The organism is Enterobacter sp. 120016, assembly GCF_018383635.1.
Classification (GTDB): Bacteria; Pseudomonadota; Gammaproteobacteria; order Enterobacterales; family Enterobacteriaceae; genus Enterobacter; species Enterobacter asburiae_D.
The window spans coordinates 344,488-575,173 of the sequence record NZ_JAHAWC010000001.1 but is presented as its reverse complement, the minus strand read 5'-3'; the positions used below and the strand labels follow the sequence as shown (position 1 = coordinate 575,173).

The following is a 230,686-nucleotide window of genomic DNA, read 5'->3' as shown; positions in this document are numbered from 1 at the left end:
CGCAAATGTGCGAGCAGGCGGGGGTGAAGTTCCGCTTCAACACCTCGGTCGACAAGCTGCTGTCGGAAGGGGAAAAGATTTACGGCGTGAAGTGCGGCGACGAGGTGATCAAAGCCGATGCCTACGTGATGGCGTTTGGTTCGTACTCCACCGCCATGCTGAAAGGCATTCTCGACATTCCGGTCTATCCGCTGAAGGGCTACTCGCTGACCATTCCGGTGAAAGAAGAGAGCGGCGCACCGGTGTCGACCATTCTGGATGAAACCTACAAAATCGCCATTACCCGCTTCGATAACCGTATTCGCGTAGGCGGCATGGCGGAGATTGTCGGCTTCAACACCGAGCTGCTGCAGCCGCGTCGTGAAACGCTGGAGATGGTGGTGGGCGATCTCTTCCCGCGCGGAGGTTTTGTTGAACAGGCGACGTTCTGGACCGGCCTGCGTCCAATGACCCCGGACGGCACGCCGATCGTGGGCCGCACGCCGTATAAAAACCTGTGGACCAATACCGGGCACGGCACGCTTGGCTGGACGATGGCCTGCGGATCGGGCCAGCTGCTGAGCGACCTGATTTCCGGGCGCACGCCGGCAATTCCGTTTGACGATTTAAGCGCCGCACGCTATCAATCGGGGTTTACGCCTTCGCGTCCACAGCATCTGCACGGCGCGCATAACTAAGGAGCTGTCATGTCCCGTCCTGTTCTGGCCCAGCTGAACCTGCAGGCCCTGAAGGATAATCTGCAAATTGTTCGTCGGGCGGCACCCGGTTCGCGCGTCTGGTCGGTGGTGAAAGCGAATGCCTACGGCCACGGTATCGATCGTATCTGGAGCGCGCTGAGCGCGACCGACGGCTTTGCGCTGCTGAATCTGGAAGAGGCCATTCTGCTGCGCGAGCGCGGCTGGAAAGGGCCCATACTGCTGCTGGAGGGCTTCTTCCACGCGGACGATCTGCCGCTGCTGGACAAGTACCGTCTGACCACCAGCGTTCACAGCAACTGGCAGATTAAGGCGATACAGGATGCGAAGCTCCATGCTCCGCTGGATATCTATCTCAAGGTGAACAGCGGCATGAACCGCCTGGGCTTCCAGCCTGAGCGGGTGCATACGGTCTGGCAGCAGCTGCGCGGCATGAAGAACGTGGGCGAAATGACGCTAATGGCGCATTTTGCCGACGCGGAACAACCCGACGGAATTGCCGATGCCATGGTGCGCATTGAGCAGGCGGCAGAGGGGCTGGACTGCCCACGCTCGCTGTCGAACTCGGCGGCCACGCTGTGGCATCCCGAGGCGCACTACAACTGGGTGCGTCCGGGGATTGTTCTGTACGGTGCATCTCCCTCAGGCCAGTGGCAGGATATCGCCAACAGCGGCCTGAAGCCGGTCATGACCCTGCGCAGTGAAATCATTGGCGTGCAGACGCTGAAGGCCGGTGACGCGGTGGGCTACGGCAGCCGCTACCGGGCAAAGGGCGAGCAGCGAATTGGCATCGTGGCGGGCGGCTATGCCGACGGCTACCCGCGCATCGCGCCGACCGGCACGCCGGTCTGGGTCGATGGGGTTCGTACGGGAACGGTGGGCACCATATCAATGGATATGCTGGCCGTTGACCTGACGCCATGCCCGCAGGCGGGCATCGGTTCACCGGTGGAGCTGTGGGGTAACGAAATTAAGATTGATGACGTTGCTGCCGCGGCGGGCACGGTAGGGTACGAATTGATGTGCGCGCTGGCACCGAGAGTGCCGGTTGTGACGGTGTAACGAAGGTTTGTGTCGGGTGGCGCTCACGCTTACCCGACCTACGTTCGAGGGTTTTGTAGGCCGGGTAAGGCGAAGCCGCCACCCGGCAAAAAACCGCTACTCCACTTCCTCTTCCATCGGCCTGACGCCGACTTTTCTCACCGCGTTATCTTCTTTCTCCGCAACCGTCCAGATCATCCCTGCGAACTCTACCTGGTCGCCGACGACGGGGGCCGCCCCCAGCAGTTGCTGAATGATTTCCCCTAACGTTTGCTGCTTGTCGCGGTACTCCAGCCCTTCATCCAGGCCGTAAATCAGCGCCACATCGGCAAACTTGGCGCTGGCTTCCAGAATAAAATCGCCGAAGAAACGCTGGTCCAGCGCCACCGGAGGCGACTGGCTGAACAGCTTGCCCAGCGCGGGCAGGTCGCGCTCGCGGCCAATGACGCAGAGAATATCCCCTTCGCGCAGGCGGGTGCTGCCGGTAGGGTGCAGCAGGACATTATCGCGGAACAGGGCGGCAATGCGCGTTTCGGCCGGCATGTGCAAATCGCGCAGCGAGGCCCCCACGCACCATTTGTCGGCGCTCAGCTGATAGACAAACTGTTCCCACGGGTTCTCCGGGTGAATGTCGAGCCCCACGCGGGAGACCGGCCAGCCCACGGGAGGGACCACCACTTTGGCTTTTTTCGCCGCCCACCCGAGCGAGGTTCCCTGGAACAGCAGTGAAATCAGCACCACGAAGAACGCCACGTTAAAGAACAGCCGCGCGTTATCCAGACCGGCCATCATCGGGAACACCGCAAGGATAATCGGCACCGCGCCGCGCAGGCCCACCCAGCTGATAAACACCCGCTCGCGCAGGTTGAAGCCGCGAAACGGCAGCAGGCCTGCAAATACCGACAGCGGACGAGCGAAGAAGATCATCCACGCGGACAGCAGCAGCGCCGGAACGGCGATCGGCAGCAGATCCGATGGCGTGACCAGCAGGCCCAGCACCAGGAACATGCCGATCTGCGCCAGCCAGGCCAGACCGTCAAAGTTCTGCAAAATGGCATGCCGGTTGCGAATTGGGCGGTTGCCCATCAGGAACCCGCAGAGGTAGACGGCCAGAATACCGCTGCCGTCCAGCGCGGTGGTGACGCCAAAAATCAGAATACCGCCGCTCAGCGCCAGCAGGGGGTAAAGCCCCGCGGGCAGCGAGATGCGGTTGATCATCTGCTGTAACAGGTATCCCCCCGCGAGGCCGATAACAATCCCCAGCCCGAACTGCTGCAGGATATGCCAGACGAACATCCAGCTCAGGCCCGTCTCGTGCTGCTGGATCATCTCAATCAGGGTGATGGTGAGAAACACCGCCATCGGATCGTTACTGCCGGATTCAATCTCAAGCGTGGAGCCGACGCGTTCGTTAAGCCCTTTTCCGCCGAGCAGGGAAAATACCGCTGCCGCATCGGTTGAGCCCACGATGGCGCCAATCAGCAAACCTTCCATGATATTGAGATGGAAAAGCCACGCGGCCATCATTCCGGTGAGGCCAGAGGTAATCAACACGCCGACCGTGGCGAGCGACAGCGCAGGCCCTAAGGCCACGCGGAAGGAGCTCGCCTGAGTGCGCATCCCGCCGTCCAGCAGGATCACTGCCAGCGCGAGGTTACTCACCATGTAGGCGAAGGGGTAGTTATCGAATGGGATACCGCCAATGCCATCAATGCCGGCGAGCATGCCGATGGCGAGGAAAATGACAAGAATAGGTATGCCGAGACGCGATGAAAATGAACTTAATAAAATACTGCTGGTTACAAGGACGGAACCCAAAATGAAAAGGCTGATTATCGCTGCGGCATCCAATGTTCTCTTACTCCCACCTCAATGTTAACGCTGTTACTAAAACCCTAACATATTAACAACGGCAACAGCGTTTTATTAAGGGGGTATAACGGCTTTTTTATGCCTTTATGACAGGATGGCCGCTGATGGTCAGCCGACTGCCGGAATCGTTATGGATCAGGGAGGCGTGCGCCCCCAGCGCCAGGGTCACGGTTTGCTGCTCATGGCCGAAATCCAGACCGGTGATGACCGGAATATCCAGCCGCGAGCGAACGAAGTCGACCATGGTCTCCAGGGAGTAACCCGCGTCATAGTCATTCGGAGCAGAACCGCTGAAGCTGCCCAGCACAATCGCGGACTGGCGTTCAAGAATACCGGCATGATAAAGCTGCAAGAGCATGCGCTCGACGCGGAACGGATGTTCGTTGATATCTTCCAGCACCAGAATGCCGTCCTCGATTTGCGGCATCCACGGCGTGCCGATAAGCGAGACCAGCATCGCCAGGTTACCGCCCCAGAGCTGGCCTTCACACTCCCAGTGCGGTCCATTGCCTTGCCACTCCACTCTGTAGGTAGGGTTACGCAGCGCGCGCCAGAAGTGTTCCACGGTAAACGCATCCAGCTCCGGCGCGCCGAAGTTACCGGCCAGCATCGGACCGCTGAAGGTGATCACGTTATGCAGGGCCAGCAGCCCGAGCTGGATGACGGTGAAATCGCTGTGGCCGCAAATCAGCAGCGGATCGTGCTGCTGGCGCAGCGCCAGCCCCTGCCAGTCAATGCTCTCCAGCAGCCGGCTCGCACCATATCCACCGCGCACCGCAAGCACAATCCGGTTTTCGCCCGTCAGGTTCACCAGGCTATTGATATCATTCAGCCTCTGCGCTTCGGTACCGGCAAAACGCTGCTGGCGGCGGGGGATAATCGTCTGATTTTCTACCTGATGACCCGACTCCAGCAAACGCTGAACGCCCCGCTGCGCCGCGTCCTGGTTAATGCAGTAGCCCGACGGCGCGATGAGATGAAACTTAGACATGGCAATTCCTTGCTGAATGAGAAACTAATTGTCTATATCATGCCGCTTATACGCCGCCTGCTTCAAGAGGCGGCGCACCGCGATGACCGGCTATAAGGATAGATGACGTGAAATTGAGATGGTTTGCTTTTTTGATTGTGCTGCTTGCTGGCTGTAGTTCAAAACATGATTATCAAAACCCACCCTGGAACCCGGAAGTGCCGGTGAAACGGGCCATGCAGTGGATGCCGATCAGTGAACAAGCCGGGAAGGCCTGGGGCGTCAGCCCGCGTCTCATCACGGCGATTATTGCGGTGGAGTCCGGGGGAAATCCTGCGCTTGTCAGCAAATCCAACGCGGTGGGCCTGATGCAGCTTAAAGCGTCAACGGCGGGGAAAGAAGTTTACCGCTATATGGGCTGGAGCGGCCAGCCGTCGACCAGCGAGCTGAAAAACCCGGAACGCAACATATCAATGGGCACGGCCTACCTGAGCATAATGGAACATGGCGTGCTGAAGGGCATTAAGGATCCGGAGGTGATGCAGTACGCGCTGGTGGTGTCTTACGTTAACGGTGCCGGCGCGTTGCTCAGAACCTTCTCCTCTGACCGCAAAGAGGCGATAGAAGAGATTAACGGCATGGACAAAGACGAATTCTTTGAACATGTGGCGAAAAATCACCCGGCACCACAGGCGCCTCGTTATATCTGGAAAGTACAGAAAGCGATGGATGCCATGTAATGCCGCAGACGGGCGGCGGTCACGCTGCCCGATTTTCCTTACAGAACTTTATTTGCGCGTTCCCGCGCCTCCCGCTCCAGGGAATAGATAATGCGCTGAAGCTCACGCTCTGCGCCGGGCCCGACGTTCAGGAAACGGAAGCTCAGACGCGGCGTGGTGATGGTTTCATTTTTGCTGTCCACGACGGTACGGTCGCTGATGGCAATCAGCTGTGCATCGAAATAAAAGCGACCCCAGCCCCCCATATCCAGCTCAATTTGCGAAAACCGCATGCCCTCTACCAGGCCGTCGGGTTTTGGCGTATCCATCAGTGCGCCCATGCCGCCCAGCGACAGGTCGAAGAGGCGGAAGCGGATCTCTTTTTTGTCCGGCATTTTGGCCTTACAAAAATAGGCGGGATGGAGCGGGGCGCTGATGCGGAAATATTCACGACGCTGGACAAACCAGAGGTTGGTGGGAAGCGGGGTAGCAAAAGCAGGGAGTCCCTGGTATTCACTCATTTCCAGCCGCGTCAGGACAAACTCCACTTTGGCACCCTGCGTTTCGGCCATTACAGCGACATTTTCCGCTTTCAGCGCCGCGCGGTTTTCATACTCCTGACTGCCTAAATCAATCACCAGCCGCTCCTGCGAGGCGTCAAGGATCTTGCTGATGAACTGATTATTCGACCAGCTGATGCGCAGCGGCACTTCACCTTTTTGCAGGTCGCGTAATACCCCTAATACAGCCAGCGGATTTTGCTTGAGGAACTGCTCACTGTAATGACTCACGCCGGATGGCTCCTTGATTGATGACAGACTGTCTTAGCGTTATCGGCAATCTGCAATGAAACTTAATACAAACCGGTGAGTTTTTTTTGCCTGTTTAAGCAAAGATAAGTCGGTGAGATGAAAATGGTTTTCCGGCGATGACCTATACTTAAGTTAGCTGTGCAGAAGGTTTTCTGCGCACGCGTTAAACCTGCAAGAGGGCATCGCTATGGGTATCATCGCCTGGATTATCTTTGGTCTTATTGCTGGCGCTATCGCTAAACTGATCATGCCGGGAAACGATGGCGGCGGCTTTATTTTGACCTGTGTACTCGGGGTCGTTGGTGCGGTTGTGGGCGGCTGGCTGGCGACGATGTTTGGTTTTGGAGGCAACATAAGTGGTTTCGACCTGCACAGTTTTCTGGTCGCTGTCGTGGGTGCCATTGTGGTGCTGGGCATATTCAGGTTACTGCGACGAGCATAAATTGACGTAAACGGCTCTCTGCGGAGGGCCGTTTTTTTGCCTGAGTATTGATTTGTTAATCTAAATGATAATAATTGTCGTTCCGTATTGCATCTAACAACAAGACGACATTATGAATACCTCACGCTTTACGCTTTGCGCCCTGGCAGGCGCCGTTACGCTGGCATTGCAGGTCCCGGCGTTCGCCGAAGAATCCACCATCGTCGTCACGGGCTCAGAGCAGGGCAGCGCGCTGCCGGCCTGGACGAACAGCGCCACGAAATCGGCCGTTGCCGAAAGTAAAACGCCGCAGGTCATCACGACCCTCTCTGCGCCGGAAATTGAAAAGCGTCACGCGAATTCGGTGAATGAAATCCTGCGCTATGCCCCAGGCGTCTCAACCGAGGTGCGGGGCAATACCTCCTACATGAGCGAATATAAAATTCGTGGCTTTACCGTCGACCAGGAGTTCTACAACGGGCTGCAGCTGCCCTATAACGTCACCGGCAATACCAAAGCCCGCATCGATCCGCTGTTGATTGACAGCGTTGATATCCTGAAAGGCCCCTCATCGGTCCTTTACGGCGGCGGTTCGCCGGGCGGGCTGGTGAATATTCAAAGTAAAAAACCGCAGCGAGAAGCGCGAACGGAGATCGGCGTTAACACCGGAAACCGTAATCTGAAAGAGGGCTATCTCGATTCAACCGGACAGATTGCCGACAGCGACTGGAACTACCGTCTGCTGGGCAAAGCCACGGAAAACGACGATCAGCCGCACACCACCCGGTATGAAAACTACCTGGTTGCGCCGTCCGTCACCTGGCAACCGGACAGCAAAACCCGCCTCACCCTGGACGCGCTGGCGCAAAACACCCCGAGCCTGACGCCGTCTAACCCGCTGCCGCTCGCCTACCTGCGCTCAAAATACGCGGGCAAGCGCGATTACGCCGGAGACGGATGGAGCGGGTTTAAGCAGCGTCAGTGGATGCTGGGCTACAGCTTTGAACATGAATTTGACAGCGGCTGGGGCTTTAACCAGAAGGCGCGCTATTTCGACGTCGATACCCACCAGCGCAGCGTCTACGCGACAGGGACGGGAAGCGAGGTGTATCAGCTCAACCGCTTTGCTTACACCACCGATGAAGACCTTAAGAGCTTCAACATCGACAACCAGGTGACCAAAACCGTTGCGCTGGGCGACTGGAAGCACCATCTGCTGGCCGGGTTTGACTATCAGAAGCTGAACTCCCATTTCCACTATCGCTACGCGTCGGCCACGCCGGGTATCGATATGCGTCATCCTGACTATTCGCAGATCGGCGAAAGCACGCTGGGGCTGTATACCGCCCAGAAAAACCGCCTCAGCTATCAGCAGAACGGCTATTACTTACAGGATCAGGTAGAGTTTGGCGGCCTCAACCTGCTGGGCAGCCTGCGCTACGACGATTACCGCTCCGTCACCACCAACTACCTGCAAAACGGTGATAAAGCCTGGGTGTCGCAGGATCGCGTCACCAAACGCCTGGGTGCGCTTTACGCCTTCGATAACGGGATTTCACCATTTATCAGCTATTCAGAAGGTTTTGCGCCGGTGTCACCGCAGGGAACGCTCGTGGCGAAAGACGTCAAGCCGACCACCAGCAAGCAGGTGGAGGGCGGGGTGAAATATCTTCTGGCCGACTACGCCACCACCTTTACCGCCTCGGTGTTTAACATTCGTCAGAAAAATGTTGTCACCTCCGATCCGGGCTTCCTGAACTATCGTCAGACCGGGGAACTGGAATCCAAAGGGGCAGAGCTGTCCGCCATCAGCCGTCCGACGGACAACCTGACGCTAATTGCCAACTATGCGTACACCCACGCGATCAACCGGGAAGATGACAAGTACAAAGGTAAACGTCCAACGCAGGTCCCGGAGAATGCCTTCAACCTCTGGGGGGATTACACCTTTGACAACACGCCGCTGAAAGGACTGATGCTGGGAGCGGGCGCACGCTACACCGGGCCGATGGAAATCTCTCCGGCAAACGATGCAGGAAAACTGGGCGGCACTACGCAGTACGATCTGGCGGCTTCCTACCGGATGGGCGAAATCCTGCCCTCGCTGGCGGGGCTAACGCTTAAGGCCAGCGCGCAGAACATCACCAATAAAGAGACGCTGACCTGCTACGACGCGACCAACTGCTGGATTGGGCGTGACAGGACGTATCAGCTAGGGGCGAGTTACAGTTTCTAAGTAACTCCCTGTGAGTTCAAAATGTAGGCCGGGTAAGGCGTAGCCGCCACCCGGCAATACTCTTACTGCGCCGCAGCTTTTACCGGCGCAGCCTCATCATTCGCCGCAGGCTGGTTCTCCGGCACGCTGTCGCACGGTTTTTCTTTCGGGCAGACCCGATCCAGCATTTTCAGCGTCACGCCGTTGCTCCAGCCGAAGCCATCCTGCAGCGGATATTCCCCGCCGCCACCGCCCGTACCGGTTGTCGACACGTCATACTTCTCGACCAGTTTCTTTTCCCGATCGTAAGTATGCTGAACGTTCTTCAGGAAGCGCCAGGTCACGTCCATCGAGACCTTTTCTTGCCCGTAGTTCTGCAGTCCTTCCGCGGCTACCCACTGCAGCGGGGCCCAGCCGTTTGGCGCATCCCACTGCTGGCCGCTGTTGACGGTGGTGGTCGCAATACCGCCCGGTTTCAACAGGCGCGACGAGGTTGCCGCGGCGACTTTATCGGCCCGCTCCTGCGCCGCCGCCTTCACGTAAAGCGGGAACAGGGCTGCCGCCGTGAGCTGATTGCGAACCTTCTTGCTCTTCAGATCGTAATCCGCGTACCAGCCCTCTTTATCATTCCACAGGTGGCTCTCGATGGCTTTCTGACGCGCCGTTGCCAGCGTCTCGTATTTGCTTGCGCTGGCGGCGTCGCCACTCTCCTGGCCTGCCCGCGCCAGCAGTTTTTCCATCTTGAACATCAGGGCGTTCAGGTCCACGGGGACAATGCTGGTGGTCCGGATGGTGCCGAGCTTTTGCGGGTCGTCCATCCAGCGGGAGCTAAAGTCCCAGCCCGAGGCCGCAGCGGAGCGCAGATCGCGGTAGATCTCGGTCGCAGGTCGGTTAGGATTACTTTTGGCGGTATTCACATCGTCAAGCCAGGACTCCGGGCGCGGGGTATCGCGGTCGTCCCAGTAGCGGTTGAGGATAGCGCCGTCATCCAGTTTCACCACGCGCTTGTTAGCCTGTCCCGGCTGAAGGGCGTCGACGCCGTCCATCCAGTAGGCATACTCTTTCTCCATCTGCGGACGATACTTCTTCAGCGCATCGCTGTCGTGCGTTGCCAGCAGCTCCACCATCAGCGAGAAGAACGGCGGCTGGGATCGGCTCAGGTAATAGCTGCGGTTGCCGTTGGGAATGTGGCCGAAGGTGTCAATCTCATACGCAAAGTTATCCACCATGTCGCTGATTTTGTCCCAATGATCGCTCTCAGCCAGGCCCAGCATGGTGAAATAGCTGTCCCAGTAGTAGACCTCGCGGAAACGCCCGCCGGGCACAACGTAAGGTTTGGGTAACGGCAGCAGGGAATCCCATTTGTTGCTGGCTTTATCGGTGGTGCGCGTCAGCACGGGCCAGAGATCGTCAATGTGCTCACGTAAACTTTGTCCAGCAGGCGGGACGTATTTTTCCCCTTCCGCAGGGAGCGTGAAGTTCATCTCGACAAAGTGGCGTAAGTCAAAGCTGGACTGCGTGTGCTGCATCCGATAGTCCGCCAGAATCATCAGCGGGTCGCTTTTGGGGACGGCATCAGCGAAGGTTTTCTGATCGGGAAACAGTTTGGCGCTTTGCACATCATTAAACAGGGGGCCCAGCAAAATATCGGGTGAGGCTGTCTGGGCTGCGGGGCTATCGTCGGCATAACCGAATGTCGTTACGCCGAGCAGCGCGCCTCCTAACGCAAGGGGCAAGAACGCGGGGCGTAGTGTACGAGGTCTTATCATTAGTTCGTCTCCTGTCTTCACTAAACAGCGTGACCGCTGTTGTCAATCACCTGAAAACCTTAGACGAATATTGCCCGCTTCGCGTTAAATATTGCTGGCCAGTTAAACCACTTCCGGCGTCTGGCTGGCTTCCCGCAGCGTGCCGGGCGCATGCCCGATAATCCGCTTAAACGCCCGGCTAAATGCCGCCAGAGAGCCGTACCCCAGCCGCAGCGCGACGGTTTCAATCGGCTGATTTTCGTGGCGAATGTACTGGATGGCCAGCCGCATCCTCAGCTCGCTGAGATATTTTGCCGGGGTGGTTCCCGTCGCGGCCAGAAACCGTTCGGCGAACACGGAACGGGAGGTGCCCGCTTCTTTTGCCAGATCCGCCACGCTCCAGTTCAGGCCGGGCTGCTGGTGCATAGCGTAAATGGCCCGGCTCAGGCGCGGGTCGCGCAGAACCTGCACCCAGCCGGTGGCTTTACCACAGCCGCCTTCAACCCAGCCGCGCACGATTAACGCCGCCACCACGTCGGCCAGGCGCGCGAGGATCCCGGCGTACCCGGCCTGACGCGCCACGGATTCCCGCTCCATCGCCGCCAGCAGCGGGTGGATCTCGGGCCAGGTGGACATCAGCCGGCTGACCATCATCACTTCCGGCATCGCCTTAATCAGCGGCTGCATCCCGCCCAGCTCAAAATCCATGCACCCGCTAAAGATGATGGTGTTCTCGCTTTCCGGGCAGGGCTCGCAGGTGATGGCACAGACCGAGCTGCAGATGGGCTCGCTGGGAAAGTCGCTGACCGGGGTAATGGTGGCCCGCTCGTCGGAGAGCAGGGCATGGGAATTGCCGCCAGGAATAAACAGGGCATCGCCGCTGCTCAGCTGAAAGGCCGCACCGCTCTCCATTCGCAGCAGGGCGCTGCCGTGGCTCACGAAATGAAACTGCGCTTTGCCGGGGGCGTGGTGGAACGCGACGCCAAACGGCGAGCTGGCTTCAATCCGCCGGTATTTCACCCCTGACAGGCGCATGCCGCGTAAAAGTTCGCTGATCAAATCGGGTGACTGTAAGGTCATGGCGCAACTCCGGACGAATAATCAATAAGTGGAGATTATATGTCATAGATCGTCCAGGGTGAACCTTCTATGCTTTTGCGACAGTTGTCACATTTTTATAACGGGAGAAAAACAGATGAATTCATGTGTCGCGGCGAGCGAGGCGGTAGCGCCTGCAAAACCCGCCTGGCGGGCCGTCTATTCACTGGGGCTGGGGGTGTTTGGTTTGATTACGGCAGAATTTCTGCCCGCCAGTCTGTTAACGCCGATGGCCGCGAGCCTGGGCGTGAGTGAGGGAATGGCCGGACAGGCCGTCACCGCCACCGCGCTGGTGGCGCTGGTGACCGGACTGCTGATTACGCCAGCCACCAAAAGTATCGATCGCCGCTGGGTGCTGATGTTTTTCTCGGTCCTGCAAATTATCTCCAGCCTGCTGGTGGCCTTTGCGCCGACTCTGCACGTATTGCTGATGGGACGTCTGCTGCTGGGCGTAGCCATCGGGGGATTCTGGGCGATGTCGACGGCGACGACGATGCGTCTGGTTCCGGCGGATAAAGTGCCGAAGGCGCTGGCGGTGATCTTCTCCAGCGTATCGATTGCCACGGTGGTCGCGGCGCCGCTCGGCAGCTATCTGGGCAGCCTGATCGGCTGGCGCAACGTCTTTGTGCTCTGCATCCTGCCGAGCATGCTGGCGCTGCTGTGGCAGCTCTGGGTACTGCCGTCCATGAAGCCGGAGAGCAGCGGCAGCCTGAGTACGCTGTTCCGCGTGCTGCGTCGTCCGGGGATGATCGGCGGCATGCTGGCGACCATCCTGATCTTCAGCGGCCATTTTGCCTTCTTTACCTACCTGCGTCCGTTCCTGGAAACGGTGGGTCAGGCGAGCGTTGAGACCATTTCGCTGATCCTGCTCGGCTTTGGGCTGGCCAACTTTGTCGGCACCTCCGTTGCCGGGCATCTGCTGGCACGCAATCTGCGCCTGACGCTGGCGCTGGTGCCGTTCGCGATGGGCGTTCTCGCGCTCACGATGGTGGCGTTTGGTCATCTGGCTATGCTGGACGGGTTCCTGGTTGCGCTGTGGGGCTTTGCATTTGGTCTGGTTCCGGTGGGCTGGTCAACCTGGCTTGCTACCACCGTTCCGGATGAAGCCGAAAGTGCAGGAGGGCTGCTGGTGGCCTCAATTCAGCTGGCAATCAGTGCCGGTGCGGCCGGGGGCGGGGCGGTATTTGACCTCAACGGCGCCAGCGGCGTATTCGCGGGAAGCGGTTTCCTGCTGGTGATGGCGATGGTGATTGTGTTTATGGGTGTGAAAGTAAAAGCAGAGTGAATTATTTGCCGGGTGAACGCATGCGCCACCCGGCTTCAGGCTTACAGCCCTTTCTTATCCATCAGCACCGCCAAATCCACCAGGCGGTTAGAGAAGCCCCACTCGTTGTCGTACCACGCCAGGATCTTCACCATATTCCCGCCAATCACCAGCGTGGAAAGCCCGTCGATAATTGAAGAACGTGGGTCGCCCTGGTAATCGCTGGAGACCAGCGGCTCATCGCTATAGCCCAGAATGCCTTTCAGGGGCCCGCTGGTGGCAGCATTGCGGAACGCGTCATTTACCTCCTCGGCGGTCACGTTCCGGCTCAGCGTTACCGTCAAATCCACAATCGACACCACCGGTACCGGCACGCGCAGGGAGTACCCGGTCAGTTTGCCGTCAAGGGAGGGGATGACTTTCCCCAGCGCTTTCGCCGCGCCGCTGGAGTAAGGCACAATCGACAGCGCCGCCGCGCGCGCGCCGCGCAGATCTTTCTCCGGCTGGTCGTGCAGCGCCTGGCTGTTGGTGTAGGCATGGGTGGTATTCATCAGGCCATGCTCAATCCCGAACTGCTGATGCAGCACCTGAGCGGCCGGTGCCAGACCGTTCGTGGTGCAGCTCCCGTTACTCACCACAGCGTGTCGGGCGGGATCGTACTGCTCATGATTAACCCCCATCACAATCGTCAGGTCGTCGTTCTTCCCGGGAGCGGAAATGATGACGCGCTTAGCGCCGCCGTGGGTAATATGCACCGCCGCTTTTTCCCGCTCGGTAAAGAAGCCGGTGGCCTCAATCACCACGTCAGCGCTGACATCACGCCATGGGATATTCGCCGGATCGCGTTCGCTAAATACGGCGATCCGCTGCCCGTCTACCTGCAGCGCGCCTTCTGCCGCTTCAACGGGCGCGGGCAGCTTGCCCAGAAGGGAATCATGTTTTAGCAGGTGGGCGAGGGTTTTACTGTCCGTCAGATCGTTAATGGCCACAATCTGCAGATCCGGGTTACCCAGCGCCGCGCGCAGGAAATTACGTCCGATACGGCCGAAACCGTTAATACCGACCTTAACCATGGTGCACTCCTTATCTCTGTTGTCTGGAGTCACTGTAGGCGTCGGGCCGGTTGGCGTAAACGACAAAAAAGGATCAGATTACGCCATTTTGCGGCAGTGGAATCGCTGGCGGTACTCGCCGGGCGTGAGGTGAAGCTGTTTCTCAAAGATGCGGCGCAAATTAATGCTGGTGCCAAACCCGCTTTGCTCGGCAACGCGCTCAAGGGGATCCTGTGTCTGCTCAAGCAGCTGACGGGCCGCGGCCAGACGCGCCTCGGTCACGTAGCGGGCCGGAGAGACGCCCGCGTCGCGGGTAAACACGCGGGTGAAGTTACGCGGGCTCATCGCCGCTTTCTCGGCCAGATTTTCCACGCACAGGTCGGCGGTGAGGTTCTGCAGGATCCAGGCTTGCAGTTCGCTTATCGGGCCCGATGCGCCGGGCTGCTGCAGGCTGTAACGGCTGAACTGCAGCTGGCCGCCGGGACGGCGCAGATACATCACCATATCCTGCGCCACGTCGCGGGCGAGGGTAAATCCGTAGTCGTCTTCCACCAGCGCCAGGGTCAGATCGAACCCGGAGCTCACGCCGCCGGAGGTCCAGATGGGGCCATCCTGAATATACAGCGGACCGCCTTCGACGTGGATAGCCGGATACTGCGTTTGCATCGTCTCCAGCAGCCGCCAGTGGGTGGTCGCGCGCCGACCGTCCAGCAAGCCGGTCTGGGCCAGCAGCATCGCGCCGCCGCAGATAGAGGCTACCCGCCGAGCATGCGGCGCAGCGAGGTGCAGCCAGTCCACCACCGCCGTGCTCTCCAGCTCGTTCATGCCGCGTCCGGTAATGATGATGGTATCCAGCGGTTCACGCGGATCCAGCTCCGGCAGACGATAGTCCGCCAGCAGATTCAGGCCGGACTGGCCGTGGATCACCTGGTGAGGCTGCGTGGTGGCGATAATAATCCGGTAGCGGGGGTGCGAAAGCCCTTCCGGATGCAGCCGGTTGGCCTGCATCAGAATGTCGGCGATACCGGCGGCTTCAAACAGCATGCCGCCGTCGGGAACGATAATCAGGATCTTCTTCATGTCCTGAAAAGTACCTTTATCACAGAATAAGTCAAGCGACGCGTACGCCCCACGTTTCTGGCAAAGCAAAGCGATTTAAGTTCTTTGTTATTTCAGGCGTTATCCCCGATCGTCAGAGAATTATCTCTGGCGAAACGGCGTCTGAAGGAATGAGTCAACGAAGCTCCCTCTATTTACATCCGCAACAACGCGAACAAATCCGCCATCTTGCATCGGGTTTTTTATGGCGAAGCGAACTGCCCACGTGGCTGTTGATCGTCTCTATTTATGCGGGCTGGTTTGCCACGCTGACCTTCTGGCAAACGCTCGGCCTGCTGCCCGCCACGCTGCTGCTGATCGGGTTTACCGCCTGGTTCATGTCCCTGCAGCATGAGCTGATCCACGGACACCCCACGCGTTTTGCCTGGCTCAACCAGCTGTTTGGCACGCTCCCGCTGGCGGTCTGGTATCCGTATGGCCTGTACCGGGACTCCCATCTTGCCCATCATCGCCACCATAGCCTGACCCATCCGGTGGATGACCCGGAGTCGTACTATTTTACCGACGAGAGCTGGGCGCGCTTTTCGCCGTGGCAGAAACGCGCGATCCGCGCCCGGAACACCTTCGCCGGGCGGCTGATGCTGGCGCCGCTGCTGGATATCCTTCAGACGCTGGGCAGCGCCGCGGCGGCGTTTCGTCACCTTCAGCTGCGGGCAATGACGATGTGGCTGGTTCACGTTTTGCTGCTGGTGGCGCTCTTCGCCTGGATGACGCATACCGGTTTTTCATCCGTCTGGTTCGTGCTGGCGGTCAGCTATCCGGCGCTGGCGCTGACCAAGATCCGATCGTTTTTCGAACATCGCGCGGCGGACGATCCCCTGGCGCGCTCCGTTATTAACGAGGCCGGGTTATTCTGGCGTGTACTGTTTTTGAATCTCAACTACCATTCAGTCCATCACGATCTGCCGGGCGTTCCCTGGTACGGGCTGAAGGCGATCTACCAGCAAAACCGGGAGGCGTACCAGCAGCGAAACCACGGTTTTCTCGTCAGGGGCTATGGTGAATGGCTGCGCCAGTTCTGGGTCAGACCCGTCGACGTCACCGTTCACCCCGGAAAACAACAGGGGGAAGGGTATGAGTAACCTGCTGGCGTTTCCCATGTATGCCGTGGATCGCGCCGACACCCGCGCGCTCTGGCTGGCGGTAAAGGGGCTGCTGGCCGCGCGCGGTGTGTCCGTCGATCGTGACCCCGGCTGGCCGGAGTCCGATCTGCTGACCCACTGGCAACAGCCTGCGCTTATCCTCAGCCAGACCTGCGGTTATCCGCTGGTCACGCAGCTCCCGGACGTGCAGGTGGTCGGCTGTTTTCACTACGCGGCACCGGGCTGCGAAGGGATCCAGTACCGCAGCTTTCTGGCGGTGCGCGAGGAGGATAGGCACCTGACGCTGGCGGATTTTCGCGGACGTCGTGCGGTCTGTAATTCCCCGGACTCGCAGTCCGGCTACAATGCGCTGCGAAAAAAAGTGGCTCCCCTGACCGCTGACGGTCCGTTTTTCGCGCAAACGTCCTTTAGCGGCAGCCATCGCCAGTCGCTGATTGATGTGAAACGCGGGGCAGGGGATATCGCGGCCATCGACTGCGTAACCTGGGCACTGCTGCAGCGCCATGAGCCGGAACGGCTTGCGGGGCTGGCGATCATTGACCGTACCCCGCTGACGCCGGGACTGCCGCTGATCACCTCGCATAACACCTCACCTGAAACGCTTAACGCCATTCGCGATGCGCTCCACGCGCTGGTCAGTTCACCGGAACATCTGGAGATTTGCGACGCGGTGCTGATCGGCGGTTTTAGCGAGGTGACGCGCGAAGCCTACGCCTCATTGACCGCGTGATAAATCTCCTGCGCGTCGGTAAAGCAGCGCAGCGCCAGCGAGGAGATGGGCTTCTGCCTGCGCATAATCAGGCCGACGGGAGCCTCAATGTTCGCATCGGCGATGGGGACAATCCTGAAATTGCCGTTCAGTGCTTCCAGCCCGTTGTTCAGCGGCATGACGGCGCAGCACACGCCGCTCTGAACCGCCTGAATGATCTGGAACGTGGAGTCGCTCTCGAAAACGGACGTCGGTTCGATGCCGACAGATTTAAAGCTGGCCTCCATATGCGCCCGGTAGTGCATCCCTTTGGTCAGGAACCCCAGCGGAAAATCCGTCAGATCGTGCCAGGTCAGCGTTGCCTGGCCGAGCTGGAAATGGCGGACGTCGTGCAGCAGGCCCATCTTCGTTTTTGGCAGCTGGATAACGTCAAACAGGCTGGTGTCGATGCTGTTGAGGTAGCAAATTCCCAGCTCTAGCTGGTTGCGGCTGACGCCGTCGGCAATCTGCGCTGAGGACATGGAATAGAGGCTATAGGTCAGCTCCGGGTATTTTTGCGTCAGATGACGAATAAAAATCATCGGATCCACGCTCGCCAGCGGCACCATCCCCAGACGTAATTCGCCCACCACCAGGCCTTTGCACAGCGCGGCTTCCGCCTGTAACCCGTCGTGCGCGGCCAGCAGGGTGCGGGCCCACGCGAGGATGCGTTCACCCTCCGGGGTAAACCCTTCAAAGCGCTGCCCGCGCGCAATCAGCACCAGCCCCAGCTCCTCTTCCAGGCTGCGGATGCGCATGGAAAGGGTCGGCTGGGTGACGTTGCACTGCGAGGCCGCTTTACCAAAGTGCCGGGTCTCGTCGAGTGCGATTAAATATTTTAACTGTTTAATATCCATCATATTCTCTGCGCGAGCAGCCTTACAGCATGCGGATCTCTTTTGAGCGCAGGGTGATGCGAACCGGAACGGATTTATACGACGGCGTACCGCTGTCCTTATCCAGATAATCAAGCGGCACCAGCACGTTGGCCTCCGGGTAATAGGCGCCGACGGTGCCCGGCGCGATGCTGTACGCCACCACGGTAATGTCTTTCAGACGCTGAACGCTGCCGGGGAGGGCGGTTTCGATATCCACGCGGTCGCCGTGTTCCAGTCCTGACTGCGCCATATCGTCTTCGTTCATAAACAGCACGTCGCGGCGGCCAAACACGCCGCGGTAGCGGTCGTCCAGGGCGTAAATGGTGGTGTTGTACTGGTCATGGCTGCGCAGCGTGATCAGGCGCAGAACGTGCTCGCCTTCACCGCTGGCGTTCTCGTGAACGCCGTCGAACACCGAGAACATCGCTTTTCCCGTCGCCGTTGGCCAGATACGCTGCGTTGGCGGCAGCGGCATACGGAAGCCGCCGGGAACGCGGATCCGCGCGTTGTAGTTCTCAAAGCCTGGAATGGTCTGCTCAATCAGATCGCGGATCCGGTCGTAATCCTCAACCAGCGTTAGCCAGCCCACGCGGGTGTCCAGCAGGGTGGCTTTCGCCATGCCCGCGACGATAGCGGGTTCTGACCGAAGCAGCGGCGAGGCGGGTTTCAGCTTGCCGGATGAGGCATGCACCATCGACATGGAGTCTTCGACGGTAATGGACTGACGACCGGTGGCCTGGATATCCAGCTCGGTGCGGCCGAGACACGGAAAGATAAAGGTCTCTTTGCCCACCAGCAGATGGGTGCGGTTGAGCTTGGTGCCGACGTGCACGCTCAAATCCAGGTTACCCATCGCCGGAAAGCCCCGCTCGTGATCGGGCATCGCGACGGCAAAATTACCGCCGAGACAGATGAGCGCTTTCGCACGTCCGTCGATCATTGCCTGCGTGGCCTGCACCGCATCGTGTCCGTGGTGAGACGGCGGCTCAAAGCCGAAAACGTCCTTCAGACGGTTCAGGAAGGCCGGGGTAGGCTTCTCGCTGATCCCGACGGTTCGGTTCCCCTGAACGTTTGAATGGCCGCGCAGGGGGCAGATACCCGCGCCGGGCTTGCCGATATTCCCGCGCAGCAGCAGCAGGTCAGCGATCAGGCGGACGTTCGCCGTACCTTTATTGTGCTGGGTAATGCCCATCCCGTAGGTAATGATGGTGGCATTTGATTTCGCATAGGCGTCGGCGACCTTCCCGAGCGCCGCCCGATTCAGGCCAGACTCGCGCTCGATCTCGTCCCAGCGGGTTTGCGCGATATCGGCGGCGAAGTCCTCAATGCCCTGGGTGTGTTCGGCAATAAATGCGCGATCCAGCACGTCACCGCGTTCGGCCTCCATTTCGAGAAGGTGCTTGGCAATGCCTTTCAGCGCGGCGGCATCGCCCCCGGCCTTCACCTGGAAATAGGTCGAGGCGATATCCGTGGAGCCGTAGGTCGCCATTTCAATCACGCTTTGCGGGTCGGCGAAACGTTCCAGGGCACGTTCGCGCAGCGGGTTAAAGACGATAATCGGCACGTTGCGACGTGCCAGCTCGTGGAGAGTACCCATCATTCGCGGATGGTTGGTGCCGGGGTTGTGGCCGATGGAGATCACCAGCTCGGTCTTATCGAAGTCGTCCAGCGAGACGGTGCCTTTCCCGATGCCAATCGAGCGCGGCAAACCGACGCTGGTGGCCTCGTGACACATATTCGAGCAGTCGGGGAAGTTATTGGTGCCGTATTCGCGAGCGAACAGCTGGAACAGATACGCCGCTTCGTTGGAAGCTCGCCCGGAGGTATAAAACTCGACCTGGTCCGGTTCGAGCCCGCGCAATACTTCGCCGATGCGTTCAAACGCCTCGTCCCAGTCGACGGGTCGGAAGGTATCGCTTGCCCGGTCATAGCGCAGGGGATGCGTCAGTCGACCATAGCCTTCCAGTTCAAAGTCCGATTTTGCCAGCAGCGAGGAGACGCTGTTTTCGGCCAGAAACGCGGGGGTGACGCGTTTGCTGGTCGCTTCCCAGGTCACCGCTTTGGCGCCGTTCTCGCAGAACTGAAACGTCGATTTGTGTTCTTTATCGGGCCACGCGCAGCCTGGGCAGTCAAAACCGTCAGGCTGGTTGGTGCGCAGCAGCGTGGCGGGGGCATCAAGGGTATCCATTTGGGTACGTACCGCGATGGCCGTCGCTTTTAATGCCCCCCAGCCTCCGGCAGGACCGTCATAGTGTCGGATACCTGGCACTGAGCGTCTTTTCTTATTCATACCCACTCCTGATTTGTTCGGTCACGCACGTCTGAACCCATAGACAATAAGCGAAAGCAATGACAACCGGATGGCGATGCGCATGCGGTGCGGAAAGATGCTTTATCTTAAATTCTTTTATTACAGGGATTTATGGGAACTGACGTGTAAATATTTAAAGAAATTATAACGAATTTTTAGCATTTTAATAATAAATCTTATCTATCGCCCGGTAGGCGAGATAGATGGCGGTGAGTAAGGAAGGATGTAGCACCGATAAAACTTCGAATGAAGCCTGCGAGCGGTAGAAATAGACAATGCTCGCGGCTGGCAGGGAATTGCGTGCATTTTTTGGTTGTGACAATGACGGGAAGGTTAACTCAGGCTTAATGATTGGTGGTTATATTTTATGCCTGACAGGGTAATTATCACATCGTGAAATATAAAGTTATTTTGTGCCGTGAAATTAACGTCGCGCTGCATAAGTGAAATAGGGACATTCATGGCGTAAAGTGCATTCAATATTAAAGATACCCTGTTAGTGCAACAAATAATTCATCGTCAATATATTCTGCTGACATCACCAATACGCCAATTCTACTAATTATGGTAGTGGCGATAATAGCAGTATTGCGTTAGCGAAAGTGGTTCTATTTTGTGTTTTTATTTTGTAAAACATCGTGTTATGTAGTTTTTCGATGAAAAAATAACGCCATTTAGGCTATGTAGGATTTTTTATTAGGATTAATCCTATAATCTACCGGCTGCTTCATTTACCAACAGTTACGTAACGGTAAATATTGAATTGATGCGAAGCTCATGTAAACTTGTTTACCGTTTGTCAAAATATGTCAGGAAGACGCTGGGCCTTATTCTGAAGGGCTCGTGCGGTAGCTATGCCCTTAAAATAGTAACGCCCCGAAAATATCCTGGCTATTTTAACAATAGCACTTAAGTCAAACTTCACTCCCTTATCTTCATCATCGAAATATCGCTACGGAAAAGCATATGAAAATGCGCGTACTGTTTTCACTTCTGTTTGTAATGGCGGTGGCGGGCTGTAAAGCGCCGCAGAAACCTGTGATCAACGACGATACGATCGAGACCAGCCAGGTCAACGGCGTAACCTTAACCCACCGTCACGCCGTTACGCCGCCGGCGGAATTCACGTCGGTTAACGAGCCGTATCGTGCCATGTATCCAGCCTCCCTGATGAGCCGTCCTGACTTCGGCGGCAAAGTTATCCGCAATCTCGAGACCGGAAAAACGTACGTGGTGCTGGGGCAGGTTGAACACTACTGGATGGCGCTTGCCGATGAAGGTAACGATCAGCTGATTGGTTACGTCCCGATGCGCGCCGTGATCAAGGCCGACCAGTACGACGCCGCCGTGCGTAAACAGGCCATTCGTCCGAAGGCGCGTAAAAAAGCGACCTGTGTCGATGTCGATGGCAACAGCAAAGCCTGCAAAGACAGCGCTAACGGTACTTGGATCCTGAACTAAACGGCTTTCATGAGCGCATTTTTATGAATAATAAAAATTTTCATAAGCTGTGGTTATTCTTTTACGCGGTGATTTTCGCCCTGGTCAGTGGTTGTACGTCGTCTTCACACAGCGACCCCTCCCGCTACAATCTGCAGTTTCAGGCTCATCCACAAATCAATGAATCTGCGCCGCTTAAGGTCCGGGTGCTGCTGCTGAAATCCGATGCGGATTTCATGTCCAGCGACTTCTACTCCCTGCAGAACAACGCGTCAGCCACGCTTGGCGCGAATCTGCTGAACAGCGACGTGTTTTTCCTGATGCCGGGACAGCTGTCCAAAACCCTCAGCGGGCAAAGCTCTCCGGAGGCCCGCTACATCGGCGTGATGGCGGAGTATCAGGTGCTGGATGGCAAAAAATGGCGCGTTTCACTCCCTCTGCCCGTGCCTGGCGAAAATCATATCTACCAGTTCTGGAAATGGTCCGCTGATGAACTTCAGGCCAACGTTTTTCTCGACGTGAACGGCATTCGGGTCATCAGCCAGTAACGCGCTTCAAAACAGGAAACACATCATCATGACGAAAGCAGAAAAGGTCGTCTGGACCGAAGGCATGTTCCTGCGTCCACACCATTTTCAGCGGACTGAAAGTTATCTGCTCAACCATGTTCGTGAATGGGGTGCGCTACAGCGGTCATATCTCTGGGGCTTTCTTGACGTTGAACTGGATGAAGCGATGCTTCGTCAGGGATGCATTGCCCTGAGCTACTGCAGCGGCCTGCTGCCGGACGGCACCTTTTTCCAGGTGCGTAACGGGCGCAACGGCCCTGCGCCGCTGAAAATTCCTGACAATCTCACCAACGAAAAGGTGGTGCTCGCGCTGCCGGTCCGTCGTGGCGAGAGAGAAGAGGTGATTTTCAGCGAAGAGCCGGCCTCGCTGGCGCGCTTCATCGCTTTCGAGCAAGAGGTGGAAGACGACAACGCCATGTCGGTGGGGGATGCCACCGTCCAGTTTGGTCGTCTGCGTCTGACCCTGATGCTGGAAAAAGACCTCACGGCAGAATGGACCGCCATCGGCGTGGCGTTTGTGACGGAGAAACGTAACGACAATCACGTGCGGCTCGACAACAGCTACATCCCGCCGATGCTCAACGCCAACAACAGCCCGCAGATCTACAGCATGATCAACGATCTGCACGGTCTGCTGGTGCAGCGCAGCCAGCAGATTGGCGGTCGTTTACGCCAGCCCGGCCGCTTTAATACCTCCGAACTGATTGAGTTCACGCTGCTGTCGCTGGTTAACCGTCATCTGGGCGAGGTTTCTCATTTAAAAACCCTCCCGCTGCTGCATCCGGAAACGCTCTGGCGCAGCTGGCTGCCGTTTGCGACCGAGCTCGCCACCTGGACGTCCCAGCGTACCGCCGAAAGCGTGCTGCCGATTTACGATCATGACGATCTGGCAAACTGCTTCAGCAAACTGATGCTGATGCTGCGTCAGGGGCTGTCGCTGGTGATGGAAGACCACGCGATTCAGCTGCCGCTCAACGAGCGCTCTCACGGCCTGAACATCGCCACGGTGCCTGAAACCAGCATGGTGCGTGAGTTCGGCTTCGTGCTGGCGGTTAAAGCCAACGTGCCAGGGGAACACCTGCAAACCCATTTCCCGGCGCAGATGAAGGTCGCGCCGGTCTCGAAAATCCGCGATCTGGTTCAGCTTCAGCTGCCGGGCATTATGCTGCGCGCCATGCCGGTCGCGCCGCCGCAGATCCCGTGGCATGCCGGCTACAGCTACTTTGAGCTGGAGAAGGGCAGCGAGCTGTGGCACGAGATGGATAAGTCCGGCGCATTCGCCCTGCATCTTGCAGGGGAATTCCCGGGGCTGGATATGGAGTTTTGGGCCATCCGTAGCCCGACAGAATAATAAAGCGAGCGCTTAATATGCAGGAACGACAGGACACCGGCAGTGATGCCGGGTTTACCGGAGCCAGTAGCAACAATCAGCTGGTAGCGGCCGCCAATCCGCTGCTCAACGCGATTCCGCAGATCCGTCATTCGGTCTCCCATGACGATCAGGTGGCGTTACGCCAGCGCCTGATCGATGAGATTCGCCGTTTCGAAGTCCGCTGCCAGCAGGCGGGGCTGCCCTACGAAGTGATCGTCGGGGCACGTTACTGCCTGTGTACGGCGCTCGATGAGGCCGCCGCGCTCACCCCCTGGGGCAGCAGCGGCGTCTGGTCAAGCAACGGTCTGCTGGTGACGTTCCACAACGAAACCTGGGGCGGCGAGAAGTTCTTCCAGCTGCTGGCGCGCCTGTCGCAGAACCCGCGCGAGCATATTCTGCTGCTGGAGATGATCAACTACTGCCTGCTGCTGGGCTTCGAAGGACGCTATCGGGTGCTGGACAATGGCCGCACCCAGCTTGAAACCATCAAGCAGCGGCTGTGGCAGATGATCCGCGGCGTGCGCGGCAGCTATCCGCCGCCGCTTTCTCCCCATCCGGAAGATCGTCCGGTGCTGCGCAAGCTCTGGCGGCCGATGGTTCCCCTGTGGGCCTGCGTGGCGCTGGCCGGGTTTATCGCCTGCCTGTTTTATATCGTGCTTAACTGGCGGCTTGGCGATAACACCAGCCCGGTGCTGGCGAAGATTTATCAGTCCCAGCTGCCGGAAACCACTATTCAGCAACCGGCCCGTCAGCTACCGGCGGTGCTGAACCTGCGCGGCTTCCTGAAGCCTGAAATCGAGGCTGGCCTGGTCGCGGTGAAAGACGAAGCGGACCGCAGCGTCGTTATCCTGAAGGGCGACGGGCTGTTTGCCTCTGCCTCTACCGTCGTGCGTGACCGCTATGAACCGGTCATCAACCGCATTGCGCAGGCGATGAATAACGTCAGCGGCAAAATTCTGGTGGTGGGCTACAGCGACAACGTGCCGATCCGCAGCGCGCGCTTTGCCTCTAACTATGAACTCTCTCTGGAACGCGCCCGCTCGGTACAGAAAATGCTGCAGGGAAGCCTCTCTCAGCCTGGCCGCGTGAAGGCGGAAGGGCGGGGCGAGATTAACCCGGTGGCGTCGAACACGACGCCTGAAAATCGCGCCCGTAACCGCCGTGTGGAAATTACTCTGCTGGTGTCGCCTGAAAACACTCAGGCTGAGCTGAACGGATTGCCGCAAGGAAACTAAGGATGCTGACTACACTTCTTTCCATCTTGACCAACCGCATTCTGTGGAGCTTCCTCGGCGTAACGGCGCTTGCGGCGGTGATCTGGATGATTGGTCCCCTGTTGTCCATCGTGGACACCCGACCGCTTGAGTCTGAACAGAACCGTATTATCAGCATTGCCGTGGTCTATCTGCTCTGGGCACAGGGCCACATTCTGCCGCGCCTGTACAATGCCTGGCTGAACCGCAAGCTGATGGACAAGCTCAAGGAGAATACCGCCAGCCCGGAAGCCGCGGATCCGCAGAAGCGGCTGAACAGCGAGGAGCAGATCCTCGCCAGCCGTTTTGATGAAGCCGCGCAGATGCTTAAAAAAGCGCACTTCAGCAAAGCGGGCCAGAGCGCCCAGTGGACGCAGCGCTTCAGCACGCAATATCTCTATCAGCTGCCGTGGTACGTCATTATCGGCGCGCCGGGCTCCGGTAAAACCACGGCGCTGGTCAACTCCGGGCTGCAGTTCCCGCTGGCCGACCGTTTCGGTAAAACCGCGCTGCGGGGCATTGGCGGCACGCGTAACTGCGACTGGTGGTTCACCAATGAGGCGGTGCTGCTGGACACGGCGGGCCGCTATACCACCCAGGAGAGCGAGCAGGTGCAGGACGCCGGCGAATGGCTGGAGTTCATGGGGTTACTGCGTAAGTATCGCCGCCGCCAGCCGATCAACGGCGTCATCATCACCATCAGCATTTCTGACCTGCTCACCCAGTCCGCCGAGGCGTCCCGCCAGCAGGCGGTAAACCTGCGTCAGCGTCTTTCCGAGCTGCATGAACAGCTGGGTATCCGCTTCCCGGTGTACGTGATGGTGACCAAGGCCGACCTGCTTAAAGGCTTCCGCGCCTGGTTTGCCGACTACGATAAAGCGCAGCGCGACCAGATCTGGGGCTTTACCCTGCCGTGGGAGCAAACCAAACACGCCGATTACGACCTGATGGGCAACTTCCAGCAGGAGTTTTCTCTGCTCCAGCAGCGCCTCGATGCCGGGCTGCCGGAAACCATGCTGAAAGAGCATGACGCGAAAACCCGCGCGGAAGCGTATCTCTTCCCGCAGGAGTTCGCCGCGCTGCGTCCGCTGCTGGCGGACTACCTGAGCACGGTCTTTGCCCGCTCCAACTTCGAAACCGAGTTCTCTCCGCGCGGGATCTACTTCGCCAGCGGGACTCAGGAAGGCATGCCGTTCGACCGCGTGATGGGCGAACTGAACCGCGCGCTGTCGCTGCCGGAAGGGGGGGAGGCGGATAACTGGGATTCGGTCAGCAAAGAAGCGCCTATCCCGGGTGCTAAAGGTCAGAGTTTCTTCATTAAGAACCTGCTGCAAAACGTCATCTTCCAGGAAGCCGGGATCGCGGGCGAAAACCGCTGGTGGGAGCTGCGCAACCGGGCGGTGATCTGGTCCGGCTACGCGGCGCTGCTGGCCCTGCTGGCGATCCTCGGCGGGCTGTGGCTGACCAGCTATGCCAAAAACAAAACCTATCTGGCAGAGGTGGATGCGAAGGTGCCGCTGCTGGACCAGCAGAGCAAGGCGCTACAGAACCAGCCGCAGCGTGACCTGTTCGATCTGCTGCCGCTGCTGAATGGTCTGGTTGACCTGCCGAAAAGCGACGCGTTTGATGTCAACGATCCGCCAGTATCCCGCCGTATGGGGCTCTATCGCGGGGATGACGTCAGCGATGCCGCGCAGTCTCTGTACCAGAAAGCGCTGGATCAGATGCTGTTGCCTGCCGTCGCCATGCACATCACTACCTGGCTTCGCAACGACAACGGCAGCGATGTGGAATACAGCTATGAAGCGCTGAAAGCCTATCAGATGCTGTATCAGCCGAAGCACTATGACGGCAAATTCCTGCATTCGTGGGTGATGCTCAATCTGCAGCGAAATCTGCCGCAGAACGTCACGAAGGCGCAGCTGCAGCAGCTGGAATGGCACCTGACGCAGCTGCTGGAACCGAAAATTCAGGCCTCGCCGTACGCGCAGGATGAATCTCTGGTTGCCCGCGAAAGAGCGATGATCAACCAGCAGCCGCTCTCCACGCGCGTATACGGTCGACTCAAACGCCTGCTGGAACATGATGACAACCTGAAGCCGGTCTCCCTTTCCGACCTGGGCGGACCGCAGAGCGAGCTGGTGTTTTCACGCAAAAGCGGCAAGCCGGTGAGCGAAGGCGTACCGGGTCTGTATACGCCGGACGGCTACTGGAAAAGCTTTAACGGCCAGATTGACAGCGTAACCACCGCCCTGCACGAGGACGACGCCTGGGTGCTGGGGGCCGCCACGGCGCAGGAGGATAAACAGCAGATCGATAACGCCGTGCGCCAGCTCTACATGCGCGATTTTATCGCTAACTGGGATCGCTTTCTCGCCGACATTCAGCTCAATAACAGCGCCGATCTTTCCCAGCGCATTAACACCGCGCGCCTGCTCTCCGGCGCAAACTCGCCGCTGCGCCGCCTGGTGCAGAACCTGAGCCAGGTCCTGACGCTGTCACGCAATGCGCCAGCGCCGGAAGATGCGGGTAAAGCGCAGGCGCAGAGCAACCGCGCCACCCGTACGCTGGAAGCCCTGTTCAGCAACAATGACGCTGCGCCGACCCAGGCCGCCGTGGTCACCCAGGCGCCGGAACAGCTGGTGACCGACCACTATGCGCCGATGATTGAGCTGGCGCAGCCGCTGGAGAAGGGCGGGAAGACCATCGTGTTTGATGATTTTCTCAAGCAGGTGGACGAGCTCTATCGCTACCTGACCGCCGTCCAGGACGCGGCCAACAGCGGTATGCCGGCACCGGGCGGCGAGGCGATCAGCCGTCTGCAGGCCAGCGCCGGTCGCCTGCCGGGCGGTCTGCAAACCATGTTCAGCAATATGGCGGTGGGCGCCAGCAGCGATACCCAGCGCCGTGACCTTGAAAACGTGCGGAAGCGGATTAACGTTGAGGTGGGCGGTTTCTGCCGTCAGGCGATTGCCGGTCGCTACCCGCTGGTGCGCAGCGCCAGCACCGAGGTCACCCCTGACGATCTCGCGCGCATGTTTGCGCCGGGAACCGGGCTGATGGACGCTTTCTTCCGCGACAATCTGACCAATAAAGTGGATACCACGCAGGCAAACTGGCGCTTTATGCCGGGCATCGACGGTAAAACGCTGCCGGGAAGTGAAGGGCTGCTGAGACCATTCCAGCAGGCCCAGTCGATTCGCGACGCCTTCTTTGCTAATGGCGCAACGACGCCGTCCTTCAAGGTGACGGTTCGCACCGTGCGAATGGATAACACCATTCTGAACCTGACGCTGGACGTTGACGGCCAGCTGCTGCGCTACAGCCACGGTCCGCAGGCCGTGCAGATCATGAACTGGCCGGGGCCGGGCGGCACCAACCAGGTCCGCATGCAGCTGGGGCTGGCTAACGGCAGCACGGCGACGCTGGTCACCAACGGCGCCTGGGCGCTCAACCGCTTCTTCGATAAAGCGAGCACCAGCCCGGGCGCGGGTAGCCTGAGCCGTCAGGCCACCTTCAGCGTCGACGGACATCAGGTCACGCTGGAGTTTGCGCCAAACAGCATTCGTAACCCGTTCCAGCTTCCCCGTTTCTCATGCCCATAACCGCAAGGACAGCCGTATGACGAATACCCCTGCGATGAACCGCTACAGCTGGTATGGCAAATTACCCAGCGCCGGAGATTTTTTGCAGCGTCGCTTTCCTGACACTTTACAGCGCCAGTGGTCACACTGGTTCCAGGTCGGTCTGCTGGCCTGGCAGCAGGAAGAGCAGCGCAGCGGCGAGCGCCAGTTCCAGAAAGCGCCAGTCTGGAATTATGTGGTACCGCCTATGCTTGGCAGCCAGATGATCCAGATGGGCTGTCTGCTGCCCGGCCGCGACAGCGTTGGCCGACAGTACCCGGTTTGCCTTCAGCTGAGCTTCGCTCCGTCAGAGTGGTCGACCAGCCTGCTCAGCCAGGCCGAAAGCTGGTACCAGCAGATTGGGCGCCTGGGGCTGCACGCGGTGCGCAACAGTTTTTCCGCCTCGCAGCTGGATGAGATGCTGATGACCATTCCGGCACCGCAGCCCGTCGAGGCGCAAAAGCGTTCCGACATCCTTGATGTAATTGGCTATGACGAGGATGGCCAGAGCACGCTGGGCTGGCCTCAGGCGGCGGAGTGTTTTGACCCGCTGCGTCAGACCAGCTACTGGTGGACCAACCGCTGCGACGGCTACCCGCTCTACACCCACGTGCACAGCGGTAACTTTACCGGGCAGCTTTTCACCCTGCTGTTCGACCCGGCAGGAGGCGCCCGTCCGGGGCGTCACGGTCTCTATCCGCCCATGTTTGAATAAGCAGGGATCTTATGAATATCGAAGAATTTCTCGCGCCAATAAGCCCCGAAAAGCCCTGCGGCGAAAACCTGGAGTACGACGCCGACTTCCAGATCATGAATCAGGCCAGTCAGGGGAAAGCGGAACAGCAGTTTGGCGACACTATTATCCCGGCAGAGCCCGCTGACTGGAACACGGTAGAAAAATTCGCCACCAGCCTGCTGACCCGCACCAAAGATCTTCGCGTACTGCTGGCGTTAACCCATGCCTGGACGCGCCGCCGCGGGCTTGCGGGCTACGCGGACGGATTGTTGCTGGTGCAGGAGGCGATCGCCCGTTACTGGGAGACGCTTTATCCGCTGCTGGAAGAGTATGGCGAAACCGATCCGTTCTATCGCATTAACGCCCTGGCGGGGCTGAGCGATAAATCCGACCTCACCGTCGCCGTGCGAAACGCCTCGCTTCTGCGTTCAAACGGCGATGAAATTTCCCTTCGGGATGCCCAGGCGCTACTGGACGGCAGCAAGACGGAATGTCCGGACTATCCCGGCGGCCGTCCACGGCTGATTGACGAACTGGCCCGCGGCGACCAGCCGGGAACCGCAGCGGTTATCGTCATTAACGAACGTCTGCTGGCGATTCGCGAGCTGCTCACCGGGCATCTCGGTGAAAGCGGCGTGCCCGAGATGGAGCAGCTGCTGAAAACCGTCGGACTGGTCGCCAGCGCGTGTCAGGTGACCGACATCAGCAAGCTGCTGCCGAACCGTGAGGCGCAGGCAGAACCACAGGCCGAGCAGCAGTCGGCGACAGCGCAGCCCGCTCAGCCGGTCACCGACTGGCGAAGCGTTCAGGTCACCAGTCGCGCCGACGCGCAGCTGATGCTGGAAAAAGCGAAGCAGTATTTTGCGCAGTACGAACCGAGCCACCCCGCACCGCTGATGATTGAACGGGTGCAGCGGCTGTCAGAACTTAACTTTATGGACATTATTCGCGACCTGGCGCCAGACGGCGTTAACCAACTTGAAAACATCTTTGGGCGCCGCGAATAACGCGTCCAGGCATTATGACGACAGGCATGGATCCTGCCGTTTCACCTTCACCGCGCATCTTTGATGGAGAACATCATGGCAATGAGTAACAGTGGGCAGAAATTCATCGCACGTAACCGTGCCCCCCGCGTGCAGATCGAGTACGACGTAGAGATCTACGGTGCAGAACGTAAGATTCAGCTGCCGTTTGTGATGGGCGTCATGGCCGATCTGGTCGGCAAACCGGTAGAAAATCTGCCGGCCGTCGACGAGCGTAAATTCCTCGAAATCGACATCGACAACTTTGACGAACGCATGAAGGCGCTGAAGCCGCGCGTGGCGTTCCAGGTGGATAACACCCTGACCGGCGAAGGCAAGCTCAACGTGGATTTGACCTTCGACAGCATGGACGATTTCCTGCCGGATGCGGTGGCCCGCAAGGTTGAGCCGCTGAACAAGCTGCTGGAAGCGCGTACCCAGCTCTCTAACCTGCTGACCTATATGGACGGCAAAAACGGTGCGGAAGAGCTGATCGCTAAAATTCTGCAGGATCCGACGCTGCTCAAATCCCTGAGCCAGTTGCCGAAAAATGACGAAAGCGCGAAAGGTAGCGAGGAATAATCGATGAGCAACCAGACTCAACAACATGAGCAGCAGGCGGGTCAGGCGTTCAGCCAGGATGAATTCAGCGCGCTGCTGAACAAAGAGTTCCGCCCGAAAACCGATCAGGCGCGCTCCGCCGTTGAAAGCGCGGTCAAAACCCTGGCGCAGCAGGCGCTGGAAAATACCGTCACCTTCTCCAATGATACCTACCGTACCATTCAGAACCTGATTGCCGGTATCGACGAGCAGCTGTCGCAGCAGGTGAACCAGATCATTCACCACGACGAGTTTCAGAAGCTGGAGAGCGCCTGGCGCGGTCTGAGCTACCTGGTGAACAACACTGAAACTGACGAGATGCTGAAGATCCGCTTTATGAGCATCTCCAAGCAGGAGCTGGGCCGCACCCTGAAGCGCTTTAAGGGCGTGGGCTGGGACCAGAGCCCGATCTTCAAGAAAATCTACGAGCAGGAGTACGGCCAGTTCGGCGGCGAGCCGTTTGGCTGCATCGTGGGCGACTACTACTTCGACCACAGCCCGCAGGACGTTGAGCTGCTGGGCGAAATGGCGCGCATCGGCTCTGCGGCGCACTGTCCGTTTATCACCGGTACCGCACCGGGCGTGATGCAGATGGAGTCCTGGCAGGAGCTGGCTAACCCGCGCGACCTAACCAAGATCTTCCAGAACACCGAATACGCGGCCTGGCGTTCACTGCGTGAATCCGAAGATGCCCGCTATCTGGGGCTGGTGATGCCGCGCTTCCTGTCGCGCCTGCCGTACGGCATTCGCACCAACCCGGTCGACAGCTTTGATTTCGAAGAGCAGACCGACGGCGCGAACCACAACAGCTACTCCTGGGCGAACGCCGCGTACGCGATGGCCGCCAACATCAACCGCTCCTTCAAAGAGTACGGCTGGTGCACCTCGATCCGCGGCGTGGAGTCCGGCGGTGCGGTTGAAAACCTGCCGTGCCACACCTTCCCGAGCGATGACGGCGGCGTGGACATGAAGTGCCCGACCGAGATCGCCATCAGCGACCGTCGTGAAGCCGAGCTGGCGAAGAACGGCTTTATGCCGCTGGTTCACCGCAAAAACTCCGACTTTGCCGCCTTCATCGGCGCGCAGTCGCTGCAGAAACCGGCGGAGTACCATGACCCGGATGCGACCGCTAACGCGCGTCTGGCCTCTCGTCTGCCGTACCTGTTCGCCTGCTGCCGCTTTGCCCACTACCTGAAGTGCATCGTGCGCGACAAAATCGGCTCCTTCCGCGAGCGCGAAGAGATGGAGCGCTGGCTGAACGACTGGGTAATGAACTACGTGGACGGTGACCCGGCGAACTCCTCTCAGGAGACCAAGTCCCGCAAACCGCTGGCGGCTGCGGAAGTGCAGGTGCAGGAAATTGAAGACAACCCGGGCTACTACGCCGCGAAGTTCTTCCTGCGTCCGCACTACCAGCTGGAAGGTCTGACCGTTTCCCTGCGTCTGGTTTCTAAACTGCCGTCGCTGAAGACGAAAGACGCGTAAAAGCGTCAGACTGCTGACAACGTGCGTTTAGTGAGTTTCGCCCGGCGGCGCTACGCTTGCACGGGCCTACGATGAAATGTGCAATCTATTTATATCGTTGCCCAATGTAGGCCGGGTAAGCACAGCGCCACCCGGCAAGAAAGACGGCTAAATTGTTAATGCTGTCCTTAACAGGTTCCAGAATAACGCACGGTAATAATGACTTCACATTCCTTCCGTTATTTCGAAGGAATGTAAGACTGTCAAATGACACGGGTCATTTGATGTGAGGCAGAGGTAAAATATGGACGGTTTTATTCAGCCCCATGCTTTCCTGTTTGCCATATAAGTGCTTTTTCGAAAGCAATATTGTTCATCCACGAAGAGTAGATATTATGGCTATTGATATGTTTCTGAAGGTCGAGGGTGTTACGGGCGAATCTAAAGATTCTAACCACACCGGCTGGACTGATATTACCTCCTTCTCCTGGGGCGCTTCCCAGCCAGGTAATATGAGCGTTGGCGGTGGCGGCGGTGCCGGTAAAGTTAACTTTAACGACCTGCACGTAAACGCGCTGATCGACAAATCCACCACAGCTGTCCTGAAACACTGCGCTAGCGGTAAACACCTGACTAAAGTTGAACTGTCCGTCTGTAAAGCTGGCGGCCAGCAGGTGGAATACTCCCGCATTACGCTGGAAGATGTGCTGGTCACTTCTGTTCAGTACACCGGTGCAGACAACGGCGATACCGTTGGTGTGACCTATGCATTCCAGGCTGCGAAAGTGAAACAGCAGTACTGGGAGCAGACCACGTCTGGTGGTAAAGGTGCTGAAAGCAGCGCTGGCTGGAACATCAAAGAAAACAAAGAAGCATAATAATAGTGGGCCCGAAAGGGCTCACTTTATCCTGAGCTTCTTATCAAGGAGAAATGAGATGTCTCAAATGCGTCCTGCTTTTGGCGCCGCCTGGAACCGATTCAGAGAAGTGAACGTAAACGTAGAACAGGTTGGCAAGTTATTGGGTGGAAAAGTTCAGCATAATATCGACGCCGGTATTTTTAAAAATGCGTGCCCAATACGTATGAGCTACGTCCTGAATTATTGTGGTATTCCGATTCCTTCTAATAGCAAATATGCGACAGTGACCGGAGACGACAAAAAGCGCTATATGTTCCGCGTTAAAGATATGATTGCATTTCTACCCACGGTACTGGGCAATGCAGATATGTCAGTCTCTTCCCCAACGCCTGCCCAATTTGCTGGCAAGCAAGGTATTATCATCTTTACCGGTCACGGCTGGAGCGATGCAACCGGGCATGTAACACTCTGGAATGGAAATATTTGCTCGGATGACTGTCATTTCCTTGGTTCTCCAGGAAATGGTTCATTTATTCCTACCAACGCAACATTCTGGAGCCTGAAATGAAACGTTTACTGCTGCTCGTGTTGGCATTAAATACCTCTGCTGTTTATGCCCAAACGCTGCCTGATATCAGCGCTTTTTCGCAGCAACAAATTTTTGAAAACTGGGTGCAAAACCGCTGTATCGGTAAGATTGCGGACAGCAAAGCCCTGAAAGCTGATGCAGAGGCCAGCGCCGCCGCCTGGCTCGAAGCAAGCAATCTCCCTGCTGAGAACTTTGAAAAAGCTGACAAGGTGATTGCTTCTCTACTGAAAGAGAAAGTGGGCGGCACTCAGCCGGGTCATTATCAGGTTTTGAAGTGCAGCTTAATCGCCAATAGCGACGCGATTCGTCCGCTCAAAACGCCAGAATAGAACAGATGGAATCGGCCCCAAACGCCGCCGTTCTCGTCCCGAGAGCGGCAGCGTTTGAGCGCTAATCATACCAGCAGGAATACGCCATGCGATTCACGATTATTTCTACGAAACCCGGTCATCAGCCGCCGCAAAGCAGCTGTGATTTTTACGCCCCGGGCGGCACCATTGGGCGCGGTACGGATAACAATCTGGTATTGCCGGATAATGACCGCACCATCTCTCGTCTGCAGGCCATTGTCCACGTTGACGCCCAGGGCGAATGCCGCGTGACCAACCGTGGCAGCGTCACCCGCGTGGTATTAAATGACATTCCGCTGGAGCGAGGGCGTCAGGTTGAACTGCAGGATGGCGACATTCTCGGTATTGATGACTACCGTATCGAAGTCACCGAACTGATCCACGATACCCAGCCCGTGAGCCGAATGGCGGCCAGCATGCATCAGCAGTCGCGTCCGACAGCAGCACCCGCGACCTCTCCACAGCCGAAACCGGCGAGTGCCGCACCGCGCGGGAAGGCCGAGCCGACCGCCGTGCCAACGGAGATCTGGGATAGCCTGATGCAGGAGTTCTCCATCTCCGACAGCATCTCCAGCAACCGCACAAAACCGCAGCCTGCTGCATCGCACGATCCGTTCTCCCAGCCTGCGGCCCCGGAGCGTAACGCCGAAGATCCGCTGGCGATGTTCAACGACAGCGATCCAAAGCTCGAGCGTAAGAATGTTGACCCGGACACGCTGTTCAGCGACGAAGCGTTGTTCAAAAAAGAGAGTATTTTTGACGACGTCACCCCGTCAACGCTGGTGCCGCCGGGCGAGAATAGCCCCGTTAAGCCAGAAGAGGAGGCGACGGATGAGCTCGATCCGCTGGCCCTGTTTGGCGGTAAGGCCAGCGCGCCAGCCGCGCGTAATGACGACCCGCTCGGGCTGATGGGCGGCGCGCCATTGACCCATCCGGATGACATTGTTGACGAAAAACCTGCGCCAGTGCCGGAACCCGAGCAGAAAGAGGACGTGCTGGCCGATTCTCCGCTGTTCGCCCCCGAGCCGCAGGAAGAACCGCGTGCTGAAGAAGAGCCCGCGCGACCGGATTACGCAGGCTTCACCATGCCTACGCCACAGGCCGTTGCGCGCAGCAGCGCTCAGACCCCGAAGGGCCGTCTGCGCATCGACCCGGTCAATAACGCCGCCGCCCCAATCGCCACGGCGAATAGCGGTGAGAGGGGCGAAGTATTGCAGGGCGAGCTGCTGGAGGCGCTGCTGGAAGGGATGGGGCTGAGCGAAATGCAGCCCGTCCCGCAGTTTGACCGTGAAAACATGCGTCAGCTGGGGCAGATCCTCGGCATGTTCTCTCAGGGAACCGTGGCGCTGCTTTCTTCGCGCTCCATACTCAAGCGCGGCGTGAAAGCCGATATGACCATGGTGCTGGACGATGCCAACAACCCGTTCAAGCTGTTACCGACCGGCAAAACCGTGCTGATCCAGATGTTCGGCACCCCGATGCCGGGCTTTATGCCGCCGACAAAATCCGTGCGCGACGCGCTGATCGATCTGCAGGCGCACCAGCTGGGCATGATCTCCGGTATCCGCGCCATTATTGCCGCGATGCTGCAGTCCTTTAACCCGGAACAGCTGGAAGAGCAGGCGAAGCAGAACGGGATGACCTCTCGTCTGGCGCTGCCGGGCAGCCGCAAAGCCGCCCTGTGGGACTATTTTGTACGCAGCTATGGCGAGACGGCTGGCGAGATTGAGGATGACTTCCACACCCTGTTCGGCGAGGCCTTCCTTCATGCGTACGACATGGAGGTAAATCAGTACAAAGACTCACAGAGCGGATCGGAAGACAAATGAATATCGCAACGGCTTCTCTCTCCCGCCAGGGGACGCGCGCCAGCAACCAGGATCAGACGGGAGAAACCATAGGGGAACGTTCAGCCTGCTTTGTCGTCTGCGACGGCATCGCGGGCCTGCCGGGCGGTGAGGTGGCTGCAGAGCTGGCCCGCAACAGCATTATCTCCCGCTTCGATGGCGACAAACATCTTAACGCGCAGCATATCCGCGACTACGTGCAGACGGCGAACCGCACGATCCTCAGCGAACAGCAGGCCGTGCAGGACTATCGCCGGATGGGCACGACGCTGGTCAGCCTGTTCATTGACCGTGACTACGGGCTGGCCTACTGGGCGCATGCCGGAGACAGCCGCCTGTACCTGTTTCGCCGGGGATGGCTGTGGCATGTGACCACCGACCACAGCCTGGTGCAGCAGATGAAAGATGCCGGGCACCAGACCGACAACCTGAACAGCAACCTGCTCTATCTGGCGCTGGGGATTGAAAACGGCGGGCCGGAAGCGAGCTACAGCGACGTGGTGCAGGTTGAAGACGGCGATGCCTTTTTACTGTGCACCGACGGGTTCTGGCACGGCGTCAGCGAAGAGCAAATGAAGCAGTCGCTGCATATGGTCAATACGCCGCAGGAGTGGCTGACCTTAATGAACCAAATCATTCAAAAGAATGGCGAACAGGAGGGGAATGCTCAGGATAACTATACTGCCCTGGCGGTATGGATGGGCAACCCTCAGGACACCACTTTGCTGCACACCCTCTCTGACGCAGCACAATTTCTTCCCTGCGGAACTGATTAGACACACAAGGAACGATATGAAACTTTGGCTATCGGGTTTGGCACTTCTGGCGGTCACCTCCACCGCGCAGGCTGAGAATTTCCGCATCGTGCAGTCTCCTGCGCAGAAGCTGGATATCTGGATCGACAACATCAAAGACAACACGCCGCAGAGCTGGTGTAAGCCTGAGGTGGCGCTGCGTATCGTGGCGAACGGCAAGAAAGACGTCTCCGTGCTGGAGAACTTTGTGCCGCGTCTTGGCGCACTGCTGGAACACCAGTGCAGCAAAGTGAATAAGCTTAGCTGGACGCTCAACGACCCGGCGGGTACCACGCTGGCGCAGGGCACGGCTGGCAAAGCGCAGGACTGGGCGCTGGTGGTGAAACAGGAGCAGGCCGCGCCTGCTGGGACCGTCACCGCAACCCCAGCCAGCGGCGCGTTACTGCCGCCAGACCAGAACGTGGCATCGCGCACTGTCTCGGCTGACCGTACGCCGTGGCAGGAGTTTACCCTGCAGGACGGCTGCCACCTGCGCACTTTCTGGGAAGGTGGCGCGTCCGCTCCGGCGCTCTTTATTCCGGATTCTGATACCACCCGCTGCGGTAACGGCAGCTGGCTGAGCGGACACACCGTTGTTTCGCAGTCCCGCAACGGCGGACAGAAAGAGATGGCGGTGACCTACATCCATGGCTTCCCGGTGACCGGACTGAATCAAAGCGCCGACCCTGAAAACGCGCTGATCACCTCCGTCAACAAAGAACGCATGGTATTCAGCACGCCAAACAGCGACCAGAGCTGGATGATCCTGCCTTACGATAACACCCTGAACAGCTGGAAAAGCAATGGCACCGTAGCGGTGGAGATTTCCCGTGAAATCGCCAGCGATGATGCAAAACTGCAGGCGCGCATCGCGGCGGTGAAAAAGACCTGGAGCGCCTGGGTCGCACCCGGCACGCCGCTGAATATCGTTCTGATTGACACCCTGCGTCCCCAGCTGCGCGATCCGGCCGTCGGCGCATGGCGCGCGGCGAATTAAGGAATGGCTATGAATACGCTCTATCAACGCCTGGCGGGCGAGTCGCTCAACGATGCGCTGGCGCGCCTTGAGGCTGAAATCAAAGCCCGTCCGGCGGATGCCGACCTTCGCGCCGCGTTCGTGCAGTTTTTAACCCTCAGCGGCAACTGGACGCGTGCGCTGACCCAGCTGAAAAGCTGGCTGGCGCTGAAGCCTCAGGCGAAGCCTACCGTCACGCTGCTGGAGCAGTCCATTCAGGGCGAGCTGCAGCGCGCGCAGGTGATGGCGGGACAGGCGCGTCCGGCCATGCCTGAAGCCCAGTGGCCGTGGCTGACTACTCTGGCCGCGGCGCTGAGCGAGGAGGGCGAGCGCGCCCGGGCGCTGCGTCTGGAGGCCCTCGATCGGGCTCAGGCCACCCCCGGCCACATCACCCTTGAAAACGAGGAGACGCAGGTGTTTGACTGGCTGATGGATGGCGACGCCCGTCTCGGCCCGGTCTGCGAAACCATCGTGAACGGCCGCTATTTCTGGCTGCCGTTTAGCGCTATCGCGGAGATCCGTTTCCAGGCGCCTGCCAGCGTGACCGATCTGGTCTGGCGTCATGCGCTGGTGCGCCTGACCGACGGTACGGAGCAGGTGTGTCAGATCCCGGCGCGTTATCCTTTTGCTGCCGATGCCACTGATGCGGTCAAACTGGGCCGCACCACCGAATGGCAGCCGCTCGACGAAGACGGCACCCTTTACGAAGGTACGGGCCAGAAAGCCTGGCTGAGCGAGCAAAGCGAAAGCCCGCTGCTGTCCTTAAGCCTCGTGACGTTTGCGACGGATGGAGCCGATGAGTAATCCCGCTGGCGAAGGCGATCTGCTGCGCAGCGGCTGGCAAGCCCGCAGCAGGCAGGAGAAGGTGGGGGCGCGCGACAAAATGCAGCCCTCGCTGCTGGATCGCCTCACCGATAACGACCCGGAAAAAAAACGCGAGTCGGCCAACAGCAATCTGATCACCCACGCCGCGCTGCGCCGCAATGTGTTGCGGGATCTGCAGTGGCTGTTTAATACCATTAACCACGATGCCTCCGGCGATTTGAGCGCCTTGCCGCACGTGAACCGCTCGGTGGTCAACTTCGGCGTCGCGCCGCTGGCCGGAAAGAGAATGTCGGATATCGAATGGCACGATATCCAGCGCAAGCTCACCGAGGCGATCGTCAATTTTGAGCCGCGCATTTTGCCGCAGGGGCTGCAGGTCCGCTGCGTGTCGGATACCTCCTCGCTGGATCTGCACAACGTGCTCTCCATCGAGATCAAAGGGCGTCTGTGGTGCGTGCCGTACCCGCTGGAGTTTCTGTTTCGTACCGATGTCGATCTGGAAAACGGCCATTTTGAACTGAAAGATGCGGGGTAATCATGGAAAGTAAACTGCTCGAATACTACAACCGTGAGCTGGCCTACCTGCGCGAAATGGGGGCCGAGTTTGCCGAACGCTATCCTAAGGTCGCCGGGCGGCTGGGCATGCGCGGCATCGAAGTGGCGGACCCGTATACCGAACGTCTGATGGAGGGCTTCGCCTTCCTGACCTCCCGCGTGCAGATGAAAATGGACGCGGAGTTTCCGCGCTTCTCCCAGCGTCTGCTGGAGATGATTGCGCCTAACTATCTCGCGCCCACGCCGTCGATGGCAATCGCGGAGATTGAGCCCGACAGCAGCCGGGGCGACCTGAGCAAGGGCTTCATTGTGCCGCGCGGCACCATGATGGACAGCCTGGCGCTGAAAAAAACCGGCGTGACCTGCAGCTATACCACGGCGCACGAGGTCAACCTGCTGCCGCTGAAAATCGACAAGGTCGAGCTGGGCGGCGTGCCCGCCGATCTGCCACTCGCGCAGCTGGGGCTGAGCCAGCAGGGGATCAACAGCGCCTTACGGATCCGCATCGCCTGCGACGGCCCGCAAAACCTCGGGCACCTGGATTTCGACCGTCTGGAATTTTTCCTCGGCGGTCCGGATATTGAAGCGCTGAAGCTGCTGGAGCTGGTGATGGAGCACCACGCCGGGATCGTCTGTCAGACGGTCAGCCCGCAGCCGCAGCGGCAGCTGCTGGCGTCGGATGCGCTGCGCCAGGAGGGCTTTGAGCCTGACCAGGCGCTGCTTCCGGACGATCTGCGCAACTTTGACGGCTATCGCCTGCTGCAGGAGTATTTCGCGTTTCCGGCCCGCTTCCGCTTCATCAGCCTCAGCGGTCTGAGCAAGCTCATCCAGCGCTGTGAAGGCGAAAAAGCCTTCGACATCTTCATTCTGCTGGATAAGTCGGATGAACAGCTGGAGCGCGTGGTCGATGCCAGCCATCTGGCGCTGCACTGTACGCCGGTCATCAACCTGTTCCCCAAGGTCGCGGCGCGTCAGAAGCTGAATGAAGGCCAGCATGAATACCATCTGGTGGTGGATAACATCCGTCCGCTGGATTATGAAATTTACGCGGTCAAAAAAATCTATGGCAGCGCGGACGGCCAGCGTGATGACCAGACGTTTCGTCCTTTCTGGAGCACCTGGAGCGGCGATGCGGGCAACTACGGGGCCTATTTTTCCCTGCGCCGCGAACAGCGCGTGCTGTCCGAGCACGCCCTGCGCTACGGCACCCGTACCGGCTATATCGGCTCGGAGGTGTTTGTTTCGCTGGTGGATGAACAGCACGCCCCGTGGCAGGAAAACCTGCGCTATATCTCTGCCGAGGTGCTGTGCACCAGCCGCGACCTGCCGCTGATGCTGCAGCAGGAGCTCGGGCAGTTCATTATGGCCGATTCCATGCCGGTGAAATCCCTCACCCTGCGTAAAGGCCCGACGCCGCCGCGCCCGGCGCTGGCGGAAGGGTTCAGCACCTGGCGGCTCATCAGCCAGCTGCAGATGAACTACCTCAGCCTGATGGACAGCGAAAACGAAGAGGGTGCGGCCGCGCTGCGCCAGCTGTTAGGGCTGTACGCAAACCTGGCAGAAACGCCCGTTGCGCGTCAGGTGGAGGGGGTACGCCACTGCGTGCTGGAGCCGGTTCACCGCCGCGTGCCTGAACCCGGTCCGGTCGTTTTCGCCCGCGGGATCGGCATTACCCTGACTGTCGATGAGCGAGCCTTTTCCGGCGCCAGTCCGTGGCTCTTTGGCAGCGTGATGGAACGTCTCTTTGCCCGTCTGGTGTCCATCAACAGCTTTACGGAGTTCACCCTGAAGAGTCAGCAGCGCGGCGAGATTGGCTACTGGGCGCCGCGCATGGGTAAAAGGGCGCTGATATGAGTGACACAGCTGCACCGCTGCGCGTGCATCGCCTGACCCGGCTGCCGGATGCGTTCTGGCACGGCGTCCGCGAGACGCCCTGGCGCTACGATCTGTTTCAGCTGTTAAGGCGCATTGATGCCCAGGGCGGCGAGCGCTACCCGCTGGGACGCGCGCCGCTGCCGAAATTTGAGCCGCTGCGCATCGGCCAGCAGCCGTCGATGAGTTTTGCGCCGTCGACGCTGGCTCAGGTACGTCAGCGGGAGGAAAGCGGGCTGCATGAGGTGTCTATCCTCAGCTTCGGCCTGTTTGGCCCGAACGGCCCGCTGCCGGTCCACATGACCGAATACGCCCGCGAGCGTATTTATCATCATCAGGACACCAGCCTCAGCGCGTTTGCCGATCTGTTCCATCACCGTCTGGCGCTGCTGTTTTACCGCGCCTGGGCGGATGCGCAGCCGGCCGTCTCTCTGGATCGCGCCGATAACAGGCGCTTTGAGGGCTACCTGGCGTCGCTGATTGGCATGGGGCAGCCGGGGCAGATGAACAAAGGCAGCCTGAGCTCGCATGCCCGCTTTACCCACGCCGGACACCTGACCCGTCACGGGCGGGATCCGGAGGGGCTGGAGAAGATCCTGCGCAACTATTTTAAAGCGCCGGTTAAGCTGGTGAGCAACGTACCGCAGTGGATGCCGCTCTCCACGCGCGAGCAGGCGCAGCTGGGAGCAGGACGCCGCATGCCGCGCATGGGTGAGTCCGCTTTTCTCGGCGTTGCGGTGCGCGACGTGCAGCATAAGTTTCGCATCGACATTGGCCCGCTGAGCGCGGAGGAGTACAACCGTTTTCTGCCGGGGGAAGCGTGGGTCACCGAGCTGCGCGACTGGGTGCGTCAGTACGCCGGGGTGGAGTTTGAATGGGAAACGCGGGTGATCCTGCGTGAAGACGCGGTGCAGGGCACCACGCTCGGCAGCAATGGGCGATTAGGCTATAACACCTGGCTGGGCCTTCAGCCGCAGCCTGTCCCGCGTGGCGATCTGGTGTATCGCGCAGAGCGGTAATCCTTCCGTATACCGAATCATTGTTAATGGAAACTAACATGTCAGAAATTAGCCGTGCCGTGCTTTTCGGCAAACTGGATACGCTGTTATTTACCTCTCTGGAAAGCGCCACTGCGTTCTGCAAGCTGCGCGGCAACCCCTACGTTGAGCTGGTGCACTGGCTGCATCAGCTGATGCAGCAGCAGGATGGCGATCTGCAGCAGATCATCCACCACTTTGCCCTTGATGAACAGCAGCTGACGCGCGATATCGTTGCCGCGCTGGATGTCCTTCCGCGCGGGGCGAGTTCCGTTTCCGATCTCTCCGAACATATCGACAGCGCCGTGGAGCGCGCCTGGGTCTTCGGCTCGCTGAAGTTTGGCGTCAGCCGTATTCGCGGCGGCCATTTGCTGATCGGCATGCTTAAAACCTGGAACCTGGCCAACGTCCTGAAAAGCATCTCATCGCAGTTCACCCGCCTTAACGTCGAGGTGCTGATTGAGCAGTTCGACGCTATCTGCGCCAACAGCAAAGAGACGCAGCAGGCCGCTGCCGCCGTCGATGCCCCGGCGGGTGCGGTACCGGCTGCGCAGGGGACGCTGGCCCAGTACGGCCAGGACCTGACCGCCCGCGCCCGCGAAGGGAAGATTGACCCGGTTGTCGGGCGCGACGAGGAGATCCGCCAGATGGTGGATATCCTGATGCGCCGCCGCCAGAACAACCCCCTGCTGACCGGGGAAGCCGGGGTCGGCAAAACCGCCGTCGTTGAAGGGCTGGCGCTGCGTATCGCCGACGGCGACGTCCCGGAGCCGCTGCAAAATATTCAGCTGTGGCTGCTGGATATCGGCATGCTGCAGGCAGGCGCAGGCATGAAAGGCGAGTTCGAGGCCCGTCTGCAGGCGTTAATCAATGAAGTGCAGTCCAGCGCCACGCCAATTATTCTGTTTATCGATGAGATCCACACCCTGATTGGCGCAGGCGGCCAGCAGGGGACCGGTGATGCGGCGAACCTGCTGAAGCCCGCCCTGGCGCGCGGACAGCTGCGCACCATCGGTGCCACCACCTGGGCGGAATACAAAAAGTACATCGAGAAAGACCCGGCGCTGACCCGTCGTTTCCAGACGGTGCAGGTTCACGAGCCGGACGAAGCGAAAGCCATTCTGATGCTGCGCAGCACCGTGTCGCCGCTGGAGACGCACCATCAGGTGCTGCTGCTCGACGAAGCGGTCAGCGCGGCGGTGAAGCTGTCGCATCGCTACATCCCGGCGCGTCAGCTGCCGGACAAAGCCGTTGCGCTGCTCGACACCGCCTGCGCCCGCGTTGCGGTCAGCCAGAGCGCGCCGCCTGCGCAGCTCGAAGACTGCCTGCGCCATCTTGCCGCGCTGGACGTGGAGATTGAGATTGCTGAACGCGAAGCGCGCGTCGGTGCAGGTGACGCTGAGCGCGTAGCAACGTTACGCGTCGAACGCGACGCGTATGAAACAAAACGCGAAGCCCTGGCCCAGCGCTGGGAAGAAGAGCGCAGCCTGGTGCAGGAGATTATTCGCCTGCGCGCGGCGCTGTTCGCGGCGGGCGATGAAGACAGCGCCGAGCTGCGCGGCCAGCTGGCGGAACAGCAGCAGGCGCTGAACGCCTTGCAGGGTGATGAACCGCTGCTGTTTGCGGCGGTGGATGAAAACGTGGTTGCCGCGGTGGTCTCTGACTGGACCGGGATCCCGCTGGGCCGAATGGTGAAAAACGAGATCGACGCGGTGCTCAACCTCGCCGACACGCTGAACCAGCGCGTTATCGGCCAGCGTCACGGTCTGGATCTTATTGCCCGCCGCGTGAAAACCTCGCGGGCGAAGCTCGACGATCCGAACAAACCGGTGGGCGTCTTTATGCTGTGCGGCCCGTCCGGCGTTGGTAAAACCGAAACCGCGCTGGCGCTCGCGGAATCCCTGTACGGCGGCGAGCAGAACGTTATCACCATCAACATGAGTGAGTTCCAGGAAGCGCACACCGTTTCCACCTTAAAAGGTGCGCCTCCGGGGTACGTAGGGTATGGTGAAGGCGGCGTGTTAACCGAGGCCGTGCGCCGCCGCCCGTACAGCGTGGTGCTGCTGGACGAAATTGAAAAAGCGCACCCGGACGTCCACGAAATCTTCTTCCAGGTCTTTGATAAGGGCTGGATGGAAGACGGCGAGGGGCGCCACATTGATTTCCGTAACACCATCATTATTCTGACCTCCAACGTTGGCACCGACCTGATTAGCGCCATGTGCGCCGATCCGGAGCTGATGCCGGAGCCTGAGGCGTTAAGCGGTGCCCTGCGCCAGCCGCTGCTGGAGGTATTCCCGCCGGCGCTGCTGGGCCGCCTGCTGGTGGTGCCGTACTACCCGCTCAGCGACGAGATGCTGGGGCAGATTGTTCGCCTGCAGCTCAAGCGCATTCAGCGTCGTCTGGAAGAGAATCACAGCATTATTTCTGAGTTTGACGACAGCGTGGTGGAACAGATTGTTCAGCGCTGTACCGAGGTGGAGTCCGGCGGCCGCATGGTGGACGCTATTCTGACCAACACCTTGCTGCCTCAGATGAGCCAGATATTACTTACCGCCAGCCGCAGCGACGAGCAGTACCGACGTCTGCACGTCACCTGCGAGCAGGGCGAGTTTCACTGTCAGTTTGCCGCGTAATAATCATCAAGAGAACTGTAAAAGATGACGGATAATGATAACAATCGGACTGTCCCAAACGCGCTCCCGGTCGGGTACCGCTTCAACGAGTTTGAAATCAAAGAGGTGATCGGCGGCGGCGGTTTTGGCATCGTCTATCGCGCGTGGGATCACCAGCTCGAACGCACTATCGCTATCAAAGAATTTATGCCTTCCTCGCTCGCGGTGCGCGGCGACGACATGACCCTGGTGCTGCGCAGCGAGCGCTTTGGCAAAGCGTTTTCCGCAGGCCTGAACAGCTTTATTCAGGAAGCCCGTCTGCTGGCGCGCTTCAACCACCCGAACCTGCTGCACGTCCTGCGCTTCTGGGTGCAAAACGATACGGCCTACATGGGGACGCTGTTTTACAGCGGCACCACGCTTTCTCGACTGCGCGAAGAAAAGCCGGAGCTGATCAACGAAGCCTGGATCCGCCGCACGCTGCCGATGCTGTTCGGTGCGATCAAGACCATCCACAACGAAGGCTACCTGCACCGCGACATCTCTCTGGATAACATTCAGATCCAGGATAACGGCCTGCCGGTGCTGCTCGATTTCGGCTCCGCGCGACGCACCATCGGTAACCTCTCCGACGAAACGGAAACCATGCTGCGCCCGGGCTTTGCGCCGATTGAGCAGTACACCGACGACAACGAAAGCGAGCAGGGCCCGTGGACGGATATTTACGCCCTCGGCGCGGTGCTGCGTACCCTGATTGTAGGCTCTCCGCCGCCGGTCAGCGTGGTGCGCTCTATTCAGGACACCTGCAAACCGCTGGTGGAAATCATGCCGCAGGGCTATTCCATTCCGCTGCTGCAGGCCATCGACCGCGCGCTGGCGCTGCACATGGAGGACCGTCCGCAGTCAATCGACGAGTTCGCCGCGCTGATAGAGATGCCGGTCGCCGGGATCAACGACGTGCTGACGGCGAAAAAGCCCGGCACGATGCTGGTTCCGGTCGAAGACGAAAAACCGGCTTCGCTGCTCGACTGGCGTCGCTACAAGATCCCGGGCATGGTTGCCGCGGGCGTGCTGGTGGGTATTGTCGCCGGGGCGATGCTGTTCAGCGGCGGTAACGATGCTCCTGAGCAGGCTGTACAGGCACCGGCGGAGACGCGCCCGGCTGAAACCGCCGCGAACGCGCCAGACGTGAAGCCGGAAACGGCGAAGGTTAGCGAGCAGGCGACGGCCCAACAGACTTCACCGCCTGTCGACACAAGCCCTGTTGCGTTGGTCTATATCCGCATCCTCGACGGCGAAACGCTGAAAGTGAACGGCGAGCCAAAAGCGCTGCGTCCGGCGACCAACGGCTATGCATCGCTCAAGCTGCCAGCCGGTGAGGTGAAGATTGAACTGCAGGGCAACGGAAGAACACGTGGCCAGACGCTGGATATCACCAAGCCGGGCACCTGGCTGGTGAATCCTTAGAATTACGCTCAGTCACAGATGCGAACCTCTTTTCTGAATCGCATAAGCTAGATGGAATAAAGATTATGCTCAACCGAATTACCGTTCAGCTCCCGGTGGAGGGGCTTCTGTTCTGGAAACTGACGGGCCGCGAGGCGATGTCCGAGTCGTTTGCGCTGACGCTGACCGTGCTCGGCACGGACGCGCGCATCGACCGCAGCAAGCTGCTGGGCCAGCCGGTCACGGTGACCATCCCGACGCAGAATCTGCTGACGTCCCGCTATGTCAACGGCAAGATTACCCGCGTGGCGGTCAGCGCCGTTGAGCTGACGGGCACCCGCTACGCGGTGTACCAGCTGACGGTGGAGCCGGACCTGTGGCCGATGAAGCGCGACCGTAACCTGCGAATCTTCCAGGGCCAGACGGTACCGCAGATTGTGAAAACCCTGCTGGATGAGCATCAGGTTAACGTTGAGGATAAACTCACCGGCAGCTACCGGGTGTGGGACTACTGCGTGCAGTATCAGGAGTCGAGCCTGGACTTCATCAGCCGCCTGATGGAGCTGGAGGGGATTGCCTATCACTTCCGCCATGAGGCCGACAAACACACCCTGGTGCTCACCGACGCTGCCACGCAGCATCAGCCGTTCAGCGGCTATGAGGTTATTCCTTACCACCAGACGCCGTCAGGCGGCAGCACGGACGAAGAGGGCATCAGCCAGTGGGCGCTGGAGGACAGCGTGACGCCGGGGATTTACAGCCTCGACGACTATGACTTCCGCAAGCCGAACGCGTGGCTGTTTCAGGCCCAGCAGAACCCGGCGTCGCCGAAGCCGGGCAGCATCGACGTGTACGACTGGCCGGGGCGCTTTGTGGATAAAGGGCACGGGGAGTTCTATGCCCGCATCCGTCAGGAGCGCTGGCAGGTTGAGCATCAGCAGATTCAGGCTACCGCGACGGCGGCGGGGATTGCGCCAGGGCACACCTTCACCTTAACCAACGCGCCGTTCTTCAGCGACAACGGTGAGTATCTGGTGACGGCGGCGGGTTACCACCTCGAAGAGAACCGCTACGCCAGCGGCGAGGGGGAGACCATTCACCGCACCGATTTCACGGTGATCCCGTCGGCGGTGGTGTACCGTCCGGCGCAGACCACGGCGTGGCCGCGAACCTACGGCCCGCAGACGGCGAAAGTCGTGGGGCCGAACGGCGAGAGTATCTGGACGGACAAATACGGTCGCGTGAAGGTGAAGTTCCACTGGGACCGCCTGGCGAAGGGCGATGACACCAGCTCCTGCTGGGTGCGCGTGTCGAGCGCGTGGGCGGGCCAGGGCTACGGCGGGGTGCAAATCCCGCGCGTCGGCGACGAGGTGGTGGTGGACTTTATCAACGGCGATCCGGATCGTCCGATTATCACCGGACGCGTGTACAACGACGCGAGCATGCCGCCGTGGGCGCTGCCGGCAGCGGCGACGCAGATGGGCTTTATGAGCCGCTCTAAGGGGGGCTCCGTGGACAACGCCAACGCCCTGCGCTTTGAGGACAAGGCGGGCGCAGAGCAGGTGTGGATCCAGGCCGAACGCAACATGGACACCAGCGTTAAAAATGATGAAACGCACAGCGTCGGCGGCGCGCGTAGCCATTACGTGAAGAAAAACGAGCTGCATCGCGTGGAAGCGAATCAAACCCAGGCTGTGAAAGGCGGAACCGAGATCCTGACGGGCAAAGGCAAGCTGGATGCGGCTGTAGAGCAGTATGTCATTGCTTCCGGGACGAAGCTGCGGCTGGTCTCAGGTGAAAGCGCCATTGAACTGAATGCTAACGGCAAGATTAACCTGATCGGCAAAGAGTTTAACTTCTTTGTGGAAGGGGATGGTTATATTACCACGGGTGGTAAGCTGCACCTGAATACCTCGGGAACCAAGCCGGGCACAACAGCACCGGGTTCTGGGCATAAAGGGGATATTGATGCGGCGGTGCAGGCGTATTTCTCTCCGGATCAGGCTAAAAAATCTGCCGGTGCTGGAGTTTCCGGAGGATCAGGTAAAGCGGCACCTGTGCAAAACAATTCAGCTGCATCAACTGGCACAGATAAAACCAGTGAATATGGTTATTCGTTGCAAGACATGGTGGATAAGCAAAAGAATTTAAAGGCTAAACCTCAAAAGTGGACGCGACGCGGTTTTGTTAACGCCTCTGAAGAGGATATTAAGAAATATGCAAACCCGGATAACTACAATACAGGAACTGATAAATATCAGTTCCTTGATCTCTCATCTTCATCAGGTGTTTCTGAAACTGATATGGCTTCCTTCCTGAAAGGTAAAGGCGTACTTGAAGGTCAAGAAAAAACATATCTTGATGCAGCAAAGAAATACAATGTCAGTGAAGTTTACCTGGCTTCACATTCTGCTCTCGAAACAGGTAACGGAGCGAGTGAACTGGCGAAAGGTGTCGAGGTCAATGGTGTAAAAGTTTATAATATGTACGGCATTGGCGCTTTAGATGGCAATGCCGTTAAAACAGGATCCAATTACGCATATAAAATGGGATGGACTTCGCCAGAGAAAGCGATAGATGGTGGTGCGAAATGGATTTCCGAAAAATACATCAATAATGCGGATTATGCCCAAAACAATCTTTATAAGATGCGATGGAACCCAGCTTCGCCAGGAACACATCAGTATGCAACTGATGTTAACTGGGCTGTAGCCCAAACATCAAACATGAAGAAAATGTTTGATAATTTCCCTGGGGCAAACCTATCATATGATATTCCAAAGTTTAAGTAATGGATCAACTTATGAGTAAGAAAATTCTGAGTGTTTTATGTTCGGTTCTGGTGCTCTGCAGCTTGAACAGTAATGCCGCGACTGCTCAAATCAATAAAAAAGTTGAAAATTCATCCCATAATCTTTTAGCAAATCCCGACTTTTCTGTACAAATAAACAAACAGTCTGTCGCATTGGGCGACAGGTGGACTAATGACGTTGCACGTAAATTTGAGTTGCCGATTGACGGCTATTTTGTCGGGGAAGTTCCGTTTGACGGAGTAAATTATAAATTCTTCCAGCATCAAAAGTCTGGGTTAGAAATATTCAGTTCCAATCTTTGGTGGGATAAAGCCGAGAGAAGTGTTGATGATTATATTGTGTCGCAGATTACGCTAACTGCTCCGGATGGTAAAACAGCTCGCGGGATCCATATTGGTTCAACAATAAATGAACTTAATAAAGCTTATGGTGGTGGCCAGGTAGAAAATGATTCCGGGAAGCTGTGGGTTTCCTATGAATTGGGTAAGAAATTACTCTCTTTTGAGGTTAAAGACAGCAAGGTTGTAAAAATAACAATGAATTACGATAATGGTTCTTCAGAGTGATTTATGACCAAAAAATTTCTGGCAGTCGTATTGTTCACCGCTTTATTGGCAGGCGTCGTTGAAACGTCATCTGCGATTGAATTATCGCAATACAATAAGCTCGAAACGGTAAGTCGCATCGTTAACGATAGCGAAGTGACAGACAATCTCAGGAAGACGCTGGGAAATCATTACCAGACCTTTATTGATAACTTTGATGTCTTCGGTGAACCGCATTCCACCCCAGGTGGCGGATTGTTTGTTGAGGGCTGGCTAAAGGATCTCTACCAGGAGAATGCGTCAGTGCTGGTCATCAATCCTGACGGAAAAATCTTTGCGGCCTGGGTGGTTCCGGAGTCGGACGTTATTCATTATCAGTCTTCTGATAAAAGACCGGTTATTAATGCCGATATTCAGCAATGGGCTTCCAGATTCAATGCGAGGCATTTTGCAACGAACAGCCAATCAGGCCTCGCGTTTGACGGAGAATGGGCTGGCGAATACGAGAACGACTCAACGTTAACCCTGCGGTTAGCTGAATCAGGCAACCGTATCACCGGGTCTTATTGTTATATCTCCCAAAGAGGAAACCGCATAGATTGCCCGGAAGATGATGAGCGTAATCTTAGCGGTACGATCGCAGGCAATCGTGCCAACGTTGAGTTCAACTCATCGTTTGGCGGCGTAGGCGGACGGGCTGTTCTGGAAATAAAGGGGAGTGAAATGGAATGGCGTTTAGTGACTCCTCCTCAAAAAGGAAATTATTATGCTCCGCTGCGTTATACGTTGCGTAAAGCCGTTTCGGTTCATAGCGCTGAAACCAGAAAGCTCGACACCGAAAAGTTCTCTATTTCGCTGATAAACAAGTGCGGCCATTTTGATAGCGAATGTGACCAGATGGTTTATCTCGGCGTGCGCAAAAGCGATAACAGTACGATCTCCTTAAGGGGAAAAACGTTGCACGACTCCGCAGGTAAAATAATCGGCTCAACGTACAAGAATGGCGAGACCGTTTACACCGTGACGTATGCACCCGCGAAATTGGTTGTCAGCAAAGGCAGCCATGTTTTAGTCGAACAGTCAGGCCAGTGGCTTAAATAATAAAACAGCCAGCCAAAAGGCCAGCGTGGATTGGCCTTCTTGTTTCTCACCATATTAATCATCCCGAGTTCACTTATGAAATACACCCTCCAGGAAGGTTCGTTTTCCCTTTTTCCTGCTGCCTGGCAGGATAACAGCATGAACATTATTCGCGATGACGAAAGCGGGCTGTCCGTGGTGGTCAGCCGCGGCGTTATCCCGGATGGCAGCAACTATGAACAAGAGTTCCACCGCCAGTGGGATGTGCTGCGTCCTCAGATGGGCGAAATTGCCCAGAGCGAATTCCGGAACGTAAAGGCCGGGCCTGACGGAAAAATTAACGGGCTGGAAGTTGAGACGACGTTTGACCGTAACGGGCAGCGCCTGTGGCAAAAACAGCTGGCCGTACAGACGCCGGGCAAACCGATACTGATGATTTTTACCCTCTCGGCACTCAGAGCATTCACCGAAGAGGACGAGGTGCGCTGGAGCGCGCTTAAGCAGAGTCTGACGCTAAACGACAACCGGAATGTGTAAGGCATGAGCGATAACAACGCGGCCCGTAAGGGCGACGAGATTATTCACTCCAGCATTTTTGCTGACATCACCAGCATTGTTGCGGAAGGTGCCGCCTATGCTGTGATCGGCGCGGCGGTAGGCGCAGCAGCAACCGTGGCGGCGCCATTGCTGGGGGCGGGGGCAGCAGCAGCAGGCGTGGCAGCAATTGGATCCAGCTGTCTGTTAAGCGGCATCATTGGCGGCGTGTTGGCGAACGTGGCGGGGATAACCGACGATATCAGCAACGCCGCTGAGGGGTTAGGCAATGCGCTTTTCCCGCCGTCGCCTGCGGGTAAAATCACCACCGGTTCGAATAACGTCCTGACCAACGCAATCCCCGCCGCGCGCGCGGCAGGCACGCTGACGCCCGCCGATACGCCGTCCCCTGAGCCGCAGTCGCCGGGCAGCTTTGCCGATTACGCGGGCATGCTGCTTTCCGCCGCCGGACAGTTTGGCAGCGAAATGTGGCAGCCGAGCGTGGCCTCTGCCGCTGCGGGAACCTCGCCGCTGGAAGAAGACAAGGTGGCGTGCGAAAAGCACTCCGGGCCGCAGTATCTGGCGGAAGGTTCTAAAAGCGTCTTTATCAACGGGCAGCCCGCGGTGCGCGCGAAAGATCGCACCACCTGCGAAGGCACCGTTTCCGACGACGTCTCCCCGAACGTGATCATCGGCGGCGACACGCTCACGGTCCGCGACATCAAAAGCGGCAAAACGCCGGGCCTGGCGCTGGGGATGATTGCGCTCTCCCTGCTGCGCGGGCGTCCGGGCAAGATCCTGAAAAACATGCCCTGCGCGCTGGCTTCAGCTGGCGGCGGGATGCTGGCCGATATGGCGGTCAACGCTGTGTTTGGATCCTCGCACCCTGTCCACGCCGCCACCGGCGTGAAGGTGCTGAATGACGACGACGAACTCGATTTCTCGCTGCCGGGGCGCTTCCCGCTTCGCTGGCAGCGCAGCTACAACAGCCTGACCACCCGCGAAGGGCTGTTCGGTCTGGGCTGGGCAACGACCTTTGACAGCTATCTGGCGCTGGAAGAAGAAAACGCGACCTGGTTCGACGAAACTGGGCGCGAGCTGAGCTTCGAGTTGCCGCCGGTCGACCGCGCGTTTTACAGCATCAGCGAAGGCATCATTATTCGCCGGAATGAGAGCGGCGACGTGGCGATTGCCGACGATGACGGTGCGGTATGGCGTCTGTATAAACCGACCCGGGCGAATCCATCCATCCTGCGTCTGGCCTCCCTCAGCGACGAATACGGCAACGCGCTGCTGACGGAGTGGGACGAGCAGGGCAGGCTGGTCGGTCTTCACGACGAGCCGCGGGCGATAGACGTCACCCTGCGCTATGAAGATGAACGATTCCCACAGCGCGTTACCGCTGCCAGCCATTTCGACGGCAGCCAGACATGGCCGCTGATGCAGTGGGGCTACGACGCGCGCGGCCAGCTGGCGAGCGCGACGGATGCCTCCGGCGTGGTGACGCGTGAATACCGCTATAACGACCACGGCCTGATGGTCTGGCACCGGATGCCGGGCGGTCTGGAGAGCGAATACCGCTGGAAAAAATTCGATCACTGGCGTGTGGTGGAAAACCGCACCAGCACCGGTGACGGGTGCCGCTTTAGCTACGATTTAGCCGCCGGGCTGACGACAGTCGAGCACTACGACGGTCAGACGCGCCGCCACTACTGGAACGCGCAAAATCTGATTGTCCGCTACGTTGACGAGCGCGGTGAAAACTGGCGCTACGAGTGGGATGACAACGAACTTCTGACGCGTCGCATCGATCCGCTCGGAAACGCCGTCACCTTCGTCTACGACGAGATGGGTAACCGGGTTCAGGAGACCGATGCCGACGGAAATACCCGCACCACCGCCTGGCTGGAGCACCGCGCGCTTCCTGCGGCCATTATCGAAGCCGACGGCAGCGCCACCCGGTTCTGGTACGACGAACATCACGGGCTGAAGCGCGTGGTGGATCCGATGGGGCAGACTACGCAGCTGCGCCGGGACGCCTTCGGCCAGGTCATTGAAGAGGTTGATGCAGCCGGAAACAGCCGCTACCAGGAGTACAACGAGGCCGGGCAGATCGTTCGTGCGACGGACTGTTCCGGGCGTATTACCCGCAACCGCTATCATCCGCTGGGCTGGCTGGTGGCTGAAGTTAGCGCCGACGGTGAAGAGACCCGTTATCGCTACGACGCCGCAGGGCGTCCGGTACAGCTCGATCGTCCGGAAGGCTGGACGGAATCGCTCAAATGGAACGAACGTGGTCTGCCGGTGAAGCATGCGGGCGCTGACGGTAAAGAAAGTGAGTTCAGGTACGATGAGGCAGGGCGCTTAACCGCCACCCGTAATACCCAGGGCGAAGAGGTCCGTCGCCGCTGGGACAGCCGCGGGCGTCTGATTGCCCTGGAAAACGAAAACGGCGAAGCATATCAGTTCCGCTGGGGGGCAGATTCGCTGCTGCTGGAAGAGGTAGGGCTCGATGGCGTGGCCTCGCAGTATCGCTATGACGCCTGCGGACGCACGATAGCGTGCACGTTTGCCGCCGGTCATCCGGAGGCTATCACCCACGCCTTCGCCTGGAGCGCGAGCGGCCAGCTGGTCGCCCGTACCACGCCGGAAGGGCAGACACGCTACCGCTACACTCCTTCCGGGCTTTTGAGCCGGATAGGGCTGCATCCTGCGCTTTCAGCCGATGCGTGGACCACCGAGGCAGAGCAGGAGCTCGCCTTTGACTATGACGCGCTTGGTCGCGTCACGCGCGAGGCGGGCGAGCACGGCGAGCTGGCGTGGGAGTATGACGCGCTGGGTAACCGCACCTCCGTCACGCTGCCCGATGGCCGCGAGCTGAAGCAGTTCTACTACGGCAGCGGGCATCTGCTCAGCATTGCTCTCGATAAGCTGTCGGTCTCCGATTTTACCCGTGACGAACTCCACCGGGAGACGAGTCGCACTCAGGGGCTGCTGACCACCCGCAGCGAGTACGACCGCCTTGGTCGGCTGCATCGCCGGGACGTCTTTACCGGCAATGCCCAGCGCCCGTCGCCGCGCCGCTGGTCCCGCCGCTGGGATTACGACTACCGCAATAACTTGGTGCGGGAAGAGCGGGACGATAATCCGTTCAGCTGGTACCGCTGGCAGTACGACAGCGCCGGGCGCCTGCTCGTTCAGGACGGCACGCTGCCCGGACAGGAGCAGTGGCGATGGGACGCTGCCGGTAACCCGCTCGAAGGATCTGCTGAGAAGGTCACACACAACCGCCTGACGCAGCTGAACGGCATTCGCTGGCGCTATGACATCCACGGCCGCACCGTGGAGAAAGATAACGGCCAGACACGCTGGTACTACCGCTACGACGGTGAACACCGCCTGACGGAAGTCATCAGCCAGCCGCGGGACCGCAATAAACCGCAGACGCAGGTCAGCTTCCGCTACGATCCGCTCGGGCGACGCATCAGCAAAACGCGACGCCAGATGCTGGGCGGACAGCCAACCGGCAAGCCGGTCACCACCCGGTTTGTCTGGGAAGGGTTCCGCCTGCTGCAGGAGGTGCACGGGGATGTGCCGCTCACCTACGTTTACAGCGATCAGGACAGCTACGACCCGCTGGCGCGTATTGATGGCGTTGATGCCCCTGAGATCTTCTGGTTCCACTGCCAGCCCAACGGCACGCCGGAGCGGATGACGGATATCGAAGGGCAGGTACGCTGGGAAGGCGTGAACAGCGCCTGGGGCAAGCTGCTGCGGGAAAGCGAGACGCAGGTATCAGGATATTCTCAGAACCTGCGGATGCAGGGGCAATACCTGGACCGTGAGACAGGGCTGCACTACAATCTGTTCCGGTATTATGACCCGGACTGCGGGCGGTTTACGCAGCAAGACCCGATAGGGCTGGCGGGGGGGATAAACCTTTACCAGTATGCACCGAATGCGCTGGGGTGGGTGGATCCGTGGGGGTTGAGTTGCCGTAAAAAATTTATGGGAAGAACCCCTGGAAAAAATAGTAAAACTGGACGTGAAGTAATCGCACGAATGCGAGGAGAAGGACGTATTCGTGGTACGGGCGATAGGATGCAATTTAAAAGCTCAACTGATGGTAAATGGTACCGTATTCAGGATGCGGACATGGCTCATTTAACAGATGCAGTTAAATACTGGAATCAGAAGGGTGGCTACTATGGCCCTAAATCTCGTGAGGTCAGAGCCTTTATGAGAGATTCCAGAAATTATGAGCTTGAATATTATGGCCACAATCGGTCTCAGGGAGCGCTGCTACCTGATAGATATAAAGATTCCGCTGATTTTATTGGCCCACAGGAAAAATCCCAATATTTCCAATGAAGGAGCATTGTTCCATGAAAGATCTTGAAGACCCAAAAATTGAATCCGAAATTAACTCCTTTGTTGAAAAAGGAAACGAGTTTCACGATGACAAAAAATACGCTGAGGCTTTAGAGCAATACCAAAAAGCATGGCAAGCTCTCCCTGAACCAAAGCTTGAATGGGAACTCGCCAACTGGATCTCTGCCTGCATGTACAGCGCATATTTTGATCTCGCCGATTACGATGAGGCGAAGAAATGGGGAGAGACGACTTTGCGCACACGTGGATCGGATATAGACACCGCACCATCAATCGACCTCGGCATGGTCTGCTACGAGTTGAATCAATTCGATGAAGCGTATAAATATTTCAACGATGCTTATAACTACGGCAAAGAGCGTGCGTTTCAGGATAGACCTAAAAAATACCTTGAGTTCTATCTGCGCAAGAAGGCGTAAAATCGGTAATTTATGAAAAAAAATCCACGCCTTGGCGTGGATTTTTTTTCATTCAAAACAAATCAGACGTTAAATAAGAAGTTCATCACATCGCCATCTTTAACGATGTAATCTTTCCCTTCCGCACGCATCTTGCCTGCTTCTTTCGCGCCTTGCTCACCCTTGTAGGTGATAAAGTCTTCAAACGCGATAGTTTGCGCACGAATAAAGCCTTTCTCAAAGTCGGTGTGGATTTTACCGGCCGCCTGAGGTGCAGTCGCACCCACAGGAATCGTCCACGCACGCACTTCCTTCACGCCAGCGGTGAAGTAGGTCTGCAGGTTCAGCAGCTCATAGCCCGCGCGAATGACGCGGTTCAGGCCCGGCTCTTCCAGACCCAGCTCGGCCATGAACTCTTCACGGTCGGCGTCGTCCAGCTCGGCGATGTCGGATTCAACGGCAGCGCAAACCGCCACAACCACAGAACCTTCAGCCGCTGCGATTTCGCGCACTTTATCCAGGTACGGGTTGTTCTCGAAACCGTCTTCGTTAACGTTGGCAATGTACATGGTTGGCTTCAGGGTCAGGAAGCTCAGGTATTTGATCGCCGCCTTGTCTTCTTCAGTCAGGTTTTTCAGCGCGCGCAGCATGCCCGCGTTTTCCAGCTGTGGCAGACATTTTTCCAGCGCAGCCAGTTCCGCTTTCGCGTCCTTGTCGCCGCCTTTGGCTTTCTTCTGCACGCGGTGAATCGCGCGTTCGCAGGTGTCGAGGTCAGAGAGCGCCAGCTCGGTGTTGATGACTTCGATGTCGTCAGCCGGATCCACTTTGTTGTTTACGTGGATGATGTTGTCGTTCTCGAAGCAGCGCACAACGTGGCCGATCGCTTCGGTTTCACGAATGTTGGTCAGGAACTGGTTACCCAGGCCTTCACCTTTGGATGCGCCTTTTACCAGGCCCGCGATGTCCACGAATTCCATGGTGGTTGGCAGGATGCGCTGCGGCTTCACGATTTCCGCGAGCTGGTCCAGACGCGGGTCCGGCATTGGCACAACGCCGGTGTTAGGTTCGATGGTACAGAACGGGAAGTTCGCCGCTTCGATACCCGCTTTGGTAAGCGCGTTAAACAGGGTGGATTTGCCCACGTTTGGCAGACCGACGATACCGCATTTGAATCCCATTTCTAAATCACCTTAATATCTTGATAATCAATCCGTTAACGTTAACCGATTGATGAAAAGTAAATAACTACGCCTATTATACACGTAACCCGCATGACGCGCGGTAAAAAAGCCGTATCGGGCGGATTATTGCGCTTTGAAAGCGTGCAAGCGGTTTGTCGCTTTGGTTAACCCATCTTTCAGCCAGATTTCGGTGCAGCGCGCCGCTTCGTCTACCGCCTCGTCAATCAGTTTCTGCTCAGAAACCGGGGGTTTACCGAGTACGAAACCGACAACTTTGCTTTTATCGCCCGGATGGCCGATTCCTACGCGCAAACGGTGGAAATTCGGGTTATTGCCCAGCTTGCTGATGATGTCTTTAAGACCGTTATGGCCGCCGTGCCCGCCGCCTAGTTTGAATTTTGCCACGCCGGGCGGGAGATCCAGCTCATCGTGGGCCACCAGAATTTCATCCGGATTGATGCGATAAAACGTTGCCATTGCCGACACGGCTTTACCGCTCAGGTTCATAAAGGTGGTGGGCACCAGTAAGCGAACATCCGCGCCAGCAAGGTTGATACGTGAGGTATACCCAAAGAATTTAGGTTCTTCACGCAGGGGAGCACGTAACCGCTCGGCCAGCAGATCGACGTACCATGCCCCGGCGTTGTGGCGGGTAGCCGCATATTCTGCGCCCGGGTTGGCGAGGCCGACAATCAGTTTAATCGTCACGATTCAATTCCTAATGGGTTCCAGATCTGGCGCGTAGTTTACTGTCTGGCGCACCGCTTGACAAAATTCTGCGATCTTCTCAGCGAAATACGAATAATTTCTGATTTGAACAATTAGAATTTCAAGCTGTTCAAAGTCTTATTTGTAAACTTTTGTTTGGGAGTTATCTGTAATTGTGATCATTCACGCAACTCATAAAAGGGGCGTTGTCTATACTTTACACACAAGGATTAGGGGCTTTTCCCCTGACAACCCAAAGTTCCGGAGGTGACACATGAAACGCAAAAACGCTTCGTTACTCGGTAACGTGCTGATGGGATTGGGGCTGTTCGTGATGGTAGCCGGCGTGGGTTATTCAATTTTAAACCAGTTACCGCAGCTTGACCTCCCGCAATACTTTGCGCATGGCGCGATATTGAGCATCTTCGTTGGTGCGGTATTGTGGCTGGCAGGGGCTCGCGTGAGCGGCCATGAGGAAGTGTGTGACAAATACTGGTGGGTGCGCCACTACGATAAACGCTGTCGTCGCGACCAGCATAAGCACAGCTAGTGCTACGATAAAGAACACCGAAACGGCTCCCGAGGGAGTCGTTTTTTTTTGCATCAAGGGTTGACCCTCACGTAACGTAAGGCTCCAGAGTGGCACCACTGGCAAAGAAAAAGGAGCAGTTATGTTGATTCAGGTGGGTGAGCTGGCGAAACGTGCCGGGATCACCGTGCGGACATTGCACCACTATGAGCAAACAGGGTTGTTGCTGCCTTCTGCCAGAAGCGCGGCAGGTTACCGGCTTTACAACCTGGCGGATGTCCAGCGTCTGCACATGATCCAGGCGCTGGCAAAAGCGGGGCTGGAACTTGCTGAAATCAGGGATTTCCTGGAACAGGAGTCGCTGTCGTTAACCGAGTTACTCGATGCGCAAATCACGCTGCTGGATAAACAGCTGCGCGGCATACATACGCTGCGCGACCGTCTGGTGGAGCTGCGGACCGGGCTTATCGACGATGCGACGCCGGATCTGGAATCCTGGCTACAGACTCTGGAGTTAATGAATATGTACGATCGCTGGTTTAGCAAAGAAGAGTTACAGCAGCTGCCGTTTGCGGTGCAGAAGGATGCGCTGACGGCTATCTGGTCGGGGCTGGTTGCAGAGGCCAAAACGCTTCTGGAGCAACATGTACCCGTTACGGACGCGCGAGCCATGGACCTGGCGACGCGCTGGATGGAACGCCTGGAGCAGGACACGGCAGGCAAGCCGGAATTTCTCACCCGGCTGAACGAGATGCACAGCGTTGAACCGCAGATGCAGGTGCAGACCGGTATCACGCCTGAGATGACGGATTACATCACGCGCGCGTTTGCGGAATCCAAGCTCAGCATATGGGAGAAGTATCTCACCGCCGAAGAGATGGCCTTTACCCGGGCACACTACTTTGACCGCATGATGGAGTGGCCGCCGCTGGTGGCGAAACTGCATCAGGCGCAGCGGGAAAATAGCGATCCTGCCTCGGAGGAGGCGCAAAAGCTGGCTGAAAACTGGCTGGTATTGTTCCAGTCTTACGCGGGCACGAACCCGGAGACCCAGCAAAAGTTTCGCACTGCCATGCAGCAGGAGGCGCACCTGATGAAAGGAACATGGATGACGCCTGCCGTGATTGCATGGCTCCAGCAGGCGATCGGGGTGATGATGCAGAGACGTTTCTCTGCATCAGGTCATTCACAGATCCGCTAACGCAGCTTCACGGTTAGGGTAGAAGGAGAGTCGGCCAGGGATAGGCTGCACGCCCGCGCGCGCCATGGTGCGCAGCGGCTGAAACTCCAGGTTACTCACCCGCAGCTCGCAGCCTTCCGGCAGACGTGCCACAAAGCGCTGGAAGGCATCCAGGCCGCCTGCATCCAGCACCGGTACAGCATCCCATTTCAGCACCACAACCCGTTTGCCCGCGATGCGGGACTCCAGATCGCTAAACAAACCTTCCGCCGCGGCGAAGAACAGCGGGCCAATCACGCGCAGCACCAGCACATCGTCAGGCACCTCGACGTTAACCGGGGAAAGGCGCGTCATCTGCGCGATACGGCGCATAAACAGCAGGGACGCCAGCACGATCCCGACGCTGATGGCGATAACCATGTCGAACAGCACGGTCAGCGACATGCAGATCAGCATCACGATGATGTCGTCTTTCGGCGCGCGTCGCAGCAGGTTCACCACCTTATGCGCCTCACTCATGTTCCAGGCCACCATCAGCAGCAGGGCGGCCATGGCGGAAAGCGGCAGCCAGGAGAGCAGCGGGGCGAGGATCAGCAGGGCGAGGATCACCAGCACGGAGTGGATGACCGCCGAAACGGGTGAGGTTGCCCCCGCGCGCACGTTGGCCGCAGAACGGGCGATGGCTGCCGTTGCGGTAATACCGCCGAAGAACGGCGCGACGAGGTTGCCTAATCCCTGACCGACCAGCTCGCTGTTGGCTTTGTGTTTGGTGCCGGTCATACCGTCCAGAACGACGGCACAGAGCAGGGATTCAATTGCCCCCAGCATCGCCATAGAGAACGCGGCGGGAAGCAGGGCACGGAGGGAATCCCAGCTTAGGGTGAAGCTGGAGCCGGGCATGTCCCACGGCAGCACCAGCTGCGGCAACAGTTGCGGAATGCCGCTACCCTGTGAACCGTCCGCCAGAACATAGTGGAACTGCGAGCCGATGGTCGCGACATGACCACCGAACATATTGACGAGGGCCATCACCGCGCAGCCCAGCAGCAGCGCGGGAAGGTGTCCCGGCAGACGAATCCCCAGACGAGGCCAGACGATCAGCGTGCCCAGCGTCACAATCCCGATGGCGGCGTCGCCCAGGTTGGCCGTCGGTAGCGCCATAAACAGCGCCCCCACTTTTTGCAGGTAGTGTTCCGGTACGTGGGGCATCTGTAGACCGAGGAAGTCCTTGATCTGCATGGTTCCGATGGTGATACCAATCCCCGAGGTGAATCCCAGCGTCACGGAAAGGGGGATGTACTCGATCAGCCGACCGAAGCGGGCCAGGCCAAACAGAATCAAAAAGACGCCGGACATCAGGGTGGCGACCAGCAGGCCTGCCAGACCAAACTGCTGCGAAACCGGGTAGAGGATCACCACGAAGGCGGCGGTCGGGCCGGAAACGCTGAAGCGTGAGCCGCCCGTCAGGGCAATGACGATCCCGGCAACGGCCGAGGTGTACAGGCCGTACTGCGGCGCAACGCCGCTGCCAATCGCCAGCGCCATCGCCAGCGGGATGGCGATAATGCCGACCGTGATCCCGGCAATCAGGTCACGTACAAAGCGTGACGAGGTGTACTTCTCTTTCCAGCAGGCGTCGATGAGGGCGCGAAAGGGCAGAACATGTGAGGAGGTTACGTTTTTCACAATTATCTATCATCCGTATGCGCATCATCTGTCATGTGAATGGCAGGTGAAGGAGGCATTAATCATACAAATAAAACCCAGAGACAAAAAAACCCGCCGCAGCGGGTTTTTCGACCGTGTTCGATTAGTGTTCGAACATTGCTGAGATAGATTCTTCGTTGCTGATACGACGAATCGCTTCGGCCAGCATCCCGGACAGGGTCAACGTACGCACGTTTGGCAGTGCTTTGATCTCGTCGCTCAGTGGGATGGTATCGCATACCACCACTTCGTCAATGACGGAGTTGCGCAGGTTGTTTACCGCGTTACCGGAGAAGATCGGGTGAGTTGCGTAGGCGAACACGCGCTTAGCACCACGCTCTTTCAGCGCTTCAGCTGCTTTACACAGCGTACCGCCGGTATCGATCATGTCGTCAACCAGCACGCAGTCACGGCCAGCAACGTCACCGATGATGTGCATCACCTGAGAAACGTTAGCGCGCGGACGGCGTTTGTCGATGATCGCCATGTCGGTATCGTTCAGCAGCTTAGCGATAGCACGGGCACGTACCACGCCGCCGATGTCCGGAGAAACCACGATTGGGTTATCCAGGTTCAGCTGCAGCATGTCTTCCAGCAGAATTGGGCTGCCGAATACGTTATCAACCGGGACGTCGAAGAAGCCCTGGATCTGCTCTGCGTGCAGGTCAACGGTCAGTACGCGGTCAACGCCGACGCTGGACAGGAAGTCAGCGACAACTTTAGCGGTGATTGGCACACGTGCGGAACGGACGCGACGGTCCTGACGGGCATAGCCGAAGTAAGGGATTACAGCAGTGATACGGCCTGCTGAAGCGCGACGCAGGGCGTCGACCATAACAACCAATTCCATCAGGTTGTCGTTTGTTGGAGCACAGGTGGACTGGATGATGAAAATATCACCACCGCGTACATTTTCGTTAATTTGTACGCTGACTTCGCCGTCGCTAAAGCGACCTACGGCGGCGTCGCCGAGGGAAGTGTACAGGCGGTTGGCAATACGTTGTGCTAGTTCCGGGGTGGCGTTACCAGCAAAAAGCTTCATATCAGGCACGAGAAGAACCTCAGGCATGCGTCCAGTGGTGGATAGCGTTCGCCGCAAACTGTGCGGGCCAGGCAAATGCTATCCAGGCGGTGTATTAAAGAGCGCGATGCAACGTCTGGAACAGGGTGACGTTGTCACCGAAACTCAGTCTGCGCCAGAATGGCCTGCTGTAGGGGGGAGGTGTTCATCCCACGTGCTACAAAACCATGCAGCCAAACCGGCGCTTGCTCAAGCACCTGACGAGCGGCGGATTCGGTGTCAAATTCAGCAAAGACACAGGCCCCTGTACCAGTCAGGCGCGACGGCGCGTATTCTAACAGCCAGGAAAGCACCGCATCAACCTCGCGAAAACGTTTTCTTGCGATATCCTCGCAATCGTTGCTGAATTCACAATTTAATAACGTTTCTATTGACCGAACCGGGGTATTCCTTTTCAGGTCAGGATCTTTAAAGATGACCGGGGTCGGAATGCTCACGCCAGGGTGGGCAACCAGATACCATTTCTCCGGCGGTTCAGCCGGGGAGAGGATCTCACCCACGCCCTCAGCAAAGGCCGCATGACCGCGCACAAACACCGGGACATCCGCTCCCAGCGTCAGGCCCAGGGCTGCCAGTTCGTCCTTCGACAGCCCGCAGCCCCAGAGATGGTTCAGCGCAACCAGCACGGTGGCGGCGTTGGATGAGCCACCGCCCAGACCGCCGCCCATCGGCAGGCGCTTCTCGATACGGATATCCGCACCGCTTCCTGCGGGCAGACGGCCCGATTCTGCTGCGGCTTTCACCAGCAGGCGCGCGGCGCGCACGATCAGGTTGTCCTCATGCGCCACGCCGTCGACCGGCGTCAGCAGGCAAATCTGCCCGTCCTGGCGCAGTTCGATGGAGATCGTGTCGCCATAGTCAATAAACTGAAACAGCGTCTGCAGGGTGTGATAACCGTCAGCACGCTGGCCGGTGATGTATAAAAACAGGTTCAGCTTTGCCGGAGAGGGCCAGTGGGTCATCATTTAACGATCCAGTTGTCCATTTTCAGCTTGATGCGCTGGCTGCCCTGAGTCAGTTCCATATTCGATGGCAGCGACGGTTTACTCTTACTGTCATAGGCGCTGTACACCACTTTCCAGGTTTTACCGTTCTGCGTGTAGTTCACCTGGCTCAGACGATACTGGTCGTCAAGGGTGTAGTCAGTTGCCTCACCCGGCAGGCCCAGGATCCACTGGCGCAGGCTGTTGAGCGGGATAGGCATCCCGGTCAGCTTGCCAATCATCTCTTCGGCATCGGTCGCGGTATAGTGCTGGCCTTTGTTATCGGTGATCTGTGCTTCACCCGGTTTCGCGATAAGCTCCAGCTCGGTGCTGCCCAGCGGGTTCAGCAGCAGCAGGCGATAGTTGTCCTGACCCGTCTGCTGCCAGAAGAAGCGGGCATAAACCTTTTGTTCGTCAGAGAGATAAGCGAAAGCGCCGCGGGTCTGGTACTGGTTCAAATTACGGACGTCCTGCTGGTGCTGACGCCACTGCGGTGAATCAGGGCTTTTGCCCGGGCCTTTTGGTTGGGTGACGGTACATGCGGTCAGAACCAGTGCTGCCAGCGGCAGCAGGCGAATCAGTCGGGTCATAATGAGGACAAATCCTTGAGATACGTTGCAGTTATAACTGTTAATGCTAGCGTCGAAGGGGGCTACCGTCTACGTTCAAATTATCTCAAAGGGTTGTATCTACCCTAAATAATTCAAGCTGCATGAAGGCGGCAAGAGAGTGAATCCCCAGGAGCATAGATAACTATGTGATTGGGGTGAACGAGCGCAGCCAACGCGCATGCAGCTTGAAGTATGACGGGTATAAGCTATTACTCCGAAAGGGGGCAGTCCCTTTTATTGATCTCGCGCATCCTGTATGATGCGTTCTGCTAACCTTATTAACGCTGGTACTACTCCCGCTCAACATGACCCTATTAGCACTCGGCATCAACCACAAAACGGCTCCGGTTTCGCTGCGAGAACGCGTGACGTTTTCGCCGGATACGCTTGACCTGGCGCTGGACAGCCTGCTTGCACAGCCGATGGTGCAGGGTGGCGTGGTGCTCTCGACGTGCAACCGTACCGAGCTGTATTTAAGCGTGGAAGAGCAGGACAACCTGCATGAAGCGCTGATCCGCTGGTTATGCGACTACCACAATCTCAACGAAGACGAGCTGCGCAATAGCCTGTACTGGCATCAGGACAACGATGCCGTCAGCCACCTGATGCGCGTCGCCAGCGGGCTGGATTCGCTGGTGCTGGGCGAGCCGCAGATCCTGGGGCAGGTGAAAAAAGCGTTTGCGGACTCGCAAAAAGGGCACCTGAAGGCCAGCGAGCTGGAGCGCATGTTCCAGAAGTCGTTCTCCGTGGCGAAGCGTGTGCGAACCGAAACCGACATTGGTGCCAGTGCGGTTTCCGTTGCTTTCGCGGCCTGCACCCTTGCACGCCAAATCTTTGAATCCCTGTCTACCGTCACCGTGATGCTGGTGGGTGCGGGCGAAACCATCGAACTTGTGGCGCGCCATCTGCGCGAGCATAAAGTGAAAAAGATGATTATCGCTAACCGTACCCGCGAACGCGCGCAGGTGCTGGCGGATGAAGTGGGCGCAGAGGTGGTTGCCCTGAGCGACATCGATGAACGCCTGAAAGAGGCGGACATTATTATCAGCTCTACCGCCAGCCCGCTGCCGATTATCGGAAAAGGGATGGTAGAGCGTGCGCTGAAGTCCCGCCGTAATCAGCCGATGCTGCTGGTGGATATCGCCGTCCCGCGCGATGTTGAGCCGGAAGTGGGCAAGCTGCCTAACGCCTACCTCTACAGCGTGGATGACCTGCAAAGCATCATTTCGCACAACCTCGCCCAGCGTAAAGCGGCGGCGGTTCAGGCGGAAACCATCGTTGAGCAGGAAACCAGTGAGTTTATGGCCTGGCTGCGCGCGCAAAGCGTCAGCGAGACCATCCGCGAGTATCGCGGGCAGGCGGAGCAGGTGCGTGATGACCTGACTGCCAAAGCGTTAGCGGCCCTTGAACAGGGCGGTGACGCAAATGCAATTATGCAGGACCTGGCGTGGAAACTGACCAACCGCCTGATCCATGCACCAACCAAATCTCTTCAGCAGGCCGCCCGTGACGGGGATGATGAACGCCTGACTATTCTGCGCAACAGCCTCGGGCTGGAATAGCGCCCTATACCCATTTTCTAAGACAAGGTGCACTTACGCCTATGAAGCCTTCTATCGTCGCTAAACTGGAAGCTCTGCACGAGCGCCATGAAGAAGTACAGGCGCTGCTCGGGGACGCCGGGACCATCGCAGACCAGGAACGTTTTCGCGCGCTCTCGCGTGAATACGCGCAGTTAAGTGATGTTTCTAAATGCTTTACCGACTGGCGACAGGTTCAGGAAGATATTGAAACCGCGCAGATGATGCTCGACGATCCTGAAATGCGCGAGATGGCGCAGGAAGAGTTGCAGGACGCGAAAGCGCGTTCCGAAGAGATGGAGCAGCAGCTTCAGGTGCTTCTGCTGCCGAAAGATCCGGACGATGAGCGTAACGCGTTTGTGGAAGTGCGCGCCGGTACCGGCGGTGACGAAGCGGCCCTGTTTGCCGGGGATCTGTTCCGCATGTACAGCCGCTACGCCGAATCGCGTCGCTGGCGCGTGGAGATCATGAGCGCCAACGAAGGCGAACATGGTGGCTACAAAGAGGTTATCGCCAAGATCAGCGGCGACGGCGTGTACGGTCGTCTCAAGTTTGAATCCGGCGGTCACCGCGTGCAGCGCGTACCGGCCACCGAATCTCAGGGACGCATTCACACCTCAGCCTGTACGGTAGCGGTGATGCCGGAGCTGCCGGAAGCAGAACTGCCGGACATCAACCCGGCGGACCTGCGTATTGATACTTTCCGCTCCTCTGGCGCGGGCGGTCAGCACGTCAACACCACCGACTCCGCCATCCGTATTACCCACCTGCCAACCGGCATCGTCGTCGAATGCCAGGACGAGCGCTCACAGCACAAAAACAAAGCCAAAGCGCTGTCCGTGCTGGGCGCGCGCATCCACGCAGCGGAAATGGCGAAACGTCAGCAGGCGGAAGCGTCTACGCGTCGTAACCTGCTGGGCAGCGGCGATCGCAGCGACCGTAACCGCACCTATAACTTCCCGCAGGGCCGCGTAACCGACCACCGCATCAACCTGACGCTGTACCGTCTGGACGAGGTGATGGAAGGGAAGCTGGATATGCTGATCGAGCCTATCGTGCAGGAATACCAGGCCGACCAGCTGGCGGCACTGTCCGAGCAGGACTAATGGATTTTCAGCACTGGTTACGTGAGGCGGCCGGAGAGCTTTCAGAAAGCGAAAGCCCGAAGCGCGATGCCGAAATTTTGCTTGAGCATGTGACGGGTAAAGCCCGTACGTATCTGCTGGCTTTTGGCGAAACCGAACTGACCGCAGAGCAGGAAGCGCAGCTCGCCGCGCTGCTTGCCCGTCGTAAAACCGGCGAGCCGGTGGCGCACCTTGTCGGTGAACGTGAATTCTGGTCGTTACCGCTGTACGTCTCGGCGGCGACGCTGATCCCGCGTCCGGACACCGAATGTCTGGTTGAGCAGGTGCTTGCGCGTTTACCGGCGGCGGCCTGCAGCATTCTCGATCTCGGTACGGGAACAGGTGCTATCGCGCTGGCGCTCGCCACCGAGCGGCCCGACTGCGCTGTGACGGCGGTGGACGTAATGCCCGACGCGGTGGCGCTGGCGCAGCGTAACGTGGAACGTCTCGGGCTCCGCAACGTGACGGTGCTGCAAAGCAGCTGGTTTGCCGCGCTGGAGAATCGCTCATTTACGATGATTGTCAGCAATCCTCCTTACATCGACGAACATGACCCGCACCTTGCCCAGGGAGATGTTCGCTTCGAACCGCTCACGGCGCTCGTGGCCGCCAACGCGGGATTAGCCGATCTTGATCACATTGTGACAACGTCACGGGAACATTTACTTCCCGGCGGCTGGCTGCTCGTGGAGCATGGCTGGACGCAGGGAGAAGCCGTGCGGGCACTGTTTACGCAAGCAGGTTACGCTGCAGTCGAAACCTGCCGCGACTACGGCGGCAACGAACGCCTGACGCTGGGGCAGTGGTTATGAGCCTGTTTACCGTGCTTATTACCGTCCACCTGATTTCCGTGGCGCTGACCATCAGCTTTTTTATCGTCCGTTACTGGTGGCGCTACAGCAACAATCCGCTGACGGATGCCCGCTGGGTGCGTATCGCGCCGCACTGCATCGACACGGTGTTGTTTCTTTCCGGTGCCGGGCTCATGTGGAAGACCGGCTATCTGCCATTTACTGATAAAGGCGCATGGCTGACTGAAAAGCTGTTTGGCGTTATCATCTACATCGTTTTGGGTTTTATCGCGCTTGGGCGTCGTCGTCCGCGCAGCCAGCAGGTTGGGTTTATCGCCTTTCTGCTGGGTCTGGTGGTGCTGTACATCATCATTAAACTCGCCACCACAAGAATACCGTTACTGGGGTAAGTCATGAGGTCCTTAGCCGATTTCGAATTTAATAAAGTGCCGCTTTGCGATGGCATGATCCTGATTTCTGAGATGATTCGCGACGATTTTACGTCGCAGTTTGTCTACGATGAGCTGGAGAATCTGGTCAGCCTGGCGCGTGAAGAGATTAATCAGGCTCGCCCGCAGGACTGGCAATTAGAGAAGCTGCTGGAGCTTTTCTACGGCGAATGGGGTTTCTGCGACACGCGGGGCGTATATCGTCTGTCTGACGCGTTATGGCTGGACCAGGTCTTAAAAAATCGTCAGGGCAGCGCCGTGGCGCTGGGCTCTATTTTGCTGTGGGTCGCGCACCGTCTGGATATTCCGCTGGTCCCGGTCATTTTCCCGACGCAGATGATCCTGCGTGCAGAGTGGCTGGACGGCGAAATGTGGCTCATTAATCCCTTCAACGGCGACACGCTGGATGAACATACGCTGGACGTTTGGCTGAAAGGCAATATCAGCCCGGTGGCTGAGCTCTTCAACGAAGATCTCGACGAGGCGGATAACGCCGAGGTCATTCGCAAGCTGCTGGATACGCTGAAGTCCGCGTTAATGGAAGAGCGTCAGATGGAGCTGGCGCTGCGCGCCAGTGAAGTGCTGCTGCAGTTCAACCCGGAAGACCCGTACGAAATTCGCGATCGCGGGCTGATCTATGCGCAGCTCGACTGTGAGCACGTGGCGCTGAATGATTTGAATTATTTCGTCGAGCAGTGTCCGGAAGACCCCATTAGCGAAATGATTCGTGCGCAGATCAACGCGATCTCGCACAAGCAAATTACACTGCATTAATCTTAATTCCGATTCACACCTGAATAAGGCGATCCTATGAAACAAAAAGTGGTTAGCATTGGTGATATCAAGGTAGCAAACGACCTGCCGTTCGTACTGTTTGGCGGCATGAACGTGCTGGAATCCCGCGACCTCGCCATGCGTATCTGCGAACACTACGTGACCGTGACCCAGAAGCTGGGCATCCCGTACGTGTTTAAGGCCTCTTTTGACAAAGCCAACCGCTCCTCCATCAACTCTTACCGTGGCCCGGGCCTGGAAGAGGGAATGAAAATTTTCCAGGAGCTGAAGCAGACCTTTGGCGTGAAAGTGATCACCGACGTGCATGAAGCCTCACAGGCGCAGCCGGTGGCAGACGTGGTCGACGTGATTCAGCTCCCGGCATTCCTGGCTCGCCAGACCGACCTGGTTGCGGCGATGGCGAAAACCGGTGCTGTTATCAACGTGAAGAAACCACAGTTCGTCAGCCCGGGTCAGATGGGCAACATCGTCGATAAATTTATCGAAGGTGGCAACGACAAGGTGATCCTGTGTGACCGTGGCGCTAACTTCGGTTACGACAACCTGGTTGTCGACATGCTGGGCTTCAGCGTGATGAAAAATGTCTCCGGCCAGTCTCCGGTGATTTTCGACGTGACCCACGCCCTGCAGTGCCGCGACCCGTTCGGCGCCGCGTCCGGTGGCCGTCGTGCCCAGGTGACCGAGCTGGCGCGTGCCGGTATGGCGACCGGCCTGGCAGGTCTGTTTATTGAAGCGCACCCGGATCCGGCAAATGCGAAATGCGACGGCCCATCTGCGCTGCCGCTGGATAAGCTGGAGCCGTTCCTGAAACAGATCAAAGCGATTGACGATCTGGTGAAGAGCTTCGACGAGCTGGATACCAGCAACTAATAAAAAAACCCGCTTCGGCGGGTTTTTTTATGTTTTCTCCCTCTCCCTGTGGGAGAGGGTTGGGGTGAGGGCATCAGGCCGCACCGGATCACTCTCAGGCAAAAATCGTCATCAAATAGGCAATAAACAACGCCATATGCGCCGCGCCGTTCAGCACGTTGGTGCGCCCGGTTGAGAATGAAATCTGGCACAGCAGTAGCGAGGCGACCATCACAACCATCTCCGGCGCACCCAGCGCAAACTGCAGCTCGTTGCCCGTCATAAAGGCAATCAGCGTCACCACCGGGACGGTGAGTGAAATTGTCGCCAGAACAGAGCCGAAGAACAGGTTCATTGCGCGCTGCACCTGATTATTCAACACCGCTTTCAGCGCGCCCAGCCCTTCAGGGGACAGAATCAGCAGGGCCACCAGGAAGCCGGTAAACGCTACCGGCGCGTTCAGCTCGGTTAACAGCGTTTCCAGCGGGTTGGCATTCATCTTGGTGACCGCAATCACCGCAATCAGATGCACGATCAGCCAAACCGTATGCCACGCGCTGCTGTGGGCCGACGGCTTGCCGTGGTGCGGGTCATCGTCGTCGCCGTCATCTTCATGCTCGTACACAAACAGGCTCTGGTGCGTTTTGGTCTGAATCAACAGGAACACGCCGTACATGGCGGCAGAAATGAGCGCGACCAGCAGCGCCTGACCGGTAGAAAAATTCGCGCCCGGCAGCGCCATCGGGAAGACCAGCACGATAATGGCCAGCGGGAAGAGGGCAATCAGATACTGTTTGATGCCGAACAGGTTCATATACTGGGTCGCGAACTTGCGGCCGCCCAGCAGCAGAGAGAAGCCCACCAGGCCGCCCGTCACAATCATTATGATCGAGTAGAGCGTGTCGCGCATCAGCGTCGGCGCGGCATCGCCGGTTGCCATGAGCGCGGAAATCAGGCTGACTTCGAGAATCACGACGGAAAGGCTGAGAATTAACGATCCGTACGGCTCGCCCAGACGGTGGGCCAGGACGTCCGCATGGCGAACGACGCTAAACGCGCTGGTTAAGATGCCGACCAGGGCAAGAATATTGATACCAACCACCACTGGCAGTGACTGACTGCTTCCCCAGAAGAGCAGCACAGCCAGTGCCAGAACCGGGAAAATGAGTGACGTCTCCTTGTGGCGGGTCTTTACCGCCTCGTGTGTTGCTGTCATGTGCTTCTCCATCAATGCAGGTGCTTGTAATTATAGATAGATTTTTGAGGTCATTAAACTAACAGATCTCTGTTAAATACCCTTTATTTTTTACTTAATTTTACCCTTTGTCATAATTTTGTTTCTTGATGGGTAAAATGCAGAGTCTTTGTTTATTAGTCATTAAATAACAATGTATTAAAAATATAATGTCCTCATAAATTATTGCCGGGTGGCACCATGCCATATCGTCGTCCACACTTATCTCTTTAGCCAAAAGAGAGGTCAGTGATGCCCTATAAAACGAAACGCGAATTACCCGATAACGTGCAAAACGTGCTGCCCGCCCACGCGCAGGATATCTACAAAGAGGCGTTTAACAGCGCATGGGATCAATACAAAGATAAGGACGATCGCCGGGATGATGCCAGCCGTGAAGAGACGGCGCACAAAGTCGCCTGGGCCGCCGTAAAACATGAATATGAGAAAGGAGACGACGATAAATGGCATAAAAAGAAATAGCCGTGAAATAATTCGCTGCCTTCATTTTGACTTTTCAGGCGGTTGAACTTCCGTTGTATTGCAACTGGTCCGCTAATTGCTTATCGTTATTTAACTGCTGGCAAAATGACCAGCACATAATGCCGGGAAAGCGAATTACAGATGTCGCAAGGAAGCATGCAGTGGCGGAGGTGTAAAGTGTTAACGCGTGATTTCTTAATGAAGGCAGATTGTAAGACGGCATTTGGTGCTATTGAGGAATCGCTTCTCTGGTCAGCTGAACAACGTGCGGCGTCACTCGCTGCCACGCTTGCCTGCCGCCCGGATGATGGCCCGGTATGGATTTTTGGCTACGGCTCCCTGATGTGGAACCCGGCTCTGGAATTTGTCGAATCGGCAACGGGCACGCTGCCCGGCTGGCATCGCGCATTTTGCCTGCGACTGACGGCCGGACGCGGCAGCGCGTGCCAGCCGGGGCGCATGCTTGCACTGAAAGAGGGCGGGCGCACCACGGGCGTGGCGTATCGCCTTCCGGATGCCACGCTGGAAGAGGAGCTCACGCTGCTCTGGAAGCGCGAGATGATCACCGGCTGCTATATGCCGAGCTGGTGCAAGCTGGAACTGGATGACGGTCGTACCGTCAATGCGCTGGTGTTTATTATGGACCCGCGCCATCCGCTGTATGAAGCGGATACTCGTACGCAGGTGATTGCCCCGTTGATTGCCGCCGCGAGCGGGCCGCTGGGCACCAACGCGCAGTATCTCTTCTCTCTCGATCAGGAGCTAACCCGCCTCGGCATGAAGGACGACTGTCTGAATGAGCTGGTGGTGAAGGTGAAGGCGCTGCTGGAAGGGAACCCGCTCAACGGCACGCTGCGAGCAGGCTTTGCCTGATAATACGCCCGGCTCGCCGGGCGTTTAATCTTATGCGGCCACGTAGCTGACGGAATGCTCCAGCGACTGACTGTGGCTGTCGATCAGCACATCCCACGTGCCGGTATACGGCACGGTAAGCCACGCTTTATCATCCTGCACGGTCAGAATATCCGCCTGGGATTGTTTTTGTGCTTTCGCACTCATCAGATGAATACGACAGCGCTCTGAGCAACGCACCACAACCGTATCCCCGCCAAACAGTTTCAAACTTGTTTTTACCAGTGCCATTTTTTACCCCGTCGATTTTGCCCATCCCGAGCGTGATATTGTTCACAAATTACTCATTGCATAACACCAAAGCGGGGGGCGAGGGATGATGATTTTGATCAAAAAATGGCATAACGTTTAAACAAAAATGACAAAATGCCTGAAAGCATTCAGCTGGCGCGGGTTTTACCCGGTAAACCCGCGTCGGAATAAAATTAAATGCGGAAATGGCCGGCAGTTTCAGCAAGGTCGCACGCCTGGCTCTGCAGGGCACCCGCGGCGGCGGCGGATTCCACCACCAGCTCGGCGTTCTGCTGCACCATGCGGTCGAGATGGGTCACCGCGTGGTTGATCTCATGAATGCCTTTCATCTGCTCGCTGGTGGCGATGGAAATTTCGCGCATGATGCCGGAGACGCTGCCGATGCTGGAGCGGATCTCATCCATGCTTTCCCCTGCCAGATGCACGTAGCGGGAGCCGGTTGCCACGCTGTCGGTGGTGGAATCAATCAGCGATTTGATCTCTTTCGCCGCCTGGGCGCTGCGGCTCGCCAGGTTACGCACTTCGCCTGCGACGACGGCAAACCCGCGCCCCTGCTCACCGGCACGCGCCGCCTCGACGGAGGCGTTCAGCGCCAGAATGTTGGTCTGGAAAGCAATGCCGTCAATCACGCTGGTGATATCGCCAATTTTTGCTGACGCGACTTCAATGGACTGCATGGTGCTGATCGCCTGCGATACCACCTCGCCGCCGCGCGCCGCGGCCGCAGAGGCTTTGCTCGCCTGATCGTTGGCTTCTGCTGCCGATTCATTCGACTGGGTCACGGAGGCGGTGATCTGCTCTACTGCGCTGGCCGTCTCGCGCAGGCTGGATGCCGCCTGCTCGGTGCGTCCGGAAAGATCCTGGTTACCTGCGGCAATCTCCTGCGCCGCGTTTTTCACCGATTCACTGGCATCCCGGAGCTGCACCATCACCACCGACAGCTTATCGCTGAAGGCGTTAAAGGCCTGGGCAATCTGCGCGACCTCGTCCTCGCCGCTGTCCGGCAGGCGCTGAGACAGATCGTTAGTCCCGTTGGCAATGTTGTGCATCGCGTCGCGAATGTCGGACAGACGCTTCAGCAGGCGGGCAATCAGGAAGTGAACAATTGCCGCGCTCAGGAGTGCCAGGATCACCAGCGAAATCGCTGATGCTTTAAGCAGGGAACGCATGCCGGATGTGGCGTCACCGTTGTCGAGCGCGACGACTAGCAGCCAGTTAGTGCCCGGTACGGCTGTCGCCACGAAGGTTTTTTCAGCGTCGTTCAGCGTTCCGTCAACCGGCGTACCGCTTTTCAGCGCAGCAAAATCAATGCCTTTGATCGTCTCAGCAAAGGGTTTGAGCGTCAGGGCCGGATCGTTAGCGGCAATCACGCTGCCGTCACTGTTCAGAAGCAACCCGCTGCTGGCCGGGGTTGGATGGATCCCGCGCACGTTAGCCACCACGCTGTCCATGGCCACATCGCCCGCCACTACCGCCTTCAGGGTGCCATTTTCTTTCACCGGCACGGCAAACGTCACCACCAGTTTACCGGTCCCCGCGTCAACGTAGGGCGCGGTGACAACCGGACCGTCCGTGCTGACCACCTGCTGATACCACGGGCGAATGGTCGGGTCATAATCCGCCGGAACGCCCGCCGGTTCAGAGAATTTCGCCGTTTTGCTGGCGTAGCCAACATAGACGTTGGTGAATCCACCCGCCTGCGCAAGCTGTTTAAACACCGGAACCGGATCGTCGCTCAGCGCAACGGTCTGCGCGGAGGCAATCACCGTCATCTTGCTTTTTACCCAGTCGGCAATCGCCATGTTATGGCTGGCGCTGGTGCTGGTCAGAATATCGCGCTGGGACTGCTGGTTATCCTGACGTGTGACCTGGAAGTTGATTACGGTATTAAGGAGGAGGGCGACGACCAGACAGCCTGCCGTCGCAACGATGATGCGTGCACGAATCGATCTGAACATAAGTGAAATACCTGCTGTGTTGTTTCCATGCCTATCGGCAACCCCGCAGGTAAACTTGATGCTGAAACCGCGTCCATAAGAAAATAATATTTTTACGAGTTTATTATTAAAAAGTTAATACTTTATCGGCGGTCAGGGTCCACTCCGCCAGCTCGACCAGCGTTCCGATTTCCACGCCATCAATCAGCGGCAGCGAGGTAATGCCGCGCCCGTCGGTGCAGGTCTTGCACAGCTTCACCGGCACGTTTTGCGCGGTCAGGATCTCCAGCATCTGCTGAATGTTATAGCCCTCTGCCGGTTTTTGACCCTTCAGCCCCGCGGTGACCGCGTCCGACATTAAAAAGAGCCGTAACGCCAGGTCGCTCTCTTTTTCACGCAGCGCAATGGCCAGGCGCAGGCTGTTAAAAAGGGATTCGCTGCCGTAGGCCGCACCGTTGGCGACGATCACAATCTTTTGCATGTTGACTCCTGTTCTTATAAAGGCACGAATAATATAGGGTTTACCGAGTTTACGCTGCTTGCAGCCGACAATAAACTTCAGGATATTCCTGAAATGTCCCGTAAGGCTGCAATTCTTTCCCAATGACGTTAAGGTAAGAGGGTCTTTAACAAAACTCAGGCGCAAATCCCGACGTTGATGGCTGTATCGTCCCGCATTCTTTTGCTGTTATTACTCCCCCTTCTTACGGCAGGAGCCGTTCACGGTGCGCCGAATTCCTTTATCCAGCAGGCACAACATCCGTTCGATAATAATGGGGATAGTTTGCCTGACCTCGGCATGGCGGCACCAACGGGCGAGGGGGAGAAGCACCTGGCCGAAATGGCGAAAGCCTTCGGTGAAGCAAGCATGACCGATAACGGCCTGACAACGGGCGAGCAGGCGCGTCAGTTTGCGTTTGGTCAGGTGCGCGACGCGGTGAGCGGCGAAGTGAACCAGCAGATTGAATCCTGGCTTTCGCCCTGGGGGAACGCCAGCGTGAACTTACTGGTAGATAACGATGGCAAATTTAACGGCAGCAGCGGGAGCTGGTTTATTCCCTGGAACGATAACAGCCGTTATCTGAGCTGGAGCCAGCTTGGCCTGACCCAGCAGACGGATGGTCTGGTGAGTAACGCAGGAATCGGTCAGCGCTGGGTCGCCGGGAAATGGCTGCTGGGTTACAACACGTTTTACGATAACCTTCTGGATGAAAATCTGCAGCGTGCCGGACTGGGCGCGGAAGCGTGGGGGGAAAATCTGCGCCTGTCAGCCAACTATTATCAGCCCTTTGCCGGCTGGCGCGACCGCTCCGACGTCCAGGAGCAGCGCATGGCGCGCGGATATGACGTCACCGCTAAAGCCTGGCTGCCGTGGTTCCATCATCTCAATACCAGCGTCAGCTTCGAGCAATACTTTGGCGATAACGTCGACCTCTTCAATAGCGGAACCGGCTATCACAATCCGGTGGCGGTGAATCTGGGGCTTAACTATACCCCCGTTCCGCTGGTCACCTTGACCGCCGCGCATAAGCAGGGAGAAAGTGGCGCGAGCCAGAATAACCTCGGACTGAAGCTCAACTATCGCTTTGGCGTGCCGCTGGTTAAGCAGCTTTCCGCTGGTGAAGTTGCCGCCACGCGCTCCCTGCGCGGAAGCCGCTATGACTCGCCGGAGCGCAATAGCCTGCCGGTGATGGAGTTCCGCCAGCGTAAAACGCTGTCCGTGTGGCTGGCGACGCCACCGTGGGATCTGAAAGGGGGCGAGACCGTCATGCTGAAGCTTCAGGTTCGCAGTGCGAACGGCATTCGTCAGATCCACTGGCAGGGGGATACGCAGGCATTGAGCCTCACGTCGCCGGCTAAAAGCAACAGCAGCGACGGCTGGAGCGTGATTATGCCTGCCTGGGATGACCGTGAAGGGGCGACAAACCGCTGGCACCTGTCGGCGGTGGTGGAAGATGAGAAAGGCCAGCGCGTCTCGTCCAATGAGATCGCGCTGACCGTCGTGCAGCCGCTGGTCGCATTGCCGGACAACGACCCGCGCTGGAAGCTTCTGCCGGAGGAGTAATCCTTAAAAAATACGTTCCTGGTGCACCCACACCGCGGCTTCAACGCGGGATTTTAACTTCATTTTCTTCAGCATATGCTTCACGTGCACTTTGACCGTGCTTTCGGTGATGTCCAGGCGGCGGGCGATCATTTTGTTCGGCAGCCCCTGAGCAATAAGCTTCAGAATATCGCGCTCGCGCGGGGTTAACTGACTCACGTCACGGTCAGAGGTGGCGCGATTGGCGCGCAGGCTGGCGGCCAGCACCGGCGTTAAGGCTTCGCTGAGAACCATCTCGCCCGCCGCAGCCTGCTGCAGCGCCTTAAGCAAGTCTTCCGGCTCCATATCCTTCAGCAGATAACCATCCGCCCCGCGCTTTAGCGCCGTGACCACATCCTCTTCATGGTTTGACACGCTAAAGACGACGATGCGCCCGGAAAGCGATTTTTCCCGCAGCTTGTCGAGGGTTTCCAGACCGTTCATGCCGGGCATATTCAGATCGAGCAGGATCAGATCGGGATCGAGGGATTCGGCAAGCTCAATGCCCTGTTCACCGTTGCTGGCTTCGCCAACCACGGTGATATCGGGTGCCATGCTGACCAGCTGTTTCACGCCAGTACGCAGCATCGGATGGTCGTCGATCAACAGGATGGATGCCGGTTCCTGATTAGTCATGGGTTTCTCCTTGAGCAGTTGTAAGCGGTTTCTCGGGAATAAAGGTGACGACAACTTCCGTGCCGCCCGTCTCTCTCCGGCGAACCTGGCAATCACCGCGCAGGCTTTGGGCGCGGTCTCGCATAATAATTAAACCATAGTGGTTAGTGCGTTCGGCATTTTCCGGCACGCCGCGGCCGTTGTCGTGAACCGTGAGCTTCACCTGATTGCCGTGCTGGCTAACGGTGACAGTTACCGCCGTCGCGCCGGAATGCTTGAGCACGTTGCTCAGCGCTTCACGGGCAATCTGCAGTAAATGTATGGCCTGGTGGGAGGGGACAAACCGCGGCGGCAGCTGGTAGTCCAGCTTCACCGGGAACCCCAGCCGGGCGCTAAATTCGTGACAGCTCGCTTCCAGCGCCGGGCGCAGGCCCGGCTCGGTCAGCTGCAGACGGAAGGTGGTCAGCAGCTCGCGAAGCTGTATCCAGGAGGTGTTCAGCTCGTTGCGGATCTGGCTGAGCAGCTGCTTATTGCTTTCCGGCATCTCCGCATCCTGCATCTGCAGGCAGCTCACCTGCATTTTCATACAGGAGAGCGACTGGGCGATAGAGTCGTGAAGCTCGCGGGCAATAGTCGCGCGCTCTTCCATGACGATCAGCTGCTGCTGCTTTTCCTGATGCCTGTCGAGTGCCAGCGTGGCCGTGAGCTGTTCGACCAGCGTATCAACCAGCTGCTGCTGGTCGTGGCTCAGGTGACGCCCGGCCGGCAGCGTTGCCAGCAGAATACCGTACTGGGTGTGGCTGTCGGTCAGGCGCCACTTCAGGGTGGTGCCGCCGGACGTCAGCGGCGGCAGGCCGCGTGGGCAAAGATGGCAGCCTTTGTCATCGCAGGACATATCGGACTGACAGGTAAATTCCTGATGGTTATCTTCGTCTTCAACGTCGTAGACCCGCAGCTCAAGGTCGTGCAGCAGGGTCAGATTTTGCAGGCCGTTCAGCACCGGCGAAAGGCGTTCGCATAGCGGCACCTGCATGTGCAGACGACGGTTGGCCTGCCACAGGAAGGAGAGGATCTCGTTTTTCTGCTCCAGCCCGGCCGTTTTTTCCTGAACGCGCTGCTCCAGCACCGCGTAGCTCTCGGAGAGCTCTGCCGACATGGTGTTGAGCGCCTGGCCGAGCATGGCCATCTCGTTGCGCCCGCTGATGTGCGTGCGCTGGGTAAAATCGCGTGCGGTGACCGCGCGGGCCATTGCCAGCAGCTGTTTCCACGGGTTCAGCAGCCGCGCGCGGAGCCAGACGATGGTGAAAATCAGCAGCAGACCCATAAACAGCGCCATTGCGCGGTGCACCATCACCACCCGGTCGATGCGGAGTTCGGTGGTTTGGTCAAAAGAGGAGACCAGCGCATCAATGCGTGAGACGAACCCCGCCACGTCCTGCGCAACGGTTTCTGTGCTGCGCGCCTGCTTCAGCCCGGGCTCCAGCTGGGCGTGCCAGTAGCCCTGAAGGGCGTTAAGCTGGGACTGCTGACCGGCGCGGATGGCGGCGTTTTCCAGTTCGGGGCTGAAGACCGTGCGCTCCATTTCATCAATCAGGGGCCGATCGTCCTGCGTCAGGGGAACCGATGCCAGCAGGCGATAACTCTGCATGCGTAGCGAGCCTGCCTCGTTGATGGCATGCGCATTACCCTGTACTCCCTGCACCAGCCAGCCGGAGATCGCCATGCCGGTCACGCCGATGGCGGTGGACAGCAAAACGATAAGGGCTAGCTGATTCACGAGCGTCAGCGGAGATAAACATCTTTTTAACATAGAGTTGGCGTGCTCCTGACGTAGCCTGCTTGCAGGAATGGCGCTATTCTGGTGCATACCCTGGAGTATACCCATACCAATAAAGGATTACCCCTAAATTGCCAACGGAGTAGAGGGAAGGAGGTGGGGGTAGCCAGGAACCGTCAGTCCCGTGAAAAACCACGTCTTTTTTACCGAATTAGCCTACTCACTAAGGGTGAGGCCTTATTTTGCGCCGCAAATCCTCCCACTTTTCCTTTGATTTATATCAACTTACCGCCGCCCTAAAACCCTAATGTTTGCAGCATCATTCGAGAATCAGAGGTGTCTATGAGTCACTCATCCGCTCCCGAAAGGGAAAATGGTGCCGTTATTACAGACTGGCGTCCAGAGGATCCGGCGTTCTGGCAACAGCGCGGCCATCGTGTAGCAAGCCGGAATCTATGGATTTCCGTGCCCTGTTTGTTATTAGCGTTTTGCGTATGGATGTTGTTTAGCGCGGTGGCGGTCAATCTGCCAAAAGTTGGTTTTACGTTTACGACCGATCAGCTGTTCATGCTGACCGCGCTGCCGTCGCTGTCAGGCGCGCTGCTGCGTGTACCTTACGCGTTTATGGTGCCGGTATTTGGCGGTCGTCGCTGGACGGCGTTCAGTACGGGCATCATGATCGTCCCCTGCGTCTGGCTCGGCTTCGCGGTGCAGGATACCTCTACGCCGTTTAGCGTATTCGTGATTATCTCCCTGCTGTGCGGTTTTGCGGGCGCGAACTTCGCCTCCAGCATGGCGAACATCAGCTTCTTCTTCCCGAAAGCGAAGCAGGGCGGCGCGCTGGGCATTAACGGCGGTCTGGGGAACATGGGCGTCAGCGTGATGCAGCTCATTGCCCCGCTGGCGATCTCGGTCTCCATTTTTGCGGCCTTTGGCGGCGGTGGCGTTGAGCAGGCGGATGGTTCTTCCCTCTATCTGCAAAACGCCGCCTGGATCTGGGTACCTTTCCTGGTGATCTTCACCCTCGCAGCCTGGTTCTTTATGAATGACCTGTCCGCGTCGAAGGCGTCGCTGAGCGAACAGCTGCCGGTGCTGAAGCGTGGACACCTCTGGGTGATGGCGCTGCTGTATCTGGCCACTTTCGGCTCGTTTATCGGCTTCTCTGCGGGCTTCGCAATGCTGTCGAAAACGCAGTTCCCGGAGATTCAGATCCTGCACTTTGCCTTCTTCGGGCCGTTTATTGGTGCCCTGGCACGTTCGCTGGGCGGCATGGTGTCTGACCGTCTTGGCGGCACCCGCGTGACGCTGGTTAACTTCGTCGTGATGGCAATCTTCTGCGCGCTGCTGTTCCTCACGCTGCCCGTCGACGGACAGGGCGGTAACTTCATCGCCTTCTTCGGCGTGTTTATGGTGCTGTTCCTGACGGCCGGGCTGGGGAGTGCGTCTACCTTCCAGATGATCTCCGTGATCTTCCGTAAGCTGACGATGGATCGCGTGAAGGCGCAGGGAGGGAGCGAAGAGCAGGCGATGCGCGAAGCGGCGACGGATACGGCTGCGGCGCTGGGCTTTATCTCTGCCATCGGTGCGATTGGCGGCTTCTTTATCCCGAAAGCGTTTGGTATCTCTCTGGACCTGACCGGCTCACCGGCCGGCGCTATGAAAGTCTTCCTCGTCTTCTATATCGCCTGCGTTGTGATTACGTGGCTGGTATATGGCCGAAATACCAAGAAAAATAAGTAAGTGTGATTATCCGTTTACGCGGCCTTCGGGCCGCGTTTTTTTTGGCCTGAATAATAGTTACAACATACTTACGGCTTTTACGGCAGACACCTGCGGTGACACTGCGATCGCCATCGCTTTGCAGGTGGGTCTACCCCTTAATACCTGAGATGTTAAATTTTGGCTGGCTTTTTGTACGATAAAATAAAAATAACTATATATTTCATATTGATAGGATTTTTTTAAAGATACCGCTTTGGTGGTATTCGGTATAACCCCTCGCCTGAAAGTCCCTCCTCGTCTTGATCGTTATCAATTCTCCCCCTCTTTCAGGGCGTTACCTTCGCTGCAAATCAGCAATGTCGATTTAGAGAGCCACAGGCTCCACACAGGAGATACCCGATGAGCAAATTTTTGGACCGGTTTCGCTACTTCAAACAGAAGGGTGAAACTTTTGCCGATGGGCACGGCCAGGTTCTGGATACCAACCGGGACTGGGAAGACGGTTACCGTCAGCGCTGGCAGCATGACAAAGTCGTCCGTTCGACCCACGGCGTGAACTGTACTGGCTCATGCAGCTGGAAGATTTTCGTTAAAAACGGTCTGGTGACCTGGGAAATGCAGCAGACCGACTATCCGCGCACCCGCCCGGATATGCCAAACCACGAACCGCGCGGCTGCCCGCGTGGCGCCAGCTACTCCTGGTATCTCTACAGCGCTAACCGTCTGAAATACCCTCTGATGCGCAAGCGCCTGATGAAGATGTGGCGTGAAGCGAAAGTGCAGCACAGCGATCCGGTGGATGCCTGGGCATCCATCATCGAAGACGCGGACAAAGCAAAAAGCTTCAAGCAGGCTCGCGGTCGCGGTGGTTTCGTTCGCTCCTCATGGAAAGAAGTGAACGAGCTGATTGCCGCCTCCAACGTCTACACCGTCAAAACCTACGGTCCTGACCGCGTGGCGGGCTTCTCGCCAATCCCGGCGATGTCGATGGTCTCTTACGCCTCCGGGGCGCGCTATCTGTCGCTTATCGGCGGGACCTGCCTGAGCTTCTACGACTGGTACTGCGACCTGCCGCCTGCGTCTCCGCAGACCTGGGGCGAGCAGACCGACGTGCCGGAATCCGCGGACTGGTATAACTCCAGCTACATCATCGCCTGGGGCTCTAACGTTCCTCAGACGCGTACGCCGGACGCGCACTTCTTTACTGAAGTCCGTTACAAAGGCACCAAAACCGTGGCGGTGACCCCTGACTACGCGGAAATCGCCAAGCTTTGCGATCTGTGGCTGGCGCCGAAACAGGGTACCGATGCCGCGATGGCGATGGCGATGGGCCACGTCATGCTGCGTGAATTCCATCTTGATAAGCCAAGCCAGTACTTCACCGACTACGTTCGTCGCTACACCGACATGCCGATGCTGGTCATGCTGGAAGAGCGTGAGGGCTACTATGCCGCTGGTCGTACGCTGCGCGCCGCCGATCTGGTGGATTCGCTGGGTCAGGAAAATAACCCTGAGTGGAAAACCGTTGCGTATAACAGCAACGGCGAGCTGGTGGCGCCAAACGGCTCTATCGGCTTCCGCTGGGGCGAGAAGGGCAAGTGGAACCTTGAGCAACGCAACGGCACCACCGGCGAAGAGACGGAGCTGCGCCTGAGCATGCTGGGCAGCCAGGACGAGATCGCTGAAGTCGGATTCCCGTACTTCGGCGGTGAAGGTTCAGAGCACTTCAACAAGGTTGAGCTGCAGAACGTTCTGATGCATAAGCTGCCGGTTAAACGCCTGCAGCTGGCCGACGGCTCAACCGCACTGGTCACCACCGTTTATGACCTGACCATGGCGAACTACGGTCTGGAACGCGGTCTGGGCGATGAAAACTGTGCAACCGGCTATGACGACGTGAAAGCCTACACCCCTGCCTGGGCGGAACAGATCACCGGCGTGCCTCGCGCGCACATTACCCGTATCGCACGTGAGTTCGCAGAAAACGCGGACAAAACGCACGGCCGTTCGATGATCATCGTCGGTGCGGGTCTGAACCACTGGTATCACCTCGATATGAACTATCGCGGACTGATCAACATGCTGATCTTCTGCGGCTGCGTCGGTCAGAGCGGCGGCGGCTGGGCGCACTACGTGGGCCAGGAAAAACTGCGTCCGCAGACCGGCTGGCAGCCGCTGGCGTTTGCCCTCGACTGGCAGCGTCCGGCACGTCACATGAACAGTACCTCCTACTTCTATAACCACTCCAGCCAGTGGCGCTACGAAACGGTCACCGCGCAGGAGCTGCTGTCGCCGATGGCGGATAAATCCCGCTACAGCGGCCACCTGATTGACTTCAACGTGCGTGCTGAACGCATGGGCTGGCTGCCGTCTGCGCCGCAGCTGGGCACTAATCCGCTGCGCATTGCGGAAGCGGCGAAGAAGGTGGGCATGTCGCCGGTGGATTACACCGTGAAATCCCTGAAGGATGGCTCTATCCGCTTTGCGGCAGAACAGCCGGAGAACGGTAAAAACCACCCGCGTAACCTGTTCATCTGGCGCTCCAACCTGCTGGGCTCGTCCGGTAAAGGCCACGAGTACATGCTGAAATACCTGCTCGGTACCGAAAACGGTATCCAGGGGAAAGATCTCGGCAAGCAGGGCGGCGTCAAGCCGGAAGAGGTGGAGTGGAAAGATAACGGTCTCGACGGCAAGCTGGATCTGGTGGTGACGCTCGACTTCCGTCTATCCAGCACCTGCCTGTACTCCGACATCGTGCTGCCAACCGCGACCTGGTACGAAAAAGACGACATGAATACCTCGGATATGCATCCGTTTATTCATCCGCTGTCTGCGGCCGTTGACCCGGCGTGGGAATCGAAAAGCGACTGGGATATCTACAAAGACATCGCGAAGAAATTCTCCGAAGTTTGCGTAGGTCACCTGGGTAAAGAGACCGACGTGGTGACGCTGCCAATCCAGCACGACTCCGCCGCCGAACTGGCGCAGCCGCTGGACGTGAAGGACTGGAAAAAAGGCGAATGCGACCTGATCCCGGGCGTGACCGCGCCGCACATTATTCCGGTTGAACGCGACTACCCGGCAACCTACGAGCGCTTTACCTCTATCGGCCCGCTGATGGAGAAAATCGGTAACGGCGGGAAAGGGATCGCCTGGAATACCCAGAGCGAAATGGATCTGCTGCGCAAGCTCAACTACACCAAAGCGGACGGTCCGGCGAAAGGCCAGCCAATGCTGAACACGGCGATTGATGCGGCAGAGATGATCCTAACCCTGGCCCCGGAAACCAACGGCCACGTTGCCGTGAAAGCCTGGGCAGCGCTGAGCGAGTTCACCGGCCGTGACCATACGCATCTGGCGACGAATAAAGAGGAAGAGAAAATCCGCTTCCGCGATATTCAGGCGCAGCCGCGCAAGATTATCTCCAGCCCGACCTGGTCAGGCCTGGAAGATGAGCACGTGTCTTATAACGCGGGCTACACCAACGTTCACGAGCTGATCCCATGGCGCACCCTGTCCGGTCGTCAGTCGCTGTATCAGGATCACCAGTGGATGCGCGACTTCGGTGAAAGCCTGCTGGTCTACCGTCCGCCAATCGACACCCGCTCCGTGAAGTCCGTGATGGGAGCTAAATCGAACGGTAACCCTGAGAAGGCGCTGAACTTCCTGACGCCGCATCAGAAATGGGGTATTCACTCCACCTACAGCGACAACCTGCTGATGCTGACCCTGTCGCGCGGCGGTCCGATTGTCTGGATGAGCGAAGCGGACGCCAAAGATCTGGGTATTGAAGATAACGACTGGATCGAAGTGTTCAACAGCAACGGTGCCCTGACGGCGCGTGCGGTGGTGAGCCAGCGCGTACCGGCCGGGATGACCATGATGTATCACGCGCAGGAACGTATCGTTAACCTGCCGGGGTCAGAAATTACCGAGCAGCGCGGCGGGATCCACAACTCCGTGACCCGCATTACGCCGAAGCCGACCCACATGATCGGCGGCTATGCGCAGCTGGCCTACGGCTTTAACTACTACGGCACCGTAGGATCGAACCGCGATGAGTTCGTGGTGGTACGTAAGATGAAGAACATTAACTGGTTAGACGGCGAAGGTAATGACCAGGTACAGGAGAGCGTAAAATGAAAATTCGTTCACAAGTCGGCATGGTGCTGAATCTGGATAAATGCATCGGCTGTCATACCTGCTCGGTCACCTGTAAAAACGTCTGGACCAGCCGTGAAGGTATGGAGTACGCCTGGTTCAACAACGTGGAAAGCAAGCCGGGCACCGGCTTCCCGACCGACTGGGAAAACCAGGAGAAGTGGAAGGGCGGCTGGATCCGTAAAATCAACGGCAAGCTGCAGCCGCGCATGGGTAACCGCGCGATGCTGCTGGGTAAAATTTTCGCTAACCCGCACCTGCCGGGCATCGACGATTACTACGAGCCGTTTGACTACGACTACCAGAACCTGCACAACGCGCCGGAAAGCAAACACCAGCCGATCGCCCGTCCTCGCTCGCTGATCACCGGTCAGCGCATGGACAAAATAACCAGCGGTCCAAACTGGGAAGAGATTCTGGGCGGCGAGTTCGAGAAACGCGCCAAAGACCAGAACTTCGAGAACATGCAGAAGGCGATGTACGGCCAGTTCGAAAATACCTTCATGATGTATCTGCCGCGCCTGTGCGAGCACTGCCTCAACCCGGCGTGCGTGGCGACCTGCCCAAGCGGCGCCATCTACAAGCGTGAAGAAGACGGCATCGTGCTGATCGACCAGGACAAGTGCCGCGGCTGGCGTATGTGTATCACCGGCTGCCCGTACAAAAAAATCTACTTCAACTGGAAGAGCGGCAAGTCTGAGAAGTGCATCTTCTGCTACCCGCGTATCGAAGCCGGGATGCCAACCGTCTGCTCCGAAAGCTGCGTAGGCCGTATTCGCTACCTCGGCGTGCTGCTGTATGACGCGGACGCGATTGAAAATGCCGCGAGCACCGAGCACGAGAAAGATCTGTATCAGCGTCAGCTGGACGTCTTCCTCGATCCAAACGATCCGAAGGTGATTGAGCAGGCGCTGAAAGACGGCGTGCCGCAGAGCGTCATCGACGCGGCGCAGCAGTCTCCGGTGTACAAAATGGCGATGGACTGGAAGCTGGCGCTGCCGCTGCACCCGGAATACCGTACCCTGCCGATGGTCTGGTACGTGCCGCCGCTGTCGCCGATTCAGTCTGCCGCTGACGCGGGCGAACTGGGCAGCAACGGCATCCTGCCGGACGTGGAAAGCCTGCGTATCCCGGTTCAGTATCTGGCTAACCTGCTGACCGCAGGGGACACCCAGCCGGTCCTGCTCGCGCTGAAGCGTATGCTGGCGATGCGTCACTTCAAACGTGCGGAAACCGTAGACGGTGTTACCGATACCCGCGCGCTGGAAGAGGTCGGCCTGACCGAAGCGCAGGCGCAGGAAATGTACCGCTATCTGGCGATTGCCAACTACGAAGACCGTTTCGTGGTGCCGAGCAGCCACCGTGAACTGGCCCGCGAAGCCTTCCCGGAAAAAAATGGCTGTGGCTTTACCTTTGGCGACGGTTGCCACGGGTCAGACAGCAAATTCAATCTGTTCAACAGCCGCCGCATCGATGCCATGGATGTGACCAGCAAAACGGAGCCGCACCAATGATTGAACTCGTCATTGTTTCGCGTCTGCTCGAGTACCCGGATGCTGCGCTTGCGCAGCATCAGCAGGAACTCTTTGATGCACTCGCGTCATCTGAAAACCTGGATAAAGACGATGCCCAGAAGCTGGGCGTCTTCCTCCGCGATCTGCTCGCGCGCGACCTTCTGGATGCCCAGTCGGACTACAGCCAGCTGTTTGACCGTGGTCGTGCGACCTCGCTGCTGCTGTTTGAACACGTACACGGTGAGTCCCGCGATCGCGGTCAGGCGATGGTGGACCTGATGGCCCAGTATGAACAGCACGGCCTGCAGCTCGACAGCCGCGAGCTGCCGGATCATCTGCCGCTGTATCTGGAGTACCTGGCGCAGCTGCCGAAAGAAGAGGCGCTGGGCGGTCTGCAGGACATCGCGCCGATCCTGGCGCTGCTCGGCGCGCGTCTTCAGCAGCGCGAGAGCCGCTATGCGGTGCTGTTCGATCTGCTGGTGAAGCTGGCCAACGCCGCGGTCGACAGTGAAAAAGTGGCGGAGAAAATTGCGGATGAAGCCCGCGATGATACGCCACAAGCGCTGGACGCGGTCTGGGAAGAAGAGCAGGTGAAATTCTTTGCTGACCAGAACTGCGGCGAGTCTGAAATCTCCGCTCACCAGCGTCGTTTTGCCGGCGCGGTTGCCCCGCAATATTTGAATATCTCTAACGGAGGACGGCACTAATGCACTTCCTGAATATGTTCTTCTTTGACATTTACCCGTATATCGCGGGCACCGTGTTCCTGGTGGGAAGCTGGCTGCGTTACGACTACGGCCAGTACACCTGGCGTGCTGCCTCCAGCCAGATGCTGGATCGTAAAGGGATGCATGTGGGCTCTAACCTGTTCCACATCGGTATTCTGGGGATTTTTGCCGGTCACTTCCTGGGGATGCTGACGCCGCACTGGATGTATGAAGCGTGGCTACCGATTGAGGTGAAGCAGAAGATGGCGATGATCGCCGGCGGTGCCTGCGGCGTGATGACCCTGGTCGGTGGCCTGCTGCTGCTGAAACGCCGTCTGTTCAGCCCGCGCGTGCGTGCGACCACTACCGCAGCGGACATCCTGATCCTCTCCCTGCTGATGGTGCAGTGCGCGCTGGGCCTGCTGACCATTCCGTTCTCGGCGCAGCATATGGACGGCAGCGAAATGATGAAGCTGGTCGGCTGGGCGCAGTCCGTGGTGACCTTCCACGGCGGAGCCTCCGCGCACCTGGACGGCGTGGCGTTTATCTTCCGCGTTCACCTGGTGCTGGGGATGACGCTGTTTGTGCTGTTCCCGTTCTCTCGTCTGGTGCATATCTGGAGCGCGCCGGTAGAGTACCTGACGCGCAAATACCAGATTGTGCGCGCCCGTCGCTAATTCACCGTTTTGACACTCACCCCGCACTCGCGGGGTTTTTTTTCGCCCCAGCCCAGGTTGTTGCCCGCTGCAGCAAACAGGATCAGCGCGCCGCCCCCGAGCTGCGTCAGGTTCAGCGAGTGTCCGAACACCAGATTATCGACAACGATCGCCACCACCGGATAGATAAACGACAGGGAGCCGGTTATAGGCGTAGGCAGCTTCTGAATTGCGCTGTAGAGCAGCTGGTACATAATGCCGGTATGGACGATGCCCAGCGTCAGCAGGATCGGCCAGGGAAAATCACCGGAAAATGACGGCATGCTGGCAAACGGTAAAAGCATCACGACGCCCGTCAGCACCTGGATAAAGGCAATATGCTGCGGCGCAACGGATCTGAGTTTGCGGGCAATAATGGCCGTGACCGCATAGAAGAAAGCCGCAGCCATTGCCAGGCCGATTCCGGCGAGCCATTCACTGCCATGCGCGCCGGTCAGCTCGCTGGAGAGCAATATCACCACGCCGCCAAAGGCGAGGATCAGCCAGCCCCATTTCACCAGGCTGACGCGTTCACCTAAAAACATTCCCATCAGGACCAGCATAAACGGCTGGGTGTTATAGACCACGGTCGAAAGACCAATGGAGATCCGCTCATAGGCTGCGAAGAGCAGCAGCCAGTTCACCACTAATGCCACGCCGCCGAGAATAGCCAGCAGCAGCGTGGTGCGGGTGAGGGGACTAAAGGGCTTTTGACTTACCCGGATAAAAATAAAAAGCGCTATTGCCCCGATAAGACAGCGCCAGAAAACCACTTCCGTCACCGGCAGACCGCTGAGTAAAACAAACGCACCGATAGAGCCGGAAATTAACATCGCCAGGCTCATTTGCCAGACGCCTTTATGTAAATCACGCATCATCCACCTCCTGATTAGTGACGCTATTGTCGAAAATTGCTGTCGGGTTTTACAGAGGTGAGATAAGGTTGAATACGTTAATGGCTTTCTAAAATTAGGTGAAAGCGATGGAATACCTTCTCGATGATATCGACCGACAAATTTTAGCCTGCCTGGTCGAGGATGCCCGCATGTCTTTGAAGGTGCTCAGCGGACGCATCGGTCTGACTTCCCCCAGCACGGCAGAGCGCCTGAAAAGGCTGGAAGAGCGCGGTGTGATTCAGGGGTATGGCGCACGGGTGAATCTGGTGGCGCTGGGGTATACGCTGCAGGCGCTGGTGCGCGTGCGGCCTTTGCCGGGGCTGTTGCATAAGGTGGACAAGTACATTCAGGCGATGCCGGAGTGTATTGAGAGCGACAAGGTCACCGGGGAAGATTGCTTTGTTATTAGGCTGGTGGTGCGATCGATAGAGCAACTGGATACGTTGCTGGACGGTCTGGCAGAGCATGCCCAGTGTAATACGTCGATTGTGAAAAGCTCGCCGGTGAATCGCCGTTTGCCGCCGATGTAGGTTTCTGTCGCCGGGTGGCGGCTGCGCCTTACCCGGCCTACAACGACGGATTCAGTTCAGTTTTATAATGATTTTTTTGGATTATTCGGGAAGTGATGGTGGTGGGGGAAGGATTCGAACCTTCGAAGTCGATGACGGCAGATTTACAGTCTGCTCCCTTTGGCCGCTCGGGAACCCCACCAGGGGTAATTCAAATTTTGATGTCGTGCTGAGAGATGGTGGTGGGGGAAGGATTCGAACCTTCGAAGTCGATGACGGCAGATTTACAGTCTGCTCCCTTTGGCCGCTCGGGAACCCCACCACGGGGTAATGCTTTTAACTGGCCTGCTTCCTGCTGGAAGCGGGGCGCATCATATCAAATGAGACGCCCCTGTAAAGCATTCCTTTAGGGAAATGAAGCTGTTTGCCTGCTTTTTATCCGTAAAGGCGCAAAGCTAATCAATTCATTTTCCGAAAGATTAAAGAATGATGGTTCTGTTGCCGTACACGAAGACCCGCTGCGCAAGCACCTGATACAGCGCACGACTCAATACGTTCTTCTCTACGTCACGCCCCGCACGCATCATGTCCTCGGCAGTGTAGGTGTGATCCACGTGAATCACGTCCTGCATGATGATTGGACCTTCGTCCAGGTTGTCATTCACGTAGTGCGCGGTCGCACCGATGATCTTCACGCCACGTTCGTACGCCTGGTGGTAGGGACGCGCACCAATAAAGGCCGGCAGGAACGAGTGGTGAATGTTGATGATCTTGTTCGGGAAACGCGACACGAAGGATGGCGTTAACACGCGCATGTATTTCGCCAGCACCACGTAGTCCGGGCTATGCGCTTCAATGGCCTGTGCCATCAGATCGTCGTGTTCTTCACGGGTATGGCCTTCGTGGCTCACCAGCTCGAACGGAATATCAAAACGCTCAACCAGCGTGCGCAGCGTCTCATGGTTGCCAATAACGGCAGCAATTTCAACGTCCAGACCGCCGTAGTTTGCTTTCATCAACAGGTCGCCAAGGCAGTGTGCTTCTTTGGTCACCAGGATCACGATGCGGCGCCGACCTGCTGGGGTTAGTTCGCGCACGGAACCTTCAGGAAGCGCGCTGTCCAGATCGGCAAGCAGGGTGGTGTCGTTGAAAATACCTTCCAGCTCGGTACGCATAAAGAAGCGGCCGGTACGGTGGTCAACGAACTCGTTGTTCTGCACGATATTCAGTTCATGTTTGTAGCAAATGTTGGTAATTCGTGCGATCAGCCCTTTTTGATCGGGACAGATGGTGCGCAGAACTTTACGTTGTAATGATTGCATCGCCGGGAAATCCTGTTTGTATTTGCGAAGTCTGGGCTGTCAGGCATTACTGCCCGCAACACTTTTTAAATTTTTTACCTGAACCACATGGGCAGGGATCGTTACGACCAAATTGTGGGCGCGTTCCGTCAATATAATACCACTGCCCGCTTTCCTTTAAGAACCGGGAACGCTCGATAATGGCACCAGGTTTATTACTCTCGGTAAAACGGGCAACAAAGCTGACGTAACCTTCATCAGCATGACTGCCTGTTGCGGATTCATAGACGGTAAGGCCGAGCCACTGCGTGTTCGCGAACCCGGCTTCGATGTCCTGTCTGAATTCGTCAGCGTGGCAGGAGGGATGCCAGGTTTTGATCAGGTAGTCTGCGTCTTTGATCACAAAAGCAGTGTACCGTGAACGCATGAGGTGTGACGGGTCTGGTGCAACCTGATCGCCAGACAGATATCGCTGGCAACATAGGCTATACTCCAGAGCGCTACCACAGGGGCAGAGTTGAGACACGATTCTCTTCCTGGAACAAAAAATAAAGGCGTTAAACGCTTCGGGTAGCACTATGTTAACTGAGCTATTGCGTTGACGCTATGTCAGGAATCCAGGGGAAGTAAAACAGGACTAATGAGAAAGGTTAAAATTGGACTGGCGCTGGGCTCAGGTGCAGCCCGGGGATGGTCACACATCGGCGTAATTAATGCCTTAAACAAGATGGGCATTGACGTTGATATTGTCGCAGGGTGTTCAATAGGATCGCTTGTCGGCTCCGCTTACGCGTGCGGGAAGCTTCCGGAACTCGAGACGTGGGTGCGCTCCTTCAGCTACTGGGACGTGCTGCGTCTGATGGACCTCTCGTGGCAGCGCGGTGGGCTGTTGCGCGGCGAACGCGTGTTCAACCAGTTCCGCCAGGTTATGCCTCTCGAAGACTTCACTGATTGTCAGATGCCCTTCGGCGCCGTCGCGACGAACCTCAGCACGGGACGCGAACTCTGGCTGACCGAAGGGGATATTCACCTTGCCGTGCGTGCCTCCTGCAGTATGCCGGGGCTCATGGCGCCTGTCCCACACAACGGCTACTGGCTTGTCGACGGTGGTGTCGTGAACCCGGTCCCCATCTCTTTGACCCGTGCAATGGGGGCAGACATCGTGATTGCCGTCGATCTGCAGCACGACGCTCACCTGATGCAACAGGACCTCATGCCGGTCAATCTCCAGAGCGAGGATGCCGAGGGCGAGAAACTGGCCTGGCATGAGCGCCTGCGCGGAAGAATCGGGCGTATGGCCGCACGTCGCTCGGTTACCGCGCCGACGGCAATAGAAATCATGACCACGTCAATCCAGGTACTGGAGAATCGCCTTAAGCGCAATCGTATGGCAGGCGACCCGCCAGATATTCTTATTCAACCCTACTGTCCGCAAATATCTACCCTTGATTTCCATCGGGCTGAGGCCGCCATCGCAGCGGGCTCGTTAGCCGTCGAAAAGAAAATGGACGAGTTGTTGCCTTTTGTGCAAGCAGCACGTTAAGCACCTTTTTTTGATTACTTCAGCAAAATCTGACAGGCGATAGTGCCGATAGCATGCCACTATTTAGTTACTGTCAGCCAGGGGAGGAACCATGACGCAGCCATTGGCCGGAAAACACATTTTGATTGTTGAAGACGAGCCCGTTTTCCGATCGCTACTGGAATCGTGGTTATCCTCGCTGGGAGCAATCACTTCACTGGCTGAAGATGGCATCGACGCTCTGGAAAAAATGATCAGCATTACGCCCGATTTGATGATTTGCGACATCGCGATGCCGCGCATGAACGGGCTGAAGCTGGTTGAACATCTGCGCAACGAAGGCAACCAGACGCCGATTCTGGTGATCTCTGCCACAGAGAATATGGCGGATATCGCCAAAGCATTACGTCTTGGCGTACAGGATATTCTGCTTAAACCGGTCAAGGATCTGAACCGGCTTCGTGAAACGGTCTTAGCGTGTCTTTATCCCAATATGTTTAATTCCCGGGTAGAGGAAGAGGAGCGTCTTTTCCAGGACTGGGATGCCCTAGTGAGTAATCCTCCTGCCGCAGCGAAACTGTTGCAAGAACTCCAGCCTCCCGTACAGCAAACTATTTCACACTGTCGCGTAAATTATCGCCAGCTGGTGGCGGCTGACCAGCCAGGACTGGTGCTGGATATCGCGCCTCTGTCTGATTCCGACCTTGCGTTTTATTCTCTGGATGTCACCCGGGCGGGGGATAATGGTGTATTAGCCGCGTTACTTCTACGCGCGCTATTTAATGGTTTGCTGCAGGAACAGTTATCGCATCAGGGACAACGGCTGCCGGAGTTAGGCAGTTTACTCAAACAGGTAAACCAGCTTTTTCGCCAGGCCAATTTGCCCGGACAGTTCCCGCTGCTGGTCGGCTATTACCACAGCGGTTTAAAGAATCTGATCCTCGTTTCAGCAGGTCTCAACGCTTCACTGAATACCGGTGAACATCATATTCAGGTAAGTAACGGTGTGCCGCTTGGGACATTGGGAACGGCGTATCTTAATCAAATTAGCCACCGCTGTTCCTCCTGGCAGTGCCAAATTTGGGGCGCCGGGGGACGGCTACGCTTAATGTTGTCCACGGAATAAGCAATTGGATCTTAATTTTAAGATTGCTTTACCTGTGTTTTGCGGGGAGTGCTACTATCGCTGCCCAGTTTCATGCGTATTTATCCTAATTGATCGGCAACGCGTTCTTTTCAGACCCGGACTGCGGGGCGAGGCTGATATACTCAACGCGTTATTTATTGCATAAAAGTTCAAAACTTGAACAGCTCAGGAGAATTTGAATGGCTGCCCTAAATTCGAAAGTCAGAAAGGCCGTCATCCCGGTAGCGGGATTGGGGACCAGGATGTTACCAGCAACTAAGGCGATTCCTAAAGAGATGCTGCCTCTGGTTGATAAGCCATTAATCCAGTATGTCGTAAATGAATGTATCGCAGCCGGCATCACTGAAATTGTGCTGGTTACGCATTCATCAAAAAACTCTATCGAAAACCATTTCGATACAAGCTTTGAACTTGAAGCCATGCTGGAAAAGCGTGTTAAGCGTCAGCTGTTAGAAGAAGTTCAGTCTATTTGCCCTCCACACGTTACCATTATGCAGGTTCGCCAGGGCCTGGCTAAAGGTCTGGGCCACGCTGTTATGTGTGCGCATCCTGTTGTGGGTGATGAGCCTGTCGCGGTAATTCTGCCTGACGTTATTCTGGACGAATATGAATCCGATCTTTCTCAGGATAACCTGGCTGAGATGATCAAACGTTTCGACGAAACAGGCAGCAGCCAGATTATGGTTGAGCCTGTTGAAGACGTGACGGCGTACGGTGTGGTTGACTGCAAAGGCGTTAACCTTGAGCCGGGCGAAAGCGTGCCAATGGTAGGCGTAGTAGAGAAGCCTAAAGCCGACGTAGCGCCTTCAAACCTGGCCGTCGTAGGCCGCTACGTTCTGAGCGCGGAAATCTGGCCTCTGCTGGCGAAAACGCCTCCAGGAGCGGGTGATGAGATCCAGCTGACGGATGCCATCGATATGCTGATCGAGAAAGAGACCGTTGAGGCTTACCATATGAAAGGTAAGAGCCACGACTGCGGTAATAAGCTCGGTTATATGCAGGCGTTTGTTGAATATGGTATTCGCCACAATACCCTTGGCGAAGAATTTAAAACCTGGCTCAAAGAGAGCGCTGGTTTTAAGAAATAAGCCAGGGCTGCAAATGTTCGAAACCGGTGAGGCGTTGCCCACCGGTTTTTTTTATGCCCAAAACACCCCGGAATCAGCGTGGTTGTAAGCGTGGTGAAATAGCCGAATAACGCTTTATGACAGAGTGTAAGGGGATGTTTGCGACAAATTTTGGTTAAAAAAAATCCCGCATTACGCGGGATTTTTCTGAATGTGGCGTGATTAATCCTTGATCAGGAAATCATCCAGCTGTTTACCTTGCTCATCCATGGCTTTCTTGATAACAGCAGGAGTACGACCCTGGCCAGTCCAGGTTTTAGTTTCGCCGTTCTCGTCAACGTAGCTATATTTAGCAGGACGAGCAGCACGCTTGGCTTTGGTACCGGTTTTAGCGGCAGCCATGCTGTTCAGCAATTCATTTGGATCGATACCATCAGCAATCAGCATTTCACGATATTGCTGCAGTTTACGAGTGCGCTCTTCGATTTCAGCAGCAGCAGCGCTTTCTTCTTCGCGACGTTCATTAACTACAACTTCTAATTTTTCCAGCATTTCTTCAAGCGTTTCGAGGGTGCATTCTCTTGCCTGCGCACGAAGAGTACGGATGTTGTTCAGAATTTTAAGTGCTTCGCTCATTGTAGTAATCTCAAACTTATAATGGGGGGTGGTTTGTTGACCTAATAATAGAGCCATAAATTCAGATGTGCAATAGCCAGGAATGTAAGGAATTCAAAAAATACTAAATAATGTCACTATTATTAATTACGCTAACTTAAATTTCATCACCCGACTGTCTCGCCTGTTATCACGTAAACCTGCTTAACCCGGTCGATTGCATCTTTTTTTTGTGACATTTACCGCAGGAATTATAGTTGCGGCGGATAAATATCAGCCTTTTGTATTAGTTCCCACCCGTGATGTTAAGACTGAAATAGTTAATAAATGGTGAATTTTAATGAACGGTGATTCCACTATAAAAAGAAGTGTTATGTTTGGCTGAACATATAACATATTGCCCTGGCTCAATGCGTTTACTTCATGTTTTAACGGATTATTTTCGTAAACAGAAGGCGCTGAGCTCCGCGCTGAACCGCTTCCTCTGTGCGCTGTATCGCTGATGACCTGACAAAATATGGTACAATGACTCATCGGGAATATTACACATTGATTGGGGTTTTTACGGCCAATGGCACAACTTTATTTCTACTATTCGGCGATGAATGCCGGTAAATCCACCGCGTTGCTGCAATCCTCGTACAATTACCAGGAGCGCGGGATGCGTAGCGTTGTTTATACGGCTGAAATTGACGATCGCTTTGGCGCAGGGAAGGTGAGCTCCAGAATAGGGCTCTCGTCGCCTGCCAGGCTGTTTAACCCGAAAACCGATCTGTTTGAAGACATTCGCACAGAACATGCTGCTCAGCCCATTCACTGTGTCCTGGTAGATGAGAGCCAGTTTCTGACGCGTGAACAGGTTCACGCCCTTTCTGAAGTGGTTGATGAGCTCGATATCCCGGTGCTTTGTTACGGACTGCGCACGGATTTCCGCGGTGAGCTCTTTGCCGGGAGTCAGTATTTGCTTGCCTGGTCGGATAAACTCGTCGAACTGAAAACGATCTGCTTCTGCGGTCGCAAAGCCAGTATGGTGCTTCGTCTCGACCAGGCCGGAAAACCTTATGCAGACGGTGAGCAGGTGGTGATAGGCGGTAATGAACGCTATGTATCGGTATGTCGTAAGCATTATAAAGAAGCGCTGTCTGTAGGCTCCCTGACGGCGATTCAGCACGACAACAGGAAATAAGGTCAGCCCTTATTGTTCAGACATAAAAAACCCGCCATAAAGGCGGGTTTTTCATTTGCTGTCAGTTAAGCGCTTTTCTTCGCTTTCTTGTCAGCTTTGATGACAGGAACTTCTGTTTTCACAGCGGCAACGTCATTTTCTTTGAACTCACGACCGTAGAAGGTATCCAGCAGAATCTGTTTCAGCTCGGAGATCAGTGGGTAGCGCGGGTTAGCACCAGTACACTGGTCATCGAATGCATCTTCAGACAGCTTGTCTACGTGAGCGAGGAAGTCAGCTTCCTGAACGCCCGCTTCACGGATAGATTTAGGAATACCCAGTTCAGCTTTCAGGCTTTCCAGCCATGCCAGCAGTTTCTCAATCTTCGCAGCAGTACGGTCGCCCGGTGCGCTCAGACCAAGGTGGTCTGCGATTTCAGCGTAACGACGGCGTGCTTGCGGACGGTCGTACTGGCTGAAAGCAGTCTGCTTGGTTGGGTTGTCGTTAGCGTTATAACGGATAACGTTGCTGATCAACAGGGCGTTCGCCAGACCGTGAGGAATGTGGAACTGAGAACCCAGCTTGTGCGCCATAGAGTGGCAAACACCCAGGAAGGCGTTCGCAAACGCGATACCAGCGATGGTTGCTGCACTGTGAACGCGTTCACGTGCTACAGGGTTTTTAGACCCTTCGTTATAGGACGCTGGCAGGTTTTCTTTCAGCAGTTTCAGAGCCTGCAGAGCCTGACCGTCAGAGAACTCAGACGCCAGTACAGAAACGTAGGCTTCCAGGGCGTGAGTTACCGCATCCAGACCACCGAACGCACACAGTGACTTCGGCATTTCCATGACCAGGTTCGCATCAACGATAGCCATGTCTGGGGTCAGCGCATAGTCAGCCAGTGGGTATTTCTGACCTGTTGCATCGTCTGTTACTACCGCGAATGGTGTCACTTCTGAACCGGTACCGGAAGTCGTGGTTACCGCGATCATCTTCGCTTTTACGCCCATTTTCGGGAACTTGTAGATACGTTTACGGATGTCCATAAAGCGCAGCGCCAGTTCTTCGAAGTGGGTTTCAGGATGCTCGTACATGACCCACATGATTTTCGCGGCGTCCATTGGGGAACCACCACCCAGTGCGATAATCACATCTGGTTTGAAGGAGTTAGCCAGCTCAGCACCTTTACGCACTACGCTCAGGGTAGGGTCAGCTTCAACTTCAAAGAACACTTCAGTCTCAACGCCAGACGCTTTCAGCACAGAGGTGATCTGGTCAGCGTAGCCGTTGTTGAACAGGAAACGGTCAGTCACGATGAGCGCACGTTTGTGGCCATCAGTAATCACTTCATCCAGCGCGATTGGCAGTGAGCCACGGCGGAAGTAGATAGATTTCGGAAGTTTGTGCCACAACATGTTTTCAGCTCGCTTAGCAACGGTTTTCTTGTTGATCAGATGTTTTGGACCAACGTTTTCAGAGATGGAGTTACCACCCCAGGAACCACAACCCAGAGTCAGGGAAGGTGCGAGTTTAAAGTTGTACAGGTCACCGATACCACCCTGAGAAGCAGGGGTGTTAATCAGGATACGTGCAGTTTTCATCATCTGACCGAAGTGAGCAACACGTTCTGGCTGGTTATCCTGGTCGGTGTACAGACAAGACGTGTGACCGATACCGCCCATGGCAACCAGCTTCTCGGCTTTCTCTACCGCGTCTTCGAAATCTTTCGCACGGTACATTGCAAGCGTTGGAGACAGTTTTTCGTGTGCAAACGGCTCGCTTTCGTCGACAACTTTCACTTCACCGATCAGGATTTTGGTTGTTGCCGGAACGGTAAAGCCTGCGAGTTCAGCAATTTTGTACGCTGGCTGACCCACGATGGCGGCGTTCAGCGCGCCATTTTTCAGGATGATGTCCTGAACCGCTTTCAGCTCTTTGCCCTGCAGCAGGTAGCCGCCGTGGCTGGCGAAACGTTCGCGAACAGCATCGTACACGGAATCAACAACAACAACAGACTGTTCAGATGCACAGATCACGCCGTTATCGAAGGTTTTAGACATCAGTACAGACGCAACGGCACGTTTGATGTCAGCGGTTTCGTCGATAACAACTGGGGTGTTACCGGCACCAACACCGATGGCCGGTTTACCGGAGCTGTATGCGGCTTTAACCATGCCAGGACCACCGGTCGCCAGGATCAGGTTAATGTCCGGATGATGCATCAGGGCATTGGACAGCTCAACGGAAGGTTGGTCGATCCAGCCAATCAGATCTTTTGGTGCGCCAGCAGCGATCGCCGCCTGCAGGACAATATCCGCAGCTTTGTTAGTCGCGTCTTTCGCACGTGGGTGTGGAGAGAAGATGATTGCGTTACGGGTCTTCAGGCTAATCAGTGATTTGAAGATAGCAGTAGACGTTGGGTTGGTAGTCGGAACAATACCGCAGATGATGCCGATAGGTTCAGCGATGGTGATGGTACCGAAGGTGTCGTCTTCGGACAGCACGCCACAGGTTTTCTCATCTTTATAGGCGTTGTAGATATACTCGGAAGCAAAGTGGTTTTTGATCACTTTATCTTCCACGATACCCATGCCGGATTCGGCAACGGCCATTTTAGCGAGAGGGATTCGAGCATCTGCAGCAGCCAGTGCGGCCGCGCGGAAGATTTTATCAACCTGTTCTTGGGTGAAATTGGCATATTCACGCTGGGCTTTTTTAACGCGCTCGACGAGTGCGTTCAGTTCAGCGATATTAGTAACAGCCATAATGCTCTCCTGATAATGTTTAAACTCTTTTAGTAAACCAGCGCTCGATACGTCACACAGTATAGACAGAGCCGATACGACTTGCGTAACACAAAGTAAAACAAAGAGTTACTTTCTGCGTCAGCACACTAATTTACTAAAAGAGCCTTACCTTAGCATCATCCCTTTTTGTCAGGCGATCTCCCTGGGGGCGTAACCAAGATTACTCACTTCTGAGTACGGAAATCATGATCTGCGTCAATTTTCCCCCAAGCTGATACCTTTCAGCAGGGTTATTTCGTTGAGATTTTTCCAGTGTTAAATAATTACGTAAGTATTGGAAGCGCCGCTATCATTGATTATACATATGTTTAACATCCTGAAATGATAACGTTTTGGCACAGATTTCGAGTGAAGTGTGCTAATAAAAAGGGTATCTTCAGCGCGATTTCTCATGACAAGTTGTCAGTCCCGGGCATGTGTATAAGCGGAGCAAAACGTGATCCAAACGCTCTTTGATTTTCCAACGTATTTTAAATTTTTTATTGGTTTGTTTGCCCTGGTCAACCCGGTGGGGATCATTCCTGTCTTCATTAGTATGACGAGTTACCAGACGGCGGCGGCCAGGAATAAGACCAACCTCACCGCTAACCTGTCAGTGGCTATCATATTGCTCACCTCCCTTTTTCTGGGTGACGCCATTCTCCAGCTCTTCGGGATTTCGATCGACTCTTTCCGCATTGCGGGTGGGATACTGGTCGTGACCATCGCCATGTCCATGATCAGCGGTAAGCTGGGCGAGGATAAACAGAACAAGCAGGAGAAGTCAGAAACCGCCATTCGCGAAAGTATTGGCGTGGTGCCGCTGGCCTTACCGCTCATGGCCGGCCCCGGTGCCATCAGTTCAACTATTGTCTGGGGCACGCGTTACCATAGCCTGATGCACCTGATTGGTTTTTCCGTCGCCATTGCGCTTTTCGCGCTCTGCTGTTGGGGCGTATTCCGCATGGCACCCTGGCTGGTGCGCCTGTTGGGGCAGACGGGCATTAACGTCATAACCCGTATCATGGGCCTGCTGTTGATGGCGTTAGGGATTGAATTCATCGTGACGGGTATTAAAAGCATTTTCCCCGGTTTGCTGCACTGATATTTCGTATGAAAGAACGGAGCGACGGCTCCGTTTTTTTTACGTCATTATCAGTAAATCCTATAACTAAAGTTGAAATGCTCACATATCATAATAAATTCTACTAATAATGTTCATTGCTTGTATTTCAACAAGTTATTAATTCCCCTAAAACCCGCCTGCGCAGAAAACCTGCGATCGCTCTGTTATTTTACTCACATGATACTCTGGGGCTTGCTGAGCGATAACCGAAATGATATTAGTAATTTCAACATTCCCCTAGATGAATGTGCTAAATAATAACCAGTTGTTAAATTTTTGTACAAAATCACTCGATGATAGCGCAGCGACGCGCTTGTAGAGAAAAATTTCTCTATCTTGTTGAATGCCATGCTTTTTCGGCGGTATTCGATGTCCGGCAGGGCTGCCCTCAACGATGCGGTACTCACCGTAAAAGAGAATTGCTTAACAAATTTGCAAAATGTATTGGCGCGCGTTTACGCCATTTGATACTTTCCGGCCTAATATTTTGCAGCATAAAACAAGCAGATGAGAATTATTTTCATATGGTTCTCTTCTCAGATATCCAGCACAGGTCTCAAACAGGGGAGGCCTGTAAAGAATCGACGCAAGACGGCCATACGAGCGGTCAGTAATAAAAAAGTCGGTGATAGCAAGCAGTAAAAGAAGAACCTGACAGCAGCAAAAAAAACTCCTGCGCTGTACAGGCCCCAACAGGGGATTACACAGCTGGCGAAGGCCAGTCATTATAATGAGTGGAGTACCAACACAATGTCCATCATCACAAAAAAAAATCTGGTAGCGGCGGGGATTTTAACTGCGCTAATCGCGGGCAACGCTGCAATGGCTGCGGACGTTCCTGCAGGTGTTCAGCTGGCTGAGAAACAGACGCTGGTGCGTAACAACGGTGCGGAAGTTCAGTCTCTTGACCCGCACAAAATTGAAGGTGTTCCTGAGTCTAACGTTAACCGCGACCTGTTCGAAGGCCTGCTGGTGACAGACGTAGACGGCCACCCGGCGCCGGGTGTTGCAGAAAAATGGGAAAACAAAGATTTCAAAGTCTGGACCTTCCATCTGCGTAAAGATGCGAAATGGTCCGACGGTACACCGGTCACAGCCGAAGATTTCGTTTATAGCTGGCAGCGTCTGGCGAACCCAAACACCGCCTCTCCGTATGCGAGCTACCTGCAATATGGCCACATCGCCAATATTGATGACATCATCGCGGGCAAAAAGCCGATTACCGACCTGGGCGTAAAAGCGATCGATGCTAATACCTTTGAAGTGACGTTGAGCGAACCTGTTCCGTACTTCTATAAGCTGCTGGTTCACCCGTCCGTCTCCCCGGTACCAAAATCCGCCGTGGAAAAATTTGGTGAGAAATGGACGCAGCCTGCCAATATCGTAACCAACGGTGCCTATAAGCTGAAAGACTGGGTGGTCAACGAACGTATGGTGCTTGACCGTAACCCGCAGTATTGGGATAACGCGAAAACCGTCATTGACCAGGTGACCTACCTGCCAATCTCTTCCGAAGTGACTGACGTTAACCGCTACCGCAGCGGTGAAATCGACATGACCTATAACAACATGCCGATTGAACTGTTCCAGAAACTGAAAAAAGAGATCCCTAAAGAAGTTCACGTCGATCCGTACCTGTGCACCTACTACTACGAAATCAACAACCAGAAAGCGCCGTTCACCGACGTACGTGTCCGTACCGCGCTGAAGCTGGCACTGGATCGCGATATCATCGTGAACAAAGTGAAAAACCAGGGCGACCTGCCGGCGTACAGCTATACCCCTCCATACACCGATGGCGCAAAACTGACCGAGCCAGACTGGTTCAAACAGACTCAGGAACAGCGTAACGCCGAAGCGAAGAAACTGCTGGCCGAAGCGGGCTACACCGCAGATAAGCCGCTGACCTTCAGCCTGCTGTACAACACCTCCGATCTGCACAAAAAACTGGCTATCGCCGTCGCCTCGATCTGGAAAAAGAACCTGGGCGCGAACGTGAAGCTGGAGAACCAGGAGTGGAAAACCTTCCTCGACAGCCGTCATCAGGGCACCTTTGATGTGGCACGTGCTGGCTGGTGTGCGGACTATAACGAACCGACCTCCTTCCTGAACACCATGCTGAGCGACAGCTCGAACAACACCGCTCACTATAAGAGCCCGGCGTTCGACAAGCTGATTGGCGACACGCTGAAAACCACTGACGAAGCACAGCGTAAAGAACTGTACTCTCAAGCCGAGCAGCAGCTGGATAAAGATTCCGCGATCGTTCCGGTTTACTACTACGTTAACGCCCGTCTGGTGAAACCGTGGGTAGGTGGGTATACCGGCAAAGACCCGATGGATAATATCTACGTTAAAAACTTGTATATTATCAAGCATTAATGGCAATGAGTGGGGCGGGCGTGCTCGCCCCACGGTGTCTAACCAACGTCACATAATATAGGCACACGCCAGAAGGTACGGGCAATGTTGAAATTTATCCTACGTCGCTGTCTTGAAGCGATTCCAACGCTATTTATTCTCATCACGATTTCCTTCTTCATGATGCGCCTTGCGCCGGGAAGTCCATTTACCGGTGAGCGTACGCTGCCGCCTGAAGTCATGGCGAATATCGAAGCGAAATACCACTTGAACGATCCTATCTCGACCCAGTACTTCAATTACCTGAAGCAGCTGGCCCACGGCGATTTTGGACCGTCATTTAAATATAAAGACTATTCCGTTAACGACCTGGTCGCGTCCAGCTTCCCGGTTTCGGCTAAGTTGGGTGCTGCGGCATTTATTCTGGCCATCGTTTTCGGCGTCACCGCAGGCGTTATCGCCGCGCTCAGACAAAATACCAAATGGGATTATGCCGTAATGGGGGTGGCAATGACCGGGGTAGTGATACCCAGCTTCGTTGTCGCGCCATTACTGGTGATGATATTTGCCATCACGCTGAAGTGGCTGCCTGGCGGCGGCTGGAACGGCGGGGCATTGAAGTTCATGATTTTGCCGATGGTGGCATTATCTCTGGCGTACATCGCCAGTATCGCGCGTATCACCCGTGGTTCAATGATCGAAGTGCTGCACTCGAACTTCATTCGTACCGCGCGCGCTAAAGGGCTGCCGATGCGTCGGATTATCTTCCGCCACGCTCTCAAACCGGCGCTGTTGCCCGTGCTCTCCTACATGGGACCGGCATTCGTCGGGATCATCACCGGCTCTATGGTTATCGAAACAATCTACGGTCTGCCTGGCATTGGTCAGCTGTTCGTTAACGGCGCGCTCAACCGCGACTATTCGCTGGTACTGAGCCTGACGATTCTCGTCGGTGCGCTGACCATTCTCTTTAACGCTATCGTCGATGTGCTGTATGCCGTCATCGACCCGAAAATTCGTTACTAACGCTGGAGCACGCCATGATGTTGAGTAAGAAAAACAGCGAGGCGCTGGAAAACTTCAGTGAAAAACTGGAAGTAGAAGGTCGTAGCCTCTGGCAGGACGCGCGCCGTCGCTTTATGCACAACCGTGCAGCGGTTGCCAGTCTGGTTGTTCTGGTGATCATCGCGCTGTTTGTGACCCTGGCGCCGATGCTGTCGCAATTTACCTATTTCGACACCGACTGGGGCATGATGTCCAGCGCGCCGGATATGGAATCTGGCCACTATTTCGGCACGGACTCCTCGGGACGCGACCTGCTGGTGCGTGTCGCTATCGGTGGCCGTATCTCGCTGATGGTCGGTATTGCTGCCGCGCTGGTGGCGGTGATCGTGGGGACGCTTTACGGCTCACTTTCCGGCTATCTTGGCGGCAAAATAGACTCGGTAATGATGCGTCTGCTGGAAATCCTGAACTCCTTCCCGTTTATGTTCTTCGTCATCCTGCTGGTGACCTTCTTCGGCCAGAACATCCTGCTGATCTTCGTGGCCATCGGGATGGTGTCCTGGCTGGATATGGCGCGTATTGTTCGCGGCCAGACGCTGAGCCTCAAACGCAAAGAGTTTATCGAAGCCGCGCAGGTAGGCGGTGTATCTACCGGGAATATCGTGGTTCGCCATATTGTTCCTAACGTGCTGGGCGTGGTGGTGGTCTATGCCTCACTGCTGGTGCCAAGCATGATCCTGTTTGAATCTTTCCTGAGCTTCCTGGGTCTGGGTACACAAGAGCCACTGAGCAGCTGGGGCGCGCTGCTGAGCGATGGCGCAAACTCGATGGAAGTTTCACCGTGGCTGCTGCTTTATCCGGCGGGTTTCCTGGTCGTCACCCTGTTTTGTTTTAACTTTATCGGCGATGGCCTGCGTGATGCCCTCGACCCGAAAGACCGTTAAGGAGCGCCGTCATGACAATTATTGAAACGGCCACTGCGCCACAGGTGCAACAGCAGAACAATCTCCTGCTGGATGTGAAAGACCTCCGCGTGACCTTTAAAACGCCGGACGGGGATGTTACCGCCGTCAACGATCTCAACTTTAACCTGCGTGCGGGTGAAACGCTGGGGATCGTTGGGGAGTCCGGTTCCGGAAAATCCCAGACTGCCTTTGCGCTGATGGGCCTGCTGGCCTCTAACGGCGTGATTGGGGGATCTGCTAAATTCAACGGCCGTGAAATCCTCAACCTGCCGGAACACGAGCTGAACAAGCTGCGTGCTGAACAGATCTCGATGATTTTCCAGGATCCTATGACCTCGCTGAATCCGTATATGCGCGTAGGCGAGCAGCTGATGGAAGTCCTGATGCTGCACAAAGGCCTGGGCAAAGCGGAAGCCTTTGAAGAGTCGGTCAAAATGCTGGATGCGGTGAAAATGCCGGAAGCACGCAAGCGTATGCGCATGTTCCCGCACGAGTTTTCTGGCGGTATGCGTCAGCGCGTGATGATTGCGATGGCGCTGCTGTGCCGGCCAAAGCTGCTGATCGCCGATGAGCCTACCACCGCGTTGGACGTTACCGTTCAGGCGCAAATCATGACCCTGTTGAACGAGCTGAAGCGTGAGTTCAACACGGCGATTATCATGATCACCCACGACCTGGGCGTGGTGGCGGGCATCTGTGACAAAGTGCTGGTGATGTACGCCGGTCGTACCATGGAATACGGCAAAGCGCGCGATGTCTTCTATCAGCCTGCGCACCCGTACTCGATTGGTCTGCTGAATGCGGTGCCGCGTCTTGATGCGGAAGGGGAATCCCTCCTCACCATTCCGGGCAACCCGCCAAACCTGCTGCGTCTGCCGAAAGGCTGTCCGTTCCAGCCGCGCTGCCCGCACGCGATGGAAATCTGCAACAGCGCTCCGCCGCTGGAAGAGTTTGCACCAGGCCGTCTGCGCGCCTGCTTTAAGCCGCAGGAGGAGCTGGTATGAACGCATTAGATGAAAAACGCAACGTGCTGCTCGAAATCGCTGACCTTAAAGTGCATTTCGACATCAAAGACGGCAAACAGTGGTTCTGGCAGCCGCCTAAGACCCTGAAAGCGGTGGATGGCGTCACGCTGCGCCTGTACGAAGGGGAAACCCTGGGCGTGGTGGGAGAGTCCGGCTGCGGTAAATCGACCTTTGCGCGAGCCATTATCGGCCTGGTAAAGGCTACCGACGGAAAAGTGGCCTGGCTGGGTAAAGATCTGCTGGGCATGAAACCCGACGAGTGGCGCGAGGTGCGCAGCGATATCCAGATGATTTTCCAGGATCCGCTGGCGTCACTTAACCCGCGTATGACCATCGGCGAGATTATTGCCGAGCCGCTGCGGACCTATCATCCGAAGATGTCTCGTCAGGAAGTGCGCGATCGCGTTAAGGCGATGATGATGAAAGTCGGCCTGCTGCCTAACCTCATCAACCGCTATCCGCATGAATTCTCCGGCGGTCAGTGCCAGCGTATTGGTATTGCCCGTGCGCTGATCCTCGAACCGAAACTGATTATCTGCGATGAGCCGGTTTCCGCGCTGGACGTGTCCATTCAGGCCCAGGTGGTTAACCTGCTGCAGAAGCTGCAGCGCGAAATGGGGCTGTCGCTGATCTTCATCGCGCATGATCTGGCCGTGGTGAAACACATCTCTGACCGCGTGCTGGTGATGTACCTGGGTCATGCCGTAGAGCTGGGCACCTATGACGAGGTGTACCACAATCCATTGCACCCTTACACCAGAGCGCTGATGTCCGCGGTGCCGATCCCCGATCCCGATCTGGAGAAAAATAAAACCATTCAGCTTCTGGAAGGGGAATTACCCTCACCGATTAACCCGCCGTCGGGCTGCGTCTTCCGCACGCGCTGCCCAATGGCCGGGCCGGAATGTGCGAAAACGCGACCGGTTCTCGAAGGTAGTTTCCGACATGCGGTTTCCTGCCTGAAAGTAGACCCGTTATAATCGCAAGGGCTGACATGATGTCAGCCCTTATTTTTTGCGAGGTCACTGTGTCGCGTTTATTCACGTCAGCCCGTCGGCGGCTATATCATTTTTTATTCGATCCTGAAACGGTATCCGGACGACGCTTCGAAGGTCTTTGCGGTTTATTTGCGCTCCTCAGCGTGGTTGTCATCTTTATAGAATCAGGTGCCGGGACGCAATACCATCTGACGTTTGACGAATGGCATATCTTTGTCTGGCTCGAGCTGGCGATTACCTTGGTCTTCACCGCTGAATATCTCCTCAGAGTAATCGCCTGGCCCAACCCGGCCAGATATGTTTTCAGCTTCTGGGGATTTATCGATTTAGCCACCATCCTGCCGCTCTATGTGATGTGGCTTTGGCCGGAGATTAGCCTGAGCTATGTCTTTGCCTGGCGAGCGATGCGCGTGATTCGGGTATTACGTATTCTGAAATTACTGCGTTTTATGCCGTCATTACGCGTGTTCTGGAGTGCCATCGTCAGCGCGCGGCATCAGCTTATTCTGTTCTATTCGTTTATTGCCATCGTCATGATCGTTTTTGGCGCGCTGATGTATTTAATAGAAGGGCCGAAGTATGGCTTTACGACGCTCAATGCGTCCGTCTACTGGGCCATCGTGACCGTCACCACCGTGGGTTACGGTGATATCACGCCCCATACGCCACTGGGTCGCATTGTGGCATCAGTGCTGATTTTGATTGGCTATTCGGTGATTGCGATCCCGACGGGATTGATTACCACGCACATGAGCAGTGCCTTTCAGAGCCGCAAGCAGCAGCGCAAATGTCCTCATTGCCAGCAGGGCGAACATGAACACAGCGCGCGGTTTTGTTACCGCTGCGGCAGTGGATTGCCGGAGTAAATAAAAAAGGCTGCAATCGCAGCCTTTTTTATTATTCGCGCCAGAGTATATGGCACAGCTTATGGTCTTTCTCACGACACAGCAGGACGCGAGCGAAAATATCGTTAATTTCGCCGCCATCTTCATCGGCCAGCCCAATCACCACTTCGGCAAAGAAGTCAGGATTCAGGTCGAAATCCACATGCTCAGCCCAGTCTTCTGAAGGGTCGAACAATTCAGCGCCGCCGCGCTCTTCGAACTGCAGATTAAAGAGGATCACGTCTGCGGGATCGAGGTTATCAACCGCCAGTTCGAGAAAAATGTCATAGGCCTGCTCGAGCGTTTCGTCTTCGGTCAGGCGATTGTTCAGATCCATTTCCATGATGACTACCTGTTTAACATCGTTGGGCACGTTTTACAGCAACGGACTAAAGAAGTAAAACAGTCGTTCGGCAATTCTCTGCCACAGCGGACGTTTTACCCACAGTCTGGCATCCAGCAGCCGCGAGCGGGAGATATAATCATCCTGCACCGCGGCAAGATCGCCGCCAAAGCCGGCATCATCAATGACCAGCGTAATTTCAAAGTTTAGCCACAGGCTGCGCATATCCAGGTTGACCGTTCCCACCAGGCTCAGTTCACCGTCGACGAGAACGCTCTTGGTGTGGAGTAATCCGCCTTCAAACTGGTAAATTTTCACCCCGGCGGCCAGCAGTTCGCTAAAGAATGCCCGGCTGGCCCAGCCTACCAGTAGGGAGTCATTTTTGCGCGGCAAAATGATGCTCACATCGACACCGCGCTGCGCGGCGGTACAGATCGCGTGCAGGAGGTCGTCGCTGGGGACAAAGTAGGGCGTCGTCATGATCAGGTATTCACGCGCCGAGTAGGTTGCCGTCAGCAGCGCCTGATGGATTAAGTCCTCCGGGAAGCCCGGCCCGGAAGCAATGGTATGAATGGTATGACCGCTGGCCTCTTCAAACGGCATAATGTTGCCGTCCGGCGGCGGCGGCAGGATACGCTTGCCGGTTTCAATCTCCCAGTCGCAGGAATAAACGATGCCCATCGAGGTGGCAATCGGCCCCTCCATTCGCGCCATCAAATCGACCCATTGACCTACGCCCGAGTCCTGCTTAAAGAAGCGCGGGTCAACCATGTTCATACTGCCGGTGTAGGCAATATAGTTATCGATCATGATCATTTTGCGATGCTGGCGAAGATCCATCCGGCGCAGAAACACGCGCAGGAGATTCACCTTTAACGCCTCAACCACCTCGATCCCGGCATTGCGCATCATGCCTGCCCAGGGGCTACGGAAAAATGCCACGCTACCCGCCGAGTCAAGCATCAGGCGGCAATGAACCCCGCGCCGCGCGGCGGCCATCAGCGATTCAGCGACCTGGTCAGCCATCCCGCCGGGCTGCCAGATATAAAAAACCATCTCGATATTATGACGCGCCAGTTGAATATCACGGATTAACGCCTGCATGACGTCATCGGATGAGGTCAGCAGTTGCAGCTGGTTGCCCTTCACACCGCCAATCCCCTGACGGCGCTCGCACAGCTTAAACAGTGAGGAGGCGACGCTGCTGTTCTCCTCAGCAAAGATATGTTTGCAGGCTTTAAGGTCGTTCAGCCACTTCGCGGTTGAGGGCCACATTGCACGGGCCCGCTCGGCTCGGCGTTTACCCAGATGTAGTTCGCCGAAAGAGAGATAGGCAATAATTCCCACCAGCGGGAGGATGTAGATTATCAGAAGCCAGGCCATGGCAGAGGGTACGGCTCTGCGCTTCATCAGGATGCGCAATGTCACACCCGCGATTAACAGCCAGTATCCCAAAATGACCAGCCAACTCACCACGGTGTAGAAGGTTGTCATAGGTAAAAAAATCCTTTTGAAAGCGTATTGTTATGAGTGTACGCATCAGGATTCATCTGGCAAATAAAAACGCCAGGTAAAAGCGCTGGTTTGCTGCCGGGTTGGGTTTATAATGGCCTTTCTTTTAGAGATAAAGTGTTAGTGAAAGAGTTGTAGACATGAAGCGCAGTAGAACTGAAGTAGGGCGCTGGCGCATGTTGCGACAGGTGAGTCGTCGCAAGGCTCGTTGGCTGGAAGCACAATCCCGCCGCAATATGCGTATTCACGCCATCAGAAAATGTGGAATGACCCGGCACCGCAACGCGTTGCTGTTCGCAGTCCAGGATATCTGAAACCATGAGGGCACCGTAATGGTGCCCGCTGATTTTATAGCGTCTGATTTTTTGGGAATAGCGTATTTGCAGCGTTGTTCCTGCTGTGTTTAGCAAAAGGAGGGAGAAGTGTTTGCGGAGTTTGGCGTACTGAATTTCTGGACTTATGTTGTTGGTGCGTTTTTTATCGTGCTGGTGCCAGGGCCGAATACCCTGTTTGTGCTCAAAACCGGGATTGGTCACGGCGTTAAAAAAGGGTATCTCGCCGCGACGGGCGTATTTATCGGTGATGCGGTACTGATGTTTCTGGCCTGGGCGGGCGTCGCGGCATTAATCCAGACCACGCCGGTACTGTTTAATATCGTGCGTTATCTTGGGGCCTTCTACCTGCTCTGGCTGGGGGGGAAAATGCTCTGGTCGGTGGTGAATCGTCAAAAAAACGCCCATGAGAGCGGCCCTGAACCGGCCAGTATGATCATGAAACGTTCGCTGGTGTTAAGCCTGACCAACCCCAAAGCGATTTTGTTCTACGTATCGTTCTTCGTTCAGTTCATTGACGTGAATGCACAGAGTACCGGCACTTCTTTCCTGATCCTTGCCACGACGCTGGAGTTAATAAGCTTCATGTACATGAGCTTCCTGATCTTCTCCGGCGCGTTTGTCACACGTTACCTGAAAACCAAAAAGAAACTGGCAAAGCTGGGGAACGGTTTGATAGGGCTGCTGTTTGTCGGATTTGCGGCGAGGTTGGCGTCGCTGCATTGATGAATGAAAGGCTCCTGAGGGAGCCTTTTTAATGTCTGGCGTAATTGGAAAGCCGCGCCAGACAAGGCTTCACGTTTTACTACTAGCAGTCAAAAGCCTTAAAAAGCGGCTAGGGTGTGGACACATTGTGGACACTCTGACCACCATTAGCACCCTTCAACGGATTAAGCGAAATCGCGTCCTGCAGGTACTGAGGAGCGAAGTGCGCATAGACCATTGTCTGCGCAATTTTCGTATGACCTAAGATCCTCTGCAGTGTAATGATGTTGCCTCCGTTAATCATAAAGTGCGTGGCGAAAGAGTGTCGTAGCGCATGTGTTGCTTGTCCCGCCGGTAAATCGGGCTTAACCTCTTTGAGGGTTCGCCTGAAGTCAGCATAACTGGCCTCAGGAAACAGAAAGCCTCGTGTTTTGCCGACTACGTAAGCCGCAACATCATCAGAGATCGGGACCGTGCGCGGTGTGTTGGTTTTCGTCTTAACGAAAGACACCCGGTTATGAATCACGTTCTCCGCCTTTAACCGTGCCGCTTCTCCCCATCTTGCCCCGGTACTCAAACACAAAACCGCAATTCTACGATTATCACCTGATAGCGCTGCCAGTAAGGCGTCAATTTCCTCAAGAGTGAGATAGCCCGTTTCGGCAGTCTGCTCTTTCAGTTTTTTGAACCCCCTAAATGGATGCTCGCCGTTATACATTTCTGACTCAATCAGGGTAGTAAACATCCCACCTAATGTAATCAGGTCGCGGTTGATGGTAGTTGGCTTAATACCTTCAGCCCGGCGTTGAGCACAATATTGCGTTATCAGGCTCTTGGTGATCTGGAAAGCGCATGGGTTACCGGTCATCGTTTCGAAACGCTCAATTTTCCTGAGATACGATTGACCGTGCTCCTCATGTTTACCTTTCAGCTTCCACCATAACTCTTTCAGTTCCGACAATTGGCGTTTGTCCGTTGGTTTTGAAAGCCATTCCTTTGAGTGATGGTTATATTGAGTATGCTTTTCAAATGCCATCGCCTCGCTTTTCTTGTCGAACTTCCGACGGATGCGTTTTCCGTTACGCCCGGTCGGTCTAATGTCCACTTCATATCGACCATCATCGAGCTTTTTAACAGACATAAAGCCTCCCGATGATGTTACTGCGTACTTCAATTTCCTGATTTAAATAGCAAAAACTTACTGTGCATTTACTGCACAAATAAGCGCCATAAATAGTTAGCCAGTTTTCTGGTCTGAGTGGGATGACGTTGTTGTCTGCTGCCCAAAGTGCGCGAGAGCCGGTGCAATCTGCCCAGCTTCGGGTGTTATTTGATCAGTCATAAACCACAAGGTGTATTTCGTGAAGCGCGGATGCTGGAGGATTTTCATGATTTGTTCGACTCCCGGCTTTTTGTCACCGGCTTCATAACTACAAAAAGAACCGTAAACGATTCCAGTTAACTCACTGAATTGTCGCCTATTTAACCTTTCTGACTCTCGTATCAGCTTGATTTTTTCATGGATCTGTATTGACATAAAATCACCTATAGTTGAACATTATCATCTATCGTAGATTTATCTATTCGATAGATGAATCACCTTTTAGAGCAACTAAACCCTATTTAGAGCAATTAATCACACTAAAGGAGAATCGTAGCAGATGAGTAACCAGCTTGTAAGCAGAACAGATGCGGTTCCATATCAGGAATTTGCCCGTCTTATTGGAAAAACTCCCGCAGCGGTTAAAGGGATGATTGAGAAGGGCAAGTTGCCTGTTGTTGAGATGACCGATCCGCAGTCAACGAGTGGGCGCGCAGGTGAATATTGGGTTTATCTGCCTGCCTGGAACAAGGGTATGAAGATGGCCTATGACAGCCGCCCGAAGGAAATTCGTGATGGTTGGCTGATGTGGCTCGGATTAGGGGAGCCAGTATGAAGAATGAACCTCGCTGTATTGCACAGTTGCTTCGAAGAGAAAGCCCTAATCCAATCAACTTCATTATCACACACGGTCGCGGCCGCAAGGGCATCATCATCCGAACCCGAAAGCCGGGCGTTATTGAGAAGCTTCGTCGCCTGGTCAAAAAGAGAGGACTGTGGTTATGACGGTAATGACACTGGACGTGATCCAGAAACAACCAACAGCACTTCGCGGTCTGGTCTGCAAGTATTTGGCTCAGCCTCGCTGGCAGGATACCTGTGATTTTTACAATCAGATGATGGAGCGGGAGCGTCTTACGGTTTGTTTCCACGCTCAATTAAAACAGCGTCACTCTGTCATGCGCTTAGAGGAAATGACCGAAGCAGATCGTGAGCGTCTTGTTTGTGCGCTTGATGAATTGAGAAATGCATTTGCCCGGCACCGCCAAATTGGCTCGTCAAAAGCAACTTTCATCAGTCGCCTGACCGTTAGCCAAAGGCGCTCATTGTTTCTTCATGCGGGACTGACAGAACAGGAATTTATGATGCCGCACTGGCGTTTAAATGAAGAGGACTGTTATTGGCGTGACAAACTTTTCAGGGCTTTGCGAGAGCTGTTTAGCCTATTTGAGTACGCACCAACCATTTTAACCTCGGTAAAACCTGAGCAGTATTTACATTAATTAATCTGGATTCGTTTTATTACGCGCCCTAAAGCGTGGGGACTCCTTTTGTCTGGAGATAGGCAAATGCAAAAACAAATTACAGCATCAGGTGGCATGTTTTCCGCTCTTCTGGAGCAGGCAGTAAACGAAGCACAGCGCGACCTCGCGACACGATTCTCATCTCGATTTGACGGGCTTATCGCGCATATCAGCAAGTCTGAGCTCAATCGTACCGAGATTATCGAGTTATTAGGTCAAGAGTCGGCAAATCTGCACAACTCAATTTTCGATTGAGCAGGCTAACCACTTTTAAAAGGAAGCCAGAATGAGCATACGCATCGAGATAAATAACCAGTACGTCATCACCAGTGACCGCTATCAATTCATTTTGCAGGAGAAGAAGACCGCAACATCCGGGAAGAACAAAGGCAAGGATTGGCTGGACGTTGTGGGTTACTACCCAACTATCCCTAAGCTTATCTCAGGCCTGGTATTGCATGATCTTTTGACCAGCGATCTTATTGGCTTCTCAGCTTTGGAAGCTCGAATTGAACGCCTGGGGAAGCAATGTCTGGACGCCTTTAAATAGTATGTCCATCGAATCTCGGGGGCGTATTGCCCCCTCGCCACCACCACCATTTTTTAAGGGCACCAGTGATTCATTCGTTGGTGCTTATCCCTGGAATAACGTCAACAAAGAGGCTATTGGCCGCGACAGACCCCTTACACGTGCCGAACTCCGTCAGGTGCAAGGTGTTTTAAACCGTATTGACCGTCTGCCGTTTTTCCTGCAAACGCTGTTCACATCCCGTTATAACTTCATCCGCCGTAAAAAGAGCCCTTTGGGTGGGCTGTATTTCCTTAAAAACACGTTTGAGCGCAAGCTGCTGCCGCGTCTTGAGCGTGTTAATGAGCTGTGCGGGATGAATGAATCCGCCTCGATTGGGTTTCTGTCCGAGCGCGACCAGTATGCGCGCCTACCGGATATGAATGACAAAGAACTCAGGAAATTTGCGGCCAGAATTGCCTCTCAGCTCTGGAGCAAACACGAGGAGTTAAGCGACGCATGGGCGGAGGCTCACGGCGGGAAAGAGACACTTTTCACCGATGAAGCTCAGTCGCACCTATACGGGCAAGTGGCCGGTATTGCTCGCGCATTTAACATCACCCCGATGTACTGGAAAAAATACCGTAAGGGGCAGATGACGATCCGCATGGCATTTTCCGCTATTTCACGACTGATAAAAGACGAGTGGTGGGTTAACCAGCTCAAGGCGCAGCGTATGCGCTGGCGCGAGGCGCTGCTTATTGCTGCCGGTGAGGTCAACAAAGCCCGTTCACCCTACGCCAGCAAAATGGCGATCCGCGATGTTCATTCGCGCCGCCTGGCTAATCTCGAATACCTGAAATCCTGCGAGCTAGAAAACAAAGTAACCGGCGAGCGTATCGACCTCATCAGCAAGGTCATGGGGAGTATTTCAAATCCTGAGATACGCCGCATGGAGCTGATGAACACCATCGCCGGGATTGAGCGCTACGCGGCTAGCGCCGGTGACGTGGGGATGTTTATCACCCTGACCACACCCTCGAAATATCATCCGACCCGACAGGTCGGCAAAGGCGAAAGCAAAACGGTGCAGCTCAATCACGGCTGGAACGAAAACGCATTCACACCCAAAGACGGCCAGCGCTATCTCTGCCGAATCTGGAGCCTGATGCGTACCGCGTTCAAAGATAACGATTTAGAAGTTTACGGGCTGCGCGTTGTCGAACCGCACCACGACGGAACCCCACACTGGCACATGATGTTGTTTTGCAAACCCGGTCAGCGTAAAGCCATTAACGAAATTATGCGTCGTTATGCCCTCAAAGAGGACGGACACGAAAAGGGCGCCGCAAAACAGCGCTTTGAATCACGCCATCTTAATCAGGGCGGAGCCGCGGGTTATATCGCTAAATACATTGCAAAAAATATCGACGGTTACGCGCTCGACGGCCAGCTCGATCACGATACCGGCAAGCCTCTGAAAGATACGGCCGCAGCCGTCACCGCATGGGCGTCAACATGGCGTATCCCTCAGTTTAAACCGATTGGTCTCCCGACGATGGGCGCTTACCGCGAACTGCGGAAACTGCCGCGTGGTGTGAGTATTGCCTGTGAGTTTGACGACAGGGTCGAGGCCGCGCGAGCTGCTGCAGATGAGGGTGACTTTGAGCGGTACATCATCGCGCAGGGTGGGGCAAACATGCCGCGTGATGCTCAGGCCGTCAGGGTTGCCCGTAAGGTGACGGATGAGGTTAACGAGTACGAGGAAGATATCGAGAGGGTGGTCGGTATTTATGCCCCTCACCTCGGGGCTCACCGTGTCCATGTAACCCGTACAGCCGAATGGCGAATTGTTCCAAAGGTTTTGGCTGTTGAGCCTTTGACCTTAAAAAGCGGCTCTGCCGCGCCTCGGAGTCCTGTCAATAACTGTGGAAAGCTCACCGCCGGTGGCAATCCAGTTATGACTCCTACACCGTCTGAGCAAGCCGCAGCGGTGTTAAATCTGATTGAGCGCGGGGTTATCGGATGGAATGAGCCAGACGTCGTGAAAGTGCTTAACGGTGCGTTAAAAGCTGGTACACCGCGCAAAAATCGCCAGCAAAGAAGCAACGCGCCGCTCAAAACGAGCGAACAAGCGCCATCAGCCAGGATGACAAAACCCGAAAGGGATCGCGTCGCAAAGATTCGTTTCGATTTGGCTCAGGAGGGCATTACCCCGGAACGGTGGGAGCTCGATGCGCTGGCGCGTGGGGCTACGGTGATTTATGGCGATAAAAAATTCAAATACGCGGTTGTTGATGAGTGGTCGGAAAATCAACTCAGACGAAGTGGGCTTTAGGAATTTTATTTGATTCAAACAAACTCTTATTAGAACTTTTAATCGGGCGGTATATTTTTTTAACGTCCCTTGGAGTGTGGTAGTTGACTCTAGTTAGGACGTACATGTGATAATGTTTAGATTAATCAAAACGAGGCGGCGGTGTCGCTCACTGCGGCGATGAGTTTCTCTAGTTCAATTCGACCGAAATCACGGGGGAGAAGTGACGAATTCCCTCTGAATTATTCGCTTTTGTAATGTTCAAAACTACAGATAGTGGGGTGTATTATGCGTTGGGCAGTATTGATTGGCGGGTTTTTATGTTTGCTATCGTTTGGATTTGGTCTGTTGATAGGTGGTGTTGATTGGGGATGGATGCATAAAGGTGCCTCCAACGAAGTAGCGTTTTGGTCTATGTTAGGAGGGTGGTTATCTGGTGTTGCTACGCTTTTCGCTGTAATTGTATCGCTGGTTTTGGCTTTTCAGGCGTCACAGAACAACACCGAACAGATTGCGATTAATGTAGATCCTATCAAAGATAATTCAGGGTTAACAGCTATCAATTTTAAAAACCTGAGAAGCATAACTACACCATTGCTGAAGATTTACCTTCATCTGGATGGTGCCAAAGATGATGCGGAAATTAACCATTTAAAATACTGCGGTGATAAATTTCCTTGGACTTTTCAACAGCTTGGTGAGAGTTATAGGTTTGAGTTTTATATAGATTCTTTAGCTAATTTTCGCCATGTTTATGAGAAAATTTCTTCTAGTGGTAATCCTACCTTTAAAAAAGGTCATTACATCATTGAAACTGCAATGAAACGTTATAAAGTTAGTCTTCCGAAAGATCATTTAATAAGGTTGAAAAAGTTGTACGGAAACTAGTGAAAAATATATAACCATATGAGATACCTGTGGATGCAAGAGGTGCATTTTTTTGCAAGCGTTTGAATTTGAAATTTTTGCTTAGCAAAGCCAGCGTTGGCGCGGTTCGGGGCTCCTGATGCACCTGCATTAAAAGCGACCCGTTAAGCGCGCAGGCGAGGCGGGGATAGCACTGCGCGCCGGGATGAAACAACAGTCAGGAGTGTGGATCTTACGAGTAATCAGTATTCTCAGATGCTATACTCCTTCTTTTGTTAGTTATTCATAGGAACTCTCTATGTATTATAATGCAATCGAACTTATTATCGATACCGAGCTATTTGACGATTACAATGCTTCATTAAATTATAGTAACTTAAAGGATGAGGTTTTTTTGAGCAACTAAAAATATACTGCGATAAAGCAGAGTTGTTGTGCGGAGATGCATCATTTATGAGCCCGGAATCTCCTTTTAACCTTTACCTTCCAAATAGGAATAATACGGATTATTTTTATAAGTCACTTTTATCGATGGATTCAATAATCATCAATGATGATGTTTTTGAAGCGTTTGTTTATTTAAAAGATTTTGAATACAGTCGGCGGATTGTAAATTCCACCCGCAATCCGTTTGAAACTGCAAAAGCTAAAGTGTCAAGTTTTGTTAGCTTTCTTAAGGCTAATCGACTTTTATTTAGTAATGGCACGATTTCTGCGTCTCCAAGTAGGGTGTTAGATTATGAGTCAGCAAAAAAAAGAGATTTGCTTGTAAACTCAGCTGATATATCTAAAATGTTGAGTGGTGTTTCAAAGAAAACAATTAATATATATAAGAAAAATATCAAAGCAACACCAGTTACAAGGGTTGGTGAGACTGATGAGGGAATTCTCTTTAAACAACTACCCCCTAAAGCTATTTCAGGGGAGTTAAATGTCAGCATCGAGGGGTGTGATGAACCCTATGTAAATGGATACATGTATGCACTTGCGGATACTTATATAGATGCTGATGGTAAGGAGCAAGTAAACTACGAGACTAGAAAATTCGCTGTGCCATCGAGTCGTTTGAAATATGACAATTGGGTTGGAGGTGTTATCAATAGGACAATCAAAGAGCATCTAGCTACTATAAATTTAAATTTGTCATATGCAAATGATGTAAGTGCAACTATTGCATACCCATGTGAGTTTACCAATAAAATTCTTAATAGTATGAACGGCTCTGGCAGTGAAAAAAGAAAAATGTTATCTATCAATACGCCTTTTTTACATGGGGTTACGCCAGATCTTATCGCAAAAATAAAAAATGACTATGGTGAAAGTTTTGATGCTTATAAAAAAGTATTGATGGATTCGGCTTTTAAGATGCAGCAGGCAAATAATCGCCGTCAAATTGAAATGATTGAAGAAGAGTTTAGAGTAAGAGTTTATGATGAAGGCGTTGGTGAAGTACAAAAGACGTTGAAGGATCTTAAAAGAAAAGCTTTTGGAGAGGTATGTATTGAAGCAGGATTGGCCTCGCTAGGGTTTATTGATTCTAAAGTGTCTCTTTTGTCTGTGTTAAGTGCAGGTGTCGGTTTCTACCGTACAGCGAGAAATCTAAAGGACGAACATTCAAAAATAAGAACAAATCCGTCTTACTTCATATTAAAGGCCTTTGTTAAGTAATCTTTCTAATCTTAAGGGCTAGTAGCCCTTAAGATAGAAATTCTTTGTTAATCCTCGACTAAGTTGTAGTTTTTAAATTTTATTACTTCCATGCCTAGCCAGTCGTTGATCTCTTTGAAACGCTCCTGCAACGGCGTCAGCTCGTTACGCACAAATACCCGCGCCACCTTCTCGATATCGCCCATCGAGCCGATATTTTCAGGCTTGCCGCCCATGAGCTGGAATGGCACGCGGTGCGCATCGAGCAGGTCAGCGGCGCTCACCTTCTTGATGTTAAAAAAATCATCCTTCGTGGCGACTTCACTCAACGGCACGATCTTAATGCCATCCGGTTTTCCGTTCGGGGCGTAGAAAAACAGGTTTTTAAAATTCCCGAGTCCTTTTGAATCGCGCATCGCGGAGCGCAGCGCCTCGACGTCGGTGCTGCTTTGCGCTGCGTCAGTCACGTACATGATGTAACCCGCGTGCGCGCCGTTCTGGTAATACTTGCGACGAAACAGCGTGGCGGATTCATTCAGCCAGGCAGAATTGAGCGCGCTCAGGTATTCCGGCATCCCGTAGAGCTCCTGATTAATATCGGGCTCAAGCAGGTGAAACACCGAATCGGGGGCGAACTGGTGCGGGTGCGTATAGTCCGACACGTACCAGTAAACGCCATTCTCGACACCACGGCGGGTGTATTTGGCCGGGGAGGTTTCCAGCTTCATGAGCTGGCCGGTCACGCTCATGCGCTTTTCGAGATAGCCGTTTGCAAAGACCAGATAATCGAGCACAAGGCGGCTGAAGTCCTGACGGGACAGCAACGGGTGCGGGATAAAGGTGCTGGTCAGAATGTTGCGCTTGACGTAAATCGGGGAGCTGTGGTGAACGGCGGCGCGCAGGCTTTTTGCCAGTCCCGAGAAGTTGACCGGCGGCTCGTACCATTTGCCGTTATTGATGCACTCGACATAGTCGAGGATGTCGCGGCGATCCAGAACGGGTGACGGCTCACCAAAGGTGAACGCCTCCATTTTCTGCGGCGCCCTGGCGGTCATGCTGGTCTGTTTTGGCTGTTTGTTTTGGCGTTTTTTCATCTTAGTTAATATCCAGAATTGAACTTGATTGCATACCGCTACCGGCGGAAAGCGGCTCGTTTAACAGGGCGTGCATGGTCGCCCACGCGATATCCGCGTGGCTGGCTTCCTCGCTGCGGCTGGCTTCATAGGTGGCGCTGCGGCCGCTGCTGGTCATGGTTTTGCGGATAGCCATAAATGACTGCGTGATGTCGGTCGCACCGGCGTCATATTCCAGACACCCGCGGCGAATGGTGTCTTTCGCTTTCAGCACCATTGCGGTTTTCATTTCCGGCGTGTAGCGGATGGCGCGCGCCGCCGGGAAGAATGAGCGCACGAGCTGGTAAACACCCTGGCCGATGCCGGTCGCATCAATGCCGATATAGTCGACGGTGTATTTCTCGGTCAGCGCGCGAATGGCCTCGGCCTGCGCGGCAAAGTCCATGCCTTTCCACTGATGACGCTCAAGGATGCGGAACTTGCCACCGGCAACCAGCGGCGGAGCCAGCACCGCGCACCCGGCGCTGTCCCCGGTGTGTGACGGGTCATAGCCAATCCAGACAGGACGCCAGTTAAACGGACGGTCGGCGAACGGCTCGAAGTCCTCCCATTCTTCCATCGCATCGACCATGCAGCGCTGCAGCTCCTCGAACGGGAATACCGATGCCTTATCGTCGACGAACTCGCACATAAACAGGTTACGGAAGTCATCCGCGCTGTTTTCCTGCTTAAGCTGGTCGAGGTTAAACAGGGTGCAGCCACCGGCGAGCGCGTCCTCAATGGTGACAATCTGCCGCCACTGGCCGTCCCCGCATAACATGCCACCGGCAAGCGCCTGATGACTGATGTCGATGTCGACACGTTCGTCGCGGTTGCTGCGGCCACGGTTAAACAGCTCGCCTGACCAGAACGGATATGCGCCGTGCGCCAGCGTCGACGGGGTCGAAAAATAGGTGGTGCGCAGGTGTGACTGCGAGGCCATGCCCGAGGCGACTTTACGCAGCTTCTGGAAATTGGGTATCCAGAAAATTTCATCGACATACAGGTCGCCGTTGTGGCTCTGCGCGGTGTTGGAATTGGTCCCGAGAAAAATCAGCTCAGCGCCATTGTTGCCGATGACGATCGGGTCGCCTGACAGGTCGACGTCAACCAGACGGGCAAAGGCGATGATGTACTTACGGAACACGTAAGCCTGCGTTTTACTGGCCGACAAAAATATCTGGTTTTGCCCGGTCTTAAGCGCGCGCAGAAGTGACTCGCGCGCAAAGTAGAACGTCGCGCCAATCTGTCGCGATTTCAGGATGTGGCGGATGCGGTGCTCTAACCCCGCTTTATGCCAGCGGAGCTGATAGTCAAAGGACTGGTCGAAGAAAATCTCTTCCAGCTTTTCGATTGCCTCATCGCTGAAATAATTACGTTTCGGCTTTTTGCGATCGCCTTTGTTGCGGCTGGCGATATTAGGGTTTAAATCCACCTCGTTTCCGGTCTGGCCGTAGCGGTTAATGCGAGCGAGCCGCTCCATCTGGCGCGACAAAAAATCCGCGACTTTGAAGTCATGCGCAGTCAGGTCTGGCTTAGCGTAGAGCTGGATAAGCCGCGCCTCTAATGTCGATTGCACGCGGTTAATCGGCGCGGTTTCTTCCCATCCATCCCGCTGTTTCCAGCTCTGCACGGTCGGGCGCTTGAGCTGCAGCATGTTGCAGATTTGCGGTACGGCGAACCCCTGCCAGTACAACAGGCGCGCCTGTCGTCGCGGGTCATTTAACAGAGAAAGGTCAGTTGAAATGGTCATGCTTGCCTCGTTTTTGGTGTGACGTGGCAAGGCTAAGGAAATAGGGGGGTATTCGCGCTAAGTGCCTGTTGTATCAGATCTAACAGGAGCGCAAGCGGTGGCTGATACGGGGCAGAGTCGGGAAACTAAACCCGACCCGAAAACCCAACATCAGGACACCTGAACAATGGCAAAGAAAGTTTCTAAATGGTTTCGCATCGGCGTCGAGGGTGATACCTGCGATGGCCGCGTCATCAGCGGCGATGATATCCAGGATATGGCCGACACGTTCGACCCGCGCGTCTACGGCTGCCGCATTAACCTCGAACATATCCGGGGGCTGATGCCTGACAGTCCGTTTAAACGTTATGGCGATGTAACCGAGCTTAAGGCGGAGATTATCAGCGATGGCTCTGCGCTCGATGGCAAAACAGCGCTGTACGGCAAAATCCAGCCGCTCGACGAGCTGGTCAGCATGGTTAAGGCCGGGCAGAAGGTTTACACCTCCATGGAGATCCGCCCGAACTTTGCCAACAGCGGCAAGTGTTACCTCGTTGGCCTGGCCGTCACCGATGACCCGGCAAGTCTCGGCACGGAATACCTCGAATTCTGCAGCCGCGCCGCGCAGAACCCGCTCGCCGGTAAAAAAGACAAGCCGGGCGATCTCTTCTCTGTTGCGTCACTCGCTGAGCTGGAGTTTGAGGACGTCCCCGACACCATGCTCAACAGCCTGACCGATAAGGTTAAAGCCATTTTTGGCCGTAAGCAGGCCAGCGATGACGCCCGTTTCGCTGATGTGCATGAGGCGGTGACCACCGTCACCGAGCAGGTGCAAACCAATCTCAACGCTACCGACCAGCGCGTCACCGAGCTGGAGACCGCTTTTGCACAGCTTAAGCAGGACGTGAACAGCAAAGTCGATGAAAACGCGCAGGCGTTTACCTCCCTGAAAAGCTCCCTCGACAGCACCGAAAGCCAGCGCCAGCCGCGCCGCGAGCTTTCAAAAGGCGGTACGGGCGACGAGCTGCTGACCAACTGCTGATAACACGCCGGGCGTGTTGCCCGGTCCCAACCTTTTTACCCGAACAGGAAAAACCATGCGTAAAGATACCCGCTTTAAATTTAATGCCTACCTGTCCCGCGTTGCGGAGCTGAACGGCGTTTCCACCGATGACGTGGCGAAGAAATTCACCGTCGAGCCGTCGGTCACGCAAACCCTGATGACCACCCTGCAGATGTCATCCGCGTTTCTGACCAAAATCAACATCGTCCCGGTCGACGAGCTGAAAGGCGAAAAAGTCGGGGTGGGCGTTAACGGTACGATTGCGAGCACCGCCGACACCACCGGTGATGATGAGCGTAAGACCGCTGACTTTACCGCGCTGGAGTCCAATAAATACGAGTGCGCGCAGATTAACTTTGACTTCCATATCCGCTACAAACAGCTCGACCTGTGGGCGCGATTCCAGGACTTCCAGACCCGTATCCGTGACGCCATTATCAAGCGCCAGTCCCTCGATTTCATCATGGCCGGTTTCAACGGCATTGAGCGCGCGGCGACGTCCGACCGCAAAAAGAATCCGATGCTGCAGGATGTGGCGACCGGCTGGCTGCAGAAGTACCGCAATGAAGCGCCAGCGCGCGTGATGTCCAAAATCACCGACGAGGACGGCGCGGTTATTTCAGAAGTGATCCGCGTGGGTAAAAACGGCGACTATGCGAACCTCGACGCGCTGGTCATGGATGCCACCGGCAACCTGATTGACGAGATTTATCAGGATGACCCGGAGCTGGTTGTCATCACCGGGCGTAAGCTGATGGCGGATAAATATTTTCCGATCGTCAACAAAGAGCAGGCAAACACCGAGTCGCTGGCCGCTGACATCATCATCAGCCAGAAGCGAATCGGCAACCTGCCTGCCGTGCGCGTGCCTTACTTCCCGGCAGATGCGCTGATGGTGACGCGTCTCGACAACCTGTCTATCTACTTCATGGATGACGCGCACCGTCGCGCCATCATTGAAGAACCGAAAAAAGACCGCGTAGAAAACTACGAGTCTATGAATATCGACTACGTGGTTGAGGCTTACGCCGCCGGTTGCCTAATTGAAAACATCAAGCTCGGTGACTTTACCCCACCGGCAGCGCCGGAAAGCGCTTCCGCGCCTGCAGCACCGGAAAGCGGAGAGTAAGCCATGACGAGTCCCGCAGCGCGTCACATGATGCGGGTCTCGGCCTCTGAAACAGCGCAGCGGGCTGCCGTCCCGTTGCGCAATGCAACTGCCTATGAGCAGATGCTCGTTAAGCTGGCCGCAGACAACCGCACGTTAAAACAAATCAGCTCCAAAGAGCGCAAAGCCGCGAAAAAGCGCGAGCTGCTGCCGTTCTACCTGCCGTGGGTCGCTGGCGTCCTCGCAAACGGCAAAGGCACACAGGATGACATCATCATGACGGTGATGCTCTGGCGTCTCGATGCTGACGATATCGCCGGGGCGCTGGAAATCGCCCGTTACGCCATGACCTACGGCCTGACCATGCCGGTCGGTCGCCGTCCGACGCCGTGCCTGCTGGCCGAAGAAGTGGCACTGGCCGCGCAGCGCCTGCTCACGGCAAAACAGCCGGTCAGTCTGGCGAACCTGCTCGACACTATCGCGCTGACTGAACGCTCGGATATGCCCGATATCGTGCGTGCGAAGCTGCACAAAATCACCGGCTACGTGCTGCGTGATGCGGAGCAACTACCGGAGGCGCTGGCGCACCTGCAGCGTGCGATCCAGTTAGAGAGCACCATTGGTGTTCGAAAAGACATTGAGCAGCTAGAGCGCCAGCTCAGGCCAAAACCCGAACCGGCACCGAAAACGACTAAACCGCGCACGCGCAAGCCTGCCGCCAAACCAGCGGCACGGCGCGGGCGTCCACCAAAGGCGGCAAAAGCCGCAGGTTAAACGAGCGCTCCCCGAGCCGGGCGGCACGCCGGTCAATGCGGGCATTTATTGCCCTGACTGCGACCGGCGTCCACCGCCCACCCATTACCCGAGGTTGTCATGACGACGCTGATTATTGAGCCAAAAAAAGAGCCGCAGGATGTGCCGGGCGTGGTGATACCGCCGCCGGGCGTGAGCGAGCCGGTAATCAAAAACACCCCGTTTTTTCCTGACGTTGATCCGAAGCGCGTGCGGGAAGAAATGCGACTGGAGCAGACCGTTTCCCCCGTGCGCCTGCGCCGGGCGATTAAGACCGCGATCGCAGAGACAAACGCGGAGCTGAGCGACTGGCGCGAAAGTCAGCGCGATGCCGGTTACGCCACGCTGGCGGATGTCCCGACCGACAAGCTCGACGGCGAGAGCGTGCGCGTTTTCCACTACTTCAACGCCGTGTGCTCGATGACGACGGCCACGCTGTATGAGCGTTTTCGCGGCGTGGATGCGACCGCCAAAGGCGACAAAAAAGCCGACAGCATCGACAGCACTATCGATGAAATGTGGCGGGATATGCGCTGGTCTGTGGCGCGCATCCAGGACAAAGCGCGCTGCATTGTGGGGCAAATCTGATGAAAGCGTATGCGCTGCAGGGTGACACCCTCGACGCGATTTGCGCCCGGTACTACGGGCGCACTGAGGGCGTGGTCGAAACCGTCTTAGAGGCTAATCCCGGCCTGTCTGAGCTCGGTGTGATCCTGCCGCACGGCACGGCAATAGAGCTGCCCGAGACCGAGAGCGCGGCCAGAACCGAAACGGTGAATCTATGGGACTGAGTATGGAAAAAATCACCACGTTTATTGCCTACTGGCTGGCCGTGGGGCTGGCGTATGTCGGGGCAATGTCCCCCGAAAAGATGGCGCTTTACGTAGGCGGCGGATGCGCCATTTTTACCGCGCTGACGAACTACTGGTTTAAGCGCAAGACGTACCTCTACCTGACATCGCTCGGACTCGATAAAGGGGCTATTCGTGAAATCAATCGTTAAAAAGTGCAGTGTGGCCGCCGTGCTGGCGCTGGCAGTACTGATGCCTGACTTTCGTCTGCTTAACACCTCGCCCGGGGGGCTGGCGCTCATTGCCGACCTCGAAGGCTGTCGCCTGACGCCTTACCAGTGCAGCGCGGGAGTGTGGACGTCAGGCATCGGCCACACTGCAGGCGTCGTGCCGAAAGGGGAAATCACCGAGCGACAGGCGGCGGCGAACCTCGTCGCGGATGTGCTGAACGTCGAGAAGCGTCTCGCAGTCTGCGTGCCGGTGGAAATGCCGCAGCACATTTACGACGCGCTGGTCAGCTTCTCATTCAACGTGGGAACCGGTGCGGCCTGCCGGTCGACGATGGTCGCCTATATCAAGCGTCATCAATGGTGGCAGGTGTGCGACCAGCTCCCCCGCTGGGTTTACGTGAATGGCGAAATTAACAAAGGGCTGGAGAACCGCCGCGCGCGCGAGCGTGCTTACTGCCTCAGGGGGATTCAATGAAAGTGATGTTGTTTTTACTGGCTGCGCTGATGGCGGTTGTGCTCTGGCAGCGTCATGAAAACGGCAACCTGACGCGCTCGTTTGAACGGGCAAACAGGGTCGCCACGGAACAAAAAACCGCGATCGGAATGCTCAAAAATCAGCTTTCCGTTTCGCAGGGAATTGCCAGGCGAAATGAAACCGCGCAGGTCAGTCTACGCGGCGAACTGCTGGCCGCCGGTGCAATGGCCGTGCGGCGTGAAGAAACCATTACGAGGCTGATAAATGAGAATGAAACCTTACGCCGCTGGTATAGCGCTGAACTGCCTGATGTTGTGCGTCGGCTGCACACCCGCGCCGCCTGCGCCTCCGCCGGTCATTGTTTACAGCGCCTGCCCGAAGGTGAGCTATTGCCCGATGCCGGGAAGCGAACCGGCCACTAATGGCGACCTGAGCGCCGATATTCGCAGGCTTGAGCACGCGCTCGCCGCCTGCGCGCTGCAGGTTGAAACCGTCAAAGACTGTCAGGATAAACTTGATGAAGAAAGCACGCAGCCTGCGCGAAGCGCTGATTAAAGCCGTTCCGCAGCTTGAAACAAACCCCGAAATGATGCGCATCTTTGCCGATGAGGGGAATATCGATGCGCGTCTCGCGGCCTCGCTGTCGCATGAGAAAATTTATACCCTGAATGTGATCGTGTGTGACTTCGTGGGCGACCCTGACCTGATTTTCGTGCCGGTGGCCGCATGGCTCAGGGAAAACCAGCCGGATATCTGCACGCTCGATGACGGGCGCAAAAAGGGCTACCGTTTCCAGATGGATTTGAACGACGGGGACAGCGTCGATATCAGCATCAGCCTGCAGCTCACCGAGCGCACCATCATCAGGGAGGAAAACGGCGCGCTGCACGTGAGCTATGCCCCTGAGCCGCCGCTGCCGGAGCCCGTAATCCCACCAAAAGAGCTCTATCTTGACGGAGAGCTGGCGAGTAAATGGGATGAGTGAATTTAAGCCCTTTGACGACCGGCTCAACGGTCTGATTGCTGCTCTGTCACCGGCATCGCGCCGGAAGCTGGCCGGGGAGATAGCAAAGGAGCTGCGCAAGTCGCAACAGCAACGTATCAAACAGCAAAAAGCCCCGGACGGCTCACCGTATCAGGCACGAAAGCGTCAGCCGCTCAGAGCTAAGACCGGGCGGATTAAGCGGGCGATGTTCCAGAAGCTCCGCACAAGCCGGTACATGAAAGCCACTGGCCGCGAAAACAGTGCAGTAGTGGAATTTACTGGCAAAGTACAGCGCATTGCGCGCGTCCATCAGTACGGTCTCAAAGACCGGCCAAACGCGCATGCTCAGCACGTGCAATACGCAGAGCGTCAGCTGCTCGGGTATAATGGAGAAGACAAGGCACTCGTGCTTAAATTTCTTATAAGGCATATTAGTTAATCCTTACAATGATTAACTTAACTGATCAAATGTTTGTTTTGAACTGTAATTATTTAAATGGTTAGCAAAGCTGAAATGCGGGAAACTTTTTCTAAAAAACTGGTGGGTAGGCTTGACATGTGCAAAGCTAGTAAGTATATCTGAATAACAACATACCCTAACCATAATTGTTGCGTCGCGCTTCAATTGTAATGATTGATGGTTTGGTTTCTATAGGGATAGAAAATCAATTAATAGGAGTTGGCATGGCCGAGTTAACAAATTCGCAAACAATTATGGAGAAAATAATTCGTGAGGAGGCTGCGGAGCAAAATATAAGTTATCCAGATTATTTTGAGATGTATACTGCCGCTCAAATCCTTAAGGATTATGATGTTACCTATTCTGATATAGAATATAGCGTGGTTGGGGATGGGGGGGATGGGGGCATTGATTCTATTTATACCTTCCTTAATGGCGAGTTAATAAAGGAAGATACGGATTATTCAAAAGGCGGAAAACATAACAATATTGAGTTGGTTGTCATACAATCAAAAACCTCTAAAGGTTTCAATGAGGATGCGGTTGTTAAATTTAATGAGGTGGCAAGGGATTTATTTAACATCTCCACGGACATAACAACGGAAGAAATAACTCGGAGATATAATAAAGATCTTCGTGATAAAGTGTCAATATTTCGAGACGTTTATAGTTCTTTAATGAAGGGATTTCCAGATCTAACCTTTTCTTACTATTATTCTACACTTGGTGAAGAGGTGCATATCAATGTTCTTAATAAAGGGATTCCTTTAAAAGAAACCATTTCAAAAATGTTTACGGGATCGAAATTTTCTCTTGATTTCGTTGGGGCAAGTAAACTTGTTGAATTAAATCGTAAGGTTAAAAGTACGTCAAGGATGATGGAGTTAGCCGAATCACCTATCGCTACTGTTAATGGCAGTTATCTTTGCTTAGTAAATCTAAAAAAATACCATGAGTTCATTTCCGATAATGATTCTATTTCGAGAAGTATCTTTGAATCCAACGTAAGAGATCACAATGGCGATGTTGTAGTGAATGTTGCAATTCAAGATACATTAAATAATGGGAAAGAGGATTTCTGGTTTTTAAATAATGGTGTTACCGTTATTACATCTAAGGCGGTTTTATCTGGAAAAACACTTACTATCGAAAACCCACAGGTAGTTAATGGTCTGCAAACTTCACATGAAATATATAACCATTTTGCTAACTTGGTCGAGGATGTTGCTGAAAACAGAAATGTTCTGGTCAGAGTGATTTGTGAAAGTAATCCAGAATCTAGAGATAAAATAATTAGGGCGACAAATAGCCAGACTAGTATCCCTCCGGCTTCACTTCGAAGTGCTGATGAAATCCATCGCGATATTGAGGATTTTTTCAAAGCGAGTGGCTTTTTTTATGACAGGCGCAAGAATTTTTATAAAAATGAAGGAAAGCCTGCGTCTCGAATTGTTTCTATTTCATATTTATCTCAATGTGTCATGACGGTTGTGTTATTAGAACCAAATAACGCTCGCGCTCGACCTTCTACACTTATCAATGATAATGCTCGGTATGAGCAGATTTTTAATAAAAAATATCAGTTGTCGCTATATTTAAACTCTTATTTAATTCTAAAGAGGTGCTCTGAACTATTGAAAGAGTATCAATTTGAGAGTAAGCGTGACTTTAATAATGTTATATATCATATCTCCATGGCTGTTGTTTTAAAAATCGCAGGTTCTGGAGTGTCTAAAAAGAATATGCCTGGGTTTGTAAGTGATTTTGAATTGAGGGATATTACGGTACCTTTGTTTGATGAAGTGTTTCATATCGTATGGGATGAGTATTCCCGGCTCGGTGGGGATGATAATGTGGCAAAAGGTACTGTTTTTGTTGAAAATATTATCAACTTAATTCAGTAAGTTAGTATTAATTCTCTATGCTGCAATCAAATACCCATTTTTGGGTTTTGGTTCGAATAGAGTTTCTGTTGTTGTGCCTGCTCCTACAAAACCCCCCTTGGTTGCCGCTGACCATCCCCGGCGGCATCCTTTCCCCATGAATAATCTAAATTCTCTGCAGGAAATCGCACGCGCGATCCGCAACCTTATCCGCACCGGCATCGTCACCGACGTCGACCACGACGAGGGGCTTTGTCGTGTCCAGACCGGCGGCATGGAAACCACCTGGCTGAACTGGCTAACCTGCCGCGCCGGTCGCTCGCGCGTATGGTGGGCTCCATCCGTTGGCGAGCAGGTGCTTTTGCTTGCTGTCGGCGGCGAGCTCGATACGGCCTTTGTGCTGCCCGGCATTTTTTCTGATGACAATCCCGCGCCGTCTGCCTCCCCTGATGCGCTTCACGTGTCCTTTCCTGACGGGGCGGTTATCGAGTACGAGCCCGAAAGCGGTGCGCTCACCGTGTCAGGTATCAAAACCGCAGACGTCACCGCGTCGGACGCCATTACGGCCACAGTGCCGGTGGTGCTGGTGAAAGCGTCGAGCCGCATCACGCTCGATACGCCGGAGGTGGTGTGCACCAACAAGCTGACGACCGGCACGCTCGAAGTGAAGAGCGGCGGGAAGATGAGCGGGAACATCGAGCACACCGGCGGGACACTGAAATCAAACGGCGTGCAGGTGGATAACCACGACCACGGCGGCGTCGAACGGGGCGGAAGCTGGACGGAGGGCATCAAATGACGGTGCGTTATCTGGGAATGAACAGCCAGACCGGCCTCAGTATCTCTGAGGTTGAGCATATCCGGCAAAGCGTGCGCGACATTCTGGTCACGCCGGTAGGCTCGCGAGTCATGCGTCGTGAATACGGCTCGCTCCTGTCGCAGATGATTGACCAGCCGCAGACTCCGGCGCTGCGCCTGCAGATTATGGCCGCGTGTTATTCCGCGATCCAGAAGTGGGAGCCACGCGTAGACCTCTCGACCATTACCTTTGAACGGTCTGAGACCGACGGCGGGCTGTATGTCGACATCACCGGCACCCGCTCGACCGGCGGCCAGCCATTTTCCATCACCATTCCACTGAGCTAAATCACTATGGCAACCGTTGACCTGAATCAGTTACCCGTTCCCGATGTGGTGGAAGAACTGGACTTTGAAACCATTCTTGCCGAACGCATTGCGACGCTAATTTCACTCTATCCAGAAGACCAGCAGGAGGCCATTGCCCGGACGCTGGCACTTGAATCAGAGCCGATTGTTAAGCTGCTGCAGGAAAACGCCTATCGTGAAGTTATCTGGCGTCAGCGTGTGAACGAAGCCGCGCAGGCGGTAACGCTGGCCTATTCAAGCGGTCGAGACCTTGACGTTGTGGCCGGGAACAATAATACCGGACGCCTGACCATTACCCCTGCTGATGACACCACCATACCGCCAACGCCTGCCGTTATGGAATCAGATGCTGACCTGCGACTGCGCACACAACAAGCTTTTGAAGGATTAAGCGTGGCGGGTCCGGTTGGCGCCTATGAGTATCACGGTAGAAGCGCTGACGGACGGGTCGCCGACGTGTCGGTCGAAAGCCCGTCGCCCGCCTGCGTGACGATTACCGTGTTATCGCGTGAGGGTGACGGCACAGCGAGCCCTGAGTTACTGGCAATCGTTGAAAAAGCACTGAACGCCGAAGATGTGCGACCGGTGGCTGACCGTGTGACCGTCCAGTCAGCCGAGATTGTGCCGTACCAGATTGACGCGACGATCTACGTTTACCCCGGCCCCGAGTCTGAGCCCATCAGGCAAGCATCAGAGCAGAGGCTTCAGAGCTATATCAGCGCGCAGCACCGCCTCGGGCGTGATATCCGCCTGTCAGCCATTTATGCGGCGCTGCATGTTGAGGGGGTGCAGCGTGTCGAGCTGGCATCACCGCAGGCCGACATTGTGCTGAGTAAGTCGCAGGCGTCGAACTGTACCGAGTACCAGATAACTATCGGGGGCTCGGATGAGTGACCGGCTGTTACCCGTTGGCTCGTCGCCGCTGGAGGTCGCCGCCGCTACCGCGCTCTCTGAGATTCAGCGCGTGCCGGTATCGCTGCGCACCCTGTGGAACTGGCGCACCTGCCCGGTAAACCTGCTGCCGTATCTGGCGTGGGCGCTGTCGGTCGACCGGTGGGATGAGAAGTGGCCGGAGGCAACAAAGCGAAGCGTCATTATGTCCTCGTTTTTCGTCCATCAGCACAAAGGCACCATCAGCGCATTGCGTCGGGTGGTTGAGCCGCTCGGCTTTCTGATTGAGGTGCGCGAGTGGTGGCAGCTCGACGAGGCGCCAGGCACTTTCCGTCTCGTTGTTGGTGTGCTCGACAGCGGCATCACTGACGAAATGTATCAGGAGCTCGAGCGCCTGATTGAAGACGCCAAACCGGCAAGCCGCCACCTGACGGGGCTTGCTATCAGCCTGAGTGCGACCGATGAGCTGCATGTCGGCGCGGGATGCTACGACGGCGACGCGCTCACCGTTTACCCCTACACCCCCGAGGAAATTGTCGTCGGCGGTGAATATTACCCGGCCTCGGCCATCCATTTGATTGATAACCTGAGAGTGAACGCATGACCGCAAAATATCTTGCCATTCTGACCAATCAGGGCGCGGCGCGGCTGGCGAACGCGGCGGCACTCGGTACCAGACTAAACCTGACGCAGATGGCCGTCGGCGATGCGAATGGTACTTTGCCGACCCCTGACCCGGCGCAGACGAAGCTCATAAATCAGAAGCGCATCGCGCCGCTGAACCTGCTGACCGTTGACCCGGCCAATACCAGCCAGATTATCGCGGAACAGATTATTCCCGAGAATGAGGGCGGTTTCTGGATACGCGAGATTGGTCTCTACGACGATGAGGGGATTCTGATTGCCGTGGCAAACTGCCCGGAGACCTACAAACCGCAGCTGCAGGAGGGGAGCGGCCGCACGCAGACCATTCGCATGATTCTGATTGTGTCGAGCACGTCGGCGATTACACTGAAAATCGACCCGTCGGTGGTGCTGGCAACGCGCCAGTATGTCGAGGATAAGGCTATCGAGGTGAAAGCCTATGCCGATAATCTGCTGGCCGCACACCTCGCCGCTGCAGACCCGCACACGCAATACCTCAAAACGGCGGATATTGATAAATACATTCCGGTCGGTTTTCCGCTGCCGTGGCCGCAGGCAACACCGCCGGAGGGATGGTTAAAATGCAACGGCGCGGTTTTTGACAAGGTGAAGTATCCAAAGCTGGCTGTTGCTTATCCATCCGGTAAATTGCCTGACTTGCGCAGTGAGTTTTTGCGAGGGTGGGATGACGGGCGCGGGATAGATAATGGACGAGCGCTATTATCCGCTCAGGTCGGCTCTGGAGTTGGGATGTTCCTCGGGGGGCATTCAGATGGGACCGCATATATCCCATTGAGTGATTTCGACAGCGTTGTCGACAACAGCCCGTCATGGTCACACATAAATACCGCAGGGCTGATTTCTTCAATTGGTGGTCAACGGTCATCATTCGGCGCTCGCCCACGCAACATTGCATTTAACTACATCGTGAGGGCGGCATAATGGCAAAAGCGACGCTGAATAAACAGGGCATTACCACAAAAGCCGGTGATATGACGGTTTATAACTATGACGGTGAAACCCGCGAATATCTGACGTCCTCTGTCGAGTTTCTGGCGCTGGGCGTGGGGATTCCTGCTAATTCCTGCACCGATGCACCGGTCGAAGAAAAAGAAGGTTTCGCGGTGTGTCGCGCGGCCAGTCTTGACGGGTGGGAGTATGTCGCAGACCATCGCGGTGAGACGGTTTATGACACGGAAACCGGTCAGCCGGTCAACATTACCGCGCCCGGTGACTATGCCGTCGGCATAACTACGATTGCACCGTCGACCCCCTATGACCGCTGGAACGGTGGCGAATGGGTCACGGATAAGGACGCGCAGAAAAACGGTCAGGTTAAGGAGGCTGAACAGAAAAAATCCGCGCTGCTGTCAGAGGCGCAAAGCGCTATCAGCCTTTGGCAGACTGAGCTGCAGCTCGGCATCATCAGCGACGATGACAAGGCCAGCCTGATTGCGTGGATGAAATACATTCAGTCGCTGAACGCGATCGACACCTCTGCTGTGCCGGATATTGAGTGGCCGGAAAGACCAGAATAAACGACGCCCTCCACCCGGAGGGCTTTTTTGTATGTTGTGTTATCCCTCCACCAACGGCATTGCATCGCGCCTGCGCGACACACAACAGAAAATAGTCGCACCCCTTAACCACGGAGTTAAACAGATGGGCGACTATCATCACGGCGTCGAGGTCATCGAGATTAATGATGGCACGCGCACCATTTCCACCGTCTCGACGGCCATCATCGGCATGGTCTGCACGGCCAGCGATGCTGACGACAAGACGTTTCCCCTTAATGAGCCGGTGCTGATTACCAGTGTGCAAACGGCTATCGGTAAAGCCGGTAAAAAAGGCACGCTGTCAAAATCCCTGCAGGCCATCGCCGACCAGTGCAAGCCGGTCATTGTGGTGGTGCGCGTTCCTGAAGGTACCGACGACCCGTCAGACCCGGAAGCGGCGCAGAAAGAAACCATTTCCAACATCATCGGCACGACCGACGAAAACGGCAAATATACCGGGCTGAAAGCGCTGTTAACGGCGAAAACCGTCACCGGCGTTAAGCCGCGCATTCTCGGCGTGCCGGGGCTGGACACGCAGGAAGTGGCGACCGCGCTCGCGTCGACCTGCCAGAGCCTGCGCGCGTTCGGCTATGTGAGCGCGTGGGGCTGCAAGACCATTTCCGACGCCATCAAATACCGCGAGAACTTCAGCCAGCGTGAGCTCATGGTGATTCACCCGGACTTTCTGGCATGGGACACCACGGCGAACGAAACCGATATTGCATGGGCGACCGCCCGCGCGCTCGGTCTGCGCGCCAAAATTGACCAGGAGACCGGCTGGCACAAAACGCTGTCCAACGTCGGCGTAAATGGCGTCACCGGCGTCAGTGCCTCGGTCTCATGGGATTTGCAGGAGCAGGCCACGGACGCCAACCTGCTGAATCAGGCCGGGGTGACAACGCTCATCCGCAACGACGGCTTTAAGTTTTGGGGTAACCGCACCTGCTCGGACGATCCGTTATTCGTGTTTGAAAACTACACCCGCACGGCGCAGGTGCTGGCCGACACGATGGCAGAGGCGCACGCTTGGGCGATGGATAAGCCCGTTTCCGCAACGCTCATCCGCGACATCGTCGCCGGTATCAATGCCAAATTCCGCGAGCTGAAAAACAACGGCTATATCGTTGACGGCTCCTGCTGGTATGACCCGGAGTCAAACAGCGTGGAAACCCTGAAAGCCGGGAAGCTGTATATCGATTACGACTACACCCCCGTCCCGCCGCTGGAAAACCTGACCCTGCGCCAGCGCATCACCGATACCTATCTGGCAGACCTGTCAGACTCGGTCAACAGCTAAGGAGCTCAGAGCATGGCGTTACCACGCAAACTGAAATACCTGAACATGTTTAACGACGGTCTCAGCTACATGGGCGTCGTTGAATCCGTCACCCTGCCAAAGCTGACCCGCAAGCTTGAGAAGTATCGCGGCGGCGGGATGCCGGGCTCGGTGTCTATTGACCTCGGCCTCGACGACGACGCGCTGTCGCTTGAGTGGACGCTGGGCGGCCTGCCTGACGTCGCGCTGTGGGCGCAGTATGCGTCACCGGGTGCCGACAGCGTGCCGCTGCGCTTCACCGGCTCATTCCAGCGCGATGATACCGGCGCAATTTCCGCCGTTGAGGTGGTCATGCGTGGCCGTCACAAGGAGTACGACGGCGGCGAGAACAAACAGGGCGAAAGCGGCACGACCAAAATCGCGACCGAGTGCTCGTATTACCAGCTCACGATTGACGGCAAAGAGGTCATCGAGATTGACGTCGTCAACATGGTGATGAAAGTCGACGGCGTTGACCGTCTCGCTGAGCACCGCCGGGCGATTGGCCTGTAACCCGTTAACCGGTCAGCCAGGCTGGCCGGTCACTTACTCACATTCAAAGAGAGCAACATCATGGAAAACATCAACGAAACCGCCACCATCGAAACCGAAAACCCAAACATTGTGATCCTCGATAATCCAATCATGCGCGGTGAGCAAAAAATCGAACAGGTGACGCTGACCAAACCCAATGCCGGAACCCTGCGCGGTGTCAGTCTGGCCGCGCTGGCAAACTCTGACGTCGATGCGCTGATTAAGGTGCTGCCGCGCATGACATACCCGGCGCTGACCGAGCCCGAGGTCATGCGTCTGGAAGCATCAGACCTGATTTTGTTCGCCGGTAAGGTGGTCGGTTTTTTGTCACCATCTTCGGCTCGCTGACCTTCCCGGATAACTTTTCGGTCGATGACCTGATGGCGGATATCGCGGTGATATTTCACTGGCCGCCATCAGAGCTGAATTCCCTGAGCGTGACCGGGCTCATCACATGGCGCGAAAAGGCGCTGCAGCGAAGCGGACACCACCATGAGCAATAACGTCAGGATTGAGGTACTGCTGAACGCAGTAGACCGGGCAAGCCGACCGCTCAAAGCTATCCAGACTGCCAGCAAGACCCTTGCTGGCGATATCCGCACTTCTCAGAACAGCCTGCGCGATCTGAATGCGCAGGCTGGCCGAATTGACGGATTCAGGAAAGCGAGCGCGCAGCTTGCCGTGACAGGCCAGTCGCTTAACAAGGCGAAACAGGAAGCCGCCGCGCTGGCCGTCCAGTTTAAAAACACGCAGAACCCCACAACCGCGCAGGCGCGCGCGATGGAGGCGGCAAAGAAATCCGCCGCTGACCTGCAGCTCAAATACAACAGCCTCAGGCAGTCGGTACAGCGCCAGCGCACCGAGCTCGCGCAGACCGGGATTAACACCCGTACTCTCTCGGCGGATGAGCGCCGCCTGAAAACCAGCATCAGTGAGACGACCGCGCAACTTAACCGGCAGCGCGAGGCACTGGCGCGGGTCAGTCAACAGCAGGCGCGACTCAGTCGCGTTAAAGAGCGTTATCAGGCCGGTAAATCCCTTGCCGGAGGCGCTGCAGCGGCAGGCGCGGCGGGCGTCGGTATCGCCACGGCGGGAACAATGGCCGGAGTGAAATTACTCACGCCCGGTTATGAGTTTGCACAGAAAAACTCTGAGCTGCAGGCCGTGCTCGGGGTCGATAAACAGTCACCCGAAATGGAGGCGCTGCGCAAACAGGCGCGCCAGCTCGGGGATAATACCGCTGCGTCTGCAGATGATGCGGCCAGCGCGCAGATTATCATTGCGAAAAGCGGCGGGGATGCCGCAGCGATTCAGGCGGCGACGCCGGTCACGCTGAATATGGCGCTGTCTAACCGTCGCTCGATGGAAGAAAACGCCGCGCTGCTGACGGGGATGAAATCCGCGTTTCAGATGTCAAACGACCAGATCGCACACATCGGCGACGTGTTGTCGATGACCATGAACAAAACGGCCGCTGACTTTGACGGGCTGAGCGACGCGCTGACCTATGCTGCGCCGGTGGCAAAAAATGCCGGGGTCAGTATCGAGCAGACCGCCGCAATGGTCGGCGCGCTCCATGACGCCAAAATCACCGGCTCGATGGCGGGGACGGGCAGCCGTGCCGTCCTGAGTCGCCTGCAGGCTCCGACCGGTAAGGCATACGAGGCCATTAAAGAGCTCGGCGTTAAAACGTCTGACAGCAAGGGCAACACGCGCCCGATATTCGCCATTCTGAAAGAAATGCAGCGCAGTTTTGAGAAAAATAATCTCGGAACAAGCCAGAAAGGCGAGTACATGAAAACCATCTTTGGTGAGGAAGCCAGCTCGGCGGCGGCGGTACTGATGACCGCGGCCTCAAGCGGCAAACTCGACCAGCTCACGGCGGCGTTTAAAGCCTCGGACGGGAAAACCGCTGAGCTCGTTAAAATCATGCAGGACAACCTCGGCGGCGACTTCAAAGAATTTCAGTCAGCCTATGAGGCCGTCGGTACTGACCTGTTTGACCAGCAGGAGGGGTCACTGCGTAAGCTCACCCAGACTGCCACGAAATATGTTTTAAAGCTCGACGGCTGGATCCAGAAAAATCAGGGGCTGGCGCAGACCATCGGCATCATAGCAGGCGGCGCACTGGCAATTATTGGCATCCTCGGGGCAATTGGTCTGGTCGCCTGGCCGGTCATTACCGGCATTAATATTTTGATTGCCGGTGCATCACTGCTCGGGACGGTTTTCTCTGTGGTGGGCGGCGCCATCATGACCGTGCTCGGAGCGCTTACGTGGCCGATAGTGGCTATTGGCGTTGCCATCGTCGCCGGTGCGCTGCTTATTCGCAAATACTGGGAGCCCATAAGCGCGTTTTTCTCAGGCGTAATGGAGGGGTTAAAGCAGGCTTTTGCCCCTGTAGTGGAATTATTCGAACCGTTAAAGCCGGTTTTTGACTGGCTGGGTGACAAACTTAAAGTGGCGTGGCAGTGGTTTAAAGACCTGATCGCACCGGTTAAGTCGACGCAGGAGACGCTCGACAGCTGCAAAAATGCGGGTGTGATGTTCGGTAAGATGCTGGCCGAAGCGCTGATGTTACCGCTCAAAAGCTTTAATACATTGCGTACCGGCGTTAACTGGTTACTGGAAAAGCTCGGGGTTATCAATAAAGAATCAAGCGACCTTGACCAGAAGGCCGCAAAAGCCAGTGCCGCCACCGGCTCGCAAAACGGGTCTTATATTCCGGCAACCTCATCATATGGCGGCTATCAGGCATATCAGCCGGTAACGGCGCCGACTGGTAAGACTTACGTCGACCAGAGCAAGCCAGAATATAACATCAACCTGAATGGTGGCATCGCGCCGGGCAGCGACCTTGACCGGCAGCTCCGCGAGGCCGTCGATAAACTCGACCGTGAAAACCGTGCGCGTCAGCGCTCAAGTATGCGCCATGACTGAGGGGGATAAAGCATGTTAATGGTTTTGGGTTTGTTTGTGTTTGAGCGCCGCACGCTGCCCTATCAGTCCATGCAGTATTCGAAGGATTACCGCTGGGCGTCAAACGACCGTATCGGCAAGCCACCGGCTTACCAGTATCTCGGGGAAGGTGAAACCACGCGCACGCTGTCGGGCGTGCTCTATCCCGAAATTACCGGCGGACGCCTGTCACTGACCGCCATCGAGCTGATGGCAGACGAGGGGCGCGCGTGGCCGCTGATTGACGGAACGGGCATGATCCACGGCATGTATGTCATCGACAAAGTGACTCATACGCACACCGAGCTATTCAGCGACGGAGCGGCGAGAAAAATCGAGTTTAGCCTGTCCCTTAAGCGGGTAGATAAATCGCTGGCGGCCATTTATGGCGATCTGAAAACGCAGGCCGACAATCTGGTCACGTCTGCCGGTGACTGGCTGGGAGGGCTGGCGGGATGATTACGGGTATGAATATTCAGGCCGGGGCGAAGATTGCCCCGGCGTTTATGCTCAAGCTGGATAATGAGGATATCACGCAGGATTTTAGCGACCGCCTTATCAGCCTGACAATGACCGATAATCGCGGATTCGAGGCCGACCAGCTCGATATCGAGCTCGATGACACAGACGGCCAGATAGCTTTGCCACCGCGCGGCGCAACGTTGACGCTGTGGTTAGGCTGGCAGGGATCCGCGCTGATAAAAAAAGGGACGTTCACGGTCGACGAAATCGAGCACCGTGGTGCGCCAGATACGCTGACCATCCGGGGGCGCAGCGCCGATTTTCGCGGGTCGCTGAACTCGCGCCGGGAACAGTCATGGCATGACACCACGCTCGGGCAAATTGTCGAGACGATTGCGGCACGCAATAAACTGACGGCCAGCGTGGCCGACACGCTGAAAGCCGTCGCCGTGCCTCACATTGACCAGTCGCAGGAATCCGACGCGGTGTTTCTGTCCCGCCTGGCTGACCGGAACGGGGCGTCGGTTTCGGTAAAAGCAGGGAAACTGTTATTCCTGAAAGCGGGGAGCGGTAAGACTGCCAGCGGGAAGCCCATTCCGCAGATGACGCTTGAGCGCGGCGACGGCGATCGTCATCAGTTTGCTATTGCTGACCGGGAAGCCTACACCGGCGTGACGGCGAAATGGCTGCACACCAAGGACCCGAAGCCGCAAAAGCAAAAGGTGAAGCTCAAGAGAAAGCCCAAAGAGAAGCACCTCCGCGCGCTGCAGCACCCGAAAGCGACAAAAGCCACGGCAAAGACTAAAGCCAAAAAAGAGCAGGAAGCGCGCGAGGGTGAGTACATGGCCGGTGAGGCTGACAACGTGCTGGAGCTGACGACCATCTACGCGACTAAGGCGCAGGCCATGCGCGCCGCTCAGGCGAAGTGGGACAAACTGCAGCGCGGCGTTGCGGAGTTTTCAATCTCGCTGGCGATTGGCCGGGCAGATTTATTTCCTGAAACGCCAATCGCGGTGAAAGGGTTTAAGCGCGTCATAGACGAGCAGGCGTGGATAATCAGCCGGGTGGTGCATAACCTCAACGGGAACGGCTACACAACGGGCTTAGAGCTTGAGGTTAAGGTTTCGGATGTGGAGTACGAAAGCGAAGAGTTAACGCAGTGATTTTATTTTAAGTATTTGTTATATAATAGAAAAGTGAGTAAAATTACCGCATCGGAAACTTAATGAGGTGCTCGCCATGTTTCACTGTCCAAAATGCCATTTCGCCGCTCACGCCCGCACAAGTCGCTATTTTACTGACACGACAAAGGAGCGGTATCACCAGTGCACTAATATCAACTGCAGCGCGACGTTTGTGACCACTGAGACGGTAGAGCGTTTCATCGTATCGCCGGGCGTTGTAGTACCAGCGGCACCGCACCCGACATCATCCGGCCAGCAACAAATCCATTGGCAGTGATTAAATTAAGCCCTTAAATGGGGCTTAATTTTTTTGTAATGTCATTTTCTAGGACTAGCAAAATTCCAAACATTTCTATTATTAACTTTCCTGATTAGGTAATGTATATTTGTGTGTTGTATTAAAAAACACTAATTTTTTCTAGTGGATCGCCGATAACTACTAAGTTGATATTAGGAAAGTTGTTTATAACATTGATTTGAAATTTCTAAGGATGTTTGCGTGAAAGAGAGAATACAAGTAACAAGGCGTCAGCATTATGTATTCAGGAAATATTTAAAAGCTTGGGCTGACACTAAGAAACGTGACCCGCAACTATGTGCAATGAATAAAAATTCAAAAGGAATTTTTCGGTCTGGGCTTATGGGGGTTGCACAGCAAAATTATTTCTATGAATTTAAGGTGTTGACTGAAGTTGAGAAAATGATGGTTGTAATTCTCTCAACTTCACGATATGAAACTTTAAATAACTTCGACCCATACTTTACACTTCGTGAAGTGGAAATTATCAACTTAAAAGAGAGAGTTGAAACCGCTAAATCTACAAGTCAGTATACCCCTGAGCATTTTATTGACGAACGTCGACAGTTAGGTGAGACAAAGCAATCACGATATGAAAATGTTGGGCAAAGGTTCATTGAACTTCTGTTAAACGAAAATGTAAATTTTTATAGCATTGATAAAGAAAGAATCGATTTTATATTTTTCTTAATGATGCAATACGTTCGAACAAAGGCGATTAGAGAAAGTCTTAACAGCGCTTTTTCAAACGTACATGAGGATTTGGAAAGACTAAAACGTTCGGTTGATTTAGTCAGTGCTTTAGCAATAAAAAATGATATACCTTTCGATAAGGAAAAAGCGGAGGAGGAGTTAGACGATTTAAACGCTAACTTAAATTTTGATAAAGTCACTCCTTTCATAACATACAGTACGGTTGATGAGCTCACTTACGCATTCGCTTATATGCAAAAAATGAATTTAAATATTATAAAAGCACATCCAGACATAAAATTTATAACAGGAGATCAGCCAGTAATAAACATTCACGCACCATCGCGAAATTCTCATGAAGAAATAGATAACCTTGAGTTTTATTATCCACTGTCACCAATGATTGCCATTGTTTTAAACTTCAAAGACCATGATCCATGGCCGGAAAAAATAAGCAAGGAGCAAACATTGGAGTTAAATAATAAAATCTTTGAAGCTGCTCATCTTCAAGTTTATGCAGGTGATGAAAGTGACTTCCGTTCTGGAGGGATAATATAATGATGATTATTCATCAATAACCACTACTTTTTTCTTAAGACTAATATTGAAAGGCATACATATTGGTTATGCCTTGTTCAACTTAAAGAATATAAATTTCTGTAAAGTAAGTTATCACAGCTAATTTATTTGACGGAAGGCGTGTAAGTTCATTGCGTTGAGAAAATTTCAAAAGCGTATGCATTACTTGCTAAATGTGTCAATCCACCTTTCCTAAGTCAAACTACAAGCCCCGCTTGAGCGGGGCTATAGATATCGATGTGGTCAATGTGTGGACACGGCCTAAAATAAATCCTTTTATTTCATTGTGTTGAAGCGTTTAAAATGGCTCCTGAGGGAGCCTTTTTATTATGTTTGACAACCCCTCACCATTTGGTTGTATAGTGCAACCAAATGGTGAGGACTGAACATGCACAGCGAAACCCCGGTAGTCAGTGTTATTCGACGTTCCTCGCGCCTCATGGTGCGAGAGTTAGGTTTTATGGCCTCGACTCTGGCCTCAACAAATTACTCCCCTTCGGCCGTCCATACCCTGGTCGAAATCGCCTTGCGCAAAGAGATGACGGCGAGTCAGCTGGTGCAGCTGCTGGGCCTTGAAAAGTCCAGCGTCAGCCGGATGCTGGCTCGTCTGATTGCCGCGGGCGAACTCGAGGAGGTGACTTCACCTGAAGATGCGAGAGCGAAGAGCCTCAGGCTGACCGCGAAAGGTCATGAGACGGTCAGTAAAATTAATACCTTTAGCAATGAGCGCGTGCTCTCAGCAATAAAGCGTCTTGCTCCTGTCCAGCAGCAGACCATTTCTGAGGGACTCTCCCTTTATGCCAACGCGCTGCTGGCGTGCCGTGAAAAGGGCAACGACACGCGCCCTGACGAACTCACGATAGTTAAGGGGTATATTCCCGGCATGATTGGCCGTATCGCGGAGATGCACGGGGTTTATTACGCGCGCGAACACCATTTTGGCCGCTTTTTTGAGGCCAAAGTGGCTACAGGGGTTGCAGAGTTTAGTGACCGCCTGGATAAGCCATGCAACCAGATCTGGCTGGCGGTGATGAACGGCAGGATAGTGGGGTCAGTGGCGATAGACGGCGAGGATTTAGCGCCGGGTGAAGCCCATCTTCGCTGGTTTATTCTTGACGATGGCTGCCGGGGACACGGGGTGGGGAAAAAACTGTTGACCGAAGCGATGCGCTTTTGCGACAGCCTTGGTTTCTCTGCCGTGCATCTCTGGACATTCAATAAGCTCACCGCCGCACGACGTTTATACGAATCGTTTGGTTTTACGCTCGTCAAGGAGTGGGAAGGCGACCAGTGGGGAAGCCTGATTACAGAGCAGCAGTTTACATGGTATAAAGACGCATAACCGCCGCGATAAAAAAGGCTCCTTTCGGAGCCGCTTTGGTATCAGAACACTTTCTTATACGGTCGAACCGTCACTTTCGCATACACACCTGCTGCAACATACGGATCTGCGTCAGCCCATGCCTGAGCGGTTTCCTGAGATTCAAACTCAGCAATCACGGTGGAACCGGCAAAACCGGCGGCGCCCGGATCGTTGCTGTCTACTGCAGGCATTGGGCCGGCGGTCAGTAAACGGCCTTCATCCTGGAGCAGCTGCAAACGTGCCAGATGCGCAGGGCGCACGGCCTGGCGTTTTTCGAGCGAATCAGCAACATCTTCAGAGTAAATCACGTAAAACACGGCGAAGCTCCTTAACCGGTAAAAGTGTCAGTTACGTTATGTGAAAGGGCAAACGACTGCAATGTAAAATAAAAACAATGTTAATATCCTGACCTGAATGCGCCTTTTTTGGCCTCTCATGCGCTAAAGTTGCGTCAGAACAAAGTGTCTTATTGAATATGATTGCTATTTGCATTTAAAATCAGTGTTCGGTTTTTTAACGTTGATGATTATGACTTCGATGACCCTTGATTTACCTCGCCGCTTTCCCTGGCCGACGCTGCTTTCTGTCGTGATTCACGGTGCTGTTGTTGCGGGTTTGCTGTATACCTCGGTTCATCAGGTTATTGAAATGCCCGCGCCCGCGCAGCCGATTTCGGTGACGATGGTCTCGCCAGCGGATCTCGAACCGCCGCAGGTTGCCCCTCCGCCGCCACAGCCGGTGGCGGAACCAGAGCCAGAGCCCGAGCCTGTTCCGGCGCCACCGAAGGAAGCGCCGGTTGTGATCCATAAGCCTGAACCGAAGCCAAAACCTAAGCCGAAGCCAAAGCCGGTGAAGAAGGTCGAGGAGCGTCCAAAACGCGAAGAACGTCCGGTTGAACCGCGCGCGACCCAGACGGTCGAGAATGCGGCGCCTTCGCGTCCGGTGATGAATAACACCGCAACAGCGCCTAAGCCGACAGTCAGTGCCCCGGCGGGTCCGCGCGCGCTGAGTCGCAACCAGCCTCAGTATCCGGCGCGAGCGCAGGCCTTACGTATTGAAGGCCGCGTACGGGTAAAATTTGACGTCACTGCGGATGGCCGCGTGGATAACGTGGAAATCTTGTCCGCTCAGCCTTCTAATATGTTTGAGCGCGAAGTGAAATCGGCGATGCGCAGATGGCGCTATGAAGCCGGAAAACCGGGCAGCGGACTGATTGTGAACATTGTTTTCCGCCTGAACGGCGGGGCGCAGATGGAATAAAAAAAGCCTCCTGATGGAGGCTTTTTTTTGCCTGTCGATCAGGCCTGCGGAAGTTGGCGAGGTTTACCCTCGCTATCTACGGCGACATAAATAAACAGCGCTTCGGTGGCCTTATAACGCTGCCCAATAGGTTCAGAAGAGACTTTCTTAACCCATACTTCGATGTTGATTGAAATAGAGGTGTTGCCGCGTTTGACGCAGCGCGCGTAGCAGCAAACTACATCTCCCACCGCAACCGGGCGAAGGAAGGTCATGCCGTCCACTCGCACAGTCACCACGCGCCCGTGGGCAATCTCTTTTGCCAGAATTGCGCCGCCCATATCCATCTGCGACATCAGCCAGCCGCCAAAAATATCGCCATTGGCATTGGTGTCAGCGGGCATTGCCAGTGTGCGTAAAACCAGTTCGCCCTGCGGGGCGTTATTTGTTGTCATTGTTTTAACTCGTAACGGAAGACTTCAGGCGGGATGCTACTATGATTTCACAGCGGAGAGAATAGACCAGAACGCCTGTCGTTGACGTTCTGGTCAGTCATTAATCAGTGCTTGTCGTCCTGCGGCATGTGGCGATAGATGTATACGCCGCTTAACAGCGTGAAGATAAGCGTCAGCGCGGTCAGGCCAAAGACCTTAAAGTTGACCCAGATATTCTGCGGCAGCCAGAAGGCGATATAGATATTGGCAAGACCACAGAGAATAAAGAAGACCGCCCAGGCGATATTCAGACGGGACCAGACTTCCTGAGGCAGCGTCAGCTCTTTGCCCAGCATGCGCTGGATCAGCGGCTTTTTCATGACCCACTGGCTGATTAACAATGCGCCCGCAAACAACGCGTAAATAACGGTCACTTTCCACTTAATAAATTCATCGTTGTGGAAGAACAGCGTAAGCCCGCCGAACACGGCGACCAGGACGAACGTTATCAGCGCCATCTTTTCGACTTTACGATAGCGAACCCAGCTGTAGATCAGTACAACAGCGGTCGCAACGATCAGCGCAGTGGTCGCGGCATAAATGTCATACAGCTTATAAAAAGCAAAAAAGACCACGAGCGGTAAAAAATCAAGAAACTGCTTCATTCTGTGATTCCATCTTCTGAGCGGGGCGGGAGGCAGCGATGCCACCCGCCTCAGGATTACTGACGAATTAACATATACAGGCGGAACAGATAGACCAGCAGTACCGCTGAAATCAGGTTGCTAAGCGTATTCGCCACTACCGCGCCAACATTTGGCGTTAATACCGCAAAATTCGGTGCAAACAACAGCAGGAGCGTTTTGGCGAGCAGCCAGCCGATCACGGCGGGAGCCACCAGACGCATATTAGCCCATGCCAGCCTGATGCTGCTGCGCATCGCGGTAAAAATCCCCATCTTATCCTGCACGACCATCACGGGCGCGAATGAGAGCACGATAGCCAGTAATACGCCCGGCACCACGACCAGCATAATCCCCATTTGCACCAGCAGGGTGGTTAAAAAGATCAGGATAAACAGCTTAGGTAAGACTGGCGCACTGGCACCAATCGCCCGTAAGGCGCTGACCCGGTGACCTGCCGATACTAGCTGAATCATCAGCAAAACGCCGCCCGCCAGAACCGCATTACCAATCAGGCCTGAGAACGTGGATGCGGCAGACGCCCGCAGCAGAATTTGCTGCTGTTCAGGGGTCATGTTTTGCACCAGTTCAAATAGTCCCACGCTTCCGGCAAGGTGGTCGCCCTGGCTCAGGCTGGCAATCTGTTCATCACTCGGTGAGAAGGCATGGCCCAGCACCACCGTGATAAAGGCACATAGCAACGCGATCAGTAAAAAGGTTATGAACTGATTGCGGAAAAAGTTTCCCGTGTCACGGTAGACAGACTTCGCCGTGATAGACATGCACTCTCCTTGAGTATTGCAGGTGTTAATTAGCCGGCAATTGTACACCGGATGCACCTGCTGTGGCAGCATCAAGGCTTGTATGGAAAAGCATATCTTTGTAAAGCGGCGGTAATCCAACGCGCGCCCGGGCACGATTGCAGGCTTCGTTGACCTGCCCATCTTCTCCCGACATGGCAAATTCCCGGCACGGGCTGGGCCGATCCTCATAGATGGAACACCGGGTAGAGACCCCGGGCTCACCCTGTAGCGCCATACAGCGGACCTGCTTTTGGTTAGTGCCGCTCATGCAGCGCAGAAAAGGCGTTAGCGGCTCTGTGAGATGAACCGGAACGGTACCGCCGCCATCGCTGGCTTCGGCCCAGTAGAAAGAGACTCGAAAATACGCACAACAGGCTCCGCACGTCATGCACGGGTTGATATCACTCATGGCACACCTGCTAAAGAAGAACGCATCAAATCAATTTGTAAGAGCGATAAATTATCCAGCCGCCAGAGGAAGAGCAAGAGGGGGAAAAGGGAAAATTTTGTAACTGTGAAATGCCAAAAATTGACATGGGAACAACTTATCGCTTTTGGGTGCGTAACAAAAAATTAATCCAGATCAATGAATGCTAAGTTACTGGTTTTAATGTGATCTGTAGCAGATCACTTATTACTCATTTGTGAGTATATTCTCACCCGCGATTAAAACCACAACGATGGAGCGGATATGAAAAAATTAGCGGTGGCAGCCCTTGTATTAAGCAGTCTCTCTGGCGGCGCGTATGCGCATGAAGCAGGCGAATTCTTTATTCGTGCCGGTTCGGCTACGGTTCGCCCAACTGAAGGATCGGATAACGTGCTGGGTATGGGCGGTTTTAACGTCAGTAATAACACCCAGTTAGGGTTAACGTTCACCTATATGGCGACGGAAAACGTTGGTGTTGAGCTTCTGGCTGCAACGCCGTTCCGTCATCGCGTGGGTCTGGGCGCAACCGGTGATATCGCTACGGTTCACCATTTACCGCCAACGCTGATGGCGCAATGGTATTTTGGCGATGCCAGCAGCAAGGTGCGTCCTTATATTGGCGCCGGTGTGAACTACACCACCTTCTTTGACGAGAAGTTTAACGATACCGGTAAAGAGGCCGGTCTGACGGACCTCAGCCTGAAAGATTCATGGGGTATGGCGGGGCAGGTCGGTCTGGATTATCTGATTAACCGCGACTGGCTGATCAACGCCTCGGTCTGGTACATGGATATTGATACGGACGTACGCTTCAAGGCGGGCGGTCAGCAGCAGAGTATCAATACTCGCCTGGATCCGTGGGTGTTTATGTTCTCTGCGGGTTATCGTTTCTGATCCGCCGTCAAACTGGCCACAGGGTGGCCAGTTTGCTTTGCTCACTTCAAAACGACGGATAAACCGGCCGCTCATCAAGCTTTACGCAGTGCCTCAGGATCTTTTCCCCATCATATAAATAGCTGAAAGCGTCGCTGGACAGGGAATGAAAAAGAATATCGCCGTTGGCAAACGGGATAATTTCGGTATCACCCGCACGTTTATGTCCCGCACCGGTTTCAAAATGACCTTGCCATCGTTCCTGGGTATGGTCATAAACGTGCAGAATGACCTCGACAAGTCCTCTTTGCGGACAATTAAGGCGCAGGAAGGTAGAAGAGAAATTCAGGGACAGCGCATGGAAGGGAATCAATAAGGCGAAAACCAGTAAAGCTCGTAAATACATCAAACCGCGAAAACCTCCTTCAAAAGGGAAATGAGATTTTACTTAAGTCAAAAATTGCGTTTTTGCCGTGGATCAAGATGTCCTATAATTCAATAGGATAAAGGCCCCTTACGAGGCCCTTAGCGATCACTTCTGAATCAAATAGCGAATGGTCGGGCCATCCTGCTGGATATCCAGCACCGTGTAGCCGTGGTTTTTTGCATCCAGCGGAATGTTGTTAATGGACTGCGGGCAGTCGCTGACCACTTCCAGAATTTCCCCTTTCTTGAGCTGCGGTAGCGCTTCAAGCGTGGCAACAGCCGGATAAGGGCAGGGTTCACCGACCATATCCAGACGGTAATCGGGCACGATCTCTTTCATGCAGCATTCTCCTGGGTTTCTGCTTTAACACTCGCACGACGAAAGAAGCGTTTCTCCTGCGCGATAACCAGTAAAAAAGCGACCAGCAGCAGGGCGTAGGTAACGAGCAGGCCGCCGAGGGGGCCGAAGGTGCTCAGCAGGTTGACCTTGTCCCAACTCGTGGCAAGCGCCGGAGACAGATCGTCCCAGAAGTACGCCAGGATCGTCGAGCCGATAACATTCCCCAGTCCTACCCACCAGTAATGCACCTGACCTTCAACGGCGCGGTACATCCAGCCGGTTTCGCATCCGCCAGCCAGTACGATCCCGAAGCCGAACAGCAGGCCGCCAATGACCGCGTTAGGACCGGCCCACATGATTTTCGGTTCGACGCCGAGCTGAACATAGCTGAAGATACCGATGGCGCTGACCGCCATACCGGCGATAATCGCCTTCGCCATCATCGTCCGACCGGTGATCCACATATCGCGAAACGCGGAGGTAAAGCAGATCTGCGCGCGTTCAATGAGCAGACCAAAACCCACGCCGAACAGCATCGCCAGGCCAAGTTTGGGCTGGTTCATCGCAGTGCATATTGCCCAGGCGACCATAGCAAAAAAGACCAGCATACCGAGGCGGAAACGGCGACGCGCCTGAGAGGGCTTTTGGGTTAACGGAGACGCTGCGCTGACTTTTGTCATTTTCACCGGAATGCGGAACAGCGGCAGCAGGGTGAATTTTGCGCCAAAGTAAGAGCCGATGGCCGTGGCGACAGCAAAAAACCAGGCGTGAAGCGAAAACTGAGGAATCCCCGTAAAGAAAGCGGCAAGGTTACAGCCCATCGCCAGACGGGCCCCAAACCCGGCAATGATACCGCCGACCACCGCCTGCATAATACGAATACGGCTTTTGGGCATACGCAACTTAACGTTGTTTGCCCACAGCGCCGCCGCGAAACAGCCGCCGAACATGCCGACGATCATCATCCCGTCGATGCGGGTAAGCGGTGTGCCGTCCAGATGAATGAGTTTAAAGTACCCCCACTCTTCGGTATGCACGCCAGCGAGCTGCAGCAATTGACCACCCCAGCGGGTGAACTCGCCGGTTACGGCCCAGAAGGTGCCGGTAATGCCGAAATAGTAGGTAGAGAGAATGCCTGCCGCGATAACGGCCGGAACGGGTGACCAGAACTTAACGAGGTAAGTCTGTTTGAAGTGTTGCCATGACATGAATAAGCCTCTGAACTCAGAAGGTGTAAGTGAATTTAACGGACTGGAATATATAACTTTTTTCCTTTCTCCAAAACCTCTCCAAAAAGTTTCTCCCAAATACCGACCTTTTTTATGACTTTTATCACTAAATCCTACGTCTTATCCCACGCGGATAAAGCGTCGTGAGGCGACTGAACAAGTGTTGAATAAATATTTAAATGGTTAATGTTATGTTAAGTCATGCTTGAATGGGATGTTGGCGTTTTCAATGGCGAAAACTGATTCTATAACTACCGATGAGTTCATGGTCATCCACCAGAGGTTATTCCGGATTTCAAAGACGTGGGGTGACTTATGGTTAACGTTATTTTTTTTACGTGCTGAAAGTTGTCGGGTCGTAAACATAAAGTATAGCGATATCAAAGATGACATATTGCATCTTGAGGCCACACCAAAATTTGAGTCGCGGACAATTAGACTGTGCAAGATACTGCGTCAGTTATTTAAACAAAGAAAGGTATCTAACCCGCAGGATGTCTATGTTTTTCAGAGTAAATCCAATCGCGTGAAAGGGTATGCAAAGCCAGTTACAACGGTAGCGATGAACATCGCGCTAAAAGAGGCCGCCAGAGAAATTAGCAATAAAAACATTACCATGAAAAGCGCCCTGCAGGTAATGGGCTAATAAGGTGATAATGTCCCGAGCCGACGATTGTTAACCAGGTCTGGCTACTTTTAGCCAATCTCGGCAAAGCAGTGAAACGCGCAATTAAGTATTAGTGTGCTATTCATTACAATTAATATTAACGCGGAATAAGATGTGTCGTGAAAATAAAAAAGTGAACCGTCTGGCTGAGATGCCAGACGGCAGAAGGATTATGCTTTACGCGTCGCCGCTTTCATTGCGGTCACAAATGCTTTCAGCTCGGCCAGCATCTGCTCGGGCTTGTCCACGTTCTTTTCGATGATCTTCACAATCGCGGAGCCGGAGATTGCACCTGCCGCCTTCGCGTCAATCGCTGCAGTGACCTGATCCGGGGATGAAATCCCGAACCCCTGCAGCGGAGGCGCGGCATGGTACTCGGCCAGCTTCTCCACCAGATGATGCAGCGGCAGTGCGGCTTTATTCTCGGCACCGGTCACGCCAGCGCGGGAGAGCAGGTAGGTATACCCGCGTCCGTAAGAGGCAATCTGGCGCAGCAGTTCGTCATCAGCGTTCGGTGGGCAGATGAAAATCGGGGCGACGTTATGGCGCATTGCCGCCTGACGGAATGGAGCAGACTCCTCAACCGGCACGTCTGCCACCAGAACGGAGTCGACGCCCACGCGAGCGCACTCGGCGTAAAACTCATCGATACCGCGGTTGAACACCAGATTGGCGTACATCAACAGGCCAATCGGAATAGTCGGGTGCTTCTGGCGAATCGCCGCCAGCATCTCGAAGCACTGGGTTGGCGTCACGCCGGAGGCAAATGCGCGCAGCGTCGCGTTCTGGATGGTCGGGCCATCCGCCAGCGGGTCAGAGAACGGAATACCCAGCTCCAGCGCGTCGGCGCCGGCTTCAATCAGGGTGTCGATAATCTTCAGCGACTGTTCCGGGCCCGGATCGCCCAGGGTGACGAAGGGAACGAACGCGCCTTCCTGGCGGGATTTCAGCTCTGCAAATACGTTATCGTAGCGTTCCATCAGATTTCCCCTCGTGCTTTCAGAATATCGTGAACGGTGAAGATATCTTTGTCACCGCGGCCGGAAAGGTTCACCACCAGCAGCTGTTCTTTTTCCGGGTTTTCTTTAATCATTTTCAGAGCATGCGCCAGCGCGTGCGAAGACTCCAGCGCCGGGATGATCCCTTCGCTGCGGCACAGCGTTTTAAAGGCTTCCAGCGCTTCGTCATCGGTAATGGAGACATAGTCCGCGCGGCCGGTACTGTTCAGGAACGCATGCTGTGGCCCGACGGACGGGAAGTCGAGGCCGGCAGAAATAGAGTAAGACTCTTCAATCTGTCCCTCATCGGTTTGCATCATCGGGGATTTCATACCGAAGTAGATCCCCACGCGGCCATGCTTCAGCGGCGCGCCGTGTTCACCCGATTCAATACCGTGACCGGCAGGCTCGACGCCAATCAGACCCACGCTGGTGTCGTCGATAAAGTCTGCGAACATGCCGATGGCGTTAGACCCGCCGCCAACGCAGGCGATCACCGCATCCGGAAGGCGGCCCTCTTTTTCAAGGATCTGCGCTTTGGTCTCTTCACCGATCATGCGCTGGAATTCGCGCACGATAGTCGGGAACGGGTGCGGGCCCGCCGCGGTACCGAGCATATAGTGTGCGGTTTCATAGCTGCCGGACCAGTCGCGCAGCGCTTCGTTACAGGCATCCTTCAGCGTCGCGGAGCCGCTGTGCACAGGGATCACTTCCGCCCCCATCAGACGCATGCGGAAGACGTTCGGAGACTGACGCTCAACGTCTTTCGCCCCCATATAGATGCGGCATTTCAGGCCGAGCAGGGCGCTGGCAAGCGCAGAGGCCACGCCGTGCTGACCTGCGCCGGTTTCGGCGATGATTTCGGTTTTACCCATACGCTTCGCGAGCAGCGCCTGGCCCAGCACCTGGTTAGTTTTATGCGCGCCGCCGTGCAGCAGGTCTTCACGCTTCAGATAAAGCGTGGTTTTGGTGCCTTCCGTCAGGTTGCGGCATTTGGTCAGCGCGGTCGGACGACCGGCGTAATTTTTCAGCAGGTCGGTAAATTCCGCCTGAAACGCCGGATCCTTCTGCGCGCTGACAAACGCTTCTTCCAGCTGGCGCAGCGCGGGCATCAGGATTTGCGGGACGTACATCCCGCCGAACTCACCAAAATACGGGTTAAGTAATGTCGTCATCTTCTCTTCCTTAATATGCACGCAGAGTTTTAAAAACCGAGGCCAGCTTGCTGGCATCTTTAATACCCGGTTGGGACTCTACGCCTGAATTGAAATCGAGGCCTGCGCAGCCGGTTTTGGCGGCTTCTACGCAGTTATCCGGGCTTAATCCGCCCGCCAGCAGGACGTTGTCCAGTTTTTCGCCGTTCAGCAGCGACCAGTCAAAACGCTGGCCGGTGCCGCCCTGGCCGTTATCGAGGACGTATCTGTCCACATGGTTGAGGTTACGCGAGGGCAACGTATCGCCGACGCTTTGTGCTTTCCAAATCTGTACCTGTAGTCCCAGCGCGGCGCGCAGGGCATCGATGTAGCTCTGGTCTTCATCGCCGTGGAGCTGCACCGCGCTCAGGGATAACGCGTCGGCTTTTGCAGCAACGTCTGCAATATCCGCGTTGCGGAAAACGCCCACGTAGCTGAGCGAAGCTGCTGCGATGACCTTACGCGCCTGCTCTTCGCTGACCGCGCGAGGGGAGGAATCGACAAAGATCAGCCCGCCGTAAATCGCCCCGGCTTCATACGCGGCCTGGGCATCCTGTTCACGGGTTAAGCCGCAGACTTTGTTTTCACCCAGCAGCACGCGGCGCACGGCAGCATTGAGATCGTCATGCTCCATCATGGCGGAGCCAATCAGGAAACCGTTGGCGAAGTGGCTCAGCTCGCGCACCTGGGCATAGCTGTTAATGCCGGATTCGCTGATAACCGTCACGCCAGAGCCCAGACGCGGCGCCAGCTGGCGGGTACGGTTCAGGTCAATGGACAGGTCGCGCAGATCGCGGTTGTTGATCCCGACCACTTTGGCTTCCAGCGCAATCGCGCGTTCCAACTCCTCTTCGTTGCTCACTTCGGTCAGCACGCCCATGTTCAGACTGTGCGCCACGGCGGAAAGCTGGCGATACTGCTCGTCGTTGAGCACCGAGAGCATCAGCAGGCAGGCGTCGGCCTGGTAAAAGCGCGCCAGCCAGATCTGATACGGGTCGATAATAAAGTCTTTGCACAGGATCGGCTGCGGCGCGATGCCGCTGACGATCGGCAGAAAATCGAAGCTGCCCTGAAAATATTTCTCATCCGTCAGCACGGAGATGGCTGACGCATGATGCTTATAAATGCCGGCAATACGCGCCGGGTCGAAATCGTCACGAATAACGCCTTTAGACGGGGAGGCTTTTTTGCACTCAAGAATAAACGCGGTGCGTGCACCCTGCAGGGCATCATAGAAACGACGTTGGCTTGGTACGACGTCATTCTGGAAACTGGCAAGCGGCTGCTGTTGCTTGCGGGCTTCCACCCAGATGGCCTTATCGGCAACGATTTTCGCTAAAACGGTCTGCATTCTTTACCCTCTTGCCGCAAGTGCGGTAACGCGATCGTAAGCTGCACCGGAGCGCAGTACATCCAGAACTTTTTGAACGTTAGCCTTCAGGTCTTCCTCACCGTGCAAACGCATCAGCATGGCGACGTTGGCAGCAACGGCGGCCTCATGGGCGACCTCTCCCTTACCTTGTAATAAGCGCGTCAGAATGTCACGGTTTTCTTCCGGCGTACCGCCAGCCAGCGCTTCCTGGTGATACGGCGCGAGGCCGAAGTCGGCAGCGTCCAGCTGATAGCTGAGGATTTCTCCGTCGCGCAGTTCAGCCACCAGCGTCGGCGCATGAAGAGAAACCTCATCCATACCGCCGCTGTGCACCACGGCGGCACGTTGATAACCCAGCACGCGCAGCGTCTCGGCAATCGGCAGAACCAGTTCCGGGCTATAGACACCAATCAGCGCCAGCGGCGGGTGCGCCGGGTTGATCAGCGGGCCGAGCACGTTAAACAGCGTGCGGGTTTTAAGCTGCTGACGAACCGGCATCGCGTGGCGGAAACCGGTGTGATACTTCGGCGCAAACAGGAAGCAGACGCCCAGGTCATCCAGCGCTTCACGGGAACGCTCGGCGTTCATATCGAGATTAATACCGAATGCGGCGAGCAAATCGGAAGAGCCTGACCGGCTGGAAACGCTGCGGTTACCGTGTTTTGCGACCTTCAAACCACACGCCGCCGCCACGAAGGCGCTGGCGGTGGAGATATTGATGCTGTTACTGCCGTCTCCCCCGGTGCCGACAATATCGGCAAACTGATAGTCCGGGCGCGGGAACGGGGCGGCATTTTCCAGCAGGGCCGTAGCGGCACCGGCGATCTCCTGCGGGCTTTCGCCGCGCACCTTCATGCTCACCAGCGCGGCCGCCAGCTGTTCAGGTTTCAGCTCACCGCGAACCACGGCGGAGAAGAGCTGGTGGCTCTCCTGCTGGCTCAGGGTCTGCGCCTGGTACAGTTTTTCCAGAATCGGCTGCAGGGTATTGGTCTGCTCCAGCTTCTGTAACGCCCAGTCGAGCGTCTGCTCCAGCAGGCGGGCGCCGTGGGAGGTCAGGATAGATTCCGGGTGGAACTGCAGGCCGCAGACGCGGTCCGCATCGTGGCGCACCGCCATCACCATGCCTTCAAACGAGGCGTTGATGGTCAGCCCGGCTGGAATATTGCTGCCAACCAGCGAGTGATAGCGCGCGACCGGGAGCGGGTTCGGCAGCCCGGCAAACATTGCCTGGCCGTCATGTTCAATGCTGGACGCTTTACCGTGCAGGATCTCACCCGCCTGGCCAACGTAGCCGCCATAGGCTTCAACAATCGCCTGATGACCAAGGCAGATGCCGATAATCGGCAGCTTGCCGCGCATACGGGTCAGCAGCTCCGGCATACAGCCCGCTTCGCTCGGTGCGCCTGGCCCCGGAGAGAGCATCAGCACCGGGTTTTGCATGGTTGCCAGACGGTCAATCAGGGTCTGCGCCGGAACGTGGTTGCGGTAGATAACGACGTTATGGCCATTCGCACGCAGCTGATCTGCCAGGTTATAGGTAAAGGAGTCGATATTATCGAGCAGCAGAATGTCAGCCATCAGAAAATCTCCTGTGCATGGTGTGCGGTAGCAATGGCGCGAAGGACCGCACGGGCTTTACTGCGCGTTTCGTCAGCTTCAGACTGCGGAACAGAATCAAGGACAATCCCGGCACCCGCCTGGACGGTGGCAATACCGTCTTCAACATAGGCGGAGCGGATCACGATGCAGGTATCCAGGTCACCGTGGGCCGTGAAGTAACCCACCGCGCCGCCGTAGCTGCCGCGACGGCGTCCTTCGGCAGCGGCAATCAGCTGCATAGCGCGCACTTTCGGCGCGCCGCTCAGGGTGCCCATGTTCATGCAGGCGCGGTAGGCGTGCAGCACGTCGAGGTCGTGGCGCAGCTCGCCGACCACGCGGGAGACCAGGTGCATCACGAACGAATAGCGATCGACTTTAGTCAGGTCAGCCACGTAGCGGCTGCCGGGGGTGCAAATGCGTGCCAGATCGTTACGCGCCAGGTCAACCAGCATCAGGTGCTCGGAGAGTTCTTTGTGGTCGGTACGCATTTCAAGTTCGATGCGGCTGTCCAGATCGCGATCCAGGGAGCCATCGGCGCGACGTCCGCGCGGACGGGTTCCGGCAATCGGGTAGATCTCAATCTGACGGCTGGTGGCATCGTACTTAAGCGAGCTTTCCGGCGAGGCGCCGAAGAGCGTGAACTCGTTGTCCTGCATGAAGAACATGTACGGGCTTGGGTTACTCTTTTTCAGCACGTCGTAGGCTGCGAGCGGCGACGGGCAGGGAAGGGAGAAGCGGCGTGAAGGCACCACCTGGAAAATTTCCCCGGCGCGAATCGCCTTTTGCATCTGGCGAACCACGGCACCGTACTGGTCGTCAGTCTGGTTAACGTCGCATGTCATTTTTTCCACTCGCTGCACCGGAAGTGCAGGCGGCGCTTCCGTCATCTGCTGCTGCAGTTGAGCGATGCGGTGCTCAAGACGGTTTTTCTCAGCGGGAGAGGGCGTGAACAGGCTTGCCTGGATGCGGGTGTATTGCTTCTGGTGGTCGATCACCAGCAGCGTTTCAGCCAGATAGAAGCAATAGTCCGGGCAGCGATTACCCTGCTCGGTTTCCGGCAACTCTTCAAATCCGGCGACCAGGTCATAAGCAAACAGCCCACCAAAAAACATCGCCTCACGCTCGTCTTCCGGCACGGTGACCAGGTTCTGCAGCAGGCGGAAGGCGTCGAAAACGGACAGGGAGCAGAGGCGCGCGTCTTCGTCCAGCAGCTGGCTCACCGGCGGGAAATGCAGAATGCGCATTTCTGGATGACGTTCGTTTTCAATGCCTGAAGGCAGGGCGGCGTCCAGCAGCGGCAGCAGCGATGCGCCATTGTCTGACAGCGCCTTGATTGTGACGGTGTCACCTAAAGCGGTAATGCGCAGCGCGCTGTCGACCAGCAGCAGGCTCTTGAGATCGTCCTTGCTGTCGATATCCGCAGACTCCAGCAGCAGCGTCGCCGGACGTGCACCGCAGACCTGATGAAACAGCGCGGTGGGGTTGTGGCGATAGGCCGCCTCGCAGGTCAGCAGTTCGAGGTGTGGTTTGGCTGTTTGCATGATTTTATTCTCATTTTCTGTTCAAAAAAAAGCCCGCTTGGAAGCGGGCTGGGTATCTGTTTGCATTTCGCAGACGCGTGACACTGCCCGAGGATCAGGAAGTACGCCACCAACCGTGCAGAGTGAAATGTGCTGTCATTTTCAGATACCTTTCTCGTGTGAACTTGTGTACTAGTTAACTAGTTCGATGGCAAGTTGTCAACCCTTGATTTCAGAATTTCGCGTTAAGTCGGTATCATGGTGTTTTCGGATGTCTCCAACCTGTTATGGGAAGTGCTTTGAGCGATACCACCTACGCCATTATTTATGATTTACACAGCCATACTCAGGCCTCTGATGGCCTGCTGACACCCGAAGCCCTGGTTCATCGTGCCGTTGAAATGCGCGTCGGCACGCTGGCGATAACCGATCACGATACGACAGATGCCATTCCTGCGGCGCGCGCTGAGATCGCCCGCAGCGGGCTGGCGCTGAATCTGGTGTCCGGCGTCGAGATCTCAACCGTCTGGGAAAACCATGAGATTCATATCGTTGGCCTCAACATCGATATAGACCATCCGGCACTGACTGCATTTTTGCAAGAACAAAAAGCGCGCCGCACTCAGCGTGCAGAGATGATCGGCGAGCGTCTCGAAAAGGCGCATATTCCGGGCGCGCTGGAAGGCGCACAAAAGATGGCGAACGGCGGGGCGGTCACTCGCGGCCATTTCGCCCGTTTTCTGGTCGAAGCGGGGAAAGCGACAACCATGGCGGATGTTTTTAAAAAGTATCTGGCGCGCGGGAAAACCGGATACGTTCCGCCACAGTGGTGTACAATAAAACAAGCTATTGATGTGATTCATCATTCTGGCGGTAAGGCCGTGCTGGCCCATCCGGGACGGTATAATCTTTCTGCTAAATGGCTGAAAAGGCTGCTGGCACACTTTGCCGAATGCGGTGGCGAGGCGATGGAAGTCGCGCAGTGTCAGCAGGCGCCCAACGAGCGTGCGCAGCTCGCGACCTATGCCCGCCAGTTTGGCCTGCTTGGGTCACAGGGGTCTGATTTCCATCAGCCCTGCGCCTGGATCGAACTGGGGCGCAAGCTCTGGTTGCCCGCTGGCGTTGAGCCGGTCTGGCAGCTCTGGGAACAGCCGCAGCAAATTGAAGAGAGGGAAGTATGAGTCAGTTTTTCTATATCCATCCGGATAACCCGCAGCCACGTCTGATCAACCAGGCCGTGGAGATCGTCCGCAAAGGCGGCGTAATTGTCTACCCGACCGATTCAGGTTACGCGCTGGGCTGTAAAATTGAAGATAAAGGGGCGATGGAACGCATTTGCCGCATTCGCCAGCTGCCGGACGGCCATAACTTTACCCTGATGTGCCGCGATCTCTCTGAGCTGTCGACCTATGCGTATGTCGATAACGTGGCGTTCCGCCTGATTAAGAACAACACGCCGGGTAACTACACCTTCATCCTGAAGGGCACGAAGGAAGTACCGCGTCGTCTGCTGCAGGAAAAACGCAAAACCATCGGCATGCGCGTGCCGTCGAACCCGATTGCGCAGGCGCTGCTGGAAACCCTCGGCGAACCGATGCTTTCTACCTCGCTGATGCTGCCGGGAAGTGAATTCACCGAGTCCGACCCGGAAGAAATTAAAGATCGTCTGGAGAAGGTGGTCGAGCTGATTATTCACGGCGGCTATCTCGGCCAGCAGCCGACCACCGTGGTCGACTTAACCGAAGATGCACCGGAAGTGATTCGTGAAGGCGTGGGTGACGTAAAGCCTTTCTTGTAAATAAGGTTTTTAATGTCTGAAATTAAGGGAAGAGCGGAGGCTGGATCTCTCCAGCCTTTGGCGGTCATCTCACTTTTTTGAAGATGAGCAGGATCAGAGGGACGCATACAGCGAAACCAATGATAGAGGCTAAAGCCGAATCAGAGTGATTTTGCGAGAGCTCATTAACTAACCAGGTGCATTGAGAAGGGGTAAATTCTCCGCCCTGGCTCATTGTCTCTGAAAAGTTAAGAGCGAAGACAAGATCGAAATAAAGCACGATAACGTAATACGCTACGCAGATCAGCGCGATACTCATCCACCTGATCCAGAACTTTTTATTTATCATCGTAAGTGCTTCCCAATGAACCGCCTACTGTACCGCCTGAGTATGGGGATGTTGAGCCTACAACAGCAGCGGAATCGGCAGCAGCTTGTTGAATTTTTGCACTCCCTCCCATTGGTTGAGGTTTATTTTTCTCGGTGTTAGGGTACTGCTGTTTGAATGTATTAGTCATTTCGACAACGAGCATTGAGGATAAGTCTGCACTCTTTGATTCAAGATAACTTTGCAGTGAAACCGGAATAGTAAAATCTTCTTCTATGTTGATTGGTAGCTGTGTTGTCGTGGATGTGTAACCGTGATCGAATAACTTTGAGCCAGCAAACTTGATCCCCTCAACTGAGTGGGTGGTACAGTTGCTACCAGTCACATCATACTTATCAATCGTGTGGCCTCTTCGCTTTGTACCGTCTTGCATGTTTGGCGTTTGAATTGGTGCTACACCGCCAATCCAAAGGTTTTCGAAGAATTTACGGGTTCTTTTAGAATCTGCATCATCAATGCGGAAAGCGCGAGCACCCATTTCATAAAGTTCGTATCGGTAATAATTACGCGCATCTTCATCTTGGAAAAAGTCTAAAATCCCATCCCCAGTGAAGGTACTTTTATCAGTGCGCCCATAGCGTCCATAGGTATATAGATAAATGCTGTTATTTTCATGCACCGAAACGAAAGCATGACCTGCACTTGTTGTTTCAATCCAGAGGTAAACGCCGTTAAGTAGCGGGTTATCTTCAGGCTTGCAGGGGTCAGCAAAGCTATTTTGCTTCTTCGCTGCCTGTTCATGTTGTTCAGGATCTGACTGTGGGAGAAATGTTGATGTAAGAATCTCTTCTGTGATACCTGAATGTTTCAACGATGAGAGAGTATCTTGTTCATAACAGTCGGGAATGGTAGGGATGAACCTGGCCTTGCACGGACAGGAACTGACGCTGTCCAGTGTTCCCGCCAGTCTTCTTCCATCGTTCCACATGTCAGATGTGCCACCCAATATTTTATATGTCCCAGGATGCTTGCCGCATGACACCTGGTCACCTTCTCGCGCTCCGGCTACACCATACCAAGTTAGCGTTTCATCCCCAGTCAGTATCTTCCCTTTGCAGGTAGTCTGATCACCTATCCGTAGATAGAAGCCCATTGCCATAAATCCCTCTACTTTGTATGAATATAACCAACCTGACTATTTTACACACAGTAATTTCATGGGCAATAATGTTCGAACGAAAGTAAATTATATCAATGCCCAAATCACGCTTTTGGGCAAGAGGGATGTTTCGGGAAACCGGGTTCGTACTCAAGAACCTGATCCAGCTTGCCAGTTGCTGGACTTAAACTAAAGAAACGTGAAGAAGCATTCCTAACGAAGTTAATGTAATATGTCAGGCCACGTTTGTGTGGGTGTCCTAATTGTGATGCCCTTTAATGTAATAAGTACTTATATTACAATGAGAAGCTTTTTAGCTGGCTCATTATTTCATAAAGTACACCAGACGCCTGTGAAGGCGCACAAGATAAATATTAAGTCATTTATAATCAATGATTTAATGTATTTCGGTTAGTGGTTGTTACCACCATGTGTGACAGCCATTAGCCGCATCTCGACTCTCATCATGCATGTACACCTTTCCCTGCCGTTCATGTCTTCGTTGGTACGGTCCAATACTCGGTATTAATACGGACAGACTTATTGGCTCGTCTTGTCTAAAATCTGTTAGTTGCGCATTGTATGCACCTTGGTTAACCTAAGATTAATCTGATGGCAGTGGTGGAGATGCGTGATGTACGAAGCTCTGTTAGCGGTTTGTATGGTAGATTTCAAGGAAGGGTAACTGCTGATGAAGAATAGTATTCTTGCTGATGCTTTGTTGAATGCTGCAAAAAATAGCGAACCTGAAAGCGCTATCACCAAACTTGTTGCATCAAGTGCTGGAGAACAGCAAAAACAAACCAAAAGAAAACTTCATGCTCAAGAAATGTCTCTACCTGAATTGATCAGGGTAAAAAATGAATACTCTGAAAAAATAAACGATCCGGTAACGTCTAATGAGAAGAAGAAAGAAATTTCAGAAATCATTAAATCACTTAATTACGAAATCAGGAATAGAACTAAGGATACGCCTGCACGAAGCCTAAAGGAACCTCGCTCAATATTTAAGCAGGAAAGGAGAGTTGCCCGCGAAAATTATAGAAAATCTATTCAGGTTAGATCTTTCAAGAAAACTATCCCACCGAATCAGTTTACCATTAGCCATGAAAATCGTAGTTTCCTGCCATTGAATGAGAAGACTTTGGAGCGAGAAAGATTGCGTAAAGAGTTAATAGCCAAAGAAGCTCAGGCTGAGTTGGAGAGAATGGCTTTAATTTCTCGCGTCACGCATACTAAAATTATTCAAGAAGAAAGAGCTGATACGAGGAAAACATCACCTGTAAAGGTAATCACAAAATTAGATACCAATTCAATAACCAAAATTGAAGTGCCTGAATTTTATTTTAATAGCGAACTTTACAGTCAGTTGATAAGGACTATCCCTGTCACGCAAGCGTACAAGATCGCAAAAAGCCGTGAACTATCTTCAAAATATTACGAAAGTAAAGTTGAATCAGGTAAGTATACATATTTTAACACGCTCGCTTACTTAATCTCTTTAAGAGGTAAGAACGAAGCAGATGCGCGTGAAATAGCCAAGGAAAAAGGACAGTCTGAGAGGATTTTGTATGATTTTATCACAGTAGGGTATAAAATTTCTCTTGATCAAAAAGATTCTGGCGCGGTAAGAAAGAAACAAGAGAAAATTAGTTCCTATCCTGAGTTGGTTGATCTGAAATTAATTTCGAGTAATGTTCAGCGTACATTGCAGTTAAGAAGAATCAGTGACCAGCAAAATTTCCGAAGGAGAGTTGAGACCAACTTCAAAGGTAGATGTGCAGTCACGGGGCAGTCAATCCAATCTTTACTCCAAGCCTGTCATCTGGAGGATTACAGCTTTTCATGCAACATGGATACGAGTAATGGCATTCTTCTAACCTCAGATTGCCATCGAATGTTTGACAATGGCCAACTTGGAATAAATCCAGATACCTTAACTATACATTTTAATGTCAAATGTATTTATTCACAAATGTTCGAAGGTAAAATTATTGGTGATCATTCGTTATCACTGGATAAAGATAAATTAAGAAAAAAATGGGAACTATTCTTAAATACGAAGAAAGTGATTTGACTAAACTGCTATGTTTTAGAGAGTGTATGACACAGCCCAGAAAGCAAGCCCAATTATCATGACGATCCCTATTAGGTAAAATGCATTAATCGTATTTTTAGCTGCCTGAGTGTAGCCTTTTCCCTTTCCAACATTAACATGGCACCAATTATTGAAAGCCTGGTGATGCTTAAGTTTTGTCTCTGATGCGGTTTTGGTGAACTGACCACTACGGGGTTTGTATAGCAAAACCATATCTTCCACGATCACTGTAGCATCTGGTGGAAAATCTTGCGGAATGTCCTTCACCTTTTCAGGGTAGAGCTTGCGGAAATCTTCTGCTAATAGTTTCCGTTCTCCGTAGGCGTAAATTTCGTGTTGGCTTCCATACCATAACTCAATGTTGCTGAACCCACGGCGCACCATGTCATCAAGTTTCGGGGCTATCTTCTCGTATGTTTTAGAGATAGTGACCATTTAAAGCCCCTCCACATATTTAATTTGTTATCCCAACAACCGCTGCAAATTGTGCACCAAATGGGGTCCTTTTTATTAAACCTTTGCCAAGGTTTTTGGGGTAATCTGTGCCATATCCCAAATCATCCTTTAAGTATTCGTCCCTCTCTTTTAAGGTATCGTAGACTTGCTCTTGACCATCTAAGTGTAAATCATATTTAACTTCAACAAGCCCTAATCTGATCCAGTTCTCAATATATGATGGAATATTTTTATTATAAAATGGTTTATTATTACTGGTTATTGGCAATATGTGTGTATATCCTGCAATATAAGAAAGAGTGCCTTGTTTTTGATAGACTACTCTACCAATACATTTTGGTGCGTTGTTTGTCAAATATAGTTTTAACAAATGAGCTTCTAAGTTGGTCAGTTGTTTGATAATCTCAACAAATGCAGGATGCGTATCTTCTGCCGTGTCAGAGTTCATAGAAGAACTTATAAGGTTCAGATACATCTCTTTAAGATTAACCTCTTCGTGACAAAATGCTAACCCTTGCAAGGCAGGCCCAGCGATTGATGCCTTAGGTTCAACAATATTTTCTGCGGGAATAGATTGAGTTTTTTCTTCGAGATCTTTCTTAAATGCCTTTTCAAAATAGGCTTTGGCTTTATCAATCCCATAATTAACGGCAGCTAATGGTAACAGGCAATTTTTAACTGTTTTACTAATTATGACCGCCGATTCACCAAAGTTTTTAGAAGCTGTTACTGTATTTTCATCATTTTTAGCAAGTTCCATCAAATCTTTTGCAACCTGAGCTGTGACCGTCAAGGGCTGTGCGGATTGTGGATTTTCAGCTTTTTCATCAGACATTACGCATACCTATATTATGGGTAATCATTTGTGAAAGTATATTATCAAATGTCTTGAAGCATTTGCACTGTTTGTATGGTCAATGTTTCAAGACGTATGGTTGCTTTTCAAGATGCGCTATTGCTGGAGCTGCTTAATGAGGTTTGATATGGCATTCCCGGTTTTTACCCTCGCAATCCCCAAATATCAAGGGCATGGTGGAGGTTGTACGGTAGCGCATCGAGGAGTCACGGGCGCTGGTGGCCCCGGAACTGGTGATTGGTTGGCTACTTTCGCGGTTTGTTAGGCTGTGGCTTGTTCGGTCTTGATACGCTGGACGGTGCTGGTGGACACGTTGAAATCTTTCGCTATGGTTCGGATAGACTGACCAGCGGCAAGCGCAGACATAATCCCTAAGCGGTCAACCGCTGCGCCATTGCCGCGAGCGCCTTTGCGTCCCGCTGCTTTGGCTGCTGCGTATCCTTCTGCCTGACGTTCGAGGAGCTGCTCACGTTCCATTTGTGACATTGCGGCAAAGATGTTTAGCATCAGGTTGCTGGCGGCGTTGGCTTTTGCTCCTGCTGTAATTCCTTCCTTGTGGAACTGCACGGATGCCCCCTTGTCTTTCACCTGCTCGATAATGTCCAAAACATCACGAATGTTTCGCCCTAAGCGGTCGAGGCTGTGAACATGGATCACGTCATCTTCACGAACATAAGCGATCATCTCTTGGAGCTGTGGACGGTTGGCATTCTTGCCGCTCACTTTCTCTTCATACTTCTTATCGAGTGTCACGCCGTCGAGCTGGCGCTCTGTGTATTGTTTATCTGTACTCACTCGCACATAACCGATGTTAGCCATTTTGTTCTCCAATCCGTATCGAAATAGTGTGTATCGATTATTGTCGTATCGATTAAATAGATCAAGCTATTTCGCTACGATTTACAAGGGGTTTTGAGGGGGGAACGGCCCAGATCGGGGTGTGTCGAAGTAGTATGCTATTTCGCTACGCCTGATAGAACGTGTATTTGATGGCGTAGTTTTCTAATCGCCAGGGGAAACGGGAGTTGATTACAAAGTGGTTCCACTGATAGGAAATAAGTTCAGGGTCGCTGGTGGTTCGTTCCTCTGTTACGTCAACAACTTTTTCCCCGTCGCGGTGAGCTTCCCACTCACTGCGGTGGATGTAGTAGCCGGGGAGCCATTCGATGATTGGCGTATTAGGAATGATGCGAGGGAAATGGTCTGCGATGCTCTCAGCGCTTCGCGCCTCTGCTTTAAGCTGGTGCTCTTGCTGGATAGCTTCTCCTGCAAGCTGGCGTTCAACTTCGGCTAACCGCTGTGCTTTGCGTCCGTTCTGGAAAAAGTCTTCGTATACTGCGTTTCTGCGTCGTGCCACGTAATGGCCTCCTAAGTAGAAATTGTGATTATTTTTGAAGCCCTGGCGTTGTGCTGGGGCTCGCTGGGCGGGCATGTGTGCGGCTATACTCGCCGCCCGGATGGGGCGCGAGTACAAATTCGCTGTACGACTGATTTTAAGTTTCAGTTTTGAGAACTTGTTCAGCAGATCGCTACACCATGACGAACGTCACGGCGAGCGGCTGAAATGGGGCGGCTAATGCCTTGCGGGAAACTCTGTCTCCTCTCCCCGTTAGAAAACGGTGAAGTTGATAAAGATCTAAGAATACTTGATAAATAGCCCTGTTAGCCTTGTAGCCCTGATCAGGCCAGTGGCGGCGCGGATTTCAAAATACAGGGCTAAAACCATAGCCCTGTAGCCCTGATCACTGGGCCGGGTAATACTTATCAACAAACCAGGAGAGAACACTCTCCGGGATCTTGCTGCTGCCGTCCTGCGGCGCTTGATACCAGACTGATTTAAGCCCTGCGCGAGTGCTCACTCTGGCGCTCATGTACCCGTTATCACGTAGCCATTGACTCGCATCCTGTGGTCGTGGGAATGATGGGCAAGCGTCATGAAATGCCTGGAATGCAAACGCCGGATTTTCTCCGGTGAAGATCTCCGCTTCGTTCTGCTCTTCCGTTATGCTGGCTTGTTTCATACGCTCAAGTGCCAAACTGAACGGTGGGCGATACGGATTGAAGGATTCCAACGGGTAAGCCATTAGCCAGGCGTGTACGGCTTCCAGACCGCCTACGGCGAGCCAATCAGCAAGACGGGCAATAAACTCTGCTGTTTCTTCCCTGTTCGCCCGGTGGCGTATGTAATGGGTGCAGTAATGGCGGCGATCATTCGCCTCCACTTCAATCGGACTCTCACTGTTGCTGAACGTGAAAAACCGGGTGTAAGTGGCTACCTTTCGAGGCTGCTCATACTTCCTGTTAATCTCGATCATCGGTTCAGTCTGGATGCTTTTTAACCGATCTGCCATGTTACGTCTGGCTGGCGGTGGGTCATCGAACAGGATCAGGATTGTACGGGCCATCGCATCATTGTGGACGCCCGTCAGGGTGCCGTAGTTGGAGTAAAGCGTTGTCTGGTGCATCAGGAGCGGCGAGAGGATTTGATTGAACAAAAAACCTTTGCCTGTCCCGGTATCACTCGGAATAACGATGTGCCAGCTTGGGCGCTGTTCCGGGTGCTGGAACATGTGCGCCATGTATGCGCTCACTGTGTCGCGGTCTGCCTGGTCAGGGAAGAGCCTCGCCAGATACTCAAGCCAGAGAGTCAGATCTGCGGCTGGTGTCTTGTCGCTGTGCCAGCGCCTGAACGTATTCAGGGTTCCATTCTGATCGATACCGTATGGCTTAGCCGGGTTGAAATCGTAAACTTTGATGAATGGAATGTGATCCCAAAGAAGGTTTAAATAATCCCGCCGCCACTTTCTACCAGTTGATAAATGGTATTCCCTTTCGAGAATGTCCAGACAGTGATTTGTATTCGTGGGGATGTGGTGGAGGAGTATTTTACCTTGAGCGCTGATAAACGCGTACTTTTCTGCTTGTAAATGGTCAATCAGTGGTCTTATTTGTTGCTTTTCTGTCATCAGTGCCCTCGTTCATAGCATTTCGTAAAGTTTTAATAATGAATGTTGGGCGGCTGTCCTCGCCCTTATTTGCATCAATCCAGCTGAGCACGTCGCGTGCAATAATGAGTTTCAACATTATTTGTTATCCTTAGTTTTGAAGATGTAGCCTTCGGAAAGTAACCACTGATAGAACTGACCAATGGTGATTTTATCTACTGCTTTGTCGAATAACTCTGGCTTGTTCAGTGGTTCGAGCTTGATTTCTGATTTCTGCATGTCCTGTTGCTGGTGGCTCCAATAGTGCTTTAACCAGGCTAAGGATTGTTGCGGGTTTTTGGTCATCGGTAATACTCCAGGTGGTGAAGTTGGTCAAAGCGGACGGCATAATACACCGCAAATTGTTTTAAGATAATTCCGAAGTCATCTTCTTTGAGAAAGCCGTTCCTGCGGTCGAGCGCTGCGTCGTATAACTCATCGTACAGATCGCTATAATGACCGAAATAAACTTCCCACAAGAGCGGTGTGAAATCTTCACGATAGGCAATACCGGATAAGATCCGATTAAAATCGCCTTCAATGGCATTCGTCACCCGGTTCAGGATAAGGCGGCAATGTCCCGTTCTGTGGTCGTGGTCAATAACTGGATCTGTCAGTGGTGAGCCTGTTATGAAATCTTTCCCACCCTGCTCGGCGGTCATCATTTCGCGGTAGGCGCTGGCACTTTTCTGAGAGAGCTTCGACGGGTTGCGCTTCTGTGCATATTCTTCAAACATCCCCGCCTCACTTCGCATTCTCGGAAAGGGCGACACGGAGACGGCTGGCGAATGTCTGGGCCTCGGCTGCTGCTGCGGCTTGTGCGGCTGCTTCTGCACGTTGACGGCGTTCCTCTTCGGCTACGGCTTGAGCGTAACATTCTTCTGCCTGAGCTGTCAGGGATGCCATTAGCTGGGCTTCTGCCTCTGCGGTGAGAGTGGCACGGTCTGCCTCGATTTCCCCTTGCTTGCGGTTTAGCACAATGCGAATTGCAGGTTCCCCTGCGTTGTAGAACGGCTGGCGGTCATAGTCGGCTATGGTGTATCCGTCGAGGATGGCGGCTTGTAACGTAGTGAGGATCACTGGGTAAAAATCTGAGATGCTGAACACATCAGACAGATGGGATTCGATGAACTCAGATACATACTGGTCACGCTGGGCTTTGAACTCGGTTTTCACTTCACGCATTAATGCGGCTGGAAGTTTAGTCATGCTTCTGTTTTTCCTTGATTTCTAATAAACGTTTGATGTTGATGCGGTTGCAACGTGGGCAATAAAAAGGACTCTTCCCACCGACCAGGTAAGACGTGACGTAATAAGTTTTGCCCTGGTAAAATTCCATGCCGATGTAGGCACTCTGCAACCATCGGTTGATTTCGCGGTGGTCGTTGCCATTGCTCCACTCGTTTACGAAGTCCTCGAAGGTGAAGCAATGTTGCATCACTTCCTCAGCCCAATACATAAACGCTACTCGCTGCGGGGTGGTAGGCATCCCGTATTGACGTAGCCTGTCGCGGTAAACGTGGAACTCGAAGCGGGGGAGCCATTCGGCAATGGTTTTTAATTTCTGACTTTTCAACTGTACTGATTTTCCTTATGTTCAAATGCAGGAAAGCCCCCAGGAAGGAATGATCCAAATGTCCAACACAACCACCCAGATCGGGTTCTGGGCTAAGGAGAAAAACATTCGGCAACCTGGAGGCTTTATTCTGCGGAGAGTATGCGACGGTGCGCACGATCATGCTGCTACTATGCGGAATAGCGGCGGGGGAGTAGATTCAACGGGCTGCGATTGACAAGATCGCCGGGTATGCCCTCAACATTGCCTCCCTAATATTAATAATACCACAAATGAGAATTAATTGCAACAACTATTTGTTGACTTTTGTTTTTAAATGTGATTCGTTGATTGTGTTGTCTGGATCTGCATAGTTGAAAGTGGATTGCGGGAATACAGTGAAACTGTCAGAGAGAACGGCCCGGAGCACTCATTTAGAGCGTAGGCATTTGATGGGGGACTGGTGAGAGGCTTCCGCTGTCAACAACGTCAGGTAGCGCCGCTGGTGGCTCTGGGAATCATCTTCTGGATGTTGCAGGGCGATCCCCTGGTATCGTTATTGCATCAGTGAGAAGGGCGACTGCTTACCATGGGCTGCACGATGTGCCAGCTTGGGCGCTGTTCTCGCTTCGTCTGCTGCGTTGTGCGCTGCTTTCTCTCAAAGGATGGGTGAACCGTCAGGGAGACTGGCTGTAATGCGTTCAGTAGCTGCTGGTGAACGTGGTTAAATGAAGACGGTAATCATAGGGGCGATTCTCCAGCATACTCTGGAAGATATTCTCATTGAGATGACTCTCTGGTGGTTATCGGTGAGTAACAGGAAGGGATTATTATAAAGGTTAAGTTGATGATAGTTGGATAAGTGCATGACTTCGGATTACTCATACCTACGTAGCTACATCAGGTAGTAACAAGAACTGATTATTATCAGGGTAGGTTAATGGTTAGTTCAGATCAGAGATAGAGAGTACACTTGAGCAGTGAGTGACACACAGGAACAGGTATACTCTCTTCTTTCATGACTAACATGAAAGATCACTATTGCGCAAAGGTAGCTCTATCCCTTCGGGATAACAAACCTCCCTCGCTTCGCTCGCGATATTATTGTTTAGGGTAGCACATCTTCACACGCATTGTCAAGATCTGATGCCATAATAATTAAATAAGGTCTACATTTATTTTACTGTCGATGTTTAACCTAAACCTCATTGTTGAAAGTCAACAACACATAACAAGTCTTTAAGCGGTGGACGGTGCGTATAAATGGAGGTTACACCTAAACTTTGAGTTCGAGAGTGTCCGACAACAAACTGCATCAAAGGTAAGGACGCGCTCCCAGATGCAAGGCAATGGCTTACGAATGTGTGACGAAGACTATGTATGCGCCTTTTTAGCCCAAACTCATCATAATCAGGGACACCTGTTTCATTCATCAACTTAGCCCATTCGACTGTTGCTGTGGTGTAGTTAGGTAAGTCACCGAAAATCAGATCACCATCGTTAAGAGCCTCGGCAAGGCTGAGTAAACCTGACTCTAAAACCGTATGGAGTGGTATCTGACGTTGGGCATGTTCTGTTTTTCCATCTTCTATATATACGTACCAGCGTGAAGTTTCTTCATCTAAACGAATGTCCCGCTTTCTGATGGAGGCAACCTCGCCACGTCGAGCACCAGTATAAATGAGGGTAAGGAAGTACCATTTGCGCCAATCGTTATCTTCCAGTGAGAACAGCTTGGCCTTAAGTTTGCTCAACTCAGCGTTGCTGAAATGGCCTCTCCGGTTTGGCTTCACTTCATATGTGATTCCGTCGGTAGGGGATTTCTCTAATAGGTCTTTGGTGTCAACGAGGTAAGTTCTAAATAGCGACCGCCAGATCTTGAGATGCTTTTCAACATGCTGACTACTGATCAGGTCTTCCTCTGGTACGTCATAATCAATGCATTCAGGCAAAGATAGGCGCTTGTATGGCAACTTAGTACGAGTAGGTAAGTTTTCGGTCACTTTCAGCGCTTCACGAATATCTTGCTTAGTAACCCAATCAATCGGTTTATCACCAATAACGTAAATCAGCACATCAAAGAAACGCTGGTTCTCGTTAGCGATGCTTGCACGCCATTTTTGACCTTTTTCTTCAACATACTGCGTCCATGCTTCGGAAAGTTTGATTGCCTGGCTTGCGGTTGCTTTAACTTCCGTTGAAAAAGCCTGGCTTGTTTCAACAATACTTTGTGGTGAAGATTTCAGTTTCTGCTCTTCTAACTGATCTTGCAGTGTTGCAATGAGTTGGCGATATCGCAACAAATCTTTCGAATAGAATGCTTCATAGGCTTGCGCGACGGTCGCGCGGCTCATATCAAGTGCAGCACCTACTTGATTCGCAAAGGGCAAATCATCCTTAGAAAGTTCAAGTTTCTTCATGTGAAGACTGGCAAGCACTTCGTTTGCTGTCTGATCGCTACCATTAACCATGCGTTGGAAGTGAGCTTCCGAATAGCCTTGTGCGGCTTCAACCGTATCAGAAACAGATAATGGAGAATCAGGATTTATATTTCTGTGCCACTGTCCTAACTCCGGCAGACGCTCCACTTCGGCAACATCCCTTTCGAGTGCATGTAGAAGATAGTTGTCAAAGTCCTGCTTAGTGGCGGCTCGGTAGCCTTGCATTTTGCGTTTGAACTCTTCGAGGCTCATCGTTCCATTCTGCACAAGGGGAATGAAAGGACGGATCTGATTCATGATCACTTCTGCTTGCTTTCGGCTATCAGTACCGAGACTCAGACGCACAAAACTTGTTGAATCATTTAGTCTAAAGTTAGTGTAGTATGTGCGCCCACGAATCATTGTGTGTGACAGCTTGTGTGACACGTTGTTTGCCATGCTGTGTACCATGAAAGAGTTACAGATCAGTGAGTTAAGTTGATTTTTTAGCTAACTCGTTGTTTTAGAAAGTATACCAGACGCCTGTGAAGGCGACACCTGAGGAAGCTCAATGAGCGAGAAGTTACAGAAAGTGCTGGCGCGCGCCGGCCACGGCTCACGCCGTGAAATCGAAGCCATTATTGAAGCGGGCCGCGTGAGTGTGGACGGTAAAATCGCCACGCTGGGTGACCGCGTTGAAATCGTACCGGGGCTGAAGATCCGCATCGACGGTCATCTTATCTCCGTGAAAGAGTCTGCTGAACAAATCTGCCGCGTGCTGGCTTACTACAAGCCGGAAGGCGAGCTGTGCACCCGCAACGACCCGGAAGGTCGCCCGACGGTGTTTGACCGTCTGCCTAAACTGCGTGGCGCTCGCTGGATTGCCGTCGGTCGTCTGGACGTAAACACCTGCGGTCTGCTGCTGTTTACCACCGATGGTGAACTGGCAAACCGTCTGATGCACCCAAGCCGTGAAGTGGAACGTGAATACGCGGTGCGCGTATTTGGCCAGGTTGATGAGAATAAACTGCGCGATCTGTCGCGTGGCGTTCAGCTGGAAGACGGCCCTGCGGCGTTCAAAACCATCAAGTTTACCGGTGGGGAAGGCATTAACCAGTGGTACAACGTGACCCTGACCGAAGGCCGTAACCGCGAGGTGCGTCGTCTGTGGGAAGCGGTAGGCGTCCAGGTAAGCCGTCTTATCCGTGTCCGTTACGGCGACATTCTGCTGCCGAAAGGACTGCCACGCGGTGGTTATACCGAACTGGATTTGACCCAAACCAACTACCTGCGCGAGCTGGTCGGCCTGACGCCGGAAACCACCTCAAAAGTGGCGGTGGAAAAAGATCGTCGTCGCATGAAGGCGAATCAGATCCGTCGCGCGGTGAAGCGCCACAGCCAGGTGAGCAGCAGCCGCCGCTCCGGCAGCCGTAATAACAACGGTTAATATAAAAGCCCGGTCAACGCACCGGGCTTTTTTCGTTTAGTAATCAACGCCAATTTGCGCTTTGATGCCCGCATCAAACGCGTGTTTGACCGGGCGCAGCTCGCTGACGGTATCGGCCATCTCCAGAATATCCCGATGACACCCGCGCCCCGTGACGATAACCGTCTGGTGTACAGGACGGTTCTTCAGAGCATCCAGCACGGCTTCCAGCGGCAGGTAGTCGTAGGCGACCATATAGGTGATCTCATCCAGCAGAACCATATTCAGCGAGGGATCGGCCAGCATTCTCTTTGCATGCTCCCAGACGGCGAGACAGGCGGCGGTGTCCGTTTCCCGGTTCTGGGTATTCCACGTAAACCCGGTCGCCATGACCTGAAACTCGACGCCGTGAGGCTCGAGCAAATTCCGCTCGCCGTTAGGCCATGTGCCTTTAATAAACTGGATCACGCCCACTTTTTGCCCGTGACCGACGGCGCGTGTCGCCGTGCCGAATGCGGCGGTGGTTTTCCCCTTGCCGTTGCCGGTAAAGACGATGACGATCCCACGCTCGTCCTGTGCCGCCGCGACGCGCGCATCGACCTGTTCTTTCAGACGCTGCTGGCGCTGCTGATGACGTTCTTCACTCATTGCGAAATTCCTGGTTTACGGCCCGGCTGGGCGTCAAAGGTCATCCCGGTTTTGCGGCGGCTGTCGTCGCCCATCAGCCAGAGATAGAGCGGCATAATGTCTGCCGGGGTTTTCAGCTTCTGCGGATCTTCGCTCGGGAACGCGCTGGCGCGCATTTTGGTGCGCGTACCGCCCGGGTTAATGCAGTTTACGCGCAGATGGCGGCTCTGATACTCCTCCGCCAGCACCTGCATCATGCCTTCGGTTGCGAATTTTGATACGGCATAGGCTCCCCAGTTAGCGCGGCCCTCACGGCCAACGCTGGAAGAGGTAAAGACCAGGGACCCTGCTTCGGATTTCAGTAATAAAGGAAGCAATGCCTGTGTGAGGAAAAACGTGCCGTTGACGTTGACCTGCATCACCTGCTGCCAGATATCAGGATCCTGTTCATCCATCGGACGCACTTCGCCTAACAAGCCGGCGTTATGCAGCACGCCGTCGAGTCTCGGATAGTGGGCGCTGATGCGCTGGGCTAACTCCTGGCACACCGCGGGCGTGCAGGTCAGCAAATCCAGTGTATACCACGGGGCCGGCGTGCCGCATACGGCCTCAATCTCCTGAGCGACGTTTTTCAGCTTTTCTTCGTTGCGCCCGATCAGAATGACGTTCGCGCCGTATTCGGCGTATGTCAGGGCCGCCTCGCGGCCAATCCCGTCGCTGGCACCGGTGACAAGAATAATCCGGTTTTGCAGCAGATTTTTTTGCGGTTGATAATGCACGGTGACTCCTCAGGCGACCGGTAACGCAATGGCGCCTTTATGATGACTTTTCGGCTTTATGCCCGAATTAGCCTAATAATTCAATCAGTCTACAGGACGCATTACTGTAAAATTAACAATTTGCAAATATTTAAACTCCAGACCGGGGATTCCTGAAGGCGGCTCGCAGAGGTAATGTCACGAGCGAGACGCATGGGCAGGGCTGTTGTACACTGCCGTGAAAGATTCGTGGTTAAATCAAGGTGGAACGCGTGGAATTACTTTCTCAATATGGGTTGTTTTTGGCCAAAATCGCGACGGTGGTGATTGCCATTGCGGTGGTTGCCGTTCTGATTGTCAACCTGACGCAGCGCAAGCGTCAGCGAGGGGAGTTACGCATCACCCGCCTGAGCGAGCAGTATAAAGAGATGCAGGAAGAGATGTCTCTGGCGCTGCTTGATAGTCATCAACAGAAACTCTGGCTGAAAGCGCAGAAGAAAAAGCATAAACAGGAAGCCAAGGCGGCAAAGGCAAAAGCAAAGCTCAATGCGCCGCAGGATAAGGCTGCTCCGCGTGTCTATGTGCTCGATTTTAAAGGCAGTATGGATGCGCATGAGGTTTCCTCTCTGCGGGAGGAAGTGACTGCCGTTCTGGCCGTGGCGACGCCGCAGGATCAGGTTGTCGTGCGTCTTGAAAGCCCGGGCGGGGTGGTTCACGGTTACGGGCTGGCCGCCTCACAGCTGCAGCGCCTGCGTGAAAAACAGATCCCGCTGACCGTGGCGGTGGATAAAGTGGCGGCCAGCGGTGGCTACATGATGGCCTGCGTGGCGGACAAAATTGTTGCCGCGCCGTTCTCCATTATTGGCTCGATCGGCGTGGTCGCGCAAATTCCAAACTTTAACCGCTTCCTGAAAAATAAAGAGATTGATATCGAACTTCACACGGCGGGTCAGTACAAACGTACCCTGACGCTGCTGGGAGAAAACACGGAAGAAGGGCGTCAGAAATTCCGTGAAGACCTCAACGAAACGCATCACCTCTTTAAAGATTTCGTGCACCGTATGCGTCCGACGCTCGATATTGAACAGGTCGCGACGGGGGAGCACTGGTACGGCGCCCAGGCGCAGGAGAAAGGGCTGGTGGATGACGTCGGAACCAGCGACGATCTGCTGCTCAACCTGATGGAAGGCCGGGAACTGGTGGGCGTGCGCTTTACCCAGCGTAAGCGACTCCTTGACCGCTTTACCAACAGCGCGGCAGAAAGCGCGGACCGCCTGCTGCTGCGCTGGCTACAGCGCGGACAGAAACCGCTGCTGTAAACAAAAACGCGAGGCATATGCCTCGCGTTTTGCATTAATCGACCAGGTGATATTTCTCGGAAAGCGTATGCGCCAGGTATTTGAACATGTTAAACACGGCGGTGCTTTTCGGGGTCGGCAACCCCTGTTCGTCAAGGAAGTATTCACCGCTGAAAATCAGCACGCCATTACGCTGCTCGACGCCGGTGGCTTCAATGCCCGCCAGCGTATCTTCATGGTCACGGATAAGCTTGTTTGCTTCGATAAGCAGAGAGGCTCGGTCAATAGGTTGGGTCGTATTCTGCATAATCCACTCCTTAAACAGTGACAATAGTCTACGCCGAGGGCGCTTTGGGGGCAAATTTTCCCTGTAATGTGAGGGGATAAGGTGCAGGGTCCCGGCTGGCGGGATTTGCTTTTGCATGCTAATAAAGTTGCGTAACGAATTTTATCAGGTAGAGTGTGCGCTTTCGTCATTCTGGCAACAGAATTGCTTGACATTCAACCGGGAATTCGTCACGAATTACACGAGATGTGAGAAAAATACCCGAAAACTCAATCACCTGGGCGTCCTTTCTTTAACGCCCGGTAAGACAAAGGGGTTGATATCCCCTGACGCAGTCGCAATATCATTGGCTCGTCGTCAGCGGAAGGGAAATCAACGTGCGGCGTATTCCTGGAAGAATTAAATTAGGTAAAGGTGAATATGGGTAAAGCTCTCGTCATCGTTGAGTCCCCGGCAAAAGCCAAAACGATCAATAAGTATCTGGGTAATGACTACGTGGTTAAGTCCAGCGTGGGTCATATCCGCGATTTGCCGACCAGTGGCTCAGCCAGCAAAAAGAGCGCAGACTCTACCTCCACCAAAGGGGCTAAAAAGCCTAAAAAGGATGAACGTAGCGCGCTTGTCAACCGCATGGGTGTGAACCCATGGCACAACTGGGATGCACAATATGAAGTGCTGCCCGGGAAAGAAAAAGTCGTTAACGAGCTGAAGCAGCTTGCTGAAAAAGCAGACCACATCTATCTCGCAACCGACCTTGACCGCGAAGGGGAAGCCATTGCGTGGCACCTGCGGGAAGTAATTGGTGGTGATGACAAACGCTACAGCCGTGTAGTGTTTAACGAAATTACGAAGAATGCGATTCGTCAGGCGTTTGAGAAGCCGGGCGAGCTGAATATTGACCGTGTAAACGCACAGCAGGCACGTCGCTTTATGGACCGCGTTGTGGGCTACATGGTTTCTCCACTGCTGTGGAAGAAGATTGCCCGTGGCCTGTCCGCAGGTCGTGTGCAGTCCGTCGCCGTGCGTCTGGTCGTTGAGCGTGAGCGCGAAATTAAAGCTTTCGTGCCGGAAGAGTTCTGGGAAGTTGACGCAAATGTGACCACGCCGGGTGGTGACGCTCTGCCGCTGCAGGTAAGCCATCACAACGATAAGCCTTTCCGTCCAGAAAACCGCGACCAGACCATGGCCGCCGTAGCGCTGCTGGAAAAAGCACGCTATCAAGTGCTGGAACGTGAAGACAAACCGACCAGTAGCAAGCCGGGTGCTCCGTTCATTACCTCTACGCTGCAACAGGCTGCAAGCACGCGTCTGGGTTATGGCGTGAAGAAAACCATGATGATGGCGCAGCGCCTGTATGAAGCGGGTTACATCACCTACATGCGTACTGACTCCACCAACCTGAGCCAGGACGCTGTTAATATGGTTCGCGGCTATATCAGCGACAATTTCGGCAAAAAATACCTGCCGGAAAGTGCGAATCAGTACGCCAGCAAAGAGAATTCCCAGGAAGCGCACGAAGCGATTCGTCCTTCCGACGTCTCCGTCCTCGCGGAATCGTTAAAAGATATGGAAGCGGATGCGCAGAAGCTGTATCAGCTGATCTGGCGCCAGTTTGTCGCTTGTCAGATGACGCCTGCGAAGTACGACTCCACAACGCTGACCGTCGGCGCGGGTGATTTCCGCCTGAAGGCGCGCGGTCGTATTCTGCGCTTCGACGGCTGGACGAAAGTGATGCCTGCGCTGCGTAAAGGTGATGAAGACCGGACGCTGCCAGCGGTGAACAAAGGTGACGAGTTGTCGCTTGTCGATCTGGTTCCGGCACAGCACTTCACCAAGCCGCCTGCGCGCTTCAGCGAAGCGTCCCTGGTGAAAGAGCTGGAAAAACGCGGTATTGGTCGTCCGTCGACCTACGCGTCCATCATCTCGACGATTCAGGACCGTGGCTACGTACGCGTTGAAAACCGTCGTTTCTATGCGGAAAAAATGGGTGAGATCGTCACCGACCGTCTGGAAGCTAACTTCCGCGAGTTGATGAACTACGATTTCACCGCGCAAATGGAAGACAGCCTCGACCAGGTTGCCAGCCATCAGGCGGAATGGAAAAAGGTACTCGACAGCTTCTTCAGCGACTTTACCGACCAGCTTGAAAAAGCGGAGAAGGATCCTGAAGAGGGCGGCATGCTGCCTAACCAGATGGTTCTGACCAGCATCGACTGCCCAACCTGCGGCCGCAAGATGGGGATCCGCACCGCAACCACGGGCGTATTCCTTGGCTGCTCCGGCTACGCGCTGTCACCAAAAGAGCGCTGCAAAACCACCATCAACCTGGTGCCTGAGAACGAAGTTCTCAACGTGCTGGAAGGTGACGATGCGGAAACTAACGCTCTGCGTGCCAAACGCCGCTGCAAAAAATGCGGCACGGCAATGGACAGCTACCTGATCGATCCAAAACGTAAGCTGCACGTCTGCGGTAATAACCCAACGTGTGACGGGTATGAAATCGAAGAGGGTGAGTTCCGCATTAAAGGCTATGACGGCCCGATTGTGGAGTGCGAGAAGTGTGGCTCTGAAATGCACCTGAAAATGGGGCGTTTCGGTAAGTACATGGCCTGTACCAACGACGAGTGTAAAAACACGCGTAAAATTCTGCGTAACGGTGAAGTCGCTCCGCCGAAGGAAGATCCGGTTCCGCTGCCAGAACTGCCGTGCGAGAAATCCGACGCGTACTTCGTGCTGCGTGACGGGGCTGCGGGTGTCTTCCTGGCCGCTAATACCTTCCCGAAATCGCGTGAAACGCGCGCGCCGCTGGTGGAAGAGCTGCATCGCTTCCGCGATCGTCTGCCTGAAAAACTGCGTTATCTGGCCGATGCGCCACAGCAGGATCCGGAAGGCAACAAAACCGTGGTGCGGTTTAGCCGTAAAACCAAGCAGCAGTATGTTGCGGCCGAGAAAGAGGGTAAAGCGACCGGATGGTCAGCTTTCTTTGTCGATGGCAAATGGGTTGAAGGCAAGAAATAATCTTCCCTTACCGTAACTTACCTGTAAAAGGGCCGGATTTCCGGCCCTTTTTTATTGCCTTGTTATTATTTTTTGTTCCGTACTATACAGTCAGGCTATAAATGATATAGTGGTTATAGTTAACCTGTTTCTTATTATTAAATCGTCTTAAGCGATTGACCGCATGCGCTAAATCGGATGGTCTGGCATGAAATTACAGCAGCTTCGTTATATCGTTGAGGTGGTGAATCATAACCTTAACGTCTCTTCTACCGCCGAGGGGTTATATACCTCGCAACCGGGCATCAGCAAACAAGTTCGTATGCTGGAGGATGAGTTAGGTATCCAGATATTTGCCCGCAGCGGTAAGCATCTCACTCAGGTGACGCCTGCGGGGCAGGAAATCATCCGCATTGCGCGGGAAGTCCTCTCCAAAGTCGATGCGATTAAGTCAGTGGCAGGGGAACACACCTGGCCGGATAAAGGTTCGCTGTATATTGCCACGACGCATACCCAGGCGCGCTATGCACTTCCCGGTGTTATCAAAGGCTTTATCGAGCGTTATCCCCGCGTCTCTTTGCATATGCACCAGGGCTCGCCAACGCAAATTGCTGAAGCCGTTTCCAAGGGTAATGCAGACTTTGCCATCGCCACCGAAGCGCTTCACCTGTATGACGATCTGGTCATGCTTCCATGCTATCACTGGAACCGTTCTATCGTGGTGACTCCGGATCACCCCCTGGCGGGTAAAGGGTCGGTCTCTATCGAAGAGCTGGCGCAATATCCGTTGGTGACGTATACGTTTGGCTTTACCGGACGGTCCGAGCTTGATACGGCCTTTAACCGGGCAGGATTAACGCCGCGCATTGTCTTTACCGCGACGGATGCCGACGTGATTAAGACCTATGTGCGGCTTGGTCTGGGGGTGGGCGTCATTGCCAGCATGGCGGTGGATCCGGTGTCGGACCCTGACCTGGTGCGTCTTGATGCGCACGATGTTTTCAGTCATAGCACCACCAAGATTGGATTCCGTCGCAGCACCTTCCTGCGCAGCTATATGTATGATTTTATTCAGCGCTTTGCCCCTCATTTAACGCGTGATGTGGTTGATACCGCCGTTGCATTACGCTCAAATGAAGATATTGAAGAGATGTTTAAAGACATCAAACTCCCCGAAAAATAATCACACCCGGTATCTTTCCCTTACGGAAAGATACCGAAATAACGCCTCAAAGCTAAATTAGAATTATCATCATCTACGCAGTCCCTGTCATATAATGTCATTATCCATTTAACCTGTAAGGTTATAATGTCGTGAATTGGCGACAAAAGTAGAAACTAATTTACGCCTTCGCAAATTTTTCTTTTCAATTATTTATTTCTGGTCAAAAGATTGAATATTTCATACCTCCCGGTGCGTAAATTCACTGGCTTTTCGGCTAAAGTTTCTTTAGGATTTATCTCAACAGATGATTAATTGTACCAATTGTTTGGTCCTAAATGATAAGCGATATCGATTGTATGAGGTTAGCAATGCCTTCAGGAAGTGAAGAACCGCAAAGGGATCCTGCGCTCAAGCGTAAAGCCTGGCTGGCGGTCTTTCTCGTCTCTACCCTGTTTTGGGTGGTGGTTGCTCTCCTGGCCTGGAAATATTGGGGTTAAATATGGCAGTGACGGTACGTACAGAAACGGTAAAACAGATGTGTCAACATCGTGACAACGGCCACAGAGGGCGTAAAGCACCTGCGACTGTTGTACCCGCGTCCTGGAAACTGACGCCGCAGCAGCAAGCGTTTATTGATGTGTTCGCAGAAGACGAACCCAAAAAACAATAATTTAGTTAATTGCGTAATGATGCAAATAGTCTGAATATCGACTCTGCACTTTTGTACTCTTTAATAAATACACATCAGCAATATAGCACTGAGGACTTACCTCGGAACTTTTTATAAATAATGCCTGGTGTCCCTATGATGAATAACATGACGTCTCACAAATACTGGTCATGGATCGGCGTTTTTACCGTGTCGATTCTGTTCTGGAGTCAGCTCATCTGGTTGGCCCTCCACTAAATTGTAAAACCTCGCTGCGGCGGGGTTTTTTGTTTTCCCATTCTGGACCAATCCTAAATTTATCAATTTGGGTTGTTATCAAAACGTTACGACATCTTTGTGTTATCTTTAATTACGGCCCTGATGATTGTCGGGGCATCTCTGTGATTAAGGAGGAGCTTATGTCGTTAACCCTACGCGAAGCCAGTAAGGACACATTACAGGCAGAAAACAAAACCTGGCATTACTACAGCCTGCCGCTGGCTGCCAGAACGCTTGGGGACATTTCGCGTTTACCCAAGTCATTGAAAGTTTTACTGGAAAATCTGTTGCGCTGGCAGGACGGTGACTCCGTCACCCTCGATGATATCCAGGCGCTGGCAGGGTGGCTTGAAAAAGCCCATGCCGACAGAGAAATCGCCTACCGCCCGGCAAGGGTGCTGATGCAGGACTTTACCGGCGTCCCTGCCGTCGTTGATTTAGCCGCGATGCGCGAGGCCGTTAAGCGTCTCGGCGGAGATACGGCAAAAGTGAATCCGCTTTCCCCCGTTGACCTCGTCATTGACCACTCCGTAACAGTTGACCGCTTTGGTGATGACGACGCCTTTGGCGAGAACGTGCGTCTGGAGATGGAGCGCAACCACGAGCGCTACGTGTTCCTGAAGTGGGGGCAGCAGGCGTTCAGCCGGTTTAGCGTAGTCCCGCCGGGTACCGGTATTTGCCACCAGGTTAACCTTGAATATCTGGGTAAAGCCGTCTGGAGTGAATTGCAGGATAAAGAGTGGGTCGCCTATCCGGACACGCTGGTGGGCACGGACTCCCATACCACCATGATCAACGGCCTGGGCGTGCTCGGCTGGGGCGTCGGGGGTATCGAAGCGGAAGCGGCCATGCTCGGCCAGCCGGTGTCCATGCTTATCCCTGACGTGGTGGGCTTCAAGCTCACCGGCAGGCTGTCTGAAGGCATTACCGCCACCGATCTGGTGCTCACCGTCACCCAGATGCTGCGTAAGCATGGTGTGGTAGGCAAGTTTGTCGAATTCTACGGAGACGGACTGGATTCGCTGCCGCTGGCCGACCGCGCCACCATTGCTAATATGGCGCCGGAATACGGCGCAACCTGCGGCTTTTTCCCCATTGATGATGTCACGCTGGAATATATGCGCCTTAGCGGACGTAGCGAAGAGCAGGTCGCGCTGGTGGAGGCCTATACCAAAGCGCAGGGCATGTGGCGAAACCCGGGCGATGAACCGGTCTTCACCAGCACGCTTGAACTCGATATGGGGAGCGTCGAGGCGAGCCTCGCCGGACCGAAACGTCCGCAGGATAGGGTTGCGCTGAGTGACGTGCCAAAAGCCTTTGCCGCCAGCAATGCGCTGGAAGTGAACGTGGCGCAGAAAGACCATCGTCCGGTCGATTATGTTCTGAACGGACATCAGTATCAGCTCCCGGATGGCGCGGTGGTTATTGCCGCTATTACCTCCTGCACCAACACCTCGAACCCCAGCGTATTAATGGCGGCCGGTCTGTTGGCGAAAAAGGCGGTAGAGCTTGGGCTAAAACCTCAGCCATGGGTCAAAGCCTCGCTGGCGCCGGGTTCCAAAGTGGTGTCGGATTACCTGGCGCAGGCCAAACTGACGCCGTACCTTGACGAACTGGGCTTTAACCTCGTGGGCTACGGCTGTACAACCTGTATTGGTAACTCCGGCCCGCTGCCTGAACCTATTGAAACGGCGATCAAGCAGGGCGACCTGACGGTAGGCGCGGTCCTGTCCGGCAACCGTAACTTTGAAGGGCGTATTCACCCGCTGGTGAAAACCAACTGGCTGGCCTCGCCGCCGCTGGTGGTCGCTTATGCCCTGGCAGGGAACATGAATATCAACCTGGTGACCGACCCGATTGGCCACGATCGCAAGAATGACCCTGTCTACCTGAAAGATATCTGGCCATCTTCGCGTGAAATCGCGCTGGCCGTTGAAAAGGTCTCAACCGAGATGTTCCGCAAAGAGTATGCGGAGGTCTTTGAAGGCACGCCGGAATGGAAAACCATTAACGTTATTGGCTCAGATACCTATGACTGGCAGGATGACTCGACCTATATTCGTCTGTCGCCGTTCTTTGACGAGATGCTGGCCGAGCCGGCACCGCTTAAGGATATCCACGGCGCGCGCATACTGGCGATGCTGGGGGATTCTGTTACAACTGACCACATCTCTCCGGCGGGGAGTATCAAAGCCGATAGCCCGGCGGGTCGTTATCTGCAAAGCCGGGGCGTCGAACGTCGTGATTTTAACTCCTACGGATCGCGTCGCGGCAATCATGAAGTCATGATGCGCGGGACCTTTGCCAACATCCGCATTCGTAACGAAATGGTGCCGGGCGTAGAAGGGGGCATGACGCGCCATCTGCCGGGAACGGAAGTCGTTTCGATTTATGATGCGGCGGTCAAATATCAACAGGCAGGTACGCCGCTGGCGGTGATCGCCGGGAAAGAGTATGGTTCCGGCTCCAGCCGCGACTGGGCGGCGAAAGGTCCGCGTCTGCTTGGCGTTCGCGTGGTTATCGCCGAATCGTTCGAACGTATTCACCGCTCGAATCTGATCGGTATGGGGATCCTGCCGCTCGAGTTCCCGCAGGGCGTGACGCGTAAAACGCTGGGGCTGACCGGGGAAGAGCAGATTGAGATTAGCGGTCTGCAAAACCTGCAGCCGGGTAAAACGGTGCCGGTGAAGTTAACGCGGGCAGACGGGAAAACCGAGGTGCTGGACTGCCGGTGTCGTATTGATACGGCAACCGAGCTGACCTATTACCAGAACGACGGCATTTTACATTATGTGATTCGTAAGATGCTGGACTGATGAAACAAGCCCGGCACGCGTGCCGGGCTTTTAGCATCACTCTTTCAGCAGATGGCCCATCTTGGCGGCTTTGGTATCCAGGTAGTGGGCGTTTTTCGGGTTACGGCCGACAATCAGCGGTACACGCTCGACGATGTTGATCCCCGCTTCGGTCAGGATCTCCACTTTTTTCGGGTTATTGGTCAGCAGACGAACTTCGTCCACGCCCAGCAGCTTGAACATATCGGCGCACAGGGTGAAGTCGCGTTCGTCAGCGGCAAAGCCGAGCTGATGGTTTGCTTCAACCGTATCGTAGCCCTGGTCCTGAAGCGCGTAGGCGCGGATTTTATTCAGCAGACCAATATTACGGCCTTCCTGACGGTGATAAAGCAGCGCACCGCGGCCTTCTTCTGCAATATGAGACAGGGCGGCTTCCAGCTGGAAACCACAATCACAGCGCAGGCTGAACAGCGCGTCGCCGGTAAGACACTCTGAATGGACGCGGGACAGCACCGGCGTCTGCCCTGAAATGTCGCCATACACCAGCGCGACATGATCTTGTCCGGTTGCCAGTTCTTCAAAACCCACCATCAGGAAATCGCCCCATGGGGTTGGCAGTTTGGCCTCTGCCACACGTTTAAGCTGCATGTGATTCTCCAGAGTAGGCTGACACGTTTCGTGCCTTTGCCCTGTTTTGCTTTCTGTATCAGTTCATTTTGCCACAAGCTCAGCAGGTTCGCCTAATCGGCACCATGCTATATGAACGTTAAACGCACGATCCGACATCTCCACCCGGAGGATTAATTTCAGTTATGATTGTGACGCTTAGCGAAAAAGGAGAAGACATGCTTTCAATCGCCAGACGTACGGCAGCAGGTGCGGCCATTTTACTGATTATGCCCCTGGCCGTATGGCTTTCAGGCTGGATGTGGCAGCCCGGGCAGAATGCTACGTGGCTTAAAACATTGTACTGGGTTACGGAAACGGTCACCCAGCCCTGGGGCATTATTACCCACGTCATCCTCTGCGGCTGGTTTCTGTGGTGCCTGCGCTTTCGACTGCGTGCGGCGCTGATGCTCTTTGCTATCCTCGGTGGGGCAATCGTTATTGGTCAGGGCCTGAAGTCATGGGTGAAAGACAACGTTCAGGAGCCGCGTCCTTTTGTCGTCTGGCTGGAAAAAGCACACCATGTTCCGGTGGATGAGTTCTACACTTTAAAGCGTAAAGATCGCGGCGCGCTGGTGAAAGAACAGCTTGCGGAACAGGAAGATATACCAAAATTCCTGCGTAAACACTGGCAGAAAGAGACCGGGTTTGCGTTTCCTTCCGGTCATACCATGTTTGCGGCCAGCTGGGCGCTGCTGGGGGTTGGGCTGCTTTGGCCGAGGCGTCGCACGATCACCATCGCGGTGTTACTGGTTTGGGCGACAGGGGTAATGGGTAGCCGCTTGCTGCTGGGGATGCACTGGCCGCGGGATCTGGTGGTCGCCACGCTGATCTCATGGCTGCTGGTGACGCTGGCCACCTGGCTTGCTGAACGATTCTGCGGCTCGCTAACGCCACCGCCGGAAGAGAAAGAAGAAATAGCCGAAAGGGACCAAACCGACGCCTGACGGTTGATATTCCGTATTTTGCCCATAGATCCATGACCGGCGCGTCACTTTTTCCGTTTCGCGCTCGTCGCTAAAATGGTAGTTTATAAGGCTGATTGCGGTGAGTTGAACACACTTTATTCGCTTGAACCACATAACGGGAAGTAATGTGAAATATTTACTCATTTTCTTACTGGTATTGGCGATTTTTGTCATTTCAGTCACGTTGGGTGCACAAAACGATCAGCAGGTGACGTTTAACTATCTGCTGGCTCAGGGTGAGTATAGCGTCTCCAGCCTGCTGGCGGTCTTATTTGCTGCCGGCTTTGCCATTGGCTGGCTGGTTTGCGGTCTGTTCTGGCTGAAAGTCCGTGTTTCTCTTGCGCGCGCTGAACGTAAAATTAAGCGACTCGAAAATAACATTGCCCCTGCGTCTGACATCCCGGAAAGCTCTGGTGTGCCGGTCGTGAAGGAATAATTGACTATGCTGGAGTTGTTGTTTCTGCTTTTGCCTGTAGCCGCAGCCTATGGCTGGTATATGGGCCGCAGAAGTGCGCAACAAACAAAACAGGATGAGGCCAACCGGCTCTCCCGCGACTACGTTGCGGGGGTGAACTTCCTCCTGAGCAATCAGCAGGACAAAGCGGTAGACCTGTTCCTCGATATGCTTAAAGAGGATACGGGGACGGTTGAAGCGCATCTCACACTGGGTAACCTGTTCCGCTCGCGCGGCGAGGTCGATCGCGCCATTCGTATTCACCAGACCCTGATGGAAAGCGCTTCGCTGACCTACGATCAACGTCTCCTTGCGGTACAACAGCTGGGGCGAGATTACATGGCCGCAGGGTTGTACGATCGCGCAGAAGATATGTTCGCGCAGCTGGTGGACGAAACAGATTTCCGCATCGGCGCGCTGCAGCAGCTCCTGCAGATTTATCAGGCCACCAGCGACTGGCAGAAAGCCATTGATACCGCCGAACGTCTGGTGAAGCTGGGTAAAGATAAGCAGCGCGTTGAGATAGCCCATTTCTACTGTGAGCTTGCGCTTCAGCAGATGGGCAACGACGACATGGATAAAGCCATGGCGCTGCTGAAGAAAGGCGCCGCCGCGGACCGCAACAGCGCGCGAATCTCCATCATGATGGGGCGCGTCTTTATGGCGAGTGGCGACTACGCCAAAGCCGTTGAAAGCCTGCTGCGGGTTATCGACCAGGACAAAGAGCTGGTCAGTGAAACGCTGGAAATGCTGCAAACCTGCTATCAACAGCTGGACAAGCAGGAAGAGTGGGTAGCATTCCTGCGTCGTTGCGTGGAAGAAAATACCGGTGCCACCGCTGAGCTGATGCTCTCAGACGTTGTTGAACAGTATGAGGGAAGCGACACCGCGCAGGTTTATATTACGCGTCAGCTGCAGCGTCATCCGACCATGCGGGTGTTCCATAAGCTGATGGACTACCACCTGAACGATGCTGAAGAAGGGCGCGCCAAAGAGAGCCTGATGGTGCTGCGCGACATGGTTGGCGAGCAGGTGCGCAGCAAGCCGCGCTATCGCTGCCAGAAGTGTGGTTTTACCGCGTATACGCTCTACTGGCACTGTCCTTCCTGCCGCGCCTGGTCCACCATCAAGCCAATTCGTGGCCTGGACGGGCAGTAATTTTTTAAAACACTTCATTTTAGTTACAACATACTGATAGCTTTTACCACACGCCGTGCATCGTGCGGTTTGCTGGCCTGGCAGGCGCGTAAATGGATCCTGTCAATTTGCGGCGTCGGCAGGTAGAATGCTGGCCGTTTATCTGTTCCGCGCCGCTGCGCGCCCATAGACGAAAAGGGCTGGTCATGACGTCTGTTACATCCTCCACTTCCCGCGTAATTACGGATTCTCCTGTTGTTGTTGCGCTTGATTACAATAAGCGTGACGCCGCACTGGCGTTTGTCGACGGCATTGACCCTCGCGACTGCCGTCTGAAAGTTGGCAAAGAGATGTTCACGCTGTTTGGACCGCAAATCGTTCGCGATCTGCAGCAGCGCGGCTTTGACGTTTTCCTCGATCTCAAATTCCACGATATCCCGAATACCACGGCTCACGCCGTTGCCGCAGCCGCAGAGCTGGGCGTATGGATGGTCAACGTCCATGCATCGGGTGGGGCCAGAATGATGACGGCCGCCCGCGAGGCGCTCCTGCCGTTCGGTAAAGATGCGCCGTTGCTGATTGCGGTCACCGTGCTGACCAGTATGGACGAAAACGATTTACGCGAACTGGGCGTGACGTTGTCACCCGCCGAGCATGCCGAACGTCTCGCGCGTCTGACGCAGCATTGCGGCCTGGATGGCGTTGTTTGCTCCGCGCAGGAAGCGGTACGCTTTAAGTCAGAGCTAGGGAAAGATTTTAAACTGGTCACGCCGGGGATCCGCCCTGCAGGCAGCGACGTGGGCGATCAGCGCCGCATTATGACGCCTGAGCAGGCGCTGGCTGCTGGCGTTGACTACATGGTCATCGGGCGTCCGGTGACGCAGTCTGCGAATCCGGCTGAGACGCTTAAGGCTATCAACGCATCGCTGAAAAAGGGGGCGTAATGACCGATTCCAACAGCCGTCTGGTCTATTCAACCGATAGCGGGCGTATAGACGAACCGAAAGCGAAAGTGGAACGTCCTAAGGGAGACGGCATCGTTCGGATCCAGCGCCAGACCAGCGGGCGAAAAGGAAAAGGGGTTTGCCTTATCTCCGGCATTGACCTGGATGATGCTGAACTGACAAAGCTGGCGGCCGAGTTGAAAAAGAAATGTGGCTGCGGCGGTGCCGTGAAAGACGGTATTATTGAAATCCAGGGCGATAAGCGCGATTTAATAAAATCTCTGCTGGAAGCCAAAGGGATGAAAGTCAAACTGGCAGGCGGCTAAAATAAATGAGCCACGGCAAATGCCGTGGCTCGTGTAATATACGTGCGTATGTCAGACCTGAAATGCGTTCAAATATCGCAATACCGGGGAAGGCTTAGATAATAATTATTTGCCAACCTGGTGACCGATAATACCACCGACAGCAGCGCCACCTAATGTACCCAGCGTACTACCATCCGTTAATACTGCACCACCGAGAGCACCGGCACCGGCACCAATAGCGGTGTTACGGTCACGTTTAGACCAGTTAGAGCACGCGCTCAGGGACATTGCTACAGTGATTGCCAGAACAGCGGCGGCTAATTTTTTGCTGGTTAAGGTCATAATACTTTCTCCTGAATTATCGATTCACGGAAAGATGTACACGTTAAGTATAGACGAATCGAATACTTAATTCTGTTCTCCGTGAAAGCTGGTCGCGCAGGCGTTACGTAATCACGCAGGTGATAGTCACTTCCTGTTATATCGCTAACATTAATTTTACGACTTTAATGCAGGTTAAACAGGTAAAAACTCTTAAAGAAGTACCAGGAATCATCTCAGAGAAAGAAGGGCGTGTGCGCCCGAAATTCGGGCGCGGAGGGGACTCAGGCGGTCGTTTTAATAATATTGACGATCAGTCCGTCATCTTCCAGCTTATTACGGTGCGCGTCGCTCAATCTTTCGTCGGTAATCACGCGGCTAAAGCGTGAAACGGGGCCCATCGTATAAGGGTGAACGGCGCCAAATTTAGAACTGTCGGTGAGCACAATGGCTTCACACTCTTTTTCCAGCACGGCATTCACGACGTCAGAGCGCATCATATCCCGGCCGGTAAAACCCGTCTCCGGCTGCCAGCCGTCAATTCCGATGAAGGCCTTGCTGAAATGAACCTGCTGGACATACTGACGGGTCAGCGGGCCTACCATGCTTTCACTTTTTTTCTGGTAAATACCGCCGAGCAGAATCACCTCGCAGCGCGTCTCTTTGAGCAAATGCGCGATATAGCTGCTGACGGTGATGATAGTAACGTCCTTTTGATCGGCAAGCGTGCGCGCCAGAAGGGCATTACTGCTGCCGTTTTCAATAAAGACGGTCTCGCCGTTGTTCACCAGGGACGCGGCAAACTCCGCCAGTTCACGTTTGAGCGCGTAGTTATTCATCATGCGCGTCTCAACGTCATCGCTGTCCAGCGGGACAGCATATCCGTGCGCGCGACGCAGGTAGCTCTGTTTTTCCAGCAGATTAAGATCCTGACGGATTGTGACTTCAGACACGCCGGTGGTTTTAGCGAGATCGACTACGCTTACGCGTCCCTGATCGATGACCATCTGCAAAATGAGTTGTTGTCGGGAATTCATAGCATCCATTTAATAAAGCGAAACGAGGTCGGAGACGGTGGGGTTAAACTTCCCACGGCGCTTTTGGCTGTCTGTTTTCAGGCGCATTGTCAGCACCATTCTGAGCAAGAAGTTCAGACTTCAGGATCTCGAGATTACGGATAGCAGAGTGATAATCGCCCGCCACCAGGATATCCAGCACGGTATCAATTCGTTGTGCTACAGCTTGTGCGTCAATAGTCGACATAATCTCACCCCAGGCGCGAAAAGTTAATATTTTCAATGATGCAGAAATTAGGATCAAAAGAGAAGGGAAAAAATGCAATAACTAAATTACATAAACGTAAGTGATAAATTTATTCCCCCTCATGCAGCGGGCTTATTGAGTGGATTAGTCTAAAACTGCGCGCAAGGCGCTTTTTTATAAGAGGAATTAGACTATGACAGTTATCAATCAGCCTACCTGCACACTGTTTACCGATACTGAACGGTTCACGCAGATGTCTGGGTATTACGAGGCGGAGCGTCACACGGTCTGGATGATGCTGCGGGCTCAGCCACGCCCTTGCTTTAACCATGCGTTAATTGAGGAGATCATGAACTTTTCATGGCTGGTACGCCAGTCTGGTTTTGCGGTTGATTTTTGGGTAACCGGTTCGCTGGTTCCTGAAATGTACAATGTGGGCGGTGATTTACAGTTCTTCGTTGAGTGCATTCAGAACGGACGTCGGGAAGCGTTACGGGCGTACGCTCGCGCCTGCGTTGATTGCGTCCATGCGGCCTCACGGGGGTTTGATACGGGGGCCATCTCTCTGGCGATGGTCGAAGGCAGTGCGTTAGGAGGCGGGTTTGAGGCCGCTCTGGCGCACCATTTCGTCCTGGCTCAGCGCGATGCCCGTCTGGGTTTCCCGGAGATTGCCTTCAACCTGTTTCCGGGTATGGGGGGATATTCCCTGGTTGCACGCCGTTCAGGCATGAAACTGGCGGAGGAACTCATCTACAAAGGGGAATCCCATACGGCTGAATGGTACGAACAGCACGGGCTGGTGGATGTCCTGTTTGAGCCCGGACAAAGCTATGTCTCCACCCGAACCTTCATCGATACGCTGCGGCCAAAACTGAATGGCGTAAGGGCGATGCTGCGCGCCCGTACGCGCGTTCTGCAATTGCCCCGCAGTGAACTGATGGACATCACGGAAGACTGGGTAGATGCCGCTTTCTGCCTGGAGCCGAAAGATATCGCCTACATGGAGCGTCTGGTCACGCTGCAAAACCGCCATCATGCGGCGGGCTTGCGTAAAGCCAGTTAACGTTGATTTCGCGCTTGATATCGTTTTAGCCATCGCTCGAATGCGGCAGCGGGCATCGGCTTAGCAAACAGAAAACCCTGCCGTTCGTTGACGCCGTTCTTGGTGAGAAAGGCGTCTTCTTTTGCACTTTCCACACCTTCGGCAATCACCTGCAGATTTAACGCCTGCGCCACCGCGACGATAGCGCGCACCAGAGACTGAGAGATGGACTGCTTATGAATATCCCTGACAAAAGACTGATCGAGTTTAATGGCGTCGATAGGGAAGCGGGCCAGCTGCGAAAGGGAAGAGTAGCCGGTGCCAAAATCATCCAGATGAATTTGCGCCCCGAGTCGGCTGAACTGCTGGATCACGGACAGCGCCAGCTCTTCGTTCTCAATAAGGCAGCTTTCGGTTAATTCGACGTCGACAGGGCAGTATTCAAAATTCAGATCCTTCAGCGCCTGCTTTAAGTCACTGAAGATGGTCTGGTCGGCCAGCTGGCGCGCAGAGACGTTCACCGCCACGCGCAGGTTTATTCCCTTATCGCGCCATTTCGCCACCTGGCGAACCACGTCGAGCATCACCCAGCGGCCCAGGGGCACAATCAACCCCGACTCCTCGGCATAAGAGATAAACTCCAGCGGCGGAATCAAACCGCGCTCTGGCGATTGCCAGCGGACCAGCGCTTCGAGGCTTCTGACTTCCCCGCGCCAGGTTATTTTCGGCTGATAGTGGATCAGAAGCTGATCGTTATCCAGGGCCTTACGCAGGTTGGTATCCAGCCAGAGATACTCAAATACGCGCTGGTTCATCTCGGGGGAGAAGACGCAGAACTTGCCCCGACCGTTCTCTTTGGCGGTGTACATGGCGGTATCGGCGTTACGAATGACGCTTTCCCGGTCGTTCCCATGCTGCGGGGCGAGGGCGATACCCAGGGAGCAGCCGGTATAAATCTCAATCAGCCCGATTCGGAACGGCTGACGCAGACGGGTTAAAATGCGCGACGCCATCGCCTCCAGAGAGCCCTGCGAGGTATTGGTGGCCATGACGATAAACTCATCACCGCCAAGTCGCGCCAGCACCTGCTCCTCGTCCAGACAGCTTAAAATGGCGAGGGCGACGGCCTGTAACAGCTGATCGCCAAACATATGACCGTAAGCGTCGTTGACCTTTTTAAAATTATCCAGATCGAGATACACCACGCCCACCTGCGTGTCGCCGCGGTTGTCGATGGCGTCAGAAATCAGGTCGTGGATCGCATTGCGGTTTGGCAGGCCGGTGATGGTATCGGTATTGGCCAGCACGCGCAGCCGCTCCTGTGCGCGGCGCTCCTCGGTAATATCGGTCCCGGAACAGATAAGGAAAATTTCATTTTTACCGCTGCCGCTGTGCACGAATTTGTTTCTGAACAGAAACAGCCGCTGCCCTTTACGCGTTTTTATCCAGCGTTCGACTTCGTAGGAGCTGCCGTTGCGAAAAAAACCGGTGATATTGCGCTTTGAAGCGGCCGCTTCGCTGCGGCTCATAAACAGCTTAAACACGTTCTGGCCAATGACTTCCTGCTCTTTCAGGCCGGTGTACTCTTCGCTAAGCCGGTTAAAACGCTGGATATTGCCGTGCCGATCGAGAATAACAATGACGGAGTTGGCCTCTGAGACAACCTGTTCCGCGAATGAGAGCCCCTGGGCCAGATCGCGCGCCACGGAGGGCGTATCGTTCCAGGCGGAAGCGGTTCCGGCCCACTCGTTACGGGTAATTTTACGGCCCACAAGATGAACCGGAACATCTTCCCCGTACAGGGAGAGCGACATTGAAATGCTGGAGGTAATAACGGTTAAATGACGGATGAGATCGGCCTGTTCATCGTCCAGCGCCACGACCTGAGTGACATCGGCATTTTCGCTGGTGGAAAGGTGCAGAGCGTTGCTGTCGGCTGACAAGCGCCACCACGGGCTGTGAGTTCCCATGTAGCGAAACAGCAAATTCTGCTCCAGATCGTCCATCATGTTTTCTCCCGCAGCTTTCATTAGCGCACAAATTATTCATTTGCTGTCGACTTTTCCGTTGAGAAACAGCGGCAAAACCGAAGTGAACTTATTGTTTTTCCCTGTTTTCTTATAATAAAACGAGACAGGTTAAAAAGGATACTGAGCGTATAAAAATTCACGTAACCGAATATAACAACACTCTTTTACTGTAGATAATTATGGCGGGTTTGGGCGAAGGGATGCTGAAAATAGTAAGGAAAAATAATGATTTTGTGGCGGGGATAAAAAGAAAAATTGTCGGCCCTTCCGGAAAGGAAATGGCCGACAATTGAACCGGTTATCAGGCGACAGGACGCGCGATAATACTGCGGGTTTCCATGCGAACTTCGGCGATAGTGACGTCAATCACGTCGGTGACTTTGTAAACTGTTTCACCTTTAATTTGCACGGTACCGTTTTCCTGGCTACAGACCATTTCGTCACGAACCGTGTGCAGGAACGGCGCAGGAATAAACGCGACAGCACCGTTATCGACCAGGCGGACGCGCATGCCCCCGCGGCTGATATCGATGATCTCTGCGGCGAAACGGGTATCCGTACCGGCTTTATCCTGCAGGAAGCGTGCGTACAGCCAGTCTCCAACGTCACGTTCTGCCATGCGGTTCAGACGGCGGCGATCGGCCATCTGCAGCGTGGTGTCCTCCTGCGGACGGGCAATGGTTTCACCTTTGATAATCGCTTTCAGCAGACGGTGGTTAACCATATCGCCATACTTACGGATTGGCGATGTCCAGGTGGCGTAAGCTTCGAGGCCAAGACCAAAGTGCGGGCCCGGCTCGGTGCTGATTTCAGCGAAGGACTGGAAGCGGCGAATGCGGCTGTCCAGGAAGCCCGACGGCTGCGCGTCCAGTTCGCGGCGAAGGTTGCAGAAGCCCGGCAGCGTCAGCACTTCTTCCGGATCGACGTGCACATCGTGATTCTTCAGCAGGGCCGCCAGCGCTTCGGTATTCGCCGGATCAAACCCGGTGTGGACGTTGTAAATGCCAAAGCCCAGCCTGTCGCGCAGCACGCGTGCGGCACAGATGTTGGCGGAAATCATCGCCTCTTCAACGATGCGGTTCGCAATGCGTCGCGGTTCGGCCACGATGTCCAGCACTTCGCCTTTCTCGCCCAGCACAAAGCGATAGTCCGGGCGGTCTTTGAACACCAGCGCATGGGTTTTACGCCACTCGCCGCGGTTCAGGCAGATGCGATGCAGCAGACGGATTTGCGCGGCAATGGCGTCGGATTCAGGTTTCCAGCTACCGGTATTTTCGAGCCAGTCGGAGACGTTATCGTAGGCCAGCTTGGCTTTCGATTCGATAGTGGCGGCAAAGAACTCGATATCGTCTTCAATCGTGCCATCTGCGGCGATGGTCATGCGGCAGGCAAGCACCGGGCGCACTTCATTTGGACGCAGCGAGCAGAGGTCGTCTGACAATTCGCGCGGCAGCATCGGAATGTTGAAGCCCGGCAGGTAGTTGGTGAAGGCACGGATTTTCGCCGCGTCATCCAGCTTGCTGCCTTCGGCAATCCAGGCGGTTGGATCGGCAATGGCCACGGTCAGATGCAGTTTGCCGTCGGCGCTCTCTTCAGCGTACAGCGCGTCATCCATATCTTCTGTGCTGGCGCTGTCGATGGTGACAAACTCCAGCGCGGTGAGATCGCGGCGCGTCAGACCTTCGTCCTGCATCTCAGTCGCGACGCCGTTCGGCGCTTCTTTTTCAAGATTATGGCGTGCCAGCGTGACCCACCATGGTACGAAATGGTCGGCGCCAAAGGTGATGAACTGGGTCAACTCGGCATAAAAACCGCGATCGCCTTTCAGAGGATGACGGCGCATTTCTGCTACGGCCCAGTCACCCTCTTTAAAATCATGCTCAACGCCACGGGCGGCGCGGCAGGGAATGGCATCTTTCAGCAGGGGATGATCCGGCACGATAGAAAGACGATCGTTTTTTCCCTGCACCTTACCCACAAAACGGGTCAGGAACGGCTCGATCAGTTCTTCCGGCTCGGCAGACTCTCGGTCCTTCTCGGTATGAATGACGGCCATGACGCGATCGCCATGCATCACTTTCTTCATCTGCGGTGGCGGAATGAAGTAGCTTTTCTGCGCGTCAACCTCAAGGAAGCCAAAGCCCTTTTCCGTGGCTTTTACGACCCCTTCTGCACGCGGCGTCTGGGAATGCAGTTGCTGTTTAAGCTGCGCTAGCAGCGGGTTGTCCTGAAACATAATGTTCTATTTTCGTAGCCATTGAGCGGCTGACAGTTTTACGCGATTCTCACTGTCTCAGCAAGCGGTCTTTGGGTAATTAGTATGGTTATTCCTCTTTACCAAACGCGACTTTCAGACGATTGAGCCAGCCGTCAAACGCACTCTGGGTAAGCAGCGTGATGGCATGTTCGCCGGAGAGTCCTTGATCCGTGAGAGGGGTAAACTGCGCGGCGCTGAAGCGGTCCGGAGAGCGTGTCAGCAGTTCAACAGCAGCCGAAAGTGCGGGGGACGTCAGCGGGATCTCTTCACGGCTGTTTAACAGGATCTCTCCGGTCAGGTCGAGCAGCGACGGCTCGTGGCAAAGGACCGGCGTCAGCGCCTCCAGCGCGGGTTCTGCCTGCCAGCGAGACAGCGACTCAAGCTGATGCGCACTCGCATAGCGCAGCTCGACGACGGGCAAAAGCGGCACCCACGCGGCGTGGCGCGTAGGCAGCGTGTGCGGCTGAATATGATGGCCTGGCAGCCAGCGAACAGGCTGTCCCAACAGCGCCTGAAAAATCGCGACGACGCGCGCCTGAAATCCGATAAACCCGATAATCTGGTTTATCACCACGATGTCATACGTTGACAGGCCCACCTCATCAAGCTGGTTCTGCGCTTTATCATCAATGACATCAGGGGAGCTGGCGAGCTGGCGAGCATACTGCGTAATTTGCGCCAGACGTCGGTTACTTTCGCGGGAGGAGTCCGGGCCTGGAAGCGGGGCGAGGAGGGCGGCGTAATGGTTACAGAGCCGCTGAACGCCACAGGCCTGTGCGACCGTTAACGCGGTACTGAGTCGATCGTAGGCGCTGAGCGTATGCAGGCGGTTCACGGGAATCGAGAGCGGAAACAGCTGGTGGCATAAGTCTCTGGCAGGGGTAAACCAGCCAGAACAGGCGGCGACAATCTCATCAGGCAAGGCTAAATCGAGCAAAAAACGATCGTCGACGTTAGCGGCTTCGGGCACCAGAGGCAGAACATCCGTCTGCGCGTGGTTCGACTGGGTTTCGTGATACCAGTGGCCTTTGCCGGAAAAACGGCGTTGTTCCATGTGCGTTCCTTGATCTCAAAATGGCGATCAATATCCTGGCGTAAGGCAGATAAAGGGAAAAATATTGTTAGGTGATAACAAATAGCAGAACGGAATAACGAAGGGGTGGCGCGGGGGGAAAACTCTCTTCCCGGGCGGGAAGAGAGCCACAGCTTATTTAATTTCCAGCTCGTTCATTGCAGCGATGTTGAAGCCGCCGTCAACGTGAACCACTTCGCCGGAGATACCAGCGGAAAGGTCAGAGCACAGGAATGCTGCAGAGTTACCCACATCTTCAATGGTAACGGTACGACGAATCGGGGTAACCGCTTCGCAGTGTGCCAGCATTTTACGGAAATCTTTAATACCGGAAGCGGCCAGGGTGCGGATAGGACCTGCAGAGATGGCGTTAACGCGCACGCCTTCAGGACCCATTGCGTTCGCCATGTAGCGTACGTTTGCTTCCAGAGACGCTTTAGCCAGACCCATAACGTTGTAGTTAGGGATAGCACGTTCAGCGCCCAGGTAGGACAGGGTCAGCAGGGCTGCGCCCGGGTTCAGCATCGCGCGGCAGGATTTCGCCATCGCCACGAAGCTGTAGGAGCTGATGTCGTGAGCGATTTTGAAGCCATCACGGGTAACCGCGTTCACGTAGTCGCCGTCCAGCTGGTCGCCAGGAGCGAAGCCAATGGAGTGAACGAAACCGTCGAATTTCGGCCATGCTTTTGCCAGTTCAGCAAACATGCCGTCGATGCTTTCGTCTTGTGCAACGTCACATTCCAGAACAATGCTGGAACCCAGCTGCGCGGCAAACTCTTCAACACGGCCTTTCAGCTTGTCGTTCTGGTAGGTGAACGCCAGCTCAGCGCCTTCGCGATGCATTGCCTGTGCGATGCCGTATGCGATGGACAGTTTGCTGGCAACGCCAGTTACCAGAATGCGCTTACCGGAAAGAAAACCCATAGCTTTAATCCTTATATTCATTGCTTATTTTGCCTTGTAATTCATAGCGTTACAGGCAGTATTTCAAAATCATTCGAAATTAGCTCGAAATTATAGCCCACTCACAGCCCCTTGTGTCACGATATTTCTCGCACTTCTCCGAAGACGCCTGCCCCGAAGAATGCACCGCGGACTCGCGGGGGCTCAAAATTTCAGCATTCGTCCAGTATATCACCCGGCAACAGCTTCGCCTCATCCAACCAGAGAAGGAGCGCGATTCCACCAGGGGTTTCACGCTTTCCTGATGTTGTCGACAAAACGCGCAATGACGATAAAGAAAACCGGTACGAAGAAGATCGCGAGAAGCGTACCGCTAATCATGCCGCCAAATACGCCGGTACCGATGGCATGCTGCGTACTGTCGCTCGCACCGCTGGCCAGCATCAAGGGAACAACCCCTAAGGTGAAGGCTAACGATGTCATCAGAATGGGGCGCAGGCGCTGGCTGGCGGCATGAACGGTTGCCGCCAGCAGGGGCTGCCCCTGGCGATGGAGCTGCCTGGCAAATTCAACAATCAAAATGGCGTTCTTGGCCGACAGGCCGATAAGCGTAATCAGGCCGACCTTGAAGAAAACGTCATTCGTCATGCCGGTAACAGACACCGCGATCACCGCGCCGATAAGACCCAGCGGAACGACCAGCATGACCGCAAAAGGAATAGACCAGCTCTCATACAGCGCGGCGAGAACCATAAATACGACAAGTATCGACAGGACGATAAGGCCCGGAAGCTGAGACTCCGATTTTCTCTCCTGCAATGAACTCCCGGCCCACTCGCCCGCCATGCCCTGAGGTAAATCTCTGGACAAACTCTCCATAACCTTCATTGCGGTGCCGCTGGACTCTCCCGAGGCCGCATTTCCGGTAATGCGAATAGCAGAATATCCCTGGTAACGCGTCAACTGCTGCGGCGCAACGTTCCAGGAAAGCGTGGCAAACGTCGATACCGGTACCATCTGACCCATCCGGTTTTTCACAGATAACGTCAGTATCTGCTCAGGCTGCATTCGGTAGGGCGCATCGGCCTGAATGATCACCTGCTGAACGCGGCCGCTATTCGTATAGTCATTGACGTAATTTGAGCCCAGGGTGACGGAGAGCGTCTGGTTGATTTCATCAAATGAGACGCCCATCGCTTCCGCCTTTTCTCTGTCCACCTGGAGCGCGAGGCTTGTTCCTTCCGGAAGACCGTCTATATACACGTCACTCAGTTCAGGACGTTCATTGGCTTGCAGGACCAGCGCGTCGGCAGCGCGCTTTAACGCCTCGTAGCCCAGTCCCGCGCTGTCCTGCACGTACCAGGTGAAGCCCGAGGAAGTGCCCATATCCGAAATGGCCGGAGGGAGCAAGCTCATCGTGACGGCATCAGTGACGTTCGCCATGCTGGCCTGTATATGGTCGGCTTCATCCTGGGCCGTCGAGCCCTGCCGGTTTTTCCAGTCCTTCAGCGTGGTGAAGGCCATAGCCGAATTCGGCCCTGAACCTGAAAACCCAAACCCCAGAATCATAATGTTGCTTTCAATATCCGGCCGGGCCGCAATTTCCTCTTCAAATTTTTTAACCACGTTGAGGGTGCGCTGCATCGTGGCATCAGAAGGCAGCTGGATTGAGGACATAAAGTAGCCCTGATCTTCCTCCGGCAGAAAGGACGACGGTAACGAAGACAATCCCAAAAACAGCGCAGCACAAAGCGCAACGTACAGGAGCAGCATACGTCCGGTTCGCTTCAGAACGGCTCCCAGCCCGGCTTCGTAGCAGACGGTGAGCGAACGGAAGCGCGCGTTAAACCCGGTCGCGAACCGTCCACTTCCGCTCTCTCCTGCCTTGTGCGGCTTGAGTAACGTTGCGCACAGGGCGGGCGTCAGCGTCAGGGCAAGAAACGCGGACAGCAGTATGGAGACCGCCATGGAAATACAAAATTGTCGGTAGATAATCCCGACGGATCCTTCGGCAAACCCCATGGGGATAAAGACGGCGGTTAGCACCAGCGTGATCCCTATAATCGCCGGGGTGATTTCCTGCATGGCTTGCCGCGTGGCGTCACGCGGGGACAGGCTTTTTTCCTCCATCAGCCGTTCAACGTTTTCTACGACCACGATGGCATCATCAACGATAATCCCTATCGCCAGCACCATGCCGAACATCGTCAGAATATTGATGGAGTATCCGCTCAACAGCATCACCGTGAAGGTGCCAAGAAGTGCGACGGGAGCAACAATCGCCGGGATAAGCGTACAGCGTATCTTGTGCAAAAACAGCAGCATAACCAGGAAGACGAGGATCATCGCTTCCACAAATGTCTGAACAACCTTCACGATAGACAGTTTCACAAACGGCGCGGTATCGAAGGGAACCGTAAACGCCATTCCGTCGGGTAACACCCGGGAAAGCTCGTCGATGCGCGCGCGCATGCCTGAAGCCGTACTCATTGCGTTGGCGCCTGGCGAAAGCTGAATTGCCGCCGCCGTTGCGGGCACGCCATTTTCGCGAATACCAAAGGCGTAGCTTTGCAGGCCAGATTCAATCCGTGCAATGTCGGACAGTTTCAGGCGGGCGCCGGATGCGTCAGATTTCAGGGTGATATTCCTGAACGCCTCGACCGAGGAGAGTTGTCCCTTTACGGTGATGGGATACGTTACCGCTTGTCCTTCAGATGCTGGCTCATCTCCCGTTTTACCGGGCGAAACCAGGGCATTTTGCTGGCCAACGGCGGTAAGAACATCGCTCACCGAAAGCCCATAGCTATGGAGCTTCATGGGATCCAGCCAGATGCGCAGCGCTTTTTCGCCGCCAAACAGCTGAACTTTCCCTACGCCGGGCACGCGACGAAGCTCGTCACTGACGTTTCTGGCAAAATAGTCGCTTAAATCGGCTTCCTCAAATTGACCCGTCGTGGACTTCAGCCCCACCATCATTAAAAAGCCAGAATTAGCGGCCTCGACGTTAATGCCGTTTTGTCTTACCGCCTGAGGCAGACGAGGCTCGACGATCTTAATCTGATTCTGCAGGTCCATCTGCGCCAGCTTGATGTCCGTGCCCGGTTTAAACGTGACGGTAATCGATGCCGAACCGGTTGTGTCACTGGATGATTCAAAGTAGAGCAAATTATCTACGCCAGAGATTTCGCGCTCGATTAACGACACCACCGACGTATTCATGATATCGGGGCTGGCCCCCGGGTAACTGACGGAAATAATGATACCCGGCGGTGCCACCGCCGGATACTGCGCAACCGGTAAACGGGGAATAGACAGGAGTCCCGCCAGAACGATAAAAAGCGCCACTACCCAGGCGAAAACGGGGCGTTCGATAAAAAAATGAGGCATTGAGTTATTTTTTTGCAAAAGAGTGAGGTAGAGACTCTACCGCGCGCCTGTTTAGCGGACATGGGCAGTTTGTGGAGGACGTGTGGAGCAGCGGCTCAAATCATTCTCATAATGAGGTACAGCGGTGCTCCGCCAAAAAAAATGATCAAATAACACTCGTAGTAAAAGACCAGATCCTCGATATCGGGCATCGCGTTTAACAGCACGGTGAACGTAATAATGAGATAAACAAAAATCACTATTAGCCAGAAGGCGATGACAAGCAGCTCAGTCAACGCGCCAGCTTTATTTTGTACTATCAGAGAGACCACCGACAATGCGATGCAGCCATAGATAATGGGTGAGGAGAGCAGCGTCGAGGCGACTTTTTCATCCATTTTGTGCACCAGCACCAGCCAGGTATAAAGTAATCCCCACGACAGCAGCAGAAACAGGGAATATATGCCCAGTTTTTTAGGAGAGAAATATTTTGAAAGTTCCATGTTCATTATTTCAGCCAACTTCATAAAATCTTTAAGAAACAGTGGTAATTTGCAACGCGCAATGCACAAAGGGTTATGCCTCAATAGCGATTATGAGCGGACATTGTCGAGTCTTTATTGACTGAATGTGTAGGCTGTGTGGAGAAATAACCAGGCATTTAAATCAACCGGGAAATTTTCGTGACCACGGCACTTTTTCGCGGAGGCTGTGTCTTATTGTGCTAAAGATATCTGATAGCGTGCTCAAAGGGATTTCACCCACGGAGATAAAATGCACAAAAATACGCTGATCCTTATTGTTGAAGATGAAGACGAAATCGCCGATATACTGATGAGCTACTTAGAGCGTTCGGGAATGAAAACGCTCAGAGCCAGGCAGGGCGAGCAGGCAATAACGCTCAATCGCCTCCATAAACCGGATCTCATATTGCTGGACATTCACCTGCCCGTATGTGACGGCTGGAGCGTACTTACCACGCTTCGTCAGGAAAGCTCTGTCCCCGTCATTATGGTTTCCGCTCTCGATCAGGATGTCGATAAGCTCATGGGGCTGAGGCTGGGCGCGGATGATTACGTGATCAAACCCTTTAACCCTTCTGAGGTTGTCGCACGGGTTGAGGCGGTGCTGCGCAGAACAAAAACTGCGCTTCAGCAGGCGGGTTCCCTACCGCTCAGAACGCCCTTTATTACGGTCTATCCGGATGACTTCTACGTGGAAGTCACCGTGGGCGAAGAGGTTATCTCCCCGGTATTAACGACGACCGAATTTAAATTACTTACCTGGCTGATGCGATATCCGCGAAAGGTCTGTTCCCGCGAAGAGTTACTCAACGCGTGTCTGCCGGAAGGTGACGCGCTCGACAGAACCGTCGACAGCCATATGAGCAAGTTGCGTAAAAAACTGGAGCTTGCCGGTCTTCACGGTGTTCCCGAGAGCATCAGAGGCATGGGCTACCGGCTTGGGGAAAAGAAATGAACAGAGAGTCTGTCCTGAGTCGTCAGATCTTAACGTATATGCTGTTGCTGACGTTTACGATAATTGCCATCGCTATACTCGGCTCCTGGTTTTTTTACTCCTTTATTCTGGATCACCTCCCGGGCGGCCCTGCTGCGGGCGATGACGAGCAGATGACGATGTGGGACTGGGCATGGATTGGGACCGCGACTACGATCAGTATGATTATTGCCCTCTTTTTCACGGTCAAGCTTTCATCGCGAATACTCACCCCGCTAAACGCGGTAGCGTCCAGCCTGAAAAAGATTTCTCAGGGCGATTTGGACGCCAGGGCATTTTGCGCCAGTTCCCGGCTGGGTGAGATCAATCACCTTGTAATGGATTTCAATGAAATGGCTGAAAAGTTACAGACGCTGGATATTCAGAGGAAATCCTGGAATGCCGCTATTGCGCATGAGCTGAGAACGCCGGTCACGATTTTACGCGGACGGCTTCAGGGGTTGGTTGACGGTGTTTTTACCCCGGACCCGGTGCTGTTTAATAATCTTCTCAAACAGACGGAAGGGTTAACCCGTCTGATTGAAGATCTCCGGGTTGTCAGTTCGGATGGCGGGGCGGGATACACGCTATACCAGTCCCGCACGGATCTAAAAGGGACAATACAGAATGCACTCGATACATTCATGCCCGAGTTCAACCGTAAGGCATTTACCGTCAATACAGAACTGAGGGAGCAGCAATGCGTATTCGATCCGTTACGCATCAATCAGTGTCTGACCGTTTTATTTGACAATGCCTTACACTATTCAACCTCGCGCAAACTCATCGTGAAAAATGGCGTTTCTGATAAAGGCAATTATATCCTTATTCAGGACGGGGGACCGGGCATCCCCAGAGAGTTTCATGATTTCTTATTTCAGCCCTTTCAGCGCGATAATGGCGCCAGACGTGTGAACCCGGAAGGCTGTGGTTTGGGCTTGTCGGTGGTAAAAGCCATCATGCTGGCTCATGGTGGCGATGTTACCTATACCTTATCGACGCAAAACCACTCGATATTTAAGCTCACCTGGCCCGACTCGTGAGTTTCAGCGGCAGGTCAAATGCGCCTGCCGGCGATAAATGCCATATTTTTCCTAACTTAGCATCCCATTCCTGCGGGGTAATCGTCAGTTTACCGCGTCTCGGGCTTAGGGTTATTTCACTGAAATAGATTTCATCTTTCTTTAGCATCAGGTCAACGCGGCAGTAGTCAATTCCATCCGCCAGCTCCTGGGACGCCAGCAATGCCTGTCGGAACAAGACCGGTTCGCCTGGATCTGCTGAAGTATTCGGATATTCCATCTGGAAGGGTTGTAAGTTCCAGTGCCTGTCATAAACGTTGATAAAACCGTTGCCGTTATCATCCGTAAAATCCGCTTCAACATAGTGGGCAACGCCGTGAAAGCAATGGATCCTCAGCATTTCGGGCGTTGTATTTCTGTCAGCATCATCGAAGAGATCGACGAACGGCTCGCAAAGAATACTCGGGGTAATGTTTTTGTACTGCCATTCGCGCGTGGTGTAGTACAAATTTTTCTTTAATGCGAGGCTCAGTTTTTTACACGCTTCCCCGACATTAAATTGCGCTTTGTTTGTGCATATTATTGTGCTGCCGCTGTCATGGTTGCACTTAAGGACGAATTTATCAGGGAGTACTGAAAAATCAATCTGCGACGGACGGGAATAAACGCCAATTAATGGCACCGTTTTCACGCGCTTTGTTCTGGAGGAAACGTATGCCCGAACGGCGAGCTTATCGGCGAGCATCGTGTAGAGGTTATTATGGTCATAAACCAGACGATGACATATTTTTTCACTCAACGTCGTGGGTGATTGAATGTCAGGGGTTTTCCCGGATGTTTTCTTAAGCCTCACCGTATGAAAGTGCAGGTCCGTCATTAAAAATGAACGGCATTTTCTGATGAGATACTCGGTATATTTTAGAACGTAAGTGGTGGTGTCCATTTCTTCTCCTCCGTAATGTCCGGACATTCTGGAGAAGAACTGTTGATTTATTTTGCTTAGAATATGGAGCAGGCGTGGAGAAGAAAAAATTAAAGGATTAAACAGCGTGTAAAAGCTATTTAACCCTTATTGAACCGTGCAACGTTTGTTTAACGGTCTTTGCGCCATGCATCGGCGGTTAATGCTTCACCGAAATGCCCGGCAATCAGTCGTTTCGTCAGCTCATGAAGCGGGGAGGCCATCACATCCGCCGTGCTGCCGCGCTCGACAACTTCACCCTGGTGCATGACCATCACCTGATCGCTGATGTGCTTCATCATTCCCAGATGTTGGGTGACGTAGATATACGAGATCCCCTGTTTTTCCTGCAATTCCAGCATCAGGTTAATCAGCTGTGAGCGCATCGACATATCCAGCGAGGCAAGCGCTTCATCCGCAATGATCACTTTTGGCCGCAAAATCAGTGCACGCGCCAGACCCAGACGCTGTTTCTGGCCGGGGGCCAGCATATGCGGGTAGTAGCTTTCGTGATCCGGTAACAGGCCAACCATACGCAGGGTTTCAAATACGCGCTTACGGCGCGCCTCTGGCTCCAGGTCGGTGTTCAGACGCAGCGGAAAATCGAGGATCTGCGAAATGCGCTGGCGCGGATTAAGCGAGGTAGACGGATCCTGAAAGATCATGCGGATGCGCTGGCTGCGGAAAGAGTAATCGCCGAACGTCAGAGGATGGTCGTCAATCAACACCTCGCCTGCAGTCGGTTTAACCATGCCGGCGAGCATTTTCGCCAGGGTGGATTTCCCGGAACCGTTCTCGCCGATGATCGCCAGGGTCTGTTTTTCACGCAGCGTAAAGCTCAGCGGCTTCACCGCGTCGACAGTTTGACGATGAAACAGCCCCGTGCGGTAGCGAAAGGTCTTACTCAGGTTGCGAACTTCCAGTAAGGTTTCGACCATTTCACTCTCTCTCCATGTTCAGCGGGAAATGACAGGCGTAAAGATGATTTTTAGCCCCGGTCAGGCGCGGCGTCTCGATACATTTACGCTGAGCATAGGGGCACCGCGGCCCCAGACGACAGCCTATCGGCAGGGATTCCAGCAGCGGAATCGCCCCCGGCAGGGTATTCAGGCGGCTTTTATGCGGCATGGCGCTGCCAAAATCCGGAATGGCGCGGATAAGCGCCTGCGTATACGGATGATGCGGGGCGCCGATCAGATCTTCACTCGGCGCGGTTTCGACCGTTTGCCCGCAGTACATCACGTCAATTTTATCCGCCCATTTGCTGAGCATTTGCAGGTCGTGGCTGATCAGCAAAATGGTGGTGTTGTTATTCTGGTTGAGACGCGACAGCAGACGGAAAATTTGCGCCTGCGTGGTGGGTTCCATCGCGTTGGTGGGCTCATCCGCAATCAGCAAACGCGGCTGATTGGCCAGCGCGATGGCAATCATTACTTTCTGACATTCGCCGTCGGTCAGCTCATAAGGGAAGCTGCGCATCGCATCTTTGTGATCTTTAATCCCAACGCGGTGTAAAAGCTCGATGGCGCGGCGCTTGCGCCAGCCAACGCGTTGCCACCAGCGGCCTTTATAGGTCCAGCCGGGAATGTTCTGCATGAGCTGCTTACCCACGCGTTCGGACGGGTCGAGACAGGACTGCGGTTCCTGGAAAATCATCGAGACGTTATGCCCGACCAGCTTACGCCGCTCGCGGGGGGAGAGGCGCAGCAGGTCGATATCATCAAAACGCATACGGTCGGCGGTCACGCGCCAGTTGTCTTTCGCCACGCCGCAGATAGCCTTGGCAATCAGGCTTTTTCCAGAGCCGGATTCACCTACCAGCCCGCGAATTTCACCCTCCGCAAGGGTGATGCTGATGCGATCGACGGCTTTAACCCAGCCTTCACCGGTTTTGAATTCGATGGTGAGGTTGCGAATATCAAGAAGCGGCATTATTGCACCCCCGCGTTAATTGCACGGCGAATACCGTCGCCCAGCAGGTTGATGAGCAGCACGCTCACCATAATGGCCGCACCCGGCAGCATGACCGTCCACGGTGCCACGTAGATGAGTTCCAGCGCGTCGCCGAGCATCGCACCCCATTCGGGTGACGGCAGTTGTGCACCGAGGTCGAGGAAGCCGAGCGCCGCGATGTCCAGGATCGCCATCGACAGGGCGCGGGTGATCTCGGTGACCAGCCCGGCGGCGATGTTAGGCAGCACGGCAAACCACAGAATGTTGAAGGTCGTCGCGCCGTCCAGACGCGCTGCGACGACGTACTCTTTTTCCAGCTCATCATGCACCATGCTGTAAACCGAGCGCACGATGCGGGGCAGGATAGCCAGCCAGACGGCGAACATGGCATGCGACAGGTGCGGACCGGCAAAGGCAACAACTATGATCGCCAGCAGCAGGGACGGAATCGACAGCAGCGTATCCAGAATGTGGTTAAGCACCGCCGAACGCAGGCCGTGCGTGGATCCCGCAAAAATACCGAGCGCCAGCCCACAGATCGTTGCCGCGAGCGTCACCACAAATGCGCCGCCCACCGTCGGGGCTGCACCGCTCAGCAGTCGGCTCAACACGTCACGTCCGAGGTCGTCCGTTCCCAGGAAGAAAGAGACTTCGCCGTAGCGCGACCAGGACGGCGGCAGCAGCTGATAGCCAAGGAACTGCTGGTCGATACCGTACGGCGCAAACCACGAGCCAAAGACGCAAAGCAACGCCAGGCCGGCACAGCCGTAAAGGCCGATCATTGCCGTGGTATCACCATAGAATTTACGCCACACGGTGCGCAGCACACCGGGCGTGCGCTTTTCACTGTATACGCTATCGTAAGGCATACCATTCCTTATGCTTCAATGGGTTGGCCATGGCACCCAGAATATCGGACAACACGTTAACAATAATGACCAGCGAACCAATCACCATCACACCCGCAGAAATCGCGGCGTAGTCCTGCTGGCGGATGGCGTTAATCAGCCATCGCCCCAGGCCTGGCCAGCTAAAGACCATCTCGGTGATCATGGCCAGCGTCAGCATGGTGGAAAACTGCAATCCCAGACGCGGAATAACCGGCGGCAGCGCGTTGTGCAGGACGTTGCGGCGCAGTATGGTCAGGCGTGACAACCCGCGCGTGGCGGCGGCTTTGACGTAGTTCTGGTCAAACACCTCAATGGTGCTCAGGCGCATCAGGCGGATCACTTCGGTTGTTGGCGCAACAGCCAGCGTCAGCACCGGCAATACCATATGGCGCAGGGCGCTGACGATCATCTCATGGCGCCACATCGAATCGGACAGCCACGCGTCAATGATGGCAAAACCCGTCACCGTTTTAACCGTATAGAGCAGGTCAAAACGACCCGAAACCGGCAGCCAGCCCATCGTCAGCGAGAAGAACAGCGTCAGCAGCAGCGCCAGCCAGAATACCGGGATGGAGAAACCGAACAGGGCGAGGGCGCTAATAAACTTATCCTGCCATTTATTGCGGTAGATCCCGGCCAGCATGCCCACGGGGATCCCGACCATCAGGGCAAAGCCGAAGGCCAGAATGCAGAGTTCCATCGTGGCCGGGAACACCTCTTTCAGCTGCTCGGAAATCAGCTGCCCGTTAATGCTGGACACGCCGAAATCCCAATGCAGCAGCCCGTTAAACCAGAAGAGCCAGGCATCCCACAGGGACGACCCCTGGAGCGGGGCGTGGGGCGTGAAATAGCTCAGGCTGAAGCCGACAAAGTTCAGGAAAAAGAGCGTCACCAGCAGCAAAAGGAGCCGACGTAAGGTAAAAATAATCATGGTTTTTTCACCTCTTGTTCTTTTTCACGCGACACGCCGGCGAACGAGGCGTTGCCAAACGGACTCAGCACCAGACCTTTAATATCATAACGATAGGCCTGAAGACGCAGGGAAGAGGCCAGCGGCAGCACCGGCAGTTCCTGGGCGAGGATCTTCTGCGCTTCATCATAGGCGTCAATACGTGAGGCCAGCTGCTGGGAAGCCAGCGCTTTTTGCAGCACGGCGTCAAACTCCCGGTTACACCAGTGGGCGTAGTTGGTCTGCGAGTTTATCGCCGCACAGCTCAGCAGCGGCCGGAAGAAGCTGTCCGGATCGTTACTGTCGGTCGCCCAGCCGGTCAGGGTTAAATCATGATTCATGTCCATCAGGCGCGCCTCCTGGAAACGGCCCTCAACCGGTACGATGATCACCTTAACGCCTACCTGCGCCATATCCGCCTGCAGCAGTTCGGCGGTCTTGAGAGGGCTGGGGTTCCACGCCTGGGAACTGGTTGGCACCCAAAGCTGCAGCGTCAGGTTTTCCGCTCCCAGCGCCTTCAGCTGCTCACGCGCTTTTGCCGGATTGTATTCCGTAATTTTAGCTTCACCGTCATAGGCCCACGAGGCGCGCGGTAAAATTGAGGCGGCGGTTTCCGCCGTGCCGTAGTAGATCGACTGCATCAAACGCTGGTTGTTAATCGCCAGCGCCAGAGCGTGACGTACTGCAGGGTTATTCAATGGCGGCTTATCCGTGTTAAAGGCCAGATAAGCGATATTCATGCCGGGGCGCAACGTCAGACGCAGGCGCGGATCGTCGCGCAGAATGGTGAGCTGGCTGGCCGCGGGCCAGGCGAGCACGTCACATTCCCCGGTGAGCAGTTTCGACAGACGTCCTGTTCCACCTGAACCGAGATCGACCACCACCTGCGGCATCAGCGGGGTGCCGCGCCAGAAATGCTCATGGCGCTGCAGGCGAATATACTGCCCGGCGCGGTATTCGGCCAGCTGGAACGGACCGGTGCCGACCGGCTGACGATCGAGTAACTCCTGGCGATCTTTTTTCGTCAGGTTCGCCGCGTACTCAGCGGACATGACCGACGCATAGTGGGTCGCCAGGTGCCAGAGGAAGGAGGCATCCGGGCGCGTCAGCGAAAATTCTACCGTGCGGTTATCCAGCTTGCGCACGCTTTTGACGGTGTCGGCAAACTGCAGGCTGTCGAAATAGGGGAAGTTGCTGCCGTTAACGTTATGCCACGGGTGGTTGCGGTTAAAGATGCGCTGGAAGGTGAAGACCACGTCATCTGCGTTCAGCTTGCGCGTGGGGGTAAACCACGGCGTGCGCTGAAACGCGACGTCATCGCGCAGGTGAAAACGGTAGGTTGCGCCGTTATCCAGCACTTCCCAGCTTTCCGCAAGCTCAGGCACCAGACGGTAGGTGTACGGGTCAACATCCAGCAGACGGTCGTAAAGCTGCGCGGCCAGGGTATCCACGATCAGGCCGCTGCCCGCTTTTTGCGGGTTGAAGGTATCCACCTGGCCGCTTACGCAATAGACGAAGCCGCTGTCACGAATGTCAGGCTGCGGAGTTAGCCCGGGCGCGGCAAAGGCCAGGCTGCTAAACAGACCGAGTGCAAAAAAGGACGATAAAACCAGACGCATAATTTTTAAGGTTTTTAGGTTCGATCTGCAAAGTGTATCGCACTTACGCCTGCTTCGTAAAAATGTCTGCGGGTAAGTGCTGATATTGTCAGCGCATTTGATGCTTTTTGAGCAATGCCCTTAACTGATGGTAGGTCAGACCCAGCAGTTCAGCCGCCCGTTTCTGGTTATATTTCGCCGTCTTCAGGCTTTGCTCCAGCAGCTGTTTCTCCTGGTCGTTCTGGAACTGGCGTAAATCAAGGGGGAGAGTAGGGAGATCGCCTGAAGACGTTGGTGCGGACAGCGGCGGCACGCTGCGCTGGAAAGGATCGATAATGATGTTGTCCAGCTCCGTCTCGCTGCTGCCGTGACGATAGACGGAACGCTCCACGACGTTTTTCAGTTCGCGGATATTTCCCGGCCAGTGGTAAGCAAGCAGTGTTTCCTGTGCATAATCGCTGAAGCCGGGGAACAGCGGCAGGCCGAGCTCGCGGCACATCTGAATCGCAAACTGGTCTGCCAGCAGCATGATGTCGCTTTTGCGCTCGCGCAGCGGAGGAAGCTGAACGACGTCAAAGGCCAGGCGGTCAAGCAGGTCGGCACGGAATTTCTCCTCCGCCACCATCTCCGGCAGGTTGGCGTTCGTGGCGCACACCAGGCGCACGTTAACCTGCAGCGGCTGGCTACCGCCGACGCGCTCCAGCTCGCCGTACTCAATCACGCGCAGCAGTTTTTCCTGCACCAGCATGGGCGCGGTGGCCAGTTCATCAAGAAACAGCGTACCGCCGTCGGCGCGCTCAAAGCGCCCGGGATGGCGCTTCTGGGCACCGGTAAACGCGCCCGCCTCATGGCCGAAGAGCTCGGTGTCGAGCAGGTTTTCATTCAGCGCCGCGCAGTTTAGGGAAATGAAGGGGCCGTCCCAGCGCCCGGATAAATAGTGCAGACGGTTGGCTATCAGCTCTTTCCCCGTTCCGCGTTCACCGACGATCAGCACCGGTTTGTTGAGCGGCGCCAGGCGAGAGACCTGTTCCAGCACTTCAAGGAAACTGTTTGCTTCACCGAGTAAATTGTCTTTGTATCCAGGCATGATGAAATTAACCACTCCTTAGCGATATTCACCAGGGAAGGATAGTTCTTCACTGCACGAAAATCAATCAGTGTCAGTGAAATCAACAAGATAAAAAGTTGGCATGATGTTTGTATTATCTCTACAGCAGGGCATAGCCCGATAACAGAACTATGAGGATTAGATTATGGGTATTTTTTCTCGTTTTGCCGACATCGTGAACGCCAACATCAACTCGCTGCTTGAGAAGGCGGAAGATCCGCAGAAGCTGGTACGCCTGATGATTCAGGAGATGGAAGACACGCTGGTTGAAGTGCGTTCTACCTCCGCCCGCGCGCTGGCGGAGAAAAAACAGCTTACGCGTCGTATTGAACAAGCTACCGCTCAGCTGAACGAATGGCAGGAAAAAGCGGAACTTGCGCTGCGCAAAGATAAAGAGGATCTGGCCCGTGCGGCGCTGATCGAAAAACAGAAGCTGGCCGATATGGTCGCGACGCTCGAGCATGAAGTGACGCTGGTGGACGACACGCTCACCCGTATGAAGAAAGAGATTGGTGAGCTTGAAAACAAACTGAGCGAAACCCGCGCGCGTCAGCAGGCGCTGACCCTGCGTCACCAGGCGGCAAGCTCTTCCCGCGACGTGCGTCGTCAGCTGGACAGCGGTAAGCTTGATGAAGCGATGGCGCGTTTTGAATCGTTTGAACGTCGTATCGACCATATGGAAGCCGAAGCCGAAAGTCACGGCATCGGTAAGCAGAAGTCGCTGGATCAACAGTTCGCCGACCTGAAGGCCGATGATGAAATCAGCGAGCAGCTGGCGGCACTGAAAGCCAAAATGAAGCAAGACAACCAATAATAATTCCTGCGGCACCTGAGCGTGCCGCATCGTAAGACAAGGAGTACACATGAGCGCGCTTTTTCTGGCCATTCCCCTGACAATTTTCGTGCTGTTCGTTTTGCCGATTTGGCTGTGGCTGCACTACAGCAACCGTTCTTCACGTGGCGAACTTTCCCAGAGTGAACAACAGCGTCTGGTACAGCTCTCCGATGAGGCGAACAAAATGCGCGAACGCATTCAGGCGCTGGAAGCCATCCTGGATGCTGAACATCCAAACTGGAGGGACCGTTAATGTCTGGACTGAATCTGAACAAAAAGTTGTGGCGTATTCCACAGCAGGGCATGGTGCGCGGCGTTTGTGCCGGGCTGGCTCATTATCTTGACGTGCCGGTCAAACTGGTGCGCGTGGTCACGGTGCTATCGATCTTCTTCGGTCTGGCGTTTATTACCCTGGTGGCATACATCGTCCTGTCGTTTGTCCTTGACCCGATGCCGGAAGGAGAACTGGCTGCGGAAGGTGCCCCTACCAGCAGCGATCTTCTCAATGCGGTTGATGAGCAACTTGCCGCCGGTGAGAAGCGGCTACGGGAAATGGAGCGCTATGTCACGTCGGATACCTTTACGCTGAGAAGTCGTTTTCGTCAGCTTTAAGAGAGAGATGAGATGAAACAACACTGGCAACAGGCCGGTCAGAAGGTAAAACCCGGCCTGAAAATCGCAGGTAAACTGGTCCTGCTGACCGCGTTAAGGTTCGGCCCGGCAGGTGTGGCGGGTTGGGCGATAAAATCCGTTGCCCGCAAGCCGGTCAGAATGGTGCTGGCCGTGGCGCTCGAACCGCTGTTGCAAAAGGTGGCAAAACGGCTTTCTCGCCGCTACTTATCCCAATAATTCCCGCCGGCGTTAGCCCTTTCCCTTCCGGGAGAGGGACTGGCGACGGTTAACCGCATTTCTCTTTTCCCTTGGCTTTCTTTGCGGCAGCTCACAATATTGCGCTGAGCTGCTTTGCAAACACCTTTTTCTCCTTCCTGGTCCGTTGACAGATATTTTTCATGGGAGTAGATTGCCACTTCGTGGGACCGCTACCATGGAAAATGAAATGAAGACAAAAATTAAAGAGCTCATTAATCTTATTTACGGGGAAACATTTTCTGAAGCCCATCTTAATGCGCTGCTGGAAAATATTGGAAAGGCCGCTTCAGTTATTACAGAAAAACGTAAGATGGCCTGGGATGAAAAAGATGTTGTTCTGATTACCTATGCCGATCAGTTTTCAGCGAAAGGGGAGAAGGCGCTGCCGGTTTTTACACGTTTTTATAACAAATGGCTTTCTCATTCTTTTTCTCATGTCCATCTCTTGCCTTTTTATCCGTGGTCTTCGGACGACGGATTTTCTGTTATTGATTATCATGAGGTTGCACCTGAAACGGGTACGTGGCGAGATGTTGCTGAGTTAAAACAGTCAGCCAGCTTAATGTTTGATTTCGTCTGCAACCATATGTCCGCCAAAAGCAAATGGTTCGCTAATTATCTGAAGCAAACGCCTGGATATGACGATTTCTTTATTTCTGTCGATCCTGAAACAGACTTATCTGCGGTGACGCGTCCGCGTGCCTTACCGCTTCTTACGCCTTTCACGCTGCATGATGGCAGCGTGCGGCACCTGTGGACCACCTTCAGCGAGGACCAGGTTGACCTCAATTTCGCCTCTCCGCAGGTGCTGATCGCGATGGTGGACGTGCTGCTGCATTACCTGATTGAAGGGGCGCGGTACATTCGTCTGGATGCTGTGGGCTTCATGTGGAAAATACCCGGAACAAACTGCATCCACCTTGAGCAAACCCACCAGCTCATCCAGCTTTTCCGCGCCATCACCGAGGCTGTCGCTCCGGGGACGGTGATTATCACCGAGACTAACGTTCCGCATAAAGATAACGTTGCTTACTTCGGTGACGGTGAAAATGAAGCGCAGATGGTTTATCAGTTCTCTTTGCCCCCGCTGGTACTGCATACGGTGCATAGTCAGAACGTACGGACGCTGAGCCAGTGGGCGGCGTCGCTGACGCTGCCTTCCACGAAAACCACCTGGTTTAACTTCCTGGCCTCGCATGACGGGATTGGTCTGAATCCGCTACGCGGCATTTTACCTGAGTCGGAAATCCTCTCACTGGTGGAGAAACTTCAGGCTGAAGGGGCGTTGGTTAACTGGAAAAATAACCCGGATGGGACACGCAGTCCTTATGAAATTAATGTGACCTATCTGGATGCATTAAGTACGCGCGACAGTCTTGATAGCCAGAGGATTGCCCGGTTTATTCTGGCGCATGCCGTCCTCTTAAGCTTCCCCGGCGTGCCCGCGGTTTATATCCAGAGTATTCTCGGGTCGCGTAATGATTATGCAGGTGTTGAACGCCTGGGATACAACCGCGCAATAAATCGTGAGAAATACGCTGCGGGACAAATTGATAGCGTGCTTGAGGATAAAAATAGCCTGCGTTCTCAGGTCTATTTCTCGTTAAGCCAGTTAATCGCGCTGCGTCGGGCGGAAAAAGCATTCCATCCTGACAGTGAGGCTTATTTTAGTGCGTCAGGTGAACATGTTTTAAAAATCGTTCGCGTGGCGAGTTGTGGCGAGAAAATAACGGCGCTGTTTAATTTCAGTGATGGCATTCAAACGGTGGAATCGGATATTCAATCCGGAACGGAGTTGATTGCCGGAAAAGATATTACAGATAAAACGCTGACCCTACATCCATGGCAGGTGTTGTGGATTAAAGAAAACTAAAAAGGACCTTAAAAATGAAAATGCCCAAAATTGTGCTGATATCAGCACTGGTTTCGTGCGCCCTGTTATCGGGCTGTAAGGATGACAAAAAGTCTGCTGTCACCATCGAGTTTATGCACTCATCGGTCGAACAGGAGCGCCAGGCGGTTATCACGAAGCTGATCGAAAAGTTCGAGAAAGAGAACCCCGGCATCACGGTGAAACAGGTGCCGGTAGAAGAGGATGCCTATAACACCAAGGTCATTACGCTCGCCAGAACGGGCGCGCTGCCCGAGGTGATTGAAGTCAGCCATGACTACGCGAAAGTCATGGACAAAGAACAGCTGCTGGATCGCAAGGCTATCGGTGAAGCCATTAAAGCGGTAGGTGAAGACACCTTCTATGACGGCATTTTGCGTGTTGTTCGTACAGAGGACGGTTCTGCCTGGACGGGTGTGCCAGTCAGTGCCTGGCTTTCCGGCGTCTGGTATCACAAAGATGTGCTTGCTGCGGCGGGTATCCAGGAGCCCCATAACTGGGAACAGCTGCTGAAAGCTAGCCAGAGCCTTAACGACCCGGCCAAAAAACGTTACGGCATTGCGCTGCCCACCGCGGAAAGCGTGATGACAGAGCAGGCATTCTCCCAGTTTGCGCTTTCCGGCGGCGCGAACGTTTTTGATGCCAAAGGGAACGTCGACATCGAAACCCCTGAAATGGCAAAGGCCCTGGCGTTTTATAAATCCCTGGCCGCGACCACCATGCCGGGTTCAAACGACGTCATGGAGATCAAAGATGCCTTCATGAACGGGTCTGCGCCGATGGCGGTTTACTCCACCTACATCCTGCCGGCGGTATTCCATGACGGAAACCCTGCCAACCTGGGCTTCGTCGTCCCAACAGAAACCTCTTCTGCTGTTTACGGCATGGTCACGTCGCTGACGATTACCACCGGTCAAACCGAAGAAGAAACTCAGGCGGCTGAAAAGTTTGTCACCTGGATGGAGCAGGCTCAAAACGCAACCGACTGGGTCATGATGTCGCCTGGCGCGGCACTGCCGGTGAACAAGCTGGTGGTGGGCACCGATACCTGGAAAAACAACGATGTGATTAAAGCGTTTGGGCAGCTGCCTTACGAACTGATTGCGCAGTTCCCAAATGTGCAGGTCTTTGGCGCCGTGGGCGACAAAAACTTCACACGCATGGGCGATGTAACCGGGTCCGGCATCATCAGTTCCATGGTGCACAACGTCACGGTAGGGAAACACGATCTCAGCAACACGCTTAGTGACAGCCAGAAGCGACTGACTGATCTGATTTCACAACGATAGGAGCGCTCTGCGGAAGGAAATTATGAAGACGTTGTTTTCTGGTCGTTCAGATATGCCTTTCGCCATGCTGCTGTTGGCCCCCAGCCTGATTTTGCTGGGGGGCCTGGTGGCCTGGCCAATGATTTCCAATATTGAAATCAGTTTCTTACGTCTGCCGCTTAACCCGCGTATTGATGCGGTGTTCGTCGGGCTCGATAACTACATCCGCATTCTCGGTGATGCTGCTTTCTGGCACTCCCTGTGGATGACGTTCTGGTACACCGCGCTGGTCGTGCTCGGCAGTACCGGGCTGGGGCTTGCCGTCGCCATCTTCTTTAACCGGGAGTTTCGTCTGCGGAAAACGGCGCGTTCGCTGGTGATTTTATCCTACGTAACGCCGTCCATTTCGCTGGTGTTTGCCTGGAAATACATGTTCAACAACGGCTACGGCATTGTGAACTACCTCGGCGTTGACCTGCTGCATCTGTATGACCAGGCGCCCCTGTGGTTCGACAATCCTGGCAGCAGCTTTGTACTGGTGGTGCTGTTCGCCATCTGGCGTTACTTCCCGTACGCGTTCATTTCGTTCCTGGCGATTTTGCAGACCATTGATAAGTCGCTGTATGAAGCGGCGGAAATGGACGGCGCGAATGCCTGGCAGCGTTTTCGAATCGTTACGCTGCCCGCGATTATGCCGGTGCTGGCAACGGTGGTGACGCTCCGCACTATCTGGATGTTCTACATGTTTGCGGATGTCTACCTGTTGACTACCAAGGTCGATATTTTGGGCGTCTACCTCTACAAAACGGCATTCGCTTTCAATGATTTGGGTAAAGCTGCGGCGATTTCCGTCGTGCTGTTCGTGATCATCTTCGCGGTGATTCTGCTGACCAGAAAAAGGGTAAACCTCAATGGCAACAAATAAACGCGTACTGAGCCGCATTGGTTTTTATTTGGGGCTGGCGGTATTTCTGGTCATCACGCTGTTCCCGTTCTTCGTGATGCTAATGACGTCGTTTAAGAGCGCGAAAGAGGCCATATCGCTTAACCCGACAATATTGCCGCAGGCGTGGACGCTTCAGCATTATGTCGACATCTTTAATCCGCTGATTTTCCCGTTTGTGGACTATTTCAAAAACAGCATGGTGGTGTCGCTGACCTCCTCGGTGATTGCCGTGTTTCTCGGCACGCTGGGGGCTTACGCTTTATCCAAACTGCGTTTTAAGGGCCGCACGACGATCAATGCGAGTTTTTACACCGTCTACATGTTCTCCGGGATATTGCTGGTGGTGCCGCTGTTCAAAATCATCACGGCCCTTGGGATCTACGACACCGAGCTGGCGCTGATTATTACCATGGTGACCCAAACGTTACCGACAGCGGTGTTCATGCTGCGCAGCTATTTCGACACCATCCCGGACGAAATCGAAGAAGCCGCGATGATGGACGGCCTGAACCGCCTGCAAATCATCTTCCGCATCACCGTACCGCTGGCGATTTCCGGGCTCGTATCGGTGTTTGTCTACTGCTTCATGGTGGCGTGGAACGACTACCTGTTTGCGTCCATTTTCCTGTCCAGCGCCAGCAATTTCACCTTGCCGGTCGGGCTGAACACGCTCTTTAGCACGCCAGATTATATCTGGGGTCGCATGATGGCGGCATCGCTGGTGACGGCGCTTCCGGTGGTCATTATGTACGCCCTGTCTGAACGTTTTATTAAAAGTGGTTTGACCGCCGGTGGCGTGAAGGGCTGAGGCGGCCAATTTTAACAAGGAGTCAGTCATGAAAAAATTAGTTGCGACAGCGCCACGCGTGGCGGCGCTGGTGGAATATGAAGATCGTGCTGTGGAAGCACATGAAGTGAAAATTCGCGCCCGCTTTGGCGCGCCGAAACACGGTACCGAAGTGGTGGATTTCCGCGCCGCCAGTCCGTTTATTGACGAAGAGTTCAACGCGGAGTGGCAGATGTTTACCCCTCGTGAAGAGGGGGCGGCTCGCGGGATCGAATTCGGTAAGTTCCAGCTGGGCAACATGATTGTTGGCGACATCATCGAATGCGGTGATGACGTCACTGAATACCAGATCGGCGACAGCGTCTGCTGCTACGGTCCGTTGCAGGAGACGGTGATCGTTAACGCGGTTAACAACTACAAGCTGCGCAAAATGCCGCAGGGTGCCTCCTGGAAAAACGCCGTTTGCTACGATCCGGCGCAGTTCGCCATGAGCGGCGTGCGTGATGCCAACGTGCGGGTCGGCGATTTTGTGGTCGTGGTAGGGCTGGGCGCGATTGGGCAGATTGCTGTCCAGTTGGCCAAAAAAGCGGGTGCGTCAATCGTCATCGGCGTCGACCCTATCGAACACCGCTGCGAGATCGCCCGTCGTCATGGCGCGGACCACTGTCTGAACCCAATCGGCACCGATGTCGGTCTGGAAATCAAAAAGCTGACCGGCAAGCAGGGCGCGGACGTGATCATCGAAACCAGCGGCTTTGCAGATGCGCTGCAGTCCGCGCTGCGCGGACTGGCCTACGGCGGCACCATCTCCTACGTAGCCTTCGCAAAACCGTTCGCGGAAGGCTTTAACCTTGGCCGCGAAGCACATTTCAACAACGCGAAGATTGTCTTCTCCCGCGCCTGCAGCGAACCCAACCCGGACTACCCGCGCTGGAGCCGCAAGCGTATTGAAGAGACCTGCTGGGAACTGCTGATGAACGGCTATCTGAATTGTGACGATCTGATCGACCCGGTCGTGACCTTCGCCACCACTCCGGAAAGCTACATGACGTATGTGGATCAGCACCCGGAACTCAGTATCAAAATGGGCGTCACTTTTTAAGCTAAGGAGAGCAAATCATGAAGATCGCAACACAAAACCAGGCCTTTTTCCCAACCAACATCATGGAAAAATTCGAGTACATCAAAGAGATGGGCTTTGATGGTTACGAAATTGACGGCCGCCTGCTGGTGGAAAACCTCGACGACGTAAAAGCCGCTATTAAAGCCACCGGTCTGCCGGTGACGACAGCCTGCGGTGGATACGATGGCTGGATCGGTGATTTCATCGAAGAGCGTCGTCTGAACGGATTAAAGCAGATTGAACGCATTCTGGAAGCGCTGGCTGAAGTGGGCGGCAAGGGCATTATCGTGCCTGCCGCGTGGGGGATGTTTACCTTCCGTCTGCCGCCAATGACCTCGCCACGCAGCCTGGACGGTGACCGCAAAGCGGTAAGCGCCTCCCTGCGCTGGCTGGATGAGGTGGCGGCGCGCACCGGAACAACCGTCTACCTGGAGCCGCTGAACCGCTACCAGGATCATATGATCAACACCCTGGCTGACGCGCGTCGCTATATCGAAGAGAACGGCCTGAAGCACGTGCAGATCATCGGCGATTTCTATCATATGAACATCGAAGAAGACTCGCTGACGGACGCGCTGCATCAGCACCGCGATCTGCTGGGCCATGTGCACATTGCAGATAACCACCGCTATCAGCCGGGAAGCGGCAGCCTCGATTTTGCCAGCCTGTTCGACCAGCTGCGTGCCGATAACTATCAGGGATACGTGGTGTATGAATGCCGTGTTCGCGCCGAGGATCCGGCTCAGGCATACCGAGACTCACTCACTTATCTGCGTGAGTGCTAAGGATGACGAGCGTGATGAGTGCTTCTACACCTTCGCCTCTGCGCGTTGCCATCATTGGCGCCGGGCAGGTCGCGGATAAAGTGCATGCCTCGTATTACGCCACGCGCAGTGATGTTCAGATGGTGGCTGTCATGGACAGCCATCCTGAACAGGCTCGGGCGTTTGCGGAACGTCATGGTATTTCCTCGGCATGGCAGGATGTGCGAGAGATGCTCGAGGCGGTTAAGCCGGATGCGGTGAGCGTCTGTTCGCCTAACCGGTTCCACTTCGAGCACGTCATGGCCGCGCTCGAAGCGGGCTGCCACGTGATGTGTGAAAAACCACCTGCTATGACGCCGCAGGAGGCCGATCGGATGCGCTTGGCCGCGCGCAAGGCGGGAAAAGTGCTGGCGTATGATTTTCACCATCGTTCTGCTCTTGATACGCAACTGCTGCGTGAGGCTGTGATAAAGGGTGCTCTGGGGGAAATTTATTACACCACGGCGCAGGCGCTACGGCGCTGCGGGGTTCCAGGCTGGGGCGTCTTTACCAATAAAACGCTACAGGGCGGTGGGCCTCTGATTGATATCGGCATCCATATGCTGGACGCCGCAATGTATGTTCTGGGTTTCCCTGCGGTAAAACGGGTGTCTGCACACAGCTTCCAGAAGCTGGGAAACCGTAAAAGCAGCGGCCAGTTTGGCGAGTGGGATCCCACGCAGTTTACCGTGGAAGATGCCCTGTTTGGCACCATTGAGTTCTGCAACGGCGGCATTCTGCGTCTGGACACGTCGTTTGCGCTCAACATCCGCGAGCAGTCGATCATGAACGTCTCATTCTGCGGTGAAAAGGCGGGGGCAACGCTGTTCCCGGCGCACATCTACAGCGACGAAGCCGGTGATTTAGTCACCCTCACGCAGCGTGAAGAGGCTGACGACCAGCGTCATATGCGCAGTATGGATGCCTTCGTACGCCATGTGTTGGGAGAGCCCGTGATGATCGCTGATGCGGAGCAGGGGCTGGTTATCCAGCAGCTTGTCGCCGCGCTGTATGAATCAGCAGAAACAGGGGAAAGCGTGACGTTATGCTAAACGTGTCTGTATTAACCGACCCGGGATTTTGTCCACACAGCCTGAATAAATACGCCTCCATCATGGCCTGCGGTAATGGCTACATGGGGATCCGGGCTGCGCATGAAGAAGATTACACCCAGCAAACCCGAGGCATGTATCTTGCGGGTCTCTATCATCAGGCGGGTCGTAACGAAACCACTGAGCTGATCAATCTGCCGGATATCACCGGTATTGATGTTGAGCTGGATGGCGTCAATCTCACGCTCCTGTCAGGCGAAATTCTTGAGTGGCAGCGCGAGCTGGCATTTGCCAATGGCGAACTTCGTCGCAGCGTCGTCTGGCGCTCGCCTGACGGGAAACGCTATCGTCTGGAAAGTCGTCGTTTTGTGTCGCTGGACCAGTTGCCCTTAGTGGCCATGCAGCTTTCGATTACACCGCTTGATGCCGCCGCGCAGGCCGTGCTGAAAACCGGCATTGATGCAACGCAAACGAACAGCGGCAGACAGCATCTGGATGAAATGTCGGTCAGAGTGTTCGACCAGCAATACATGCAGGGTGTATATGAAACGCAGGACCGTGCGTCAGAAGTTGTTGTTTCGGCGTTTTGTCAGCTCTCAGCGAAGAGCGATAGCTGTTTCACCGCCAAAAATCGTTGTCTCAGCGTTCATCATTCGCTGACGATTGCGATGGGTGACACTGTCACGCTCGAGAAAATCGTCTGGCTGACGCATCGCAGTGATAAAGCGCTGTCGCAGGCCTCTTTCGCCCGCAACGCGCTGGCCGATCTTAAGGTCTGTGCGGCAAGAGGCTACGACGCGTTGCTTGAGAGCTCATCGTATGCCTGGGAAGAGGTATGGCGTGACGCTCGGGTGGAAGTGGACTCTACGGAGTATCAGGATCAGATGGCGCTGGATTACGCCGTCTGGCACTTGACGACCATGACGCCTGCCCATGATGAGCGAAGCAGTATCGCCGCCAAAGGGCTGACGGGCGAGGGGTATAAAGGCCACGTCTTCTGGGATACCGAAATTTTCCTGCTGCCTTTCCATCTGTTCACCCGCCCGAAGATAGCTCGCAGCCTGCTTCGCTATCGCTGGCTTAATCTCTCAGGCGCACGGGAAAAAGCCCGTCGCAACGGCTGGCCCGGCGCGTTGTTCCCATGGGAAAGCGCCGCCAGCGGCCTGGAAGAGACGCCGGAGTTCGCGGCTATCAACATCCGAACCGGCACGCGCCAGAAGGTGGCCTCCGCGCTGGCGGAACACCACATCGTGGCGGACATTGCCTGGGCCGTCGTCGCTTACTGGCAGGCGACACACGATGATGCCTTTATGCGAAGTGAAGGCCTGACGCTGCTGATGGAAACCGCTGCATTCTGGATGGGCCGCGCTACGGAAATCAATGGTCGTCTCGAAATCCATGACGTCATCGGACCGGACGAATACACCGAGCATGTGAACAACAACGCGTATACCAACTATCTTGCCTGGCACAACGTCGCCTGCGCTCGCCGGTTTATGGCGATGTTTGGGCGCGAGGATGACGGTTTTACGCAGAATGCCACACGGTTCCTGACGCGCTTATGGCTACCGGAGGCCGATGCAGACGGTGTGATCCCCCAGGATGATACCTTCATGGCAAAACCTGCCATCGATCTGAGCCGCTACAAAGCCAAAGCGGGTAAGCAGACCATTCTGCTCGATTATTCCCGCGCGGAAGTTAACGAGATGCAAATCCTTAAGCAGGCCGATGTGGTGATGCTTAATTATCTACTGCCGGAGCGGTTTACCCCGCAGCAGTGTGCCGCCAATCTGGCGTTCTACGAGCCCCGCACGATCCATGATTCGTCGCTGAGCAAGGCCATTCACGGCATTGTGACCGCCCGCTGCGGTGAGACCGAAGGTGCCTACGCCTTCTGGCGTGATGGCGTCGCCATTGACCTTGGGGACGACCCGCACAGCTGCGATGACGGGATTCACGCTGCTGCGACCGGCGCTATCTGGTCCGGCGTCATTCAGGGCTTTGCCGGTATGCAGATAGTGGAAGGAGAACTGCACCTTGCGCCCCGGTTGCCGGCCCACTGGCGAAGGCTTGCTTTCCCCCTGCGCTGGCGGAACGCAACGCTGCACTTTACGTATGAAAACGAGGTTTTAACCATTGAAGCTTCGGCACCGGCCACGCTGACGCTGTGGGGCAAAACGCTTCACGTGTCGGGGCATAAAGTTTGCGCCTATAAGGACTTTCTTGCATCTGTAAATGGGACCGCTACCACGGAGGTGCGCCATGACGCTTAAGGCTGTTGTATTCGATCTGGACGGTGTGCTCACCGATACCGCACACCTCCACTTTTTGGCCTGGCGTGCAGTAGCGGAGGAGATCGGCATTACCTTCGATGAAGTCTTTAACGAACAGCTGAAGGGGATAAGCCGCATGGATTCCCTTCAGCGCATCCTGAAGCATGGCGGGAAAGAGGGGACGTTTAGCGATGAGCAGTGCCTCGCGCTGGCGACGAAGAAAAACGCGCTCTATGTCCAGTCTCTGGCGTCACTGACGGAAGATTCTCTGCTTCCCGGTATTCGCGACGTGCTGGCGGATATCCGTGCGGCGAACGTCAAAATTGGACTCGCCTCCGTTTCACTGAATGCCCCAGGCATATTGCGTGCCCTGGGCATTCAGCACGCGTTTGATTTTTGCGCTGATGCTTCCCTCATTGTCTGTTCGAAGCCGGACCCGGAGATCTTCCTCGCCGCCTGTGCTGGCCTGAATGTGCGTCCTGAAGAGGCCATGGGTATCGAAGATGCACCTGCAGGCGTTGAGGCGATCAACGCGGCGGGAATGCTGTCGGTTGGGATTGGATCTGGCCTGAACCATGCGGGATTACAACTTCATTCAACGCGGGAACTGACCTGGAAATGCCTGACCGAGTTTTGGGCATCCCGGACGTAATGATAAGGAATTAACAATGGCTCAACTGTCTCTGAAATACATTCAGAAAATCTATGATAACCAGGTCCACGTGGTTAAGGATTTCAATCTCGAAATCGAAGACAAGGAGTTCATCGTCTTCGTCGGGCCTTCGGGCTGCGGTAAATCCACGACGCTGCGTATGATTGCCGGTCTGGAGGAGATCAGCGCGGGGGAACTGGTCATTGACGGGGTGTGCATGAATGACGTTCCCGCCAAGTCTCGCGATATTGCGATGGTGTTCCAGAACTATGCGCTTTATCCGCATATGACGGTCTACGACAACATGGCGTTTGGCCTGAAGATGCAAAAAATTGCGCCTGCGGTTATCGAAGAACGCGTTAACTGGGCGGCTCAGATCCTCGGATTACGCGAGTACCTCAAGCGTAAGCCGGGCGCGCTGTCCGGCGGCCAGCGTCAGCGCGTAGCGTTAGGCAGGGCGATCGTGCGCGAGGCGGGCGTGTTCCTGATGGATGAACCGCTCTCCAACCTCGATGCCAAGCTTCGCGTGCAGATGCGGGCTGAAATCAGCAAGCTGCACCAGAAGCTCAACACCACCATGATTTACGTGACCCACGATCAGACGGAAGCCATGACGATGGCGACCCGCATCGTAATCTTAAAAGACGGCATTATTCAGCAGGTTGGTGCACCGAAGCAGGTGTACAACGAACCGGCAAACATGTTTGTCGCAGGGTTTATTGGATCGCCAGCCATGAACTTCATTCGCGGCGCTATCGACGACCGCTATTTCGTCACGGAAACGCTGCGGCTTGAGATCCCGGAAGACACGCTCGCTTCACTGAATGCCGCAGGGTATCAGCGCAAAGCCGTGGTCTTTGGGATCCGCCCGGAAGATATTCTCACTATGCAGAGCCGAGGTGAAAACATCGCGGCGAAAGTCAGCGTAGCCGAACTGACCGGCGCGGAGTTCATGCTCTACGCCACCGTTGGCGGCCATGAGCTGGTTGTTCGCGCTGGCGCCGCGAATGATTATGCCGCTGGGGATAATATCGACATCCAGTTCGATATGAATAAGTGCCATTTCTTCGACGCTGAAACCGAAGCGGCTATTAGATAAGAAAGGTGTTCGCCGGAAATGCAAATTTCCGGTTTTTTTGTTTGTTACTTATAAAGGGAATATTTAATGGGTACTCTACTAAGAAGTGCTGCGCTCGTTCTGTGCGCAGGGGTTAGCTGTGCACAAGCATCAGAAACAGCTAAACAGTGGGAATTTAATATTGGTGCAATGTATGAAATCGAAAACGTCGAGGGGCAGGGCGACGATAAAGATGGATTATATGAACCTTCCGTGTGGTTTAATGCAACCTGGGATGCGTGGACTATTTCACTGGCGATGTATCAGGAGGGGCCGGTTGATTACAGCAGCATGACCCGTGGAACCTATTTTGACCGTCCTGAATTTGAATTACGCTATCGTTTTATCGGAACCGATGATTTTACTTTCGGTCTGACCGGCGGTTTCCGAAATTATGGCTATCACTTTAAAGATGAACACGGTGCCAAAGACGGCAGCGCGAATATGCAGCGCTACAAAGTTCAGCCTGACTGGGATATTAAATTAACCGACGACTGGCGTTTTGGCGGCTGGTTTGCCATGTATCAGTTTGCTAACGATCTGGAAAAAACCGGCTATGCTGACAGCCGCGTTGAAACCGAAACGGGCTTTACCTGGACCATTAACGAAACCTTTGCGGCTAAAGTGAATTACTATTTAGAGCGCGGTTTCAATATGGACAGTTCCCGTAATAACGGCGAGTTTTCGACCCAGGAAATTCGTGCCTATCTGCCCATTTCGTTAGGCCAGACCACCCTGACGCCTTATACCCGCCTGGGGCTTGATCGCTGGTCGAACTGGGACTGGCAGGACGATCCTGAGCGTGAAGGACACGATTTCAACCGACTCGGTCTCCTCTACGCTTACGATTTCAACAATGGTCTATCCATGACGCTGGAATACGCCTATGAGTGGGAAAACCACGATGAAGGCGACAGCGACCGCTTCCACTATGCGGGGGTTGGCGTAAACTACGCGTTCTGACCGGGGGCACGCCAGGGGCACTACGCCCCTGGTTTTAGCGAAGGGATGCAGCCAACAAAAAGTGGGTATCAACCAGCACTTTTTGCGGGGCGGGCTGACCGGCAATACGCCTGAAAAGAAGATCGCAGCTCTCTTCCCCCAGCTTACGGGTGGGGATATCAAAGCCGCCAGGTGCAGGCGTTAAAATGAGAGACAGCATCGGGTCACTGTATCCGGCTATCACCACCTGCTCCGGGATCATCAGATTTAACTCATCCGCCGCGCGATAGAGGCTGAGCAACTTCATGCTGTCGGTAGCAAATACCGCATCAGGCGGCGTGGGTGACGACAACAGTTCCAGAGCCGCCGCAAGCGCGCTCTCATGGGTATAACCGCCATCCCTGATCCAGTCCGGGTTAATGGCGATATGGTGCTTTTCCAGACTGGCTTTATAACCCGCCAGACGATCGATAGAAACATGATAATCAAGCGGCGCATGCAGGCAGGCAATTTTTCGGCGACCGTTTTTTATAAAGGTTTCGGTCAGCGTGGCGCTGTCATGGAAATTATCCGTGTCGACGGAATAAATATTCTGATACTCACCTTCAACTTTGCCGATAACCACTACCGGTACGCCATACGCATCCAGCGTGGTGAAAAAGGATTCATTTGCCGGTGAGCTCAGCATAATGATCCCTTTGATCATCTTCTGTTTTATTTTACTCACACATTTCAGCAGATCGTCTTCGCTGCTTTTTGAGGTCTGTAAAATAACGTCAAAACCTTCTTCTTCCGCTTTTGCCGTAATGGCATGAAGGACATCGGAGAAAAAAGGATTACCGGCGGTGGTTTTGGTTGAACGGGTAGAAATAACCATAATGGCATCGAAGCCTGAAGAGGTCAGGGCGCGGGCCAGTTTGTTGGGCTGATAATTTAATTCGTCAATCGCCTTCAGCACTTTTTCACGCGCTTCGGGAGAAATATTCGTTTGTTTATTCAGAACGCGGGAAACGGTTGATTTCGATACGCCCGCAACCCGTGCGATATCATAGATGGTGGGTGACATACACCTTACTCACTCCGGACTGACAGCAATGTCGTTCATCTTACTGGAGAGAAAACGGCAATAGCAATAAATAAGAATTGATAATCAACGATCTGCCCCCATTTATTGTATTCTGAAGCCATGTATTCAAGGCTTCCAGGCAACGAAGGACGGCGATGAAGCGACTTAAAAACGAAATCAATTCACTGGTGAACCGCGGCGTTGACCGTCATCTGCGTCTGGCCGTGACGGGGCTGAGCCGCAGCGGTAAGACGGCGTTTATCACCGCGATGGTAAACCAGCTCCTGAACCTGCACGCCGGGGCGCGTCTGCCGTTGCTTAGCGCGGTGCGGGAAGAGCGCCTGCTGGGCGTGAAGCGCGTACCACAGCGTGATTTTGGTATTCCACGCTTTACCTATGACGAAGGGCTGGCGCAGCTCTACGGCGATCCGCCCACGTGGCCGACGCCGACGCGAGGGGTCAGTGAAATTCGCCTCGCGCTGCGTTTTCGCTCGAATGAATCCCTGATGCGCCACTTCAAGGATACCTCCACGCTGTACCTGGAAATCGTCGATTACCCAGGCGAATGGCTGCTCGACTTGCCGATGCTGGCGCAGGATTACCTCAGCTGGTCCCGTCAGATGGCGGGCTTGTTGCAGGGGCAGCGCGCCGGGTGGTCGGCCAAATGGCGACAGCTGTGCGAAGGCTTAGACCCGCTTGCCCCGGCCGATGAAAACCGTCTGGCAGCCATTGCCGAAGCCTGGACGGCGTATCTGCATCAGTGCAAGCAGGAAGGGTTGCACTTCATTCAGCCGGGGCGTTTCGTTCTGCCGGGAGATTTAGCGGGCGCCCCTGCGCTTCAGTTCTTCCCCTGGCCGGATGTGGATGGGGTGGGCGAGTCGAAGCTGGCGCAGGCCGACAGGCACACTAACGCCGGGATGCTGCGCGAGCGTTACAATTACTACTGTGAAAAAGTGGTCAAGGGATTTTATAAAAACCACTTTTTGCGATTTGACCGTCAGATTGTGCTGGTGGATTGTCTGCAGCCGCTCAACAGCGGGCCGCAGGCCTTCAACGATATGCGCCTTGCGCTGACGCAGCTGATGCAAAGTTTTCACTACGGGCAGCGGACGCTGTTTCGCCGTTTATTCTCTCCGGTGATCGACAAGCTGCTCTTTGCGGCCACGAAGGCCGATCACGTCACGGTCGACCAGCATGCCAATATGGTGTCGCTGCTGCAGCAGTTGGTGCAAGACGCCTGGCAAAACGCCGCCTTCGAAGGGATCGGCATGGATTGCCTTGGCCTCGCGTCCGTGCAGGCGACGCAAAGCGGGCTGATTGACCTTAACGGCGAGAAAATACCGGCATTACGCGGGAACCGGCTCAGCGACGGTGAACCGCTTACCGTGTATCCGGGCGAAGTGCCTGCGCGGCTGCCGGGTCAGCCCTTCTGGCAGAACCAGGGCTTCCAGTTTGAAGCCTTCCGCCCGCAGGCAATGAGCGTCGATCGGCCATTACCCCACATCCGTCTGGATGCGGCGCTGGAGTTTTTGATTGGAGATAAATTGCGATGACGGAACCGTTAAAACCGCGCATAGACTTTACCGGAACGCTTGAGCAGGACCCTCAGGAGGCGTTCAAAACCGCGCAGACGTTCAGCGGCACGCAGGCTGATAACTTTGCCCCGGCCCTGACTGAGGAGCCTGGCGTCGAGGAAGGTCCGGCAGAGGCGGTTGTGGAAGCCGCTCTGCGTCCAAAACGCAGCCTGTGGCGCAGGATGGTCACCGCCGGTCTGGCGCTGTTTGGCGTAAGCGTGGTTGGGCAGGGCGTGCAGTGGACGATGAATGCCTGGCATACTCAGGACTGGGTCGCGCTGGGCGGATGTGCCGCGGGCGCGCTGATTGTGGGGGCGGGCATCGGGTCGGTTGCCACCGAGTGGCGTCGGCTCTGGCGATTGCGCCAGCGCGCGCACGAGCGTGATGAAGCGCGGGATCTGCTCCACAGCCACGGCACCGGGAAAGGTCGCGCATTCTGTGAAAAGCTGGCCAGCCAGGCCGGAATCGATCAGTCGCATCCGGCGCTTCAGCGCTGGTATGCCGCTATCCATGAAACCCAGAATGACCGGGAAGTGGTGACGCTCTACTCCCATATGGTTCAGCCGGTGCTGGATGCCCAGGCGCGACGGGAGATCGGCCGCTCTGCGGCGGAATCCACCCTGATGATTGCCGTCAGCCCGCTGGCGCTGGTCGATATGGCCTTTATCGCCTGGCGCAACCTGCGCCTGATCAACCGTATTGCAAACCTTTACGGTATAGAGCTGGGTTATTACAGTCGACTCAGGCTGTTCAAACTGGTCCTGCTCAACATCGCGTTTGCCGGGGCGAGCGAGCTGGTGCGCGAAGTGGGCATGGACTGGATGTCGCAGGATCTGGCGGCGCGTCTTTCTGCTCGTGCCGCCCAGGGTATCGGCGCGGGATTATTGACGGCGCGGTTGGGGATTAAAGCAATGGAGGTCTGCCGTCCGCTGCCGTGGATTGATGGCGATAAGCCCCGGCTGGGGGATTTCAGGCGTGAACTGATCGGCCAGCTCAAAGAGACGCTCAATAAAAAACCTGCTCCGTGAGGTTTTGTTCACTAATCGTGCTGGCTGTCAATATTTGTTGACAGCCATCTTCCGGATAGCCGTGTTCTGACATATCATTTTACTGTTATTGGCTTAAAACGGTGAATTTCCCATGCGTCTTGAAGTCTTCTGTGAAGACCGTCTCGGTCTGACCCGCGAATTACTCGATCTTCTTGTTTTACGTAGCATTGATTTACGTGGCATTGAGATCGATCCTGTCGGGCGAATTTACCTCAATTTTGCCGAAATTGAATTTAATACCTTCAGCAGCCTGATGGCGGAAATCCGCCGTATCGCTGGCGTTACGGATGTACGCACCATACCCTGGATGCCCTCTGAGCGTGAGCACCTGGCGCTGAGCGCGCTGCTGGAAGCCATGCCAGAGCCGTTCCTCTCCCTGGATTTGAAAAGCAAAGTTGAGCGCGTTAACCACGCGAGCTGCCAGCTTTTCGCGCAGAGCCAGGAAAAGCTCAGCAATCATAACGCCGCGCAGCTGATCCCCGGCTTTAACTTCCAGCGCTGGCTGGACAGCAATCCGCAGAACACGCTTAGCGAGCATGTGGTGATTAACGGGCAGAATTTCCTGATGGAGATCACGCCGGTCTATCTGAAAGGGGAAGGGAATACCCGCGTGTTGACCGGGGCGGTGATCATGCTGCGCTCGACGCTACGCATGGGCCGTCAGCTGCAGAACCTCTCCAGCCAGGACGTTGGCGCGTTCAGCCAGATTATTGCCGTCAGCCCGAAAATGCGCCACGTGGTTGATCAGGCGCGCAAGCTCGCAAGCCTGACCGCGCCGCTGCTGATTACCGGAGATACCGGCACCGGGAAAGACCTGCTGGCTCACGCCGTGCATCTGGCGAGCCCGCGTGCGGCTAAGCCTTATCTGGCACTTAACTGCGCCTCTATTCCGGAAGATGCCGTTGAGAGCGAGCTGTTTGGTCACGCGCCGGAAGGCAAGAAAGGGTTTTTCGAGCAGGCTAACGGCGGCTCCGTGCTGCTGGACGAGATCGGCGAAATGTCGCCGCGTATGCAGGCTAAGCTGCTGCGTTTCCTGAACGACGGAACGTTCCGCCGCGTCGGTGAGGATCACGAAGTGCATGTTGACGTGCGCGTCATTTGCGCCACCCAGAAAAACCTGGTTGAGCTGGTGCAAAAGGGGATCTTCCGCGAGGATCTCTATTACCGCCTCAACGTCCTGACGCTGAATATTCCACCGCTGCGCGATTGTCCGCAGGACATCATGCCGCTAACGGAGCTGTTTGTCGCCCGCTTTGCCGACGAGCAGGGAGTGCCGCGTCCGAAGCTGTCTGCCGATCTCGGTACGGTGCTCATGCGCTACGGCTGGCCGGGCAACATTCGCCAGCTCAAAAACGCCGTTTATCGTGCGCTGACCCAGCTTGAAGGCTACGAACTGCGTCCGCAGGATATTCTGTTGCCCGATTACGACGCGGGGACGGTGTCTGTCGGCGAAGAGGCGATGGAAGGTTCGCTGGATGATATCACCAGCCGTTTTGAGCGCTCGGTGCTGACGCAGCTGTACCGCAGCTATCCCAGCACCCGCAAGCTGGCAAAACGGCTTGGCGTCTCGCACACCGCGATCGCGAACAAGCTGCGCGAATACGGTTTGAATCATAAGAAAGGCGACGAATAACAAAAAAGCCTCTGCAAAGAGGCTTTTTACTTTACGTTTATTCCTTCGCCATCGGCGTGTTAACAATTTCTGTTTTTGTCTCTCCCTGAATCGACGCAATCCTGCTTTCCACGTCTTTCACCTGCTGCGGGCTGTGCAGCAGGGTATAGGTCAGGTCAAACTGCGCGCTGGCACCGGGCTGCAGCTGCTTAACCCGCTTCTGCTCGCGTTCAATCGTAACGGGGTAGGCGTAGCTGGTGCCTGGCTCAATGCCCATGACGTAGCCCTGCTTCAGCGTGTCGGTGTTCTTCCATAAGGTCAGCACGGGCAGCTGGCGGGTATCAAACTGGATTGACGCGCCTTTATCTCCGGCTTTATTGACCACCGCCGCGAGCGTTTCGTGGTTATTGTCCGCAATCGGTTTAATGTTAAAGACCATCTCATCAAAGCCTTTTGTCGGCCCGGCATAGGTTTGCCAGTCGTTAACGCCCGCTTTAGCGTAGTCATTGAATGGGCTCACGCTCACCGCTGGCGCAAGGAAACGGGCGCCTTCTTCGAGGATCGGCGTGCCGAAGTTGCTGTGATAGATGATTTGGTAATCATGAGGGTAATCAGCATGGTTTGTCAGAACATCATGCAGGCTGAACTGGTTGGTTCCGGGAACGTAGCGCAGTTCGGTCATGGTTTGCAGATCCGCTTTTTTAAACGTGCTCTCTTTGATCAAACCGCGAACGCGGATCTCATGCGGGGCGGCATCCGCGATTTCAACCTCGACCTGCGAAACGGGGGTATTACCGGCCCTGCCATGCAGGGTGTAAATTTGCCCGTCCGCGGTGACCGGGTGCCCGGTCCACTCATAGCCACAGCGCACCATCATCTCGTTGAAACCATCCAGCCAGCCAAGGCCGTTGCGGCTTTCAAGATTGATATATGCCGGATTAACGACCTCTTTGACGGGTGAATTCCACCCCAGTCGGGTGCCAAAGCCTTCTACATGCAGAAGGTTCATCCCACGGGTTGGGCTCAGGGTAATGGTCAGGCCATCCTTGCTGCTGATAATGATGACTTTGCTGCCTTCCTGTTTACCGCCGTGCAAGACTTTTTGCTCAATGCTGAACGTTTGGTCTTTAACTTTCAGCTCATCGCTGGAAATCTTCCAGTTTCCTTTCTCCACGCTGCTTTCAGCGCTAGTCAGCACCCAGGTCTTGGCCGCTGCATGGCCAGAAATCAGTACCGCAAGGAGCGTAAAAGCGAATTTAATCTTCATATATTATCCTTTTTGCTGAAACGATTATTTTCTTTCGTAAGCAAATCTAATGTTTAGACAAAAAGGGAAATGTGATGTGCTTCACTGGGGATGAAAATAGGGAATTTTAACGATTATTATGCGTTATTGATCACGCTCATGTTACATATTGTCTAAGTTATTGCATGATTAATGTGACTTGCGCGTATTTGCGCTTTAACGATTCAGCTTTGACGCAATAAAAAACCCCGCCGCGGCGAGGTTGAGAATAAGTTGTATAGAATGCTAAGTACTTATTATGCTTTCAGCACGTCCAGCGCGGCAGTGTAGTCCGGCTCGGTGGTGATTTCGTTAACCAGTTCGCTGAAGACGACGGTGTCGTTTTCATCAAGAACCAGTACAGCACGTGCTGCCAGACCTTTCAGTGGACCTTCCGCGATGCTGACGCCGTATTTCTCGAGGAAATCTGCGCTGCGCAGGGTGGAGAGGGTAATCACGTTGCTCAGGCCTTCGGCACCGCAGAAACGGGACTGGGCAAACGGCAGGTCAGCGGAAATGCACAGCACAACGGTGTTGTCCATTTCAGTCGCCAGCTGGTTGAATTTACGCACGGATGCGGCACAAACGCCGGTATCAATGCTTGGGAAAATGTTCAGCACTTTGCGTTTGCCCGCAAACTGAGCCAGTGTGACGTCAGACAGATCTTTAGCCACCAGAGTAAAAGCCTGCGCTTTGCTGCCAGCCTGCGGAATGGAACCTGCAACAGCAACCGGGTTGCCCTGGAAATGAACGAGTTGTGACATAGATATCTTCCTGTTTACATATAGTTAACGTCGTGGCTAGTGTATGCCATCAGCGGATAACACGGCAAACCAAATTTTTCGCCTTTCCGGGCCGCAAGGAGTCAGTGATGAGAAGCGTTAAGGTCTATGAAGAAGCCTGGCCATTGCATACCCCGTTTGTGATCTCCCGCGGCAGCCGAAGTGAAGCCAGCGTGGTCGTGGTTGAAATCGAAGAAGAGGGGGTGAAAGGCGTCGGGGAATGTACGCCTTACCCGCGCTACGGAGAAAGTCCATCGTCGGTGATGGCGCATATCATGACCCTGGTGCCTGACCTGCAAAAAGGGCTCACGCGCGAGGCGATACAGCAGCGTTTACCCGCCGGGGCAGCGCGTAACGCCGTCGACTGTGCGCTCTGGAGCCTTGAGGCCGCTAAGCAGCAACAATCGCTGACGACCCTGCTGGGCGTGGCGCTGCCGGAGTCCGTCGTG

At 54.8% G+C, this 230,686-nt stretch carries 222 protein-coding genes, 2 tRNA genes, 1 pseudogene and 1 other annotated feature (2 of these 226 running past the window's edge); of the genes and pseudogenes, 142 read left to right on the top strand and 83 right to left on the bottom strand.

Features of this window, described 5'->3' with window-relative positions:
• The 3 genes and pseudogenes from KIF87_RS02760 to KIF87_RS23560 all read left to right on the top strand — a co-directional run.
• A protein-coding gene (locus KIF87_RS02760) for a D-amino acid dehydrogenase (protein ID WP_063143835.1) crosses the window boundary here: on the top strand, positions 1-677 show its 3' portion. The gene continues 622 nt to the left of window position 1, outside the view; only the last 677 of its 1,299 coding nucleotides appear in the window; its start codon lies off the left edge, out of view; its stop codon occupies positions 675-677.
• 9 nt (positions 678-686) lie between these two features.
• Complete coding sequence (dadX, locus tag KIF87_RS02755) at positions 687-1,757, top strand: catabolic alanine racemase DadX (protein WP_213327835.1); 1,071 nt, start codon at positions 687-689, stop codon at positions 1,755-1,757.
• A 9-nt stretch (positions 1,758-1,766) separates the two neighbouring features.
• Positions 1,767-1,904: pseudogene (locus KIF87_RS23560) on the top strand (hypothetical protein); the annotation flags it as partial.
• Here the strand turns inward: KIF87_RS23560 and KIF87_RS02750 are convergent.
• Both KIF87_RS02750 and ldcA read right to left on the bottom strand, forming a co-directional pair.
• Positions 1,854-3,587: a potassium/proton antiporter gene (locus tag KIF87_RS02750; protein ID WP_213327834.1), complete on the bottom strand. Its 1,734-nt coding sequence runs from the start codon at positions 3,585-3,587 to the stop codon at positions 1,854-1,856. The pseudogene KIF87_RS23560 and the gene KIF87_RS02750 overlap by 51 nt on opposite strands.
• 97 nt (positions 3,588-3,684) lie before the next feature.
• Complete coding sequence (gene ldcA, locus KIF87_RS02745; RefSeq protein WP_213327833.1) at positions 3,685-4,599, bottom strand: muramoyltetrapeptide carboxypeptidase; 915 nt, start codon at positions 4,597-4,599, stop codon at positions 3,685-3,687.
• Between the two features lie 107 nt (positions 4,600-4,706).
• On the opposite strand from ldcA, the gene emtA reads away from it, so the two are divergent.
• Positions 4,707-5,318 carry a membrane-bound lytic murein transglycosylase EmtA gene (emtA, locus tag KIF87_RS02740; RefSeq protein WP_063143839.1) on the top strand — a complete coding sequence of 204 codons (612 nt, stop codon included), beginning with the start codon at positions 4,707-4,709 and terminating at the stop codon, positions 5,316-5,318.
• A gap of 38 nt (positions 5,319-5,356) precedes the next feature.
• On the opposite strand, the gene ycgR is transcribed toward emtA, so the two are convergent.
• On the bottom strand, positions 5,357-6,088 hold the full coding sequence (ycgR, locus tag KIF87_RS02735; RefSeq protein WP_193940724.1) for a flagellar brake protein YcgR: 732 nt from the start codon (positions 6,086-6,088) through the stop codon (positions 5,357-5,359).
• Between the two features lie 208 nt (positions 6,089-6,296).
• On the opposite strand from ycgR, the gene KIF87_RS02730 reads away from it, so the two are divergent.
• The gene (locus KIF87_RS02730; protein WP_008502662.1) at positions 6,297-6,551 is read left to right on the top strand and encodes a GlsB/YeaQ/YmgE family stress response membrane protein; all 255 of its coding nucleotides are present in this window, start codon (positions 6,297-6,299) and stop codon (positions 6,549-6,551) included.
• A 112-nt stretch (positions 6,552-6,663) separates the two neighbouring features.
• The gene (locus tag KIF87_RS02725; RefSeq protein WP_213327832.1) at positions 6,664-8,766 is read left to right on the top strand and encodes a TonB-dependent siderophore receptor; all 2,103 of its coding nucleotides are present in this window, start codon (positions 6,664-6,666) and stop codon (positions 8,764-8,766) included.
• A gap of 62 nt (positions 8,767-8,828) precedes the next feature.
• Here the strand turns inward: KIF87_RS02725 and KIF87_RS02720 are convergent, their stop codons facing one another.
• Both KIF87_RS02720 and KIF87_RS02715 read right to left on the bottom strand, forming a co-directional pair.
• Positions 8,829-10,514 (bottom strand): alpha,alpha-trehalase, encoded by a 1,686-nt coding sequence (locus KIF87_RS02720; RefSeq protein ID WP_213327831.1) that lies wholly within the window; start codon positions 10,512-10,514, stop codon positions 8,829-8,831.
• Between the two features lie 102 nt (positions 10,515-10,616).
• Entirely contained in the window at positions 10,617-11,573 is a 957-nt protein-coding gene (locus tag KIF87_RS02715) for an AraC family transcriptional regulator (RefSeq protein ID WP_213327830.1), read from the bottom strand.
• Between the two features lie 115 nt (positions 11,574-11,688).
• On the opposite strand from KIF87_RS02715, the gene KIF87_RS02710 reads away from it, so the two are divergent.
• On the top strand, positions 11,689-12,876 hold the full coding sequence (locus KIF87_RS02710) for an MFS transporter (RefSeq protein WP_023336046.1): 1,188 nt from the start codon (positions 11,689-11,691) through the stop codon (positions 12,874-12,876).
• 41 nt (positions 12,877-12,917) lie between these two features.
• On the opposite strand, the gene gap is transcribed toward KIF87_RS02710, so the two are convergent.
• Positions 12,918-13,928, bottom strand: a complete 1,011-nt coding sequence (gene gap, locus KIF87_RS02705; RefSeq protein WP_213327829.1) for a type I glyceraldehyde-3-phosphate dehydrogenase — start codon at positions 13,926-13,928, stop codon at positions 12,918-12,920.
• 78 nt (positions 13,929-14,006) lie between these two features.
• Entirely contained in the window at positions 14,007-14,987 is a 981-nt protein-coding gene (locus tag KIF87_RS02700) for a GlxA family transcriptional regulator (protein WP_213327828.1), read from the bottom strand.
• Positions 14,988-15,136: 149 nt separating this feature from the next.
• Between KIF87_RS02700 and KIF87_RS02695 the strand changes: the two genes are divergently transcribed.
• A complete protein-coding gene (locus KIF87_RS02695) occupies positions 15,137-16,108 on the top strand; it encodes a fatty acid desaturase (RefSeq protein WP_213327827.1) in 972 nt (323 codons plus the stop codon).
• Entirely contained in the window at positions 16,101-16,859 is a 759-nt protein-coding gene (locus KIF87_RS02690; protein ID WP_213327826.1) for a phosphate/phosphite/phosphonate ABC transporter substrate-binding protein, read from the top strand. The genes KIF87_RS02695 and KIF87_RS02690 overlap by 8 nt, the downstream gene beginning before the upstream one ends.
• Here KIF87_RS02690 and KIF87_RS02685 read toward each other — a convergent pair.
• Both KIF87_RS02685 and KIF87_RS02680 read right to left on the bottom strand, forming a co-directional pair.
• A complete protein-coding gene (locus KIF87_RS02685; RefSeq protein ID WP_213328016.1) occupies positions 16,838-17,734 on the bottom strand; it encodes a LysR family transcriptional regulator in 897 nt (298 codons plus the stop codon). The two genes, KIF87_RS02690 and KIF87_RS02685, sit on opposite strands and share 22 nt — an antisense overlap.
• 22 nt (positions 17,735-17,756) lie before the next feature.
• Positions 17,757-20,045 (bottom strand): FdhF/YdeP family oxidoreductase, encoded by a 2,289-nt coding sequence (locus KIF87_RS02680; RefSeq protein ID WP_213327825.1) that lies wholly within the window; start codon positions 20,043-20,045, stop codon positions 17,757-17,759.
• A 987-nt stretch (positions 20,046-21,032) separates the two neighbouring features.
• Here KIF87_RS02680 and KIF87_RS02675 point away from each other — a divergent pair.
• From KIF87_RS02675 to KIF87_RS02545, 27 genes are all read left to right on the top strand, one after another.
• A complete protein-coding gene (locus KIF87_RS02675; protein ID WP_213327824.1) occupies positions 21,033-21,527 on the top strand; it encodes an SH3 domain-containing protein in 495 nt (164 codons plus the stop codon).
• 23 nt (positions 21,528-21,550) lie between these two features.
• On the top strand, positions 21,551-22,054 hold the full coding sequence (tssJ, locus tag KIF87_RS02670; RefSeq protein WP_047652274.1) for a type VI secretion system lipoprotein TssJ: 504 nt from the start codon (positions 21,551-21,553) through the stop codon (positions 22,052-22,054).
• A 28-nt stretch (positions 22,055-22,082) separates the two neighbouring features.
• A complete protein-coding gene (gene tssK, locus KIF87_RS02665) occupies positions 22,083-23,426 on the top strand; it encodes a type VI secretion system baseplate subunit TssK (protein WP_024909829.1) in 1,344 nt (447 codons plus the stop codon).
• A 17-nt stretch (positions 23,427-23,443) separates the two neighbouring features.
• Complete coding sequence (locus tag KIF87_RS02660; protein ID WP_213327823.1) at positions 23,444-24,682, top strand: DotU family type VI secretion system protein; 1,239 nt, start codon at positions 23,444-23,446, stop codon at positions 24,680-24,682.
• 2 nt (positions 24,683-24,684) lie between these two features.
• A complete protein-coding gene (gene tssM / locus KIF87_RS02655) occupies positions 24,685-28,305 on the top strand; it encodes a type VI secretion system membrane subunit TssM (protein ID WP_213327822.1) in 3,621 nt (1,206 codons plus the stop codon).
• 16 nt (positions 28,306-28,321) lie between these two features.
• Positions 28,322-29,038, top strand: a complete 717-nt coding sequence (gene tagF, locus KIF87_RS02650) for a type VI secretion system-associated protein TagF (protein WP_213327821.1) — start codon at positions 28,322-28,324, stop codon at positions 29,036-29,038.
• An 11-nt stretch (positions 29,039-29,049) separates the two neighbouring features.
• Entirely contained in the window at positions 29,050-30,066 is a 1,017-nt protein-coding gene (tssA, locus tag KIF87_RS02645; RefSeq protein WP_121932094.1) for a type VI secretion system protein TssA, read from the top strand.
• A 75-nt stretch (positions 30,067-30,141) separates the two neighbouring features.
• Entirely contained in the window at positions 30,142-30,666 is a 525-nt protein-coding gene (tssB, locus tag KIF87_RS02640; protein WP_008502644.1) for a type VI secretion system contractile sheath small subunit, read from the top strand.
• Between the two features lie 3 nt (positions 30,667-30,669).
• Entirely contained in the window at positions 30,670-32,169 is a 1,500-nt protein-coding gene (tssC, locus tag KIF87_RS02635) for a type VI secretion system contractile sheath large subunit (protein WP_023336028.1), read from the top strand.
• A gap of 374 nt (positions 32,170-32,543) precedes the next feature.
• Entirely contained in the window at positions 32,544-33,026 is a 483-nt protein-coding gene (locus tag KIF87_RS02630; RefSeq protein WP_063143858.1) for an Hcp family type VI secretion system effector, read from the top strand.
• 58 nt (positions 33,027-33,084) lie between these two features.
• Positions 33,085-33,576, top strand: a complete 492-nt coding sequence (locus KIF87_RS02625; RefSeq protein ID WP_213327820.1) for a type VI secretion system amidase effector protein Tae4 — start codon at positions 33,085-33,087, stop codon at positions 33,574-33,576.
• Positions 33,573-33,926, top strand: a complete 354-nt coding sequence (locus tag KIF87_RS02620) for a T6SS amidase immunity protein Tai4 family protein (RefSeq protein ID WP_213327819.1) — start codon at positions 33,573-33,575, stop codon at positions 33,924-33,926. Before KIF87_RS02625 ends, KIF87_RS02620 begins: the two co-directional genes overlap by 4 nt.
• An 86-nt stretch (positions 33,927-34,012) precedes the next feature.
• Positions 34,013-35,776, top strand: a complete 1,764-nt coding sequence (gene tagH / locus KIF87_RS02615; RefSeq protein ID WP_213327818.1) for a type VI secretion system-associated FHA domain protein TagH — start codon at positions 34,013-34,015, stop codon at positions 35,774-35,776.
• Positions 35,773-36,570: a PP2C family protein-serine/threonine phosphatase gene (locus tag KIF87_RS02610; RefSeq protein ID WP_014884226.1), complete on the top strand. Its 798-nt coding sequence runs from the start codon at positions 35,773-35,775 to the stop codon at positions 36,568-36,570. The genes tagH and KIF87_RS02610 overlap by 4 nt, the downstream gene beginning before the upstream one ends.
• Positions 36,571-36,586: 16 nt before the next feature.
• A complete protein-coding gene (locus KIF87_RS02605) occupies positions 36,587-37,585 on the top strand; it encodes a hypothetical protein (protein WP_213327817.1) in 999 nt (332 codons plus the stop codon).
• Between the two features lie 9 nt (positions 37,586-37,594).
• Positions 37,595-38,407, top strand: coding sequence for a type VI secretion system accessory protein TagJ (locus tag KIF87_RS02600; protein ID WP_213327816.1), 813 nt, complete (start codon positions 37,595-37,597; stop codon positions 38,405-38,407).
• On the top strand, positions 38,400-38,963 hold the full coding sequence (gene tssE / locus KIF87_RS02595) for a type VI secretion system baseplate subunit TssE (RefSeq protein WP_213327815.1): 564 nt from the start codon (positions 38,400-38,402) through the stop codon (positions 38,961-38,963). Before KIF87_RS02600 ends, tssE begins: the two co-directional genes overlap by 8 nt.
• A 2-nt stretch (positions 38,964-38,965) precedes the next feature.
• The gene (gene tssF, locus KIF87_RS02590; RefSeq protein WP_193940711.1) at positions 38,966-40,837 is read left to right on the top strand and encodes a type VI secretion system baseplate subunit TssF; all 1,872 of its coding nucleotides are present in this window, start codon (positions 38,966-38,968) and stop codon (positions 40,835-40,837) included.
• Entirely contained in the window at positions 40,834-41,874 is a 1,041-nt protein-coding gene (gene tssG / locus KIF87_RS02585) for a type VI secretion system baseplate subunit TssG (protein ID WP_213327814.1), read from the top strand. Before tssF ends, tssG begins: the two co-directional genes overlap by 4 nt.
• A 38-nt stretch (positions 41,875-41,912) precedes the next feature.
• Positions 41,913-44,528, top strand: a complete 2,616-nt coding sequence (gene tssH, locus KIF87_RS02580) for a type VI secretion system ATPase TssH (protein ID WP_213327813.1) — start codon at positions 41,913-41,915, stop codon at positions 44,526-44,528.
• A gap of 24 nt (positions 44,529-44,552) precedes the next feature.
• Positions 44,553-45,974 (top strand): serine/threonine protein kinase, encoded by a 1,422-nt coding sequence (locus tag KIF87_RS02575; protein ID WP_213327812.1) that lies wholly within the window; start codon positions 44,553-44,555, stop codon positions 45,972-45,974.
• A gap of 65 nt (positions 45,975-46,039) precedes the next feature.
• Complete coding sequence (gene tssI, locus KIF87_RS02570; protein WP_213327811.1) at positions 46,040-48,745, top strand: type VI secretion system tip protein TssI/VgrG; 2,706 nt, start codon at positions 46,040-46,042, stop codon at positions 48,743-48,745.
• Between the two features lie 11 nt (positions 48,746-48,756).
• Positions 48,757-49,332 carry a hypothetical protein gene (locus tag KIF87_RS02565; RefSeq protein WP_249665777.1) on the top strand — a complete coding sequence of 192 codons (576 nt, stop codon included), beginning with the start codon at positions 48,757-48,759 and terminating at the stop codon, positions 49,330-49,332.
• Positions 49,333-49,335: 3 nt separating this feature from the next.
• On the top strand, positions 49,336-50,412 hold the full coding sequence (locus KIF87_RS02560; protein ID WP_213327810.1) for an Ivy family c-type lysozyme inhibitor: 1,077 nt from the start codon (positions 49,336-49,338) through the stop codon (positions 50,410-50,412).
• 75 nt (positions 50,413-50,487) lie between these two features.
• Entirely contained in the window at positions 50,488-50,928 is a 441-nt protein-coding gene (locus KIF87_RS02555) for a DcrB-related protein (protein ID WP_213327809.1), read from the top strand.
• A gap of 3 nt (positions 50,929-50,931) precedes the next feature.
• Positions 50,932-55,296, top strand: a complete 4,365-nt coding sequence (locus KIF87_RS02550) for an RHS repeat-associated core domain-containing protein (protein ID WP_213327808.1) — start codon at positions 50,932-50,934, stop codon at positions 55,294-55,296.
• Positions 55,297-55,310: 14 nt separating this feature from the next.
• Positions 55,311-55,736, top strand: a complete 426-nt coding sequence (locus KIF87_RS02545) for a hypothetical protein (RefSeq protein ID WP_213327807.1) — start codon at positions 55,311-55,313, stop codon at positions 55,734-55,736.
• Between the two features lie 62 nt (positions 55,737-55,798).
• Here KIF87_RS02545 and ychF read toward each other — a convergent pair whose 3' ends face one another.
• Positions 55,799-56,893, bottom strand: a complete 1,095-nt coding sequence (gene ychF, locus KIF87_RS02540; RefSeq protein ID WP_023312134.1) for a redox-regulated ATPase YchF — start codon at positions 56,891-56,893, stop codon at positions 55,799-55,801.
• A gap of 126 nt (positions 56,894-57,019) precedes the next feature.
• A complete protein-coding gene (pth, locus tag KIF87_RS02535; RefSeq protein ID WP_213327806.1) occupies positions 57,020-57,604 on the bottom strand; it encodes an aminoacyl-tRNA hydrolase in 585 nt (194 codons plus the stop codon).
• Positions 57,605-57,878: 274 nt separating this feature from the next.
• Here pth and ychH point away from each other — a divergent pair, with 274 nt between their 5' ends.
• Together ychH and KIF87_RS02525 are read left to right on the top strand one after the other, a co-directional pair.
• Positions 57,879-58,154, top strand: a complete 276-nt coding sequence (gene ychH, locus KIF87_RS02530) for a stress-induced protein YchH (RefSeq protein WP_032656663.1) — start codon at positions 57,879-57,881, stop codon at positions 58,152-58,154.
• 121 nt (positions 58,155-58,275) lie between these two features.
• A complete protein-coding gene (locus KIF87_RS02525; RefSeq protein ID WP_213327805.1) occupies positions 58,276-59,334 on the top strand; it encodes a MerR family transcriptional regulator in 1,059 nt (352 codons plus the stop codon).
• On the opposite strand, the gene dauA is transcribed toward KIF87_RS02525, so the two are convergent.
• From dauA to lolB, 4 genes are all read right to left on the bottom strand, one after another.
• Entirely contained in the window at positions 59,320-60,999 is a 1,680-nt protein-coding gene (gene dauA / locus KIF87_RS02520) for a C4-dicarboxylic acid transporter DauA (protein ID WP_211137652.1), read from the bottom strand. The genes KIF87_RS02525 and dauA overlap by 15 nt on opposite strands.
• Positions 61,000-61,123: 124 nt before the next feature.
• Entirely contained in the window at positions 61,124-62,071 is a 948-nt protein-coding gene (prs, locus tag KIF87_RS02515; RefSeq protein ID WP_003856663.1) for a ribose-phosphate diphosphokinase, read from the bottom strand.
• Between the two features lie 125 nt (positions 62,072-62,196).
• Positions 62,197-63,066: a 4-(cytidine 5'-diphospho)-2-C-methyl-D-erythritol kinase gene (gene ispE, locus KIF87_RS02510; RefSeq protein WP_213327804.1), complete on the bottom strand. Its 870-nt coding sequence runs from the start codon at positions 63,064-63,066 to the stop codon at positions 62,197-62,199.
• Positions 63,063-63,674 (bottom strand): lipoprotein insertase outer membrane protein LolB, encoded by a 612-nt coding sequence (lolB, locus tag KIF87_RS02505; RefSeq protein ID WP_023312128.1) that lies wholly within the window; start codon positions 63,672-63,674, stop codon positions 63,063-63,065. The genes ispE and lolB overlap by 4 nt, the downstream gene beginning before the upstream one ends.
• A gap of 326 nt (positions 63,675-64,000) precedes the next feature.
• Here lolB and hemA point away from each other — a divergent pair, with 326 nt between their 5' ends.
• Genes hemA through kdsA form a run of 6 tightly spaced genes read left to right on the top strand, consistent with a single transcriptional unit; the run spans position 64,001 to position 69,304 of the window.
• Positions 64,001-65,257 (top strand): glutamyl-tRNA reductase, encoded by a 1,257-nt coding sequence (gene hemA, locus KIF87_RS02500; RefSeq protein WP_023335999.1) that lies wholly within the window; start codon positions 64,001-64,003, stop codon positions 65,255-65,257.
• 41 nt (positions 65,258-65,298) lie between these two features.
• Positions 65,299-66,381: a peptide chain release factor 1 gene (prfA, locus tag KIF87_RS02495; RefSeq protein ID WP_023335998.1), complete on the top strand. Its 1,083-nt coding sequence runs from the start codon at positions 65,299-65,301 to the stop codon at positions 66,379-66,381.
• Entirely contained in the window at positions 66,381-67,211 is an 831-nt protein-coding gene (gene prmC / locus KIF87_RS02490) for a peptide chain release factor N(5)-glutamine methyltransferase (RefSeq protein ID WP_213327803.1), read from the top strand. Before prfA ends, prmC begins: the two co-directional genes overlap by 1 nt.
• Complete coding sequence (gene sirB2, locus KIF87_RS02485) at positions 67,208-67,600, top strand: invasion regulator SirB2 (RefSeq protein WP_213327802.1); 393 nt, start codon at positions 67,208-67,210, stop codon at positions 67,598-67,600. The genes prmC and sirB2 overlap by 4 nt, the downstream gene beginning before the upstream one ends.
• 3 nt (positions 67,601-67,603) lie before the next feature.
• The gene (gene sirB1, locus KIF87_RS02480; protein WP_023312124.1) at positions 67,604-68,413 is read left to right on the top strand and encodes an invasion regulator SirB1; all 810 of its coding nucleotides are present in this window, start codon (positions 67,604-67,606) and stop codon (positions 68,411-68,413) included.
• A gap of 36 nt (positions 68,414-68,449) precedes the next feature.
• Positions 68,450-69,304 (top strand): 3-deoxy-8-phosphooctulonate synthase, encoded by an 855-nt coding sequence (kdsA, locus tag KIF87_RS02475; RefSeq protein ID WP_029741601.1) that lies wholly within the window; start codon positions 68,450-68,452, stop codon positions 69,302-69,304.
• A gap of 94 nt (positions 69,305-69,398) precedes the next feature.
• Here the strand turns inward: kdsA and chaA are convergent, their stop codons facing one another.
• Positions 69,399-70,499: a sodium-potassium/proton antiporter ChaA gene (chaA, locus tag KIF87_RS02470; protein ID WP_213327801.1), complete on the bottom strand. Its 1,101-nt coding sequence runs from the start codon at positions 70,497-70,499 to the stop codon at positions 69,399-69,401.
• A gap of 270 nt (positions 70,500-70,769) precedes the next feature.
• On the opposite strand from chaA, the gene chaB reads away from it, so the two are divergent.
• Both chaB and KIF87_RS02460 read left to right on the top strand, forming a co-directional pair.
• The gene (gene chaB / locus KIF87_RS02465) at positions 70,770-71,000 is read left to right on the top strand and encodes a putative cation transport regulator ChaB (RefSeq protein ID WP_008499518.1); all 231 of its coding nucleotides are present in this window, start codon (positions 70,770-70,772) and stop codon (positions 70,998-71,000) included.
• Positions 71,001-71,177: 177 nt separating this feature from the next.
• Positions 71,178-71,873, top strand: coding sequence for a gamma-glutamylcyclotransferase (locus tag KIF87_RS02460; protein ID WP_032642434.1), 696 nt, complete (start codon positions 71,178-71,180; stop codon positions 71,871-71,873).
• 30 nt (positions 71,874-71,903) lie between these two features.
• Here the strand turns inward: KIF87_RS02460 and KIF87_RS02455 are convergent, their stop codons facing one another.
• The 3 genes from KIF87_RS02455 to KIF87_RS02445 form a co-directional block, all read right to left on the bottom strand.
• The gene (locus KIF87_RS02455) at positions 71,904-72,143 is read right to left on the bottom strand and encodes a DUF1883 domain-containing protein (protein ID WP_013096243.1); all 240 of its coding nucleotides are present in this window, start codon (positions 72,141-72,143) and stop codon (positions 71,904-71,906) included.
• A gap of 194 nt (positions 72,144-72,337) precedes the next feature.
• Positions 72,338-74,122, bottom strand: a complete 1,785-nt coding sequence (locus KIF87_RS02450) for a methyl-accepting chemotaxis protein (RefSeq protein WP_213327800.1) — start codon at positions 74,120-74,122, stop codon at positions 72,338-72,340.
• Between the two features lie 106 nt (positions 74,123-74,228).
• The gene (locus KIF87_RS02445) at positions 74,229-74,582 is read right to left on the bottom strand and encodes a DsrE/DsrF/TusD sulfur relay family protein (protein ID WP_213327799.1); all 354 of its coding nucleotides are present in this window, start codon (positions 74,580-74,582) and stop codon (positions 74,229-74,231) included.
• Positions 74,583-74,759: 177 nt separating this feature from the next.
• Here KIF87_RS02445 and KIF87_RS02440 point away from each other — a divergent pair, with 177 nt between their 5' ends.
• Positions 74,760-76,166, top strand: a complete 1,407-nt coding sequence (locus tag KIF87_RS02440; RefSeq protein ID WP_213327798.1) for a YchO/YchP family invasin — start codon at positions 74,760-74,762, stop codon at positions 76,164-76,166.
• 3 nt (positions 76,167-76,169) lie between these two features.
• On the opposite strand, the gene narL is transcribed toward KIF87_RS02440, so the two are convergent.
• Positions 76,170-76,820 (bottom strand): two-component system response regulator NarL, encoded by a 651-nt coding sequence (gene narL / locus KIF87_RS02435; RefSeq protein ID WP_008499531.1) that lies wholly within the window; start codon positions 76,818-76,820, stop codon positions 76,170-76,172.
• Positions 76,813-78,609, bottom strand: a complete 1,797-nt coding sequence (gene narX, locus KIF87_RS02430; protein ID WP_213327797.1) for a nitrate/nitrite two-component system sensor histidine kinase NarX — start codon at positions 78,607-78,609, stop codon at positions 76,813-76,815. Before narX ends, narL begins: the two co-directional genes overlap by 8 nt.
• Before the next feature lie 309 nt (positions 78,610-78,918).
• On the opposite strand from narX, the gene KIF87_RS02425 reads away from it, so the two are divergent.
• The 5 genes from KIF87_RS02425 (at position 78,919) to narI (ending at position 87,357) form a co-directional block, all read left to right on the top strand.
• On the top strand, positions 78,919-80,316 hold the full coding sequence (locus KIF87_RS02425; protein ID WP_213327796.1) for a NarK family nitrate/nitrite MFS transporter: 1,398 nt from the start codon (positions 78,919-78,921) through the stop codon (positions 80,314-80,316).
• A 381-nt stretch (positions 80,317-80,697) separates the two neighbouring features.
• Positions 80,698-84,441: a nitrate reductase subunit alpha gene (locus KIF87_RS02420; protein WP_213327795.1), complete on the top strand. Its 3,744-nt coding sequence runs from the start codon at positions 80,698-80,700 to the stop codon at positions 84,439-84,441.
• Positions 84,438-85,973: a nitrate reductase subunit beta gene (narH, locus tag KIF87_RS02415; RefSeq protein ID WP_023312109.1), complete on the top strand. Its 1,536-nt coding sequence runs from the start codon at positions 84,438-84,440 to the stop codon at positions 85,971-85,973. The genes KIF87_RS02420 and narH overlap by 4 nt, the downstream gene beginning before the upstream one ends.
• A complete protein-coding gene (narJ, locus tag KIF87_RS02410) occupies positions 85,970-86,680 on the top strand; it encodes a nitrate reductase molybdenum cofactor assembly chaperone (protein ID WP_032656683.1) in 711 nt (236 codons plus the stop codon). The genes narH and narJ overlap by 4 nt, the downstream gene beginning before the upstream one ends.
• A complete protein-coding gene (gene narI, locus KIF87_RS02405; RefSeq protein WP_023312107.1) occupies positions 86,680-87,357 on the top strand; it encodes a respiratory nitrate reductase subunit gamma in 678 nt (225 codons plus the stop codon). The genes narJ and narI overlap by 1 nt, the downstream gene beginning before the upstream one ends.
• Here the strand turns inward: narI and KIF87_RS02400 are convergent.
• Entirely contained in the window at positions 87,354-88,250 is an 897-nt protein-coding gene (locus KIF87_RS02400) for a DMT family transporter (RefSeq protein ID WP_213328015.1), read from the bottom strand. The genes narI and KIF87_RS02400 overlap by 4 nt on opposite strands.
• Before the next feature lie 107 nt (positions 88,251-88,357).
• On the opposite strand from KIF87_RS02400, the gene KIF87_RS02395 reads away from it, so the two are divergent.
• Positions 88,358-88,801, top strand: a complete 444-nt coding sequence (locus KIF87_RS02395; RefSeq protein WP_213327794.1) for an Lrp/AsnC family transcriptional regulator — start codon at positions 88,358-88,360, stop codon at positions 88,799-88,801.
• 96 nt (positions 88,802-88,897) lie between these two features.
• On the opposite strand, the gene KIF87_RS02390 is transcribed toward KIF87_RS02395, so the two are convergent.
• The 4 genes from KIF87_RS02390 to KIF87_RS02375 all read right to left on the bottom strand — a co-directional run bounded on the left by KIF87_RS02390 (position 88,898) and on the right by KIF87_RS02375 (position 90,607).
• Positions 88,898-88,982 (bottom strand) — tRNA-Tyr (locus tag KIF87_RS02390).
• A 35-nt stretch (positions 88,983-89,017) separates the two neighbouring features.
• Positions 89,018-89,102 (bottom strand) — tRNA-Tyr (locus KIF87_RS02385).
• Positions 89,103-89,259: 157 nt separating this feature from the next.
• The gene (purU, locus tag KIF87_RS02380; RefSeq protein ID WP_193940688.1) at positions 89,260-90,102 is read right to left on the bottom strand and encodes a formyltetrahydrofolate deformylase; all 843 of its coding nucleotides are present in this window, start codon (positions 90,100-90,102) and stop codon (positions 89,260-89,262) included.
• 46 nt (positions 90,103-90,148) lie between these two features.
• Positions 90,149-90,607: a YchJ family protein gene (locus KIF87_RS02375; protein ID WP_213327793.1), complete on the bottom strand. Its 459-nt coding sequence runs from the start codon at positions 90,605-90,607 to the stop codon at positions 90,149-90,151.
• A 114-nt stretch (positions 90,608-90,721) separates the two neighbouring features.
• On the opposite strand from KIF87_RS02375, the gene rssA reads away from it, so the two are divergent.
• The 3 genes from rssA to galU all read left to right on the top strand — a co-directional run bounded on the left by rssA (position 90,722) and on the right by galU (position 93,838).
• Positions 90,722-91,624, top strand: a complete 903-nt coding sequence (gene rssA / locus KIF87_RS02370; RefSeq protein WP_202761666.1) for a patatin-like phospholipase RssA — start codon at positions 90,722-90,724, stop codon at positions 91,622-91,624.
• Positions 91,625-91,715: 91 nt separating this feature from the next.
• Positions 91,716-92,729, top strand: a complete 1,014-nt coding sequence (gene rssB, locus KIF87_RS02365) for a two-component system response regulator RssB (RefSeq protein WP_121424027.1) — start codon at positions 91,716-91,718, stop codon at positions 92,727-92,729.
• A 200-nt stretch (positions 92,730-92,929) separates the two neighbouring features.
• Entirely contained in the window at positions 92,930-93,838 is a 909-nt protein-coding gene (gene galU, locus KIF87_RS02360) for a UTP--glucose-1-phosphate uridylyltransferase GalU (protein WP_121424025.1), read from the top strand.
• Between the two features lie 201 nt (positions 93,839-94,039).
• Here the strand turns inward: galU and hns are convergent, their stop codons facing one another.
• A complete protein-coding gene (hns, locus tag KIF87_RS02355) occupies positions 94,040-94,453 on the bottom strand; it encodes a histone-like nucleoid-structuring protein H-NS (protein WP_008502781.1) in 414 nt (137 codons plus the stop codon).
• Between the two features lie 550 nt (positions 94,454-95,003).
• On the opposite strand from hns, the gene tdk reads away from it, so the two are divergent.
• The gene (tdk, locus tag KIF87_RS02350) at positions 95,004-95,618 is read left to right on the top strand and encodes a thymidine kinase (protein WP_213327792.1); all 615 of its coding nucleotides are present in this window, start codon (positions 95,004-95,006) and stop codon (positions 95,616-95,618) included.
• Between the two features lie 65 nt (positions 95,619-95,683).
• Here the strand turns inward: tdk and adhE are convergent, their stop codons facing one another.
• Positions 95,684-98,362, bottom strand: a complete 2,679-nt coding sequence (gene adhE / locus KIF87_RS02345; RefSeq protein WP_213327791.1) for a bifunctional acetaldehyde-CoA/alcohol dehydrogenase — start codon at positions 98,360-98,362, stop codon at positions 95,684-95,686.
• A gap of 478 nt (positions 98,363-98,840) precedes the next feature.
• Between adhE and KIF87_RS02340 the strand changes: the two genes are divergently transcribed.
• From KIF87_RS02340 to KIF87_RS02310, 7 genes are all read left to right on the top strand, one after another.
• On the top strand, positions 98,841-99,488 hold the full coding sequence (locus KIF87_RS02340; RefSeq protein ID WP_023312098.1) for a YchE family NAAT transporter: 648 nt from the start codon (positions 98,841-98,843) through the stop codon (positions 99,486-99,488).
• Positions 99,489-100,259: 771 nt separating this feature from the next.
• Positions 100,260-101,891 carry an oligopeptide ABC transporter substrate-binding protein OppA gene (gene oppA / locus KIF87_RS02335; RefSeq protein WP_213327790.1) on the top strand — a complete coding sequence of 544 codons (1,632 nt, stop codon included), beginning with the start codon at positions 100,260-100,262 and terminating at the stop codon, positions 101,889-101,891.
• Positions 101,892-101,975: 84 nt separating this feature from the next.
• Positions 101,976-102,896 carry an oligopeptide ABC transporter permease OppB gene (oppB, locus tag KIF87_RS02330; protein WP_008502786.1) on the top strand — a complete coding sequence of 307 codons (921 nt, stop codon included), beginning with the start codon at positions 101,976-101,978 and terminating at the stop codon, positions 102,894-102,896.
• A 14-nt stretch (positions 102,897-102,910) separates the two neighbouring features.
• Entirely contained in the window at positions 102,911-103,819 is a 909-nt protein-coding gene (oppC, locus tag KIF87_RS02325) for an oligopeptide ABC transporter permease OppC (RefSeq protein ID WP_023312096.1), read from the top strand.
• An 11-nt stretch (positions 103,820-103,830) separates the two neighbouring features.
• Entirely contained in the window at positions 103,831-104,844 is a 1,014-nt protein-coding gene (locus KIF87_RS02320) for an ABC transporter ATP-binding protein (RefSeq protein ID WP_029741727.1), read from the top strand.
• Entirely contained in the window at positions 104,841-105,845 is a 1,005-nt protein-coding gene (oppF, locus tag KIF87_RS02315) for a murein tripeptide/oligopeptide ABC transporter ATP-binding protein OppF (protein WP_023312094.1), read from the top strand. The genes KIF87_RS02320 and oppF overlap by 4 nt, the downstream gene beginning before the upstream one ends.
• Before the next feature lie 14 nt (positions 105,846-105,859).
• On the top strand, positions 105,860-106,729 hold the full coding sequence (locus KIF87_RS02310) for an ion transporter (protein ID WP_213327789.1): 870 nt from the start codon (positions 105,860-105,862) through the stop codon (positions 106,727-106,729).
• Positions 106,730-106,760: 31 nt separating this feature from the next.
• Here KIF87_RS02310 and KIF87_RS02305 read toward each other — a convergent pair whose 3' ends face one another.
• Complete coding sequence (locus tag KIF87_RS02305; RefSeq protein WP_006810881.1) at positions 106,761-107,090, bottom strand: HI1450 family dsDNA-mimic protein; 330 nt, start codon at positions 107,088-107,090, stop codon at positions 106,761-106,763.
• A gap of 33 nt (positions 107,091-107,123) precedes the next feature.
• A complete protein-coding gene (cls, locus tag KIF87_RS02300) occupies positions 107,124-108,584 on the bottom strand; it encodes a cardiolipin synthase (protein ID WP_193940684.1) in 1,461 nt (486 codons plus the stop codon).
• A 158-nt stretch (positions 108,585-108,742) separates the two neighbouring features.
• Between cls and KIF87_RS02295 the strand changes: the two genes are divergently transcribed.
• Complete coding sequence (locus KIF87_RS02295; RefSeq protein WP_021240326.1) at positions 108,743-108,916, top strand: YciY family protein; 174 nt, start codon at positions 108,743-108,745, stop codon at positions 108,914-108,916.
• A 108-nt stretch (positions 108,917-109,024) separates the two neighbouring features.
• Positions 109,025-109,660 (top strand): leucine efflux protein LeuE, encoded by a 636-nt coding sequence (leuE, locus tag KIF87_RS02290; protein WP_023312092.1) that lies wholly within the window; start codon positions 109,025-109,027, stop codon positions 109,658-109,660.
• A gap of 109 nt (positions 109,661-109,769) precedes the next feature.
• Here leuE and KIF87_RS02285 read toward each other — a convergent pair whose 3' ends face one another.
• The gene (locus KIF87_RS02285; protein ID WP_213327788.1) at positions 109,770-110,780 is read right to left on the bottom strand and encodes a phage integrase; all 1,011 of its coding nucleotides are present in this window, start codon (positions 110,778-110,780) and stop codon (positions 109,770-109,772) included.
• Between the two features lie 96 nt (positions 110,781-110,876).
• On the bottom strand, positions 110,877-111,176 hold the full coding sequence (locus tag KIF87_RS02280) for a helix-turn-helix domain-containing protein (protein WP_202783860.1): 300 nt from the start codon (positions 111,174-111,176) through the stop codon (positions 110,877-110,879).
• Between the two features lie 124 nt (positions 111,177-111,300).
• Here KIF87_RS02280 and KIF87_RS02275 point away from each other — a divergent pair, with 124 nt between their 5' ends.
• The 7 genes from KIF87_RS02275 (at position 111,301) to KIF87_RS02245 (ending at position 117,624) form a co-directional block, all read left to right on the top strand.
• A complete protein-coding gene (locus tag KIF87_RS02275; RefSeq protein ID WP_014884154.1) occupies positions 111,301-111,576 on the top strand; it encodes a regulatory phage cox family protein in 276 nt (91 codons plus the stop codon).
• Positions 111,577-111,742: 166 nt separating this feature from the next.
• Entirely contained in the window at positions 111,743-112,243 is a 501-nt protein-coding gene (repB, locus tag KIF87_RS02270) for a phage replication protein B (RefSeq protein ID WP_069602163.1), read from the top strand.
• A 66-nt stretch (positions 112,244-112,309) separates the two neighbouring features.
• On the top strand, positions 112,310-112,519 hold the full coding sequence (locus tag KIF87_RS02265) for a DUF2732 family protein (RefSeq protein WP_063143909.1): 210 nt from the start codon (positions 112,310-112,312) through the stop codon (positions 112,517-112,519).
• 31 nt (positions 112,520-112,550) lie between these two features.
• Positions 112,551-112,814, top strand: a complete 264-nt coding sequence (locus KIF87_RS02260; RefSeq protein ID WP_032665600.1) for a DUF5405 family protein — start codon at positions 112,551-112,553, stop codon at positions 112,812-112,814.
• Position 112,815: 1 nt separating this feature from the next.
• Entirely contained in the window at positions 112,816-115,110 is a 2,295-nt protein-coding gene (locus KIF87_RS02255; RefSeq protein ID WP_213327787.1) for a replication endonuclease, read from the top strand.
• Positions 115,111-115,377: 267 nt separating this feature from the next.
• Positions 115,378-115,977, top strand: a complete 600-nt coding sequence (locus KIF87_RS02250) for a hypothetical protein (RefSeq protein WP_213327786.1) — start codon at positions 115,378-115,380, stop codon at positions 115,975-115,977.
• Positions 115,978-116,409: 432 nt separating this feature from the next.
• Positions 116,410-117,624 (top strand): hypothetical protein, encoded by a 1,215-nt coding sequence (locus tag KIF87_RS02245; RefSeq protein ID WP_213327785.1) that lies wholly within the window; start codon positions 116,410-116,412, stop codon positions 117,622-117,624.
• Between the two features lie 47 nt (positions 117,625-117,671).
• On the opposite strand, the gene KIF87_RS02240 is transcribed toward KIF87_RS02245, so the two are convergent.
• The gene (locus KIF87_RS02240) at positions 117,672-118,697 is read right to left on the bottom strand and encodes a phage portal protein (protein WP_213327784.1); all 1,026 of its coding nucleotides are present in this window, start codon (positions 118,695-118,697) and stop codon (positions 117,672-117,674) included.
• A gap of 1 nt (position 118,698) precedes the next feature.
• Positions 118,699-120,468, bottom strand: coding sequence for a terminase ATPase subunit family protein (locus KIF87_RS02235; protein WP_213327783.1), 1,770 nt, complete (start codon positions 120,466-120,468; stop codon positions 118,699-118,701).
• Positions 120,469-120,634: 166 nt separating this feature from the next.
• Here KIF87_RS02235 and KIF87_RS02230 point away from each other — a divergent pair, with 166 nt between their 5' ends.
• The 28 genes from KIF87_RS02230 to KIF87_RS02100 all read left to right on the top strand — a co-directional run bounded on the left by KIF87_RS02230 (position 120,635) and on the right by KIF87_RS02100 (position 141,861).
• Entirely contained in the window at positions 120,635-121,489 is an 855-nt protein-coding gene (locus KIF87_RS02230; RefSeq protein WP_213327782.1) for a GPO family capsid scaffolding protein, read from the top strand.
• Positions 121,490-121,544: 55 nt separating this feature from the next.
• Positions 121,545-122,639 (top strand): phage major capsid protein, P2 family, encoded by a 1,095-nt coding sequence (locus tag KIF87_RS02225; protein ID WP_213327781.1) that lies wholly within the window; start codon positions 121,545-121,547, stop codon positions 122,637-122,639.
• Between the two features lie 3 nt (positions 122,640-122,642).
• Complete coding sequence (locus KIF87_RS02220; protein WP_213327780.1) at positions 122,643-123,392, top strand: phage terminase small subunit; 750 nt, start codon at positions 122,643-122,645, stop codon at positions 123,390-123,392.
• A gap of 99 nt (positions 123,393-123,491) precedes the next feature.
• Positions 123,492-123,998 (top strand): head completion/stabilization protein, encoded by a 507-nt coding sequence (locus KIF87_RS02215; protein ID WP_213327779.1) that lies wholly within the window; start codon positions 123,492-123,494, stop codon positions 123,996-123,998.
• Positions 123,998-124,201, top strand: coding sequence for a tail protein X (locus KIF87_RS02210; RefSeq protein WP_023209074.1), 204 nt, complete (start codon positions 123,998-124,000; stop codon positions 124,199-124,201). Before KIF87_RS02215 ends, KIF87_RS02210 begins: the two co-directional genes overlap by 1 nt.
• Positions 124,192-124,413, top strand: a complete 222-nt coding sequence (locus tag KIF87_RS02205; RefSeq protein WP_001354073.1) for a hypothetical protein — start codon at positions 124,192-124,194, stop codon at positions 124,411-124,413. Before KIF87_RS02210 ends, KIF87_RS02205 begins: the two co-directional genes overlap by 10 nt.
• Entirely contained in the window at positions 124,397-124,906 is a 510-nt protein-coding gene (locus KIF87_RS02200) for a lysozyme (RefSeq protein ID WP_213327778.1), read from the top strand. Before KIF87_RS02205 ends, KIF87_RS02200 begins: the two co-directional genes overlap by 17 nt.
• Positions 124,903-125,328 (top strand): Rz-like lysis system protein LysB, encoded by a 426-nt coding sequence (lysB, locus tag KIF87_RS23225; RefSeq protein ID WP_249665776.1) that lies wholly within the window; start codon positions 124,903-124,905, stop codon positions 125,326-125,328. The genes KIF87_RS02200 and lysB overlap by 4 nt, the downstream gene beginning before the upstream one ends.
• Positions 125,216-125,461 (top strand): Rz1-like lysis system protein LysC, encoded by a 246-nt coding sequence (gene lysC, locus KIF87_RS02195; RefSeq protein WP_249665775.1) that lies wholly within the window; start codon positions 125,216-125,218, stop codon positions 125,459-125,461. The genes lysB and lysC overlap by 113 nt, the downstream gene beginning before the upstream one ends.
• Positions 125,424-125,891, top strand: coding sequence for a phage tail protein (locus tag KIF87_RS02190; RefSeq protein WP_213327776.1), 468 nt, complete (start codon positions 125,424-125,426; stop codon positions 125,889-125,891). The genes lysC and KIF87_RS02190 overlap by 38 nt, the downstream gene beginning before the upstream one ends.
• Positions 125,884-126,330 carry a phage virion morphogenesis protein gene (locus KIF87_RS02185; RefSeq protein ID WP_213327775.1) on the top strand — a complete coding sequence of 149 codons (447 nt, stop codon included), beginning with the start codon at positions 125,884-125,886 and terminating at the stop codon, positions 126,328-126,330. Before KIF87_RS02190 ends, KIF87_RS02185 begins: the two co-directional genes overlap by 8 nt.
• 245 nt (positions 126,331-126,575) lie before the next feature.
• Positions 126,576-128,255, top strand: coding sequence for an AIPR family protein (locus KIF87_RS02180; protein ID WP_213327774.1), 1,680 nt, complete (start codon positions 126,576-126,578; stop codon positions 128,253-128,255).
• A 136-nt stretch (positions 128,256-128,391) separates the two neighbouring features.
• Entirely contained in the window at positions 128,392-129,033 is a 642-nt protein-coding gene (locus tag KIF87_RS02175) for a phage baseplate assembly protein V (RefSeq protein ID WP_213327773.1), read from the top strand.
• Entirely contained in the window at positions 129,030-129,380 is a 351-nt protein-coding gene (locus KIF87_RS02170; RefSeq protein WP_213327772.1) for a GPW/gp25 family protein, read from the top strand. Before KIF87_RS02175 ends, KIF87_RS02170 begins: the two co-directional genes overlap by 4 nt.
• A 6-nt stretch (positions 129,381-129,386) precedes the next feature.
• Positions 129,387-130,295, top strand: coding sequence for a baseplate assembly protein (locus KIF87_RS02165; protein WP_213327771.1), 909 nt, complete (start codon positions 129,387-129,389; stop codon positions 130,293-130,295).
• Positions 130,288-130,896 carry a phage tail protein I gene (locus KIF87_RS02160; RefSeq protein WP_213327770.1) on the top strand — a complete coding sequence of 203 codons (609 nt, stop codon included), beginning with the start codon at positions 130,288-130,290 and terminating at the stop codon, positions 130,894-130,896. The genes KIF87_RS02165 and KIF87_RS02160 overlap by 8 nt, the downstream gene beginning before the upstream one ends.
• On the top strand, positions 130,893-131,879 hold the full coding sequence (locus KIF87_RS02155; protein ID WP_213327769.1) for a phage tail-collar fiber domain-containing protein: 987 nt from the start codon (positions 130,893-130,895) through the stop codon (positions 131,877-131,879). Before KIF87_RS02160 ends, KIF87_RS02155 begins: the two co-directional genes overlap by 4 nt.
• Positions 131,879-132,475 carry a tail fiber assembly protein gene (locus tag KIF87_RS02150; protein ID WP_213327768.1) on the top strand — a complete coding sequence of 199 codons (597 nt, stop codon included), beginning with the start codon at positions 131,879-131,881 and terminating at the stop codon, positions 132,473-132,475. The genes KIF87_RS02155 and KIF87_RS02150 overlap by 1 nt, the downstream gene beginning before the upstream one ends.
• A 124-nt stretch (positions 132,476-132,599) precedes the next feature.
• Positions 132,600-133,793: a phage tail sheath protein gene (locus KIF87_RS02145; RefSeq protein WP_213327767.1), complete on the top strand. Its 1,194-nt coding sequence runs from the start codon at positions 132,600-132,602 to the stop codon at positions 133,791-133,793.
• A 12-nt stretch (positions 133,794-133,805) separates the two neighbouring features.
• The gene (locus tag KIF87_RS02140) at positions 133,806-134,324 is read left to right on the top strand and encodes a phage major tail tube protein (RefSeq protein ID WP_001207673.1); all 519 of its coding nucleotides are present in this window, start codon (positions 133,806-133,808) and stop codon (positions 134,322-134,324) included.
• 60 nt (positions 134,325-134,384) lie between these two features.
• Positions 134,385-134,693 carry a phage tail assembly protein gene (locus tag KIF87_RS02135; protein ID WP_213327766.1) on the top strand — a complete coding sequence of 103 codons (309 nt, stop codon included), beginning with the start codon at positions 134,385-134,387 and terminating at the stop codon, positions 134,691-134,693.
• A gap of 32 nt (positions 134,694-134,725) precedes the next feature.
• Positions 134,726-134,848: a GpE family phage tail protein gene (locus KIF87_RS02130; RefSeq protein WP_213327765.1), complete on the top strand. Its 123-nt coding sequence runs from the start codon at positions 134,726-134,728 to the stop codon at positions 134,846-134,848.
• Positions 134,838-137,285 (top strand): phage tail tape measure protein, encoded by a 2,448-nt coding sequence (locus KIF87_RS02125; protein WP_213327764.1) that lies wholly within the window; start codon positions 134,838-134,840, stop codon positions 137,283-137,285. The genes KIF87_RS02130 and KIF87_RS02125 overlap by 11 nt, the downstream gene beginning before the upstream one ends.
• 12 nt (positions 137,286-137,297) lie before the next feature.
• Entirely contained in the window at positions 137,298-137,762 is a 465-nt protein-coding gene (locus tag KIF87_RS02120; RefSeq protein WP_023333118.1) for a phage tail protein, read from the top strand.
• A complete protein-coding gene (locus KIF87_RS02115) occupies positions 137,759-138,928 on the top strand; it encodes a phage late control D family protein (RefSeq protein WP_213327763.1) in 1,170 nt (389 codons plus the stop codon). The genes KIF87_RS02120 and KIF87_RS02115 overlap by 4 nt, the downstream gene beginning before the upstream one ends.
• A 76-nt stretch (positions 138,929-139,004) precedes the next feature.
• Positions 139,005-139,226, top strand: a complete 222-nt coding sequence (locus KIF87_RS02110; protein ID WP_014884122.1) for a DNA-binding transcriptional regulator — start codon at positions 139,005-139,007, stop codon at positions 139,224-139,226.
• 222 nt (positions 139,227-139,448) lie between these two features.
• Positions 139,449-140,498, top strand: coding sequence for a DUF4238 domain-containing protein (locus KIF87_RS02105; RefSeq protein ID WP_213327762.1), 1,050 nt, complete (start codon positions 139,449-139,451; stop codon positions 140,496-140,498).
• A gap of 409 nt (positions 140,499-140,907) precedes the next feature.
• On the top strand, positions 140,908-141,861 hold the full coding sequence (locus KIF87_RS02100; protein WP_213327761.1) for a bifunctional helix-turn-helix transcriptional regulator/GNAT family N-acetyltransferase: 954 nt from the start codon (positions 140,908-140,910) through the stop codon (positions 141,859-141,861).
• Between the two features lie 41 nt (positions 141,862-141,902).
• Here KIF87_RS02100 and KIF87_RS02095 read toward each other — a convergent pair whose 3' ends face one another.
• The gene (locus KIF87_RS02095; protein ID WP_032656697.1) at positions 141,903-142,199 is read right to left on the bottom strand and encodes a YciI family protein; all 297 of its coding nucleotides are present in this window, start codon (positions 142,197-142,199) and stop codon (positions 141,903-141,905) included.
• Between the two features lie 220 nt (positions 142,200-142,419).
• Between KIF87_RS02095 and tonB the strand changes: the two genes are divergently transcribed.
• Positions 142,420-143,142 carry a TonB system transport protein TonB gene (gene tonB / locus KIF87_RS02090; RefSeq protein ID WP_193940732.1) on the top strand — a complete coding sequence of 241 codons (723 nt, stop codon included), beginning with the start codon at positions 142,420-142,422 and terminating at the stop codon, positions 143,140-143,142.
• Between the two features lie 38 nt (positions 143,143-143,180).
• Here the strand turns inward: tonB and yciA are convergent, their stop codons facing one another.
• The 4 genes from yciA to KIF87_RS02070 form a co-directional block, all read right to left on the bottom strand.
• Positions 143,181-143,576: an acyl-CoA thioester hydrolase YciA gene (yciA, locus tag KIF87_RS02085; protein ID WP_023335966.1), complete on the bottom strand. Its 396-nt coding sequence runs from the start codon at positions 143,574-143,576 to the stop codon at positions 143,181-143,183.
• A gap of 104 nt (positions 143,577-143,680) precedes the next feature.
• Positions 143,681-144,220, bottom strand: coding sequence for a septation protein A (locus KIF87_RS02080; RefSeq protein ID WP_023312088.1), 540 nt, complete (start codon positions 144,218-144,220; stop codon positions 143,681-143,683).
• A gap of 56 nt (positions 144,221-144,276) precedes the next feature.
• Complete coding sequence (locus tag KIF87_RS02075) at positions 144,277-145,020, bottom strand: YciC family protein (RefSeq protein WP_094934670.1); 744 nt, start codon at positions 145,018-145,020, stop codon at positions 144,277-144,279.
• A 25-nt stretch (positions 145,021-145,045) separates the two neighbouring features.
• Positions 145,046-145,450 carry a YkgJ family cysteine cluster protein gene (locus KIF87_RS02070; protein WP_213327760.1) on the bottom strand — a complete coding sequence of 135 codons (405 nt, stop codon included), beginning with the start codon at positions 145,448-145,450 and terminating at the stop codon, positions 145,046-145,048.
• Positions 145,451-145,732: 282 nt separating this feature from the next.
• Between KIF87_RS02070 and ompW the strand changes: the two genes are divergently transcribed.
• Entirely contained in the window at positions 145,733-146,365 is a 633-nt protein-coding gene (gene ompW / locus KIF87_RS02065) for an outer membrane protein OmpW (protein ID WP_023312086.1), read from the top strand.
• A gap of 46 nt (positions 146,366-146,411) precedes the next feature.
• On the opposite strand, the gene KIF87_RS02060 is transcribed toward ompW, so the two are convergent.
• The 3 genes from KIF87_RS02060 to yedE all read right to left on the bottom strand — a co-directional run bounded on the left by KIF87_RS02060 (position 146,412) and on the right by yedE (position 148,318).
• Positions 146,412-146,750: a hypothetical protein gene (locus KIF87_RS02060; protein WP_071995940.1), complete on the bottom strand. Its 339-nt coding sequence runs from the start codon at positions 146,748-146,750 to the stop codon at positions 146,412-146,414.
• 126 nt (positions 146,751-146,876) lie between these two features.
• On the bottom strand, positions 146,877-147,110 hold the full coding sequence (yedF, locus tag KIF87_RS02055) for a sulfurtransferase-like selenium metabolism protein YedF (RefSeq protein WP_003856774.1): 234 nt from the start codon (positions 147,108-147,110) through the stop codon (positions 146,877-146,879).
• The gene (gene yedE / locus KIF87_RS02050) at positions 147,107-148,318 is read right to left on the bottom strand and encodes a selenium metabolism membrane protein YedE/FdhT (RefSeq protein ID WP_213327759.1); all 1,212 of its coding nucleotides are present in this window, start codon (positions 148,316-148,318) and stop codon (positions 147,107-147,109) included. The genes yedF and yedE overlap by 4 nt, the downstream gene beginning before the upstream one ends.
• 250 nt (positions 148,319-148,568) lie before the next feature.
• On the opposite strand from yedE, the gene KIF87_RS02045 reads away from it, so the two are divergent.
• Entirely contained in the window at positions 148,569-148,985 is a 417-nt protein-coding gene (locus KIF87_RS02045) for a hypothetical protein (RefSeq protein WP_213327758.1), read from the top strand.
• A gap of 191 nt (positions 148,986-149,176) precedes the next feature.
• Here KIF87_RS02045 and trpA read toward each other — a convergent pair whose 3' ends face one another.
• From trpA to trpL, 6 genes are all read right to left on the bottom strand, one after another.
• On the bottom strand, positions 149,177-149,986 hold the full coding sequence (gene trpA, locus KIF87_RS02040; protein WP_023312082.1) for a tryptophan synthase subunit alpha: 810 nt from the start codon (positions 149,984-149,986) through the stop codon (positions 149,177-149,179).
• Positions 149,986-151,179, bottom strand: a complete 1,194-nt coding sequence (gene trpB, locus KIF87_RS02035; RefSeq protein ID WP_032656715.1) for a tryptophan synthase subunit beta — start codon at positions 151,177-151,179, stop codon at positions 149,986-149,988. Before trpB ends, trpA begins: the two co-directional genes overlap by 1 nt.
• A gap of 10 nt (positions 151,180-151,189) precedes the next feature.
• Positions 151,190-152,548, bottom strand: a complete 1,359-nt coding sequence (trpCF, locus tag KIF87_RS02030) for a bifunctional indole-3-glycerol-phosphate synthase TrpC/phosphoribosylanthranilate isomerase TrpF (RefSeq protein WP_213327757.1) — start codon at positions 152,546-152,548, stop codon at positions 151,190-151,192.
• 3 nt (positions 152,549-152,551) lie between these two features.
• Positions 152,552-154,147 (bottom strand): bifunctional anthranilate synthase glutamate amidotransferase component TrpG/anthranilate phosphoribosyltransferase TrpD, encoded by a 1,596-nt coding sequence (gene trpD / locus KIF87_RS02025; RefSeq protein WP_159514355.1) that lies wholly within the window; start codon positions 154,145-154,147, stop codon positions 152,552-152,554.
• Positions 154,147-155,709 carry an anthranilate synthase component 1 gene (locus KIF87_RS02020; RefSeq protein WP_193940675.1) on the bottom strand — a complete coding sequence of 521 codons (1,563 nt, stop codon included), beginning with the start codon at positions 155,707-155,709 and terminating at the stop codon, positions 154,147-154,149. Before KIF87_RS02020 ends, trpD begins: the two co-directional genes overlap by 1 nt.
• 23 nt (positions 155,710-155,732) lie before the next feature.
• Positions 155,733-155,827, bottom strand: a sequence feature (Trp leader region).
• Positions 155,804-155,848, bottom strand: a complete 45-nt coding sequence (trpL, locus tag KIF87_RS23555) for a trp operon leader peptide (RefSeq protein WP_106993556.1) — start codon at positions 155,846-155,848, stop codon at positions 155,804-155,806. It overlaps the preceding feature by 24 nt.
• 139 nt (positions 155,849-155,987) lie before the next feature.
• Between trpL and rnm the strand changes: the two genes are divergently transcribed.
• Complete coding sequence (gene rnm, locus KIF87_RS02010; RefSeq protein WP_213327756.1) at positions 155,988-156,869, top strand: RNase RNM; 882 nt, start codon at positions 155,988-155,990, stop codon at positions 156,867-156,869.
• Positions 156,866-157,486, top strand: a complete 621-nt coding sequence (locus KIF87_RS02005) for an L-threonylcarbamoyladenylate synthase (RefSeq protein ID WP_003856793.1) — start codon at positions 156,866-156,868, stop codon at positions 157,484-157,486. Before rnm ends, KIF87_RS02005 begins: the two co-directional genes overlap by 4 nt.
• Before the next feature lie 64 nt (positions 157,487-157,550).
• Here the strand turns inward: KIF87_RS02005 and KIF87_RS02000 are convergent, their stop codons facing one another.
• Positions 157,551-157,814, bottom strand: a complete 264-nt coding sequence (locus tag KIF87_RS02000) for a hypothetical protein (RefSeq protein ID WP_213327755.1) — start codon at positions 157,812-157,814, stop codon at positions 157,551-157,553.
• On the bottom strand, positions 157,804-158,952 hold the full coding sequence (locus KIF87_RS01995; RefSeq protein ID WP_213327754.1) for a PAAR domain-containing protein: 1,149 nt from the start codon (positions 158,950-158,952) through the stop codon (positions 157,804-157,806). The genes KIF87_RS02000 and KIF87_RS01995 overlap by 11 nt, the downstream gene beginning before the upstream one ends.
• A gap of 691 nt (positions 158,953-159,643) precedes the next feature.
• Here KIF87_RS01995 and KIF87_RS01990 point away from each other — a divergent pair.
• Positions 159,644-161,029 (top strand): HNH endonuclease signature motif containing protein, encoded by a 1,386-nt coding sequence (locus tag KIF87_RS01990; protein WP_213327753.1) that lies wholly within the window; start codon positions 159,644-159,646, stop codon positions 161,027-161,029.
• A gap of 15 nt (positions 161,030-161,044) precedes the next feature.
• Here KIF87_RS01990 and KIF87_RS01985 read toward each other — a convergent pair whose 3' ends face one another.
• From KIF87_RS01985 to KIF87_RS01940, 10 genes are all read right to left on the bottom strand, one after another.
• A complete protein-coding gene (locus KIF87_RS01985; RefSeq protein ID WP_213327752.1) occupies positions 161,045-161,485 on the bottom strand; it encodes a hypothetical protein in 441 nt (146 codons plus the stop codon).
• 19 nt (positions 161,486-161,504) lie between these two features.
• A complete protein-coding gene (locus KIF87_RS01980; protein ID WP_213327751.1) occupies positions 161,505-162,341 on the bottom strand; it encodes a DUF4393 domain-containing protein in 837 nt (278 codons plus the stop codon).
• 282 nt (positions 162,342-162,623) lie between these two features.
• Positions 162,624-163,181: a recombinase family protein gene (locus tag KIF87_RS01975; protein WP_213327750.1), complete on the bottom strand. Its 558-nt coding sequence runs from the start codon at positions 163,179-163,181 to the stop codon at positions 162,624-162,626.
• 145 nt (positions 163,182-163,326) lie between these two features.
• Positions 163,327-163,719, bottom strand: coding sequence for a hypothetical protein (locus tag KIF87_RS01970; RefSeq protein ID WP_213327749.1), 393 nt, complete (start codon positions 163,717-163,719; stop codon positions 163,327-163,329).
• A gap of 385 nt (positions 163,720-164,104) precedes the next feature.
• Positions 164,105-165,328, bottom strand: coding sequence for a primase-helicase family protein (locus KIF87_RS01965; RefSeq protein WP_213327748.1), 1,224 nt, complete (start codon positions 165,326-165,328; stop codon positions 164,105-164,107).
• A 117-nt stretch (positions 165,329-165,445) separates the two neighbouring features.
• The gene (locus KIF87_RS01960) at positions 165,446-165,652 is read right to left on the bottom strand and encodes a hypothetical protein (RefSeq protein WP_043876083.1); all 207 of its coding nucleotides are present in this window, start codon (positions 165,650-165,652) and stop codon (positions 165,446-165,448) included.
• Positions 165,649-166,083 (bottom strand): hypothetical protein, encoded by a 435-nt coding sequence (locus KIF87_RS01955; protein WP_213327747.1) that lies wholly within the window; start codon positions 166,081-166,083, stop codon positions 165,649-165,651. The genes KIF87_RS01960 and KIF87_RS01955 overlap by 4 nt, the downstream gene beginning before the upstream one ends.
• Positions 166,084-166,090: 7 nt before the next feature.
• Complete coding sequence (locus KIF87_RS01950; protein ID WP_213327746.1) at positions 166,091-166,555, bottom strand: hypothetical protein; 465 nt, start codon at positions 166,553-166,555, stop codon at positions 166,091-166,093.
• Positions 166,548-166,922: a hypothetical protein gene (locus KIF87_RS01945; protein WP_213327745.1), complete on the bottom strand. Its 375-nt coding sequence runs from the start codon at positions 166,920-166,922 to the stop codon at positions 166,548-166,550. Before KIF87_RS01945 ends, KIF87_RS01950 begins: the two co-directional genes overlap by 8 nt.
• 1,184 nt (positions 166,923-168,106) lie before the next feature.
• The gene (locus KIF87_RS01940) at positions 168,107-169,639 is read right to left on the bottom strand and encodes a tyrosine-type recombinase/integrase (protein ID WP_213327744.1); all 1,533 of its coding nucleotides are present in this window, start codon (positions 169,637-169,639) and stop codon (positions 168,107-168,109) included.
• Between the two features lie 253 nt (positions 169,640-169,892).
• Here KIF87_RS01940 and rluB point away from each other — a divergent pair, with 253 nt between their 5' ends.
• A complete protein-coding gene (rluB, locus tag KIF87_RS01935; protein WP_023312076.1) occupies positions 169,893-170,768 on the top strand; it encodes a 23S rRNA pseudouridine(2605) synthase RluB in 876 nt (291 codons plus the stop codon).
• A 36-nt stretch (positions 170,769-170,804) separates the two neighbouring features.
• On the opposite strand, the gene cobO is transcribed toward rluB, so the two are convergent.
• On the bottom strand, positions 170,805-171,395 hold the full coding sequence (gene cobO, locus KIF87_RS01930) for a cob(I)yrinic acid a,c-diamide adenosyltransferase (protein ID WP_024907116.1): 591 nt from the start codon (positions 171,393-171,395) through the stop codon (positions 170,805-170,807).
• Positions 171,392-172,153, bottom strand: coding sequence for a YciK family oxidoreductase (locus tag KIF87_RS01925; protein ID WP_213327743.1), 762 nt, complete (start codon positions 172,151-172,153; stop codon positions 171,392-171,394). The genes cobO and KIF87_RS01925 overlap by 4 nt, the downstream gene beginning before the upstream one ends.
• A 251-nt stretch (positions 172,154-172,404) precedes the next feature.
• Between KIF87_RS01925 and sohB the strand changes: the two genes are divergently transcribed.
• Complete coding sequence (gene sohB, locus KIF87_RS01920) at positions 172,405-173,451, top strand: protease SohB (protein ID WP_213327742.1); 1,047 nt, start codon at positions 172,405-172,407, stop codon at positions 173,449-173,451.
• Between the two features lie 34 nt (positions 173,452-173,485).
• Here the strand turns inward: sohB and KIF87_RS01915 are convergent, their stop codons facing one another.
• On the bottom strand, positions 173,486-173,737 hold the full coding sequence (locus tag KIF87_RS01915; RefSeq protein ID WP_023312072.1) for a YciN family protein: 252 nt from the start codon (positions 173,735-173,737) through the stop codon (positions 173,486-173,488).
• Between the two features lie 399 nt (positions 173,738-174,136).
• Here KIF87_RS01915 and topA point away from each other — a divergent pair, with 399 nt between their 5' ends.
• From topA to acnA, 6 genes are all read left to right on the top strand, one after another.
• Positions 174,137-176,734: a type I DNA topoisomerase gene (topA, locus tag KIF87_RS01910; RefSeq protein ID WP_029740526.1), complete on the top strand. Its 2,598-nt coding sequence runs from the start codon at positions 174,137-174,139 to the stop codon at positions 176,732-176,734.
• Positions 176,735-176,921: 187 nt separating this feature from the next.
• Positions 176,922-177,896, top strand: a complete 975-nt coding sequence (gene cysB / locus KIF87_RS01905; RefSeq protein ID WP_024907120.1) for an HTH-type transcriptional regulator CysB — start codon at positions 176,922-176,924, stop codon at positions 177,894-177,896.
• A gap of 338 nt (positions 177,897-178,234) precedes the next feature.
• Entirely contained in the window at positions 178,235-178,375 is a 141-nt protein-coding gene (locus tag KIF87_RS01900) for a YmiA family putative membrane protein (RefSeq protein ID WP_213327741.1), read from the top strand.
• A 2-nt stretch (positions 178,376-178,377) separates the two neighbouring features.
• A complete protein-coding gene (locus KIF87_RS23220) occupies positions 178,378-178,548 on the top strand; it encodes a YciX family protein (protein ID WP_032656727.1) in 171 nt (56 codons plus the stop codon).
• 138 nt (positions 178,549-178,686) lie between these two features.
• Positions 178,687-178,785 carry a small membrane protein YmiC gene (gene ymiC, locus KIF87_RS23215; RefSeq protein ID WP_032623144.1) on the top strand — a complete coding sequence of 33 codons (99 nt, stop codon included), beginning with the start codon at positions 178,687-178,689 and terminating at the stop codon, positions 178,783-178,785.
• A 161-nt stretch (positions 178,786-178,946) separates the two neighbouring features.
• Positions 178,947-181,622 (top strand): aconitate hydratase AcnA, encoded by a 2,676-nt coding sequence (gene acnA, locus KIF87_RS01895; RefSeq protein WP_213327740.1) that lies wholly within the window; start codon positions 178,947-178,949, stop codon positions 181,620-181,622.
• 36 nt (positions 181,623-181,658) lie between these two features.
• Here acnA and ribA read toward each other — a convergent pair whose 3' ends face one another.
• A complete protein-coding gene (gene ribA, locus KIF87_RS01890; RefSeq protein ID WP_213327739.1) occupies positions 181,659-182,249 on the bottom strand; it encodes a GTP cyclohydrolase II in 591 nt (196 codons plus the stop codon).
• A gap of 197 nt (positions 182,250-182,446) precedes the next feature.
• Between ribA and pgpB the strand changes: the two genes are divergently transcribed.
• From pgpB to yciH, 5 genes are all read left to right on the top strand, one after another.
• On the top strand, positions 182,447-183,214 hold the full coding sequence (gene pgpB, locus KIF87_RS01885; protein WP_213327738.1) for a phosphatidylglycerophosphatase B: 768 nt from the start codon (positions 182,447-182,449) through the stop codon (positions 183,212-183,214).
• Between the two features lie 148 nt (positions 183,215-183,362).
• Positions 183,363-183,671, top strand: coding sequence for a LapA family protein (locus tag KIF87_RS01880; RefSeq protein ID WP_213327737.1), 309 nt, complete (start codon positions 183,363-183,365; stop codon positions 183,669-183,671).
• A gap of 6 nt (positions 183,672-183,677) precedes the next feature.
• Complete coding sequence (gene lapB / locus KIF87_RS01875; RefSeq protein ID WP_023312066.1) at positions 183,678-184,847, top strand: lipopolysaccharide assembly protein LapB; 1,170 nt, start codon at positions 183,678-183,680, stop codon at positions 184,845-184,847.
• A gap of 185 nt (positions 184,848-185,032) precedes the next feature.
• Positions 185,033-185,770, top strand: a complete 738-nt coding sequence (gene pyrF / locus KIF87_RS01870) for an orotidine-5'-phosphate decarboxylase (protein ID WP_213327736.1) — start codon at positions 185,033-185,035, stop codon at positions 185,768-185,770.
• Positions 185,770-186,096 carry a stress response translation initiation inhibitor YciH gene (yciH, locus tag KIF87_RS01865; protein ID WP_063145056.1) on the top strand — a complete coding sequence of 109 codons (327 nt, stop codon included), beginning with the start codon at positions 185,770-185,772 and terminating at the stop codon, positions 186,094-186,096. The genes pyrF and yciH overlap by 1 nt, the downstream gene beginning before the upstream one ends.
• A 105-nt stretch (positions 186,097-186,201) precedes the next feature.
• Here the strand turns inward: yciH and osmB are convergent, their stop codons facing one another.
• The 3 genes from osmB to KIF87_RS01850 form a co-directional block, all read right to left on the bottom strand.
• A complete protein-coding gene (gene osmB, locus KIF87_RS01860; RefSeq protein WP_008501216.1) occupies positions 186,202-186,420 on the bottom strand; it encodes an osmotically-inducible lipoprotein OsmB in 219 nt (72 codons plus the stop codon).
• A gap of 263 nt (positions 186,421-186,683) precedes the next feature.
• Entirely contained in the window at positions 186,684-187,436 is a 753-nt protein-coding gene (gene yciT / locus KIF87_RS01855) for a DNA-binding transcriptional regulator YciT (RefSeq protein WP_023312063.1), read from the bottom strand.
• Positions 187,437-187,479: 43 nt separating this feature from the next.
• The gene (locus tag KIF87_RS01850; protein WP_024907126.1) at positions 187,480-187,662 is read right to left on the bottom strand and encodes a YciZ family protein; all 183 of its coding nucleotides are present in this window, start codon (positions 187,660-187,662) and stop codon (positions 187,480-187,482) included.
• 193 nt (positions 187,663-187,855) lie between these two features.
• Between KIF87_RS01850 and KIF87_RS01845 the strand changes: the two genes are divergently transcribed.
• Positions 187,856-188,725 carry a crotonase/enoyl-CoA hydratase family protein gene (locus KIF87_RS01845; RefSeq protein ID WP_213327735.1) on the top strand — a complete coding sequence of 290 codons (870 nt, stop codon included), beginning with the start codon at positions 187,856-187,858 and terminating at the stop codon, positions 188,723-188,725.
• Here the strand turns inward: KIF87_RS01845 and pdeR are convergent.
• The 6 genes from pdeR to crrC all read right to left on the bottom strand — a co-directional run bounded on the left by pdeR (position 188,722) and on the right by crrC (position 198,835).
• Complete coding sequence (gene pdeR / locus KIF87_RS01840) at positions 188,722-190,713, bottom strand: cyclic di-GMP phosphodiesterase (protein ID WP_032658288.1); 1,992 nt, start codon at positions 190,711-190,713, stop codon at positions 188,722-188,724. The genes KIF87_RS01845 and pdeR overlap by 4 nt on opposite strands.
• Before the next feature lie 322 nt (positions 190,714-191,035).
• Positions 191,036-192,970 carry an exoribonuclease II gene (locus tag KIF87_RS01835; protein ID WP_213327734.1) on the bottom strand — a complete coding sequence of 645 codons (1,935 nt, stop codon included), beginning with the start codon at positions 192,968-192,970 and terminating at the stop codon, positions 191,036-191,038.
• Between the two features lie 88 nt (positions 192,971-193,058).
• Positions 193,059-194,045, bottom strand: a complete 987-nt coding sequence (locus KIF87_RS01830) for a CMD domain-containing protein (protein WP_213327733.1) — start codon at positions 194,043-194,045, stop codon at positions 193,059-193,061.
• Between the two features lie 153 nt (positions 194,046-194,198).
• Positions 194,199-194,987 carry an enoyl-ACP reductase FabI gene (fabI, locus tag KIF87_RS01825; protein WP_003856831.1) on the bottom strand — a complete coding sequence of 263 codons (789 nt, stop codon included), beginning with the start codon at positions 194,985-194,987 and terminating at the stop codon, positions 194,199-194,201.
• 270 nt (positions 194,988-195,257) lie between these two features.
• Positions 195,258-198,353: a multidrug efflux RND transporter permease subunit gene (locus KIF87_RS01820; RefSeq protein WP_213327732.1), complete on the bottom strand. Its 3,096-nt coding sequence runs from the start codon at positions 198,351-198,353 to the stop codon at positions 195,258-195,260.
• 95 nt (positions 198,354-198,448) lie between these two features.
• Positions 198,449-198,835, bottom strand: coding sequence for a colistin resistant protein CrrC (gene crrC, locus KIF87_RS01815; protein WP_213328014.1), 387 nt, complete (start codon positions 198,833-198,835; stop codon positions 198,449-198,451).
• Positions 198,836-199,106: 271 nt separating this feature from the next.
• On the opposite strand from crrC, the gene KIF87_RS01810 reads away from it, so the two are divergent.
• Both KIF87_RS01810 and KIF87_RS01805 read left to right on the top strand, forming a co-directional pair.
• Positions 199,107-199,811, top strand: coding sequence for a response regulator (locus tag KIF87_RS01810; protein ID WP_159514340.1), 705 nt, complete (start codon positions 199,107-199,109; stop codon positions 199,809-199,811).
• On the top strand, positions 199,808-200,872 hold the full coding sequence (locus KIF87_RS01805) for an ATP-binding protein (RefSeq protein WP_213327731.1): 1,065 nt from the start codon (positions 199,808-199,810) through the stop codon (positions 200,870-200,872). The genes KIF87_RS01810 and KIF87_RS01805 overlap by 4 nt, the downstream gene beginning before the upstream one ends.
• On the opposite strand, the gene KIF87_RS01800 is transcribed toward KIF87_RS01805, so the two are convergent.
• The 7 genes from KIF87_RS01800 to pspF all read right to left on the bottom strand — a co-directional run bounded on the left by KIF87_RS01800 (position 200,853) and on the right by pspF (position 208,289).
• Positions 200,853-201,794, bottom strand: a complete 942-nt coding sequence (locus KIF87_RS01800) for an ATP-grasp fold amidoligase family protein (protein ID WP_213327730.1) — start codon at positions 201,792-201,794, stop codon at positions 200,853-200,855. The genes KIF87_RS01805 and KIF87_RS01800 overlap by 20 nt on opposite strands.
• A 149-nt stretch (positions 201,795-201,943) precedes the next feature.
• Complete coding sequence (gene sapF, locus KIF87_RS01795; protein ID WP_213327729.1) at positions 201,944-202,750, bottom strand: putrescine export ABC transporter ATP-binding protein SapF; 807 nt, start codon at positions 202,748-202,750, stop codon at positions 201,944-201,946.
• A gap of 1 nt (position 202,751) precedes the next feature.
• Entirely contained in the window at positions 202,752-203,744 is a 993-nt protein-coding gene (gene sapD / locus KIF87_RS01790) for a putrescine export ABC transporter ATP-binding protein SapD (RefSeq protein WP_033145732.1), read from the bottom strand.
• The gene (sapC, locus tag KIF87_RS01785) at positions 203,744-204,634 is read right to left on the bottom strand and encodes a putrescine export ABC transporter permease SapC (protein ID WP_023335930.1); all 891 of its coding nucleotides are present in this window, start codon (positions 204,632-204,634) and stop codon (positions 203,744-203,746) included. The genes sapD and sapC overlap by 1 nt, the downstream gene beginning before the upstream one ends.
• Positions 204,621-205,586: a putrescine export ABC transporter permease SapB gene (gene sapB / locus KIF87_RS01780; protein ID WP_213327728.1), complete on the bottom strand. Its 966-nt coding sequence runs from the start codon at positions 205,584-205,586 to the stop codon at positions 204,621-204,623. The genes sapC and sapB overlap by 14 nt, the downstream gene beginning before the upstream one ends.
• Entirely contained in the window at positions 205,583-207,223 is a 1,641-nt protein-coding gene (gene sapA / locus KIF87_RS01775; protein ID WP_159514335.1) for an ABC transporter substrate-binding protein SapA, read from the bottom strand. The genes sapB and sapA overlap by 4 nt, the downstream gene beginning before the upstream one ends.
• 88 nt (positions 207,224-207,311) lie before the next feature.
• Positions 207,312-208,289 carry a phage shock protein operon transcriptional activator gene (pspF, locus tag KIF87_RS01770; protein ID WP_213327727.1) on the bottom strand — a complete coding sequence of 326 codons (978 nt, stop codon included), beginning with the start codon at positions 208,287-208,289 and terminating at the stop codon, positions 207,312-207,314.
• Between the two features lie 166 nt (positions 208,290-208,455).
• Here pspF and pspA point away from each other — a divergent pair, with 166 nt between their 5' ends.
• The 15 genes from pspA to KIF87_RS01695 all read left to right on the top strand — a co-directional run bounded on the left by pspA (position 208,456) and on the right by KIF87_RS01695 (position 222,890).
• Positions 208,456-209,124 carry a phage shock protein PspA gene (gene pspA, locus KIF87_RS01765; protein WP_029740507.1) on the top strand — a complete coding sequence of 223 codons (669 nt, stop codon included), beginning with the start codon at positions 208,456-208,458 and terminating at the stop codon, positions 209,122-209,124.
• 49 nt (positions 209,125-209,173) lie between these two features.
• Positions 209,174-209,398, top strand: coding sequence for an envelope stress response membrane protein PspB (pspB, locus tag KIF87_RS01760; protein ID WP_023312045.1), 225 nt, complete (start codon positions 209,174-209,176; stop codon positions 209,396-209,398).
• The gene (gene pspC / locus KIF87_RS01755) at positions 209,398-209,757 is read left to right on the top strand and encodes an envelope stress response membrane protein PspC (protein ID WP_023617934.1); all 360 of its coding nucleotides are present in this window, start codon (positions 209,398-209,400) and stop codon (positions 209,755-209,757) included. The genes pspB and pspC overlap by 1 nt, the downstream gene beginning before the upstream one ends.
• A gap of 12 nt (positions 209,758-209,769) precedes the next feature.
• Positions 209,770-209,994 (top strand): phage shock protein PspD, encoded by a 225-nt coding sequence (pspD, locus tag KIF87_RS01750; protein WP_023312043.1) that lies wholly within the window; start codon positions 209,770-209,772, stop codon positions 209,992-209,994.
• Positions 209,995-210,190: 196 nt separating this feature from the next.
• Positions 210,191-211,888 (top strand): sugar phosphorylase, encoded by a 1,698-nt coding sequence (locus KIF87_RS01745; RefSeq protein ID WP_283771116.1) that lies wholly within the window; start codon positions 210,191-210,193, stop codon positions 211,886-211,888.
• A 14-nt stretch (positions 211,889-211,902) separates the two neighbouring features.
• Complete coding sequence (locus KIF87_RS01740) at positions 211,903-213,195, top strand: ABC transporter substrate-binding protein (RefSeq protein WP_213327725.1); 1,293 nt, start codon at positions 211,903-211,905, stop codon at positions 213,193-213,195.
• 22 nt (positions 213,196-213,217) lie between these two features.
• The gene (locus tag KIF87_RS01735) at positions 213,218-214,099 is read left to right on the top strand and encodes a carbohydrate ABC transporter permease (protein WP_028013373.1); all 882 of its coding nucleotides are present in this window, start codon (positions 213,218-213,220) and stop codon (positions 214,097-214,099) included.
• On the top strand, positions 214,086-214,928 hold the full coding sequence (locus KIF87_RS01730; RefSeq protein WP_023335920.1) for a carbohydrate ABC transporter permease: 843 nt from the start codon (positions 214,086-214,088) through the stop codon (positions 214,926-214,928). The genes KIF87_RS01735 and KIF87_RS01730 overlap by 14 nt, the downstream gene beginning before the upstream one ends.
• Positions 214,929-214,956: 28 nt before the next feature.
• Entirely contained in the window at positions 214,957-216,009 is a 1,053-nt protein-coding gene (gene ycjQ, locus KIF87_RS01725) for a D-guloside 3-dehydrogenase (protein ID WP_213327724.1), read from the top strand.
• 17 nt (positions 216,010-216,026) lie between these two features.
• Positions 216,027-216,815, top strand: a complete 789-nt coding sequence (gene ycjR, locus KIF87_RS01720) for a 3-dehydro-D-guloside 4-epimerase (protein ID WP_213327723.1) — start codon at positions 216,027-216,029, stop codon at positions 216,813-216,815.
• Between the two features lie 11 nt (positions 216,816-216,826).
• Entirely contained in the window at positions 216,827-217,885 is a 1,059-nt protein-coding gene (ycjS, locus tag KIF87_RS01715; protein WP_213327722.1) for a D-glucoside 3-dehydrogenase, read from the top strand.
• Positions 217,879-220,158, top strand: coding sequence for a glycoside hydrolase family 65 protein (locus tag KIF87_RS01710; protein WP_213327721.1), 2,280 nt, complete (start codon positions 217,879-217,881; stop codon positions 220,156-220,158). The genes ycjS and KIF87_RS01710 overlap by 7 nt, the downstream gene beginning before the upstream one ends.
• A complete protein-coding gene (gene pgmB, locus KIF87_RS01705; RefSeq protein WP_213327720.1) occupies positions 220,148-220,810 on the top strand; it encodes a beta-phosphoglucomutase in 663 nt (220 codons plus the stop codon). Before KIF87_RS01710 ends, pgmB begins: the two co-directional genes overlap by 11 nt.
• A gap of 16 nt (positions 220,811-220,826) precedes the next feature.
• Positions 220,827-221,909, top strand: coding sequence for an ABC transporter ATP-binding protein (locus KIF87_RS01700; RefSeq protein ID WP_213327719.1), 1,083 nt, complete (start codon positions 220,827-220,829; stop codon positions 221,907-221,909).
• A 66-nt stretch (positions 221,910-221,975) separates the two neighbouring features.
• Positions 221,976-222,890, top strand: a complete 915-nt coding sequence (locus KIF87_RS01695; RefSeq protein ID WP_159514325.1) for an OmpG family monomeric porin — start codon at positions 221,976-221,978, stop codon at positions 222,888-222,890.
• Positions 222,891-222,924: 34 nt separating this feature from the next.
• Here KIF87_RS01695 and KIF87_RS01690 read toward each other — a convergent pair whose 3' ends face one another.
• Entirely contained in the window at positions 222,925-223,935 is a 1,011-nt protein-coding gene (locus tag KIF87_RS01690; RefSeq protein WP_213327718.1) for a LacI family DNA-binding transcriptional regulator, read from the bottom strand.
• A 155-nt stretch (positions 223,936-224,090) separates the two neighbouring features.
• Between KIF87_RS01690 and KIF87_RS01685 the strand changes: the two genes are divergently transcribed.
• The 3 genes from KIF87_RS01685 (at position 224,091) to tyrR (ending at position 228,191) form a co-directional block, all read left to right on the top strand.
• Positions 224,091-225,488, top strand: a complete 1,398-nt coding sequence (locus KIF87_RS01685; RefSeq protein ID WP_213327717.1) for a YcjX family GTP-binding protein — start codon at positions 224,091-224,093, stop codon at positions 225,486-225,488.
• A complete protein-coding gene (locus KIF87_RS01680) occupies positions 225,485-226,537 on the top strand; it encodes a YcjF family protein (protein WP_213327716.1) in 1,053 nt (350 codons plus the stop codon). The genes KIF87_RS01685 and KIF87_RS01680 overlap by 4 nt, the downstream gene beginning before the upstream one ends.
• A gap of 112 nt (positions 226,538-226,649) precedes the next feature.
• Positions 226,650-228,191, top strand: coding sequence for a transcriptional regulator TyrR (gene tyrR / locus KIF87_RS01675; protein ID WP_023312028.1), 1,542 nt, complete (start codon positions 226,650-226,652; stop codon positions 228,189-228,191).
• Positions 228,192-228,228: 37 nt separating this feature from the next.
• Here the strand turns inward: tyrR and KIF87_RS01670 are convergent, their stop codons facing one another.
• Both KIF87_RS01670 and tpx read right to left on the bottom strand, forming a co-directional pair.
• Positions 228,229-229,437, bottom strand: a complete 1,209-nt coding sequence (locus tag KIF87_RS01670) for an aldose 1-epimerase family protein (RefSeq protein WP_213327715.1) — start codon at positions 229,435-229,437, stop codon at positions 228,229-228,231.
• Between the two features lie 275 nt (positions 229,438-229,712).
• Positions 229,713-230,219: a thiol peroxidase gene (gene tpx / locus KIF87_RS01665; RefSeq protein WP_023335907.1), complete on the bottom strand. Its 507-nt coding sequence runs from the start codon at positions 230,217-230,219 to the stop codon at positions 229,713-229,715.
• 107 nt (positions 230,220-230,326) lie between these two features.
• On the opposite strand from tpx, the gene ycjG reads away from it, so the two are divergent.
• Positions 230,327-230,686 carry the 5' end (the start) of an L-Ala-D/L-Glu epimerase gene (ycjG, locus tag KIF87_RS01660; RefSeq protein WP_213327714.1) on the top strand. 606 nt of this gene lie beyond the right edge of the window, so 360 of the gene's 966 nt are visible here — the first part of the coding sequence; the start codon lies at positions 230,327-230,329; its stop codon lies beyond the right edge, outside the window.

Excerpts from the sequence above, each read along its gene's own strand:
- dadX (WP_213327835.1), top strand. The coding sequence starts at position 687 with ATGTCCCGTCCTGTTCTGGCCCAGCTGAACCTGCAGGCCCTGAAGGAT.
- ldcA (WP_213327833.1), bottom strand. The coding sequence starts at position 4,599 with ATGTCTAAGTTTCATCTCATCGCGCCGTCGGGCTACTGCATTAACCAG.
- KIF87_RS02730 (WP_008502662.1), top strand. The coding sequence starts at position 6,297 with ATGGGTATCATCGCCTGGATTATCTTTGGTCTTATTGCTGGCGCTATC.
- KIF87_RS02725 (WP_213327832.1), top strand. The coding sequence starts at position 6,664 with ATGAATACCTCACGCTTTACGCTTTGCGCCCTGGCAGGCGCCGTTACG.
- KIF87_RS02720 (WP_213327831.1), bottom strand. The coding sequence starts at position 10,514 with ATGATAAGACCTCGTACACTACGCCCCGCGTTCTTGCCCCTTGCGTTA.
- KIF87_RS02715 (WP_213327830.1), bottom strand. The coding sequence starts at position 11,573 with ATGACCTTACAGTCACCCGATTTGATCAGCGAACTTTTACGCGGCATG.
- KIF87_RS02710 (WP_023336046.1), top strand. The coding sequence starts at position 11,689 with ATGAATTCATGTGTCGCGGCGAGCGAGGCGGTAGCGCCTGCAAAACCC.
- gap (WP_213327829.1), bottom strand. The coding sequence starts at position 13,928 with ATGGTTAAGGTCGGTATTAACGGTTTCGGCCGTATCGGACGTAATTTC.
- KIF87_RS02700 (WP_213327828.1), bottom strand. The coding sequence starts at position 14,987 with ATGAAGAAGATCCTGATTATCGTTCCCGACGGCGGCATGCTGTTTGAA.
- KIF87_RS02695 (WP_213327827.1), top strand. The coding sequence starts at position 15,137 with ATGAGTCAACGAAGCTCCCTCTATTTACATCCGCAACAACGCGAACAA.
- KIF87_RS02690 (WP_213327826.1), top strand. The coding sequence starts at position 16,101 with ATGAGTAACCTGCTGGCGTTTCCCATGTATGCCGTGGATCGCGCCGAC.
- KIF87_RS02685 (WP_213328016.1), bottom strand. The coding sequence starts at position 17,734 with ATGGATATTAAACAGTTAAAATATTTAATCGCACTCGACGAGACCCGG.
- KIF87_RS02680 (WP_213327825.1), bottom strand. The coding sequence starts at position 20,045 with ATGAATAAGAAAAGACGCTCAGTGCCAGGTATCCGACACTATGACGGT.
- KIF87_RS02675 (WP_213327824.1), top strand. The coding sequence starts at position 21,033 with ATGAAAATGCGCGTACTGTTTTCACTTCTGTTTGTAATGGCGGTGGCG.
- tssJ (WP_047652274.1), top strand. The coding sequence starts at position 21,551 with ATGAATAATAAAAATTTTCATAAGCTGTGGTTATTCTTTTACGCGGTG.
- tssK (WP_024909829.1), top strand. The coding sequence starts at position 22,083 with ATGACGAAAGCAGAAAAGGTCGTCTGGACCGAAGGCATGTTCCTGCGT.
- KIF87_RS02660 (WP_213327823.1), top strand. The coding sequence starts at position 23,444 with ATGCAGGAACGACAGGACACCGGCAGTGATGCCGGGTTTACCGGAGCC.
- tssM (WP_213327822.1), top strand. The coding sequence starts at position 24,685 with ATGCTGACTACACTTCTTTCCATCTTGACCAACCGCATTCTGTGGAGC.
- tagF (WP_213327821.1), top strand. The coding sequence starts at position 28,322 with ATGACGAATACCCCTGCGATGAACCGCTACAGCTGGTATGGCAAATTA.
- tssA (WP_121932094.1), top strand. The coding sequence starts at position 29,050 with ATGAATATCGAAGAATTTCTCGCGCCAATAAGCCCCGAAAAGCCCTGC.
- tssB (WP_008502644.1), top strand. The coding sequence starts at position 30,142 with ATGGCAATGAGTAACAGTGGGCAGAAATTCATCGCACGTAACCGTGCC.
- tssC (WP_023336028.1), top strand. The coding sequence starts at position 30,670 with ATGAGCAACCAGACTCAACAACATGAGCAGCAGGCGGGTCAGGCGTTC.
- KIF87_RS02630 (WP_063143858.1), top strand. The coding sequence starts at position 32,544 with ATGGCTATTGATATGTTTCTGAAGGTCGAGGGTGTTACGGGCGAATCT.
- KIF87_RS02625 (WP_213327820.1), top strand. The coding sequence starts at position 33,085 with ATGTCTCAAATGCGTCCTGCTTTTGGCGCCGCCTGGAACCGATTCAGA.
- KIF87_RS02620 (WP_213327819.1), top strand. The coding sequence starts at position 33,573 with ATGAAACGTTTACTGCTGCTCGTGTTGGCATTAAATACCTCTGCTGTT.
- tagH (WP_213327818.1), top strand. The coding sequence starts at position 34,013 with ATGCGATTCACGATTATTTCTACGAAACCCGGTCATCAGCCGCCGCAA.
- KIF87_RS02610 (WP_014884226.1), top strand. The coding sequence starts at position 35,773 with ATGAATATCGCAACGGCTTCTCTCTCCCGCCAGGGGACGCGCGCCAGC.
- KIF87_RS02605 (WP_213327817.1), top strand. The coding sequence starts at position 36,587 with ATGAAACTTTGGCTATCGGGTTTGGCACTTCTGGCGGTCACCTCCACC.
- KIF87_RS02600 (WP_213327816.1), top strand. The coding sequence starts at position 37,595 with ATGAATACGCTCTATCAACGCCTGGCGGGCGAGTCGCTCAACGATGCG.
- tssE (WP_213327815.1), top strand. The coding sequence starts at position 38,400 with ATGAGTAATCCCGCTGGCGAAGGCGATCTGCTGCGCAGCGGCTGGCAA.
- tssF (WP_193940711.1), top strand. The coding sequence starts at position 38,966 with ATGGAAAGTAAACTGCTCGAATACTACAACCGTGAGCTGGCCTACCTG.
- tssG (WP_213327814.1), top strand. The coding sequence starts at position 40,834 with ATGAGTGACACAGCTGCACCGCTGCGCGTGCATCGCCTGACCCGGCTG.
- tssH (WP_213327813.1), top strand. The coding sequence starts at position 41,913 with ATGTCAGAAATTAGCCGTGCCGTGCTTTTCGGCAAACTGGATACGCTG.
- KIF87_RS02575 (WP_213327812.1), top strand. The coding sequence starts at position 44,553 with ATGACGGATAATGATAACAATCGGACTGTCCCAAACGCGCTCCCGGTC.
- tssI (WP_213327811.1), top strand. The coding sequence starts at position 46,040 with ATGCTCAACCGAATTACCGTTCAGCTCCCGGTGGAGGGGCTTCTGTTC.
- KIF87_RS02565 (WP_249665777.1), top strand. The coding sequence starts at position 48,757 with ATGAGTAAGAAAATTCTGAGTGTTTTATGTTCGGTTCTGGTGCTCTGC.
- KIF87_RS02560 (WP_213327810.1), top strand. The coding sequence starts at position 49,336 with ATGACCAAAAAATTTCTGGCAGTCGTATTGTTCACCGCTTTATTGGCA.
- KIF87_RS02555 (WP_213327809.1), top strand. The coding sequence starts at position 50,488 with ATGAAATACACCCTCCAGGAAGGTTCGTTTTCCCTTTTTCCTGCTGCC.
- KIF87_RS02550 (WP_213327808.1), top strand. The coding sequence starts at position 50,932 with ATGAGCGATAACAACGCGGCCCGTAAGGGCGACGAGATTATTCACTCC.
- KIF87_RS02545 (WP_213327807.1), top strand. The coding sequence starts at position 55,311 with ATGAAAGATCTTGAAGACCCAAAAATTGAATCCGAAATTAACTCCTTT.
- ychF (WP_023312134.1), bottom strand. The coding sequence starts at position 56,893 with ATGGGATTCAAATGCGGTATCGTCGGTCTGCCAAACGTGGGCAAATCC.
- ychH (WP_032656663.1), top strand. The coding sequence starts at position 57,879 with ATGAAACGCAAAAACGCTTCGTTACTCGGTAACGTGCTGATGGGATTG.
- KIF87_RS02525 (WP_213327805.1), top strand. The coding sequence starts at position 58,276 with ATGTTGATTCAGGTGGGTGAGCTGGCGAAACGTGCCGGGATCACCGTG.
- ispE (WP_213327804.1), bottom strand. The coding sequence starts at position 63,066 with ATGATGACCCACTGGCCCTCTCCGGCAAAGCTGAACCTGTTTTTATAC.
- lolB (WP_023312128.1), bottom strand. The coding sequence starts at position 63,674 with ATGACCCGACTGATTCGCCTGCTGCCGCTGGCAGCACTGGTTCTGACC.
- hemA (WP_023335999.1), top strand. The coding sequence starts at position 64,001 with ATGACCCTATTAGCACTCGGCATCAACCACAAAACGGCTCCGGTTTCG.
- prfA (WP_023335998.1), top strand. The coding sequence starts at position 65,299 with ATGAAGCCTTCTATCGTCGCTAAACTGGAAGCTCTGCACGAGCGCCAT.
- prmC (WP_213327803.1), top strand. The coding sequence starts at position 66,381 with ATGGATTTTCAGCACTGGTTACGTGAGGCGGCCGGAGAGCTTTCAGAA.
- sirB2 (WP_213327802.1), top strand. The coding sequence starts at position 67,208 with ATGAGCCTGTTTACCGTGCTTATTACCGTCCACCTGATTTCCGTGGCG.
- sirB1 (WP_023312124.1), top strand. The coding sequence starts at position 67,604 with ATGAGGTCCTTAGCCGATTTCGAATTTAATAAAGTGCCGCTTTGCGAT.
- kdsA (WP_029741601.1), top strand. The coding sequence starts at position 68,450 with ATGAAACAAAAAGTGGTTAGCATTGGTGATATCAAGGTAGCAAACGAC.
- chaA (WP_213327801.1), bottom strand. The coding sequence starts at position 70,499 with ATGACAGCAACACACGAGGCGGTAAAGACCCGCCACAAGGAGACGTCA.
- chaB (WP_008499518.1), top strand. The coding sequence starts at position 70,770 with ATGCCCTATAAAACGAAACGCGAATTACCCGATAACGTGCAAAACGTG.
- KIF87_RS02455 (WP_013096243.1), bottom strand. The coding sequence starts at position 72,143 with ATGGCACTGGTAAAAACAAGTTTGAAACTGTTTGGCGGGGATACGGTT.
- KIF87_RS02450 (WP_213327800.1), bottom strand. The coding sequence starts at position 74,122 with ATGTTCAGATCGATTCGTGCACGCATCATCGTTGCGACGGCAGGCTGT.
- KIF87_RS02445 (WP_213327799.1), bottom strand. The coding sequence starts at position 74,582 with ATGCAAAAGATTGTGATCGTCGCCAACGGTGCGGCCTACGGCAGCGAA.
- KIF87_RS02440 (WP_213327798.1), top strand. The coding sequence starts at position 74,760 with ATGGCTGTATCGTCCCGCATTCTTTTGCTGTTATTACTCCCCCTTCTT.
- narL (WP_008499531.1), bottom strand. The coding sequence starts at position 76,820 with ATGACTAATCAGGAACCGGCATCCATCCTGTTGATCGACGACCATCCG.
- narX (WP_213327797.1), bottom strand. The coding sequence starts at position 78,609 with ATGTTAAAAAGATGTTTATCTCCGCTGACGCTCGTGAATCAGCTAGCC.
- KIF87_RS02425 (WP_213327796.1), top strand. The coding sequence starts at position 78,919 with ATGAGTCACTCATCCGCTCCCGAAAGGGAAAATGGTGCCGTTATTACA.
- KIF87_RS02420 (WP_213327795.1), top strand. The coding sequence starts at position 80,698 with ATGAGCAAATTTTTGGACCGGTTTCGCTACTTCAAACAGAAGGGTGAA.
- narH (WP_023312109.1), top strand. The coding sequence starts at position 84,438 with ATGAAAATTCGTTCACAAGTCGGCATGGTGCTGAATCTGGATAAATGC.
- narJ (WP_032656683.1), top strand. The coding sequence starts at position 85,970 with ATGATTGAACTCGTCATTGTTTCGCGTCTGCTCGAGTACCCGGATGCT.
- narI (WP_023312107.1), top strand. The coding sequence starts at position 86,680 with ATGCACTTCCTGAATATGTTCTTCTTTGACATTTACCCGTATATCGCG.
- KIF87_RS02400 (WP_213328015.1), bottom strand. The coding sequence starts at position 88,250 with ATGCGTGATTTACATAAAGGCGTCTGGCAAATGAGCCTGGCGATGTTA.
- KIF87_RS02395 (WP_213327794.1), top strand. The coding sequence starts at position 88,358 with ATGGAATACCTTCTCGATGATATCGACCGACAAATTTTAGCCTGCCTG.
- purU (WP_193940688.1), bottom strand. The coding sequence starts at position 90,102 with ATGCAATCATTACAACGTAAAGTTCTGCGCACCATCTGTCCCGATCAA.
- rssA (WP_202761666.1), top strand. The coding sequence starts at position 90,722 with ATGAGAAAGGTTAAAATTGGACTGGCGCTGGGCTCAGGTGCAGCCCGG.
- rssB (WP_121424027.1), top strand. The coding sequence starts at position 91,716 with ATGACGCAGCCATTGGCCGGAAAACACATTTTGATTGTTGAAGACGAG.
- galU (WP_121424025.1), top strand. The coding sequence starts at position 92,930 with ATGGCTGCCCTAAATTCGAAAGTCAGAAAGGCCGTCATCCCGGTAGCG.
- hns (WP_008502781.1), bottom strand. The coding sequence starts at position 94,453 with ATGAGCGAAGCACTTAAAATTCTGAACAACATCCGTACTCTTCGTGCG.
- tdk (WP_213327792.1), top strand. The coding sequence starts at position 95,004 with ATGGCACAACTTTATTTCTACTATTCGGCGATGAATGCCGGTAAATCC.
- adhE (WP_213327791.1), bottom strand. The coding sequence starts at position 98,362 with ATGGCTGTTACTAATATCGCTGAACTGAACGCACTCGTCGAGCGCGTT.
- oppA (WP_213327790.1), top strand. The coding sequence starts at position 100,260 with ATGTCCATCATCACAAAAAAAAATCTGGTAGCGGCGGGGATTTTAACT.
- oppB (WP_008502786.1), top strand. The coding sequence starts at position 101,976 with ATGTTGAAATTTATCCTACGTCGCTGTCTTGAAGCGATTCCAACGCTA.
- oppC (WP_023312096.1), top strand. The coding sequence starts at position 102,911 with ATGATGTTGAGTAAGAAAAACAGCGAGGCGCTGGAAAACTTCAGTGAA.
- KIF87_RS02320 (WP_029741727.1), top strand. The coding sequence starts at position 103,831 with ATGACAATTATTGAAACGGCCACTGCGCCACAGGTGCAACAGCAGAAC.
- oppF (WP_023312094.1), top strand. The coding sequence starts at position 104,841 with ATGAACGCATTAGATGAAAAACGCAACGTGCTGCTCGAAATCGCTGAC.
- KIF87_RS02310 (WP_213327789.1), top strand. The coding sequence starts at position 105,860 with ATGATGTCAGCCCTTATTTTTTGCGAGGTCACTGTGTCGCGTTTATTC.
- KIF87_RS02305 (WP_006810881.1), bottom strand. The coding sequence starts at position 107,090 with ATGGAAATGGATCTGAACAATCGCCTGACCGAAGACGAAACGCTCGAG.
- cls (WP_193940684.1), bottom strand. The coding sequence starts at position 108,584 with ATGACAACCTTCTACACCGTGGTGAGTTGGCTGGTCATTTTGGGATAC.
- KIF87_RS02295 (WP_021240326.1), top strand. The coding sequence starts at position 108,743 with ATGAAGCGCAGTAGAACTGAAGTAGGGCGCTGGCGCATGTTGCGACAG.
- KIF87_RS02285 (WP_213327788.1), bottom strand. The coding sequence starts at position 110,780 with ATGTCTGTTAAAAAGCTCGATGATGGTCGATATGAAGTGGACATTAGA.
- KIF87_RS02280 (WP_202783860.1), bottom strand. The coding sequence starts at position 111,176 with ATGTCAATACAGATCCATGAAAAAATCAAGCTGATACGAGAGTCAGAA.
- KIF87_RS02275 (WP_014884154.1), top strand. The coding sequence starts at position 111,301 with ATGAGTAACCAGCTTGTAAGCAGAACAGATGCGGTTCCATATCAGGAA.
- repB (WP_069602163.1), top strand. The coding sequence starts at position 111,743 with ATGACGGTAATGACACTGGACGTGATCCAGAAACAACCAACAGCACTT.
- KIF87_RS02265 (WP_063143909.1), top strand. The coding sequence starts at position 112,310 with ATGCAAAAACAAATTACAGCATCAGGTGGCATGTTTTCCGCTCTTCTG.
- KIF87_RS02260 (WP_032665600.1), top strand. The coding sequence starts at position 112,551 with ATGAGCATACGCATCGAGATAAATAACCAGTACGTCATCACCAGTGAC.
- KIF87_RS02255 (WP_213327787.1), top strand. The coding sequence starts at position 112,816 with ATGTCCATCGAATCTCGGGGGCGTATTGCCCCCTCGCCACCACCACCA.
- KIF87_RS02250 (WP_213327786.1), top strand. The coding sequence starts at position 115,378 with ATGCGTTGGGCAGTATTGATTGGCGGGTTTTTATGTTTGCTATCGTTT.
- KIF87_RS02245 (WP_213327785.1), top strand. The coding sequence starts at position 116,410 with ATGAGCCCGGAATCTCCTTTTAACCTTTACCTTCCAAATAGGAATAAT.
- KIF87_RS02240 (WP_213327784.1), bottom strand. The coding sequence starts at position 118,697 with ATGAAAAAACGCCAAAACAAACAGCCAAAACAGACCAGCATGACCGCC.
- KIF87_RS02235 (WP_213327783.1), bottom strand. The coding sequence starts at position 120,468 with ATGACCATTTCAACTGACCTTTCTCTGTTAAATGACCCGCGACGACAG.
- KIF87_RS02230 (WP_213327782.1), top strand. The coding sequence starts at position 120,635 with ATGGCAAAGAAAGTTTCTAAATGGTTTCGCATCGGCGTCGAGGGTGAT.
- KIF87_RS02225 (WP_213327781.1), top strand. The coding sequence starts at position 121,545 with ATGCGTAAAGATACCCGCTTTAAATTTAATGCCTACCTGTCCCGCGTT.
- KIF87_RS02220 (WP_213327780.1), top strand. The coding sequence starts at position 122,643 with ATGACGAGTCCCGCAGCGCGTCACATGATGCGGGTCTCGGCCTCTGAA.
- KIF87_RS02215 (WP_213327779.1), top strand. The coding sequence starts at position 123,492 with ATGACGACGCTGATTATTGAGCCAAAAAAAGAGCCGCAGGATGTGCCG.
- KIF87_RS02210 (WP_023209074.1), top strand. The coding sequence starts at position 123,998 with ATGAAAGCGTATGCGCTGCAGGGTGACACCCTCGACGCGATTTGCGCC.
- KIF87_RS02205 (WP_001354073.1), top strand. The coding sequence starts at position 124,192 with ATGGGACTGAGTATGGAAAAAATCACCACGTTTATTGCCTACTGGCTG.
- lysB (WP_249665776.1), top strand. The coding sequence starts at position 124,903 with ATGAAAGTGATGTTGTTTTTACTGGCTGCGCTGATGGCGGTTGTGCTC.
- lysC (WP_249665775.1), top strand. The coding sequence starts at position 125,216 with ATGTTGTGCGTCGGCTGCACACCCGCGCCGCCTGCGCCTCCGCCGGTC.
- KIF87_RS02190 (WP_213327776.1), top strand. The coding sequence starts at position 125,424 with ATGAAGAAAGCACGCAGCCTGCGCGAAGCGCTGATTAAAGCCGTTCCG.
- KIF87_RS02185 (WP_213327775.1), top strand. The coding sequence starts at position 125,884 with ATGAGTGAATTTAAGCCCTTTGACGACCGGCTCAACGGTCTGATTGCT.
- KIF87_RS02180 (WP_213327774.1), top strand. The coding sequence starts at position 126,576 with ATGGCCGAGTTAACAAATTCGCAAACAATTATGGAGAAAATAATTCGT.
- KIF87_RS02175 (WP_213327773.1), top strand. The coding sequence starts at position 128,392 with ATGAATAATCTAAATTCTCTGCAGGAAATCGCACGCGCGATCCGCAAC.
- KIF87_RS02170 (WP_213327772.1), top strand. The coding sequence starts at position 129,030 with ATGACGGTGCGTTATCTGGGAATGAACAGCCAGACCGGCCTCAGTATC.
- KIF87_RS02165 (WP_213327771.1), top strand. The coding sequence starts at position 129,387 with ATGGCAACCGTTGACCTGAATCAGTTACCCGTTCCCGATGTGGTGGAA.
- KIF87_RS02160 (WP_213327770.1), top strand. The coding sequence starts at position 130,288 with ATGAGTGACCGGCTGTTACCCGTTGGCTCGTCGCCGCTGGAGGTCGCC.
- KIF87_RS02155 (WP_213327769.1), top strand. The coding sequence starts at position 130,893 with ATGACCGCAAAATATCTTGCCATTCTGACCAATCAGGGCGCGGCGCGG.
- KIF87_RS02150 (WP_213327768.1), top strand. The coding sequence starts at position 131,879 with ATGGCAAAAGCGACGCTGAATAAACAGGGCATTACCACAAAAGCCGGT.
- KIF87_RS02145 (WP_213327767.1), top strand. The coding sequence starts at position 132,600 with ATGGGCGACTATCATCACGGCGTCGAGGTCATCGAGATTAATGATGGC.
- KIF87_RS02140 (WP_001207673.1), top strand. The coding sequence starts at position 133,806 with ATGGCGTTACCACGCAAACTGAAATACCTGAACATGTTTAACGACGGT.
- KIF87_RS02135 (WP_213327766.1), top strand. The coding sequence starts at position 134,385 with ATGGAAAACATCAACGAAACCGCCACCATCGAAACCGAAAACCCAAAC.
- KIF87_RS02130 (WP_213327765.1), top strand. The coding sequence starts at position 134,726 with ATGGCGGATATCGCGGTGATATTTCACTGGCCGCCATCAGAGCTGAAT.
- KIF87_RS02125 (WP_213327764.1), top strand. The coding sequence starts at position 134,838 with ATGAGCAATAACGTCAGGATTGAGGTACTGCTGAACGCAGTAGACCGG.
- KIF87_RS02120 (WP_023333118.1), top strand. The coding sequence starts at position 137,298 with ATGTTAATGGTTTTGGGTTTGTTTGTGTTTGAGCGCCGCACGCTGCCC.
- KIF87_RS02115 (WP_213327763.1), top strand. The coding sequence starts at position 137,759 with ATGATTACGGGTATGAATATTCAGGCCGGGGCGAAGATTGCCCCGGCG.
- KIF87_RS02110 (WP_014884122.1), top strand. The coding sequence starts at position 139,005 with ATGTTTCACTGTCCAAAATGCCATTTCGCCGCTCACGCCCGCACAAGT.
- KIF87_RS02100 (WP_213327761.1), top strand. The coding sequence starts at position 140,908 with ATGCACAGCGAAACCCCGGTAGTCAGTGTTATTCGACGTTCCTCGCGC.
- tonB (WP_193940732.1), top strand. The coding sequence starts at position 142,420 with ATGACCCTTGATTTACCTCGCCGCTTTCCCTGGCCGACGCTGCTTTCT.
- yciA (WP_023335966.1), bottom strand. The coding sequence starts at position 143,576 with ATGACAACAAATAACGCCCCGCAGGGCGAACTGGTTTTACGCACACTG.
- KIF87_RS02080 (WP_023312088.1), bottom strand. The coding sequence starts at position 144,220 with ATGAAGCAGTTTCTTGATTTTTTACCGCTCGTGGTCTTTTTTGCTTTT.
- KIF87_RS02075 (WP_094934670.1), bottom strand. The coding sequence starts at position 145,020 with ATGTCTATCACGGCGAAGTCTGTCTACCGTGACACGGGAAACTTTTTC.
- KIF87_RS02070 (WP_213327760.1), bottom strand. The coding sequence starts at position 145,450 with ATGAGTGATATCAACCCGTGCATGACGTGCGGAGCCTGTTGTGCGTAT.
- ompW (WP_023312086.1), top strand. The coding sequence starts at position 145,733 with ATGAAAAAATTAGCGGTGGCAGCCCTTGTATTAAGCAGTCTCTCTGGC.
- KIF87_RS02060 (WP_071995940.1), bottom strand. The coding sequence starts at position 146,750 with ATGTATTTACGAGCTTTACTGGTTTTCGCCTTATTGATTCCCTTCCAT.
- yedF (WP_003856774.1), bottom strand. The coding sequence starts at position 147,110 with ATGAAAGAGATCGTGCCCGATTACCGTCTGGATATGGTCGGTGAACCC.
- yedE (WP_213327759.1), bottom strand. The coding sequence starts at position 148,318 with ATGTCATGGCAACACTTCAAACAGACTTACCTCGTTAAGTTCTGGTCA.
- KIF87_RS02045 (WP_213327758.1), top strand. The coding sequence starts at position 148,569 with ATGGCGAAAACTGATTCTATAACTACCGATGAGTTCATGGTCATCCAC.
- trpA (WP_023312082.1), bottom strand. The coding sequence starts at position 149,986 with ATGGAACGCTACGATAACGTATTTGCAGAGCTGAAATCCCGCCAGGAA.
- trpB (WP_032656715.1), bottom strand. The coding sequence starts at position 151,179 with ATGACGACATTACTTAACCCGTATTTTGGTGAGTTCGGCGGGATGTAC.
- trpCF (WP_213327757.1), bottom strand. The coding sequence starts at position 152,548 with ATGCAGACCGTTTTAGCGAAAATCGTTGCCGATAAGGCCATCTGGGTG.
- trpD (WP_159514355.1), bottom strand. The coding sequence starts at position 154,147 with ATGGCTGACATTCTGCTGCTCGATAATATCGACTCCTTTACCTATAAC.
- KIF87_RS02020 (WP_193940675.1), bottom strand. The coding sequence starts at position 155,709 with ATGCAAACAGCCAAACCACACCTCGAACTGCTGACCTGCGAGGCGGCC.
- KIF87_RS02005 (WP_003856793.1), top strand. The coding sequence starts at position 156,866 with ATGAGTCAGTTTTTCTATATCCATCCGGATAACCCGCAGCCACGTCTG.
- KIF87_RS02000 (WP_213327755.1), bottom strand. The coding sequence starts at position 157,814 with ATGATAAATAAAAAGTTCTGGATCAGGTGGATGAGTATCGCGCTGATC.
- KIF87_RS01995 (WP_213327754.1), bottom strand. The coding sequence starts at position 158,952 with ATGGCAATGGGCTTCTATCTACGGATAGGTGATCAGACTACCTGCAAA.
- KIF87_RS01990 (WP_213327753.1), top strand. The coding sequence starts at position 159,644 with ATGAAGAATAGTATTCTTGCTGATGCTTTGTTGAATGCTGCAAAAAAT.
- KIF87_RS01985 (WP_213327752.1), bottom strand. The coding sequence starts at position 161,485 with ATGGTCACTATCTCTAAAACATACGAGAAGATAGCCCCGAAACTTGAT.
- KIF87_RS01980 (WP_213327751.1), bottom strand. The coding sequence starts at position 162,341 with ATGTCTGATGAAAAAGCTGAAAATCCACAATCCGCACAGCCCTTGACG.
- KIF87_RS01975 (WP_213327750.1), bottom strand. The coding sequence starts at position 163,181 with ATGGCTAACATCGGTTATGTGCGAGTGAGTACAGATAAACAATACACA.
- KIF87_RS01965 (WP_213327748.1), bottom strand. The coding sequence starts at position 165,328 with ATGACAGAAAAGCAACAAATAAGACCACTGATTGACCATTTACAAGCA.
- KIF87_RS01960 (WP_043876083.1), bottom strand. The coding sequence starts at position 165,652 with ATGACCAAAAACCCGCAACAATCCTTAGCCTGGTTAAAGCACTATTGG.
- KIF87_RS01955 (WP_213327747.1), bottom strand. The coding sequence starts at position 166,083 with ATGTTTGAAGAATATGCACAGAAGCGCAACCCGTCGAAGCTCTCTCAG.
- KIF87_RS01950 (WP_213327746.1), bottom strand. The coding sequence starts at position 166,555 with ATGACTAAACTTCCAGCCGCATTAATGCGTGAAGTGAAAACCGAGTTC.
- KIF87_RS01940 (WP_213327744.1), bottom strand. The coding sequence starts at position 169,639 with ATGAATCAGATCCGTCCTTTCATTCCCCTTGTGCAGAATGGAACGATG.
- rluB (WP_023312076.1), top strand. The coding sequence starts at position 169,893 with ATGAGCGAGAAGTTACAGAAAGTGCTGGCGCGCGCCGGCCACGGCTCA.
- cobO (WP_024907116.1), bottom strand. The coding sequence starts at position 171,395 with ATGAGTGAAGAACGTCATCAGCAGCGCCAGCAGCGTCTGAAAGAACAG.
- KIF87_RS01915 (WP_023312072.1), bottom strand. The coding sequence starts at position 173,737 with ATGCAGAATACGACCCAACCTATTGACCGAGCCTCTCTGCTTATCGAA.
- topA (WP_029740526.1), top strand. The coding sequence starts at position 174,137 with ATGGGTAAAGCTCTCGTCATCGTTGAGTCCCCGGCAAAAGCCAAAACG.
- cysB (WP_024907120.1), top strand. The coding sequence starts at position 176,922 with ATGAAATTACAGCAGCTTCGTTATATCGTTGAGGTGGTGAATCATAAC.
- KIF87_RS01900 (WP_213327741.1), top strand. The coding sequence starts at position 178,235 with ATGAGGTTAGCAATGCCTTCAGGAAGTGAAGAACCGCAAAGGGATCCT.
- KIF87_RS23220 (WP_032656727.1), top strand. The coding sequence starts at position 178,378 with ATGGCAGTGACGGTACGTACAGAAACGGTAAAACAGATGTGTCAACAT.
- ymiC (WP_032623144.1), top strand. The coding sequence starts at position 178,687 with ATGAATAACATGACGTCTCACAAATACTGGTCATGGATCGGCGTTTTT.
- acnA (WP_213327740.1), top strand. The coding sequence starts at position 178,947 with ATGTCGTTAACCCTACGCGAAGCCAGTAAGGACACATTACAGGCAGAA.
- ribA (WP_213327739.1), bottom strand. The coding sequence starts at position 182,249 with ATGCAGCTTAAACGTGTGGCAGAGGCCAAACTGCCAACCCCATGGGGC.
- pgpB (WP_213327738.1), top strand. The coding sequence starts at position 182,447 with ATGCTTTCAATCGCCAGACGTACGGCAGCAGGTGCGGCCATTTTACTG.
- lapB (WP_023312066.1), top strand. The coding sequence starts at position 183,678 with ATGCTGGAGTTGTTGTTTCTGCTTTTGCCTGTAGCCGCAGCCTATGGC.
- pyrF (WP_213327736.1), top strand. The coding sequence starts at position 185,033 with ATGACGTCTGTTACATCCTCCACTTCCCGCGTAATTACGGATTCTCCT.
- yciH (WP_063145056.1), top strand. The coding sequence starts at position 185,770 with ATGACCGATTCCAACAGCCGTCTGGTCTATTCAACCGATAGCGGGCGT.
- osmB (WP_008501216.1), bottom strand. The coding sequence starts at position 186,420 with ATGACCTTAACCAGCAAAAAATTAGCCGCCGCTGTTCTGGCAATCACT.
- yciT (WP_023312063.1), bottom strand. The coding sequence starts at position 187,436 with ATGAATTCCCGACAACAACTCATTTTGCAGATGGTCATCGATCAGGGA.
- KIF87_RS01850 (WP_024907126.1), bottom strand. The coding sequence starts at position 187,662 with ATGTCGACTATTGACGCACAAGCTGTAGCACAACGAATTGATACCGTG.
- KIF87_RS01845 (WP_213327735.1), top strand. The coding sequence starts at position 187,856 with ATGACAGTTATCAATCAGCCTACCTGCACACTGTTTACCGATACTGAA.
- pdeR (WP_032658288.1), bottom strand. The coding sequence starts at position 190,713 with ATGATGGACGATCTGGAGCAGAATTTGCTGTTTCGCTACATGGGAACT.
- KIF87_RS01835 (WP_213327734.1), bottom strand. The coding sequence starts at position 192,970 with ATGTTTCAGGACAACCCGCTGCTAGCGCAGCTTAAACAGCAACTGCAT.
- KIF87_RS01830 (WP_213327733.1), bottom strand. The coding sequence starts at position 194,045 with ATGGAACAACGCCGTTTTTCCGGCAAAGGCCACTGGTATCACGAAACC.
- fabI (WP_003856831.1), bottom strand. The coding sequence starts at position 194,987 with ATGGGTTTTCTTTCCGGTAAGCGCATTCTGGTAACTGGCGTTGCCAGC.
- KIF87_RS01820 (WP_213327732.1), bottom strand. The coding sequence starts at position 198,353 with ATGCCTCATTTTTTTATCGAACGCCCCGTTTTCGCCTGGGTAGTGGCG.
- crrC (WP_213328014.1), bottom strand. The coding sequence starts at position 198,835 with ATGGAACTTTCAAAATATTTCTCTCCTAAAAAACTGGGCATATATTCC.
- KIF87_RS01810 (WP_159514340.1), top strand. The coding sequence starts at position 199,107 with ATGCACAAAAATACGCTGATCCTTATTGTTGAAGATGAAGACGAAATC.
- KIF87_RS01805 (WP_213327731.1), top strand. The coding sequence starts at position 199,808 with ATGAACAGAGAGTCTGTCCTGAGTCGTCAGATCTTAACGTATATGCTG.
- KIF87_RS01800 (WP_213327730.1), bottom strand. The coding sequence starts at position 201,794 with ATGGACACCACCACTTACGTTCTAAAATATACCGAGTATCTCATCAGA.
- sapF (WP_213327729.1), bottom strand. The coding sequence starts at position 202,750 with ATGGTCGAAACCTTACTGGAAGTTCGCAACCTGAGTAAGACCTTTCGC.
- sapD (WP_033145732.1), bottom strand. The coding sequence starts at position 203,744 with ATGCCGCTTCTTGATATTCGCAACCTCACCATCGAATTCAAAACCGGT.
- sapC (WP_023335930.1), bottom strand. The coding sequence starts at position 204,634 with ATGCCTTACGATAGCGTATACAGTGAAAAGCGCACGCCCGGTGTGCTG.
- sapB (WP_213327728.1), bottom strand. The coding sequence starts at position 205,586 with ATGATTATTTTTACCTTACGTCGGCTCCTTTTGCTGCTGGTGACGCTC.
- sapA (WP_159514335.1), bottom strand. The coding sequence starts at position 207,223 with ATGCGTCTGGTTTTATCGTCCTTTTTTGCACTCGGTCTGTTTAGCAGC.
- pspF (WP_213327727.1), bottom strand. The coding sequence starts at position 208,289 with ATGCCTGGATACAAAGACAATTTACTCGGTGAAGCAAACAGTTTCCTT.
- pspA (WP_029740507.1), top strand. The coding sequence starts at position 208,456 with ATGGGTATTTTTTCTCGTTTTGCCGACATCGTGAACGCCAACATCAAC.
- pspB (WP_023312045.1), top strand. The coding sequence starts at position 209,174 with ATGAGCGCGCTTTTTCTGGCCATTCCCCTGACAATTTTCGTGCTGTTC.
- pspC (WP_023617934.1), top strand. The coding sequence starts at position 209,398 with ATGTCTGGACTGAATCTGAACAAAAAGTTGTGGCGTATTCCACAGCAG.
- pspD (WP_023312043.1), top strand. The coding sequence starts at position 209,770 with ATGAAACAACACTGGCAACAGGCCGGTCAGAAGGTAAAACCCGGCCTG.
- KIF87_RS01745 (WP_283771116.1), top strand. The coding sequence starts at position 210,191 with ATGGAAAATGAAATGAAGACAAAAATTAAAGAGCTCATTAATCTTATT.
- KIF87_RS01740 (WP_213327725.1), top strand. The coding sequence starts at position 211,903 with ATGAAAATGCCCAAAATTGTGCTGATATCAGCACTGGTTTCGTGCGCC.
- KIF87_RS01735 (WP_028013373.1), top strand. The coding sequence starts at position 213,218 with ATGAAGACGTTGTTTTCTGGTCGTTCAGATATGCCTTTCGCCATGCTG.
- KIF87_RS01730 (WP_023335920.1), top strand. The coding sequence starts at position 214,086 with ATGGCAACAAATAAACGCGTACTGAGCCGCATTGGTTTTTATTTGGGG.
- ycjQ (WP_213327724.1), top strand. The coding sequence starts at position 214,957 with ATGAAAAAATTAGTTGCGACAGCGCCACGCGTGGCGGCGCTGGTGGAA.
- ycjR (WP_213327723.1), top strand. The coding sequence starts at position 216,027 with ATGAAGATCGCAACACAAAACCAGGCCTTTTTCCCAACCAACATCATG.
- KIF87_RS01710 (WP_213327721.1), top strand. The coding sequence starts at position 217,879 with ATGCTAAACGTGTCTGTATTAACCGACCCGGGATTTTGTCCACACAGC.
- pgmB (WP_213327720.1), top strand. The coding sequence starts at position 220,148 with ATGACGCTTAAGGCTGTTGTATTCGATCTGGACGGTGTGCTCACCGAT.
- KIF87_RS01700 (WP_213327719.1), top strand. The coding sequence starts at position 220,827 with ATGGCTCAACTGTCTCTGAAATACATTCAGAAAATCTATGATAACCAG.
- KIF87_RS01695 (WP_159514325.1), top strand. The coding sequence starts at position 221,976 with ATGGGTACTCTACTAAGAAGTGCTGCGCTCGTTCTGTGCGCAGGGGTT.
- KIF87_RS01690 (WP_213327718.1), bottom strand. The coding sequence starts at position 223,935 with ATGTCACCCACCATCTATGATATCGCACGGGTTGCGGGCGTATCGAAA.
- KIF87_RS01685 (WP_213327717.1), top strand. The coding sequence starts at position 224,091 with ATGAAGCGACTTAAAAACGAAATCAATTCACTGGTGAACCGCGGCGTT.
- KIF87_RS01680 (WP_213327716.1), top strand. The coding sequence starts at position 225,485 with ATGACGGAACCGTTAAAACCGCGCATAGACTTTACCGGAACGCTTGAG.
- tyrR (WP_023312028.1), top strand. The coding sequence starts at position 226,650 with ATGCGTCTTGAAGTCTTCTGTGAAGACCGTCTCGGTCTGACCCGCGAA.
- KIF87_RS01670 (WP_213327715.1), bottom strand. The coding sequence starts at position 229,437 with ATGAAGATTAAATTCGCTTTTACGCTCCTTGCGGTACTGATTTCTGGC.
- tpx (WP_023335907.1), bottom strand. The coding sequence starts at position 230,219 with ATGTCACAACTCGTTCATTTCCAGGGCAACCCGGTTGCTGTTGCAGGT.